General features: G+C 67.7%; 206 protein-coding genes, 1 tRNA gene, 1 pseudogene and 1 riboswitch (2 of these 209 cut by a window edge). Of the genes and pseudogenes, 131 read left to right on the top strand and 77 right to left on the bottom strand.

Annotated elements, in window-relative coordinates:
* From EGT29_RS23305 to EGT29_RS23290, 4 genes are all read left to right on the top strand, one after another.
* Positions 1–66, top strand: the 3' portion of a protein-coding gene (locus EGT29_RS23305; protein ID WP_124691224.1) for a hypothetical protein. Its footprint begins 816 nt before the window's first position; 66 of the gene's 882 nt are visible here — the last part of the coding sequence; its start codon lies beyond the left edge, outside the window; its stop codon occupies positions 64–66.
* A gap of 77 nt (positions 67–143) precedes the next feature.
* The gene (locus EGT29_RS23300; RefSeq protein WP_124691223.1) at positions 144–1,106 is read left to right on the top strand and encodes a tripartite tricarboxylate transporter substrate-binding protein; all 963 of its coding nucleotides are present in this window, start codon (positions 144–146) and stop codon (positions 1,104–1,106) included.
* Positions 1,107–1,304: 198 nt separating this feature from the next.
* Positions 1,305–4,049: a preprotein translocase subunit SecA gene (gene secA / locus EGT29_RS23295; RefSeq protein WP_124691222.1), complete on the top strand. Its 2,745-nt coding sequence runs from the start codon at positions 1,305–1,307 to the stop codon at positions 4,047–4,049.
* 116 nt (positions 4,050–4,165) lie between these two features.
* The gene (locus EGT29_RS23290) at positions 4,166–5,086 is read left to right on the top strand and encodes a LysR substrate-binding domain-containing protein (protein WP_124691221.1); all 921 of its coding nucleotides are present in this window, start codon (positions 4,166–4,168) and stop codon (positions 5,084–5,086) included.
* Here EGT29_RS23290 and EGT29_RS23285 read toward each other — a convergent pair whose 3' ends face one another.
* From EGT29_RS23285 to EGT29_RS23275, 3 genes are all read right to left on the bottom strand, one after another.
* Positions 5,087–6,055, bottom strand: coding sequence for a tripartite tricarboxylate transporter substrate binding protein (locus tag EGT29_RS23285; protein ID WP_161567930.1), 969 nt, complete (start codon positions 6,053–6,055; stop codon positions 5,087–5,089). It lies immediately after the preceding gene.
* Positions 6,056–6,084: 29 nt separating this feature from the next.
* Positions 6,085–7,584, bottom strand: coding sequence for an argininosuccinate lyase (gene argH, locus EGT29_RS23280; RefSeq protein ID WP_124691219.1), 1,500 nt, complete (start codon positions 7,582–7,584; stop codon positions 6,085–6,087).
* A 156-nt stretch (positions 7,585–7,740) separates the two neighbouring features.
* Entirely contained in the window at positions 7,741–8,211 is a 471-nt protein-coding gene (locus EGT29_RS23275) for a RidA family protein (protein ID WP_124691218.1), read from the bottom strand.
* Positions 8,212–8,380: 169 nt separating this feature from the next.
* On the opposite strand from EGT29_RS23275, the gene EGT29_RS23270 reads away from it, so the two are divergent.
* Positions 8,381–8,698 carry a YciI family protein gene (locus EGT29_RS23270; RefSeq protein WP_124691217.1) on the top strand — a complete coding sequence of 106 codons (318 nt, stop codon included), beginning with the start codon at positions 8,381–8,383 and terminating at the stop codon, positions 8,696–8,698.
* Positions 8,699–8,704: 6 nt separating this feature from the next.
* Here the strand turns inward: EGT29_RS23270 and EGT29_RS23265 are convergent, their stop codons facing one another.
* Entirely contained in the window at positions 8,705–9,667 is a 963-nt protein-coding gene (locus EGT29_RS23265) for a LysR substrate-binding domain-containing protein (RefSeq protein ID WP_161567929.1), read from the bottom strand.
* A 138-nt stretch (positions 9,668–9,805) separates the two neighbouring features.
* Between EGT29_RS23265 and EGT29_RS23260 the strand changes: the two genes are divergently transcribed.
* On the top strand, positions 9,806–10,876 hold the full coding sequence (locus tag EGT29_RS23260) for a mandelate racemase/muconate lactonizing enzyme family protein (RefSeq protein WP_161567928.1): 1,071 nt from the start codon (positions 9,806–9,808) through the stop codon (positions 10,874–10,876).
* Positions 10,877–10,925: 49 nt separating this feature from the next.
* Positions 10,926–11,900: a tripartite tricarboxylate transporter substrate binding protein gene (locus tag EGT29_RS23255; RefSeq protein WP_161567927.1), complete on the top strand. Its 975-nt coding sequence runs from the start codon at positions 10,926–10,928 to the stop codon at positions 11,898–11,900.
* Positions 11,901–11,938: 38 nt separating this feature from the next.
* On the opposite strand, the gene EGT29_RS23250 is transcribed toward EGT29_RS23255, so the two are convergent.
* Complete coding sequence (locus EGT29_RS23250; protein WP_161567926.1) at positions 11,939–12,691, bottom strand: FadR/GntR family transcriptional regulator; 753 nt, start codon at positions 12,689–12,691, stop codon at positions 11,939–11,941.
* 305 nt (positions 12,692–12,996) lie between these two features.
* On the opposite strand from EGT29_RS23250, the gene EGT29_RS23245 reads away from it, so the two are divergent.
* The 9 genes from EGT29_RS23245 to EGT29_RS23205 all read left to right on the top strand — a co-directional run bounded on the left by EGT29_RS23245 (position 12,997) and on the right by EGT29_RS23205 (position 23,178).
* A complete protein-coding gene (locus EGT29_RS23245) occupies positions 12,997–14,010 on the top strand; it encodes a protocatechuate 3,4-dioxygenase (RefSeq protein WP_124691212.1) in 1,014 nt (337 codons plus the stop codon).
* Positions 14,011–14,032: 22 nt separating this feature from the next.
* Complete coding sequence (locus EGT29_RS23240) at positions 14,033–15,313, top strand: Rieske 2Fe-2S domain-containing protein (RefSeq protein WP_124691211.1); 1,281 nt, start codon at positions 14,033–14,035, stop codon at positions 15,311–15,313.
* 24 nt (positions 15,314–15,337) lie between these two features.
* Positions 15,338–16,876 (top strand): ABC transporter substrate-binding protein, encoded by a 1,539-nt coding sequence (locus EGT29_RS23235; RefSeq protein ID WP_124691210.1) that lies wholly within the window; start codon positions 15,338–15,340, stop codon positions 16,874–16,876.
* A 7-nt stretch (positions 16,877–16,883) separates the two neighbouring features.
* Positions 16,884–17,798 carry an ABC transporter permease gene (locus EGT29_RS23230; protein ID WP_124691209.1) on the top strand — a complete coding sequence of 305 codons (915 nt, stop codon included), beginning with the start codon at positions 16,884–16,886 and terminating at the stop codon, positions 17,796–17,798.
* Positions 17,795–18,706: an ABC transporter permease gene (locus EGT29_RS23225; protein WP_124691208.1), complete on the top strand. Its 912-nt coding sequence runs from the start codon at positions 17,795–17,797 to the stop codon at positions 18,704–18,706. Before EGT29_RS23230 ends, EGT29_RS23225 begins: the two co-directional genes overlap by 4 nt.
* Positions 18,703–19,725 (top strand): ABC transporter ATP-binding protein, encoded by a 1,023-nt coding sequence (locus tag EGT29_RS23220; protein ID WP_124691207.1) that lies wholly within the window; start codon positions 18,703–18,705, stop codon positions 19,723–19,725. Before EGT29_RS23225 ends, EGT29_RS23220 begins: the two co-directional genes overlap by 4 nt.
* On the top strand, positions 19,722–20,759 hold the full coding sequence (locus EGT29_RS23215; RefSeq protein WP_124691206.1) for an ABC transporter ATP-binding protein: 1,038 nt from the start codon (positions 19,722–19,724) through the stop codon (positions 20,757–20,759). The genes EGT29_RS23220 and EGT29_RS23215 overlap by 4 nt, the downstream gene beginning before the upstream one ends.
* Before the next feature lie 44 nt (positions 20,760–20,803).
* The gene (locus tag EGT29_RS23210) at positions 20,804–22,264 is read left to right on the top strand and encodes an aldehyde dehydrogenase family protein (RefSeq protein WP_124691205.1); all 1,461 of its coding nucleotides are present in this window, start codon (positions 20,804–20,806) and stop codon (positions 22,262–22,264) included.
* Between the two features lie 83 nt (positions 22,265–22,347).
* Complete coding sequence (locus tag EGT29_RS23205; protein WP_161567925.1) at positions 22,348–23,178, top strand: FadR/GntR family transcriptional regulator; 831 nt, start codon at positions 22,348–22,350, stop codon at positions 23,176–23,178.
* Between the two features lie 9 nt (positions 23,179–23,187).
* On the opposite strand, the gene EGT29_RS23200 is transcribed toward EGT29_RS23205, so the two are convergent.
* Entirely contained in the window at positions 23,188–23,538 is a 351-nt protein-coding gene (locus tag EGT29_RS23200) for a non-heme iron oxygenase ferredoxin subunit (RefSeq protein WP_124691203.1), read from the bottom strand.
* A 113-nt stretch (positions 23,539–23,651) separates the two neighbouring features.
* On the opposite strand from EGT29_RS23200, the gene EGT29_RS23195 reads away from it, so the two are divergent.
* A complete protein-coding gene (locus EGT29_RS23195) occupies positions 23,652–25,091 on the top strand; it encodes an amidohydrolase family protein (RefSeq protein WP_161567924.1) in 1,440 nt (479 codons plus the stop codon).
* A gap of 39 nt (positions 25,092–25,130) precedes the next feature.
* Here EGT29_RS23195 and EGT29_RS23190 read toward each other — a convergent pair whose 3' ends face one another.
* Positions 25,131–26,141 carry a D-isomer specific 2-hydroxyacid dehydrogenase family protein gene (locus EGT29_RS23190; protein ID WP_124691201.1) on the bottom strand — a complete coding sequence of 337 codons (1,011 nt, stop codon included), beginning with the start codon at positions 26,139–26,141 and terminating at the stop codon, positions 25,131–25,133.
* 103 nt (positions 26,142–26,244) lie between these two features.
* Here EGT29_RS23190 and EGT29_RS23185 point away from each other — a divergent pair, with 103 nt between their 5' ends.
* Positions 26,245–27,672, top strand: a complete 1,428-nt coding sequence (locus EGT29_RS23185) for a Rieske 2Fe-2S domain-containing protein (RefSeq protein WP_124691200.1) — start codon at positions 26,245–26,247, stop codon at positions 27,670–27,672.
* Positions 27,669–28,169: an aromatic-ring-hydroxylating dioxygenase subunit beta gene (locus EGT29_RS23180; protein WP_124691199.1), complete on the top strand. Its 501-nt coding sequence runs from the start codon at positions 27,669–27,671 to the stop codon at positions 28,167–28,169. The genes EGT29_RS23185 and EGT29_RS23180 overlap by 4 nt, the downstream gene beginning before the upstream one ends.
* Before the next feature lie 69 nt (positions 28,170–28,238).
* Here EGT29_RS23180 and EGT29_RS23175 read toward each other — a convergent pair whose 3' ends face one another.
* Both EGT29_RS23175 and EGT29_RS23170 read right to left on the bottom strand, forming a co-directional pair.
* The gene (locus EGT29_RS23175) at positions 28,239–29,489 is read right to left on the bottom strand and encodes a porin (protein WP_124691198.1); all 1,251 of its coding nucleotides are present in this window, start codon (positions 29,487–29,489) and stop codon (positions 28,239–28,241) included.
* 131 nt (positions 29,490–29,620) lie between these two features.
* Complete coding sequence (locus EGT29_RS23170; RefSeq protein WP_124691197.1) at positions 29,621–30,898, bottom strand: aromatic ring-hydroxylating dioxygenase subunit alpha; 1,278 nt, start codon at positions 30,896–30,898, stop codon at positions 29,621–29,623.
* Between the two features lie 270 nt (positions 30,899–31,168).
* Between EGT29_RS23170 and EGT29_RS23165 the strand changes: the two genes are divergently transcribed.
* Complete coding sequence (locus EGT29_RS23165; protein WP_161567923.1) at positions 31,169–32,920, top strand: thiamine pyrophosphate-requiring protein; 1,752 nt, start codon at positions 31,169–31,171, stop codon at positions 32,918–32,920.
* 14 nt (positions 32,921–32,934) lie between these two features.
* Positions 32,935–33,909 carry a PDR/VanB family oxidoreductase gene (locus tag EGT29_RS23160; RefSeq protein ID WP_124692487.1) on the top strand — a complete coding sequence of 325 codons (975 nt, stop codon included), beginning with the start codon at positions 32,935–32,937 and terminating at the stop codon, positions 33,907–33,909.
* Positions 33,910–33,937: 28 nt separating this feature from the next.
* On the opposite strand, the gene EGT29_RS23155 is transcribed toward EGT29_RS23160, so the two are convergent.
* Complete coding sequence (locus EGT29_RS23155; protein WP_124691195.1) at positions 33,938–34,600, bottom strand: glutathione S-transferase family protein; 663 nt, start codon at positions 34,598–34,600, stop codon at positions 33,938–33,940.
* Positions 34,601–34,702: 102 nt separating this feature from the next.
* Here EGT29_RS23155 and EGT29_RS23150 point away from each other — a divergent pair, with 102 nt between their 5' ends.
* Complete coding sequence (locus EGT29_RS23150) at positions 34,703–35,881, top strand: alpha-hydroxy acid oxidase (protein WP_202865561.1); 1,179 nt, start codon at positions 34,703–34,705, stop codon at positions 35,879–35,881.
* 22 nt (positions 35,882–35,903) lie between these two features.
* Here the strand turns inward: EGT29_RS23150 and EGT29_RS23145 are convergent, their stop codons facing one another.
* On the bottom strand, positions 35,904–36,899 hold the full coding sequence (locus EGT29_RS23145) for a tripartite tricarboxylate transporter substrate-binding protein (protein WP_161567922.1): 996 nt from the start codon (positions 36,897–36,899) through the stop codon (positions 35,904–35,906).
* 163 nt (positions 36,900–37,062) lie between these two features.
* Complete coding sequence (locus EGT29_RS23140) at positions 37,063–37,809, bottom strand: FadR/GntR family transcriptional regulator (protein WP_124691193.1); 747 nt, start codon at positions 37,807–37,809, stop codon at positions 37,063–37,065.
* A gap of 143 nt (positions 37,810–37,952) precedes the next feature.
* Between EGT29_RS23140 and EGT29_RS23135 the strand changes: the two genes are divergently transcribed.
* From EGT29_RS23135 to EGT29_RS23105, 7 genes are all read left to right on the top strand, one after another.
* On the top strand, positions 37,953–39,221 hold the full coding sequence (locus EGT29_RS23135; protein ID WP_124691192.1) for an aromatic ring-hydroxylating dioxygenase subunit alpha: 1,269 nt from the start codon (positions 37,953–37,955) through the stop codon (positions 39,219–39,221).
* Positions 39,222–39,293: 72 nt separating this feature from the next.
* Positions 39,294–40,301, top strand: a complete 1,008-nt coding sequence (locus EGT29_RS23130) for an amidohydrolase family protein (protein ID WP_124691191.1) — start codon at positions 39,294–39,296, stop codon at positions 40,299–40,301.
* A 50-nt stretch (positions 40,302–40,351) separates the two neighbouring features.
* On the top strand, positions 40,352–41,410 hold the full coding sequence (locus EGT29_RS23125) for a GTP-binding protein (protein WP_124691190.1): 1,059 nt from the start codon (positions 40,352–40,354) through the stop codon (positions 41,408–41,410).
* A gap of 45 nt (positions 41,411–41,455) precedes the next feature.
* Positions 41,456–42,463: a protocatechuate 3,4-dioxygenase gene (locus EGT29_RS23120; protein WP_124691189.1), complete on the top strand. Its 1,008-nt coding sequence runs from the start codon at positions 41,456–41,458 to the stop codon at positions 42,461–42,463.
* A 30-nt stretch (positions 42,464–42,493) separates the two neighbouring features.
* Entirely contained in the window at positions 42,494–43,162 is a 669-nt protein-coding gene (locus EGT29_RS23115) for an RraA family protein (protein ID WP_124691188.1), read from the top strand.
* Between the two features lie 35 nt (positions 43,163–43,197).
* On the top strand, positions 43,198–43,848 hold the full coding sequence (locus tag EGT29_RS23110; protein WP_124691187.1) for an RraA family protein: 651 nt from the start codon (positions 43,198–43,200) through the stop codon (positions 43,846–43,848).
* Positions 43,845–44,522: a 4-carboxy-4-hydroxy-2-oxoadipate aldolase/oxaloacetate decarboxylase gene (locus tag EGT29_RS23105; protein ID WP_124691186.1), complete on the top strand. Its 678-nt coding sequence runs from the start codon at positions 43,845–43,847 to the stop codon at positions 44,520–44,522. The genes EGT29_RS23110 and EGT29_RS23105 overlap by 4 nt, the downstream gene beginning before the upstream one ends.
* Positions 44,523–44,526: 4 nt before the next feature.
* Here the strand turns inward: EGT29_RS23105 and mgtE are convergent, their stop codons facing one another.
* From mgtE to EGT29_RS23075, 6 genes are all read right to left on the bottom strand, one after another.
* Positions 44,527–45,996, bottom strand: a complete 1,470-nt coding sequence (gene mgtE, locus EGT29_RS23100) for a magnesium transporter (RefSeq protein WP_124691185.1) — start codon at positions 45,994–45,996, stop codon at positions 44,527–44,529.
* 254 nt (positions 45,997–46,250) lie between these two features.
* Positions 46,251–47,036, bottom strand: coding sequence for a monofunctional biosynthetic peptidoglycan transglycosylase (gene mtgA / locus EGT29_RS23095; RefSeq protein ID WP_124691184.1), 786 nt, complete (start codon positions 47,034–47,036; stop codon positions 46,251–46,253).
* 1 nt (position 47,037) lies between these two features.
* Complete coding sequence (aroE, locus tag EGT29_RS23090; protein ID WP_124691183.1) at positions 47,038–47,877, bottom strand: shikimate dehydrogenase; 840 nt, start codon at positions 47,875–47,877, stop codon at positions 47,038–47,040.
* Positions 47,877–48,860, bottom strand: a complete 984-nt coding sequence (locus EGT29_RS23085) for an energy transducer TonB (RefSeq protein ID WP_124691182.1) — start codon at positions 48,858–48,860, stop codon at positions 47,877–47,879. Before EGT29_RS23085 ends, aroE begins: the two co-directional genes overlap by 1 nt.
* A 17-nt stretch (positions 48,861–48,877) precedes the next feature.
* Complete coding sequence (locus tag EGT29_RS23080; RefSeq protein ID WP_124691181.1) at positions 48,878–49,828, bottom strand: NAD(P)-dependent oxidoreductase; 951 nt, start codon at positions 49,826–49,828, stop codon at positions 48,878–48,880.
* A 56-nt stretch (positions 49,829–49,884) separates the two neighbouring features.
* Positions 49,885–50,292: a VOC family protein gene (locus EGT29_RS23075; RefSeq protein WP_124691180.1), complete on the bottom strand. Its 408-nt coding sequence runs from the start codon at positions 50,290–50,292 to the stop codon at positions 49,885–49,887.
* Positions 50,293–50,508: 216 nt separating this feature from the next.
* Here EGT29_RS23075 and EGT29_RS23070 point away from each other — a divergent pair, with 216 nt between their 5' ends.
* Genes EGT29_RS23070 through EGT29_RS23050 form a run of 5 tightly spaced genes read left to right on the top strand, consistent with a single transcriptional unit; the run spans position 50,509 to position 54,787 of the window.
* Entirely contained in the window at positions 50,509–51,501 is a 993-nt protein-coding gene (locus tag EGT29_RS23070; protein ID WP_124691179.1) for a tripartite tricarboxylate transporter substrate binding protein, read from the top strand.
* Positions 51,502–51,519: 18 nt separating this feature from the next.
* A complete protein-coding gene (locus EGT29_RS23065) occupies positions 51,520–52,737 on the top strand; it encodes an NAD(P)/FAD-dependent oxidoreductase (protein WP_124691178.1) in 1,218 nt (405 codons plus the stop codon).
* Positions 52,724–53,662, top strand: a complete 939-nt coding sequence (locus tag EGT29_RS23060) for an alpha/beta hydrolase (protein ID WP_238160180.1) — start codon at positions 52,724–52,726, stop codon at positions 53,660–53,662. The genes EGT29_RS23065 and EGT29_RS23060 overlap by 14 nt, the downstream gene beginning before the upstream one ends.
* Positions 53,663–53,684: 22 nt before the next feature.
* Positions 53,685–54,101 (top strand): RidA family protein, encoded by a 417-nt coding sequence (locus EGT29_RS23055; protein ID WP_124691177.1) that lies wholly within the window; start codon positions 53,685–53,687, stop codon positions 54,099–54,101.
* 32 nt (positions 54,102–54,133) lie between these two features.
* Entirely contained in the window at positions 54,134–54,787 is a 654-nt protein-coding gene (locus EGT29_RS23050) for a GntR family transcriptional regulator (RefSeq protein ID WP_124691176.1), read from the top strand.
* A 37-nt stretch (positions 54,788–54,824) separates the two neighbouring features.
* Here EGT29_RS23050 and EGT29_RS23045 read toward each other — a convergent pair whose 3' ends face one another.
* The 3 genes from EGT29_RS23045 to mpl are packed head-to-tail and all read right to left on the bottom strand — an operon-like array spanning position 54,825 to position 58,892.
* Positions 54,825–56,873, bottom strand: a complete 2,049-nt coding sequence (locus tag EGT29_RS23045; protein WP_124691175.1) for a ribonuclease catalytic domain-containing protein — start codon at positions 56,871–56,873, stop codon at positions 54,825–54,827.
* Positions 56,874–56,880: 7 nt separating this feature from the next.
* Positions 56,881–57,495, bottom strand: a complete 615-nt coding sequence (locus EGT29_RS23040; RefSeq protein ID WP_124691174.1) for a YqiA/YcfP family alpha/beta fold hydrolase — start codon at positions 57,493–57,495, stop codon at positions 56,881–56,883.
* On the bottom strand, positions 57,492–58,892 hold the full coding sequence (gene mpl, locus EGT29_RS23035; protein WP_124691173.1) for a UDP-N-acetylmuramate:L-alanyl-gamma-D-glutamyl-meso-diaminopimelate ligase: 1,401 nt from the start codon (positions 58,890–58,892) through the stop codon (positions 57,492–57,494). The genes EGT29_RS23040 and mpl overlap by 4 nt, the downstream gene beginning before the upstream one ends.
* 112 nt (positions 58,893–59,004) lie before the next feature.
* Here mpl and EGT29_RS23030 point away from each other — a divergent pair, with 112 nt between their 5' ends.
* The 9 genes from EGT29_RS23030 (at position 59,005) to EGT29_RS22990 (ending at position 66,544) form a co-directional block, all read left to right on the top strand.
* Complete coding sequence (locus EGT29_RS23030; protein ID WP_124691172.1) at positions 59,005–59,622, top strand: hypothetical protein; 618 nt, start codon at positions 59,005–59,007, stop codon at positions 59,620–59,622.
* Positions 59,623–59,699: 77 nt separating this feature from the next.
* On the top strand, positions 59,700–60,230 hold the full coding sequence (locus EGT29_RS23025; RefSeq protein WP_238160178.1) for a TlpA disulfide reductase family protein: 531 nt from the start codon (positions 59,700–59,702) through the stop codon (positions 60,228–60,230).
* Between the two features lie 138 nt (positions 60,231–60,368).
* Positions 60,369–60,803, top strand: coding sequence for a type II 3-dehydroquinate dehydratase (gene aroQ / locus EGT29_RS23020; protein ID WP_124691170.1), 435 nt, complete (start codon positions 60,369–60,371; stop codon positions 60,801–60,803).
* Positions 60,804–60,825: 22 nt separating this feature from the next.
* A complete protein-coding gene (gene accB, locus EGT29_RS23015; RefSeq protein ID WP_124691169.1) occupies positions 60,826–61,287 on the top strand; it encodes an acetyl-CoA carboxylase biotin carboxyl carrier protein in 462 nt (153 codons plus the stop codon).
* 168 nt (positions 61,288–61,455) lie between these two features.
* Positions 61,456–62,805 carry an acetyl-CoA carboxylase biotin carboxylase subunit gene (gene accC, locus EGT29_RS23010; protein ID WP_124691168.1) on the top strand — a complete coding sequence of 450 codons (1,350 nt, stop codon included), beginning with the start codon at positions 61,456–61,458 and terminating at the stop codon, positions 62,803–62,805.
* Positions 62,806–62,820: 15 nt separating this feature from the next.
* Positions 62,821–63,714, top strand: a complete 894-nt coding sequence (gene prmA, locus EGT29_RS23005) for a 50S ribosomal protein L11 methyltransferase (protein ID WP_124691167.1) — start codon at positions 62,821–62,823, stop codon at positions 63,712–63,714.
* Positions 63,715–63,726: 12 nt separating this feature from the next.
* Positions 63,727–64,917: a zinc-ribbon and DUF3426 domain-containing protein gene (locus EGT29_RS23000; protein WP_124691166.1), complete on the top strand. Its 1,191-nt coding sequence runs from the start codon at positions 63,727–63,729 to the stop codon at positions 64,915–64,917.
* A 5-nt stretch (positions 64,918–64,922) separates the two neighbouring features.
* On the top strand, positions 64,923–65,879 hold the full coding sequence (locus EGT29_RS22995; protein WP_124691165.1) for a carbohydrate kinase family protein: 957 nt from the start codon (positions 64,923–64,925) through the stop codon (positions 65,877–65,879).
* A gap of 164 nt (positions 65,880–66,043) precedes the next feature.
* Positions 66,044–66,544: a glycine zipper 2TM domain-containing protein gene (locus EGT29_RS22990; protein ID WP_124691164.1), complete on the top strand. Its 501-nt coding sequence runs from the start codon at positions 66,044–66,046 to the stop codon at positions 66,542–66,544.
* Positions 66,545–66,586: 42 nt separating this feature from the next.
* Here the strand turns inward: EGT29_RS22990 and EGT29_RS22985 are convergent, their stop codons facing one another.
* The 7 genes from EGT29_RS22985 to EGT29_RS22955 form a co-directional block, all read right to left on the bottom strand.
* Positions 66,587–67,144 carry a YggT family protein gene (locus tag EGT29_RS22985; RefSeq protein ID WP_124691163.1) on the bottom strand — a complete coding sequence of 186 codons (558 nt, stop codon included), beginning with the start codon at positions 67,142–67,144 and terminating at the stop codon, positions 66,587–66,589.
* 370 nt (positions 67,145–67,514) lie between these two features.
* Positions 67,515–68,048: a histone H1-like DNA-binding protein gene (locus EGT29_RS22980; RefSeq protein WP_124691162.1), complete on the bottom strand. Its 534-nt coding sequence runs from the start codon at positions 68,046–68,048 to the stop codon at positions 67,515–67,517.
* A 379-nt stretch (positions 68,049–68,427) separates the two neighbouring features.
* Entirely contained in the window at positions 68,428–69,591 is a 1,164-nt protein-coding gene (locus EGT29_RS22975; protein ID WP_124691161.1) for a ribonucleotide-diphosphate reductase subunit beta, read from the bottom strand.
* Positions 69,592–69,617: 26 nt separating this feature from the next.
* A complete protein-coding gene (locus tag EGT29_RS22970; RefSeq protein ID WP_124691160.1) occupies positions 69,618–72,515 on the bottom strand; it encodes a ribonucleoside-diphosphate reductase subunit alpha in 2,898 nt (965 codons plus the stop codon).
* A 469-nt stretch (positions 72,516–72,984) separates the two neighbouring features.
* Positions 72,985–73,560, bottom strand: coding sequence for a 1,6-anhydro-N-acetylmuramyl-L-alanine amidase AmpD (gene ampD, locus EGT29_RS22965; RefSeq protein ID WP_124691159.1), 576 nt, complete (start codon positions 73,558–73,560; stop codon positions 72,985–72,987).
* Entirely contained in the window at positions 73,557–73,802 is a 246-nt protein-coding gene (locus EGT29_RS22960) for a PP0621 family protein (RefSeq protein ID WP_124691158.1), read from the bottom strand. Before EGT29_RS22960 ends, ampD begins: the two co-directional genes overlap by 4 nt.
* 32 nt (positions 73,803–73,834) lie before the next feature.
* On the bottom strand, positions 73,835–74,686 hold the full coding sequence (locus tag EGT29_RS22955; protein WP_124691157.1) for an inner membrane protein YpjD: 852 nt from the start codon (positions 74,684–74,686) through the stop codon (positions 73,835–73,837).
* 23 nt (positions 74,687–74,709) lie between these two features.
* On the opposite strand from EGT29_RS22955, the gene ffh reads away from it, so the two are divergent.
* The 6 genes from ffh (at position 74,710) to EGT29_RS22925 (ending at position 80,795) form a co-directional block, all read left to right on the top strand.
* On the top strand, positions 74,710–76,128 hold the full coding sequence (gene ffh / locus EGT29_RS22950; protein ID WP_124691156.1) for a signal recognition particle protein: 1,419 nt from the start codon (positions 74,710–74,712) through the stop codon (positions 76,126–76,128).
* A 42-nt stretch (positions 76,129–76,170) separates the two neighbouring features.
* On the top strand, positions 76,171–77,313 hold the full coding sequence (locus EGT29_RS22945) for an ABC transporter permease (RefSeq protein ID WP_124691155.1): 1,143 nt from the start codon (positions 76,171–76,173) through the stop codon (positions 77,311–77,313).
* Positions 77,307–78,101 carry an ABC transporter ATP-binding protein gene (locus tag EGT29_RS22940; RefSeq protein ID WP_202865560.1) on the top strand — a complete coding sequence of 265 codons (795 nt, stop codon included), beginning with the start codon at positions 77,307–77,309 and terminating at the stop codon, positions 78,099–78,101. The genes EGT29_RS22945 and EGT29_RS22940 overlap by 7 nt, the downstream gene beginning before the upstream one ends.
* Complete coding sequence (locus EGT29_RS22935) at positions 78,102–79,040, top strand: MlaD family protein (protein WP_124691154.1); 939 nt, start codon at positions 78,102–78,104, stop codon at positions 79,038–79,040. It abuts the gene before it with no gap.
* On the top strand, positions 79,037–79,672 hold the full coding sequence (locus EGT29_RS22930) for an ABC-type transport auxiliary lipoprotein family protein (protein ID WP_124691153.1): 636 nt from the start codon (positions 79,037–79,039) through the stop codon (positions 79,670–79,672). The genes EGT29_RS22935 and EGT29_RS22930 overlap by 4 nt, the downstream gene beginning before the upstream one ends.
* Positions 79,673–79,847: 175 nt before the next feature.
* On the top strand, positions 79,848–80,795 hold the full coding sequence (locus EGT29_RS22925; protein WP_161567921.1) for a tripartite tricarboxylate transporter substrate binding protein: 948 nt from the start codon (positions 79,848–79,850) through the stop codon (positions 80,793–80,795).
* A gap of 1 nt (position 80,796) precedes the next feature.
* On the opposite strand, the gene EGT29_RS22920 is transcribed toward EGT29_RS22925, so the two are convergent.
* Positions 80,797–82,530: a proline--tRNA ligase gene (locus EGT29_RS22920; protein ID WP_124691151.1), complete on the bottom strand. Its 1,734-nt coding sequence runs from the start codon at positions 82,528–82,530 to the stop codon at positions 80,797–80,799.
* Positions 82,531–82,614: 84 nt separating this feature from the next.
* Here EGT29_RS22920 and EGT29_RS22915 point away from each other — a divergent pair, with 84 nt between their 5' ends.
* Both EGT29_RS22915 and EGT29_RS22910 read left to right on the top strand, forming a co-directional pair.
* Positions 82,615–83,184 (top strand): RNA pyrophosphohydrolase, encoded by a 570-nt coding sequence (locus EGT29_RS22915; RefSeq protein WP_124691150.1) that lies wholly within the window; start codon positions 82,615–82,617, stop codon positions 83,182–83,184.
* Positions 83,185–83,251: 67 nt separating this feature from the next.
* Entirely contained in the window at positions 83,252–83,869 is a 618-nt protein-coding gene (locus EGT29_RS22910) for a CNP1-like family protein (RefSeq protein WP_124691149.1), read from the top strand.
* 90 nt (positions 83,870–83,959) lie between these two features.
* On the opposite strand, the gene EGT29_RS22905 is transcribed toward EGT29_RS22910, so the two are convergent.
* Both EGT29_RS22905 and ispB read right to left on the bottom strand, forming a co-directional pair.
* A tRNA-Pro gene (locus tag EGT29_RS22905) sits at positions 83,960–84,036 on the bottom strand.
* A 63-nt stretch (positions 84,037–84,099) separates the two neighbouring features.
* A complete protein-coding gene (gene ispB / locus EGT29_RS22900; RefSeq protein ID WP_124691148.1) occupies positions 84,100–85,065 on the bottom strand; it encodes an octaprenyl diphosphate synthase in 966 nt (321 codons plus the stop codon).
* Positions 85,066–85,317: 252 nt separating this feature from the next.
* Here ispB and rplU point away from each other — a divergent pair, with 252 nt between their 5' ends.
* The 7 genes from rplU (at position 85,318) to EGT29_RS22865 (ending at position 93,507) form a co-directional block, all read left to right on the top strand.
* Positions 85,318–85,629, top strand: a complete 312-nt coding sequence (gene rplU / locus EGT29_RS22895) for a 50S ribosomal protein L21 (protein ID WP_087841668.1) — start codon at positions 85,318–85,320, stop codon at positions 85,627–85,629.
* Between the two features lie 69 nt (positions 85,630–85,698).
* Positions 85,699–85,956 (top strand): 50S ribosomal protein L27, encoded by a 258-nt coding sequence (rpmA, locus tag EGT29_RS22890; protein ID WP_087841667.1) that lies wholly within the window; start codon positions 85,699–85,701, stop codon positions 85,954–85,956.
* Between the two features lie 349 nt (positions 85,957–86,305).
* Positions 86,306–87,514: a GTPase ObgE gene (gene obgE, locus EGT29_RS22885; RefSeq protein WP_124691147.1), complete on the top strand. Its 1,209-nt coding sequence runs from the start codon at positions 86,306–86,308 to the stop codon at positions 87,512–87,514.
* A gap of 8 nt (positions 87,515–87,522) precedes the next feature.
* A complete protein-coding gene (proB, locus tag EGT29_RS22880; protein ID WP_192901772.1) occupies positions 87,523–88,647 on the top strand; it encodes a glutamate 5-kinase in 1,125 nt (374 codons plus the stop codon).
* A 141-nt stretch (positions 88,648–88,788) separates the two neighbouring features.
* Positions 88,789–90,240 (top strand): MFS transporter, encoded by a 1,452-nt coding sequence (locus tag EGT29_RS22875; protein ID WP_370282573.1) that lies wholly within the window; start codon positions 88,789–88,791, stop codon positions 90,238–90,240.
* Positions 90,241–90,367: 127 nt separating this feature from the next.
* The gene (gene glpK / locus EGT29_RS22870; protein ID WP_124691144.1) at positions 90,368–91,897 is read left to right on the top strand and encodes a glycerol kinase GlpK; all 1,530 of its coding nucleotides are present in this window, start codon (positions 90,368–90,370) and stop codon (positions 91,895–91,897) included.
* On the top strand, positions 91,894–93,507 hold the full coding sequence (locus tag EGT29_RS22865; RefSeq protein WP_238160177.1) for a glycerol-3-phosphate dehydrogenase/oxidase: 1,614 nt from the start codon (positions 91,894–91,896) through the stop codon (positions 93,505–93,507). The genes glpK and EGT29_RS22865 overlap by 4 nt, the downstream gene beginning before the upstream one ends.
* A 34-nt stretch (positions 93,508–93,541) precedes the next feature.
* On the opposite strand, the gene EGT29_RS22860 is transcribed toward EGT29_RS22865, so the two are convergent.
* Positions 93,542–94,555, bottom strand: coding sequence for an asparaginase (locus EGT29_RS22860; protein WP_124691142.1), 1,014 nt, complete (start codon positions 94,553–94,555; stop codon positions 93,542–93,544).
* Positions 94,552–95,448, bottom strand: a complete 897-nt coding sequence (locus tag EGT29_RS22855) for a polysaccharide deacetylase family protein (RefSeq protein ID WP_124691141.1) — start codon at positions 95,446–95,448, stop codon at positions 94,552–94,554. The genes EGT29_RS22860 and EGT29_RS22855 overlap by 4 nt, the downstream gene beginning before the upstream one ends.
* A gap of 321 nt (positions 95,449–95,769) precedes the next feature.
* Here EGT29_RS22855 and EGT29_RS22850 point away from each other — a divergent pair, with 321 nt between their 5' ends.
* From EGT29_RS22850 to EGT29_RS22835, 4 genes are read left to right on the top strand one after another with little or no spacing between them, the layout of a single operon-like run.
* The gene (locus EGT29_RS22850) at positions 95,770–96,744 is read left to right on the top strand and encodes a tripartite tricarboxylate transporter substrate binding protein (RefSeq protein WP_124691140.1); all 975 of its coding nucleotides are present in this window, start codon (positions 95,770–95,772) and stop codon (positions 96,742–96,744) included.
* 14 nt (positions 96,745–96,758) lie between these two features.
* Positions 96,759–97,535 carry an IclR family transcriptional regulator gene (locus EGT29_RS22845; protein WP_124691139.1) on the top strand — a complete coding sequence of 259 codons (777 nt, stop codon included), beginning with the start codon at positions 96,759–96,761 and terminating at the stop codon, positions 97,533–97,535.
* A 7-nt stretch (positions 97,536–97,542) separates the two neighbouring features.
* Complete coding sequence (locus tag EGT29_RS22840; RefSeq protein WP_202865559.1) at positions 97,543–98,799, top strand: LVIVD repeat-containing protein; 1,257 nt, start codon at positions 97,543–97,545, stop codon at positions 98,797–98,799.
* Between the two features lie 8 nt (positions 98,800–98,807).
* A complete protein-coding gene (locus EGT29_RS22835; RefSeq protein ID WP_161567920.1) occupies positions 98,808–99,857 on the top strand; it encodes a GTP-binding protein in 1,050 nt (349 codons plus the stop codon).
* Between the two features lie 34 nt (positions 99,858–99,891).
* On the opposite strand, the gene EGT29_RS22830 is transcribed toward EGT29_RS22835, so the two are convergent.
* Entirely contained in the window at positions 99,892–100,617 is a 726-nt protein-coding gene (locus EGT29_RS22830) for a TetR/AcrR family transcriptional regulator (RefSeq protein WP_124691137.1), read from the bottom strand.
* A gap of 219 nt (positions 100,618–100,836) precedes the next feature.
* Here EGT29_RS22830 and EGT29_RS22825 point away from each other — a divergent pair, with 219 nt between their 5' ends.
* From EGT29_RS22825 to EGT29_RS22800, 6 genes are read left to right on the top strand one after another with little or no spacing between them, the layout of a single operon-like run.
* Positions 100,837–102,102, top strand: coding sequence for an alpha/beta hydrolase (locus tag EGT29_RS22825; RefSeq protein ID WP_124691136.1), 1,266 nt, complete (start codon positions 100,837–100,839; stop codon positions 102,100–102,102).
* Positions 102,103–102,130: 28 nt separating this feature from the next.
* A complete protein-coding gene (locus EGT29_RS22820) occupies positions 102,131–103,081 on the top strand; it encodes a VOC family protein (RefSeq protein ID WP_124691135.1) in 951 nt (316 codons plus the stop codon).
* 22 nt (positions 103,082–103,103) lie between these two features.
* Positions 103,104–104,804, top strand: a complete 1,701-nt coding sequence (locus EGT29_RS22815) for an AMP-binding protein (RefSeq protein WP_124691134.1) — start codon at positions 103,104–103,106, stop codon at positions 104,802–104,804.
* Positions 104,801–105,280: a thioesterase family protein gene (locus EGT29_RS22810; RefSeq protein ID WP_124691133.1), complete on the top strand. Its 480-nt coding sequence runs from the start codon at positions 104,801–104,803 to the stop codon at positions 105,278–105,280. Before EGT29_RS22815 ends, EGT29_RS22810 begins: the two co-directional genes overlap by 4 nt.
* The gene (locus tag EGT29_RS22805; RefSeq protein WP_124691132.1) at positions 105,277–106,431 is read left to right on the top strand and encodes an FAD-dependent monooxygenase; all 1,155 of its coding nucleotides are present in this window, start codon (positions 105,277–105,279) and stop codon (positions 106,429–106,431) included. The genes EGT29_RS22810 and EGT29_RS22805 overlap by 4 nt, the downstream gene beginning before the upstream one ends.
* 36 nt (positions 106,432–106,467) lie before the next feature.
* Entirely contained in the window at positions 106,468–107,451 is a 984-nt protein-coding gene (locus EGT29_RS22800; protein WP_124691131.1) for a tripartite tricarboxylate transporter substrate binding protein, read from the top strand.
* Positions 107,452–107,504: 53 nt separating this feature from the next.
* Here EGT29_RS22800 and galE read toward each other — a convergent pair whose 3' ends face one another.
* Complete coding sequence (galE, locus tag EGT29_RS22795; RefSeq protein WP_238160176.1) at positions 107,505–108,554, bottom strand: UDP-glucose 4-epimerase GalE; 1,050 nt, start codon at positions 108,552–108,554, stop codon at positions 107,505–107,507.
* A 178-nt stretch (positions 108,555–108,732) separates the two neighbouring features.
* Between galE and EGT29_RS22790 the strand changes: the two genes are divergently transcribed.
* From EGT29_RS22790 to EGT29_RS22780, 3 genes are read left to right on the top strand one after another with little or no spacing between them, the layout of a single operon-like run.
* A complete protein-coding gene (locus EGT29_RS22790; protein ID WP_124691129.1) occupies positions 108,733–110,148 on the top strand; it encodes a mannose-1-phosphate guanylyltransferase/mannose-6-phosphate isomerase in 1,416 nt (471 codons plus the stop codon).
* A gap of 51 nt (positions 110,149–110,199) precedes the next feature.
* A complete protein-coding gene (locus EGT29_RS22785) occupies positions 110,200–110,973 on the top strand; it encodes an ABC transporter permease (protein WP_238160175.1) in 774 nt (257 codons plus the stop codon).
* A gap of 1 nt (position 110,974) precedes the next feature.
* Positions 110,975–111,685: an ABC transporter ATP-binding protein gene (locus EGT29_RS22780; RefSeq protein WP_124691127.1), complete on the top strand. Its 711-nt coding sequence runs from the start codon at positions 110,975–110,977 to the stop codon at positions 111,683–111,685.
* A 22-nt stretch (positions 111,686–111,707) separates the two neighbouring features.
* Here EGT29_RS22780 and EGT29_RS22775 read toward each other — a convergent pair whose 3' ends face one another.
* The 4 genes from EGT29_RS22775 to EGT29_RS22760 form a co-directional block, all read right to left on the bottom strand.
* Positions 111,708–113,909 (bottom strand): glycosyltransferase, encoded by a 2,202-nt coding sequence (locus tag EGT29_RS22775; RefSeq protein ID WP_124691126.1) that lies wholly within the window; start codon positions 113,907–113,909, stop codon positions 111,708–111,710.
* Positions 113,906–114,193 carry a hypothetical protein gene (locus tag EGT29_RS22770; RefSeq protein ID WP_124691125.1) on the bottom strand — a complete coding sequence of 96 codons (288 nt, stop codon included), beginning with the start codon at positions 114,191–114,193 and terminating at the stop codon, positions 113,906–113,908. Before EGT29_RS22770 ends, EGT29_RS22775 begins: the two co-directional genes overlap by 4 nt.
* Before the next feature lie 347 nt (positions 114,194–114,540).
* Complete coding sequence (locus EGT29_RS22765; RefSeq protein WP_124691124.1) at positions 114,541–116,664, bottom strand: glycosyltransferase; 2,124 nt, start codon at positions 116,662–116,664, stop codon at positions 114,541–114,543.
* Between the two features lie 248 nt (positions 116,665–116,912).
* Positions 116,913–119,618: a glycosyltransferase gene (locus tag EGT29_RS22760; protein WP_124691123.1), complete on the bottom strand. Its 2,706-nt coding sequence runs from the start codon at positions 119,616–119,618 to the stop codon at positions 116,913–116,915.
* 1,293 nt (positions 119,619–120,911) lie between these two features.
* Between EGT29_RS22760 and EGT29_RS22755 the strand changes: the two genes are divergently transcribed.
* A complete protein-coding gene (locus EGT29_RS22755; protein WP_124691122.1) occupies positions 120,912–121,247 on the top strand; it encodes a hypothetical protein in 336 nt (111 codons plus the stop codon).
* Positions 121,248–122,529: 1,282 nt separating this feature from the next.
* Here EGT29_RS22755 and EGT29_RS22750 read toward each other — a convergent pair.
* From EGT29_RS22750 to EGT29_RS22730, 5 genes are all read right to left on the bottom strand, one after another.
* The gene (locus EGT29_RS22750; RefSeq protein ID WP_124691121.1) at positions 122,530–125,631 is read right to left on the bottom strand and encodes an efflux RND transporter permease subunit; all 3,102 of its coding nucleotides are present in this window, start codon (positions 125,629–125,631) and stop codon (positions 122,530–122,532) included.
* An 11-nt stretch (positions 125,632–125,642) separates the two neighbouring features.
* Entirely contained in the window at positions 125,643–126,782 is a 1,140-nt protein-coding gene (locus tag EGT29_RS22745; protein ID WP_238160174.1) for an efflux RND transporter periplasmic adaptor subunit, read from the bottom strand.
* A 73-nt stretch (positions 126,783–126,855) separates the two neighbouring features.
* Positions 126,856–128,361 (bottom strand): efflux transporter outer membrane subunit, encoded by a 1,506-nt coding sequence (locus tag EGT29_RS22740; RefSeq protein ID WP_124691120.1) that lies wholly within the window; start codon positions 128,359–128,361, stop codon positions 126,856–126,858.
* Between the two features lie 165 nt (positions 128,362–128,526).
* Positions 128,527–129,759, bottom strand: coding sequence for a flavin-dependent oxidoreductase (locus EGT29_RS22735; RefSeq protein ID WP_124691119.1), 1,233 nt, complete (start codon positions 129,757–129,759; stop codon positions 128,527–128,529).
* 32 nt (positions 129,760–129,791) lie between these two features.
* Positions 129,792–130,784, bottom strand: a complete 993-nt coding sequence (locus EGT29_RS22730) for a tripartite tricarboxylate transporter substrate binding protein (RefSeq protein ID WP_124691118.1) — start codon at positions 130,782–130,784, stop codon at positions 129,792–129,794.
* A gap of 110 nt (positions 130,785–130,894) precedes the next feature.
* Between EGT29_RS22730 and EGT29_RS22725 the strand changes: the two genes are divergently transcribed.
* The gene (locus EGT29_RS22725) at positions 130,895–131,800 is read left to right on the top strand and encodes a LysR family transcriptional regulator (protein WP_124691117.1); all 906 of its coding nucleotides are present in this window, start codon (positions 130,895–130,897) and stop codon (positions 131,798–131,800) included.
* Positions 131,801–131,911: 111 nt separating this feature from the next.
* On the opposite strand, the gene EGT29_RS22720 is transcribed toward EGT29_RS22725, so the two are convergent.
* Together EGT29_RS22720 and EGT29_RS22715 are read right to left on the bottom strand one after the other, a co-directional pair.
* Positions 131,912–132,937, bottom strand: a complete 1,026-nt coding sequence (locus EGT29_RS22720; RefSeq protein ID WP_124691116.1) for a porin — start codon at positions 132,935–132,937, stop codon at positions 131,912–131,914.
* 340 nt (positions 132,938–133,277) lie between these two features.
* Positions 133,278–134,321, bottom strand: a complete 1,044-nt coding sequence (locus tag EGT29_RS22715) for a porin (RefSeq protein ID WP_161567919.1) — start codon at positions 134,319–134,321, stop codon at positions 133,278–133,280.
* 202 nt (positions 134,322–134,523) lie between these two features.
* Here EGT29_RS22715 and coq7 point away from each other — a divergent pair, with 202 nt between their 5' ends.
* Entirely contained in the window at positions 134,524–135,207 is a 684-nt protein-coding gene (gene coq7 / locus EGT29_RS22710) for a 2-polyprenyl-3-methyl-6-methoxy-1,4-benzoquinone monooxygenase (protein ID WP_124691114.1), read from the top strand.
* Positions 135,208–135,213: 6 nt separating this feature from the next.
* On the opposite strand, the gene EGT29_RS22705 is transcribed toward coq7, so the two are convergent.
* Entirely contained in the window at positions 135,214–135,639 is a 426-nt protein-coding gene (locus EGT29_RS22705; protein ID WP_124691113.1) for an OsmC family protein, read from the bottom strand.
* 848 nt (positions 135,640–136,487) lie between these two features.
* The gene (locus tag EGT29_RS22700) at positions 136,488–136,922 is read right to left on the bottom strand and encodes a DUF4168 domain-containing protein (RefSeq protein ID WP_161567918.1); all 435 of its coding nucleotides are present in this window, start codon (positions 136,920–136,922) and stop codon (positions 136,488–136,490) included.
* A 346-nt stretch (positions 136,923–137,268) separates the two neighbouring features.
* Between EGT29_RS22700 and rplM the strand changes: the two genes are divergently transcribed.
* The 6 genes from rplM to EGT29_RS22670 all read left to right on the top strand — a co-directional run bounded on the left by rplM (position 137,269) and on the right by EGT29_RS22670 (position 142,807).
* A complete protein-coding gene (rplM, locus tag EGT29_RS22695; RefSeq protein WP_124691111.1) occupies positions 137,269–137,697 on the top strand; it encodes a 50S ribosomal protein L13 in 429 nt (142 codons plus the stop codon).
* Positions 137,698–137,707: 10 nt separating this feature from the next.
* Positions 137,708–138,100, top strand: a complete 393-nt coding sequence (rpsI, locus tag EGT29_RS22690; RefSeq protein WP_124691110.1) for a 30S ribosomal protein S9 — start codon at positions 137,708–137,710, stop codon at positions 138,098–138,100.
* 217 nt (positions 138,101–138,317) lie between these two features.
* The gene (argC, locus tag EGT29_RS22685; RefSeq protein WP_124691109.1) at positions 138,318–139,376 is read left to right on the top strand and encodes an N-acetyl-gamma-glutamyl-phosphate reductase; all 1,059 of its coding nucleotides are present in this window, start codon (positions 138,318–138,320) and stop codon (positions 139,374–139,376) included.
* Complete coding sequence (locus tag EGT29_RS22680) at positions 139,376–140,176, top strand: DUF6776 family protein (RefSeq protein WP_124691108.1); 801 nt, start codon at positions 139,376–139,378, stop codon at positions 140,174–140,176. Before argC ends, EGT29_RS22680 begins: the two co-directional genes overlap by 1 nt.
* A 201-nt stretch (positions 140,177–140,377) precedes the next feature.
* Positions 140,378–140,746, top strand: a complete 369-nt coding sequence (gene erpA, locus EGT29_RS22675; protein ID WP_124691107.1) for an iron-sulfur cluster insertion protein ErpA — start codon at positions 140,378–140,380, stop codon at positions 140,744–140,746.
* Between the two features lie 123 nt (positions 140,747–140,869).
* Entirely contained in the window at positions 140,870–142,807 is a 1,938-nt protein-coding gene (locus tag EGT29_RS22670) for an ATP-binding cassette domain-containing protein (RefSeq protein ID WP_124691106.1), read from the top strand.
* Between the two features lie 13 nt (positions 142,808–142,820).
* Here the strand turns inward: EGT29_RS22670 and EGT29_RS22665 are convergent, their stop codons facing one another.
* A complete protein-coding gene (locus tag EGT29_RS22665) occupies positions 142,821–143,618 on the bottom strand; it encodes a GntR family transcriptional regulator (protein WP_124691105.1) in 798 nt (265 codons plus the stop codon).
* A gap of 242 nt (positions 143,619–143,860) precedes the next feature.
* Between EGT29_RS22665 and EGT29_RS22660 the strand changes: the two genes are divergently transcribed.
* The 8 genes from EGT29_RS22660 (at position 143,861) to EGT29_RS22625 (ending at position 151,455) form a co-directional block, all read left to right on the top strand.
* The gene (locus EGT29_RS22660; protein ID WP_124691104.1) at positions 143,861–144,658 is read left to right on the top strand and encodes an HpcH/HpaI aldolase/citrate lyase family protein; all 798 of its coding nucleotides are present in this window, start codon (positions 143,861–143,863) and stop codon (positions 144,656–144,658) included.
* A 37-nt stretch (positions 144,659–144,695) separates the two neighbouring features.
* A complete protein-coding gene (locus EGT29_RS22655) occupies positions 144,696–146,126 on the top strand; it encodes an MmgE/PrpD family protein (RefSeq protein WP_124691103.1) in 1,431 nt (476 codons plus the stop codon).
* Positions 146,123–147,421: an NAD(P)/FAD-dependent oxidoreductase gene (locus tag EGT29_RS22650; RefSeq protein WP_124691102.1), complete on the top strand. Its 1,299-nt coding sequence runs from the start codon at positions 146,123–146,125 to the stop codon at positions 147,419–147,421. The genes EGT29_RS22655 and EGT29_RS22650 overlap by 4 nt, the downstream gene beginning before the upstream one ends.
* 11 nt (positions 147,422–147,432) lie before the next feature.
* Positions 147,433–147,750, top strand: a complete 318-nt coding sequence (locus EGT29_RS22645) for a non-heme iron oxygenase ferredoxin subunit (RefSeq protein ID WP_124691101.1) — start codon at positions 147,433–147,435, stop codon at positions 147,748–147,750.
* 70 nt (positions 147,751–147,820) lie between these two features.
* The gene (locus EGT29_RS22640; RefSeq protein WP_124691100.1) at positions 147,821–148,792 is read left to right on the top strand and encodes a tripartite tricarboxylate transporter substrate binding protein; all 972 of its coding nucleotides are present in this window, start codon (positions 147,821–147,823) and stop codon (positions 148,790–148,792) included.
* 24 nt (positions 148,793–148,816) lie between these two features.
* Positions 148,817–149,593, top strand: coding sequence for an SDR family NAD(P)-dependent oxidoreductase (locus tag EGT29_RS22635; RefSeq protein ID WP_124691099.1), 777 nt, complete (start codon positions 148,817–148,819; stop codon positions 149,591–149,593).
* A 22-nt stretch (positions 149,594–149,615) separates the two neighbouring features.
* The gene (locus EGT29_RS22630) at positions 149,616–150,938 is read left to right on the top strand and encodes an aromatic ring-hydroxylating dioxygenase subunit alpha (protein ID WP_124691098.1); all 1,323 of its coding nucleotides are present in this window, start codon (positions 149,616–149,618) and stop codon (positions 150,936–150,938) included.
* 13 nt (positions 150,939–150,951) lie between these two features.
* Complete coding sequence (locus tag EGT29_RS22625) at positions 150,952–151,455, top strand: aromatic-ring-hydroxylating dioxygenase subunit beta (protein ID WP_124691097.1); 504 nt, start codon at positions 150,952–150,954, stop codon at positions 151,453–151,455.
* Here EGT29_RS22625 and EGT29_RS22620 read toward each other — a convergent pair.
* The 4 genes from EGT29_RS22620 to EGT29_RS22605 all read right to left on the bottom strand — a co-directional run bounded on the left by EGT29_RS22620 (position 151,450) and on the right by EGT29_RS22605 (position 156,407).
* Positions 151,450–152,640, bottom strand: a complete 1,191-nt coding sequence (locus EGT29_RS22620; RefSeq protein ID WP_124691096.1) for a CaiB/BaiF CoA-transferase family protein — start codon at positions 152,638–152,640, stop codon at positions 151,450–151,452. The two genes, EGT29_RS22625 and EGT29_RS22620, sit on opposite strands and share 6 nt — an antisense overlap.
* A gap of 19 nt (positions 152,641–152,659) precedes the next feature.
* Positions 152,660–153,604: a nitronate monooxygenase family protein gene (locus EGT29_RS22615; protein WP_124691095.1), complete on the bottom strand. Its 945-nt coding sequence runs from the start codon at positions 153,602–153,604 to the stop codon at positions 152,660–152,662.
* A 236-nt stretch (positions 153,605–153,840) separates the two neighbouring features.
* Complete coding sequence (locus tag EGT29_RS22610; RefSeq protein ID WP_124691094.1) at positions 153,841–154,944, bottom strand: anhydro-N-acetylmuramic acid kinase; 1,104 nt, start codon at positions 154,942–154,944, stop codon at positions 153,841–153,843.
* A gap of 11 nt (positions 154,945–154,955) precedes the next feature.
* Positions 154,956–156,407, bottom strand: a complete 1,452-nt coding sequence (locus tag EGT29_RS22605) for a M23 family metallopeptidase (protein ID WP_238160173.1) — start codon at positions 156,405–156,407, stop codon at positions 154,956–154,958.
* A 263-nt stretch (positions 156,408–156,670) separates the two neighbouring features.
* Between EGT29_RS22605 and tyrS the strand changes: the two genes are divergently transcribed.
* From tyrS to EGT29_RS22585, 4 genes are read left to right on the top strand one after another with little or no spacing between them, the layout of a single operon-like run.
* Positions 156,671–157,948, top strand: a complete 1,278-nt coding sequence (gene tyrS, locus EGT29_RS22600) for a tyrosine--tRNA ligase (RefSeq protein ID WP_124691093.1) — start codon at positions 156,671–156,673, stop codon at positions 157,946–157,948.
* A 41-nt stretch (positions 157,949–157,989) separates the two neighbouring features.
* Positions 157,990–158,640: a YbhB/YbcL family Raf kinase inhibitor-like protein gene (locus EGT29_RS22595; protein ID WP_124691092.1), complete on the top strand. Its 651-nt coding sequence runs from the start codon at positions 157,990–157,992 to the stop codon at positions 158,638–158,640.
* The gene (locus EGT29_RS22590; RefSeq protein WP_124691091.1) at positions 158,633–159,286 is read left to right on the top strand and encodes a histidine phosphatase family protein; all 654 of its coding nucleotides are present in this window, start codon (positions 158,633–158,635) and stop codon (positions 159,284–159,286) included. Before EGT29_RS22595 ends, EGT29_RS22590 begins: the two co-directional genes overlap by 8 nt.
* 21 nt (positions 159,287–159,307) lie before the next feature.
* Positions 159,308–160,198, top strand: a complete 891-nt coding sequence (locus tag EGT29_RS22585; protein ID WP_124691090.1) for a LysR substrate-binding domain-containing protein — start codon at positions 159,308–159,310, stop codon at positions 160,196–160,198.
* Here EGT29_RS22585 and otnI read toward each other — a convergent pair.
* The 4 genes from otnI to EGT29_RS22565 are packed head-to-tail and all read right to left on the bottom strand — an operon-like array spanning position 160,164 to position 163,807.
* Positions 160,164–160,994 carry a 2-oxo-tetronate isomerase gene (gene otnI / locus EGT29_RS22580; protein WP_124691089.1) on the bottom strand — a complete coding sequence of 277 codons (831 nt, stop codon included), beginning with the start codon at positions 160,992–160,994 and terminating at the stop codon, positions 160,164–160,166. The genes EGT29_RS22585 and otnI overlap by 35 nt on opposite strands.
* A gap of 22 nt (positions 160,995–161,016) precedes the next feature.
* Positions 161,017–161,952 carry a 2-hydroxyacid dehydrogenase gene (locus EGT29_RS22575; RefSeq protein ID WP_124691088.1) on the bottom strand — a complete coding sequence of 312 codons (936 nt, stop codon included), beginning with the start codon at positions 161,950–161,952 and terminating at the stop codon, positions 161,017–161,019.
* A gap of 17 nt (positions 161,953–161,969) precedes the next feature.
* Positions 161,970–162,779, bottom strand: a complete 810-nt coding sequence (locus EGT29_RS22570; protein WP_124691087.1) for a class II aldolase/adducin family protein — start codon at positions 162,777–162,779, stop codon at positions 161,970–161,972.
* Positions 162,780–162,805: 26 nt separating this feature from the next.
* Entirely contained in the window at positions 162,806–163,807 is a 1,002-nt protein-coding gene (locus EGT29_RS22565) for a tripartite tricarboxylate transporter substrate binding protein (protein WP_124691086.1), read from the bottom strand.
* Between the two features lie 198 nt (positions 163,808–164,005).
* On the opposite strand from EGT29_RS22565, the gene EGT29_RS22560 reads away from it, so the two are divergent.
* Complete coding sequence (locus tag EGT29_RS22560; protein WP_124691085.1) at positions 164,006–165,019, top strand: tripartite tricarboxylate transporter substrate binding protein; 1,014 nt, start codon at positions 164,006–164,008, stop codon at positions 165,017–165,019.
* Here the strand turns inward: EGT29_RS22560 and EGT29_RS22555 are convergent.
* Genes EGT29_RS22555 through EGT29_RS22545 form a run of 3 tightly spaced genes read right to left on the bottom strand, consistent with a single transcriptional unit; the run spans position 165,016 to position 167,986 of the window.
* Positions 165,016–165,420, bottom strand: a complete 405-nt coding sequence (locus EGT29_RS22555; RefSeq protein WP_124691084.1) for a PaaI family thioesterase — start codon at positions 165,418–165,420, stop codon at positions 165,016–165,018. The two genes, EGT29_RS22560 and EGT29_RS22555, sit on opposite strands and share 4 nt — an antisense overlap.
* Before the next feature lie 47 nt (positions 165,421–165,467).
* Positions 165,468–166,994 (bottom strand): class I adenylate-forming enzyme family protein, encoded by a 1,527-nt coding sequence (locus tag EGT29_RS22550; protein ID WP_124691083.1) that lies wholly within the window; start codon positions 166,992–166,994, stop codon positions 165,468–165,470.
* Positions 166,991–167,986 (bottom strand): zinc-binding dehydrogenase, encoded by a 996-nt coding sequence (locus EGT29_RS22545; RefSeq protein WP_238160171.1) that lies wholly within the window; start codon positions 167,984–167,986, stop codon positions 166,991–166,993. Before EGT29_RS22545 ends, EGT29_RS22550 begins: the two co-directional genes overlap by 4 nt.
* A 336-nt stretch (positions 167,987–168,322) precedes the next feature.
* On the opposite strand from EGT29_RS22545, the gene EGT29_RS22540 reads away from it, so the two are divergent.
* The 12 genes from EGT29_RS22540 to EGT29_RS22485 all read left to right on the top strand — a co-directional run bounded on the left by EGT29_RS22540 (position 168,323) and on the right by EGT29_RS22485 (position 181,399).
* The gene (locus tag EGT29_RS22540) at positions 168,323–168,874 is read left to right on the top strand and encodes a decarboxylase (RefSeq protein ID WP_124691082.1); all 552 of its coding nucleotides are present in this window, start codon (positions 168,323–168,325) and stop codon (positions 168,872–168,874) included.
* An 11-nt stretch (positions 168,875–168,885) separates the two neighbouring features.
* Entirely contained in the window at positions 168,886–169,500 is a 615-nt protein-coding gene (locus EGT29_RS22535; protein ID WP_124691081.1) for a thiamine pyrophosphate-dependent enzyme, read from the top strand.
* A gap of 12 nt (positions 169,501–169,512) precedes the next feature.
* Positions 169,513–170,925 carry an aldehyde dehydrogenase family protein gene (locus EGT29_RS22530; protein WP_124691080.1) on the top strand — a complete coding sequence of 471 codons (1,413 nt, stop codon included), beginning with the start codon at positions 169,513–169,515 and terminating at the stop codon, positions 170,923–170,925.
* A gap of 49 nt (positions 170,926–170,974) precedes the next feature.
* Positions 170,975–173,086 carry a hydantoinase/oxoprolinase family protein gene (locus EGT29_RS22525; protein ID WP_238160170.1) on the top strand — a complete coding sequence of 704 codons (2,112 nt, stop codon included), beginning with the start codon at positions 170,975–170,977 and terminating at the stop codon, positions 173,084–173,086.
* A complete protein-coding gene (locus tag EGT29_RS22520) occupies positions 173,086–174,669 on the top strand; it encodes a hydantoinase B/oxoprolinase family protein (RefSeq protein WP_124691078.1) in 1,584 nt (527 codons plus the stop codon). Before EGT29_RS22525 ends, EGT29_RS22520 begins: the two co-directional genes overlap by 1 nt.
* Complete coding sequence (locus EGT29_RS22515) at positions 174,666–175,016, top strand: RidA family protein (RefSeq protein ID WP_124691077.1); 351 nt, start codon at positions 174,666–174,668, stop codon at positions 175,014–175,016. Before EGT29_RS22520 ends, EGT29_RS22515 begins: the two co-directional genes overlap by 4 nt.
* 92 nt (positions 175,017–175,108) lie before the next feature.
* Positions 175,109–176,104, top strand: coding sequence for a tripartite tricarboxylate transporter substrate binding protein (locus tag EGT29_RS22510; protein ID WP_161567917.1), 996 nt, complete (start codon positions 175,109–175,111; stop codon positions 176,102–176,104).
* Positions 176,101–178,515, top strand: a complete 2,415-nt coding sequence (locus EGT29_RS22505) for a xanthine dehydrogenase family protein molybdopterin-binding subunit (protein ID WP_370283065.1) — start codon at positions 176,101–176,103, stop codon at positions 178,513–178,515. Before EGT29_RS22510 ends, EGT29_RS22505 begins: the two co-directional genes overlap by 4 nt.
* Entirely contained in the window at positions 178,512–179,345 is an 834-nt protein-coding gene (locus tag EGT29_RS22500; protein WP_124691074.1) for a xanthine dehydrogenase family protein subunit M, read from the top strand. The genes EGT29_RS22505 and EGT29_RS22500 overlap by 4 nt, the downstream gene beginning before the upstream one ends.
* Entirely contained in the window at positions 179,342–179,812 is a 471-nt protein-coding gene (locus tag EGT29_RS22495; protein WP_124691073.1) for a (2Fe-2S)-binding protein, read from the top strand. The genes EGT29_RS22500 and EGT29_RS22495 overlap by 4 nt, the downstream gene beginning before the upstream one ends.
* Before the next feature lie 30 nt (positions 179,813–179,842).
* On the top strand, positions 179,843–180,292 hold the full coding sequence (locus tag EGT29_RS22490; protein ID WP_124691072.1) for a CoxG family protein: 450 nt from the start codon (positions 179,843–179,845) through the stop codon (positions 180,290–180,292).
* 93 nt (positions 180,293–180,385) lie between these two features.
* Positions 180,386–181,399, top strand: a complete 1,014-nt coding sequence (locus EGT29_RS22485; protein ID WP_238160169.1) for a LysR family transcriptional regulator — start codon at positions 180,386–180,388, stop codon at positions 181,397–181,399.
* On the opposite strand, the gene EGT29_RS22480 is transcribed toward EGT29_RS22485, so the two are convergent.
* Positions 181,396–182,334: a 2-hydroxyacid dehydrogenase gene (locus tag EGT29_RS22480; RefSeq protein ID WP_124691070.1), complete on the bottom strand. Its 939-nt coding sequence runs from the start codon at positions 182,332–182,334 to the stop codon at positions 181,396–181,398. The genes EGT29_RS22485 and EGT29_RS22480 overlap by 4 nt on opposite strands.
* 117 nt (positions 182,335–182,451) lie before the next feature.
* Positions 182,452–182,586, top strand: a riboswitch (ZMP/ZTP riboswitch).
* 154 nt (positions 182,587–182,740) lie between these two features.
* On the opposite strand from EGT29_RS22480, the gene glyA reads away from it, so the two are divergent.
* From glyA to ribD, 3 genes are all read left to right on the top strand, one after another.
* Positions 182,741–183,988, top strand: a complete 1,248-nt coding sequence (glyA, locus tag EGT29_RS22475; protein WP_124691069.1) for a serine hydroxymethyltransferase — start codon at positions 182,741–182,743, stop codon at positions 183,986–183,988.
* 123 nt (positions 183,989–184,111) lie between these two features.
* Positions 184,112–184,585, top strand: coding sequence for a transcriptional regulator NrdR (gene nrdR, locus EGT29_RS22470; protein ID WP_124691068.1), 474 nt, complete (start codon positions 184,112–184,114; stop codon positions 184,583–184,585).
* A gap of 48 nt (positions 184,586–184,633) precedes the next feature.
* Positions 184,634–185,746 (top strand): bifunctional diaminohydroxyphosphoribosylaminopyrimidine deaminase/5-amino-6-(5-phosphoribosylamino)uracil reductase RibD, encoded by a 1,113-nt coding sequence (gene ribD, locus EGT29_RS22465; RefSeq protein ID WP_124692479.1) that lies wholly within the window; start codon positions 184,634–184,636, stop codon positions 185,744–185,746.
* Positions 185,747–185,756: 10 nt separating this feature from the next.
* Here ribD and EGT29_RS22460 read toward each other — a convergent pair whose 3' ends face one another.
* Positions 185,757–186,533 carry an IclR family transcriptional regulator gene (locus EGT29_RS22460; protein ID WP_124691067.1) on the bottom strand — a complete coding sequence of 259 codons (777 nt, stop codon included), beginning with the start codon at positions 186,531–186,533 and terminating at the stop codon, positions 185,757–185,759.
* A gap of 143 nt (positions 186,534–186,676) precedes the next feature.
* On the opposite strand from EGT29_RS22460, the gene EGT29_RS22455 reads away from it, so the two are divergent.
* The 7 genes from EGT29_RS22455 (at position 186,677) to EGT29_RS22425 (ending at position 194,735) form a co-directional block, all read left to right on the top strand.
* Positions 186,677–187,948 carry a Rieske 2Fe-2S domain-containing protein gene (locus EGT29_RS22455; RefSeq protein ID WP_124691066.1) on the top strand — a complete coding sequence of 424 codons (1,272 nt, stop codon included), beginning with the start codon at positions 186,677–186,679 and terminating at the stop codon, positions 187,946–187,948.
* A 56-nt stretch (positions 187,949–188,004) separates the two neighbouring features.
* Entirely contained in the window at positions 188,005–188,979 is a 975-nt protein-coding gene (locus EGT29_RS22450) for a tripartite tricarboxylate transporter substrate binding protein (protein WP_124691065.1), read from the top strand.
* 3 nt (positions 188,980–188,982) lie between these two features.
* Positions 188,983–189,756: an SDR family NAD(P)-dependent oxidoreductase gene (locus EGT29_RS22445; RefSeq protein ID WP_124691064.1), complete on the top strand. Its 774-nt coding sequence runs from the start codon at positions 188,983–188,985 to the stop codon at positions 189,754–189,756.
* A 182-nt stretch (positions 189,757–189,938) separates the two neighbouring features.
* Positions 189,939–191,300 (top strand): TolC family protein, encoded by a 1,362-nt coding sequence (locus tag EGT29_RS22440; protein ID WP_124691063.1) that lies wholly within the window; start codon positions 189,939–189,941, stop codon positions 191,298–191,300.
* A gap of 21 nt (positions 191,301–191,321) precedes the next feature.
* Positions 191,322–192,299 (top strand): HlyD family secretion protein, encoded by a 978-nt coding sequence (locus EGT29_RS22435; RefSeq protein ID WP_124691062.1) that lies wholly within the window; start codon positions 191,322–191,324, stop codon positions 192,297–192,299.
* 4 nt (positions 192,300–192,303) lie between these two features.
* The gene (locus tag EGT29_RS22430) at positions 192,304–193,578 is read left to right on the top strand and encodes an ABC transporter permease (protein WP_192901770.1); all 1,275 of its coding nucleotides are present in this window, start codon (positions 192,304–192,306) and stop codon (positions 193,576–193,578) included.
* Positions 193,578–194,735, top strand: coding sequence for an ABC transporter permease (locus EGT29_RS22425; RefSeq protein ID WP_124691061.1), 1,158 nt, complete (start codon positions 193,578–193,580; stop codon positions 194,733–194,735). Before EGT29_RS22430 ends, EGT29_RS22425 begins: the two co-directional genes overlap by 1 nt.
* Here the strand turns inward: EGT29_RS22425 and EGT29_RS22420 are convergent.
* On the bottom strand, positions 194,722–196,149 hold the full coding sequence (locus EGT29_RS22420; protein ID WP_124691060.1) for an NAD-dependent succinate-semialdehyde dehydrogenase: 1,428 nt from the start codon (positions 196,147–196,149) through the stop codon (positions 194,722–194,724). The two genes, EGT29_RS22425 and EGT29_RS22420, sit on opposite strands and share 14 nt — an antisense overlap.
* Positions 196,150–196,313: 164 nt before the next feature.
* On the opposite strand from EGT29_RS22420, the gene EGT29_RS22415 reads away from it, so the two are divergent.
* Positions 196,314–197,066: a GntR family transcriptional regulator gene (locus EGT29_RS22415; RefSeq protein ID WP_124691059.1), complete on the top strand. Its 753-nt coding sequence runs from the start codon at positions 196,314–196,316 to the stop codon at positions 197,064–197,066.
* Positions 197,067–197,077: 11 nt separating this feature from the next.
* On the opposite strand, the gene EGT29_RS22410 is transcribed toward EGT29_RS22415, so the two are convergent.
* Entirely contained in the window at positions 197,078–197,920 is an 843-nt protein-coding gene (locus EGT29_RS22410) for an SDR family NAD(P)-dependent oxidoreductase (RefSeq protein ID WP_124691058.1), read from the bottom strand.
* 177 nt (positions 197,921–198,097) lie between these two features.
* Between EGT29_RS22410 and EGT29_RS22405 the strand changes: the two genes are divergently transcribed.
* The 9 genes from EGT29_RS22405 (at position 198,098) to EGT29_RS22365 (ending at position 205,468) form a co-directional block, all read left to right on the top strand.
* Positions 198,098–199,015: a hydroxymethylglutaryl-CoA lyase gene (locus tag EGT29_RS22405; RefSeq protein ID WP_124691057.1), complete on the top strand. Its 918-nt coding sequence runs from the start codon at positions 198,098–198,100 to the stop codon at positions 199,013–199,015.
* Positions 199,016–199,077: 62 nt separating this feature from the next.
* On the top strand, positions 199,078–200,058 hold the full coding sequence (locus EGT29_RS22400) for an XdhC family protein (protein WP_124691056.1): 981 nt from the start codon (positions 199,078–199,080) through the stop codon (positions 200,056–200,058).
* A 32-nt stretch (positions 200,059–200,090) separates the two neighbouring features.
* Complete coding sequence (locus EGT29_RS22395) at positions 200,091–200,867, top strand: sulfurtransferase (RefSeq protein WP_124691055.1); 777 nt, start codon at positions 200,091–200,093, stop codon at positions 200,865–200,867.
* Between the two features lie 123 nt (positions 200,868–200,990).
* Complete coding sequence (ribBA, locus tag EGT29_RS22390; protein WP_124691054.1) at positions 200,991–202,181, top strand: bifunctional 3,4-dihydroxy-2-butanone-4-phosphate synthase/GTP cyclohydrolase II; 1,191 nt, start codon at positions 200,991–200,993, stop codon at positions 202,179–202,181.
* Positions 202,178–202,699: a 6,7-dimethyl-8-ribityllumazine synthase gene (ribH, locus tag EGT29_RS22385; protein ID WP_124691053.1), complete on the top strand. Its 522-nt coding sequence runs from the start codon at positions 202,178–202,180 to the stop codon at positions 202,697–202,699. The genes ribBA and ribH overlap by 4 nt, the downstream gene beginning before the upstream one ends.
* Entirely contained in the window at positions 202,692–203,159 is a 468-nt protein-coding gene (gene nusB, locus EGT29_RS22380; protein ID WP_124691052.1) for a transcription antitermination factor NusB, read from the top strand. Before ribH ends, nusB begins: the two co-directional genes overlap by 8 nt.
* 110 nt (positions 203,160–203,269) lie before the next feature.
* Complete coding sequence (gene thiL / locus EGT29_RS22375; RefSeq protein WP_124691051.1) at positions 203,270–204,283, top strand: thiamine-phosphate kinase; 1,014 nt, start codon at positions 203,270–203,272, stop codon at positions 204,281–204,283.
* A complete protein-coding gene (locus EGT29_RS22370) occupies positions 204,280–204,795 on the top strand; it encodes a phosphatidylglycerophosphatase A (RefSeq protein WP_124691050.1) in 516 nt (171 codons plus the stop codon). The genes thiL and EGT29_RS22370 overlap by 4 nt, the downstream gene beginning before the upstream one ends.
* 148 nt (positions 204,796–204,943) lie before the next feature.
* Entirely contained in the window at positions 204,944–205,468 is a 525-nt protein-coding gene (locus EGT29_RS22365; RefSeq protein ID WP_124691049.1) for a CinA family protein, read from the top strand.
* On the opposite strand, the gene EGT29_RS22360 is transcribed toward EGT29_RS22365, so the two are convergent.
* Positions 205,456–206,208 (bottom strand): MipA/OmpV family protein, encoded by a 753-nt coding sequence (locus EGT29_RS22360; RefSeq protein ID WP_238160168.1) that lies wholly within the window; start codon positions 206,206–206,208, stop codon positions 205,456–205,458. The genes EGT29_RS22365 and EGT29_RS22360 overlap by 13 nt on opposite strands.
* 213 nt (positions 206,209–206,421) lie before the next feature.
* Here EGT29_RS22360 and EGT29_RS22355 point away from each other — a divergent pair, with 213 nt between their 5' ends.
* Together EGT29_RS22355 and EGT29_RS22350 are read left to right on the top strand one after the other, a co-directional pair.
* The gene (locus EGT29_RS22355; protein ID WP_124691048.1) at positions 206,422–207,084 is read left to right on the top strand and encodes a response regulator transcription factor; all 663 of its coding nucleotides are present in this window, start codon (positions 206,422–206,424) and stop codon (positions 207,082–207,084) included.
* Positions 207,081–208,433, top strand: a complete 1,353-nt coding sequence (locus tag EGT29_RS22350) for an ATP-binding protein (RefSeq protein WP_124691047.1) — start codon at positions 207,081–207,083, stop codon at positions 208,431–208,433. The genes EGT29_RS22355 and EGT29_RS22350 overlap by 4 nt, the downstream gene beginning before the upstream one ends.
* 13 nt (positions 208,434–208,446) lie before the next feature.
* Here EGT29_RS22350 and gcvA read toward each other — a convergent pair whose 3' ends face one another.
* Entirely contained in the window at positions 208,447–209,364 is a 918-nt protein-coding gene (gene gcvA / locus EGT29_RS22345) for a transcriptional regulator GcvA (protein WP_124691046.1), read from the bottom strand.
* Positions 209,365–209,507: 143 nt separating this feature from the next.
* On the opposite strand from gcvA, the gene EGT29_RS22340 reads away from it, so the two are divergent.
* Both EGT29_RS22340 and EGT29_RS22335 read left to right on the top strand, forming a co-directional pair.
* Positions 209,508–210,230, top strand: coding sequence for an RraA family protein (locus tag EGT29_RS22340; protein ID WP_124691045.1), 723 nt, complete (start codon positions 209,508–209,510; stop codon positions 210,228–210,230).
* A gap of 1 nt (position 210,231) precedes the next feature.
* Entirely contained in the window at positions 210,232–211,221 is a 990-nt protein-coding gene (locus EGT29_RS22335) for a tripartite tricarboxylate transporter substrate binding protein (RefSeq protein ID WP_124691044.1), read from the top strand.
* A 25-nt stretch (positions 211,222–211,246) separates the two neighbouring features.
* On the opposite strand, the gene pyrF is transcribed toward EGT29_RS22335, so the two are convergent.
* Together pyrF and EGT29_RS22325 are read right to left on the bottom strand one after the other, a co-directional pair.
* Entirely contained in the window at positions 211,247–212,074 is an 828-nt protein-coding gene (pyrF, locus tag EGT29_RS22330) for an orotidine-5'-phosphate decarboxylase (RefSeq protein WP_124691043.1), read from the bottom strand.
* A gap of 87 nt (positions 212,075–212,161) precedes the next feature.
* On the bottom strand, positions 212,162–212,554 hold the full coding sequence (locus tag EGT29_RS22325; RefSeq protein ID WP_087839813.1) for a diacylglycerol kinase: 393 nt from the start codon (positions 212,552–212,554) through the stop codon (positions 212,162–212,164).
* 152 nt (positions 212,555–212,706) lie between these two features.
* Between EGT29_RS22325 and EGT29_RS22320 the strand changes: the two genes are divergently transcribed.
* Positions 212,707–213,687 (top strand): tripartite tricarboxylate transporter substrate binding protein, encoded by a 981-nt coding sequence (locus EGT29_RS22320; RefSeq protein ID WP_124691042.1) that lies wholly within the window; start codon positions 212,707–212,709, stop codon positions 213,685–213,687.
* Here the strand turns inward: EGT29_RS22320 and EGT29_RS22315 are convergent.
* Genes EGT29_RS22315 through EGT29_RS22295 form a run of 5 tightly spaced genes read right to left on the bottom strand, consistent with a single transcriptional unit; the run spans position 213,659 to position 219,007 of the window.
* On the bottom strand, positions 213,659–214,819 hold the full coding sequence (locus EGT29_RS22315) for a cell division protein FtsQ (protein ID WP_124691041.1): 1,161 nt from the start codon (positions 214,817–214,819) through the stop codon (positions 213,659–213,661). The two genes, EGT29_RS22320 and EGT29_RS22315, sit on opposite strands and share 29 nt — an antisense overlap.
* Positions 214,819–216,228 carry an MBOAT family protein gene (locus EGT29_RS22310; protein WP_124691040.1) on the bottom strand — a complete coding sequence of 470 codons (1,410 nt, stop codon included), beginning with the start codon at positions 216,226–216,228 and terminating at the stop codon, positions 214,819–214,821. Before EGT29_RS22310 ends, EGT29_RS22315 begins: the two co-directional genes overlap by 1 nt.
* 34 nt (positions 216,229–216,262) lie before the next feature.
* Positions 216,263–216,916 (bottom strand): alginate O-acetyltransferase AlgF, encoded by a 654-nt coding sequence (locus EGT29_RS22305; RefSeq protein ID WP_124691039.1) that lies wholly within the window; start codon positions 216,914–216,916, stop codon positions 216,263–216,265.
* Positions 216,913–217,575, bottom strand: coding sequence for an SGNH/GDSL hydrolase family protein (locus EGT29_RS22300; RefSeq protein WP_124691038.1), 663 nt, complete (start codon positions 217,573–217,575; stop codon positions 216,913–216,915). Before EGT29_RS22300 ends, EGT29_RS22305 begins: the two co-directional genes overlap by 4 nt.
* A gap of 40 nt (positions 217,576–217,615) precedes the next feature.
* Positions 217,616–219,007, bottom strand: coding sequence for a cellulose synthase subunit BcsC-related outer membrane protein (locus EGT29_RS22295; RefSeq protein ID WP_161567916.1), 1,392 nt, complete (start codon positions 219,005–219,007; stop codon positions 217,616–217,618).
* A gap of 209 nt (positions 219,008–219,216) precedes the next feature.
* Between EGT29_RS22295 and EGT29_RS28530 the strand changes: the two genes are divergently transcribed.
* Positions 219,217–219,429 carry a hypothetical protein gene (locus tag EGT29_RS28530; protein ID WP_161567915.1) on the top strand — a complete coding sequence of 71 codons (213 nt, stop codon included), beginning with the start codon at positions 219,217–219,219 and terminating at the stop codon, positions 219,427–219,429.
* A 29-nt stretch (positions 219,430–219,458) separates the two neighbouring features.
* On the opposite strand, the pseudogene EGT29_RS28950 reads toward EGT29_RS28530, so the two are convergent.
* The 4 genes and pseudogenes from EGT29_RS28950 to bcsA form a co-directional block, all read right to left on the bottom strand.
* A pseudogene (locus EGT29_RS28950) lies at positions 219,459–221,921 on the bottom strand (tetratricopeptide repeat protein); the annotation flags it as partial.
* Positions 221,897–223,123, bottom strand: a complete 1,227-nt coding sequence (gene bcsZ, locus EGT29_RS22260) for a cellulose synthase complex periplasmic endoglucanase BcsZ (RefSeq protein WP_124691034.1) — start codon at positions 223,121–223,123, stop codon at positions 221,897–221,899. The gene bcsZ and the pseudogene EGT29_RS28950, both read right to left, overlap by 25 nt.
* Before the next feature lie 17 nt (positions 223,124–223,140).
* Positions 223,141–225,444, bottom strand: a complete 2,304-nt coding sequence (bcsB, locus tag EGT29_RS22255) for a cellulose biosynthesis cyclic di-GMP-binding regulatory protein BcsB (protein ID WP_124691033.1) — start codon at positions 225,442–225,444, stop codon at positions 223,141–223,143.
* Positions 225,441–225,618, bottom strand: partial view of a UDP-forming cellulose synthase catalytic subunit gene (gene bcsA, locus EGT29_RS22250; protein ID WP_124691032.1) — the 3' end only. Its footprint extends 2,033 nt past the window's final position; the window shows 178 of its 2,211 coding nt (coding positions 2,034–2,211); its start codon lies beyond the right edge, outside the window; it ends in the stop codon at positions 225,441–225,443. Before bcsA ends, bcsB begins: the two co-directional genes overlap by 4 nt.

The raw sequence follows: 225,618 nt of genomic DNA, 5'->3' as shown, positions 1-225,618 counted from the left end.
CAGAAACTGATTCCGCGCCGCTATGCCGTCGACGAGCTGTTCGACGACGTGACCCGCGTGCTGTGACCGGCGCCGGCCATGGGGCCGGTCCGTAAAGACTATCGCGGCGGCGGGGACCGCCGCCTTCATTCCCAGGAGACAACATGAAATGGTTCGCAATCCTGGCCGCCTGCGTGGCGGCCGCCGTTCCCACGCTTCCCGCGCAGGCCCAGGTGGGCGGCCAGGTCACCCGCATCGTCGTGCCGTTCGCGGCGGGCGGAGCCCGGGAACTGCTGGCGCGCACGTTCTACCAGGAACTGGGCCAGCAGCTGGGCCAGACCATCATCATCGAAAGCCGGCCTGGCGCGGGCGGCGCCATCGGGACGTCCAACGTCGGGCGGGCCGATCCGGACGGTCGCACGCTGCTCATGGCCGCGTCCAGCCACTTCGTCACGGCCGCGCTGGGCGCCAAGCCGCACTATGACCCGGTCAAGGATTTCACGCCGGTGGCCAATATCGGCACCCAGAGCTACGTGCTGATGATCAGCAGCGCGCTGCCGGCCAGGAACGTGGCCGAATTCATTGCCTATGCCAAGAAGCGCCCGGGCGAGCTGAACTACGGCTCGGCCGGCATCGGCAGCTCCACCCATCTGGCCATGGCCTATTTCCTGAGCACGGCCGGGCTGGACATGCTGCACATCCCCTACAAATCCACCCAGGAAGCGGCCAACGACGTGGCCGGCGGGCGGGCGCAGGCGGTGATCGTGCCCAATGCCGGCGTCGGCGCCTACCTGCAGGATGCCAGGCTGCGCATCATCGGCGTGACCTCGCGCCAGCCTTCGCCCCTGCTGCCCAGCGTGCCGCCCATCGCCCAGGCCGGCCTGCCTTCCTACGTGTTCGAGTCGTGGTTCGGCCTGCTGGCGCCCGCCGGCACGCCCGCGCCGGTGGTCCAGCGCATCAACGCCGCGGTGGCGAAGGTGCTGGAGATGCCGGTCATCAAGGAGCGCCTGGCCACCCAGGGCGTGGCGCCGGATGCCATGAACGTCGATGAGTTTGGCAAACTGTTCGTCCAGGACAGGCAACTGATGGCCCGCATCGTCAAGGAGGCCAGGCTCACCCGGGATTGACCCGGACCGGTCCCGGCCAGGGGCGGGCGCCGTCTCCGGGCCGGGCCAGCCTCCGGGGCGGCGGCCGGGCGGGGATGTCCATGCGGACGGCGCGCGCGATTCAACGTCCTCCCACGGTGCTAAACTGGCTGGCTTATCCCCTATCCCGGCTGGGATGCTAGGCCACGGCCCGGCCCCGGTTGCTTGCAAATATCGCGCATGGTTTCCTCTCTGCTCAAGAAAATTTTCGGCAGCCGCAATGACCGGCTGCTGAAGCAGTACGGCAAGTTGGTCGCTCGGATCAACACGCTGGAGTCCCAGACCGCCGCACTCAGCGACGAGCAACTCACGGCCCGCACGCAAGAGTTCAAGCAACGCTACCAGAACGGCGAGTCGCTGGACGACCTTCTGCCCGAGGCCTTCGCCGTCGTGCGCGAGGGCGGCAAGCGGGTGCTGGGCATGCGCCACTTCGACGTCCAGCTGCTGGGCGGGATCGTGCTGCACAGCGGCCGCATCGCCGAAATGCGCACGGGCGAGGGCAAGACCCTGGTGGCGACGCTGCCGACCTACCTGAACGCCATCGCCGGCAAGGGCGTGCACGTGGTGACGGTCAACGATTACCTGGCGCAGCGGGATGCGGCCTGGATGGGCCGCCTGTACAAGTTCCTGGGCCTGTCGGTGGGCGTGGTGGTCTCGCAGCAGCCCAACGAGGAAAAGATCGAGGCCTACCGGGCCGACATCACCTACGGCACCAACAACGAATTCGGCTTCGACTACCTGCGCGACAACATGGAATACCGCGTGGAGGACCGCCGCCAGCGCGCGCTGTTCTACGCGGTGGTCGACGAGGTCGACTCCATCCTGATCGACGAGGCGCGCACGCCGCTGATCATCTCGGGCCAGGCCGAAGACCATACCGAGATGTACATCCGGATGAACGCGGTGCCGCCGCTGCTGACCCGGATGGCGTCCGAGCCCAAGTCCAACGAGCCCGAGCCCGAGGGCGACTTCTGGGTGGACGAGAAAAGCCATCAGGTCTACCTGTCGGAAGCCGGCCACGAGAAGGCCGAGCAGATCCTGGAGCGCCAGGGCCTGCTGCCCGAGGGCGAGTCGCTGTACGAGCCGCGCCACATCAGCCTGATGCACCACCTGATGGCGGCGCTGCGGGCGCACAACCTGTTCTTCCGCGACCAGCACTACGTCGTGCAGAACAACGAAGTGGTCATCGTCGACGAATTCACCGGCCGCCTGATGGTGGGCCGCCGCTGGTCCGACGGCCTGCACCAGGCGGTCGAGGCCAAGGAAGGCGTGAAGATCCAGAACGAGAACCAGACCCTGGCCTCGATCACCTTCCAGAACTACTTCCGGATGTACGAGAAGCTGGCTGGCATGACCGGCACGGCCGATACCGAGGCCTACGAGTTCCAGGAAATCTACCGCCTCGAGACCGTGATCATGCCGACCAACCGGCCCATGATCCGCGCCGACCAGAACGACCAGGTCTTCAAGACCGACCAGGAAAAGTACAACGCCATCCTGGAAGACATCCGCGATTGCCAGAAGCGCGGCCAGCCGGTGCTGGTGGGTACCACCAGCATCGAGAATTCCGAGCTGCTGTCGGCCATGCTGGTGAAGGCCGGCCTGAAGCACGAGGTGCTCAACGCCAAGCAGCACGCGCGCGAAGCCGAGATCGTGGCCGAGGCCGGCAAGCCCGGCCACATCACCATCGCCACCAACATGGCGGGCCGCGGCACCGATATCGTGCTGGGCGGCAGCGTCGACAAGCAGGTGGACCTGATCCGCGCCGACGACGCGCTGTCCGAGACCGAGAAAGACATCCGCATCGCCCGCGTGCGCGACGAATGGAAGCCGCTGAACGAGCAGGTCAAGGCCGCCGGCGGCCTGCGCATCATCGGCACCGAGCGCCACGAATCGCGCCGCATCGACAACCAGCTGCGCGGCCGCGCCGGCCGCCAGGGCGATCCGGGTTCGTCGCGCTTCTACCTGTCGCTGGAAGATTCGCTGATGCGCATCTTCGCCGGCGACCGCGTGCGCGCCATCATGGAGCGCCTCAAGCTGCCCGAGGGCGAGCCCATCGAGGCCGGCATGGTCACCCGCTCCATCGAGTCGGCCCAGCGCAAGGTCGAGGCCCGCAACTTCGACATCCGCAAGCAATTGCTGGAGTACGACGACGTCGCCAACGACCAGCGCAAGGTCATCTACACCCAGCGCAACGAAGTCCTGGAAGCCCCCTCCATCGCCGACGTGGTCGCCAACCTGCGCGTGGCCACCTTCACCGAGACCTTCCGCGGCTACGTGCCCGAAGACTCGGTCGAGGAACAATGGGACGTGCCGGGCCTGCAGAAGGCGCTGGAGCTGGAATGGCAGGTCGAGCTGCCGCTGGCCGAGATGGTGGAAGCCGAACCCAACCTGACCGACGACGACCTGCTCGAGCGCGTGCTCAAGGCCTCGGCCGACGCCTACGATGCCAAGGTGACCCTGGTGGGCACCGAGATGTGGGGCCAGTTCGAACGCTCCATCCTGCTGCAGTCCATCGACACGCACTGGCGCGAGCACCTGGCCATGCTGGACCACCTGCGCCAGGGCATCCACCTGCGCGGCTACGCCCAGAAGAATCCCAAGCAGGAATACAAGCGCGAAGCCTTCGAGCTGTTCTCCAACATGCTGGACCGCATCCGCAACGACGTCGTCAAGGTGCTGATGACCGTGCGCGTGCAGTCGGCCGAGCAGGTGGAACAGGTCGAGCAGGACGCCGCCCTGCCGCACGTGCAGAACGTGCAGTACCACCACTCCGACTACGACGAGGCCCTGGCCGCCGCCAATGCGGCCGCGGGGTCCGGACAGGAACCGATGCGCAACGTGCTGCCCAAGGTCGGACGCAACGATCCCTGCCCCTGCGGCAGCGGCAAGAAGTACAAGCAGTGCCACGGCCGGCTCGCCTGACGCGGCGTCCCGCAACGTGACGAGAAAAGACCGGCGCTTGCCGGTCTTTTCATTGGTGGTGGGGTAGTATTCCGCCGGCATGCCTCCCGCGGGCCGATCATTCCGGAGCTTCGTCCATGTTCTCCGTGCGCCACATCGAAGCCTTCCAGGCCGTCATGGTCACTCGAAGCATGACGTCGGCCGCCGACGTGCTGTTCGTGACGCAGTCCGCCGTCAGCAAGCTGATCAAGGAGTTCGAGGAGCAGGTGGGATTCGAACTGTTCACCCGCAAGCGCGGTGGACTGGTGCCTTCCCCCGAAGCCCACTCGCTGCTGGCCGAGGTCGACCGGCTGTTCCTGGGGCTGGAAAAGATCGCCTTGGCCGCCGAACGCATCCGCTCCAAGCGCCACGGGCAGCTGCGCATCGTGGCCATGCCGTCGCTGACCACGGGCTTCCTGCAAGGCGTCGTCGCGGCATTCAGCCGCGAGCATCCCGACGTGAGCGTTTCCCTGCTGACCTACAACTCGCCCGAGGTGGTCGAGCTGGTCGCCTCCGGACAGTTCGACCTGGGTTACGCGATGACGCCGATTTCGCGGGATCGAGGGCTGGTGGCGCGCGTGTCGCTGGTCGACTGCGTGTGCATTCTTCCGCCCCGGCATCCGAAGCGGCGCAGGCGGGAGCTCGATCCGGGCGACCTGGCGGGCGAACCTTTCGTGTCCCTGGCGGCGGATAATCCCACGCGCATGAAGGTCGACGCGTTGTTCAAGAACGAGAACATCCACCGGCACCTGGCGTTCGAGGCGGGGTGGTCGGCGGCCGTGGTCGGCTTCGTCGCCCAGGGCATGGGGGCCTCCATCCTCGACCCCTTCTCGACCGACATGGCACTGGCTCTGGGTTGCTCGGTGCATCGCATGACCCAGCCGATTCCTTTCTCGTTCGCCGAGATCAAGGCCAGCTCGACGACCCGCAACGACCTGGCGGATCTTTTTTCCGCGCAGCTCGAAGAGCGGCTGCGCGGACTGCACGGCTACGCCCGCCCGCGGCGTGCCGCCAGCTAGCTACTCCAGCCGGGCGCCGGTACTTTTCACGAGCTTGCCCGTTTCCGCATAGTCGGCGGCCAGAAAGGCGGCGAACTCGTTCGGACCCATGAGTGCAGGCTCGATCCCGGCCTTCTGCAGCGCGTCCCGGACACTGTCCTGCCGCATGGCTTTCTCCGCGGCGGCATGCAGCTGTTCGATGCGGGCCCGGGGCGTGCCCGCCGGCGCAAGCAGGCCGTACCACGCGTCGTAGTTGAAACCCTGGACGCCCGCATCGGCCACCAGCGGAAAGTTCGCGAACATCCCCGTATGGCCGACCTTGGAGGTCATGCCCAGGATCCTGGCGCGCTTGTCCGACACGGCCAGTACGGCGCCTATGGTCGCGGGCATGATGAGGTGCGAGCGGCCCGCCAGCACGTCGGTCATGGCTTCGCCGGTGGACTTGAACGGGATGTGCTGCAACTGGATGCCGGCCATCTGCGCGAACAGAGCCATGCCGAGATGGCCGTTGCTGCCGTTGCCGGCGGACGCGTAGTTGAGCTGGTTGGGATGGCGCTTGGCGTAATCGACCAGTTCGGCAACCGTGTGGACGGGAAGGGCGCTGGACACCACCAGGGCGAAGCCCGTCTTGCCTATCATTGCCACCGGCGCGAAGCTCGCCAGCGCGTCGTACGGCATCTTGGGGTAGAGCCAGGGGTTGCTGGCGTGGTTCGAGGCCACCAGCGCCAGCGTCTTGCCGTTGGGCGCGCTGGCCGCAACCGTGGCCGTGCCCACGGTGCCGCCCGCCCCCGCGCGGTTCTCGACGATGATCGGCTCCCCCAGCGCCTGTCCCAGCGCGTTCTGGATGACTCTGGCCATCAGGTCCTGCGTGCCGCCCGCCGCAAAGGGTACGACCAGCCGGACGGGATCGGCGGCATGCGCCGCGAAGGCGCACAGGCCTGTCGCCAGTGCGAGGATGAAACGGGTGCTGCGCAAGAAGTTCGCCATCATTTTCTGTCTCCTCATTGTCGCCTGCACGGCTACAGCGCGGCCGTTTCCGCCTGTAGCTGCGTGTCGGCATTGCTCACCATTGCCTGGAACGTCTCCAATTCCCGCCGTGTGTCCGCCAGCTCGCGCAGCGCGCGGGCATGCAGCGCCGTGGCATCCTCGATCGCCGGGCCACCCGAGCCCCGGCGCCGCTGGAGGGATTGGCCGCTGTCGAAGGCCGCGCGGATTTCCTCGTTGCCCAGCCGCAGCTCGCGGCCCAGGATCTCCCGCGCCGCGCGCGCGACCAGCGGTGCCTTGATGTCCGTCGGGGAAATGCCATCGTCCAGCGCCAGGCGGACCACGCGCCCGGTGACGTGATGGGCCTCCTTGAAGGCCAGCCCGTGCCGCATGACCAGGTAGTCGGCGAAGTCGGTGGCCGTGGCGTAGTTCGCATCGGCCAGTTCCCGCATGCGTTGCCGCCGGGGGCGGACCCCGGCGACCACCGAGCCTGCCACCGGCAGCAGGCCGGCCACGCCGAGCAAGGCGTCCCACAGGAATTGCAGGCTGTCGGCGTTTCCGTCCAGCACGTGGCTGAAGGGCTTGGCATGGAAGGCGCTGAAGGCGGTCGTCATCGCGCCGATCAGATGGCTTTGCCGCCCCTTCAGGAATTCGAGCACGGCCTGATTCTTCTTCTGGGGCATGAGGCTCGACGTGATTGCCAGGTTGTCCGGCAGGTCCAGCATGCCGAATTCATAGGTCGTCATGAGGTAGAAGTCCTGCGCCAGCCGGCCGACCGTCGTCGTGGCGAACAGCGTGGCGGTCAGCAGTTCCATGATCGCGTCCTTGGAGGCCACCGCATCCAGCGCATGGGGCACCGGCGCGGCAAAGCCCAGCAGCGACGCGGTATGCGCCCGGTCGATCGGGTAGGGGGTGCCGGCCAGCGCGCCGGCGCCCAGCGGGCACTGGTTGATATGCTCCAGCGCCGCCAGCGTGCGACGAGTGTCCCGTTCCAGCGACCTTTCTATGCCCAGCAGGTAGAAGCCGAAGGTGATCGGCTGCGCATGCTGCATGTGGGTGTAGCCGGGCATCACGCAATCGAGGTTGCGCGCGGCCTGCTCGAGCAGCACTCCGCGCAGGTCCAGCAGCGCGGACGCGAGTTCCTGGCCCAGGGCACGGGCGCGCATCCGGTCCAGCGTGGATTGCAGGTCATTGCGGCTGCGGGCGACGTGCAGCCGCGATCCGGTGTCCTTTCCGGCGATCGCCAGCAACCGGGCTTCATAGTTGAAATAGACGTCTTCGAGCGAGCCGTCGATGACCAGCTTCGCCGGTCCTTCCGCCTCGATCTGGAGAATGGCGCGGTCCAGGGTGGCCGCCTCGGGCGCGCTTATCAGTCCCGCGCGGCGGATCGCGACCAGGTGCGCGCGGTTGAGCCGGGTCAGGAACGGAATGGACGCGGCCAGCGACGCCTGGATCCAGGGGATGAAGATGGCCTGTTGTGCCTGTTGGGAAAGCGGTTCGTGCAGAAAGCCGCTGACGGGGGATTGCGCTTCCATGAGGGGGCAGAGGGTGGAGTTGGGACGGCCCCACTTTGACTCAGCCCATTACATGAGATCAAGGCACTTTTTCTACTGTTCAGATTCCTAAAACTCATTCTAAGCACGAGCATGGAATCATGCCCCGATCGGTACGCGGCGCGCTGCGGAAGCCGCTCACACCACCTCGAACATGGCCTCGATCTCGACCACCACGCCGTGCGGCATGCTGTTCACGCCCACGGCCGTGCGTGTATGGGCGCCGGCTTCCCCGAACACCTCCACCATCAGGTCCGAGGCGCCGTTCACCACCTCGGCGATGCGCACGAAGTCCGGCGTGGCGGCGACGAAGCCGCGCAGGTTGACCACCGACACGATGTCGTCCAGGCCGTGGGGCAGGGCGGCGTGGGCCTGGGCCAGCACGTTCAGCGCGCTGGCGCGCGCGGCCTCCTGGGCCTGGGTCAGGTCCAGGGTGTCGCCCACGCGGCCGACGTGGCGCAGTTGCCCGTTCACGCTGGGCAACTGGCCCGAGACGAACAGCAGGTTGCCCAGCTTGCGCGCCATGCGGATGCGCGCGGCGCGCGCCGCGGGCGCGGGCGGCAGGATGATGCCCAGGGCCGACAGGCGGGCGTCGATGGGGCTTGGCATGGGTGGGACTCCCGATGATGACAAAGGAAGCCATTCTCTCGCCCGGGCTCATGGCGCGGGCTGATTTTTCGCGCCGGGGCCATAACCATCCGGTTGGAACCGCGGGCGAAACTGGAATGCGGCCGCTGCCGGGGGCTCCGTATCATGGCCGTTTCGACAAGGAGCACGCATGCTGTACATCATCTATCAGGAAGACCGGGACGACGGCGCGGCGGAGATCCGCAAGCAGGTCAAGCCCGCGCATCTGGACTATCTGGCCCGGTTCGAGTCCAGGCTGGTGCTGGGCGGGGCCATGCTGGCCGAGGACGGCGTCGGGCGCACGGGCAGCGTGCTGATCCTGAACGTGGGCAGCCTGGCCGAGGCCGAGGCGTTCTCGCGCGACGAGCCGTTCCGCAAGGCCGGCCTGTTCAAGAGCGTGAAGATCTCGCGCATGCGGCGCGGACAATGGAATCCGGCCGCCGCGCCCGCCACCGCCGAGGGCAACTGACCGGCATCAGGCTGCGGGCGGGCGGTGGTAGAGTTCGCCGGCGGCCTGCTCGAGGCTGTCCACCATGCGCAGCGCGGCGGCCGACAAGCTGTTGTGGGCGTGGGTGATGATGCCCACGGGCAGGGCGGGATAGCCGATGTCCACCGGCAGCTTGGCCAGGATGCCTTGCTCGATGTCGGCCTGGACGATCTGCCAGGGCAGCGCGGCCACGATGTCCCGTTGCAGCAGCAGCGCGCGTATCAGCGGGAACGACAGGGTCTCGACGATGCGGGCGGGCAGGTCCAGCCCCTCGCGCGCGAAGAACATATGGATGGGCGTGCGCGCGACGCTGCTCGCGTGCGGCATGACCCATTCCTGCGCGGCCAGGTCCGCGGGCGTGGGCGCGGCCTTGTCCGCCAGTGGATTCTGGCGTCCGGCCACCAGCACGATGGGTTCGAAGTACAAGGGGATCTGCCGGATCTGCCCGTGGCCGTCCTGCTCGGACATGCGTCCCACGACGATGTCGATTTCTCCCGATTGCAGCCCGCTCAGCAGCCTTTCCTTGCTGCCGTCCACCACCGACACGCGCGTGGCGTCGCCGCCGGCGAAGAACAGCGACAGCGCGCGCGGCAGCAGCGTGGGCAGCGCCACCATGTAGCTGCCTATCGCCAGCTTGCCGGCCGATCCCTGGCGCAGGGCGGTCAGTTCCTCGGCCGCGCGCTTGAGTTCCGCGTGCAGCGAATGGGCATAGCGCAGGACGTGGCTGCCGAACACGGTGGGCACGACGCCCTTGGCGGTGCGATCCAGCAGCCGCTCGCCCAGCAGCGTCTCGAGTTCGTGGATGGTCTTGGACACCGCGGGCTGCGACATGTGCAGCGTTTCCGCCGCGCGCGACAAGGCGCCGCATTCGGCCACGGTCTTGAACATCAGCAGATGGCGCAGCTTGACCTGGGTGGTCAGCACGCGCTCGATCGATCGCTCGGCTTCCATGTATGAACCCCGACGGCAGGAAGGAGAGGGTGGAGGCCGACCCATAACCATTTGGTTTGCCCGGCCGCCCGAATGCGAATGATCGCACGGCCGGGCCGCTGATAGAGTGGCCGCATCCCTGCCATGCCGGAGAGTGCCTTGAAGATCACCGCTTTTTCCCTTGACCACCTGAGCCTGCCCGACGAAGATCCCAACTGGAAATTCGCGGGCCAGGCCTATCCGACCAACGATGCCGTCGTGCTGACCCTGACGGCCGAGGACGGCACGCAAGGCTGGGGCTATGCCGCGGCCTTTCCCCATCTGGCCGCGACGGCGCTGGGGGTGGAAGGCGCCTTGCAGCGCATCTGCCCGGCGCTGGTCGGCCAGGACGCGATGGCGATCGAGGCGAACCTCGTGCGCGTTCAGGCCGCGCTGGTGGGCAACAATCCCGCCAAGGCGGCCATCGACTGCGCGCTGCACGACCTGAAGGCGAGGCTCCTGGGCGTGCCGCTGTACGAGCTGCTGGGCGGCAAGACCACCGACCGTATCGCCATCTGCCGCATGCTGGGCCTGAAGACGCCTCCCGAGATGGCCGAGCGCGCGCAGCGCCTGGTGGACCAGGGCTACCGCCACCTGAAGCTCAAGGTGGGCGGTTCCGTGCGCGAGGACATCGAGCGCCTGCGCGCGGTGCGGCGCCAGGTGGGCGACGCCGTGCGGCTGGTGGCCGACCCCAACCAGTCCTACCGCGCCAAGGACGCCATCGTGTTCGCCCAGCGGGCCGTCGAATTCGACGTGGACATCATCGAGCAGCCGGTGCGGGCCGACGACCTGGACGGGTTGCAGGAAGTCACGCGCGCCTCCAGCATCGCCATCGAGGCCGACGAAAGCGCCTACGACGCGTCGTCGACCTACCGCCTGGCGGCGAGCCGCTCGATCAACGCGGTCAGCCTGAAGGTGCCCAAGATGGGCGGCCTGCGCGCCGTGCAGACGGCCGCGCGCATCTGCGAAGTCGCGCACCTGGGATGCCGGATGGGCGCCAACGTCGGCAGCCAGTTGCTGGCCGCCCATGCCCTGCACCTGGCCGTGGCGCTGCCCAACATCACCTATGCCTGCGAGCTGGCCGAGTTCCAGAAGCTGCTGAACGATCCGTTCGAGGGCCTGAAGGTCGTGGACGGCCATCTCCACGTTCCGGAAGGCCCGGGCGTGGGCGTCGTCCGCCGCGCGTCCTGATCGCGTCCGTCCGTACATTTCTTTTCAAGGAACGTCCATGGAGTTGACCATGCTTCCCCGCCGCCCCCTCCTGCAATCCGCACTGTTCCTGCTGGCCGCGACGCTGGCCGGCAACGCCGCTGCCCAGCCGCTGCCGCGCCAGATCCGCATGGTCGTGCCGTTCTCGCCCGGCGGCCCGGCCGACCTGATCGCGCGCAAGCTGTCCGAGCGCCTGGGGCCGCAGCTGGAGGCGACCGTGATCATCGACAACCGCCCCGGCGCCAACGGCACGATAGGCGTGCAGGCGGTGGCCAAGGCCGCGCCCGACGGCGGGACCCTGTTGTTCGCGACCTCGGGCATGCTGACCATCAGCCCCGTCCTGTACAAGGACCTGAACTACGACCCGTTGAAGGACCTGAGTCCGATCGGCCGGGTGGTGGCCAACGGCACCGCCCTGCTCGTGGGCAAGCAACTGCCGGCCAAGGACATGAAGGAGTTCGTCGCCTACGCGCGCCAGTCCGCGAATCCCGTTCCGATCGGTTCGGCGGGGACGGGCAACATCACGCACCTGTACATGGAGCTGATGAAGGATGCCACGCGCGGCAACTTCGTCCACGTGCCCTACAAGGGGGTGGCGCCCGCGCTGACCGACGTCATGGGCGGCCAGATCGCCGGCGTGTTCGTCGACCTGCCGGCGGCGCTGCCGCTGCTCAAGGGGGGGAAGGTGAAGGCCCTGGGGCTGGTGGGCACCGAGCGCAGCCCGTCGGCGCCCGAGATTCCCACCATTGCCGAGCAGGGCTATCCGGGAGTGGATGGCGTGAGCTGGTTCGGCGTGCTGGCGCCCGCCGGCATGGCCGCCGACAAGGTGCAGGCCATTCACGCGGGCATCGCGCGGGTCCTGGCCGATCCGGCCATGATCGAGAACCTGAAGGAAATCGGTTCGGTTCCCGCCTTGAACCAGCCGGCGCAGATGACCACGCTTATGCGCGACGAGCAGGCGCGCTGGGCGCGGTTGATCAAGGCGCGCAACATCCAGGTCGACTAACCGCTTGGCGGGCGGCCCGCGGGGCCGCCCGGGCCGGTTCAGTTGCCGGCCGTATTCTTGTCCGCGGCGCCGTGCTTGGCGCGGACCTTGGCCACGTGGTCGGCCAGCAGCTGCCTGGCCAGTTCGCCGTCGCGCGCCACGATGGCCGCCAGCATCTTGCGGTGCCGCTGCACCAGCCGCTTGCCCACCGCCGGCGTCGTGTACGGATTGACCGAGCGGTACAGCACGTACGAGATCGCCTTCATGATCGACGACAGGAACTGGTTGTGCGAGGCGTCGACGATGGACTGGTGGAAGGCCAGCGAGGCGGTGGTCAGTTTCTCCGGCGTGAAGTCTTCCGGCGAGGACACCAGTTCCTCGACCCGTGCCAGGCACGCTTCCATCTTGGCGATGTCGTCGGCGTTCGCGAGCTTGGCGGCGATCTCGGCGGCGCTGGCCTCGATGATGAGCTGAGCGTCGAAGACCTCGTCCGAGCCGACGCCGATCAGCTTGAGCTGGATGGCCAGCGCCTCGACTACCGGCGCGTCGTTGCCATTGGCGATGCGCGTGCCGCCGCCCGCGCCCGTGCGCACGTCCACCACGCCCAGCGCCTGCAAGCGCCCCATGGCTTCGCGGATGGGCAGGCGGCTGACCTGGAACTGCTCGGCCAGATCGTTCTCGGAACCCAGAAAATCGCCGGGTTGCAGCTTGCCGTCGAGCACGGCTTCCTTGATCTGTTTTTCAACGCGCATGGCCGTGGATTCGGTGCGTCCGGCGCGCCACACAGGTAGATCGGCTCTCGTACGTGCCATTTTTTCTGTTCCACCGTTCATAAGTCGCAGACTGTATGAGCGATTATATCCGCTCTCATGACCTCGGGCCCCCTGCCGCGATACGGCGACCCGGGCTCAGTATAAACACTAAAAAATCCGCTCATCTCATCAAAAAACATTACGGAATCAATGCGTTAAGACGGCCTGCCCGGTCCGCGCGCGTGTCGGGCCGCGAGGGAGCGGCCTTGACACTCCTGGTGATCACTCATACAGTATGACTATTAAAATAACTTACCAGAAAACGGGCAAATGGAGACACATCGATACGGCTCGAGGGGCGCGGCATGGCGCAAATAGTCCTCGGGCTGGGAACCTCGCACGGGCCGCAGCTTTCCACGCCTCCCGACAAATGGCGCCTGCGGGTGGAAGCGGACCGGGCGGAGACGGCGCATCCCTATCGCGGCGCCACCTACGGCTTCGACGAACTGGCCGCGATGCGGGCGGCGGAAGGCCTGGACGAACGCGTCACGCCTGATGCCATGGCCGGCCATGCGCAGCGCTGCGCAGAGGCGGTCGACTCACTGGCCGCGCGCCTGCAGGAAGCCCGCGTGGACGTGGCCATCATCGTCGGCAACGACCAGCGCGAGGTGTTCGGCGCGCGCCTGACGCCCGCGCTGTGGATGTACGCGGGGGCCGAGGTCGCCGACGAGCCCGTGCATCCCGAACGCCTGGCGAAATTGTCGCCGGCCATTGCCATTTCGGCAACGGCCATCAAGCCCGCCGTGTCGTCGCGCTACCCCGGCCACCCGCAACTGGCGGCGCACCTGGGCGCCGCGCTGGCCGACGCCGGCTTCGACCTGGCGCAGTCCGACGAGATGCCGCAGCGCGGACCCGGTCCGGCCACGGGCATGCCGCATGCCTTCGGCTTCGTCTATCAACGGTTGATGAAGGGCAGCGTGCTGCCGCACGTGCCGTTCATGCTGAACACCTTCTATCCCCCCAATCAGCCCCGCGCCGCACGCTGCATGGACTTCGGCCGGGCCCTGGCCCAGGCGGTGGCCGCGTGGCCGCAGGCGCTGCGCGTGGCGCTGATCGCCTCCGGGGGGCTGAGCCACTTCGTCATCGACGAGACCTTCGACCGCGCCCTGCTGGATGCCATGCGGCGGCGCGACGAGGACTGGCTGCGCGGCATCGACGAGGCGACCCTGCAATCGGGCACGTCCGAGTGCAAGAACTGGCTGCCCGTGGCCGCGGCGTGCGCCGAGGCCGGGCTGGAGATGGAACTGGTGGACTACGTGCCGTGCTACCGCTCGCATGCGGGTACCGGCACGGCCATGGCATTCGCGGCCTGGCGATAAGGCCGCGGCAAAGGAGCAAGAAGTGCTGTCCAGGAAAGACAACGACATGCTGACACAGGTGGGGCCGGGAACGCCCATGGGCGAGCTGTTCCGCCGGTTCTGGCTGCCGGCCCTGCTGGAAGAGGAACTGCCCGAGCCCGACGGCGCGCCCGTCAGGCTGCGGCTGCTGGGCGAGGACCTGGTGGCGTTCCGCGACACCAGCGGCCGGGTCGGGCTGGTGGATGCCTATTGCGCGCACCGCCGCGCGGGGCTCTATTACGGCCGCAACGAAGAGAACGGCCTGCGCTGTGTCTACCATGGCTGGAAGTTCGATGTGGAGGGCCGCTGCGTGGACATGCCGTCCGAGCCGCACGAGACCAACTACAAGGACCGCGTGCGGATCACGTCCTATCCCACGGCCATACGCGGCGGTGTCGTCTGGGCCTACATGGGACCCGAAGGCACCCAGGGGCCGCTGCCGGAATTCGAGTGGTCGGAGCTGCCCGTCGCGCAGCGCACGGCCACCAAGCGGCTGCAACGCTGCAACTGGGCGCAGGCTGTGGAAGGCGGCATAGACTCGAGCCACATCTCCTTCCTGCACAGCCGCAAGGAGGGCACGGACTCCGGGCCGCGCAATCCCTATCACCAGAGCGACCGGCATCCGGTGTTCGAAGTGAGCGAGAGCGAGGCCGGGCTGGTGATCGCCGCCCGCCGCAACGCCGAGCCTGGCCATTACTACTGGCGCGTCACGCAGTTCCTGCTGCCGTTCTACACGATGATCCCGCCGGTGGGCGCGTTCAAGGAATCCAGCCGCGAGCCCTATGACGGCCATGCTTGGGTGCCGATCGACGACCACACGACCTGGACCTGGTCGTTCAGCGCCAGCCCGGCACGCCCGTACTCGGACGAGGAACGCGAGACGCGCGGCGGACGCAAGGGCTTCTGGGGGCCGGTGGACGAGGCCTACCTGCCCCTGCTGAGCGCCGACAACGACTACGGCATCGACCGCGAGAAGCAGCGCAACGACAACTTCACCGGCATCACCGGCATTCCCAACCAGGACGCCGCCGTGCAGGAAAGCATGGGCGCGGTGGTCGACCGTTCCAAGGAAAACCTCGGCCATTCGGACCGCGGCATCGTGAACTTCCGCCGGCTCATGCTGCGCCTGGCCAAGGCGCTGGCGGCCGGCGAGGTGCCCGAGGCCGCGCGGCGCGGCGACCTGTACCGCGTCCGCTCGGCCTCGGTGGTGCTGCCGGCCGACGTGCCGGTCGAGACCGGCGCCGCCGGATTGCTGAAAGCGGCGCCCGCCCCGGCGGACCGCTGACACGCCAAACAAGGAGGAGACACTATGCAAGGCAAGAGACTCGCCACGATGCTGGCCACCTGTATGCTGGCCTGCACGGCCGGCGCGGCCTACGCGCAGAAAGCCAAGAACACGCTGCGCATCGGACTGGTCGAACCCATCTCCAGCATGATCCTGTACGACGGGCCCAATCCCGAGGTGGGCATGTTCTCGCGCGGGCTGTTCGATCCGCTGCTGTGCTTCGACAATCGCACCGGCAAGTTCGCGCCCAATCTCGCCAGCTCCTGGAAGTGGCTGGACGACCAGACGCTGGAACTGAAGCTGCACACCGGCGTGAAGTTTCACGACGGGTCGGCCTTCGACGCCGACGACGTCATCTATACCTTCGGCTGGCTGACCGATCCCAACAACGGCCTGCGCTTCGCCGAGAACTACGCGCCGTTCAAGCGCGCCGAGAAAGTCGACCAGTACACGGTGCGCATCCACACCAACGGCCCGGCACCCACGGCGATGCTGCGGCTGGCCTACTCCACGCCCATCGTGCCGTCCGACCTGCACGGCAAGTACAAGAACAAGGGCGATTTCGGCCGCAAGACCCCGATCGGCACCGGACCGTTCAAGGTCGAGAGCTTCACGACCGACAGGATCGTGCTCGTGCCCAACCCCGACTACACGCACGGCACGCCGTGCAAGCCGGCGGCACGCGTGGCGCGGGTCGAGGCCGTGCCCATGCCGGACACGCAGACCCAGATCGCCAACCTGGCGACCGGCAACATCGATTTCATCAAGGTATCGGACAAGGCCCAGGCCGACATGCTGTCCAAGCAGCCGACCCTGAAGATGAGCGCCAACGAGGGCCTGACCTTCCAGTTCATGGCCATCGACTCGGCCGGCCGCTCGGGCAACGCCGCGCTGTCGAACCTGAAAGTCAGGCAGGCGATGGCGATGGCGGTCAATCGCACGCTGGTGGCGCGCAGCGTCACGCCGGGCGGCGATGCCGTGATGGCGCCGGATGCGCTGTGCCTGCCCATCCACCGCGCCTGCGCCTACTCGACCAAGCCCCCGGCCTATGATCCGGCGGGCGCCAAGAAGCTGCTGGCCGAGGCCGGCTACCCCAACGGCTTCGACGTCGAGCTGACCGCGACGCCGGGGTCCACCGGGCTGGCCGAGGCGGTCGCGGGAGAACTGCGCAAGGTCGGCATCCGGGCCAAGGTCGATCGCATCACCTTCGCCGGATATCGGGAGAAGCAGCGCCAGGGCAAGCAGCAGGTGCTGATCAGCCTGTGGACCTCGGGCGGCCTGCCGGATGCCTCGTCGCCGGTCCAGTTCCTGTTCGCCCCGGGCGCGCGCGACTACTGGCACGACAAGCAGATCCAGGCCTGGATGAAGGAGGGCATGGCCACCACCGACGAAGAGCGCCGCGAAGCCATCTACAAGAAGGCCTACGACCGGGTCAACGAACAGGCGTACGTGGTGCCGCTGTCGACCAAGCCGGACGTATTCATCCACAACCGCGACCTGGTGCTGGACAAGACCTCGGGCGGCGTCTACGGACTCGATTTCTACGAAGTCCACTGGAAGTGAGGACGGCATGCTCCAGTTTTTCATCCGCAGGCTGGGCGTCTCGCTGCTGGTGGCCGTCACCGTCTCGGTGATCGGCTTCGCCCTGCTGCGATTGTCCGGCGACCTGGCCTCGGCGCTGGCGGGCGAAACCGCCACGCCCGAGGAGATCGCCCGCGTGGCCGCCATGTACGGCCTCGACCGGCCGCTGTACGTCCAGTATTTCGACTGGGTGTGGAGCGCGCTGCATGGCGACCTGGGTACCTCGCTGTTCTCGCGCGTGCCCGTGCTGGAACTGATCGTCGATCACCTGGGCGTGACCATCGCGCTGGCGCTGTGCTCGCTGCTGCTGTCGCTGCTCGTCGCCATTCCGCTGGGCGTGGTGGCGGCCATGCGGCCCAACACCTGGATCGACCGGACGGCGCTCGCGCTGGCCGTGTTCGGCCAGGCCATTCCCAACTTCTGGTTCGCGCTGATCCTGATCTTCGTGTTCGCCGTGAAGCTGCAATGGGCGCCGGTCTCGGGATCGGACACCTGGGTGCACTTCATCCTGCCGACTGTCACGCTGGGGCTGGGGACCATGCCGGCCAAGATGCGGCTCACGCGCACCGGCATGATCGATGCGTTGTCCTCGGACTTCGTCCGCACGGCGCGCGCCAAGGGGTTGTCGGCCCGTGCGGTGCTGTTCAAGCACGCGCTGCGCACGGCCATCCTGCCGGTGGTCTCGGTGTCGGCGGTGTCGCTGGGTTTCCTGCTGGGCGGCTCGGTCATCGTCGAATCCGTGTTCGGCCTGAACGGTATCGGCCAACTGGCCTTCCAGTCCATCAGCCAGATCGACTTCCCCGTGGTGCAGTCCATCCTGGTCTTCCTGGCGTTCTGCTACATCTTCCTGACGATGCTGGCGGATCTGATCAACGCGCGCCTGGATCCGAGGATCAAGCTATGAGCACTGTCATGGACGCAAACCTGGCGGACCCAAGCGCTGCGCGCAGGGATCCGACTTCGCCGCGGGCGATCATGCGGCGGCGCGCCCGCTCGCACGTCGGCTTTCTGATCGGCGCGGGCATCGTGCTGGCGGCCGTGCTGGTCGCGGTGTGCGCGCCGTGGCTGGCGCCCTACGATCCCTATGCGCAGGATCTTTCCAAGACGCTCGTCGATCCGGTCTGGACCACGGGCTCCTGGGAGCACGTGCTGGGCACCGACTCGCTGGGCCGGGATTACCTGAGCCGACTGATCTACGGCGCCAGGGTGTCGCTGACGGTGGGCTTCGGCGCCGCCGCCATCGCCGGGGTGATCGGTTCGCTGCTGGGCCTGGTGGGCGGATACTTCGGCGGCCGGGTCGACACCTTCGTGGTGTACGTGCTGAACGTCAAGCTGGCGCTGCCCAGCGTGCTGATCGCCCTGTCGCTGGTTTCCATCGTGGGCGGGTCGATGACGGCCATGGTGGTCATCCTGGGCCTCCTGACCTGGGACCGCTACACCGTGGTCACGCGCAGCGTGGTGCAGCAGATGCGCAGCAGCGAGTTCATCCACGCGGCGCGGGCCATCGGCGCCTCGCACACGCGGGTGCTGTTTCGCGAGGTCCTGCCCAACGTCATGAACCAGATCATCGTCGTGGCCAGCCTGGAGATCGCCATCGTCATCCTGATCGAGGCGGCCCTGTCCTTCCTCGGCCTGGGGGTGCAGCCGCCCACGCCGTCCTGGGGCCTGATGGTCTCGGAAGGGCGCGCGATGATGTTCTTCAAACCTTATCTGATCGTGTTGCCCGGCATGGCGATCTTCCTGCTGGTCATGGCGATCAACCTGGCGGGCGACGGACTGCGCGACATCACGGCGCCGGAGGGCAGGGCATGAGCGCGAATTCCCAACCCCTGCTGCAGGTCGACGGCCTGTCGGTGGAAATGGACGTGCCGGCCGGCCTGCTGCACGCGGTCAGCGACGTCAGCTTCGAGGTCGGCGCGGGCCGCACTTTCTGCCTGGTGGGCGAGTCGGGCTGCGGCAAGACCATGACCTCGCTGGCGCTGATGCAGCTGCTGCCCCGCAAGGCCCGGCTGTCGGCGCGACGCATCCTGTTCGAGGGACGCGACCTGGCGCGGATGTCGCCGCGCGAGATCGCGCGGCTGCGCGGGGACCGGATGGGCATGATCTTCCAGGACCCCATGACCGCGCTCAATCCCGTCTACACCATCGGCGACCAGCTGGCCGAGGTCTACGTGCGCCACCGGCGCGCCAGCCGCGGGCAGGCGCGCGACCGGGCAGTCGAGCTGCTCGAGCGCGTCGGCATCATGTCGGCGGGGCAACGGCTGGCGCAGTATCCGCATCAGTTGTCCGGCGGGCTGCGGCAGCGGGTCATGATCGCCATGACGCTGATGTGCGAGCCCTCGCTGGTCATCGCCGACGAACCCACCACCGCGCTGGACGTGACCGTGCAGGTACAGATCCTGCAACTGCTCAAGAAGCTGCAGGCCGAGATGGGCATGGCCATCATCCTGATCACCCACAACCTGGGCGTGGTGGCGCGCATGGCCGACGACGTGGCCGTCATGTACGGCGGGCGCATCGTGGAGTCCGGCTCGCCGGCGCAGGTTTTCGGCCGCGCCAGCCATCCCTATACGCGCGGGCTCATGGCCTGCATGCCCACGCGGGGCGAGGCGGGTCCCGGCCAGCGCCTGGGCTCCATACCGGGCACCGTGCCCTCGCTGGTGGGCGCGCCCCAGGGCTGCGCGTTCCGCAATCGCTGCGCCCACGCGGGCGAGGCTTGCGGGCACGGCGTCATCGCGATGCGGGATGCCGGCGCGGGGCACCACTACCGCTGCGTCCTGGCCGCGGGGGCCGAAAGCGGACGCCATGCCGTCCAGGAGGCGCTGCAATGAACACGGTTTCCCTGGATACCGCGCGTCCCGCCGTGGCCGCGGACAAGGCCACGGTGCTGTCCGTGGAGCATCTGTGCAAGACCTATCCGGTGGGCGGCGGGCTGTTCAAGCCGCCCCGCCCGTTGCGCGCGGTGGACGACGTCTGCCTGACGGTGCAGCGCGGCGAGACGCTGGGCATCGTGGGCGAGTCGGGCAGCGGCAAGACCACGCTGAGCTGGATGATGCTGGGCCTGCTCCGGCCCAGCTCGGGCGAGATGACGGTGGAGGGCCGCCCGATCGCCTCGTTCGACCGGCTGGAGATCGCCCGCAAGATCCAGCCCATCTTCCAGGATCCGTATTCGTCGCTCAATCCCCGCCAGACCATAGGCGAGATCGTCGGCGCGCCGCTGGCCGTGCACCGGGTCGGCGACGCCGCCCAGCGCACGCGGCTGGTGCGCGAGATCATGGACAAGGTCGGCCTGCCCGCGCGCTTCGCCCATGCCTATCCCAGCCAGATGTCGGGCGGGCAGCGCCAGCGCGTGGCGATCGCCCGCGCCCTGGTGCTCAAGCCCGAGATCGTGGTGTGCGACGAACCGACGTCGGCGCTGGACGTCTCGGTGCAGGCGCAGATCCTGAACCTGCTGAAGGACCTGCGCCAGGAGCTGGGACTGACCTATGTCTTCGTGAGCCACGACCTGGGGGTGGTCGAATACATCTCGGACCGGGTCGCGGTCATGTACATGGGGCGGGTGGTGGAAACCGGCAAGGCCTCGCGCCTGATGTCCGCGCCGCGCCATCCGTACACCCAGGCGCTGATGGGGTCCATCCTGACGCCGGATCCGGCGCTGGGGCTGCCCGAGCTGCACCTGGGCCGGGGTTTTCCGGATCCGCTGAACGCGCCGCCGGGATGCCACTTCCACCCCCGCTGTCCGGAGGCCGCCGATATCTGCCGCACGACGGCGCCCCCCCAGCGGCACGACGAACAGGGCATGGTGGAGTGCCATCTGCGAGGCGGCGCGCCCGCGCAGGTCATCTCCTGGAAAACGGGCACCTAGGCCTTTTCACGGTATTTTCCCCATCATTCACGCGGAGTTACATCATGGGTCATTCTCAGGCAGCGGCGGCGGACGCCTCCAGGCTTTCCGCATTCGGCGAATTCTTCCATACCATCGACGGCAAGCCGGAAAGCAGCGGCGCGCACTTCGACGTCGTCAATCCTTCCACGGGCCAGCCCTTCGCCCGCTGTCCCGACGCCTCGCGCGCGCAGCTCGACAGCGCGGTCGCGGCGGCGCGACGGGCGTTCGTGCCCTGGCGCGAACTGTCGTTCGCCCAGCGCCGCGAATACCTGCTCAAGCTCGGACAGGCCCTGAAGGAGTCGATCGAGGAGCTGGCTCCTCTCCTGACCTCGGAACAAGGCAAGCCGCTCGCGCGCGCCCGGGAGGAACTGAACCGCGCGGTGGCGCAGTTCGATCTGCTGTCGCGCATCGAGATCAAGCCGGAAGTGTTCCGGGACGACGCGCAGGGGCGCACCGAACTGCACTACCGCCCGCTGGGCGTGGTCGGTGCGATCACGCCCTGGAACGTGCCCATCGTGCTGGCCGTGCCCAAGATCACGCAGGCCCTGTATGTGGGCGATACCGTGGTCGTCAAGCCTTCGCCGTATACGCCGCTGACGACGCTCAAGCTGGGCGAGCTGGCCCAGCGCGTGCTGCCTCCGGGCGTGCTGAACGTGGTGGCGGGCGGCAATGACCTCGGCCAGTGGATTACCGAGCACCCCGGCATCGACAAGATCTCGTTCACCGGATCGGTGGCCACCGGCAAGCGCGTGCTGGCCAGCGCCGCCGGCACGCTCAAGCGGGTGACGCTGGAGCTGGGCGGCAACGACGCGGCCATCGTGCTGGAGGACGTCAAGCCGGCCGAGATCGCGCCCCGCATCTTCCAGGCCGCCTTCGTCAACAGCGGCCAGGTCTGCATGGCCATCAAGCGCCTGTACGTGCATGACAGCATTTACGATGACATGTGCGCCGAACTGGCGGCCCTGGCCGGGAAGGTCCGCGTCGGCGACGGTTTCGATCCGGACGTGACGATGGGACCGGTGCAGAACAAGATGCAGTACGAGCGGGTGCTCGGCATCCTGGAAGACACCAAGGGAACCGGGGCGCGCATCCTGGCGGGCGGCAACGCGCGGCCGGGACCGGGCTACTTCATCGAGCCCACCATCGTCGCCGACATCGCCGAGGGCACCCGCCTGGTGGACGAGGAACCCTTCGGTCCGGTGCTGCCCGTGATCCGCTACACCGACGTCGACGACGCCATCCGGCGCGCCAACGATACGCGCTTCGGCCTGGGCGGTTCGATATGGACCAACGACCTGGTGCGCGGCGAAGCGCTGGCCTCGCGGCTGGAAGCCGGGACGACCTGGGTCAACCAGCACGTGGGCACCGAGCCCGGCGTGCCCTTCGGCGGCTGCAAGGAATCGGGCCTCGGGCGGGAATATTCGGAACTGGGCCTGAAGGGCTACATGGAGGCGCAGGTCGTCAAGGTGGCCCGCGCCGGCTGACGGGGAAACGCAAGCCGGGAGCGGGGCAGGGCCCCGCGGCCGGCGTGTACAATTTTGCATCCATTTTCCCCATGCTCCGCCTCATGACCGATTCCAAGCGCGCCAGGCAAGGCCGCGCAGGCGCCGAAACTGCATCGGCCACGCCCGCGTGGGAACCGGTCCACATCGAGACGCTGTCCAACCAGCTTATCCAGCAGATCCGCGATTCCTTCCTGGCCGGCCGGCTCAAGACGGGCGACTACCTGGGCAGCGAGCGTTCGCTGGCCGAGCAGTTCGGCGTTTCGCGGGTCGCCATCCGGGACACGCTGCGCTCGCTGGTGGCCATCGGCCTGATCGAGGTGCGCACCGGCAAGGCCGGTGGCGCCTGGATCGCCGCCGGCAATATCTCCCACTACGCCGATCTGCTGTCCATCCAGTTGCGGATGATGGGGGTGACGGAACTGGAGATGGTCGATGCCCAGGCGGCCATCGAGATCCAGGCCACCGGGCTTGCCGTGCTGCATGCCGGCCCTGACGACCTGGCGCGGCTCGAGGAATTCGTGGCGCGCCTGCACGCCTCGATGAACGAGCCGGAAGTGTTCACCGGCCTGGCGATGGATTTCCACGCCCTGGTGGTGCAGGCCTCCAAGAACCGCGCGCTGTCCGCGCAGTTCCTGGCCATCCGGCAGATCCTGCAATCGAACTACAGTCTGCACGCGCGCCAGGACCGGGCCGAGCGCACGGTGGCATTCGCCCAGAAGATGCTGGCGCATTTCCGTGCGCGAGACGCGGTGGCGGCGCGCAACGAGATGGCCGCGCGCCTGGCCCACATCCGCACGGCCACGCTGGACCTGACCGGCGCCTATTGGCTGGAACCCGAACCGCAGGCCGCCCCGGCGCCCGCACCGGCACCGCGCCGCGCGCGCCGGGCCTGATCCCTCCGCCTACATCCCCACCCAGACCCGGCCGCCGTCGACTTTCGTGGCGAAGGTCCGCACGCCTTTCTTGCAGGGAGCGGACAGCGCCTGCCCGGTCCGGATGTCGAACCTGCCGAAGTGCAGCGGGCACTGGACGGTGCCATCCTTGACGTAGCCGTCGGACAGGCGCGAACGCATGTGCGTACAGATGTCCGACGTGGCGTGATAGCCGTCGTCAAGACGAAAGAGCGCCAGTTCCAGCCCTCCCGTTTCCACGTGCAGCACTCCGCCGCTTTCCAGGTCGTCCGCGCCGCATACCGGATGCCAGGACAGCGCCTGGTCCGCGTCGGTCTCCACTGCCGCAATACGCGCTTGCATGTTCCACCTTCTCGTCGGTTATCGATGGGCTTTCTTTTTTGCATATGGTAGCATGGTAAAACAGTATGCGTGTTTGTAAGACGCAAGAGAACATCCGTGAAGAGGAGAGCATCGTGTCAGGATTCGCAGACTATCCGGGAGACCAGGTGCGGGCCAAGGTCCGCCATCCCATCATCGACAGCGACGCGCACATCATCGAGTGCGAGTTCGTGCTGAACGACTACGTCAAGGAGATCGGCGGCGCCGAGCTGATGGAGCGGTCGCGCCAGCGCGGCCGCAAGGGGCCGGCGTTTTCCGACAACGCCACCAAGGGGCTGTGGTGGGGCGCGCCGTCGGGCAGGAACACCAGCGACCGCGCCATGGCCATGCTGCCCAAGTACTTCCGCTCGCAGATGGACCGCGCGGGGCTGGACTTCGCCCACATGCTGACGACCAACGGCATAGGCGGCCTGTACATCCCCGACGACGAGCTGCGCCAGGTCCGCTGCCGCGCGCTCAACACCATGTACGCGGACATGTTCAGGGACGTGGGCGACCGCATCCGCCCGGTGGCCGTCATTCCCACCTACACGCCCGAGGAAGCCATACGCGAGCTGGATCACGCGGTGCTCGAGCTGGGACACAAGGCGGTGATGATAGGCACGGAGATCCGCACGCCGCATCCCGACGTTGCCGCGGCCGCGCCGGACCTGGCGGCGCACGCGCAGAAGGTGACGTCCATCGCCATGGACAGCCCGCACGACTACGACCCGTTCTGGCGCCGTTGCGTCGAGCTGGGCGTGGCGCCGCTGTGCCACACCTCGGCCCATGGCGCCCGTACGCGCAACTCGCCCACGAACTACGTTTTCAACCACCTGGGCAGCTTCGCGTCGGGATCCGAGTACTTCTGTCGCTCGCTGTTCCTGGGCGGCGTGACGAACCGCTTTCCGACCTTGAAGTTCGGTTTCCTGGAGTGCGGAGCGGGCTGGGCGCTGACCTTGCTGAACGACATCGTCGAGCATTGGGAGAAGCGCAACGTGCGCTATCTGCAAAGCAGCCTGGACCCGGACAAGCTGGACATCGCGCTGATGGCCGAGTTGTTCGAGAAGTTCGGCGACGCGCGCCACACGGCCGAACGCTTCCTGCAGAACCCGCACCACGGGCTGGCCCGGCCGGGGCGGCCGGCGCTGTTCGATGAATTCGGCGCGGCCGGCATGACCGAGGTGCGCGACCTGCGCCGGCTGTTCTGCGACAACTTCTATTTCGGCTGCGAGGCCGACGACCGGATGCTGTCGGTGGCGTTCAACCGGCGCCTGAATCCGGTGGGCGCCACGCTCAAGGCCATGTTCGGTTCCGACATCGGACACTGGGACGTGATGGACGCGCGCAGCATCCTGTCCGAAGCCTACAACCTGATCCAGGCCGAGCTGATCACGGAAGAGGACTTCAAGGCGCTGACCTTCGACAACTGCGCGGAAATGATGCTGTCGATGAACCCGGCCTATTTCGACGGAACGGTCATCGAGGATGCGGCGCACGCGTTCCTGCGGGACCGCACGCCGGCGGCGGCCTGATCCGCCGGCGCTCCGGACGGGGTCCGGAGCGCGCCGTGTTCAGGCCAGCGCCGCCAGGCGCTCGCGCCAGCGCGGCAGCGCCTCGGGGTTGCGCACGTGCAGCGGCGTTTCCCCCCGCAGCGCGCGCAGGGTGTTCTCCAGCGCGACCCCCGGCATGCGGGCATACAGCTCTTCCGAATGGCCGACGACGTGGCCGGTGCCTATCACCGCGGGATGCCGGCGCAGCGCGTCGTCCGCCGGCAGCGGCTCGGTCTCCCAGGTGTCGATGGCTGCGCCCGACAGCCGGCCCGATTCCAGCGCGGCCAGCAGCGCCGCTTCGTCCACGCAGCCGCCGCGGCCGACGTTGATCAGGCTCGCGCCGGCCTTCATCTTCGCGATCGCGGCCGCGTCGATCAGGTGATGGGTTTCCCGGGTCAGCGTGACCAGGACGACGGTGGTATCGGACTCCGCCAGCAAGGTGTCCAGCGATACCAGTTCGGCGCCGTGGTCCCGGACCACGTCGGCCTGCACGTAGGGGTCGGCGACGAGGATGCGGCAGCCCCAGGGGGCCAGCATCCGGGCAACGGTGCGGCCGATATTGCCGAAGCCCACCAGGCCAACCGTGGAGCCATGCACCATGCTGCCCAGGGGCGCGGGGCGCCAGACGCCGTCGGCCAGCGTGCGCATCTTCGCCAGCAGCCGCTTGCGCAGCGCCGCGATCAGCATGACCGACGCCTCGGCCATGCCGACGAAGTTCTCGGCCGCGGCACCGTGCGCTACCACGATGCCGAGTTCGGTGGCCCGGGCGACGTCTATGTGTTCGGTGCCGATGATGGGGGAGGTGACCACCTTCAGCCGGGGCGATGCCTCCAGCACTTCGGCCGGAATGCGGATGCCGTTGAACATGCCGACGTAGGCGTCGGCTTCGGGACAGAAACGGGCCATGAGTTCCGGGGTCCAGTGCTGCGCCTCCACCGGCAGCCGGCTGACCGCGCAGCCGGCCGATGCCAGCAGGTCGGCCAGGCTTTCGTAAGGCCCCAGGCGGGCCGAGATGACCACGTTGTATGCCATTGCTTTGCTCCTCTCTTCCGGTTGCCAATCGTTTTATACAGATATACCATTATACTAATTATTTGGTAATACCAAATAAGCAAACCCCCGGTAGGAGAGAGACATGAGCAAGAAAGACATTGCTTCGTTGGTGGACGACCGTCCCGAGGACGGCGTCTTCCGCCTGCACCGCAGCGTGTTCAGCGACCCCGAGATCTTCGAGATGGAAATGAAGTACATCTTCGAGCGGAACTGGGTTTTTCTGGGCCTGGACTCGCAAGTCCCCCATCCCCATGACTACATGACGACGACGGTGGGCCGCCATCCGGTCGTCGTCATGCGCGACGGGGAAGGAAACCTGAATGCCTTCATCAACAGCTGTCCGCACAAGGGGGCCAGGCTGTGCCACCTCGCGCAGGGCAATCGCAAGATCCACGTCTGCCAGTACCACAGCTGGTCGTTCGACAGCGCGGGCCGGATACGCGGGCTGAAGTTCAAGGACGACGGCCAGTACAGCCCCGCCTTCGACAACGACAGCCACGATCTGGCGGCGCTGCCGCGCTTCGAGGTCTACCGGGGCTTCATGTTCGGTGCCCTGTCCGCCGACGTCCTGCCGCTGTCCGAATACCTGGGCGAGGCCAGGACCTTCATCGACATCGCCGTCGATACCAGTCCGCAGGGTCTGGAGCTGGTGCCGGGGGTGGTCGGCTTCACCTTCGAAGGCAACTGGAAGCTGCAACTGGAGAACTGCTCGGACCAGTATCACTTCACCTCCACCCACCCGTCCTATCTCAAGGTGCTGGACCGGCGCGCCGAGAAAGGCTGGGAAGGCACCGTGCGCGCCAACGTGCGGGGGCGGGGCGGGCGCAAGGCCATGCAGTTTCCGGCCGACGGGCTCGAGCACATCGCCGGCGGCTCCACATCGTTCGAGCACGGCCACAACCTGAACTGGAACCGGCGCACCGTCAACGACAGCCATCCCCTGTTCGAGCGCGCGGAGGAACTCAAGGAACGGTTCGGCGAAGCCCGGCGGGACTGGATGTTCAACACCCGCAACCTGACGCTGTTTCCCAATGTGCAGGTAGCCGAGAACGCCTCCAGCCAACTGCGCATCATTCGCCCGATCTCGGTCGACAGGACCGAGATGCTGACCTATTGCATAGCGCCGGTCGGCGAAAGCGCCGCGGCGCGGGCCCAGCGCATCCGGCAATACGAGGACTTCTTCAATCCCAGCGGCCTGGCCACGCCCGACGACACCATCAACTATGAAGACTGCCAGGACGGCCACCTGAATCCGGTCTCCCCCTGGCTGCAAGGCCACGCGCGCGGCATGATGCTAGCCGGTCCCGACGGCGATCCGTTCATCGACCGGCTGGGCGTCAAGGCCTTGTCGTCGGTCATCGGCGGCGTGGAACTGGGCGACGAGACCATCTTCCACACCTATTACCGTTCCTGGCGGGCCTTGCTGCAGGCGGGCCAGCGCGCCGACGAGGCCGCCGCACGCAGCCAGCCCGCACCCGCATCCGCCCGCCTCGTGGAGACCGTACGATGAACCAAGCCCTGACGCCTGCCCACGCGGCGGAATACCTGTACCGCGAGGCCCACCTGCTGGACCGGCAGCGCTTCGACGAATGGGTCGACCTGTACACCAGCGACGCGGTCTACTGGATCCCGGCCTGGAAGAGCGAACATCAGCCCACGGAGAACCCCGAGACCGAACTGTCGCTGGTCTACTGCGCGTCGCGCAATGCGCTGGTGGACCGCGTCTGGCGCCTGAGCTCGAACCTTTCGGTCGCCTCGATGCCACTGGCCCGCACGGCCCATGCGGTGTCCAACGTCATCGTCGAGCAGGCCGGCGACGACACGATGGACCTGCGCTCGAGCTGGACCTCGCATGTCTACAATCCCAAGTACAAGTCGCAGCACGTCTACTTCGGATCGTACGAGCACCGGCTGCAGCGCGTGGACGAGGGCTGGAAGATCGCCCGCAAGAAGATCACGCTGATGAACGACTTCATCCCCACGGTCCTGGACCTGTACATGGTGTGAGCGGGAAACGAAGAAGGCCGCCGGGGCGCGAACCCCGGCGGCCTTTTTTCCATTGCGCCGCCGCCGGCCTCAGAACCGGTGCATGATGCCTATGCCCACGAGCTGCGGGTCGGCCCCCACCGGCAGTCCGGACGGCGCGGAACTCATGCTGTTGCCGTTCCAGTCCAGGTTGTAGTTCCTGTCGTTCAGGATCTTCTGGTAGTTGACGTACAGGTTGGTGCGTTTGGACAGGAGGTAGCGGAAGGCCAGCAGGTAGCCGTGGGCGCCCGTGTCGTCGCAGCGCGAGGCCACGTTGCAGCCGCTGATGTTGGCCAGGTGCATGTACTCGGCGATGAAGTGGTAGCGCTTGCCTTGGCCGAAATACTGCGACATGCCCAGGACCAGGCCGCGCTGTCGCAGCTTGTGGGCGCTGGGGTCGGCGGTGGCGCCGACATTGAGCGACGCGCCGCCGTTGGTGATCTGGCTTTGCAGCAGGATCAGGCTGACCTGGCCCGTATCCGAGTAGGAGTAGCGCAGCCTCAGCTTGTGACCTTCGCTCTGGCCCTGGGTGCCGGCAGGCAGCGCCCCGCTGGGCGTGGTCAGTTCGTTGCCGCGATTGCGCGCGTAGTCGTAGCCGTACCCGAAGGGGCCTTTCGTGCCTTGCAGGGTCAGGGCCCAGAGCGAACCGTTGTTCCTGGTGGTCGCGTTGATCGTCTCGCGGTGGGTGCTCGAGGCTCCCACGATGACCTCGAACAGGCCGAACAGGCGGGGAGATATGTATTTGACGGCATCGTTCACGCGGACCACGCCCACCGCCATGCCGCGTCCGATTCCCCCGCTCTGCACGCCGAAGCCGCTGGAAACCCAGTCCGAGCCGGTCTGGTTGATGTAGGGGCTGGTCCAGAACAGGTCTTGCCGGCCGAAGCGCAGCGTGCCCAGCGCGTCGCTCTTCAGGCCGACGTAGGTGGTGCGCGACCCCAGGGTGCCGGTGGACGTGTTCGGCTTGCCGTTGGGGCCGATGTTGCCGCCGTTGTCCATGTTGAAGCCGCCTTCGATGACGAAGTGCGCGCTTAATCCGTTGCCCAGCGATTCCGTGCCCCGGAAGCCCAGCCGCGAACCCGAGTCGTACAGGCGGCGCACGCGGGGAATGTCCGAGGCGGGGCCGGCGGTGGCGCCGGCCGCCTTGTACATGTCCAGGCCCACCGAGGCCTTGCCGTAGATCTGAACTCCGCTGCCACCTCCTGCCTGGGCGTGCGCCTGGCCGATGCATGCCGCGGCAAGGGCGGCCACGGTACAGGACAGATGCAGGCGATTGCCGTTACGGCGACGATCCAGTTTCATCGTTGTCTCCTCCTTTTTGATATTACTGTATGCGTGTTATTGTTTTGCGCATACTGTATGAGCAAAAGAAAGGAGTGTCAACGAAGAAAAACCCGGCATGCCGGGTTTTTGCTGGCGGGCGCGCGAGCAGGCTAGTGTGCCTGGACGTCCTCGTCGCGCAGGCCCATTGCCTGGCGGTACGCGGCCTTGACCTCGTCCGGCTGGCCGGCCTGGAACGGATAGTCGGCCAGGTGCTTGCCGAGTATCGGATGCGCCAGCAGTTGTTCGCGGGTCAGGCCTTCGGTGAACAGGTGGCGTCCGGCGATGGGCAGTTCGACGCATTCGTTGGCGGCCGGATCGCGGATCAGACCGCTGGGATCGCGTCCGTCGGCGACGGCGTCCATGTCCTCGCCGAAGCGCTTGCGCAGCATGGCGATGCCGCGGTCGCTGGAGGCCAGGTTTTCCTTGGTGCGGTCGGCCACGGTGCCTTGTCCGACCCAGGCCACGAAGTCCTGGTTCATGACGTGGCTGGAGATCCAGCGGCCGGTGTCGGGGTCCACCACGGGCCCGTGCCAGGCCGGGATGGGGCCTTGTTCATAGGGTTCCTGTTCCTTGGGCACGCGCGAGAACGCCCAGGCGATGCTGAGCGTGTTCTCGTCGTCGATGGGAATGCGCCACTCGATGTGGTCGCCCAGGCAGAAGGCCTGCGGCCACAGGCAGACACGGCCCACGGTCCACAGCGGATGGCGTTCGCTGGTGTCCTCGCGCAGGCGCTTGTAGATGATGCCGTAGTCGAATTCCTCGAAGTCCACCTTGACGTGCGTGGGGGCGTAGGGGCCGGTCTCGCCTTTCAGGCGGATGCTCCAGTTCGAGTGCATCCATTCGAAGTGCACGGGGTCGATCGAATTCTCCTGGCATTGCAGCCAGTTGCAGGGAATCTCGGAGATGACGATCTGGGCGAAGCCATTCTTCCAGGTGAAGGGTTCCCAGTTGGGAACCAGCGGCGCGGGCTGCGGGCCGAGATAGGCCCACAGCATGCCGGCCTTCTGCTCCACGGGATAGGCGGTGATGCGCAGGCGTTCCTTCATGCGCGCGTGCGGCGCAGCGATGTCCTCGTAGGGTTGCTCGGTACAGCGTCCGTCGCGGTCGAACAGCCAGCCGTGGTAGTTGCAGCGCAGGCCCGACTGTTCGACGAAGCCATAGGACAGGTCCGCGCGCCGATGGGCGCAGCGGCGGTCGATCAGGCCGAAGTTGCCGCCCAGGTCCTTGTACAGGACGAGGTCTTCCCCCAGCAGCCGGATGGGCTTGGTGTCCATCTTGTCGAATTCGCTGGCCGCCGCGATGGGGTGCCAGTAGCGCCTCAGCAATTCTCCCATGGGGGTGCCGGGCCCTACCTGGGTCAATTGGCGGTTCTTCGCTTCGCTAAGCATGTGTCGTCTCCCTCTGCATCCGGCGACCACCATGCGGGGCTGCCTGCAAGTCGTTCATTGTCGGTGAATCAAGTCTGCTATTTAACATACAGTATGCGTGTTAGGGCGTTCGTGTCAAGTTGGAACGGCACGGACAGTCGTGGCGCACGAGCATGTCTGGCGATGTTCCTCGGGAAATCCCTGGTCAGGATTATAGACTTAATCTATATAATGGTATTACAGTTAGTGCAAATGCAGATCACGACCATTCACTCGAAGCCAGGGATCAAGATGAGACAAGACCAAGCGAATGCCGCCCCCCAGGGCGGCGAAGTCATTCCGGCGCAATCGGTAGGCGAGTCCTACCTCGCGCTGCTCAAGCAACGCGGTATCGACTACTTCTACGTCGGCGCGGGCACCGATACGGTATCCATCGTCGAGGCCTACGCCCGCGCGGACCAGTCCGGCATCGCTTTCCCGACGCCCGTGCTGTGTACGCACGAGAACCTGGCCGTGGGCATGGCACACGGCTACTACATGATTTCGCAGAAGCCCCAGGTCGTGATGCTGCACGTCAGCGTGGGCGCGGCCAACGCGGTGTGCGGGATCATGAACGCCTCGCGCAGCCAGGTCCCGATGCTGTTCACGGCCGGGCGCACGCCGCTGTTCCAGGACGGCAAGCGCGGTTCGCGCAACGGCGAAATCCACTGGGCGCAGGAGATGCTCGACCAGGGCGGCATGGTGCGCGAGCTGGTGAAGTGGGACTATGAACTGCGGGACGGCTGCAACATGGAGCAGGTGGTCGACCGCGCCATCGGCATCAGCATGACCGAGCCGCGCGGACCCGTCTATCTGATGCTGCCGCGCGAGATCCTGGCCCAGGAAGTGGACGGCTTCCGGCCGTCCAAGCCCGTGGCCATTCCCGCGCCGCCCCATCCGGATGCCCAGGCCGTGCGCGAACTCGCCCGGCGGATCGCCGCGGCCAGCCATCCGGTCATCGTCACCACCGCCAGCGGCGCGGATCCGGAAACCGTGGGCCTGCTGGTCAAGCTGGCCGAACGATTCGGCGTGGGCGTGGCCGAGGCCAAGGCTCGCCACACCAATTTCCCGTCCAGCCACGCGCTGCACCTGGGACACGATGCGGACGCGGTCTTCGCCCAGGCTGACGCGCTGCTGTTCCTGGAGACCGACGTGCCCTGGATCCCGGGCAAGACGCGGCCGCGCGACGAGGCCTTCGTCGCCCATGCCGGCACCGATCCGCTGTTCAACCGCTATGCGGTGCGCAGCTTCCGCTCCGATCTGACGCTGACGACCAACGCCCGCGCATTGATCGAGGCGCTGCATGCCGCGCTGGAAGAACTGGGCGCGGCCGACGGCGCGGCCGCCCGCCGTGCCGCCCTGGAAGCGTCGGCCGCCGCCACGCGGCAGGCCGCGGCCGGCGTGATGCAGCGCGTGCTGGCCAAGGACGGCCCCATCACCAAGCTGTTCCTGACACACTGCCTGGACGAGGTGCGTCCGCAGGACGCGATCCTCGTCAACGAGTATTCGGCCATCCGGCCGCAGATGTGCTTCGACGAGCCCGGCACCTACTTCGGCAATCCGTCCGCCGCCGGCCTGGGCTGGGGCCTGCCCGCCGCGCTGGGCGCGCAGCAGGCGGCACCCGACAAGACCGTCATCTGCGTGGTGGGCGATGGCGCGTACATCTTCGCCAATCCCGCCGCCTGCCACCACGCGGCGGCGGCGCACAAGCTGCCGGTGTTGACCGTGGTATTCAACAATGCCCGCTGGGAAGCCGTGTATCGATCGACGCTCACGGTCTATCCGGGCACGCATGCCGCCCGCTATGCGGAAGAGCACGAGACCAAGACCGGTCCGCTGTCGTCGCTGGACCCGGTGCCGGACTTCGAGAAGTACGCCGAGGCCTCCGGCGGCTGGTCCGAGCGCGTGACGCGCCGCGAAGACCTGGTCCCCGCGCTCAAGCGCGCGCTGGAGGTGGTCAGGAAGGAAAAGCGCCATGCGCTGCTGAACGTGATCGGCGCCTGACCCCGGGGGCCGGTATCGTGAGCGCCAGCCTCCACGTGCACATCCGCGCCATCCGCTACGAGGCGCGGGGCATTCTTTCGTACGAGCTGCGGCCGCTGCCGCACGAGGGCGGCGCGGAACTGCCGCCCTTCACCGCGGGCGCCCATGTCGACGTCCACCTGCGGGACGGCATGGTGCGCAGCTATTCCCTGCTCAACGACGATGCCGAGCGCGGGCGCTACGTCATCGCCGTGAACAAGGATCCCGCTGGCCGGGGCGGATCGCGCTACATGCACGAAGCCTTGAAGGTCGGCGACAGCCTGGCGATCAGCGCGCCGCGCAACCACTTCGCGCTGGACGAAGGCGCCAGGCATTCGGTCATGATCGCCGGAGGCATAGGCATCACGCCGCTGTGGTCCATGGTCCAGAAGCTCGAACGCCTGGGCCGCTCGTGGGAACTCCACTACAGCGCTCGGACCCGGCAGCACGCGGCGCTGCTGGACCGGTTGGAGCAATTGCCGCCGCAGGCCCGGCGGCGCGTGCACGTCAACTTCGACCAGGAGCCGGGCGCGCGGATGCTGGATCTTGCCGCCATCGTATCCGCGGCGGCGCCGGATGCGCATTTCTATTGCTGCGGTCCCGCCGGCATGCTGCGCGCCTTCGAAGCGGCCACCGCGTGCCGCGATGCGGGCTGCGTCCATCTGGAGCACTTCGGCGCCGACGCCGCGCCGGCACCGGCGCGGGGGGGATTCACGGTCCATCTGGCGAAGGCCGGCCGCGACGTGGCGGTGCCGGCGGGTTCCTCCATCCTCGACGCCTTGCTTGGCGCGGGCGTGGACGTGGGCCATTCGTGCCTGGAAGGCGTGTGCGGCAGTTGCGAGGTGGCGGTGCTGGAGGGCGTGCCGGAGCATCGCGACCTGGTCCTGACCCGGGCGGAGAAGGCCAGCAACCGGAGCATCATGGTCTGCTGCTCCGGCTGCAAGGGCGAGCGCCTGGTCCTGGATCTTTGAACGGGGCGGGAACGCCGCCCCGCCGGCTTCAGGCGCCCGCCAGCCGCTTCTCCACCAGGCCCTGCACCGCCTTGTCGTAGCTGGCCGCGAACTCCGCGAACACCGGGTCCGATTCCATGGTTTTCCACCAGCGCGCGATCCGGCCCGTGCCCGCGGTCGGATCCGCGAGTCCGAACATGGGCGCGGCCACGCGGCGGATCTGGACCATGGGCGGCAGCAGCGCGCAGTCGGCCAGGGACGGCTGGCTGCCGGCGGCATAGGGCGCATCGGCCATGTGGCGTTCGACGTGGGCCAGCCCCGCCGCCAGGCCTTCGAGCGCCGCCGCACGGGCCTTCAGGTCGGCGTCGGCCACGCCCACCTGTCGCATCAGCGTGGTGCTGTGCGCCGCGGCATACAGGTCGTAGACGCGGGCGATGAGACGGGCCCGCGCCTTGTCCCGCGGCGTGCCCGGCAGCCCCGGGCGCTCCGGATGCAGGTCTTCCAGGTAGTCGCAGATGACGCTCGATTCGGGCAGCGACTGGCCGTCGTCCGTTTGCAGCACCGGTATCTTGCCGATCGGGTTGATGGCCTTGAACTCCGGCGAATGCAGGCCGCCGGGGGGCGATTCGCGGGTCAGGTCCAGGCCCTTGAGCCGCGCGAACAGCATGACGCGGGCGGTATAGGGCGAGGGGGGAAAGCCGATGAGTTTCATGAGGGTCTCCTTGGGTGGACGAGTGGCGCAAGGCTTGCACCATTATGTATATAGTAATACAGTATGCGTAATTAAGAATCCAAGTCAAGGCAGGGGACAGCCATGCATATCGAGTCGGTGTCGTGCATCGACGACCTGCGGCGTGCCGCGCTGGCGCGGATCCCGCGATTCGCCTACACCTTTCTGGCCGGCGGCGCCGGCAACGACGCCGGGGTGCGCCGCAACGAGGAAGCGCTGGCGCGCCTGCTGTTCGCCCCGCGCGGCATGGCGACGGGGCGCGTGGACACGAGCGTGCGGCTGTTCGGCCGCGCCTATGCGCAGCCCTTCGGCTTCGCGCCGGTCGGCATGGCCAACCTGGCCTGGGCCGGCTGCGATCTCATGCTGGCCGAGACGGCCCAGCGCGAATCGCTGCCCTATGTGATCAGCACGGCCGCGTCGACCGAATTGGAGGAACTGGCCGGGCGCGCGCCCGACAGTTGCTGGTTCCAGCTCTATATGCTGCGCGACGATGAACTGAACTTCGCGCTGCTGGACCGGGTTGCGGCGGCGGGCATCGAGGTCCTGGTCGTGACCGTGGACACGCCGGTGCGCTCGCGGCGCAACGGTTCCATCCGCGAGCGCTTCGAGCAGCCGTTCCAGCCGCATCCGCGCTTCGTGCTGGACGTGGCGCGGCATCCGCGCTGGGCCTTGCGCACGGCGCGCGCCGGCATGCCCAATCTGATGAATTATTCGCGCTACGTGGAAGGCGGCGACATCCACCGGGTGGCCGCCTTCATGAAGGCGCAGTCGCGCGGCGGCGTGAGTTGGGGCGACATCGCCATGCTGCGCCGGAAGTGGAAGGGCCCGCTGGTGGTCAAGGGCATCCTGGATGCCGGCGATGCTTCGCGCGCGGCCCGGGAGGGCGCCGATGCCGTCTGGGTGTCCAACCACGGCGGCCGGCAGCTCGAATCCGCGCCGGCCACCATCGCGGTGCTGCCGGCGGTGCGGGAGGCGGTGGGGACGCTGCCGGTGCTGTTCGACAGCGGCGTGCGCGGCGGCGAGGACATCGTCAAGGCCGGCGCACTGGGGGCCACGATGGCCTTCTGCGGGCGCGCGCCCATCTTCGGCGCGGCGGCATTCGGCGCCGCCGGCGTGGCCAAGGCGCATGCGGTACTGGCCGACGAGGTACGGACGACGCTGGCGCAGATCGGCTGCCGCCGCTTCGGGGATTTGTCGCCGGCCTTCATCCACCGCGGCGAGCCCGGGCAGGGCGAGCCTGCCGAGGCGGCCCGCGCGGCCTGACGAGCCTCCCACGAGACGTGGATTATTCCGGGCTGATGCCTTCGGCCTTGATGACCTGCTTCCAGCGATCGAATTCGGAACGGGTAAGGCGGCCCAGGTCCTCGGGCGAGCCCAGGGCCACGTTGAAGCCCGTATCGGCCAGCGCGGTGCGCATGGCCGGTGCATCGAAGATGGCCTTCAATTCGCGGTTGAGCCGCGCCACGACAGGCGCCGGCGTGCCCGCCGGCGCGTACAGCCCGACCCAGACCGCCAGCCGGTAGCCGGGATAGCCCAGTTCCTCCAGCGTGGGCACGTCGGCCATCAGCGGCGAGCGCGCGCCGCCCGTCTGCGCGATGGCCTTGAGCTTGCCCGAGGCAACCAGCGGCCGCGCCGCCTCGATGGGCGCGATCATCATGGTCACGCTGCCCTGGACCACGTCCATGAGCGCGGTGTTCAGGCCGCTGGCGGGGATGTGGCGCATCTTCACCCCCACCATGTTCTGCAGCACGGTCGTATACAGGTGGGCGGTGGACGCGATGCCCGGCGAGGCATAGGACGCATCGTCGGGACGGGCCTTGAGCAGGGCCACCAGTTCCTTGAAGTTGCCGGCGGGCGTGTTCGCGCCGGTAACGACGACCTGGGCGCTTTCGGCGATCTGGCCCACGGGTACGAAGCTCTTGACCGGATCGTAGGGGGTGGGGCGGAAAGCGGGCGTGATGACCAGCGTGGTGGGGCCGACCATCAGCGTGTGGCCGTCCGGCGCGGCGCCGGCGGCATAGGCCGTGCCGATGATGCCGCTGGCGCCCGAGCGGTTCTCGACGTAGGTGTTCTGCCCCAGCCGCTGCGACAGTTGTTCGGCCGCGCGGCGGGCAATGGCGTCGGCGCTCGTGCCCGGGCTGTAGGGCACGACGATCTTGATCGCGCGGCGGGGGTAGGGCGACGGGGCGGCCGGGTCGGGCTGCGCCTGGACGCCGGTGCAACAGACGAGCAGCCCGACCGCGAGCGGCAGTCCGGCTGAGAACGGGAACGCGTGAACCATGGCTGTCTCCATATTGGGGTGGGACCGGCTTTCTGTGCGCCGGGCTCTATCTATAATATATAATATATATAAATCTTGAAAAGAGAAAGCATGCTTCGCACGTGACGGCGCCCGCCGCCTTTGATCAAAGGCGGCGGGCCGGGTCCTAAAAAAAGTGGGGGCGTCAGTCCCCGCGCGAGGCGGGATCCGCTTCCTGGGACAGCGTCCTGGCGCGCTGGTAGGCCAGCCGTTCTTGCATGAGCCGGGCCGCCTCCAGGCCGTCGCCGGACTCGATGGCCTCGAGCAGCAGCTTGTGGTGGCGCACGATGCGGACCGCCGAGGCCGAGGTGAGGTTGGGGCGCAGCACCGGTTCGAGCACGAAGCTCAAGGCATGGAACTGGGCCAGCAGGATGCGGCTGTGGGAGGCGCGCACGATGGCTTCGTGAAAACGCATGGCCGCATCGGCGAAGCGGTCGAGTTCATTTTTCAGCGCAGACAGCTCGGCCAGGACGGCGCGCAGATGTTCCAGGTCGGCCTCGTCGCGCCGTTCGGCGGCCAGCCTGGCGGCCATTTCCTCGATCGCCATCTGGGCGTCGAACACTTCGCCCGAGGTGATGCCGATGAGCTTCAGATGGATGGCCAGCGCGTCGGCCAGCCGGTCCGGGTTGCCCTGGGCGACCCAGACGCCGCCGCGTGCGCCCATGCGGATCTCGACGATGCCGAGGCCTTCCAGGGTGCGCAGGGCATCGCGCGCCGCCATGCGGCTGACGCCGAACTGCTCGGACAGCGCGGCTTCGCTGCCCAGGAACTGCCCGGCGACGATTTCCCGGCTCAGGACCGCCGCCCGTATCTGCGCCACGATGCCGCCCGACAGCGTGGCGTTGGGGACGGCTGCCCACGACGGGGGCGAAGAAAGGGACTTGCTGGCCAATCCGGTTCCTTTGAGCGCAAAGCGTGATGGCGGTGGACCGCATTATAGGGTGCCATGCCTTGTCGGATTTAAGTATGATATATAATATAGATAGGCCAAGGAGCCTCGCGCTCTTCCTTTCGATCCTTAGACACTGGCTGATCATGCTGAACCAAGAGAAGAACGAGTTGCTGACCCGCGTGGGACGGGGCACGCCCATGGGGGACCTGCTGCGGCGCTACTGGATGCCGGTCGCGGGCGTCACGGAGTTCGAGCGCCGCGCCACCAAGCCGATGCGTCTGTTCGGCGAAGACCTGGTGCTTTATCGCGACCTGGAGGGCAAGTGGGGGCTGGTCGATCGCCACTGTCCCCACCGCCGGGCGGACCTCGTCTACGGCTTTGTGGAGTCCGAGGGGCTGCGCTGCAACTACCACGGCTGGCGTTTCGGCGCGGACGGCGCCTGCCTGGAGCAGCCCTACGAGGACGTCGCCCATCCCGAGGCCCGGATGAAGGACCGCATCCGGATCACGGCCTATCCCGTACATGAAAAGGCGGGTCTCCTGTGGGCCTACATGGGGCCGGCGCCCGCGCCGCTCCTGCCGGACTGGGAAGCCTTTTCCTGGCCCAACGGCTTTCGCCAGATCGTCATCTCGGAAATCCCCTGCAACTGGTTCCAGTGCCAGGAGAACTCCATCGACCCGGTGCACTTCGAATGGATGCACAACAACTGGAGCCTGCGCCAGCGGGGCGTGCTGCAACCCTATTCGCCCGCGCACAAGGAAGTCGGCTTCGAGGAATTCGAGCACGGTTTCCTGTACCGGCGCGTCCGGGGCAATGGCAGGAAGGAGGATCCGATGTGGGCGGTGGGGCGCGTGTGCCTGTGGCCCAACGCCGTCTTCCTGGGCGACCACTTCGAATGGCGCGTACCCATCGACGACGAGAATACGCTTAGCGTGTGCTGGTCCTACACCCGCGTTCCCCGTGAAAGCGAACCCTACGTGCAGGCGTCCATTCCCACCTGGCACGGTCCCATCCGCGACGAAAACGGCGACTGGATCTCGTCGCACGTGATGAACCAGGACTTCGTGGCATGGGTGGGGCAGGGGCGGATCGCCGACCGCAGCCTGGAGAACCTCAGCGCCAGCGACCGGGGCATCACCATGATCCGCAAGAAATTCTTCGAGGAACTGGACGCCGTGGCGGCGGGCGCCGACCCCAAGGGGGTGCTGCGCGATCCGGAGCGGAACCACAAGGTGGAACTGCCGCTGGCCTTTCGCGAGATCCTGACCGGCGGCATGCCGCTGGCGGAACTGAAGGCCCATCCGATATTCGGCCGGCACCTGCACGACTACGTCTTTCAGGCCGGCCAGCCCGAGCCGGTGGCGCGCGCCTATCGCGAAGCCATGGGTCTGGACGAGGGCGGCGGGCACTGAGCTCTGGTCCAAACGCGGTGGATATGTATAATACTGTATGAGTGTTATAGCGAGGATGGAGGAGACCCACCCATGATCATCGATTGCCATGCCCACGTAAGCGCGCCCACGGAACTGTGGGCCTACAAGGCGAGCCTGCTCGCCAGCCGCGGCAGCCACGGCCGCGGCAAGGTGAAAGTCACGGACGACGAGATCCGGGCCGCCGCCAACAAGGCCGAGACCTGGCCGATGGGGCACCTGGACTACCTGAAGAAACACGGCACCGACCTGCAACTGGTGTCGCCCCGGCCTTTCCAGTTGATGCAGTCCGAGCGCCCGGCGCGGATCATCGACTGGTTCACCGAAGAGTGCAACAACATCATCTACCGGCAGACCCAGCTCTTCCCGGAGACCTTCGCCGGCGTGGCCGGCCTGCCCCAGGTGGCGGGCGAACCGGTCGAACGGGTGCTGCCCGAGCTAGAGCGCTGCATCCGCGAACTGGGCTTCGGCGGCTGCCTGCTGAACCCCGATCCGTTCGAGAACGGTTCGGAAGAAGCGCCGCCGCTGGGCGACCGCTACTGGTATCCGCTGTACGAGAAGCTGTGCGAGCTGGACGTGCCGGCGCACATCCACGGCACGGGCTCGCGCTCCGAGCGGGTGCCGTACTCGCTGCACTTCATCAATGAAGAGACGGTGGCGGTGTTCGGCCTGCTGAACTCCAACGTCTACAAGGACTTCCCCGACCTGAAGGTGGTGGTGAGCCACGGCGGCGGCGCCATCCCCTATCAGCTGGGCCGCTTCCAGGCGCCCTCGCTGCGGCGGCCGGAAGGTGACCGCTTCACGGATCGCATGGAAAAGCTCTACTTCGACACGGTGCTGTATACCGAAGAGGCGCTGCGCCTGCTGATCAAGACGGTGGGCGTGGACCGCTGCCTGTTCGGCACGGAGTGCCCGGGGGTGGGGTCGTCGGTGAATCCGGCCACCGGCCGGTCGATGGACGACGTCAAGCCCATGATCGAGGGCTTCGACTGGCTGAGCGCGTCCGACAAGAAGAAGATCTTCGAGGACAACGCCCGCAAGGTCTTCAAGCTGCGGCAGTAGGAACCAGGACGGGGCCGCTGCCGGCGCGCCCCGCGCCCGAAGGGACGGACATGAGCACGACCGCCATCGCGCCCGCGCTGCGCACCCCCGTATCGCTGCTGACGGGTTTCCTGGGCAGCGGCAAGACCACGCTGCTGGGCCGCCTGATCCGCCATCCGGGCATGGCCGACACCGCGGTCATCATCAACGAGTTCGGCGAAATAGGCCTGGACCATCACCTGGTCGAGGCCGTCAGCGGCGAGGCCGTGCTGCTGGCCAGCGGCTGCGTCTGCTGCACGATACGCGACGACCTGGCCGCCACGCTGCGCGAGCTGCACGACAAGCGCGAACGGGGCGAGATTCCGGCCTTTCGCCGGGTCGTGATCGAAACCACGGGGCTGGCCGATCCCGCGCCCATCATCCATTCGCTGCTCAAGCATGCCGACGTCCGCCAGCTGTACGCGCTGGACAGCGTGATCTCGACCGTCGACGCCGTCAACGGGGAAGCCCAGCTCGATCGCCAGCCCGAATCCGTGAAGCAGGCGGCGGTGGCCGACCGGCTGGTGCTGACCAAGACCGATCTGGCGGACGAGGCCCGGACCGAGGCGCTGCTGCGGCGGCTGGCGCGGCTGAACCCCGAGGCCGACGTGGTACGCGCCGACCGGGGCGAGGTGGATCCGGCGCGCCTGTTCGAGGTGGACGCGCTGCCGCGGCATCGCGCCTCCGAATCCGGCGATGAACCGGAATCGGACGGCTACCTGGCCGACGTCATGCGCCACGTCTGCAGCCCGGACTGCGACCATGCGGGCAGGCCGGGCCGGCACGACGCCGGCATACGCACGCATGCCTTCCGCTTCGCGCAGCCCCTGGACTGGGAGCGCGTCAGCGCCTGGCTGGGCGGGCTGGCCTATTTCCATGGCGATGCGCTGCTGCGGATGAAGGGCCTGCTGAATCTGCGCAACGAAAGCGCGCCGGTCGCGGTGCACGCGGTGCAGCATCTGTTCCACGATCCCGTCACGCTGGCGCGCTGGCCCGACCAGGACCGCGATTCCCGCCTGGTGTTCATCACGCAGGGCCTGGACCGGGAGGTGATCGCCGATGCGCTCGCCCTGGCCATGGCCGAGGACTGACCATGACAATGTATCGAACGCACGCCGTGATCCAAGGAGAAGGAAATGGCTGAGGTAGTGTGCGCGCTGGCGTGCTCGCACGGCCCCCTGCTGGCGACGCCGCCGGATATGTGGGACCTGCGCGCGGGCGCCGACCGCGAGAACAAGCGGCACTGGTTCCGGGGCCGGCAAATGGACTACGCCGCGCTGCTGGCCGAACGGCAGCCGGGCTTTCACGACGAGGCCGGCCTGCCGCAGCGGCAGGTGCGCTACGACGCCTGCCAGCGAGCGCTGGACGAGATGGCGCGGCGCTTCCGCGCGGCGCGGGCGGACGTGGCCATCATCCTGGGCAACGACCAGCGCGAGGTCTTTCGCGAGGACCTGACCGCCGGTTTTACCATTTACGCCGGCGACGAGATTCCCAACACCCCCTTGTCCGAAGAGCAGGTCCGGCGCCTGCCGCCTGGCGTCGCGGTGGCCGAGGAAGGCCACTGCCCGCAGGGGGGCGCGGTCTACCCGGGCGACAAGCGGATCGCCGAGAGCCTGGTGCAGACGCTGGTGGCCGAGTCCTTCGACGTGGCGGTGTCGTACCGGCTGCCCGGCGGCATGGACCGCCAGCACGGCATCCCCCATGCCTTTGGCTTCATCTATCGCCGCATCATGGAGGATGCGCCGCCGCCGTCGGTGCCGGTCTTCACCAATGTGGGCGTGCCGCCTAACCGGCCGCTCACGCAACGCTGCCTGCAGATGGGGCACGCGCTGGCCAAGGGCATCGCGGCGTTGCCGTCCGACCTGCGGGTGGCGATCGTGGCCTCGGGCGGGTTCACCCATTTCGTCGTGGACGAGGAACTGGACCGCCGGATCCTGGACGCCATGCGCCGGGGCGACGAGGCGGCGCTGGCCGCGGTGCCCGAGTCGCATTTCGAGGGCAATACCTGCGAGATCAAGAGCTGGTATCCGCTGGTGGCGGCCATGAACGACCTGGGCCGCAAGATGGAAGTGATCGACTACGTGCCGTGCTACCGGACCGAGGCCGGGACGGGCAGCGGCATGGCCTTCGCGTCGTGGCAGTGACGCGGCGCAAGAACCAAGGGAACGCAAGACATGGATAGCAAGGACATCGTGCGGCGCATGCAGCGCATCGACAGCTGCGCCTTTTCGGATGCGCTGGACAAGCTGGGATTGAAAGGGACGGTGACGGGCCTGCCCAGGCGCGCCGCCAGCCGCCGCATCGCCGGGCGGGTGGTGACGCTCAAGCTGGTCGAGGCCTCGCAGGCGCCCCGGCACGACGGACCGCCCCGGCACCTGGGCACGACCGCGATCGAGTCGGCCGAGCCGGGCGACATCGTCGTCGTCGAGCAGCGCACGGGCGTGGACGCGGGATCGTGGGGCGGCATCCTGTCGCTGGGCGCGAAGCTGCGAGGCCTGGCGGGCGTGATCGCCGACGGCCCGGTGCGCGACGCCGATGAGGCGCACGAGTACGACTTTCCCATCTATGCGCGCGCCACCACCGCGTTCACCGCGCGCGGCCGCGTGGCCGAGGCGGGCACCAACGTGCCGGTGCGGATCGGCGACGTGACCGTCGAGGCCGGCGACTACGCGGTCGCCGACAGCAGCGGCGCGGTGTTCATTCCCGCCGCCCAGGCCGAGGCCGTGCTGCGCGTGGCCGAGGAGATCGCCGCGCGCGAGGCCGCCATGGCCCGGGCGCTGATGGCCGGCCGCCGCATCACCGACGTGATGGGCGCCAACTACGAGAACATGCTGGCCCGCTGAGCGCGGACCGGCAACCAGGAACAACCGGAGACGACATGGACAAGAACGTAGAACGCATCGCCAGGCTGGATACCGCCACGCTGAGCGACGCGCTGGACAGGCTGGGCATCCAGGGCCAGTGCCACGGCATCAAGCCGCGCACCGCCGGCTTCCGCCTGGCGGGGCGCGCCTTCACCATCCTGTACGGCCCCGCTTCCACGCCGCCGGGCACGGTGGGCGATTTCATCGACGACGTGCCCGACGGCCACGTGGTCGTGCTGGACAACGGCGGACGGGTGGACTGCACGGTGTGGGGCGACATCATGACCGAGATCGCCCATCGCCGGAAGCTGGGCGGTACCGTGATCGACGGCATCTGCCGTGACGTGTCGCTGTGCATGGACCTGGGCTACCCGGTGTTCAGTCGCGACCACTGGATGCGCACCGGCAAGGACCGCGTGCAGGTCGAGGCCACCAACGTGCCGGTCAACATCGGCAATGCCCGCGTCGCGCCGGGCGACCTGTTGCGCGGCGACGCCGACGGGCTGATCGTGGTGCCGCAGGTGCACGAGGAAACCGTGCTGGCGGCGGCCGAGGAAATCGCGATGGTGGAGGACCGCATCCGCGAGGCGGTGCGAGGCGGCATGCGCCTGGACGAGGCGCGGCGCGAATTCGGCTACCACACCCTGCAGACGAGGAAGAAATGAGCCAGAGCCGCTTCCCGTTCATGTCGCTGCCCACCGTCACGGTGGACATCGAGCGGCCCAGTCCGGCCCAGCTGGAGCAGGCTTCGGCGCTGCCCAGTTCGACCCTGCACGAAGCGGCCGGCAAGATCGGCGCGCTGCCGTCGGCGATCAAGCCGGTGCATCCCTCGTTCCGCATCTGCGGCGCCGCCGTCACGGTGCAGTCGCCGCCGGCCGACAACCTGTGGCTGCATCGCGCCATCGTCGCCGCCCGGCCGGGCGACGTGCTGGTGGTGCATGTCGGCGGCCACTACGAGGCGGGCTATTGGGGTGAGGTCATGTCGCAGGCGGCCCGCGCCCGGGGGCTGGCGGGGCTGGTCATCGACGGCTGCGTGCGCGACGGCGCCATCCTGGAGCGCTTCGGCTTTCCCGTCTTCGCGCGCGGCCTGTGCATACGGGGCACGGGCAAGGACTTCGATGCGCGCGGCTGGATCAACGCGCCGACGCTGTTCGGCGACGTCACCGTGCAGCCGGGCGACCTGATCGTCGGCGACACCGACGGCGTCGTCGCCATCCCCCGGGCCCGCGTCGACGAGGTCCTGGCCAAGGCCCGCCAGCGCGAGGAGGATGAAGCCAGGATCATCGAACGCCTGGCGGCCGGCGAAAACTCCCTGGACATCTATAACTGGAACCGGTGACCGGCTATAGGAGGAACAGCGTCGCCAGGCCCAGGAAGATGAAGAACCCCATGGTGTCGGTCGCGAAGGTCAGCAGCACCGAGGAGCCGATGGCCGGGTCCTTGCCGAAGCGGCTGCGGGTCAGGGGGACCAGCATGCCTATGCAGGCGCCGACCAGCAGGTTCAGGGCCATGGCGGCCATCATGACGAGGCCGAGCGAGTAGCGGCCCGAGATCGCCCAGGCGAACAAGGCGGCCACCGCGCCGCCGCCCAGTCCCACCACCAATGCGATCTCCAGCTCGCGCCGCACCAGCTTGCCGACGTTGGCCGAGTTGATGCGGCCCACCGCCAGCGCCCGGATGATCAGGGTCATGGTCTGGTTGCCGGAGTTGCCGCCTATGCCCGCGACGATGGACATCAGGAAGGCCAGGATGACGATGTGGCCCACGGTGTCCTCGAAGCGCGAGGCGACGAAGGCGGCGGTCGAGGCGGTGCACAGGTTGACCAGCAGCCAGGGCGCGCGGTTGCGGATGGCCTGCGGAATGGGCGCGAAGATGTCTTCCTCCTGCAGACCGGCCTTGGACAGCGCCTGCTCGTCCGAGGCCTCGCGGATCACGTCCACCACCTCGTTCACGGTCACGCGCCCGATCAGGCGGCCCACGGCGTCCACCACCGGCGCCGACACCAGGTCGTAGCGCTCGAACGCGGCGGCGGCCTCGTCGGCTTCGTCCAGCGGCGCCAGGGTCAGGATCTCGGTTTCCATCACGTCGGCCACCTGCGTCTCGGGGTCGCTGACGATGAGGCGGTTGATGGCCAGGCTGCCCATCAGCTTGTCGTGCCGGTCGACCACGAAGATCTGGTCGGTGTGGTCGGGCAGTTCCTGCAGGCGCCGCAGGTAGCGCAGCACCACTTCCAGCGTGACGTCGTTGCGCACGCGGACCATCTCGAAGTCCATGATGGCCCCGACCGAATCCTCGGGGTAGCTCATGACTTCGGTCAGGCGGGCGCGTTCCTCGTCGGTCAGGCCCTTCTGGACCTCGGCCACCACCTCGGGCGGCAGGTCGGGTGCCAGGTCGGCCAGCTCGTCGGCTTCGAGGTTCTCGGTCGCGGCGACCAGTTCCTCCTGGTCCATGGTCGAGATGAGCGACTCGCGGACCCAGTCGGCCACTTCGAGCAGGATCTCGCCGGCCCGTTCGGGGCGGACCAGTTGCCAGACCGCCTGCCGGTCTTCCTTGGGCAGCGATTCGAGGATGAAGGCGATGTCGGCCGGATGCAGGTCCTCGAGCAGCGCGCCGAGTTCGGCGTCATGCTGGCGATGGACCAGGGCCTCGACCAGCGGGGCGCGGGTATCGCCGGCTTCCTGCCGGTGCACCAGTTCTTCGACCAGGTGCTGGCGTCGCAGCAGTTCCTGGACATGCTCCAGGGCTTCCTGGGCATCTTCGGGCTCGAGCCGGTTGCGCTCGAGCGATTTGAGTTGGGTTGCTTGTTCGACCATCGCGCGGGAAAACACAAGACGGCCCCGCACGGGCCTTGGGTCTGGCGCCTGACGCGGGCGGACTCAGATGGGGCTCGAACGCGGGCCGGGGAACAAAAGGCCGGCTGGTAGTAAGGGTCTAGGTCGTGGCTGTGAGGCCATACCGGGAAAGCAGCACGCACGCACTGCGAAGTTGACGACGCGGCAATTGTACGCGCGCCACATGACATTCGTCTGCGTGGCTCCGCCAGTTGGCGCGCTTGGTTGCAATTGCGTCACGGAATGGCCGCGCCCGGCATCCAGCGCAGCAGGCGGTCGGTGCGCGAGGCAAGGTAGGCCGAGCCCCGGTTCTTGTCGTAGAAGCGGGGCCGGGGCAGCATGGAAGCCAGCCGCGCGGCCTGGTAGGACGACAGGTTGGCGGCCGAGGTCTTGAAATAGTGGCGGGCCGCCGCCTCGGCGCCGAAGACGCCCTCGCCCCATTCGGCGATGTTCAGGTACAGCTCCAGGATGCGCTGCTTGGTCATGACCAGTTCGATCATGTAGGTGATGACCACTTCCTGGCCCTTGCGCAGGTAGTTGCGGGAGTTGGACAGGAACAGGTTCTTGGCGACCTGCTGGGTGATGGTGGAGCCGCCGCGCATGGGCCGCGAGGGCGGCTTGCGGCCGCGGGCCATCGCGCGTTCGGTCGCTTCGGCCAACTGGCGGTTGTGGTCGTAGGCCTTTTCGACCGCGTTCCAGTCTATGCCGCCATGTTCCAGGAAATTGGCGTCCTCGGCGGCGACGGCGGCGCGCTTGAGGTTGTTGCTGATGCGGCCGTAGTCCACCCACTGGTAGTTCAGGCGCCGGTGGGGATCGCGCTCCTGCAGGCGCGCAAGCTCGCTGCGCATGACCGAGGTCGAGCCCGGCGGCATGTAGGCATACCAGAGCACCCAGCCGAACAGCCAGACCTGGTACAGCAGCAACAGCGCCACCGCGGCCAGCACCAGGCGCATGGCCATGCCCGCGACGCGGCCGGCCAGCGGACGGCGGCGGGTGGCGCGTGGGGGGCGGCGGGGAGGCATGTCAGGCGGAGAGCAGCTTGCGCAGCGCGGCCAGCACCGGTGCCGGATCGGGCCGCACGCCGCGCCAGATGTGGAAGCTCTCGGCCGCCTGGCCGACCAGCATGCCCAGGCCGTCGGCGGTGGCCGAGGCGCCGTCGGCCACCGCCTGGCGCAGGAAGGCGGTGGGCCGGGTGGCGTACATCAGGTCGTAGGCCATCGCGCCGGGGGCGTAGGCGCCGGCGGGCAGGGGCGGGGCCTGGTCGTCCAGGCTGCTGGCGGTGGCATTGATTACGAGGTCCCAGCCGCCGCCGGCCTGCAGGTCGGCATAGCCGCTGCCCCGCAGCGCGGCCTGCCCGGCCGGGAACGCAGCCGCCAGTTCCTCGGCGCGGGCCGCCGTGCGGTTGGCGATGTCGATGCGGGCGCAGCCGGCCTCGATCAACGGCAGCAGGATGCCGCGCGCGGCGCCGCCGGCCCCGGCCAGCAGCACGCGCGCGCCGGCCAGGCGCGCGCCCAGCCGCCGCAGGTCGGCGATCAGGCCGACGCCGTCGGTATTGCAGCCGTGCAGCCGTCCGTCCGCCATCCACAGGGTGTTGACCGCCCCGGCCGCCATGGCGCGGGGGCTCAGGTGGGCGCGGGCCAGTTCGAAGGCCTGCAGCTTGAAGGGAACGGTCACGTTCAGTCCGCCGCCGCCCGCCGCGAAAAATCCGGCCACCTGGGCGGCGAAACCGTCGACGGGCGCGCAGATGGCCTCGTAGGTGAGGGCCTGGCCGGTCTGCTCGGCGAACCGCGCGTGTATCCAGGGCGATTTGCTGTGGGCGACGGGGTTGCCGATGACGGCGTAGCGGGCGGGAGCGGAGGACATCAGCCGGGTTTCGCGAGTAGCTTGTCGTTGGTGAAGTACCAGGTGCGCGTGATGGCCAGCACGTCGGTGTCGCGCGCGATCTGGGGCGGGAACGGGGCGAACGGCGTGGCCAGCGCGACGATCCGCCTGGCCGCGTCGTTCAGTATTTTATGTTCTGAAGGCTTGTCGATGTCCATGCGTTCGACGGTGCCGTCGCTGCGTATATATACCGTCATGCGCAGGGAGCCGTACACCTTGCCGCGGGCGGCGGCCGGATAGTTCCGGTTGCCCAGCGTCTCGACCCGCTGCCGCCATTGCTCGACGTACACCGCGAAGCGGTATTCCGAGGTGGATGGGGCGAAGAAGTGCCGGCGCGGACGCTTGTTGTAGTCGTCGACGCGCTGGGAGATCTCGGCGAACTGGCGGGCGAGCTGTTCCGCCCGGACCTGGGTGGGGTTGCGTTCGGGGGCGGGCGCACCCAGCGGGCCGGGAGGCGTGGGCGCCTGGCCGTGGTCGCGCGACAGCGAAGCCGTCAGGCGGCGCTGTTCGGCCTCCAGCGCCGCCTGGCGCTGCTGCAGTTCGGCCAGCAGCTTGCCGTCGCGGCTGGCGGCCGAGTGCGGCACCGGCGCCTTGGCATGGCCGGACGCGGCATCGCCGCCGCCGTCGCTGGCGACCTGCGCCCGCAACTGGGCCTGGGCCGGGGCGTGGCCGGTGCCGGCGTTGAGCAGCACCACTTCCAGCCCGTCGTCGCGCTCGGGGCGTGTGGGCCGGGGCGCGGTGAAATGCAGCGCGAACAGGATGAGGTGGGCGAACAGCGAGATCGCCAGGGCACTCATCAGATAGCGCCGGTCGGGGCGGGTGGTCCAGTCCTCGGCCAGTTGGTCGAGGACGCGCGCGCCGGCGCGCCGAAGCCGGCGCGGCAGCGGATCCTGCGTGGAAGAAGGCCGGGGGCCGGAGGCCGCGGGCTTGCCGTCAGGGGGGAGGGGAGCGGGGGAATGCGACACCCCGCGATTGTAAAGCGTCAGGCGGAAGCGGATGGCCGTACGGCGTAGCGCGGCGGGCGGCCGGCCAGGCCGTCTTCCAGGCTCTCCAGCATCATGTCGAGCTGCACCAGGATGGCCGCGGGCGAGCGGCCCGAGATGTGGGGCGTCAGCACGACGTTGTCCATGCCCGCCAGCTCAGCCAGCAGCGCGGCGGGCGGCTCGGGTTCTTCCTCGAGCACGTCCAGCCCGGCGCCGGCCAGTTGACCGGCGCGCAGCGCCTCCAGCAGGTCGTCGGTCTTGAGCACCGATCCGCGCGAGACGTTGATGACGACGCCACCGGGCCCCAGGGCCTGGAACATCTCGCGGTTCAACAGGTGGCGCGTGCGCGGGCCGCCGGGGCAGCAGGCGAACAGGAAATCGCTGTTGCGGGCGAGCTCCAGCGGATCGGCGTAGTAGGTGCCGGGCGCGCCGGGCTTGGGGGAAGGGTTGTGATAGCCGATGTCGGCGCCGCAGGCGGCGGCGCGGTCGGCCACCATCCGGCCGATCTGGCCCAGGCCGATGACGCCCACGCGGGACTTGTTCAGGCTGGGGCGGGGCGCGCGCAGGGAGGTCCAGGCTTCGCCGCGGGCCAGCCGGTTGCCCAGGGTCCGCAGGCCCCGCGCGACCGCGAGGGCCAGGCCGATCGCATGGTCGGCCACCGTGGCGGCATTGGCGCCGGGGGCGTTCGTGACCACGATGCCTCGGGCATGGGCACCGGCGATGTCGATGTTCTCGGTGCCGGCGCCCATGGAGCAGACCACCCGCAGGCGGGGCAGCCTGTCCATCTGGGCGGCGGTCAGGCCGATCGACCCGTTGGTGACCACCGCTTCGACGTCGGCGGTGGCGCCGTCGCCGAAGTCCGATGCGCTCTCGTGCAGGTGATAGTGGCGCGCGATACCGTCGCGCAGCGCCGGCGGCAGGGGAATGGTGGTCAGGACGTGTCGGGTCATCGGGGGCTTCCAGGAATGGGGCGGTGCGTCGCGCGCGGCGCAGGGGCTCGGACGTTTCAGCCGGCCGGCTTGACTTCCTTCACGGCGCCCTTCCAGCCATTTTCCGTGATGTCGAAGACCGTGCCGTCCGGCATCCGGTATTTGACCTCATAAAACACGTTGGGGTCGGTTTCCTTGCGGCCGGTCAGGTAGGTGCCGCCGGCTTCGGTGATGCGCTTCTCGGCGGCTTCCAGGTCGTCGACCCACATGCCGAAGTGGATCACGCCGCGCACGTCCTTCAGGCCCGCGTAGCCGGGCACGGTCTCGTTGGCGAAGTTCAGCAGCGCCACGTTCATGACGCCGTCGGTCATGTAGACGCCCCGCATGGCCTTGCCGGCCCGCGTCATGCCGAAGGCTTTTTCGAAGAATTGGGCGGCGGCTTCGGGATCTTCCACCGAGAGGGCGATGTGCCTGAGTTTTTCCATGAATGCTCCTGGTCGTTCGAGGGATGAATGGGGGCTTCCCATTTTTTGGTGTTCCATTCTATATTACAGGTATACCAAAATTAGAAAAGGATTTTTGTTGTTGGTTTAGTGAATACCTAAAAGTGATTTGGCATGTAAGTTGCATCGGATGTCTCCGTGTGGCCCGGCGCCTCGGGCGAGTGCGTCATGGGTCACCCCACCAAACTGGAGCTCGGAATGAAAAAGCAACGCAGGTCTTGCATGAAGGCGGGGGCCGTGGTCCTGGCCATGGCGGCATCGGGGGCGGCCTTCACGGCCGGCGCGGCCGCACCCTCCTGGCCGGTGCGGCCGATCACCATCGTGGTGCCCTATGCACCCGGCGGCAACACCGACCTGATGGCGCGCCTGATCGGCGAGCAGCTCGGCAAGGCGCTGCACGTGCCGGTCGTGGTCGATAACAAGGCCGGTGCGGCGGGCCTGATCGCGGCGGAATACGTGGCGCGTTCGCCGGCCGACGGCTACACCTTGTTCATGGGCACGCTCACGCAGATATCCACGGCGCCGTTCACCAACAAGATCCGCTACGACCCGGTGAAGCACTTCGTGCCCATCGCCAACGTGGGCGGCAATCCGTTCGTGATCACGGTCAACGCCCGGGTTCCGGCGCGGAACGTGCAGGAGCTGATCGCCTATGCCAAGAAGAATCCCGGCAAACTCAACATGGGGAACGCCGGCGTGGGCGGGTTGACGCACCTGTCGGCGCTGGTCTTCGCCAAGTACACGGGCATCGATGTGGTGGAAGTGCCGTACAAGGGGGCGTCGCTGGCGCTGGGCGACGTGGTGGCCGGCCAGATCGACATGTATTCCGGCAACCTGTCCGAGGTCGTGCCTTATGCCCGCGACGCGCGCGTGCGGCTGCTGGGCGTATCCAGCAAGAATCGGGTCAAGCAGCTGCCGGACGTGCCGGCGCTGGCCGAATCGGTACCCGGCATTCCCGAGGTCGAGACCTGGAACGGGCTGCTGGGGCCGGCGGGCATGCCGGCCGAAGCCGTGGACCGGATCTCCGGTGCGGTGCTGGCGGCTCTGGCCGACCCCGCCTTCCGCAAGAAGCTGGAGGATGCCGGCATCACCCCGCTGCCCGAGGTCAAGGAGCAGTTCGCCCAGCGCATTCGCCGCGACATCGAAGTGTGGAAGCCGATGATCGAAATGGCCGGCATCAAGCCCCAATAACCCAGGAGAAGGATCATCATGCAAGCAGACAAGCAGCGCGTTCTCATCGTCGGGGCCGGCCCCGTGGGCATGGTGTGCGCGCTGGCGCTGAACCGGCAGGGCATACCGGTGACCGTGTTCGAGCAGGAGCCCGGACCGGTCAAGGACCAGCGCGCCGCGTCCATCCACCCGACCACGCTGGAAATGCTGGACGAACTGGACGTGACCCGGACCATCGTGCCGCGCGGCCTGGTGTCCGAGACCTACCAGTACCGCGACCGGGTCAGCGGCAAGCTGATCGCGGAGTTCGACCTGCGCGCGATGGCGGACGTCTTCCGCTTTCCCTTCGTGCTGCAGTACGAGCAGTACAAGCTGACGGGCGATATCGCGCAGCAGTATGCCGACGAGTCGGATTTCGACGTACGCTACGGGCATGCGGTCGAGCAGGTCGAGGAGCATGCCGACCACGTCGAGATCACGGCCCGGGGGCCCGACGGCATACGGCGCTATCGCGGCGCCTACCTGATCGGCGCCGACGGCGGGCGCAGCACGGTGCGCAAGGCCGCCGGCATCCCGTTCGAAGGCTTCACCTACCAGGAACGTTTCATCAAGATCGCCACCAGTTTCGATTTCCAGGGGGCCCATCCCGACTACGCCTATCGCAACTATTTCTCCGACCCGGACGAATGGTGCAACCTGTTCAAGGTCCGTGGCGAGGCCGGGGAAGGGCTATGGCGCGCCATCTTCCCGACCCGCGTGGACGAGTCCGAGGAAGAGGCGCTGAGCGAACGGGGCGTCGAGGCCCGGCTGCAGAAGTTCTTCCCCAAGGCCGGGCGCTATGAGGTGGCCTATTGCAACGTGTACGGCGTGAACCAGCGCGTGGCGCAGGTTTTCCGGCGCGGCCGGCTGCTGCTGGCCGGCGACGCCGCGCACGTCAACAATCCCATCGGCGGCATGGGCATGAACGGCGGCATCCACGACGCCATCAACCTGGCCGGCAAGCTGGGCGCGGTGCTGCGGGGCGCGGACGAGGCGCTGCTGGACCAGTACAGCCGCCAGCGGCGCCATGCCGCGGTGGCCTTCGTGCAGGCGCAGACCATCGCCAACAAGAAAATGCTGGAAGAAAAAGACGAGCCCAGCCGCCAGAAGAAATTCGAAGAGCTGGCTCGCATCGCGGACGATCCGGCCGGCGCGCGGCAATACATGCGCCGTGCCTCGCTGCTGGAGAGCCTGGAAACCGCCAATGCCATCACCTGAGGACACCATGATCGACCCCACCCGCACGCTGGGCAGCCTGCCGCCCGAGCAGGCCGCCGAACTCGAGCGCGCCGGCCCCGTCTGGGGCACCGACATCAACCGCTTCCGCGACCTGGTCGTCAAGCTGTATTCGCCGCTGGTCGCGGCGGCGCCCAAGGACGGGATCGCCGTCGCGCGCGACCTGCCGTACGGGGACAGCGCGCGCCAGGTACTGGACGTCTTCACGCCCGACGGCGCGCGCGATGCCGATGTCGTGGTCTTCGTGCATGGCGGCGCCTTCATCCGTGGGTCCAAGAGCTCCAACGGCCATATCTACGACAACGTGTCGTACTGGTTCGCGCGCCAGGGCATGGTGGCGGTCAACATGGAATACCGCCTGGCGGGCGAGGCGCCGTTCCCGGGCGGCGCCGACGACGTGGCCGCCGCCGTGAGCTGGCTGGCCGGACACGTGTCCGCCTACGGCGGCAACCCCCGCCGCATGTTCCTGATCGGGCATTCGGCGGGCGGCACGCACGTGGCTACCTATTGCTTCGATCCGCGCCGGGGCTACCGGCCCGACCCCGGCGTGCTGGGGGCGGTGCTGGTCAGCGCCCGGCTGCAGGCCGACACGCTGCCGGGCAATCCCAACGCCAGGGCGGTCGAGGCCTACTTCGGCACGGATCCGGCCCGCCACGAGACCGATTCGCCCATGGCCTACGCCGCCGAGTCGGACCTGCCGGTGATGATCGCCATCGCGCAGTACGAGAATCCCTACCTGGACCTCTACGGGCTGGAGTTCTGCCAGCGCGTGGCCCGCGCGCGCGGCTATGTTCCCCGCTTCGTGCAGATGATGCGGCACAACCACACGTCCATCGTGGCCCACTTCGACAGCGGCGAGGAAACGCTGGGCCGCGAGATCCTGGATTTCTTCCGCAGCATCGCCTGATCTTCCTTCTTCGAGGTTCCCCATGAGTGATTCCGCCACGCTTGCCACCCGCGCCCAGCCGCTGGGCAAGTATCCCCACTACAAGACGATGGGCGACAGCATCTACCTGTCGGGCATCAGCGCCCGGCTGCCCGACGGCTCCATCGCCGGCGCCACCCGCCATGCCGACGGCAGCGTGACCCGCGACATCGAGGTCCAGACCCGCGTGGTGATCGAGAACGTGCGGGCCACGCTGGCCGAGGCCGGCGCGACCCTGGCCGATTGCATCGACATCCTGGTATTCCTGACCGATATGAAGGACTTCCCGAAATACAATGCGGTCTACGGCGAGTATTTCGATGCAGGCGGCCCCACCCGCACCACGGTGGCGGTCAGCGAGCTTCCGCGTCCCGACATGATCGTCGAGATGAAAGTGGTGGCATGCCGGCCCCGGCCGTGACCGCATGCGGCCTACTGACCAATCGGGTAGTCATGTCCACGATTTCCTCCAAGATATCCAAGCAGCTGGCTGAACAAATCATCGACGGCACCTATCCGCCGGGCACCAAGCTCGAGGAACGGTCGCTGGCCGAGAAGTTCAACGTGTCCCGCACGCCCATCCGCGAGGCCCTGCGCGAACTGGGCAGCCGGGGGCTGGTGGAGGTGATGCCGCGCCGGGGCGTGGTGGTCGCCTCCATCGGCGTCAAGGAGCTGGCCAAGCTGCTGGAGGCCGACTGCGAGCTGGAGGCGCTGTGCGCGCGCCGCGCCGCCGAATGCATGACGGCCATGGAGAAGAAAGAGCTCGAGTTCATCTACGAACAGAGCGCCGAGTTCGCCCGGAACGAGGACGTCGCCGGGTATCTGAACAACAACCGCCAGTTCCACGCCCAGATCCTGGCCGGCGCCCACAACGAGGTGCTGGCCTCGATGGTGGCCGACCTGCGCGAGCGGCTGGCGCCGTTCCGCCAGGCCCAGGCCCACGTGCACGACCGGCTGTCGGTGTCGCAGGACGAGCACGGGCCCATCGTCCATGCCATCCTGGGCGGCGACTGCGAGGCGGCGTACAACGCCATGCGCAGCCACCATGCCCGCCTCAGCAATCACGTGCTGCGGCTGATCCGCTCGCGCCAGGACGAGGACGCCTGAGCCCGGACCGGCCGGCGACCGCTGAGGCCAGGGTGCCTCAGGCCCCTTCTTCCGGCTTCGGCCCGTCGTCAGGGGCGGGCGCGCCCGCGCCGTCCAGGCGCTGGTCCGTGGCGTCGGGGCCGTCCGCCGCGTCGGTCTCGGCGATTTCCGCCGCGGCTTCGGCCGTCGGCTCGTCCTCGATGTCCTCGGCGTCCCCCTGCGCATCCACCACGTCCAGGAAGCGGCAGTCCAGGCTCAGGTCGAGTTCGTCGTCGCCCATCACTTCCAGCAGGACGTGGCGGCCGCGCTCCAGGTCGGGCAGGGTGCCCACGCGGGTATAGAAGGGCGCGTCCTTCAACCTGACCAGGTCTTCGCGCAGGACCACGGCTTCGATCCGGCGCAGGCCTTGCTGCTTGATCCAGCGCAGGCACCAGAAGCGTTCCATGGCCTGCTGGAAATCGGCATAGGCACCGTACTTGGCCTCGAAGGCGCTGATGACGGCGTACAGGTCGGCCTCGCGCGGCTTGAAGGGGGCGACCAGGCGTGCCGATACGCCGTGCTCGATGGCGGCGATCAACTGGCCCTGGTTGACCAGGTCCACATAGCGGCGCAGCGGCGAAGTGCACCAGGCGTACTGCGGCACGCCTATCGAATCATGGGGCGCCGCGGCGGTCCCCATCCGCACCCGGCCCATCTGCTGCGAGCGGTAGATGCCCGGCACCCCGCAGGACGACAGCAGCCCGCCCCAGAGGTTGTTGGCCAGGATCATGTATTCGGCCACCAGCCGGTCCAGCGGCGCGTTGCGCTTGCGCTGCTCGATGCGCACATGCGCCGACTCGGGGTGATCGGGGTCGCCGTCCACGTAGAAGCTGAAGTCGACCCGGTTGTTCGACTCGGGCTTGCCGCGGACTTCGTCGCGGCGGCGGGACAGGGCCTTGGCCAGCCGCCACAGCGGGCGGAAGACGTGGCCGTAGGGCAGTTCGGCGGCGGGGTCGTCCAGCTGTTCTTCGCCGACCAGATCGTCCAGCGTGTTGTGGCGCAGATTCTCGCGCACGACGATGCGCTCGATGCGCGATTCGTGCGACAGGACCTCGCCGGTGTCGGGATGGGCGACGACGTACAGCGACAGCGCGGGCACGGGCCGGCCGGCATCCAGCGAGAAGGCGGCGATCACCTCGTCGGGCTGCATCGGGATCTTGGCGCCCGGCATGTAGACGGTGGACATGCGCGCGCGGGCCAGCGCGTCCAGGTCGCTGTCGCGCGTGACGGCCAGGGCCGGGGCGGCGATGTGGATGCCGACCCGCAGCGTCCCGTCCTCCAGCGCCTGCACCGACAGCGCATCGTCGATCTCGGTGGTCGTGATGTCGTCCACCGAATAGGCTTCGACCTCGGCCAGCGGCAGTTCACGCGTGATGGCGGGCACCTCGGCCGGGGCGAAGCCCGTGCCACGCGGGAACTGCTGGGTATAGAAGCGGCGCTTGTGGATGGCGATCGCGCTGGGGAAGGCGCCCAGGTCCATCAGCAGCCGCTCGGGGCGCTTCTGCAACTGGGTGCAGGCGGCGTCCAGCGCCTTCCACTCCAGGGTGTTCTTGTCGGGCTTGAACAGCAGGGTCTCGGCCTGCCGGGCCAGCGGCTCGGGCAGGGTGCCGGCCTTGATCTCGTCCACCCAGGCCTGCTGCTGTTCGGCCTGGCGTTTCTTCTTTTCCAGCGCGGCCAGCGCGGCCGCCAGGATGTCGGGCGGGGCGGGGCGGTACTTGCCCTTGCCGCGGCGGTGGAAATAGACCGGCGCGCCGTGCACGCGCAGCAGCATGGCGGCCTGTTCCACCGGGGTGGGCGGGTGGCCGTAGTATTCCTCGGCCAGCACGGGGATGTCGAAGTCGTCCTTGGGCGCGCATTCCCACAGGAATTCCAGGTCCAGGTCCTGCGAGGCCGCGTCGGCCTCCTTCAGCAGGGCCTCGGGCGACGGCTGCTCGAAACGCACGATGACCGCGGATTTCTTGATCTTGCTGCGCTTGCCGCTGGCCGCCTCGACCTGCAGGCTGGTGTCGGTTTCGCTCAGGACAGTGGCGGCCTTGAATCCGCCGTCATCCTCGTAGAGGACATGCATCGTGTGTTTACCCAGGGAGTGATTCGTCGTCTGCCGCGGCGTCGGCGAAAGCCAGGACGCCGGGCAGGTAAGGCTCGAAGTCGGTGATGCCGTGGTCGCCGCCTTCGATGATGTGCTGCCGCGCGCCCGCGTAGTGGTCGCGCATTTCGCGCCAATCCAGCACTTCGTCGCCGGTGGCCGCCAATAGATAGTAGCGGGAGGGACGGGTGATGCGCGCGACGGCGTAGGCGCGCAGCTCGTCCACGTGGCCGGCGGTGAAGCTGAAAGGCTGGCCGTCGTGGTAGGACAGGTGTTCGCCCACCTGCGTGGCGAGGTCGCGCGCCCCGTGCACGACGGGGTTGAGCAGCGCGGCGCGGCAGCCCAGCCGTTCGGCCAGCCAGGTGGCGTAGTAGCCGCCCAGCGAGGAGCCCACCAGGGTCAGTTCGCCGCCGTTCGCGCGCGCATGCTGCTGCATGTCGCGCGCCAGCGGCTCGACCAGTTCCATGGCCGCGCGCGGGCTGGCCGGCAACTGCGGGCAGGCCCATTCGCGCCGGCGGCCGCGTTCGGCCATGGCCTGCGCCAGCTGCCGCGACTTGGCCGAGGCGGGCGAGGACCGGAACCCGTGCAGGTAGAGCAGCATCATGCGCCCCCGGCGCCGGGAGCGCGCTCGCGCAGCGCCCGCAGCAGCTTGTCGTGCACGCCGCCGAAGCCGCCGTTGCTCATCACCACGACGTGGTCGCCGGGGCGCGCGGCGGCGGCGATGGCCGCGACCATGGCGGACAGGTCCGACCAGCCGCTGGCCCGGTCGCCCAGCGGCGCCAGCGCCTCGGCCGGGTCCCAGCCCAGCGCGTGCTTGCCGTCCTGGGCGCCGAAGCAGAACACCAGGTCGGCGTCTTGCAGCGAGCCGGGAAGCTGGGCCTTCATGGCGCCCAGCTTCATGGTGTTCGAGCGCGGTTCCAGCACGGCCAGGATGCGCTGGCCCGGCACCCGGGCACGCAGGCCGGCCAGGGTGGTGGCGATGGCGGTGGGATGGTGGGCGAAGTCGTCGTAGACCCGCACGCCGTCCACGGTGCCGCGCAGCTCCATGCGGCGCTTGACCCCCGCGAAGCGGCTCAGGGCCGCCACGGCGTCCGCCGGGGCGACCCCCGCGTGCTCGGCCGCCGCGATGGCCGCCAGGGCGTTCATCCGGTTGTGTTCGCCGCTCAGCGTCCAGGCCACATGGCCAGCGGACCTGCCCCGGTGGACGACCTCGAAGGTGCCCGAGGCGTCCTCCGGCCCCGCCTGCCAGTCGCCTTCGGCGCCGAATGTGACCGTTTCCGACCAGCATCCGCGCGCCAGCACCCGATCGATGGCGGGCGTGCGGGTGGGCGCCACGACCCGCCCCTGGCCGGGGATGGTCCGCACCAGGTGGTGGAATTGGGTTTCGATCGCGGCCAGATCCGGGAAGATGTCGGCGTGATCGTATTCCAGGTTGTTCAGGATGGCGGTGCGGGGCCGGTAGTGGACGAACTTCGAGCGCTTGTCGAAGAAGGCCGTGTCGTACTCGTCGGCTTCGATCGCGAATACCGGCCGCGCGGCGCCCCGGCCGGGCAGGAGGCGCGCCGATACGCCGAAGTCCTGCGGCACGCCGCCCACCAGGAAGGACGGCTGCAGTCCGGCCGATTCCAGGATCCAGGCCAGCATCGAGGTCGTCGTCGTCTTGCCGTGCGTGCCGGCCACGGCCAGCACGTGGTGGCCGGGCAGCACGTGCTCGCCTAGCCATTGCGGACCGGAGGTGTAGGGCAGCCCCTCGTTCAGGATGGCTTCCATCAGCGGATTGCCGCGGCTTACCACGTTGCCGACCACGAACAGGTCCGGCTTCAGCGCCGTCTGGCTCGCGTCGAAGCCTTCGATGAGTTCGATGCCCTGTTCCATGAGCTGGGTGCTCATGGGCGGGTAGACGCCGGCGTCGCAGCCGGTGACGCGGTGCCCGGCCGCCCGCGCGATCAGCGCCAGGCCGCCCATGAAGGTGCCGCAGATGCCGAGTATGTGTAGATGCATGGTTGCCTGCTTCCGGTCGGGGTATGGATTGTAGACGCCCGGGCCGGACCGGGCCGCCGCGGGTCGGACCGGGGACGAAGTATGATGTCGGGGTCACCTCCTCGGAGCAATCATGTCGTTTTCTTCTTTGCGCCAGGAAATCGCCGCCGCCGCGGCCCGGATGATCGCCGAGGACGGCCTGGACTACAGCACGGCCAAGCGCAAGGCGGTCAAGCAGCTGGTCGGGGCGGGCAGCCTGCCCCGCGGCGACGTGCTGCCGGACAATGACGAAATAGAGAGCGAGGTCCGCGAATATCAGGCCTTGTTCATGGGGGATACCCAGCCCGCGCGCCTCGCCAGGCTGCGGCGGGTGGCGCTGTCGGTCATGGACCTGCTGGAACGATTCCAGCCCTACCTGGTCGGTCCTGTCTGGAACGGCACCGCCGGCGAGCATTCCGACATCGCCCTGCAGTGCTTCGCCGATTCGTCCAAGGAAGTCGAGATATTCCTCCTGAACCATGGCATCAAATACGAAGTGGGCGAGCGCCCGGATTTCCGCGGCCGCGGCAAGGTCGAGGCCCTGTACTTCCTCTGGCAGGAGGAAGGCGTCATGTTGAGCATCTATGATGGCCTGGCGCTGCGCGGGGCCTTGAAGCCCGGCCCGGACGGCCGCCCCGAGCGCGGCGACGCGCGGGCCGTCGCCCGGCTGCTGGACGACGTGGAGGGGCGGATGCAGGGGGAAACGGCATGAGCGCGCCCGCCCGGCCGCCCGAAGGGCGCGCGACCTCCCGCGGGGAGGATGTCGCGCAGCGACAGGAGGGTAGTCCAGTGAACTCGTCTTCCCGCCGCCGGCTGCTGGTGTACGGCGGCACGGGCGTCGCGGCGGCCCTGGTGGGCGGCGGCGTGGCCTGGTGGCGCCTGGCGCCCGATGCCGCGTCCGACCGGGCGGTGAATATCCTGTACGCGCAGACGCTGGAGGGGCTGGACGGCCGTGCCTATCCGTTCCAGCAATGGCGGGGACAGCGCCTGGTGGTGAATTTCTGGGCCACCTGGTGCCCGCCCTGCGTGGACGAGATGCCGGAACTGGACATGTTGCACAAGGAGTTCGCCAATACGGCGCAGTTTGTCGGGATCGGCATCGATTCGGCCGCCAACATGCGGAAATTCGTCGAAAAGGTGCCCGTGGGTTATCCTTTGCTGATCGCCGGCAATGTCGGTACGGAACTGGCGCGCGAGCTGGGCAACGCCAGCGGCGGCCTGCCGTATACGGTAGTGATCGACGAAAAAGGGGGAGTAATCCATCAGTATTCCGGCCGGATCAAGCCCGACACCCTGCGGGGCGTGCTCAAGACTGCCTGAATGCGGTGCGGATCCCCGGGGCATCCCCGGCGCGGGATGTTCCCGACATAGGCAGAATCGTCGAATTCGTTACAATTGATAGACAATATGGCGTGTTTTGCGTAAAAATCGCGCCCTTCCGTATCGCATCGCAGGCATATGGCCCATCGCATCCTGGTTTTGCACGGCCCGAATCTGAATCTGCTCGGCACGCGCGAGCCCGGTATCTATGGTGCGACGACGCTGGCCGACATCGATGCACGGCTGCTGGCCCTGGCACAGCAGCACGGCGCATCGCTCGCCTCGTTCCAGAGCAACCACGAAGGTGCGCTGGTCGACCGCATCCAGGCGGCCGCGGGCGAAGGTGTCGATTTCATCGTGATCAATCCGGCGGCCTACACGCATACCAGCGTGGCGGTCAGGGACGCGCTTGCGGCGGTGGCGGTGCCGTTCATCGAAGTTCATTTGTCGAACGTGCACAAGCGGGAAGCCTTCAGGCACCGTTCTTATTTTTCCGACCTGGCCGTGGGCGTGATCGCCGGGCTGGGCGCCGATGGCTATGAAGCGGCCGTGCGCTACGCGCTGTCGCATTGAAGAAAATTACTGGGGAAGCCCCATGGATCTTAGAAAACTGAAAACCTTGATCGACCTGGTTGCCGAGTCCGGCATCGCCGAGCTGGAGATCACCGAAGGCGAAGGCAAGGTACGCATCGTCAAGTTCGCGCAAGGTGGCCAGTTCACCGCCGCGCCGGCGGTCCAGGCCTATCAGGTCATGCCGCAGGCCGCCGCCGCGCCGGCTCCGGCCCCGGAAGCCGCGCCCGCCCCGGCGCCCGTCGTGGCCCAGGGCCACGTCGTCAAGTCGCCCATGGTCGGCACCTTCTACCGCGCGCCCAACCCCGGCGCCGCGGCGTTCGTGGACGTGGGCCAGGCCGTCAAGGAAGGCGATCCCCTGTGCATCATCGAGGCCATGAAGCTGCTCAACGAGATCGAGGCGGACAAGGCCGGCACCATCAAGGAAATCCTGGTCGAGAACGGCCAGCCGGTCGAATTCGGCCAACCCCTGTTCGTGATCGGCTGACCGGTCCACACCATGCGCATCGACACCTTGCCCGTTGATGCGCTCCACACCGTGTTATCAGTCGGGCGCCGGGACCGGCGCGCCAGTCCCGGCAAGGCATCGTCCGCCGCGACGCCGCCGGAGGAAGGCGCCCCGACCAGCCGTCCGACTTTTTCAGGACATTCGTTCATGTTTGAAAAGATCCTGATCGCGAATCGCGGGGAAATCGCCCTGCGCATCCAGCGCGCCTGCCGCGAGCTGGGGATCAAGAGCGTGGTCGTGCACTCCGAGGCCGACCGCGAGGCGAAGTACGTCAAGCTGGCCGACGAGTCGGTCTGCATCGGGCCCGCGCCTTCGCGCGAGAGCTATCTGAACATGCCGGCCATCATCTCGGCGGCCGAGGTTACCGACGCCGAGGCCATCCACCCGGGCTACGGCTTCCTGTCCGAGAATGCCGATTTCGCCGAGCGGGTCGAGAAGAGCGGCTTCGTGTTCATCGGCCCCAAGCCTGAATCCATCCGCATGATGGGCGACAAGGTCAGCGCCAAGCAGGCCATGATCGCGGCCGGCGTTCCCGTCGTGCCCGGTTCCGACGGCGCGCTGCCCGAGGACCCGAAGGAAATCATCCAGATCGCCCGCAAGGTCGGCTATCCGGTCATCATCAAGGCCGCCGGCGGCGGTGGCGGCCGGGGCATGCGCGTGGTCCACACCGAGGCCGCGCTGCTCAACGCCGTGACCATGACGCGGTCCGAGGCCGCGGCCGCGTTCAACAATCCCGACGTGTACATGGAGAAGTTCCTCGAGAACCCCCGCCACGTCGAGATCCAGATCCTGGCCGACGGCCAGCGCGGCGCGATCTGGCTGGGCGAGCGCGACTGCTCGATGCAGCGCCGCCACCAGAAGATCATCGAGGAAGCGCCGGCGCCGCACATCCCGCGCCGGCTGATCGACCGCATCGGCGACCGCTGCGCCGACGCCTGCCGCAAGATCGGCTATCGCGGCGCGGGCACGTTCGAGTTCCTGTACGAGAACGGCGAGTTCTATTTCATCGAAATGAACACCCGCATCCAGGTCGAGCACCCGGTCACCGAGGCGATCACCGGCGTGGACCTGGTGCAGGAGCAGATCCGCATCGCCGCCGGCGAGAAGCTGCGGCTGCGCCAGCGCGACGTCGTGTTCCGCGGGCATGCCATCGAATGCCGGATCAACGCCGAGGATCCGTTCCGCTTCACCCCCAGCCCGGGCCGCATCACCAACTGGCACGTTCCCGGGGGCCCCGGCATCCGCGTCGATTCGCACGTCTACAACGGCTATTTCGTGCCGCCGAACTACGATTCCATGATCGCCAAGGTCATCGCCTATGGCGATACGCGCGACCAGGCGCTGGCGCGTATGCGCATCGCCCTGTCGGAAATGGCGGTCGACGGCATTTCGACCAACATCGCGCTGCATCGCGAACTGCTCCAGGATGCCCGCTTCATCGAAGGCGGAACCAACATCCATTATCTGGAGCATCGCCTGTCCCAGCGTCCGGACTGAAGGCAGCGAGTCCGTATGCGCGAACTGGTGTTCGACTGCCCCGAGCAATTGGCCGAGCCGCTGTCCGACGCGCTGCTGGAAGCGGGCGTGTTGTCGGTGTCGGTCGAGGATGCCGATTTCGGCACCGAGGCCGAGCGGCCTTTGTTCGGTGAACCCGGCCTCGAGCCGGAAACCCAGGCCTGGTCGCGCAATCGCGTCGTGGCGCTGCTGCCCGACGGCGAGGACCCGGCCCAGTTGCTGGCGGTTGCCTGCGCGGCCTGCGGTATCGACGAGCTCCCCGCCTGGCAATTGCGCGACGTGCCGGATGCCGACTGGGTCCGCCTGACCCAGTCGCAGTTCGAGCCCATCGAGGTCGATGCCCGGATCTGGATCGTGCCGACCTGGCACGAGGTGCCGGACCGCCCGGGCACCATCTCCATCCGCCTGGACCCGGGCCTGGCCTTCGGTACCGGCAGCCATCCCACCACCCATCTGTGCCTGGCCTGGCTGGCCGCCAACCTGCAGGCCGGCCGCAGCGTGCTGGACTACGGCTGCGGATCGGGCATCCTGGCGATCGCCGCGCGCAAGCTCGGTGCCGGCGAAACCGTGGGCATCGACATCGACCCGCAGGCGGTCCAGTCCGCCCAGGCCAACGCCCAGGCCAACGAAGTCGAGGTCCTGACCGGACTGCCCGACGTGCGCCAGGGCTGGCGCGCCGACGTGGTGGTCGCCAACATCCTGTCCAATCCGCTCAAGGTGCTCGCGCCCATGCTGTGCGACCGCGTGCTGCCGGGCGGCGACCTGATTCTGTCGGGCGTGCTCGAGCGGCAGGCCGACGAAGTCGCGCAGGCGTACGCCCCGTGGATCGAGATGAAGGTCTGGCGCGCGCTGGACGGCTGGGTCTGCCTGCACGGGCAGCGTCCCGCCTGACGGACGCCAGGCATGACGCTCGCCACTCGCTGCCCCCAGTGCGCCACGGCGTTCCGGGTGGCTCCCGACCAGATCAAGCTGCGCGGCGGCTGGGTGCGCTGCGGGGTCTGCAACGAAGTCTTCGATAGCAGCCAGAGCCTGATCGAGCTGGACCCGGCCGGGGGCGCGCCGCGCCCGGTGGCCGCCGGGCCGGTCTCCCCGCCCGAGGTGCCGGCCGAGCCGCACGTGCTGCGCCGGCGCGGGGAAGGGCTGGTCGCTCCCGCGCCGGACGACGACGAGCCGTCTTTCGCGCCGGAACCCGTGCCGCCGTTCTCCGCGTTGCCGGCCGGTGCTGGCAACGAGCCCGTCGATCCGCCCATCCGCGAGGCCTCGCCGTCCGGGGCCGAGCCCGCTTCGATCGCGGTCGATGCTGTGCCGCAAGCGTCGGACGAAACGGCCGACGGCACCCTGCCTTCGGTATTGCGGTCTCGTCGCGCTGCGCCGGTCGGCATGCCGGATGAAGTCCCGGCCGAGCCGGGCGTGGAGCCCGGGCAGGAACCCGCCGCCGATGACGCCCACGCCCCCATCGTGGGCGACTCCCGTCCACGCGCGCAGGAGCCGCGCGGCGCAGATGCGCCCGATTTCCTAGACGAAGAGATCCGGCAGCGCCGTCGGCGTGCCCAGTGGCTGTGGGGCCTGGCCGCGCTGATCGCGCTGCTGGTCCTGCTGGCGCAGGCGGCCTGGATCTTCCGCGCCGAGATCGCGACCCGTGTGCCCATGCTCCGCCCCGGCATGGAGCGGCTGTGCCAGCATTGGCAGTGCACCGTGGGCTATCCCCGCGCCCCGGAACTGCTGGTCATCGAATCGTCGTCCGTCGAGCCCTGGTCGCCCGAGTCGCCCGGGTTCGCGCCGCCCATCGCCGACGTGGCCGAGTCGGCTCCGGGCGAATCCTCGGAAGTCGTCCTGCCCACGCGCCAACTGGCGCTGCGGATGGTGCTGCGCAACCGCGCCACGTTCCCGCAGTCGTGGCCCGCCATCGAACTGTCGCTGATGGACCTGTCCGACGCGGTAGCCGCACGCCGGGTCCTGCTGCCGTCGGTCTACCTGTCGCCCCGCGACTTCGCCCAGCCCCTGGGGCCGCTCCAGGAGCGGGTCCTGCGGATTCCCATCGAAACCCTCGACGCCCACGCCACCGGCTATCGCGTCGCCATCTTCTATCCGTGACCGCCATGGCCCATCCCGAAACCGCTCCCGTCATCATCTGCGGCTCCGTTGCGTTCGATACGATCATGGTGTTCGAAGGCAAATTCCAGGAACACATCCTGCCGGAGCAGGTCCACGCACTCAGCGTCTCCTTCCTGGTGCCGTCCATGCGCAAGGAGTATGGCGGTTGCGCGGGCAACATCGCCTACAACATGCGGCTGCTGGGCGGCACGCCCGTGCCGGTGGCCACCGTGGGCGAGGACGCGGGCGACTACCTGCACCGCATGCGCGAGCAAGGCACCAACGTCGACTGGGTCAAGGTCGTTCCCGACACCTTCACCGCGCAGTGTTTCATCACGACCGACCTGGCGGACAACCAGATCACCGCTTTCCACCCCGGCGCCATGTCGGCGGCGGCCACCAACGACCTGACCGGGGCGCCCGGCGTCTGGGGCATCGTCGCGCCCGACGCCAAGGACGGCATGTTCGCGCATGCCCGGCGGTTGCACGCGCAAGGCATTCCCTTCATCTTCGACCTGGGCCAGGCCATGCCGCTGTTCAGCGGCGAGGACCTGGAGGAAATGCTGGCGCTCGCGCAGGTGCTGACGGTCAACGACTACGAGGCCCATGTGGTCGAGCAGCGCACGGGCCGCAGCATGGCCGACATTGCCGCCGGCCTGCAGGCGGCCATCGTGACCCGGGGCGAGAAGGGCTCGACGCTGCTGACCGGCGGCCACGAGATCCAGATCGACCCCGTCAAGGCCGAGGCCGTGGTGGATCCCACCGGCTGCGGCGACGCCTACCGCGCCGGCCTGCTGTACGGGCTGACGGTGGGCTGGCGCTGGGAAGATTGCTGCAAGCTGGCCAGTCTGATGGGCGCGATCAAGATCGCCTGCCGCGGCCCGCAGAACCATCAGATCAGCCGCGAAGAGATTTCGTCGCGCCTGGAACGCAGCTACGGACTTTCGTTGCCCCAGGGCTGACGCGGCCCATCGCGGTCATGGTTTGAAACAACCTGGCCGGTCCGGGGCGGGCGCCCACGGGCCGGGGGGCGAACCGACAGGGTATAAATCCAGTCCAAGACCTTTGTTTCATACCAAAAAGAGGGCGCTGCGGCGTTTCTCCGCTTTTCCATCAGGATGGCTCTATGAATCCAAACAATTCGTCTCTTTCCCTGGCTGCCGGACGCGGGCGCGTTCTGGCCGTGGCCGCCGCGTTGTCCGCGCTGGCGCTTCTGGCCGGATGCGCGACGGGCAGCAACTCGGCGTCGGTCTATGACCGCAACCAGGCGCAGCGCGAGCAGGTAGTGCGCATGGGGACGGTGGAGTCGGTGCGGCGCGTCACGATCGACCGCGGCCAGACCGGCGTGGGCACGGCCGGCGGCGCCATCGTCGGCGGCGTGGCCGGCAGCAGCATAGGCGGGGGCCGTGGCCAGATCATCACGTCGGTACTGGGCGCGATCGCCGGCGGCATCGCCGGGCAGGCCGTGGAAGGCGGCATGTCCAAGCGCGAGGGGCTGGAGATTACCGTCCGCTTCCAGAATGGAGAAATGCGCTCCATCGTGCAGGAAGCCGACGAGATGTTCTATGTCGGGGATCGCGTGCGTGTGCTGAGCGGCACCGGCGCCACCCGCGTCACGCACCTGTAAGGCGGGCAGGGCGGGCGCTGCCTGCCCTGCGTCCGCCGGGCGTCACAACCCGAAGATGGGCAGGCCGATGCGCGACAGCACCATCAGCGCGATCTGCGTCAGCAAGAACAGGACCAGCGGCGACAAGTCCAGGCTTCCCAACGAAGGCAGCACGCGCCGGATCGGATCGAGCAGCGGCGCCGTCAGCGCCTGAAGGACCGGCATCGCCGGCGCGCCGGGATTGACCCACGACAGGATCACCATCAGCAGCGTGACCCACATCACCAGGTTGATGGACCACTTCAGCATCAGCATCAACGCGATCCACAGCCCCTCGGGCAGCATGGAAAGCGGATTGCCGCCCGCCACCAGCATGATGGCCGTGAGATAGACCAGTGCCGTCAACCAGGCCGCCACCAGGCTGGCCCAATCCACGCCACCCCGCCCCCCCAGCACCCGCCGCAGCGGAATCACCACCCAGTCGGTAACCTGGAACACGGTGCGCGAAACCGGGTTGTACGGCGGCATCCGCACGAACTGCAGCCACAGCCGCAGCAGCAGCACGGCCCCGTAAAGGGTGAAAACGACGTTGAGCAGAAAACGGGCGATATCGCCAACCATGAGGACTCCGGGTACCGTACTGCTATTCAGCAGGCTGTAAGCAAAAGATTATAGCTCCCCCCTACGCCCTTCGGGCGCCCCCCAGGGGGCGAAACCGGCGGACTGGCAAAGCCAGATCCGCGGTTTCCTGGGTCTAGGGAAACTATCTTGGATAGAAGCACGGTTGCTACCGCTGGCAGCCAGCGAAGCACCGGCGCCACAACTCAAGACAGCGGTACTAGACCCAGGATGCGGTGGATCCGGCTCCGCCGGTCCACCCGCATCGCCCCCTGGGGGGCGCCCGAAGGGCGTAGGGGGGCCACAAAAAACCCCGCCAAAGCTTGCACCTTGGCGGGGTTTGAACCAGAGCGCAAGGCGCTCCGATTAGGGCTTACGGGCGGCTGCCCGTAGGGAAGGGCCAAGCAGCGGCAGGGTTGAGCGCCGTTTTCGCGCCCGGCGCAGCCGCGGTCGAGGGCGCAGGGGCAGGCTTTTTGGCAGCAGGCTTCTTGGGAGCCGCCTTCTTGGCCGCAGGCTTCTTCGCCGCAGGCTTCTTGGCAGCGGCAGCCTTCTTGGCCGGGGCCTTCTTCGCAGCAGGCTTCTTGGCGGCAGCTTTCTTGGCCGGGGCCTTCTTGGCTGCAACCTTCTTCACTGCGGCTTTCTTGGCCGGGGCCTTCTTGGCCGCAACCTTCTTCACTGCGGCTTTCTTGGCCGGAGCCTTTTTGGCCGGAGCCTTCTTGGCTGCAACCTTCTTCACTGCGGCTTTCTTGGCCGGGGCCTTCTTGGCCGCAACCTTCTTCACCGCGGCTTTCTTGGCCGGAGCCTTCTTCGCCGCAACCTTCTTCACTGCCGCCTTCTTGGCCGGGGCTTTCTTAGCCGGGGCTTTCTTGGCTACCGCTTTCTTCGCGGCCTTTTTGGCTGTCGCCATGGTCTGCTCCTTTACGAGACGTTCAGGGACCCAGAACACGAACCCGCTCGGACCATCCTCACGGGCTATTCATCGGCGCAAGCCCTGCTGGTGAACGAAACCTCAACAGCGGAATCAGTTTGCGCTAATGAATGCTTTACACAGCCATTCGACATACCCCGCACCCGGTGCGACCCATGTCGAATGACTTGGCAGACGGTTTCCCGCCTGCCGGATGACACCCCCGTTTGCCCGGCCGCCTATGCTTTGTCTTCGACAAAGCAACATGCGCAGGGGCCGGATGGTGCGCTGGGCGAGGGGGCCTGCCCCAACCGCCGCGTCTGAACTCATCCGGGCCCTGCCGGGCGCCCGAGGGCGCCTGATCCTGTCTACGTGCGGTCTAGTCCCAGCTCAGCGCCCCGCCGGTCTGATACTCGATCACACGCGTTTCAAAGAAATTGCGTTCTTTCTTCAAGTCGATCATTTCCGCCATCCACGGGAAGGGGTTCTCTTCCTGCGGGAACAGCGGCTCGATGCCGATCTGCTGGCAGCGGCGGTTGGCGATGAAGCGCAGATACGACTTGAACATCGGCGCATTCAGGCCCAGCACGCCACGCGGCATGGTGTCTTCGGCGTAAGCGTATTCGAGTTCGACCGCCTTGCGGAAGAGGCCGCGGATTTCCTCGCGGAATTCCGGCGTCCACAGATGCGGGTTCTCGAGCTTGATCGTGTTGATGAGGTCGATGCCGAAATTGCAGTGCATGGACTCGTCCCGCAGGATGTACATGTACTGCTCGGCCGCGCCGGTCATCTTGTTCTGCCGGCCCAGTGCCAGGATCTGGGTGAAGCCGACGTAGAAGAACAGGCCTTCCATCAGGCATGCGAAGACGATCAGCGACTTCAGCAGGGTCTGGTCGGCCTCCGGCGTGCCCGTCTTGAAGTTCGGGTCGGCGATGGCGTCGATGAAGGGGATCAGGAACTCGTCCTTGGCGCGGATGGACGGAACTTCATTGTAGGCATTGAAGATTTCCGACTCGTCCAGATCCAGGCTTTCGACGATGTACTGGTAGGCATGGGTGTGGATCGCTTCCTCGAAGGCCTGGCGCAGCAGGAACTGCCGGCACTCCGGGGCGGTGATGTGGCGATACGTGCCCAGCACGATGTTGTTCGCGGCGAGCGAGTCGGCCGTGACGAAGAACCCCAGGTTGCGCTTGATGATGCGGCGCTCGTCCTCGGTCAGGCCTTCGGGGTTCTTCCACAGCGCGATGTCGCGCGACATGTTGATTTCCTGCGGCATCCAGTGGTTGGCGCAGGTGGCCAGGTATTTTTCCCAAGCCCACTTGTACTTGAACGGGACCAGCTGGTTGACGTCCGTCTGGCCGTTGATGATGCGCTTGTCCGCGATGTTGACGCGGCTCGTGGAGGCGCCGCCGGACGCGGCAGCGTCCGAGGCCAGCGCGACCTCGTCGAACGCGCCGGCGCGTTCGCGCGGCGCGGCGGTGCCCGCCGGCTGCATGGCCGGCGTGGCGGAGGGGGTGGATACTTCTTCGTCCCAAGACAACATAGATCGACTCCGGTGTTCAGCGGGGGTTATTGGCAGGCTTCGCATTCTTCGAAGCCAGGGTCACCCGGCTTCATGGTGCATACCGCCCCGACGATTTCCGGTTCCGGAAGGTTGGTGCCCGACGCGGACATTCCCGCATTGGACGATGCCGTGGGCACGGCGTTCAATTCGCCGCCGCGTCCGGTCGATTTTTCAGCGCTGGTCGCACCCAGGGTGCGCAGGTAGTAGGTGGTCTTCAGGCCGCGCTGCCAGGCCAGCTTGTAGGTCTCGTCCAGCTTCTTGCCCGACGCGCCCGCCATATAGATATTGAGCGATTGCGACTGGTCGATCCACTTCTGGCGACGCGCCGCGCATTCCACGAGCCAGCGGGGCTCTACCTCGAAGGCCGTCGCATACAGCTTGCGCAGCTCGGGAGGCACCCGGTCGATCTTGGCGAGACTGCCATCGAAGTACTTCAGATCCGCGATCATCACCTCGTCCCACAGCCCGAGCTTCTTGAGATCACGCACCAAGTAATCGTTGACGATCGTGAATTCGCCGGAGAGATTCGATTTGACGTACAAGTTCTGATAAGTCGGTTCAATGCACGCAGATACGCCAATGATATTGGAAATCGTCGCCGTCGGGGCAATAGCGATGCAGTTGGAATTGCGCATGCCGTGCAGTTTGATGCGCTCGCGCAACGCATTCCAGTCCATCGACGCGCTTTCATCGATGTCGACGTAGCCGCCGCGCTCTTCGCGCAGCAGCTTGATGGAGTCCTGCGGAAGAATGCCGCGGTCCCACAGCGAGCCTTCGAACGACGAGTAGCGGCCGCGTTCTTCGGCCAGTTCGGTCGACGCGAGGTAGGCGTAGTAGCACACCGCTTCCATCGAGCGGTCGGCGAATTCGATGGCGGCATCCGAGGCGTAGGGCACGCGCATGATGTGCAGCGCGTCCTGGAAGCCCATGATGCCCATGCCGACCGGGCGATGGCGCAGATTGGAGTTGCGGGCCTTGTCGACGGCGTAATAGTTGATGTCGATCACGTTGTCGAGCATGCGCATGGCGACGTGGACCGTGCTGCGCAGCTTGTCGTGGTCGAGCTCGACCGTGCCGTCGGCGTTGGTCTTCAGGTGCGCGACGAGGTTGACCGAGCCCAGATTGCAGACCGCGATCTCGGACTCGTTGGTGTTCAGCGTGATCTCGGTGCAAAGGTTGGAGCTGTGGACGACGCCGACGTGCTGCTGGGGCGAGCGGATGTTGCAAGGATCCTTGAACGTGATCCACGGATGGCCGGTCTCGAACAGCATCGACAGCATCTTGCGCCACAGCGACATGGCGGGGATCTTCTTGAACAGCTTCAGTTCGCCGCTGGCGACCTTGGCTTCATAGCCCAGGTAGGCCTGCTCGAATTCCTTGCCGACCTTGTCGTGCAGGTCGGGGCAGTCGGACGGCGAGAACAGCGTCCATTCGGCGTTGTCCATGACGCGCTTCATGAACAGGTCGGGGATCCAGTTGGCCGTGTTCATGTCGTGGGTGCGGCGGCGCTCGTCGCCGGTGTTCTTGCGCAGTTCGAGGAACTCCTCGATGTCCAGGTGCCACGTTTCGAGGTACGTGCACACGGCGCCCTTGCGCTTGCCGCCCTGGTTGACCGCCACGGCGGTGTCGTTGACCACTTTCAGGAAGGGGACGACGCCCTGGCTTTCACCGTTGGTGCCCTTGATGTGGCTGCGCAGCGCGCGCACGGGCGTCCAGTCGTTGCCCAGGCCGCCGGCGTACTTGGCCAGCAGCGCGTTTTCCTTGATGGCGTCGTAGATGCTTTCCAGGCTGTCGGCCACCGTGGTCAGGTAGCACGACGACAGCTGCGAGTGCAGCGTGCCGGCGTTGAACAGGGTCGGCGTCGAGCTCATGAAGTCGAACGACGACAGGATGTTGTAGAACTCGATGGCGCGGGCTTCGCGGTCGGTTTCTTCCAGGGCCAGGCCCATCGCGACGCGCATGAAGAAGGCCTGCGGCAGTTCGATGCGGGTGCCCTTGATGTGCAGGAAGTAGCGGTCGTACAGGGTCTGCAGGCCCAGGTAGGTGAACTGCAGGTCGCGCGTATCCTTCAGCGCCGCGCCCAGGCGCGCGAGGTCGAAGGTGGCCAGCTTGGCGTCAAGCAGGCCGCCCTCGATGCCGCGAGCGATGAACTGCGGGAAATATTCGGCGTAACGCGTGGCCATGGCAGCCTGTTCGACCTCCTCGCCCAGCACTTCCTTGCGGATGGTGTGCAGCAAGAGACGTGCCGTGACGGTGCTGTAGGCCGGATCCTTTTCCAGCTGCGAGCGCGCGGCCAGGATGGCGGACTTGAAGATCTCGTCGGTGGAGACGCCGTCGTACAGGTTCTTGACGGTTTCCTTGAAGATGCCCTCGGCCGAGGCGAATTCTTCCAGGCCCGAGCACGCGGCCTGGATGATGGCCTGCAGGTGCTGGGGGTCGAGGGGGATGCGCAGGCCGTTCTCGGTGACGTGCACGACGGCCTGGTCGGACGAGGTGTGCATCAGCGCGCGCTGCTGGGCGCGCTTTTCACGGTACAGCACGTAGGCGCGCGCGACGTCATGCTCGCCGGAGCGCATCAGCGCCAGTTCGACCTGGTCCTGGATGTCTTCGATATGGACGGTGCCGCCGCTGGGCTGGCGGCGGATCAGCGCGTGGACGACCTGTTTGGTCAGGCCTTCGACGAGCTCGCGCACACGCGCGGAAGCAGCGCCCTGGCCGCCGTTGACGGCCAGGAAGGCCTTGGTCAGCGCGATGGAAATCTTGCCGGGTTCGAATCCGACCACGGCGCCGTTGCGCCGGATGACCTTATGGTCGGAATACGCGGTCTGGTCGGCTTCGGTCTGTGCGGGCTTGGAAGCTAGCGGCGCAGCGGTCGATTGGGCCGAGGGAGTCGAGAGTTGCATAAGGCCTCCTGGATGCATGAAGGCGCGGGGGGCCGCGCCGGTACTCGGTGTTCTGGGATTTGCAGCGAAATATTCTGGATTACAAGGGCGTCAGGCCGCGCCGGAGCGCGGCTTGGGGCCTAACGACGAAACGCGGAGCGGCATGCGCCGCCGCACGTCCGGGCTGGTATGGATAAGCCATGTTTTCCCCCTCCCTTGCAGCGCGGGCACTACATCTAGTGGTGTGTGACCGGCAAGGCACTAATTCTAGGGGGGTGCTGATTGTACGGCAAGTGTCAAAATGTTGCTGACGGAGAGAATCCGGCGCTCGCATAGGCAATTCGGGCTCTATTTATTAGACAGCTAGCAACCATGCGTGTTTCACGCGGAAAGGTGCACAAAGCAGGCGTGAAATGCGGCATTTGCAGCGCGTGAAACAGAGCGGGCGTGGCCTGAGCCTGAACGGGCCGGGGTTGGCGAGGGCGAGATTCTACAGGAGGGGGAGGGCGGTCCAGCCGGTTTCGCGGCCGTAGCGGGCCCAGTCGAAGGCGGGGCCGGGGTCGGTCTTGCGGCCGGGCGCGATGTGTTCGTGGCCGCGGACGGCTTGCAGGGGGTGGCGGGCGCGCAGGGCGGGGGTCAGCCAGGCCAGGGCGCGGTACTGGGCGTCGGTGAAGGGCAGGGTGTCGCAGCCTTCGAGTTCGATGCCGATGGAGAAGTCGTTGCAGCGCTCGCGGCCGGCGTAGCACGAGACGCCGGCGTGCCAGGCCCGCCGGTCGGTGCTGGCGAACTGGACGATGGCGCCGCCGCGGTCGATCAGGAAGTGGGCCGAGACCTTCAGGCCGCGCAGGCAGTCGAACCAGGGATGGGCGTCGCAGTCGAGGGTATTGGTGAACAGGGCCTCGACGTAGGGGCCGCCGAATTCGCCCGGCGGCAGGCTGATGTTGTGCAGGACCAGCAGCGAGACGTCCGTGCCGGCCGGCCGTTCGTCGGTGTTGGGGGAGGGGACGCGGCGCACGGCGGGGTGGTCGATCCAGCCCCGGTCGTCCAGCCGGGCGGCGGTGTTCATTTGCCGGGGCCCTTCAGCGAATGGGCCAGGCTGCAATAGTTATAGCCCTTGCGCCGCACGGCTTCGGACGGCGGCAGGTGGATGCCGCAGTGGGCGCAGCGCACCATGCCGTCGGCCGGGAAGCGGCTGGCATCGGCGCGGCGCGATTCGCGGCGGTGGCCCTTGACGGCGCTGCGGGCGGCGATGCGGGCCACGAGCAGCGCGGCCACGATGACGAACACCCAGAAAAGTAGCTTGCCCATGGTGGTTGGGGGTCCTGGTTTCGGTTGCGCGGCTAGCGGTGCAGGATGAATTCGAGCACGAACCGGGTGCCGGTGTAGGCCAGCAGCAGGAAGGCGAAGCCGACCAGCGTCCAGCGCAGCGCGATGCGGCCGCGCCAGCCCCAGACCTGGCGGCCCAGCAGCAGCAGGCCGAAGGTCAGCCACGAGAGCAGCGTGAAGACGGTCTTGTGGTCCAGCGGCAGGGCGGTGCCGGACAGCGACTCGGAAATGACGATGCCGCTGATGACGGCCAGGGTCAGCAGCACGAAGCCGATCCAGATCAGCCGGAACAGCAGGCGCTCGAGCACCAGCAGGGGCGGCACGGCGTCGAACAGGCGGGCGTAGACCCGGGCCGAATGCCGGGGCTGGGGCGGATTGCTGGCCGAGATATCGTGCAGGCGCCGGTCGGCCGAGGCCATCAGCAGCGCGTGCAGGGCGGCGATGGTGATCATGCTGTAGGCGGCCAGCGCGATGGCCAGGTGCACGCGCAGCCAGCCGCTGTCGGCGTGGGCGATGACGCGGCCCTCGGGAAAGATCACGGGCAGCACGGTGCCGATCACGCTCAGCGGCATCAGCCAGAGCCGCAGGCCGCCGATCGCGACCCACAGGCTTTCGGCCCAGAAGACGACCAGGCCCAGCCACAGCGCGGCCGAGATGCCCAGGGCGAAGCCCAGTTTCAGGTTGCCGTCCCCCAGCATGGCCTGCTGGACCGCGAGGCCGTGCACGATCAGCACCAGCGCCAGCCCCAGGCGCTCGGCGGAGCCGGTCCGGGGTTCAGGGTGCGACGAGACGGCTCGCCACGCGAGTACCGTCAACAAGGCGTAACCGGCCGCGGCCAGTGCGTGCAATACAATTCCCATATCCATGGAAGTGTAAGCGAATCCCATTCATGCTCGATAACCTTACCGCTCGCCTGTCGCGCGTCGTCAAGACCCTGAAAGGGGAAGCGCGCCTGACCGAGGCGAATACGCAGGAAATGCTGCGCGAAGTCCGTCTGGCGCTGCTGGAAGCCGACGTGTCCCTGCCGGTCGTGCGCGAGTTCGTCGCGCGGGTCAAGGAAAAGGCGCTGGGCGAGGACGTCACGGGCAGCCTGACGCCGGGCCAGGCCCTGGTCGGGGTGGTCCACAAGGAGTTGACCGCCCTCATGGGCGGCGACCTCGGGCCCCACGCCAGCGAGCTGTCGCTGGCCCAGCAGCCGCCGGCCGTGATCCTGATGGCGGGCCTGCAAGGGTCGGGCAAGACCACCACCACGGGCAAGCTGGCCCGCTGGCTGGCCGAGGGCGGCCATGTCCAGGCCGGCCGCAAGACGGGCAAGAAGAAGGTGCTGGTGGTCAGCGCCGACGTCTACCGTCCCGCCGCCATCGAGCAGTTGAAGACCGTGGCGGCGCAGGCCGGCGTCGATTTCCTGCCCTCGTCCACCGACCAGGCGCCCGAGGCCATCGCCCGCAACGCGCTCGACCATGCCCGCAAGCACCACTACGACGTGCTGATCGTCGATACGGCCGGCCGCCTGGGCATCGACGAGGCGCTGATGAACGAGATCCGCGCGCTGCACGCCCTGCTCGACCCGATCGAGACCCTGTTCGTGGTCGACGCGATGCTGGGCCAGGACGCGGTCAACGTCGCCAAGGCCTTCAACGACGCCCTGCCGCTGACCGGCGTGGTCCTGACCAAGCTGGACGGCGATGCGCGCGGCGGCGCGGCGCTGTCGGTGCGCCACGTGACCGGCAAGCCGCTCAAGTTCGTCGGCGTGTCCGAGAAGCTGTCCGGCCTCGAGCCCTTCCATCCCGAGCGCATGGCGCAGCGGGTGCTGGGCATGGGCGACATCCTGTCGCTGGTGGAAGAAGCCCAGCGCGCGATCGACGTCGACGAGGCGCAGAAGCTCGCCGCCAAGCTCAAGTCGGGCGACAAGTTCGACCTGAACGATTTCCGCGCCCAGATCGCGCAGATGAAGAACCTGGGCGACATGGGCTCGCTGCTGGAGAAGCTGCCGGCGCAGTTCTCGCAGGCAGCCTCGCAAATCGACAGCAAGCAGGCCGGCAAGCAGATCCGCCGCATGGAGGGCATCCTGAACTCCATGACCGAGCTCGAGCGTGCCAAGCCCGAACTGATCAAGGCCTCGCGCAAGCGCCGCATCGCCACCGGCGCCGGCGTGCAGGTGCAGGAGGTCAACCGCATGCTGTCGCAGTTCGAGCAGATGCAGTCCATGATGAAGCAGATGAAGAAGGGCGGCATGGCCAAGATGATGCGCGCCATGGGCGGCATGAAGGCGCTGCGCGGCATGAAGGGCTTGCCTGGACTCAAGTAAAGCCCCGACAATCGCGGTTCCGTGGCCCCGTCTCCAGGAACGATGAGCGTAGCACCGCAGCCAGGCCGTCTAGTGTGGGATGCCGCAACCGGGGCCGGGCGCCTGTCGGTCGAAGGCGACTGGACGCTGGCGGGCTTCGAGGCCCTGCGCCGCGAGGTGGCCCGGTTCGATGCGGGCGCCCAGGTGCGCGCGCTGGACCTCGGCCGGCTGGGCGCCCTGGACACCGCGGGGGCCTCGCTGCTGGTCGACCTGCTGGGCGCCGAGCGCCTGCCCGGGCTCCTGGCCACCGGGCCCCAGGTGGACGCCTCGCGCCGCGCGCTGCTCGACACCATCATCCGCGCCCAGGGCGCGGTCCAGCAATGCAAGCCGCCCGAGCCGCCTTCTCCGGTGGCCGAACTGCTGTGCCATGTGGGCGAGGCCGCCGAGCAGTTCTGGAAGCACGCCGTGGGCCTGTGCGGGTTCATCGGCCTGACACTCGAAGGCCTGGGCCGTTCGCTGTTGCGTCCGCGCTCGTGGCGGATCACGGCCACCGTCGCCCAGATCGAGCAGATCGGGCTGAACGCGGTCCCCATCGTCGCCCTGCTGACCTTCCTGGTCGGCGCCGTCGTGGCCTTCCTGGGCGCCACGGTGCTGCGCGACTTCGGCGCCACGCTCTACACCATCAACCTGGTCGGCTTCGCCTTCCTGCGCGAATTCGCCGTGCTGCTGACCGCCATCCTGATGGCGGGCCGGACCGCCAGCGCCTTCACCGCGCAGATCGGCTCGATGAAGGCCAACGAGGAAATCGACGCCATCCGCGCGCTGGGCCTGGACCCCATCAACATGCTGGTGTTGCCGCGCGTGCTGGCCATGCTGGTGTCGCTGCCGCTCCTGACCTTCATGTCCATGCTGACCGGCATCGCGGGCGGCATGGTGGTGTGCGCCTGGAGCCTGGACATCCCGCCGTCGCTATTCCTGTCCACCCTGCGCGAGAGCCTGGATGTGCGGCATTTCTACGTGGGCATCGTCAAGGCGCCCATCCTGGCCTTCATCATCGCCGTGATCGGCTGCCTGGAAGGCTTCAAGGTCAGCGGCAGCGCCCAGTCCGTGGGCGAGCACACCACCTCCAGCGTCGTGCAGGCGATCTTCATGGTGATCCTGATCGACGCGCTGGCGGCGTTGTTCTTCATGGAGATGGGATGGTGACGGCCGACGAACCCATCGTGCGCGTGCGCGGGCTGGTCAACCGCTTCGGATCCCAGACCGTGCACGAGGGGCTGGACCTGGACATCCGCCGGGGCGAGATCCTGGGCGTGGTGGGCGGGTCGGGCTCGGGCAAGTCGGTGCTGCTGCGTTCCATCGTGGGGCTGCGGCGGCCGACCGCCGGCCGCGTGCAGGTGTTCGGCCAGGTGCTGGACGAGCTGTCCCCCGAGATGCGCTCGCGCCAGGAGCGCCGGATGGGCGTGCTGTTCCAGCGCGGCGCGCTGTTCTCCTCGCTGTCGGTGACCGAGAACGCCGCGCTGCCGCTGATCGAGCACGCGGGCCTGGCCCGGCCCGAGGCCGAGCGGCTGGCGCGGCTCAAGCTGGCGCTGGCGGGGCTGCCGGTCGAGGCTGGCGCCAAGTCCCCGGCCTCGCTGTCGGGCGGCATGGTCAAGCGGGCGGCGCTGGCGCGCGCCCTGGCCCTGGATCCCGACCTGCTGTTCCTGGACGAACCCACGGCGGGACTGGATCCGATCGGCGCGGCCGCCTTCGACGACCTGATCCGCACCTTGCGCGATGCGCTGGGGCTGACCGTGTTCCTGGTCACGCACGATCTGGACACGCTCTACGCCATCTGCGACCGGGTGGCGGTGCTGTCGCAGCGCAAGGTGCTGGTGGTGGACCGGCTGGAGGTGGTGGAGCGGGTCGACGATCCGTGGATACAGGAGTATTTCCAGGGGCCGCGCGGACGCGCGGCCTCGCGGGCGGCCGAACGGTCGCGCAAGGAGGAGTAGATGGAAACCCGGGCGCATCATGTCGTGATCGGCCTGTTCCTCGTCATCGCGGTGACGGGGGCGCTGCTGTTCGCGCTGTGGCTGGCCAAGAGCCATTCGGACGCCAGCGTGGCGCAGTTCGACATCGTGTTCAATGAAGCGGTCAACGGGCTGTCCGAGGGCAGCGCCGTCATGTACAGCGGCATCAAGGTGGGCGACGTGGCGCGGCTGCGGCTCGATCCCGTGGATCCGCGCAAGGTGGTGGCGCGGATCCGGATTGCCAGCGACGTGCCGGTCAAGGAGGACACGGTGGCGCGCCTGCGCCTGACCGGCGTGACGGGCACCTCGGTGATCCAGCTCGGCAGCGGCACGCCGGAAAGCCCGCGCCTCCTGCCCAAGGGCGACGAGGTGCCGGTCATCGTGGCCCTGCCGTCGCCGATCACCCAGCTGCTGGCGGGCGGCGAGGACCTGATGCTGAACATCAACGAAATGGTCGCCAGCGCGCGCCAGATCATGTCGCCCCAGAATGCCCGGCAGATCAGCCGCATCCTGGAGCACCTGGAGGAAAGCACGGCCGAGCTGGCCGCGCAGCGGGAAGGGTTCGCGAAGCTGAGCGGGCAACTGGGCGAGATCGGCCGGCAGACGTCCGAGGCGCTGGCCAAGGCCAATTCGCTGATGACGCACACCGACGAACTGGTGGGCTCGCACGGCAAGGAGACCATGCAAAGCGCCCAGCAGGCCATGACCTCGCTGGCGCGCGCCAGCGACAGCATCGACCGGCTGGTGCAGGAAAATCGCGGCGCGCTGGGCAGCGGCGCGCAAAGCCTGAGCGAACTGGGCGGCGCGCTGCGCGAGATGCAGGCGACGATGGCATCGCTGCGGGCCATCACCCGCCGCCTCGAGGACAATCCGGCCGATTACCTGCTGGGCCGCGAACAACCCAAGGAGTTCACCCCATGAGACGCGCGGGCGCAATCATCCGTTGGGCGGGCATGTCGCTGGCGGTGCTGGCTTCGGCGTGCACGCTGCTGCCGGAACAGAAGACGGTCGACATCTACCGGCTGCCGGCCGCGCAGGCGGCGGCTTCCCCGGGGGGGCAGGCCCAGGCCTGGTCGCTGCGCCTACGCAGCCCCCATGCCAACGCCATTCTGGACAGCGCGCGCATCGCCGTCATCGTCCAGGGCGACCAGATCAGCACCTATGGCGGGGCGCGCTGGACCGACGCGCCGCCGACATTGGTGCGCACCCGCCTGGCCCAGGCCTTCCGGCTGGACGGCCGCGTCGCCTCGATCTCGACCACGGACAGCAACGTGCGCGCGGACCTGGAACTGGACAGCGACCTGCGGGCCTTCCAGAGCGAATACCGCGGCACGGTGCCCCATGCGGTCGTCGGCCTGGATGCGCGCCTGATCTCGACCTCGACGCGGCGCGTGGTGGCCTCGCGTAGCTTCGAGGTCGCGCAGCCGGCCGGCGGCACCGAGGTGCCCGCCGTCGTGGCGGCCTTCGGCCTGGCCACCGACGCGCTGGCCGCGCAGGTGGTCCAGTGGGCGGTGGAGCAGGGCGCTGCCGCTCACCCCAGCAGGCCGGAGTAGTCGCCGCCCGTACCGGGATTGTGGATGTCCTCCTTTGTGGATACTATCAACTATATGGTTGATTTCATCAATCATATACAGGCGCCCGCCAGCGGCGCCGATGACCACATGGCCAAGGAGACGTTCGATGATCGTTCTGGAAAGGGTGAGGCGCAGGGTCGGAGGTGTGTTCTGCATGGCGGCGGCCGCTTGGGCGGGAGGAAGCGCCTGGGCCGCCGAGCCATCCGCGGCGGAGTTTCCATCGCGCACGGTGCAGGTAATCGTGCCCTATCCGCCGGGCGGCCTGACCGACGGACTGGTCAGGCAGTTGGCGGCTGAGCTGGGCCAGGCCTGGAAGCAGAGCGTGGTCGTCGAAAACCGGGGCGGCGGGGGCACGACCATAGGCACCGCGCAGGTGGCGCGCGCCCAGCCCGATGGCCACACCCTGCTGTTCACCAGCACGGGCCTGGTCACCAACCAGATCCTGATGAAATCGCTGCCCTACGAGGCGGACGCGCTGTCCGCCGTGGCGATGGGCGGTACCGCGCCCAACGTGCTGTACGTGCGGCCAGGGCTGCCGGTCCAGTCGGTAGCCGAGTTGGTCGCCTACGCGAAGGCGCGGCCCGGCGAAGTGAAGTTCGCCTCGACCGGGAACGGCTCGAGCCCGCACCTGACCGCCGAACTGCTCGCCTCCCGCGCGGGCATCTCCATCCTGCACGTACCCTACAAGGGCGCGGGGCCGGCCCTGACCGACCTGCTGGCGGGCCACGTCGACGCCATGTTCCATTTCCCCGCCTCGCTTGCCCTGGCGAAGCAGGGCAAGCTGCGCGCGCTGGCCGTGGCCGCCGACGAGCGCCTGGCCGATGCGCCGGACCTGCCCACCGTGGTGCAGGCGGGCGTGCCGGGCGTGGTGTCCGGCAGCTGGTTCGGGTTCTTCGTGCCGTCCGCGACGCCGGCGGCGATCCAGGACAGGATCCATCGCGACGTGGCACAGGCTCTGCGAGCGCCGACAGTGCGGCGCTACATGCAGGAATCGGGGCTGGTGTCCCCGCCCATGTCGCGCGCCCAGTTCTCGGCCTTCATCACGCACGAGCGCGACAAATGGGCCGAGCTCATCCGGACGCGCAACATCCGGCTGGAGTAGCCTAGGCCAGCCGGGCCAGGGTGGCGGCCAGCGCTTCGCCCACGGGGATCTTGGCGGCTGCTTCGTCGCCGCGTCCCTGCAGTTCGACCTGCCCGTCCTTCAGGCCGCGGTCGCCGATGGTGACGCGGACCGGCACGCCGATCAGTTCCCAGTCGGCGAACATCACGCCCGGGCGCTCGTCGCGGTCGTCCAGGATCGCGTCGACGCCTGCTTCCTTCAGGCCTTCGTAGAGCTTGGTCGCGGCCTCGCGCACCGCTTCGCTCTTGCCCCAGCCCACCGGGCAGACGACCACTTCGAACGGCGCCAGCGCGCGCGGCCAGATGATGCCGCGCCCGTCGTGGTGCTGTTCGATCGCGGCGCCCAGCAGGCGCGTGACGCCGATGCCGTAGCAGCCCATCTGCAGCAGCGCGGGCTTGCCGGTCTCGTCCAGGTAGGTGGCCTTGAGCGCCTCGGAATACTTGGTGCCCAGGAAGAACACGTGGCCGACCTCGATCCCGCGCTGGATCGCCAGCGGGCCGCTGCCGTCGGCCGACGGGTCGCCGTCGACGACGTTGCGCAGGTCGGCCACCAGGTCGGGCTCGGGCAGGTCGCGTCCCCAGTTCACGCCCACGTAGTGGTGGTCGGCCTGGTTGGCGCCCGTGACGAAGTCGTGCAGGTTGGCCACGGTGCGGTCGGCCACCACCTTGACCGGCTTGGCGGTGCCCACGGGCCCGATGAAGCCGGGCACGCAGCCGAAGTGCTCGACGATCTCGGCATCGGTGGCGAACCGGTAGCCGTGGTCCAGGCCGGGAATCTTGCCGGCCTTGATCTCGTTCAATTCGTGGTCGGCACGCAGCAGCAGCAGCCAGATCTGGGCCGGCTTGCCGGCTTCTTCCGGCTCGACCGCCAGGGCGAGGGACTTCACGTGGCTGGCCAGCGGCAGGCCCAGCAGTTCGGCCACGGCCTCGCACTTGGTGGCACCGGGGGTGGGCATCTTCTCCAGTGCCCGGCCGGGCGCCGCGCGCTGGGCAACCAGGCAGGGCGCCTCGGCCAGCTCGATGTTGGCGGCGTACTGGGTGGCCGGGTTGTAGACGATGAGGTCTTCGCCGGTGTCGGCGATGACCTGGAATTCATGGCTGCGCGTCCCGCCGATGGAGCCGGTGTCGGCCGCCACGGCGCGGAAGGTCAGGCCCATGCGGGCGAAGATGCGCATGTACGCGTCGTACATGGCGTCGTAGCTCTTCTGGGCGGCGGCCTCGTCGCGATCGAAGGAATAGGCGTCCTTCATCGTGAACTCGCGGCCCCGCATGACGCCGAAGCGCGGCCGGCGCTCGTCGCGGAACTTGGTCTGGATGTGGTAGAAGTTCTTGGGTAGCTGGCGCCAGCTGTGGATCTCGTTGCGGGCGATGTCGGTGATGACTTCCTCCGAGGTCGGCTGCAGCACGAAATCGCGGTTGTGGCGGTCCTTCATGCGCAGCAGCTCGGGGCCGTACTGCTCCCAGCGGCCCGATTCCATCCACAGCTCGGCCGGCTGCACGACCGGCATCAGCAGCTCGAGCGCGCCGGCGCGGTTCATTTCCTCGCGGATGATGGCCTCGATCTTGCGAATGACCCGCAGGCCGATGGGCATGTAGGTGTAGATGCCGCCGGCCAGCTTGCGGATCATGCCCGCGCGGGTCATGAGCTGGTGGCTGACGATCTCGGCGTCGGACGGTGCTTCCTTGAGGGTGCCGATATGGAACTGCGATGCGCGCATTGCGGTGCTCACGTGGATGGATACGAGTTTGGCCCCCCTGGGCCTATAATTGACTCAATTGTATGAGAATCGCTGGGGTGGCTCATGCTGGATCGTGAAGGTTACCGTCCCAACGTCGGCATCATCCTCGTCAACCAGAAGAACGAGGTCTTCTGGGGCAAGCGCGTCAACGAACATTCCTGGCAGTTTCCGCAGGGCGGCATCAAGCACGGTGAGAGCCCTGTCCAGGCGATGTTCCGCGAGCTCCATGAAGAAGTGGGCCTGCGGCCCGAGCATGTCCGCATATTGGGTAGAACACGCGACTGGTTGCGCTATAACGTGCCCGACCACTTCGTCAGACGCGAATGGCGCGGGCACTACAAAGGTCAGAAGCAGATCTGGTTCCTGCTTCGCATGCAGGGGCGCGATTGCGACGTCTGCCTGCGGGCCTCGTCGCATCCTGAATTCGACGCGTGGCGCTGGAGTTCCTACTGGGTCCCGCTGGAGTCGGTCATCGAATTCAAGCGCGACGTGTATACGCTGGCCCTGAACGAGCTTGCGGTCGTGCTTTTCCGCCGGAACCACGAGACCCGGTACCTGCGCCAGCACATCGGTTCGCACCGACGCGGCCAGGGTGAACCGGCACCGCTGTCCAAGGAAGCGCCCGAGGTCTGAACCCCCGCGACCCCCTGCGCGGGGTTCGGGTATCGTGTCGGGTGCAACCTGTATATGGAAAACACTTATGCCTAGTCAGTTCGCCGGGGCGCGCCCGATGCGTCCCGCCCGCCGGGCCCTGCGCGCCGCCGCCTGGGCCGGCGCCGGATGCCTGGCCTTGTTACTCGCCGCCTGCGGCAGCCAGCCGCGCGGCGATGGCAACTACCTGCTGGACGATATCGATGCCCAGCGCACCCTGCCCGATGCCGGATGGGAAGCCCTGAAGTCGGAGTTGCCGCCGGTGCCCACCGAGGCCGACGTGCTGCCGGTGGAAAACCTGTCGCGCAACGAGCGTTTCCGTTTCGGCGTGGATCCGCGCTCCATCCAGATCGCCCCGGGCCTGATCGTGCGCTATACGCTGCGCGCGGTCAGCGACCTGGGAGCCGAGAACATTTCGTACGAATCGGTCCGCTGCGGCACGCGCGAATGGCGCACCGTGGCCCTGTACCGGCCCGGCGCCGGCTGGCAGCGCCCGGTCCACGACGAATGGCGTCCCTTGCTGCCCAATACGATCCAGCACGTGCTGCGCAACGGCGTACTGTGCTCGGGCGGCGGCCCGGCCGGCGCCAAGGCGTCGGACCTGGCCTATCGCGTGCGCCACTGGGAGCGCTATGCCGACGCCATGGCGGGCCGCAGCATGCAGTAGCAGCGGATTCGCGGCACGGGCAAAAACAAAAACGCACAGCCTCGGCTGTGCGTTTTGCGTGCCTGGCTACAGGCTTGTCGACCAGATCAATGGTCGGGGCGAGAGGATTCGAACCTCCGACTCCTGCGTCCCGAACGCAGTACTCTACCAGGCTGAGCTACGCCCCGACTTGTCGGTCCGGCCTGCCGGATACGGGCTTGTACAACTTGCCCGGCAGGCCGTCTTTCTTTTCAGCGATCTCGGTTGATCGCGAAAGCGCAGAATTCTAGCAGAGAATCTCGGAAAGCGGAAACGGGGTAGGTGGATATCGCCGCGACCGCCGCATCCGCCTCGATCCGGGCCCGGGCGCGGGTGTAGTCCAGGGCGTCCGATTCCCGGATGGCGGTGGCGACCGCGACGAAATCGCCTTCGCCGTTCTCGATGGCGGTGCGCACCAGCATCTGCTGCGCCGGCGTGCCCACGTCCAGCAGGCGGATCAGCGGCAGTGTGGGTTTGCCTTCGCGCAGGTCGTCGCCCAGGTTCTTGCCCAGTGCCTCGGCCTCGCCGCTATAGTCGAGCACGTCGTCGATCAGCTGGAACGCCGTGCCGGCGCGGCGGCCGTATTCCGCCGCCGCGGCTTCCTGTTCGGGCGTGGCGCCCGCCAGGACCGCGGCCAACTGGGCCGAGGCCTCGAACAGGCGGGCGGTCTTGTAGCGCACCACCTGCAGGTAGCGTTCCTCGGTCACCAGCGGATCGTGCACGTTCAGCAGTTGCAGGACCTCGCCCTCGGCGATGACGTTGGTGGCGTCGGCCAGGATCTGCATGACGCGCACCGAGCCGGTCTCGACCATCATCTGGAACGAGCGGGAATGCAGGAAGTCGCCCACCAGCACGCTGGCGGCGTTGCCGAATACCGCGTTGGCCGTGGCCCTGCCCCGCCGCAGCGCCGATTCGTCGACCACGTCGTCGTGCAGCAGCGTGGCCGTATGGATGAATTCCACCACCGCGGCCAGCAAATGATGCTGTTGCCCCTCGTATCCCAGCGCCCGGGCGACCATCAGCAGCAGGGCGGGACGCATCCTCTTGCCGCCCGCGCCGATGATGTAGTCGGCAATGGTGCGGATGAGCGGGACGTCGGAGTCGAGTCGTGCCCGGATAACGGCGTCGACGCGCTGCATGTCGTCGGCGATGGGGGCGAACAGGGTCGGCAGGCTCAAGGGGAATCCGTGGGTAGACTGGCCGTTGCCGGCCAGGTGTGCAACAAAAGCCGAGATGCAACAACCGGCGGCATGGCGTGACTGGGAGGCCCGCGAGCGGGCGGCGGCGCCCGAAAGCGCCGTGGCAACGAAATTATACCGGGGCTGTGCGCGGGACGAGGCCGGGATTGACGCTCCGGCACAACTCCGGTTATAGTCTATGGTTCGACCCCTATTGGGGCTCGAGCTTTGAACAACCCAAGAGGTCATCCCATGTACGCGGTCATAAAAACCGGCGGAAAGCAGTATCGCGTTGCCGCTGGCGAAAAGCTGAAAATAGAACAGATACCGGCAGACATTGGGCAAGAGATCACGCTGGACCAGGTCCTGGCAGTGGGCGAAGGCGATCAACTCAAGATCGGCGCGCCTCTTCTGTCCGGTGCCGTGGTCACGGCCAAGGTTCTTGCACACGGTCGCCATGACAAGGTCCGCATCTTCAAGATGCGTCGGCGCAAGCATTACCAGAAGCGCCAAGGCCACCGTCAAAACTACACCGAAATCCAGATCGGCACCATTTCCGCCTGATGGGGGCCCGGCGCGGCCGGGCACCGGAATGTAGGCAAGAATCGGTAACGAACAAGCAGGAGTGCAAACATGGCACAGAAAAAGGGCGGCGGTTCCACACGGAACGGCCGCGACTCAGAAGCGAAACGCCTGGGCGTCAAGGCCTACGGCGGTGAATTGATCCCGGCTGGCTCGATCATCGTGCGCCAGCGCGGCACCCGTTTCCACCCCGGCGTCAACGTCGGCGTGGGCAAGGACCACACCCTGTTCGCGCTGGTCGACGGCCGCGTGCAATTCGCGGTCAAGGGCGCCCTGCGCAAGCATACCGTCTCGATCGACCCTGTGTAATAGACCCCCCCCTACGCGCTGACGCGCGCCCCCCAGGGGGCGGCACTGGCGGACTGGCGGAGCCAGATCCGCTGTGCCCTGGATCTGGGGGGCGGCTGCGTGGGGGAGTTCGAATAGGCAGTGGCGAGGGCTTTCGCGCTTCGCCAAAATAGCGCCGCCGCGCGATGTTACGCGTGGAGGCGTTTTTTATTATCATCGCAAGTTCTGCTTGCAAGGACTCTCAAGTCCCGCCCGAACGTGCCGGCGTCCCATTTCCTGGGTGCCGTGGATCCGGTCCCGCCGGTTCGCCAGCGCTACCCTCTTTTGACGGGGGAACAGCCGTAGGCCGCAAGGGGGTGGGCTTCCCTTTATGAAATTCGTTGACGAAGCCACCATCGAAGTGATTGCCGGCAAGGGCGGCAATGGCGTGGCGAGCTTTCGCCGCGAGAAATTCATTCCCTTCGGCGGACCCGATGGCGGGGATGGCGGGCGGGGCGGCAGTGTGTATGCCGTGGCCGACCGCAACATCAATACGCTGATCGACTACCGCTACGCCCGCCTGCATCGCGCCCAGAACGGCGAGCAGGGTAGCGGTTCCGACCGCTACGGCGCCGGCGGCAGCGACATCACGCTGCGCATGCCGGTAGGCACCATGGTGTACGACGCCGAGACCAACGAGCTGCTGTTCGACCTGGCCACCCATGGCCAGAAGGTCGTGCTGGCCGCCGGCGGCAATGGCGGGCTGGGTAACCTGCATTTCAAGTCCAGCACCAACCGCGCGCCGCGGCAGTTCACCCACGGGCGTCCGGGCGAACAGCGCAAGCTGCGGCTGGAGCTGAAGGTGCTGGCCGACGTCGGCCTGCTGGGCATGCCCAACGCCGGCAAGTCCACGCTGATTCGCAAGCTGTCGAATGCCCGGCCCAAGGTGGCCGACTACCCGTTCACCACCCTGCATCCGAACCTGGGCGTGGTGCGCACCGACGCCGAGCGCAGCTTCGTGATCGCCGACATTCCCGGGCTGATCGAGGGCGCGTCCGAGGGCGCCGGGCTGGGGCACCAGTTCCTGCGCCACCTGTCGCGCACGCGCCTGCTGCTGCATCTGGTGGACGTGGCGCCCATGGATCCCACGGTGGACCCCGTGCACGAGGCGCGCGCCATCGTCGAGGAGTTGCGCCGCTATGACCCCGCCCTGTACGAGAAACCGCGCTGGCTGGTGCTCAACAAGGTCGACATGGTGGACGACCCGCAGGGACTGAAAGAGGCGTTCTGCCTGGAGTTCGACTGGGACGGCCCGGTGTTCTGCATTTCCGCGCTGGCCGGCGATGGCACCCAGGAACTGGCCTGGGCCGTCCAGAACTGGCTGGACGAGCAGCGCGAGGCCGAGCAGGCCTTCGACGAGGACCTGCGCTTCGTCGAGGCCCAGGCACCGGCGCCCAAGCCGGCGCCGGTCCGGCGCCGTCCGCGCCGCGTGCCGGCCGATGGCGGTGACGCGGGCGCCCAGACCCCCGAGGATGCCCCTGATACCGATGGTGGCGATGCCGGCGGCGAGGGCGGCGATGGTGGTGGCGACGGCGATTGAGTTCCACGATGAATAGCACTTCCGTGATCGCCGCCGCCCGGCGGCTCGTGATCAAAGTAGGCTCCTCGCTGGTCACCGACGAGGGACGGGGCCTGGACCGGAGCGCGCTGCTGCGCTGGGCCGGGCAGATCGCGCACCTGCGCGCGCTGGGCAAGGAGGTCGTCCTCGTGTCCAGCGGCGCCATCGCGGAAGGCATGCTGCGCCTGGGCTGGGACAAGCGGCCCACGCTGGTGCCCGAATTGCAGGCGGCCGCCGCGGTCGGCCAGATGGGCCTGGCGCAGGCCTACGAAAGCGTGTTCGCCGAACATGCGCTGCATACCGCGCAGATCCTGCTTACCCATGAAGACCTGTCGGACCGCACGCGCTACCTGAACGCGCGGTCGACGCTGTTCACGCTGCTGCGACTGGGTGTCGTGCCCATCATCAACGAAAACGACACGGTGGTCACCGACGAGATCAAGTTCGGCGACAACGATACCCTGGGCGCGCTGGTGACCAACCTCATCGAGGCCGATGCGCTGGTCATCCTGACCGACCAGGCCGGCCTGTATTCGGCCGATCCGCGCCGGAATCCCGACGCGAAGTTCGTGTCGCACGCGCGCGCGGGCGAATCGGAGCTGGAGTCCATGGCCGGCGGCGCGGGCAGCAGCCTGGGCAAGGGCGGGATGCTGACCAAGATCCTGGCCGCCAAGCGGGCGGCGGGCAGCGGCGCGCATACCGTGATCGCGTCGGGCCGTGAGCCCGACGTGCTGGTGCGGCTGGCCGGGGGAACCTGCATAGGGACCGAGCTGCGCGCCTCGCTGCCGCTGTTGTCGGCGCGCAAGCAGTGGATCGCCGATCATCTGCAACTGCGCGGCCGCGTCACCGTCGACGAGGGCGCCGCCCTGGCGCTGACACGCGACCACAAGAGCCTGCTGTCCATAGGCGTGACGGCGGTCGAGGGCGAGTTCGAGCGCGGCGACGTCGTGGCCTGCGTGGACGCTTCCGGCAGGGAGCTGGCGCGTGGTCTGATCAATTATTCCTCCAGCGCCACCCGCCGCATCATGCGCCAGCCCTCGAGCCGGATCGAGGCGCTGCTGGGCAGCATGGAAGAGCCCGAGCTCATGCATCGGGACAACATGGTCATCCGCTAAGCGCGATGCCGGCGGTTCGACAATAAGAAACAGGTCGGGAGGATGCGGCGATGGACGCCGGGCCTGTCTTCCTGTTATTTTGTGTACGCTGTACACATTTACTGTTTCCGTTCCTTCCATCCTGCCATGCCGCGCGCCGGCATGAGGAGCTCATCCGTGAATGCCGACCTCGACCGCCGCAAACGCTGGCTGGCCTTGATGGTGCTGTGCCTGGGCGTGCTGATGATCGTGCTCGACACGACCATCGTCAACGTGGCGCTGCCCTCGATCCGCGACGACCTGAAATTTTCCGAGACCGCGCTGGTCTGGGTGGTCAACGCCTACATGCTGACCTTCGGCGGCTTCCTGCTGCTGGGCGGGCGGCTGGGCGATCTGTACGGGCACCGGCGGCTGTTCGTGGCCGGCATCGCGCTGTTCACCGTGGCCTCGCTGGCCTGCGGGCTGGCCCAGTCCCAGGCCATGCTGGTGGCGGCGCGCGCGGTGCAGGGCCTGGGCGGCGCGGTGGTTTCGGCGGTGTCGCTGTCGCTGATCATGATGCTGTTTCCCGAGCAGGAAGATCGCGCCAAGGCCATGGGCGTCTACGGCTTCGTGTGCGCGGGAGGCGGCAGCATAGGCGTGCTGCTGGGCGGCTTCCTGGCCAGCGTGCTCAGCTGGCATTGGATCTTCCTGGTCAACCTGCCCATAGGCGCGGCCGTCTATGGATTGTGCATGGCGCTGCTGCCGGCCAAGGGTGGGCAGCCGGGCGAGCGGCTGGATATGGCCGGCGCGGCGGCGATCACCGCCTCGCTGATGCTGGCCGTGTATGCCGTGGTCAACGGCAACGAACGCGGCTGGACCTCGTTCCATACGCTGGGCCTGCTGGGCGCCGCCGCCGTGCTGCTGGCGGCCTTCCTGGCCATCGAGTCGCGGGTGCGCGCGCCGCTGATGCCCCTGGGGCTGTTCCGGCTGCGCAACGTGGCCACGGCCAACGCGGCGGGCGTGCTGTGGGCCGCCGCCATGTTCGCCGCCTTCTTCATTTCCGCGCTGTACCTGCAGGTGGTGCTGGGCTACAGCCCCATGCAGGTGGGGCTGGCCTTCCTGCCGGCCAACGTCATCATGGCGGTGTTCTCGCTCGGCCTGTCGGCCCGGCTGGTGATGCGCTTCGGCATCCGCGCGCCGCTGGCCTGCGGGCTGGCGGTGGCGTCGGTCGGACTGGCGCTGTTCGCGCGGGCACCGATCCAGGGCGACTTCCTGATCGACGTGCTGCCGGCCATGTCGCTGCTCGGCCTGGGCGCGGGCGTCGCATTCAACCCCATGCTGCTGGCGGCCATGAACGACGTGGATCCCCGCGATGCCGGCCTGGCCTCGGGCGTGGTGAATACCTCGTTCATGATGGGAGGCGCGCTGGGCCTGGCCGTGCTGGCCAGCCTGGCGGCGGCGCGGACGAACTTCCTGCTGGAGCGGGGCGCCGCCCAGGTTGCCGCGCTGAACGGCGGCTACCAGATGGCCTTCGCCCTGGGCGCCGCGTGCGGCGCGGTGGCCGCGGTCCTGTGCGCGATGCTGCTGCGCCCGCCCGCGGCCGCGCGGGCGGGCGATTCCGCGTCGACGGCGTAGCTACGCCTGGATAGCTGGTGCGTGGCCCGGTCGGGGTCAGGTGCGTGCGGGCGGCGCTCGCGCTACCATCTGCCTGCGTCTTGACCGACGCGTCCACGCAACGCAGGTTTCACCAGGTCTCCTCCGTATGCGCTACATCCTTTCGCTGGACCAGGGCACGACCAGCTCGCGCGCCCTGCTGATCGACCATGCCGGGCAGATCGTCGCCGTCGCCCAGAAGGAATTCCCCCAGTTGTTTCCCCGCCCGGGTTGGGTCGAACACGATCCCGAAGACATCTGGGAGTCGCAATTGGCCGTGGCGCGGGCCTGCCTGGCACGGGCGCCCACCTCGCTGGTGGGCAACGGCTATTCGCGCGCGCCCGCCATCGCGATCGGCATCACCAACCAGCGCGAGACCACGGTGCTGTGGGACCGTGTCACCGGCAAGCCCGTGGCCCGCGCCATCGTCTGGCAGGACCGCCGCACGGCCGAGCGCTGTGACCAGCTGCGCCGGGAGGGGCAGGAGGCGCTGATCCAGCGCAAGACCGGGCTGGTGCTGGACGCCTATTTTTCCGCCACCAAGCTGCAATGGCTGCTGGACCATGTGCCCGGGGCGCGGCAGCGCGCGCGCAACGGCGAACTGGCGTTCGGCACCGTCGATGCCTGGCTGATCTGGAAGCTGACCAATGGCCGCGTGCACGCGACCGATGCCAGCAATGCCTCGCGCACGCTGCTGTTCGACATCCATCGCATGGCCTGGGACGAGGAACTGCTGGACCTGTTCGATATCCCCGCCAGCGTGCTGCCCGCCGTGGTGCCGTCGTGCGCGGTGCTGGGCGAGACCGACCCCGACCTGTTCGGCGCGGCCGTGCCGATCGCCGGCGTGGCGGGCGACCAGCAGGCGGCCACGTTCGGGCAGGCCTGCTTCGAGCCCGGCATGGTCAAGAACACCTATGGCACCGGCTGCTTCATGCTGATGAACACGGGCACCCAGCCCATGCCCAGCCAGAACAAGCTGGTGGCCACGGTCGGCTGGCAGGGGCCGGCCGCGGCCGAGCCGACGACGCGCACCGCCTACTGCCTGGAAGCGTCGGTCTTCATGGCGGGCGCCACCATCCAGTGGCTGCGCGACGGCCTGAAGATGATCGCCAGCGCACCCGAGGTCGAGCCGCTGGCCGCCAGCGTGGCCGATTCGGGCGACGTCTATCTGGTGCCGGCCTTTACCGGGCTGGGGGCGCCAGACTGGGACGCCTACGCGCGCGGCACGCTGATCGGCCTGACGCGTGGCACGACCCGCGGCCACATCGCCCGCGCGGCGCTGGAGTCGATCGCATTGCAGGCCACCGACGCGCTGACCGCGATGATGGGAGATTCCAGCCTGGCCATCCGGGAACTGAGAGTGGACGGCGGCGCCTGCGGCAACGACTTGCTGATGCAGATGCAGGCCGATTTCCTGGGCGTGCCGGTGGTGCGGCCCCAGGTTACCGAGACCACGGCGCTGGGCGCGGCCTACCTCGCGGGCCTGGCTACGGGGTTCTGGGCCGACGGGGCCGAGATCGCCGCGCAATGGGCGCTGGACCGGCGCTTCGAGCCCTCGATGTCCGAGACCGCCCGCCGCGCCAAGGTCGAACGCTGGCGCGAGGCCGTCGCGCGTTCGCGCGCCTGGGCCCGGACTTGACCGCGTCCACGCAGGCGCCGCTGCGCACCGACCGGGCCGGATTGCTGGCCCGGCTGGCCGAACCCGGGGGTTACGACGTGGCGGTGATCGGCGGCGGCGCCACCGGCCTGGGCGTGGCGCTGGATGCGGCCACGCGGGGCCTGCGCGTGGTGCTGGTCGAGGCCCACGACTTCGCCAAGGGAACGTCCTCCCGCGCCACCAAACTCATCCACGGCGGCGTGCGCTATCTCGCCCAGGGCAACCTCCCGCTGGTGCGGGAGGCCCTGCGGGAGAGACAAATCCTTCTGCGCAACGCCCCGCACCTGGCCCAGCCGTTACCTTTTGTCGTGCCCGCCTATCGCCTGGGTGAGAGGCCGTTCTACGGGACAGGACTGGTCCTGTACGATGCCCTGGCCGGCAAGGCCGGGCTCGGCCGTACCCGATGGCTCGACGCGCGCGCAACCTTGGCGCGACAGCCGGCGCTGCGGGCGCAAGGGCTGCGCGGCGGGATCGAATATTGGGACGGGCAGTTCGACGATGCGCGGATGGCGATCGCATTGGCGCGCACGGCCGCGCAGGCGGGCGCGCTGCTGCTCAATTATTGCGCCGCCGTGGACTTCATCCGGGAAGGCGGCAAGGTGGCCGGGCTGCGCTGCGAGGATGCCGAAACCGGGCGGTCATACGGGATACGCGCGAAATGCGTGGTGAACGCGGCGGGCATCTGGGTGGACGCGGTGCGCGGCCTCGGGCGCGAGACGCCGCAGGCCGAGCCGACCGTCACCTTCAGCCAGGGCGCGCACATCGTCGTGCCCCGCACGTTCCTGCCAGGTGATCGCGCCGTGCTGATTCCACGCACGCGCGACGGACGTGTGCTGTTCGCGCTGCCATGGATGGGCAGGACCGTCATCGGCACCACCGACACGCCGCGTCCCCGCGTCGTGCTTGAACCGCGACCGCTGTCGACCGAAGTGGCCTTCCTGCTCGGCGAGGCGGGACGCTACCTGGCCCGCGCGCCGGGCATCGACGACATCTCTAGTGCCTGGGCGGGATTGCGCCCGCTCGTGCGTCCGGGCGGCTTCGTCAGCACTAAGAACATCAGCCGCGAGCACCAGGTGCGGATCGACGGCGACGGGCTGGTCACGGTGGCGGGCGGCAAATGGACGACGTACCGCGCCATGGCCGAGGATACGCTCGACGCATGCATCGCGGCGGGGCTGCTGAAGACCGCGAAATCGAGCGCGACCGCCGACTGGCCGCTGGTGGGTGCCGCGCCGGGGCGGCACCGTGTTGCCGACATGCCCGACATCCGGGGATATGGCAGCGAGCAGGAGGCGGTGCTGGCGTTGCACGGCGCCCAACGAGACCTGGGCGGCGGGCTGACCGAAGCCATGGTGCGGTTCGCCGCGCGCCACGAATACGCCCGCACCGTGGAGGACGTGCTGGCGCGCCGCTCGCGCCTGCTGTTCCTCGATGCCCGGCTGGCGCGCGCGGTGGCGGCCGAGGTCGGGCGCCTGCTGAGGGAGGAAACCGGCGCGGATCCGTGCGTCGAGGTCTTTTGCGGGCTGGCCGAGGCCTACTTGCGCTGGCCCGAGGAGGTGTCATCCTCGGGTAGCACCAGTTTCTCCAGGTAGGCCAGATCCCAAGCGCTTAAGCGAGTCAAGCACGCTACGGGAAGAACCGCGCCCCGAACACGGCCTGGATGTCGTCGGCTATGGCGCCTGTAGCCAGCAACAGCGACAACAGCAGGCGGGCCTTGCTTGCAGACAAGCTTCCTGCTGGCAACAACCCGCGGGCGAGCAGATCGGTTTCTGATCCGGCGAACCCATAGGTCCGCGTGAATCCTCTTCCCGCCGGCACTCTGGTTGCCAGCACGACCGGCATCTGGCCGGCAAGCGAGGCCAACGCCTCGACAGCCTTTGCCGGCACGTGTCCGGCGCCCATGGCTTCGACAACCGCTCCGCCATAACCCAGGTCTTCCAAGGTCGCGGCAATACGCGCGTCTTCATCCAGCCCTACGGATAGCTGCGCCACGGGCACCCATTCGGGCTCGGCCGGATCCGCCATCCGGGCCAGAACCGACTCGACACGATTGCGGACCGGCCGGCACCCTATCCGCGCCTGCCCTTCGGCCACGAGTCCCAAGGCGCCAGCGCCGGGCGACGTGAAGGCGCTGGGCAGCGCAGTGTGCGATTTCCGGGCCAGGCGGGCGGCATGAATTTCGTCGTTCAAAACCACCAGTACGCCACAACGTGCGGCATCCGCGCTTGCCGCGACGGTAACGGCTGCGAGCAGATTGGCGGGGCCATCCGCGCCGGGCGCCTGCGCGCCGCGCATGGCGCCGGTTACGACGACGGGCCGTTCCAAGTCGAGCAGGACGTCCATGACAAAGGCCGTATCTTCGATTGTGTCCGTGCCCTGCACCAGTACGGCGCCAGCGAACTCGCCGGAGCGCAGTCTCTGCCGCAACAACTGGGCGACCTGCCACAAATGCCCCAGGGTCAGCGACGCACCCGGCAACATGAAAGGCGTCGCCACCTCGATCCGGGCCACTTGCTCCAACTGCGGCACGGCCTTCACCAACTGCGTTCCATCGAGCGTCGGACGAATGCCGCCGCCATCGTCCGCAGTCATGGTAATGGTGCCGCCCAGGGTCACCACCAGCACACGCGGCAAGGTCATTTTCTCTCCGGCTGCTGCGCATTGAACCAATCCAGGATCTGCTCACCGGTCCATACCAGGACTCCTTCGTGGGACAGCACGTGGTCGTAGAGCTGTTCCAGATACCCAATGCGATGCGGTACGCCGCTCAGATAGGGATGAACAGAGATCGCCATGATTCGCGGCGTATCTGCGCTGTCCTGGTACAAACGATCGAAGTGTGCCTTGCCCCGGCGCAGCATTTCGTCGGACGGATGCTGCTGCACAGCTGAAATCACCACATCGTTGAGTTCCACGGTATAAGGAATCGACGTCATCGACCCCTTGGAGGAGCGCAAGCGGACGGGCTGGTCGTCCAGGACCCAGTCCGCGACGTACTCGATGCCGCACTCGGCCAGATAGTCGACAGTGTCGTCGGTTTCAGTCAGGCCCGGGCTCTCCCAGCCGCGTGGCGCCTTGCCGGTAAAGCGCTGGATCTCATCGATGGTTTCCCGTATGGCGGCACGCTGGTCCTCGACCTTATGCATCGGGCGCTGCACGAGGCCGTGGCCCATGAATTCCCAGCCTGCGTCCCGCGCCGCGGTGCAGACTTCCTCGTAACGGGGGATTGCCGCGCCGTTGAGCGCAAAGCTGGCCGGCATCGAACGCGCGCGCAAAGCATCGAGGATCCTCCAGAAGCCCACCCGCATGCCGTATTCATGCCAGGCCCAATTGGGAACATCCGGCAGCATGGGCGCGCCCATGGGGGGAGAGAGCACCGCCCGCGGCATGGCTGCTGTCGGCTCCCAGACTTCGACGTTGACAATGTTCCACAGGACGACCCGCGCGTCGCCCGGCAAGGTCAGGCGGGGACGACGCACGATGGACTGATAGGGTGCGCGAGCCAGGACGCTCGAGCCGATGGGTTGGGTCATGATGCGCTTTGGTAGGGGAAGTCACTGAGACCCTGCATGATCTTCAGCCCGTCCGCCAAGGTCAACGCCGGCCGCCTGGAGTTCCATATATTGGACACATCTGGACGACTGGGTCGGGCGCGCCGCCGAGCCGCACCAACAGTGATCTGGAACCCGCATGCCATGGCCGGCGTTGGTGCGCGGCGCACCGTCATGCATGTCTTAAGTTCCAAATAGAGAAACATTAGACGAATGTGTTGACGGTGAAAATTGCCGACTTATAGAGTGGTCTGGACTATTCCGCCCTGACGGGCGACCCATCCACCGCCCTGGTTCATAACCATGAAAATAGCCACTATTTCGCTTGCCTGCTCGCTGCTCTGCGCGATCCCCCTCGCTCCTGCTTCCGCGGAAACCCAACCGTACCCGGTTAGGCCCGTCACCATCGTCACCGGCTTTCCGCCCGGCGGCATTTCCGACGTGCTGGCCCGGGCGCTTGCGGCGCGGCTGTCGGTTCAGATGGGCCAGAGCGTCATCGTGGAAAACCGGCCCGGCGCCGGCACCACCATCGCCTCGGCCTACGTCGCCAAGGCCGCGCCGGACGGCTACACCCTGTTGTTCCAGGATATGACGACGCATGCGATCAATGCCGAGGCCTATAAGCGTTTGCCGTTCGATGCGCTGAACGACTTCAGCCTGATCAGCCTCGTCGCGTCGACGCCGCTGATGATGGTTTCCAGCCTTGGCTCCAGGGCCGGCGACGTCAAGTCGCTCGTCGAACTAGCCAAGAAAAAACAAAGCCAAGTAAGCTACGCCTCCTCGGGCAATGGCACCATCATGCATCTCGCTGGCGAGTCCTTCAAACAAGCCATGGGCATCGATTCTCTGCACGTGCCATACAAGGGAGGCGCGCCTTCGGTGCAAGCCGTGGTAGCCGGAGAAGTGACCTATAGCTTCTTGAGCATGCCGCCCGCCGTCGCCCAGGCGAAAGCAGGAAAAATCCATGCGCTGGCGGTAACAACGGCCAAGCGGGTGGCCGCGATGCCCGATGTACCTACCTTCAAGGAACAGGGCATACCCTTGGAAATCGTCTTATATAGCGGCCTGATCGGTCCCAAGGGCATGCCGCTCGCCGTCGTTTCCCGCTTGAACGAGGAAGTCAGAAAAGCGCTCGAATCGCCGGAGATGAAGCAGACCCTGGTCAATGCCGGCGCCGACGCCTTGGCCAGCACGCCCGCGGAGTTCGACAGGCTGTTGAAATCGCAGGCCGCAGCCATGGCGCAGGCAGTCAAGCTCGCCAGCGTCACGTTGGATTGAAGAAAGCCAGACCCATGGCCACGACGACCATCGATGTGCATGGCGCCCAGACCGTCAGCCGCGCGGTCCGGGCTTTGCAGATCGTGGCGGCTCAAGCGCCAGAAGGCGTACGCCTGGTGGACGTCGCTCGAGAACTGGCCCTGCAGCGGCCGACCGCGCACCGGCTGCTCAAAGCGCTGACGATCGAAGGACTGTTGCAACAGGACGACCGGTCGCGCCGCTATACCCTCGGGCCGCTACTGTTCGAACTGGGTATTTCTGCAACGCACCAGTTCAATCTGAAGGAAGTGTGCCAGCCAGTGTGCGACTGGCTGGCGGAGCAGACAGGCGACACGACCTTCCTGTTCCTGCGCAGCGGCTATGACGCCGTCTGCATATCCCGCACCCAGGGCCCCTACCCGATTCAGACGCCGTCGGTGCCGCTGGGCAGCCGCCAGCCGCTCGGCGTGAGCGCCGGAGGACTGGCGCTGCTCGCAGCGCTGCCGGAAGACGAGATCGAAACGGTCATCCAGGCCGTCGCCCCGCGACTGGGCGCCTATGGCGATCTCGACGCGGACGAACTGCTGGAACTGGTCGGCCAGGCCCGTCTTTCCGGATACGCTGTCACGGGCAATCACGCGGCGCCTGGCGTGCGCGCCATCGGCCTGCCTATCTACAACGCCGCGGGCAGCCCTATAGCGGCCCTTGCCGTCGCTACCACGCAAGCGCGCATGACCGATGAACGCATCCGCGGCATTCTTCCAAAACTGAAAACCGCAGCCCGAGAAGTCACGCGCCTGTTGCGCCAATGATCGACACATGAACCGCTACCCTACACCCAACCTCGCCGCGCGCGCCGACAAGTCCATGGCCCGCAACATGACGTTACTTGCCCATCATGAGCTGCAAGGCTATGGCGGCCTGGGCGAAGGCATCGCCATGCAACAATGCGCCGACGGCCGACGCATCCTATGGCTGGCGCACGAGGCCGCGCCGAAGAACTTCACCGGCGTCGACGTGACCGACCCGCGCGCACCGTACGTGATCGTCCAGACCGAACTTCCGCACATGAAGGTACGTTCGAACTCGCTGGAAATCAGCGGCGACCTCATGGCCGTGGCCTACCAGACACAGTCACCGGGCATGAAACCCGCCGGCTTCGATCTGTTCGACATTAGCAAGCCGGAGTCGCCCCGCCTGGTCTCGCATTTCGACTGCTCGGGGCCGCATTCGCGCGGCGTGCATGCGTTGTGGTTCGTCGACGGGCAGTTCGTCCACCTGGCCTCCGGCGCGCCCGACTTCGAGCCGCGCAATCCGCTGGACGATCAGTTCTACCGCATCATCGACGTGCGCGAGCCTTCGCGCCCGGTGGAAGCCGGCCGCTGGTGGCTGCCGGGCACCCGTGCCGGCGACGCCGCCGAGCCCCCGGCCCGCCTGCCAAAGCAGTTCGACACAGGCTTTCGCGTGCACAACACCAACGTCTTTCCCGAACGCCCCGACCGCGCCTACATCGGCTATATCGACGGCGGCTCTATCGTGCTCGACATCTCCGACATGAGCGCCCCCCGTGCCGTTTCGAGCTGGAACCACTCGCCGCCTTTCAACGGCTTCACCCATACGGTGCTGCCGCTTTTCAGCCGCGATCTGTGGATCGTGAGCGACGAATGCGTCCAGGACAATGGCGCGGACTGGCCCAAGCTCGTCTGGGTCGTGGATGCCCGCAACGAAGGCAACCCGGTCCCGATCGGCACCTTCCCAGCGCCTCCGGTCGAGGCCTTCGCGCGACGGGGCGGCCGCTTCGGCGCCCACAATCTGCACGAGAACCTGCCGGCGCCCTGCTCGTTCCGCTCGGACCACATCATCATCGGCACCTTCTTCAACGCCGGCGTACGCGTCTACGACACCAGCAACCCCTGGCAAGTTCAGGAGCTGGCCTACTACGTCCCGGCTGCGCCGGCGCTGTCGCCCGTCGGCGCGATTCAGCTCAACGACGTCTACGTCGACGACCGCCGCATCGTCTATACCGTCGATCGATTCTGCGGCGGTCTTTATATTCTTGAAATGAACATCGGATGAGCTCTCCCATGAATCCAGGCTCGTCCGATCCGATGGCGGGCCGCTTTCCCCTGACCCTGGTAACGGGTTTCCTTGGCAGCGGCAAGACCACGATGCTCGCGCGGATGCTCACGCATCCGTCAATGAGGAACGCGGCGGTCGTCATCAACGAAATCGGCGAAATCGGCATCGACCACGATCTCGTCTCGTTCTCGTCCGAGAACGTATCCGTGCTCGCCAACGGCTGCATTTGCTGCACCGTCCGGACCGACCTGCAGGAAACCCTGCGCGAACTTTTCGGACAACGCCGGGCCGGCGCCATTCCAGACTTTGACCGCGTCATGGTCGAAACCACCGGCCTGGCCGACCCCGCGCCCGTCGTGCAGACGCTGCTTAGCGATACGATGCTGGCCGCCCACTTCCGGCTGGACGGCATCATCACATTGGTCGACGCGGTCAATGGCGGGCAGCAACTGGAGGAGTTCCCCCAGGCGGTCAAGCAAGTCGCACTGGCCGACCGCATCTTGCTTACCAAGACCGATCTCGCGGCGCCGGACGACACCGCCTCGCTGGAACGGGCGCTGCAAGCCGTCAATGCCAGCGCCGCCGTGCTGCGCGTCCAGCATGGGCAAGTGGAGCCTGCGCAGCTTACGGGACTGGGACTGGCCAGCACCCGCCTGTCCGCCCAGGCATTGAGTTTCCTGGGCGCGGCGCTTGATGCGCCCGACGACCAGGACGACGCCGAAGACAAGCCGCTGCGCCCCCACCTGCAGGACATCCGCACGATGTCGCTGCGGTTCGACGAGCCCTTCACATGGCCTGCCATCACAGGCGCCATGGAAATGCTCACCGCGCTACGCGGCCCGGACATGCTGCGCATGAAAGGAATCCTCAATGTCGAGGGGGATCCCGTTGTCGTCCAATGTGTCCAGCACATATTCCATCCCGCCGTACCGCTGGATCGGTGGCCCGACGAAAACCGGCAGTCGCGCCTCGTCTTTATCATGCGGGCAGTCGAACCGACAGTGGTGGAGGCGGTGTTCAACGCGGCTCAGGCGCTGGTGCGTAATGTGCGGTGAACGAGTGGGGCTCTGAGGGCTTCATGGCGCAGGCCTACTTGCGCTGGCCCGAGGAGGCGTCATCCTCGGGCACCACCAGCTTCTCCAGGTAAGCCAGGTCCTCGCGCAGCAGCCGCAGGGACTCCTTGACGTCGGGCACCCGCGCCCGGCGCGATTCGTCGCGGCGCAGGGCATGGATGGCCATGTCGGCGATGGCCTCGGCCACTTCCTGCTGGCCCAGGCGCCCGCTGGGCTTGAACCACCACGCGGTCCAGTTGCACATGCCGATCAGCCCGAAGGCCGCGACATGCGGGTCGGCCATGCGGAAATGGCCGAGCTGGATGCCGCGCTCGATGATGCCGCTGAAGTCCGCCAGCACGCTGCGGCGCGCCGTATGCATCGAGGCGCGCTGGCGCTGCGTGAGGTCCGACTCGTTGCGGTCGGCCACGCGGAACTCGGCCGGGCGCGACAGGATGAGATTGGCGTAGTCGGTGACCAGCTCCCGCAGCGCCTCGGCTGGATCGCGGTCCTGGCGGGAGACGGCGGCGTTGGCCAGTTCCCGGGCCGAGGTCAGGATTTCCTCGGTCAGCGCCCGCAGGATCGCGTCCTTGTTCTTGAAATAGTAGTAGACGGCGGTACGGCTCAGGCCCAGCGATTCGGCGATGTCCTGCATGCTGGTGCCGCCCGTGCCGCGTTCGATGAAGAGCTTGGCCGCGGCGTCCAGGATGGCGCCGCGCAGGACTTCCCCTTTCATCGTTGCCTTGGTGGGAAGCTCGTTCACGGATAGGGACTTTCCAGGATATGGGGCAGGAACGGGTGCCGGCCCAGGAGCCGATTATGGCATGTCGAAACCCCGTCTTCCCAGGGAAAAGGGGCGCGTCGGCGAGTTTTTTTGACACTTCTGTCGGAATTTCTACGTATATTGACAGTTAAGTCAAAAAGTAGTCGAATGTGACAAAAGACGGTTGCATCAGCCGTCCGCGTCATCAGGAGACCCATCGTGAGCACCGGCGCCAACGCCCCCCAGCACGTCACCGCAGGCTTCTTGAACACCGACTGGAACCCCCGCGATCTTCCGGCCGGCGCCTCCACCCGCAACGTCGTCCTGCGCACCGATGACGACGCCGCCACCACGGGCTCGCTCTACCTGCCGGCGGGCCCCCGGCCCCGGACCGTCGTGTGCGTGATGCACCCGCGCGAATTCATGGCCTGCCACTACCTCATTCCCGACATCGTCGGCGCCGGCTATGCGGCCTGGTCGCAAGGCGCGCGTTCGGTCGGCAACGACCTGCGCCTGGAGCACGAGACCGCGCTGCACGACGTGGCGGCCGGCCTGGCCTTCCTGCGCGGGCAGGGGTTCGAGCACATCGTGCTGCTGGGCAATTCGGGCGGCGCGGGCCTGTATTCCTTCTACGCCCAGCAGTCGTCGCTGCCGGCCGCCGAGCGCATCGCCCGCACGCCGGGCGGCAAGCCTTCCGGCCTGGCCGGGCTCGACATGCCCCAGGTCCAGGGCCTGGTGCTGGTGGGACCGCATCCGGGGCAGGGCGCGCTGCTGATGAATTGCATCGATCCCTCGGTACTGGACGAAGGGGACGCGCTGTCGGTCGACCCGACCCTGGATCCGCTGAATCCCGACAACGGCTACCGCCCCGGCGGCCAGGCGCGCTATGTGCCCGGGTTCGTCGCGCGCTACCGGCAGGCGCAGCGCGACCGGGTCGAGCGGCTGGACGCGCTGGCGCGGCAGTCGATCGCGCAGCGGCTGGGCGCGCGCAAGGCGCTCAAGGGCCGCGAGGACGCTTCCCAGGCCGAGCGCCGCGTGGCCGCCCATACACCCGTGATGACGGTCTGGCGCACGGATGCCGACCTGCGCTGCCTGGACCTCAGCCTGGATCCGTCGGACCGGCATTCCGGTTCGCTGTGGGGCCGCGATCCCTATGCCTCGAACTACGGCGCCGTCGGTTTCGCGCGCTTCTGCACGCCCGAGAGCTGGCTGTCGACCTGGTCCGGCCTGTCGTCCAACGCCAGCCTGGCGGCCGCCGCGGACGCCATCGTCCAGCCCACCCTGATCATCGAATACACGGGCGACCAGGCCTGCTTCCCGGGCGACGTGCGCGCCATCCACGATGCCCTGGCCACGGCCGACAAGCGCCACCTGCGGGTGCGCGGCGACCACCATGGCCGCGCGCTGGCCGAGGGCGAGGAGCCGGGCCGCTACGAGGCCGGCCGCCAACTGGCCGCCTGGCTGCGCGAGCGCTTCGCGCGCTGACCACCATCCATATGCAAGGGGAAACGACATGAGCACCAGCCTGAACGCCAGCGCCACGCCGGCAGGCAAGACGACCGAAGCCGCGCCCGGGGCGCCGTCCGCCCACGGGCTCGCGTTGCGGGGCGTCGATCACACGGCGCGGCCCACCTGGAAGCTGCGCGAGACCGTGGCGTTCTACCGGGACATTCTGGGCCTGCCCCTGATCCATGTGATCTCGGCGCGCGGCTGGGGGCCGGCCACGCATCCGGACTTCCTGCATTTCTTCTTCGACAGTGGAAACGGCAGCACCATCGCCTTCTTCTATTACCTGGGCTCGGAGCCGCCCGTGGCCATGCGCGATCGGCCGCCCATGGCGCCCGTGCCCGACGACCACGTGTTCGACGCCACCCACACCGCATGGCTGGTCGAAGGGCAGGACGAACTGCGGGCCTGGAAGAAGAAGCTGGAGGACGCCGGCCTGCAGGTGTCGGTCGAAACCACGCACGAAGTGATCGAGTCGATCTACGTGCGCGATCCGAATGGCTACTTCATCGAGTTCACCCGCAAGCTTCGCCCGTTGACCCAGGTGGATGCCCTGGACGGACAACTGACGCTGCAGGCCGCGCTCGAAGCCGAGGACGAGGCCCGGGCCGGACAGCGGCGCGTGTCGGACATCGCCGAGATCTGGTCGCGCAAGGCCCGGCTGGTCGCAGAACACGTGCGGCCCGGCCAGGCGCAGGTATCTCCGGCGGTGCGCATCTTCGTGCCCCGCGTGCGCGAGTTCGCCGCCCTCGTAGACGATGCGCGCGGCCGCGGCGACTGCCGCGTCGACACCCTGGGCGACTACGACCGCATCGAAAGCGACGGCCCCATCGAGTTCCGCCGCAAGGCGCTGGGGCTCAAGCCCGCCATCTGGTATGGCCTGTTCACCGGCGGCGTGCAGGGCCGCATCGAAACGCTGGACCGGGATTGCGCTCGCATCGTTCCAGAGGCCGCCTGAAGTCCAGGCGGAGGAGACCATCATGCAAGACATACGGCACCCGATAGAAGGGGTCATCTACCATCCGGCCGAGCGCGCCGCATCCTACCTGGACAGTGGCGCGTGGATGCGGTCATCGGTGGGCGATGCCTTGCGCGCTACCGCGCGGCGCTTGCCCGGCAAGGCGGCGTTCATCACCGACGAAGGCAGCCTGAGCTTCCAGGAGCTGGACGAACAATCGGAACGGCTGGGGGCGGCGCTGCTGGAGACGGGCCTTGCGCCCGGCGACCGCGCCATCTTCCAGATGGGGACCACGCTGGAAACCGTGCTGGCGCTGGCGGCCTGCTACAAGGCCGGCATCGTGCCCGTCTGCTCGCTGCCCCAGCATCGCGAGCTGGAGATCGGCCAACTGATCCGGCAGTCGGCGGCGCGGGCCTATTTCGTGCAGGCCGATTTCCATCCCAGCTTCGACCTGACCGCCTTCGCCCGCAAGATGGCCGAGGGCAGCGACACGCTGCGCCATCTGATCGTCGCCCGCGGGCCGGCGGGCGAGGGCGGCCTGGCCCTGAGCGACCTGATCGCCGGCATGCCGCTCGAGGCCGCGCGCCAGCGCCTGGCCGAGGCGCCGCCGGGGCTGGGCGACGTGCTGAGCTTTCAGCTCTCGGGCGGTACGACGGGAATGCCCAAGATCATCCCGCGCTTCCACGCCGAATACCTCGGCCATGCGCTGGCCTGCGCGGGCATGTACAAGCTGCGCGAGGACGACCGCTTCATGTGGGCGCTGCCGCTGCTGCACAACGCGGCCCAGGTATACGTGCTGATCCCCGTGTTCGCCATGGGCGTGTCCGCCGTGCTGATGCCCAAGCTGGACCTCGTCCGCATGCTGGAACTGATCGAGGAACACCGGGTCACCCGCGCCGTCTCCATCGGCCCCATCGCCCCGCAGCTCATGACCTATCCTGACCTGGCCCGGCACGACCTGTCGGCCCTGCGTCTGTTCATCACCATGAGCCGCGCCGACCGCCTGGAGGCGCACCTGGGCGTGCCGTGCTCCAACCTGTTCGGCATCACCGAGGGACTGCTGCTGGGATCCCCGCCCGACGCGCCGCAGGCCCGGCGCTTCCAGACCCAGGGCTGCTCCGGCTGCCCGCAGGACGAACTGCGCCTGTTGGAGCCCGACTCGGAAAAACCGGTGGCGCCCGGCCAGATGGGCGAACTGTGCTTTCGCGGCCCCGCCACGCTGCCGGGCTTCTTCAACGCGCCCGAGGCGAACGCCCAGGCCTACACCTCGGACGGCTTCTATCGCACCGGCGACATGATGAGCGCCCATGTGGTGGATGGTGTCACCTGCTACGCCTTCGAAGGCCGCCTGCGCGACAACATCAACCGCGGCGGCGAGAAAATCGGCTGCGAGGAAGTCGAGGGCCTGGTGGGCGCGCACCCGGCCGTGGCCGAGGCGCGGCTGGTGGCCATGCCCGATCCCGTCTATGGCGAGAAAGGCTGCATCTACATCGTGCCGCGCCCCGGACAGGCCGCGCCGCAGGTCAAGGAACTGGCGGACTTTCTGGTCGCCCAGGGCCTGGCCAAGTACAAGTGCCCGGAGCGCGTCGAAGTGATCGAGGTCTTCCCGGTGACCAAGGTGGGCAAGCTGGACAAGCCCGCGCTCAAGCGCATGATCGCCGAGAAGCTGGCGGGCGAGGCCGGTGCCGGCGGCCAGGACCCCAAGCAGGAGAGGCCGGCATGACCAGCACCGAACACGTGATCTCGACCACGCCCTTCGTCGTGCGCCGCCGCGTCAAATGGGGCGACTGCGACCCCGCCGGCGTGGTCTACACCGTGACCTTCGGCGAATACGTCATCTCCGCCGCCGAACTGTTCTACGGCATGCTGTTCGATTCCACGCCCCAGCGCGTCAAGGACGAACTCGGTTTCGGCACGCCCAGCCGCGCGCTGTCCTTCGACTTCCGCGCTTCGCTGTGGCCGGACGACGAATTCGACATGCGCGTCACCGTGGAAGCCATCCGCCAGCACACCTACGCGCTCGACATCACCGCCACCACGGCCGCCGGGCAGACCGCCTTCATCGCCAAGCTGACCCCCATCTGCGTCGCCCGCGGCGAGCGCCGGGCCATTCCCGTGCCCGGCGTGCTGCGCGACGCCTTGTCCTCGTACCAGACCGCCTGCGGCGCCGCCGCGGCGGCAGGGAGCCTCGCATCATGAAAATCGCCGTCATCGGAGCCGGCCCCGCCGGCCTGTACTTCTCGCTGCTGGCCAAGAAGCACGACCCGTCCCACCAGATCCAGGTCTACGAACAGAATCCCGCCGGCGCCACCTACGGCTGGGGCGTCGTGTTCTCGGACGTCGGCCTGTCCTTCCTGCAGGAAGCCGATCCCGAGTTCTTCAAGGCGTTCGTGGCCCACCACGAACGCTGCGACTACATGGAAATCGTCCATCGCGGCACCCACGTCCAGGTCCATGGCAACCACTTCTCGCGCACCGCTCGCATCGACATGCTTCGCGTGCTGGAAGACGCCTGCCGGCGCGAAGGCGTGAAGATCGAATACAACCGCCGGATCGACGACGTATCCGCGCTGGCGCGCGAGGTCGACCTGGTGGTGGCGGCCGACGGCGGCAACAGCGCCGTGCGCAAGCAATTCGCCGACCACTTCCAGCCCAGCTTCGAGAAGCGTCGCAACAAATTCGCCTGGTACGGCACCCGCCAGCGCTTCCACCCGGTCTCGCTCATCTTCCGCGAGACCCCGCACGGCGTGTTCATCGCCCACAGCTACCAGTACAGCCCCGAACTGAGCACCTTCCTGGTCGAGGTCGACCCCGACACCTGGCAGCGCGCCGGCCTGCATGAAGCCAGCGAGGACGAAAGCCGCCGCTATTGCGCCGACGTCTTCCGCCCCGAACTGGGCGGCAACGAACTCCTGACCAACCGCTCGCTCTGGTTCGAGGCCAACATCGTCCGCAACGAACGCTGGACCTGCGGCAACATCGTCCTGCTGGGCGATGCGCTGCGCACCGTGCACTTCTCGCTGGGCTCCGGCACGCGCATGGCCATGCAGGACGCCATCGCCCTGCACCAGGGGCTGGTGCGCCACCCCGGCGACCTCCAGGCCGCCTTCGCCGCTTTCGAGACGCAGCGCCGACCCGCCTCGTCCAGCTTCCAGAACGCCGCCGCGCGCAGCCTGGACTGGTACGAGAACGTTGCCGACAAGATGCACCTCGACCCCGTCTCGTTCGCCTACGACTACATGCGACGCACCGGCCAGGTCAGCCACGAGGACCTGAAACAGCGCGACCCCCATTTCGCCGCCGCGTGCGAGGCCCTGTCCTGCCACCAGCCGGCGCCCGCCACCGCCTGATCCCCACACCAACGAAGCACAACACGAGGAGACACCATGAAAACCATCCTGCGCGGCGCCGCCGCCCTAGCCCTGGCCCTGGCCCTGAGCGCCGGCCATGCCGGTGCCCAGGCACCCGCCTATCCCTCCAAGCCCGTGCGGGTCGTCCTGCCCTACTCGGTCGGCAGCGGCCCCGACGCCGTCACCCGCCTGGTCGGCGAAAAACTGTCCAAGGCCTGGGGCCAGCCCCTCATCGTCGAGAACAAGCCGGGCGCCAACGGCTGGCTCGCCATCGGCGACGTCAAGCGCGCCGCGCCCGACGGCCTGTCCCTGGTCGTGGTCGACAACACCCACATGACCCTGCACCCGCACCTGTACAAGAAACTGCCCTTCGACCCGGTCGCCGACTTCGAGCCCGCCTCGCCCGTCTACACCACCAACTTCTTCATCGTCGTCTCGGCCAAGTCGCCCTGGAACAACGTCGCCGACCTCATCGCCGACGCCAAGGCCAAGGGCGGCAACCAGACCTACGGCACCTGGGGCCTGGGCAGCGTCGCCCACATCGGCGCCTCCATGTTCCAGACCCAGACCGGCACCCGCATGACCCACGTGCCCTTCAAGGAACTGCCCCAGCTCTACACCGCCGTCGCCACCGGCGAAGTCGACTGGGCCTTCGGCACCGCCGCCACCGTGGCCCAGCTCTACCAGGCCAAGAAGGTCAAACTGCTGGCCCTGGCCGCGCCCAAGCGCCTGGCCCTGTATTCCGGCGTGCCCACCGTCTCGGAGGCCGGCGGCCCGGCCAACTTCGAACTCAAGACCTGGGTCGCCCTGTTCGCGCCCAAGGGCACTCCCAAGGCCGCCATCGACGCCATCAACAGCGGCGTCGCCAAGGCCGTGGCCGAGCCCGACGTGCGCAAACAGTTCGATACCTTCGGCTTCGAAGCCTGGCCCGCCTCGGCCGCCGACCTCGCCCAGGCCGTCAAGGCGGACACCCAGCGCTTCGAGTCGGTCGTCAAGATGGCTAATATCACGCTGGACTGACCGTGAATTGGCCGAGGTCGCGCGCCAACCGCAGCGGCGCGCTTCCATCCATCTCAGGGCTCGTAGCCGTTCGGATTCCGGGATTGCCAGCGCCAGCCGTCGGCGCACATGTCTTCGAGGGTGCGGGTGGCCTTCCAGCCGAGCAGGGCTTCGGCGGTGGAGGGGTCGGCCCAGCACTCGGCGATGTCGCCGGGGCGGCGGGGCTGGAACTCGTAGGGGATGTTTCGACCGCTGACCGCACTGAACGTGTTCAGCAGCTCCAGCACGCTGGTGCCGCGGCCGGTACCGAGGTTGACCGCAGCAAAGCCTCCGGTCGTTCCCCATGCGTGCTCCAGGGCTTTGACGTGGCCGATGGCCAGATCCACGACATGGATGTAGTCGCGCACTCCGGTGCCATCGACCGTGGGGTAGTCCTTGCCGAAAATATTCAGGTGCGAGCGCCTGCCAACGGCCACCTGGGTGATGAACGGAAAGAGATTGTTGGGTATGCCCTGGGGCGCTTCCCCCAGCATCCCGCTGGGATGGGCTCCGATGGGGTTGAAATACCGCAGACAAATGGCCCGTCGTTCGGGAAACGCGGCGCACCAGTCACGCAGGACTTGCTCCACCATGGCTTTCGTCTGGCCATACGGATTCACCGGCGCGATCGGATGCATTTCGGTGTACGGCTGTTCGCGTGGAATACCGTAAACGGTTGCGGATGAACTGAAGACGATGGTGCGGACCTGTGCCCGGTCCATCGCCTGCAGCAGGGTCAGCGTCCCGGCGACGTTGGTCTGGTAGTAGTCCAGAGGCGCGGCGACGGATTCGCCCACCGCTTTCAGGCCGGCGAAGTGCACCACCCCCTGGACGGAGGCTCCGCGTGCCGCGGCCTGGTGGAATACTGCATCCAGCGTGGCCGCATTCCTGATGTCTCCTTCGATGACGTCGAGAGCATGGCCGGTCAATGCTTCGACACGCTTGAGCGCATGTACCGAACCGTTCGAAAAATCATCGAGGACGATCGGGCGATAGCCGGCCTGGATGAGCTCGATCAGGGTATGGGGCCCGATGTAGCCGGCGCCGCCGGTGACGAGCAGGGTCGGGCTGGAAGCTCGCTGCAAGGAGTGACCTCGAAGGCTGGATGACATGGCGCCAACCATACCGGACCGGCGCGTGGGTATTGTAACGAAAAGCGCGGGTATTCCCGTGGATGAGCGAGGTGGTCGGGTTAAACTGCGGCTTCGCCGTCGGCCGACTGCGTGTCGGGCTTTTTTCTTCGTCTTCTAGGACTACTGCCAGATGGGACTTGTTCCAATCATCCTCTCCGGAGGCAAGGGTACGCGCCTGTGGCCGGTATCTCGGGAACTGCATCCCAAGCCTTTCATTCGTTTGGCGGATGGCGAAAGTTTTCTCCAGAAGGCGTATCGGCGGGCCATCGGGCTCGATGGCGTCTCCCGGGTCATTACGGTCACGAACCGGATGCTGTCGTTCAAGACGATGGACGAATATCGGGCCTTGGGTCAGTCCCAGATCGAATGCGGGATGCTTCTCGAGCCCGAGGGACGTAATACCGCGCCCGCCTTTGCCGCTGCGGCCGCTGCCGTCTCCCGGCGTTTCGGGCCACAGGAAGTGTTGCTGTTTCTTACCGCTGATCACCTGATCCAGGATTTTCCCGCGTTCAGGCAAGCCGTGGAGCAAGCGGTGCAATTGGCGCAAGCCGGCAGGATCGTGACCTTCGGGATTCGCCCCGAGTCCCCGGAGACCGGGTACGGCTACATCGAGGCTTCAGGAACGGATGTGCTGCGATTCGTGGAGAAACCATCGCTTGACCGTGCGCAGGAATTCCTCGCCAGCGGCCGTTATCTATGGAACTCCGGCATGTTCTGTGTGCGCGCGGACGTGGCAGAAGAGGAGCTGAAGCAGCATGCTCCCGAAGCGTGGCAGGCCGCCGAGCAGAGCCTGGCGGCAGGGCGCACACTGGAAGGCCAGCACGAATGGCAAATCATGCTGGACGAGAAGGCTTTTGCCTTGGCTCCCGACATTTCCGTTGACCATGCGCTCATGGAAAAAACGGGACGGGCCTCGGTCGTGCCCTGCGACATCGGTTGGAGCGACATCGGGTCCTGGGCCGCGTTCGGCAATCTGTTCCCGAGCGATGGCAAGGGAAATCAGATCGACGGCGACGTCATCGCGGTCGACACCGAGAACTGCTATGTGCATAGCGATGCCCGGGTGGTCGGGGCGATAGGCCTGAAGGATCTTGTCATCGTCGATACACCGGATGCCCTGCTGGTCGCACGCAAGGACAAATTGCAGGACATCAAGAGCGTCGTGGCCCATCTCAAGGAGCGAGGCGACGATGCCTATCAGATCCATCGCACGGTTCATCGGCCCTGGGGGACCTATACGGTCCTCGAAGAAGCCGAGCGCTTCAAGATCAAGCGCATCGTCGTGCATGCGGGGCAATCGCTCTCGCTGCAGATGCACCATCACCGAAGCGAACACTGGATCGTCGTGAGCGGCGTTGCGCGCGTCACCAACGGCGAAGACACGTTTCTGGTGAACAGCAACGAATCCACTTATATTCCCGCAGGCCACAAGCATCGGCTGGAAAACCCGGGCATCATCGATCTCGTGATGATAGAGGTCCAGAGCGGTGAATACCTGGGAGAGGACGATATCGTCCGGTTTGCCGACATCTACGGCCGCAATTGACTACTCGTTTATCTCGAATACTCGTCAAGGTTCCAAATGTTTTTTCATAGCATGCGGCATGAGCTCGTCGAGACAGTCCGCAAGCCCCACCTATGGGCGCTGCTCGCCTGGTACGACATCAAGCAGCGCTATCGGCGCTCGGTGCTTGGCCCGTTCTGGTTCACGATCAGCACCGCGATCCTGATCGGCACACTGGGCCTCTTGTGGGCCACGCTTTTCAAGATGAACCTGCACGAATACCTGCCGTATTTCGCGGCAGGCAACGTGATTTGGACTTTCATCGCCATGCAGTTGAACGAGGCGACGACAGGCTTCACCCAGTTCGAAAGCCTCATCAAACAGACGCGGCTGCCGTATCCGTCCTATGTGCTGCGGCTACTTTGTCGCAACTTCATCATCTTCCTCCACAACTTCATCATCGTTATCGTGGTGGTGACTTTCGTGGGCAATGGCTGGGGGTGGGTATCTCTGCTTGCCATACCCGGTTTCCTCTGCCTGGCTGCCATCACGCTGAACGTGTCGTTCGCCTTCGCCATCATCTGCACCCGGTATCGCGACATGATTCCCGTCGTGCAGAACCTGGTCACGGTCGCCTACTTCCTGACGCCCATCATGTGGCAGTCCAGCACGCTTCCGCCCCAGCATCAATGGGTCGCCCAGCTCAATCCAATCAGCCATCTGCTAGATGTGGCCCGCATGCCGTTGCTGGGGGAGGTCCCCTCCATGGTGAGTTGGATGACGGCCCTGGGACTTTGGTTGGTGTCCGCGGGATGCGCATGCTGGCTGTTTGCGCGTACGCGGCATCGTGTCGCTTATTGGATCTAGCATGTCAGCACACATTCGCGCCGAAAACCTGTCGGTCGAATTTCCGATCTACAACGCCTCGCACCGCTCGCTGAAGAAGGCGATCATCAGTGCAAGCACCGGCGGCAGGATCGCATCCGATGCCGGCCATCGAGTCTCCGTTCGCGCTATCGATGGCCTGAACCTCGATATTCGTCCTGGCGACCGGGTTGGACTGCTCGGGCACAACGGAGCCGGCAAGACCACGCTGCTGCGTGTACTTTCTGGGGTCTATCCGCCATCGTCCGGCTCGCTTTCCGTTCAGGGAAGAGTGGTGGCGCTTACCGATATCGCCCTGGGCATCGACGGCGAATCGACCGGGTTCGAGAATATCGTGCTCCGTGGCGTGATCATGGGATTGTCTCCCAAGGAGATCGCCGACAAGATGGATGAGATAGCCGAGTTCAGCGAGCTTGGCGAGTATCTCAACATGCCCGTCCGGACGTATTCCAGCGGCATGCAACTGCGGTTGGCTTTCTCGGTGTCGACCTGCATGACGGCCGACATCGTGCTAATGGACGAATGGTTGTCCGTGGGCGATGCGCAATTCAATGCCAAAGCTTCGCAGCGGCTGGAGTCGATCGTGGCGAAATCGTCCATCCTGGTGATTGCGTCGCACGACCGTGGCACGATCGAGCGGCTGTGCAACCGGACGATCATGCTGGAGCACGGCAAAGTCGTGGAGCAGACCTGAGCGGGCGGGTTGCCCGCCGGTCTCAGGTGGCCGCCCGCATGCGTTCGCGGTAGTAGGCCTCCAGCCGCTCCACCATCAGGTCGGCCGTGTAGTCTGTCTCGTATCTTCGCCGCGCGGCCCGTGACAGACTCGCACGTAAAGGCGCATCTTCGATGGCCCGTTTCAGGACCGCCCCCAGCGCCTGCGCATCGCCGGGTGTGAAAAGCAGCCCATTCTGGCCGTCTGTGATGATTTCCTTGACCCCGCCCACGTCCGGCCCGATTACCGTCTTCGCGAAGACGGAAGCTTCCACGAAGATCAAGCCGAAAGATTCATACCGGCTCGGTGCCACGAAAATATCGCAGGCCTGGTAGGCTTGCTGAAGAGCCTCGGCCGACATCGGACCTGTGAAGCGGACTCTGTCCAGCCAAGGGGCGTCCGCATGCCGGGATTCGAATTCGCCCTTGTAGTCTTTTTCTCCGGCAACGGGTCGGTTCTCGCCCACCAGAGTGAAGGTCAGCTCGGGACGGGCAGCGGCCAGACCGGGAATCGCCTCCAGCAGCAGGTCGATGCCTTTGCGGTATTCGAAGCGGCCGACGTACAGCACGTTGAGTTGGCCGGGGGCTATGGCAGGGGCTGAGCCCGGGCCGGCATCGCCCAGGCCGTGCGGCACGACCGTCGCTCCTGCTGTCGCCAGACCGTAGCAACTCCGAATATCCGCCAGCACGGAATGGCTGTTGGCCAACAAGGGAACCCCGCTTCGAAGAACCAGGCGTTCGGCGGCAATCATCTTGTCGACCAGCGTCGATCGTATGGTCGCGTTGCGTTGCCATTCAGGTTTGTGCGGCAGGGCCAGCCCATAAGTGGTGTGCAGGCTCATCACGGTCTTGAACTGGCCGCTGGTTGCGCACGCCAGACCTTCCAGGTCCCAGATGGGAAACGAGATCAAGTCGAGGCCGCGGTGTGCGGCAATGCGCAACGCTTCGTTGTAGACCGCATAGCAGCCTGCCCGGATGTCGTCGGGCAGGTCGGGCAGGGGCGGGTTCGCCTGCGTCGTGAACGTCGGGGCCGATATCCGGTGCACCCACACGTTGTTCACCACGTCCACCGTAGGATCCTGTCCCTCCGCCACGCGGGTGATGACGCTGACCTCGTGGCCGCGCCGGGCCAGGCCTTCCGCAACCAGTCTTGTCCAGACCGCGATTCCACCTACGGCTCCGTCTAGATACTCGCGTGAGATCAATGCCAACCGGAGCCGTTCTCCCGGTTGCAGGATGGCTGGAAAGGGCTTGAACGGGAGAGAAGTGGAAGGACGGTATCGGGCGAGCGTGTGCTGACCTTCCGGATGCTGCCCGGCGTCTTCCATGCCATCCACCACCCCTTTCTCCAGTTCCTGGATCAGGCGGTCGCGCGTGGCCGCATCGATCTTGCCGGCCAGATGCAGCGTGCGCATGTCCCCGCTCGTTTCAGCCTGGTACGAGGCCACGCGTTGCCTGGCAGCCGCCTCGTCGCCGGGCAGCGCGAACTTCATGCAGAAATAGGCCTTGCTCCGCGCAGGATAGTACAGACTGGTCGGCAGCCGCTCGGCGTTGCGCAAGTGACTGGCCGCATACTTGTGCAGGACCTGGGCGGCTCCCGCCATTTCGAGGTCGTAGCCTGCTTCGACCACCCGCAGGCAGACGTCGGTCTCGTCCAGGAAATAGGCGTACTCTTCATCGAAGCCGCCTATTTCCTCCAGCACCGATCGCCGGAAACTGGAGTTGCAGCCGGTCAGGCTGAAATATCGCCGCGTACCAGGCCGATGGATGGCCTGCGCGGTTTCGGGGCTGGGGAAGCCTTGGTTGTCGCCGTAGCGGTCGCAGACCACGACCTGGGCCTGGAACAGAAGGCCGGTGTGGTTGCGGATGAAGCCGCCAACTCCTCCTACGTCGGGCCTGCGGTATCCGCGTACCAGCTTGTCCAGCCAATCGGGTTCCGGGATGCCGTCGTCATCCAGGAACGCCACGATGTCGCCAGAAGCCTGGGCAATACCGATATTTCTGGCCTTGGAAAGATTGGTAATGTCGCAATGCGCCAGCTTGATGTCCGGCAGGTACGTGGCAAGCATCTCTTCCGAACCGTCGGTGCAGGGACCCAGCACCACCACGACCTCGAATTCGGGGTATCGCAGATACTTGAGCGCCTGGAGCGTGACGCGCAGTGCTTCCTTCCGATTGTAGGTACAGATGACAACCGATGCTTTCACCGAGGATGCTCCGCGCCTTGCTGCCCGGCCCCCGCGGCCGGCGCGCCGTCGCTTTTCGAGGCCAACTGCGTCTTCAGCATTGCAATCTGTGCCCGCAGGTCGTCCTGTTCGCGTTTCAGATCGACGATGCAGGCCCGCAGGGAATTGATGTCTTCCAGCAGGTACATCTGGCTGCGACTGTAGCGCAACCACGAATGCATCCGCTTTGCCGTACGGTGGATGCCGGGCGTGACCAGGCCCGAGCGCAAGCAGGCCCGATAGGTTTTTTCGAGAATTTGGATCATTTCGACGTTTTATCTAAGGCGCCTGAGCAGGCGAACGGCTTTTCCGACGATAGTGCGTGTAGCCGCAAGAACGGGGCCGACGAGGGGCAGATCATACAGGCCCAGGTACATTTTCCAAATGCGATAGCCCTTGGACAGCTGGAAGTCCAACGGCTCGAAAGGAGAGGTACGCAGAGTGTCCAGGCCGGCGCGCTGGTCGGCCTCTTCGGCGTATTTGAGCAGGCGTTTCCGGAGATGCTGGACTTCCTCCTGCAAGGCCTGTATTTCTTCATCACGAGGCACAGGACTTGCGGACGGGGAATGAGAGATGGGATTGAGAGTCATCGTTGCGATAGCGGTAAGCCTGTTCAATTGCCCGTTGGTCCGAAAATCGAAGCGACGCGTTGGCGATGCGCTTCCTCCGAATGTCGTTCTTCTATCAGACGTTGGGCATTGCGAATAAGAGGCAGCGGCTGGATGCTGCCATTGGCAATAGCGGCCAGAGCATCAGCATAGTGTTCGATCAACACTTCATCGTCCGCCTCATGTGCAATGAGTACGCCGGTCTGAGGTGTGATGACTTCCCGCAGGCCGCCTACGTCGGGCGCGACAACAAGCATGCTACAGGAAAGGGCCTCCAGCACCACGTTAGGGAGCCCATCATAGGACGATGTGTACAGAAACAGGTCATACTGGTCATGGGGAAGGCTGCTGAATCCACGGAATGCTCCTCGGTGACGGACAGGCCCGTCACGACTTACGCCCGCGGGCATGGAGTAGCCGAACACCGAGCTACCGTACATATCTATGGATGCCTTCACTCCACGCTCTTCCAGCTTTCGTGCGATCCTGGGGACCAGGTCGGGCCTTTTCTGGGTATCGATACGGGAAGCCCACAAGATGCGCAAAGGCCTGGAGCCAGGCGAGTACGGTAGCCGTGTGACCGATTCCGCCGAGGGAGGTACCGGGGCATACAGCGTCTCGGCCTTCGCCGGCGCCAGATGCACCGTTTTTTCAAGGTCCCCAAGGATTCGACCATGATCCGAGATGACCCAGCCTATCCCATTCAACGCTTCTGAAAGAAAATTTAGCGAACTGCCGTAGGTGAAGTGTAATTGTTGGTGAGGCAGCGTTTCCGCACAAAAATAATAGTAAGCAATTCGATTTTCCGGAAGGGCTCGGTAATAGCGAAGCAGGAAATCAATCGCGAAGCCAGGCCCGTTGGTATGGAGCCTTGCACGAGGGGCGGAGGATTGAATGAGGCGGAGCAGGAGTGGACCCAGGTCTTCGACGCCATGCCTGTTCGCTAATGCTCGCAGGTCCAGGAAATCGACATTGGCGGGTAGTTGATCCACGCCCTCGTGTTGCTCGAATTCTTGTCCCGTCATGATCAGGACGCGTTGCGCCACATTCGTCGCAAGCAGGGATTTCGAGACTTCGAGGAGAAATTTCTCGGCTCCGCCATTCGACAGGAAAGGCAGAAGAACGACATCGTCGTAGATGCCGCCGTTCAGTTTTTCGAGCGCCTCGAAATAGGCGGACGCGAGACCAAGTGCCTGCTGGTACGGCCAACCGACGTTGGACCCCATGGGCATGTATTTCAGGTGTTCGAAATCGATACCGGGTTCGATCTGATTCGCCGCATAAACCAGTTCAAGAAAAACCTGGGAATTCATGCAGTACAGGCGAGTACCTTCGGGTGCATATTTCGGCACCTTGGGCGATTTGCGGGCGGCATCATGGGAGACTCGCAATCCCTTCAGGAAATGGTCGGCTGAAAAATACTTGGAGTAAGGACAAAGTTTGTCATGTCCTTCCTGAGCCATAATGCTGGTCGAGCGTTGGCGGTAGAAAAGAATGGTATTGGCCGCCGTTCGGAATTCATACCCTGCGGCAACGGCCTCGCAGTTGAATTGCCAATCTTCGTAGGCAAAAAAGCGAGTTGCCTTCGTATCCACGTACCGGATGTCCTGAGCAAGCTCCCGAGGAAAAAAAACCCTGGAGCAAAACGGGTGGTATCCGAAAAATGCAAGCTTGGAAACGCGGTCCGTACCGAAGTACTGCCAGAGATGATAGCGAGTGCCAAAAGCGTAAAGAAATTCGGGGACAATGATGGCACGGGGATTCCGTTCGGCTTCCTCCATCATCGCCGAAAAAAAATTGAATGAAACGAGGTCGTCGCCATCTGCAGTGGCAATATATCTGCCGCGTGAAGCCGCGATTCCCGAATTCCGAGCGGGACCCAGCGAGCCGTGCGATACCTCGAGAATGCGAATTTCGCCCATCCCGCTGAAGTCCATGGCTGCGACCTTGGTTGCAGTTTCCGGGGTGGCGTTGTCGAGCACGATGACGAGTTCAGCGCTCACCCCGTCGGCGCGTGCATAGGCCATGGCTTCGCGCAAGGAAGCGACTGTCCGGTCAAGGAAACGTGCCTCGTCATGAAGATTGAGTACGATCGAAATGTCGATGCTGGGCAGGGCAGGGGAAGACAATGGGGATTCCCGCGATTAGACCTTGGCAAGCCGGTGAATATATCACTCGGTATCGCCGGGATAGTGGGACATTGTCGGGCGATTGGAGAACGGAGTCGATGCAGATTGCGACAAAAGGTGAGCATCGTTCCGGTGGATACCGATAGCATCTGGGGGAACACGATTGGCGCTTTCCATTGCAAGATGTGAGTGCTTACAAGATTCCGCGGGCTTGCCTCCATACGCGAATGGCAGGACCTGCGGCATAGTCATCGCAGACGGCGCCTCATAGCTCCGATGAACCGTTTGGATCTTGTCCTGGCCTGGCGAAGCAGCAGGTATACGAAATGTTCGGTCTGTCGAGGCTCGCTGATGGCTTCAGGTGCTTCCGGTGGTGAAACGGCAACGGGTGCCTCGACGGGAGGCAGCGGGCTGCTTTCGATGTGTGTGGCCAAGCTCAACAATATGTTCGCATCGAGCGGTGATAAGCCATCCAGACTGTGTACGAGGCGCCGGCGTTTCAGGAAGGAGGCAGTTTCTTCTCCGTCGCCGCGCGGCGTCGGCACCAGATGCCCCGGTTGGGGAACCAGCGAAAAGCGCTGCTTCCTCCACGCCAGCCGGGTGTAGGTGGCCGTTCCATCCCAGGTGTTCGCGTCCAGATCATCCCAGCCGCCCGAGTCTTTCCACGCCGCCGTGCGAACCATAGCGCTGGCTGCCATGTACTGATCTTCCCTGAGTGCCAGCGCGCGCGCTTCCGGAATGCCCAAAGGTTTTCGTGTCTTGCTTTCCGTCGGCACGCCGCCAGACCGGGGAAAGCACGCGGATTCGACCGCGTTCAAGGCGAAGCCGGTTGCAGCGAGCAATTTCGGGTCGGTGGCCAGCGCGTTCCAGCCGTCCTCGAGCGTGCGAGGCAAGAGTATGGCGCCATCATCCAGAAAGAACGCGAATTCGGTCTGGATCTGCTGCAGGCAGATATCCCGCGGCCCGGTACTATCGGTGGTATGCAGATGCAGCTTGATCTCTAGATCCGAATTCTTTTCATCCAATGCCCATGCCTCCAGTGCTGCGGCGGCCAGTTCATCCGATCGTCTTCCGACCAGAATCACTCGGGTAGGCTTCAGTCGCGAGCGGCGAACGGACAGCACGAAGTCGTCCAGTTGATCGAGCGTCCGATTGTCGGCAAAGGCGACGACGGTGACTGCCGGCGATGGCAGTTCTACAAAGCGAGGCCATTCGGGACTGGGCGGCGAAGCACCATTACGTCCCCACCACTCATTGACTTCCCGCTGACGTTGTCGGAGACGGCCGCGCGCCTGGCTGGCCTGGACCTGGTGCTCCTTGGGCGATAGCCGGAGGACATCTTCGATCCTGCGGGCCAGCGCCTGGGGGGTAGGATCGCAGAAAAAGCGCGAGACATAGTCCGGATCGTCCACGACCTCTATCACCCCGCCGGTGTTGTAAGCGACCAGCCGTGCACCGAGCAGCAACTGCTCCAGCACTACGTAGGAGAAGCTCTCCCCTCGCGACGGGACGATGAATAGCGTGTCCTCGAGATGTTGGCTGATGTACTCCAACAATTGCTGATGCGAGAGATGAGTCCAGCTGTAGTTGGCGACGCCGCTCAAAGTCGCCACGTCTTCACCGGAAGGAACGCCGGGAGCCAGCGAGATAACCTCTTGTACTTGCCCGGTCGAGAGGAGTCCCATCGCCTGGACGAAATCCGCCCATCCCTTCAACTGCAGGTATTTCCCTACGAAAGCGATGCGTCTGATGGCCCCGTAGTCAACCGGTCTATCGTCCGGCAGCAATGAGAGGTCGAAGGGGAGGCGAACAATGGTCTGGTTCGCGACCTCATAGCCGTATTCCTCCTGCATGAGATGCTGGCCCAGGTATCTGGAGGGGGCGTAGCAACTGTCCGCATGTTTGAAGACGTAGCTGTCCCTGATTGCCAGCGACGCTTCGAAGGGGGAATAATTTATCGCCCCTTCATCGCGGAAACCGTACTTCAGATAATCAATGGCCCCATGCATGAAAATACGCAAGTGCAGCCAGGACGGGAGCATGCCCGTACGCTTGGCCTGTACGATCCGGAACAAGATGGATTGGTAGTCCTGCGCCTCGACAAGCGATACGTTGGGCAGCAGGTACAGCGCATTGCGCAACACTTCCAGCGAGTCGTGGCCAAGGTGGAAGTCCTCAAAACTGACATCCGCGAGCGACCGAGGGGCTAATGTCCTTCGGTCCAGGTCGATGGGTTCGGCCCGGGCATCACACATCAAGACGGCGGCTCGCGGGTCGAGGAGCTTGATGTTCCGGACGTAAGTGCCTATCCCGCCGGCAGGCCCCAGTCCTGCATCCTCCGTCGTCAAGAGCAGCCAATCCGCCGTGGCCAGTCGCCTGTCCCATCCACCGTCCTCGAGATAGGCGGCGTAATCGTGAAGCGTCAGAGTGGCAGTCATCCAGCCGTCGTCCCCGGCCTGTAGGGGAAAGCCGCCGGCCGCCAGAAAGTTGGAGAACGCTTCCCGGGACCAATGCCTGAATCGTCCCGGCACGTTTTCATGCACGAACATGACCGTACCGCTACGTGCAAGGCAGACGCGCTTGAGCGCGGCGAGCAGCGGGCGTGGGTCGGCGAGATCTGACAGGAATTGCGATCCGAGGACCCAGAGCGTGTCGTGTTGATCGTATGCCCGAACGAACGCGTCTACCTGGCCTCTCCAGTTGTCCACGAGCCAGTCGGCAGGCAGGGTCCCTGCCGCGAAGGCTTCCAGGGGACGGTGAATGTCTGCCTGATCGGAGCAGGGTTTGGACAAATGGCCCAAGACGACGGCGGAGCGATAGGGCGAACCCCGGAGCGTCTCTTTCAGTCGGTTCGCATCGATAGGACTGAGTTGGCCCGTGGAGACGTCCCGCGCCGATAGCGGAACGGGTTGTGCGCCAAACTCGGAAAACGCACTGGTTAGATGTAGATTCATCTTTCTTCCGCAGATCGGTTCGATTCTTTGGCGGGCCGGCCATACCTTCGAAGTATTCGAGGGGCTGCTCGCGATCCGGGAATTGTAGGGGGAGTTCGGGACGAAACGATGTCGCTGATGATCGGGGCGGAGCTATCGGTTTCCGTGCTCAGGGACCAAGCGTCCCTCCCTTGCTGACCCTGTGCTGGATATGCCTTTCCTGTCTGATGAGAATTTCTTAGGGTGTGCCATGTCGCGTTTCCGCTTCAAGGATGATCTTTCTGGTGCAGAAAGACTCCTGTACCAAAAAATCCGCTTGATTAGCGCAGCGTTGGGCTTGGGAGCGCTCGCCTTGATATTCGTTGATTTGGGTCTGGTTTCGCAGGGTTGGGGTCGCTGGCGGAATTTTCTTTTTTCTTGTCTCCGCCGTCTTCAACAACGCTCGGCATTTCAGCGTTCGGGTCATTTGGTCGAGATGGGCTCGATGTGACAACGGTTAAATGGAAGCTAGGCTGAGCACGATTCGCTACGCTCCGTACGCTTAGGGAACGATTGATAAACAGAGCTATACATATCGAATCGATTCAAATGTTCTAGGATATGGAGGAAGCTCAGCCGGGCAGAGTCAAATCTTGTCTCTCGGCTATGGCGGGGGAGGACGCTGCGCCCGGCGAGGTTGTCGCGGAGCTGCTAGCACGCAATAGTGGCTATGGATATTGCTTGAGGCTATGCCGGCCGGATCAAGTTGCTGTCGAGCGGCAAGGTCATGAGGCTTCTGTATTCGTGGGCGACGCTGTCGACCATGATCACGTTATGGTGCAGACTGTCCTGATTGACGAGGTGGATTTCTATCCACTAGAACTGAAAGTTTTTCGCCTAGACGGAAAATCTCTATGCACTCCTTTGGAGGTGTTGGAGTTTAACTTGGTAAGGGAAGATTGATTGATGGTGATGCCTTTTCTCGTCAATATAGGGCTCGGCCAAGGCTGATTGAAAATACGTAAGTTTTCCACCATGGCAGTTGTTAGCCTTTAGACGTATTGGCTGCTTCGTCCCCGCTGACCGCGCGTATCGGCTTGCCCCCCGCCTGAACAACCGTACCCCCACTGCCCTGAGTCATCCACAAACAAGAACACCACCGGTGTCATTAGTGAACTCGAGAGCGTCGATGTGATTGATCCGCCCAGTACCGTAAACGCCATCGCGCCCGGAAGCTCGGGTCCCGGCCCGGGCTGACTGTGATCGGCACAGACCGGCAACAGCACGCATCGTAGCTCTGTCTATGACATCCTGGGCCAGCCGACGAGTTCGACTATGACCCTGGCGGGAGGCCTCCAGGGGAACCTGATCTATGCGGGCCATGCGGCCGTGGGATGTGCTAGTGGCGAATTGCAGGGAGGTGGTTGCCTGCGCGGTGCCGCCTCTGCCGTGGCCGGCAAGCTGATGACGGTCAATGCAAAGGGCTGGGAGGACTATGAGCGATTCGCCATGACCGTGGCAGTTGGCGGAACGGTCTCTGTTATCGGTGGCGGACAATTCGCCAATGGTGCTATGTCTGCGGTTATGGGTTATCTATACAACAAATGCAGCCATGAGGGGTGTTGGACTACGTCTAAAGAAAAGGGATTTCTTAACAAGGTGATTATTTAAGCTACTACGGCGAGGCGTATGGTCAGGGGGATTCTTACGCATGTAAAGCATATTCTGTGGCGGCAGAAGAGGGAGCGTGGGGTAAGGTAGCGCAGGGAAACCTTCATTTCAGGGCAGCCCTTTCAGGCGTGGAGTTGACATCTGGTGTTAAAGATGGGATTAGATTGGATCTTGCAAGGTCCTATGCGGCGTTGCTGCCGAATAATGCCAGTCATGCTGTTTTTCCCACTGCGGAATGTATTACTAAATTTCATTGGGAAGTTTTCGATAAGTACGGTCTCCCCTCCTCTGCTTTCACCGCAACTCCGGCTGGCAATACTAGTTATTTCGGCAAGGCAGTGAATCGTATCATTGGCCCCATTGGTCAAACGTGGGGACCTGCTTGGTGCACAGGTACATGCAAATAAATTGAGAGTAATAGGTGTAGTGTGAAAGTAAATCGAGATTTTCTGTTCGGCTCGTTGTCGATACTTGCGCTCGTGCCCGCTACGGTTTTTCTCGGAGGAGTTTTAGTTGTTTTTGTTTTGACCGTATGGGCTTTGATAGAGGGCTGGAGGGAGGGGGCGAGAGTAGATGGCCAGTTGCTCTACGTGATCGTTTGTTATGGAGCCGGTGTAGTGGCTATAGGCGAACTCTGGAAGGGAGTCATTAAAAAAATAAAATTTTCGGATAGAGTTTCCGCAAGAAAAATGTGGGTAGTGATCGCTTTTGGGGGGGTGGCTGGGAGTGGAGCGCTCTTAATTGGCGGGCCCCCTCTTTTCCTGAGTGTGGTTCTACCCCTTGTCGTTCCTGTCGCATGGCTTTGGAACGTGATGTCTCGCGGGTTGTAGAGGAAAAAGAGAAATTATATGCAGAGGGAATTGCCGCCTATCATATTGATTTCACCATCTGGAGTCTGTGCGAATTCGTGCAGGTTTCTGATTGGCTTGAATAATACAGTCCAATTGCCAGTGAAAATGTGATTTTTTGGTCTGCATCTCCCTGTTCCCGTTAGTATTGGGCGAAGAATAAAAATATCGAGTTTCTTGTCGTTTAGCAGGGCGTCGTGTGTGCTGTTCTTGGTCGCGTGGCTATCATTGAGGGTAGGGGTTTTTACTGGCGAGGACAAAATTTCATAACGAGATCTAGTTGGTCCTAATGTTTTCCGCATGGTTGGTTTCACCATGAGGGCAGGTCATAAGTGAGGCTCTCGTGGGTTGCCCAGAGCTGCTGGCGGATTGCTTCCGACACACTGAGTGCGACTATGGATCAGAAACATCCCAGGCACGCCCTGTTGCGCTTCTCACCGCGCAGCATCGGTCTGCCCCCGCCTGAACAACCGCATCACCCACTGCCCAAAATCATCCACAAACAAGAACACCACCGGTATCACCAGCAAACTCAGAAACGTCGACGTGATCAGCCCTCCCAGCACCGCGATCGCCATCGGCGACCGGAAGCTCGGGTCGGCGGCTCCGTAGCCGATCGCGATCGGCAGCATCCCGGCGCCCATCGCCATGGTGGTCATGATGATGGGCCGGGCCCGCTTGTGGCAGGCATCGACCAGCGCATCCCAGCGGCTCATGCCCGGCACCGCCGGCCGCACGTCGGTGGCGGGGTGTCCCCGCCGCGCCAGGATGGCGTATTCGACGAGCAGGATGGAGTTCTTGGTGGCGATGCCCATCAGCATGACCAGGCCGATCAGCGAGGGCATGGAGAAGCTCTTGTGCGCGATGAGCAGGCCGACGAAGGCGCCTCCCAATGACAGGGGCAGGGCGGCCAGGATGGTGACGGGGTGCAGGAAGTGTTTGAACAGCAGCACCAGCACGACGTAGATGCACAGTACGCCGGTCAGCATGGCCAGGCCGAAGCTCTGGAACAGTTCGCCCATGACTTCGGCGTCGCCCACGGTGGCCTGGCGCACGCCGGGCGGCAGGTTCTTGATGGTGGGCAGGTCGGCCACGCGCTGGGCGACTTCGCCCAGGTCCATGCCGGCCAGTTCGATCTCGAAGTTGATGTTGCGCGAGCGGTCGTAACGGTCGATGACGGATGGTCCGGCCGAGAAGTCCAGGGTGGCGACCTGTTCGAGCAGGACGGGGCCGCGGGTGCCGGGCACGGACAGGCGGCCGAGCAGAGAGAGGTTTTCGCGCGCGGCTTCGTCCAGGCGTACGACGATGGGGACCTGGCGCTGTGACAGGTTGAGCTTGGGCAGCGAGATGTCGTAGTCGCCGACGGTGGCGATGCGCAGGGTGTCGGCGATGGCGCTGCTGGTGACGCCCAGGTCGGCGGCGCGGGCGAAGTCGGGGCGCACGGCGATCTCGGGGCGGATAAGGCTGGCGGTGGACGAGATGTTGCCCAGGCCCGGGATGGTGCGCAGTTCCTTGGAGACGGCCAGGGCAACCTGGTTCAGCGCGTCGGGGTCGTCGCCGGTCAGCACGAGCACGTATTTGTTGTTGGACCCGCCCAGGCCGACGCGGCTGCGCATGCCGGGGATCTCGTCCAGGGCGGCGCGCATGTCTTCTTCGATGCCTTGTTTCTTGGGCCGGTCGTCGCGCGGGTCGAGCTGGATGGTCAGGGTGGCCTTGCGGACCTCGGCCGCGCCGGCCATGGCGAAGGGGTCGCCGCCGGCGGTGCCGCCGCCGATGGTGGTGTAGACGCTGCGCACGTGCGGCACCTTGGCCAGCCGCAGGCGCACGAGTTCGGCGGTGTCCAGGGTCTGGGCCAGGGTGGAGCCGGGTGGCAGTTCGACCACGACCTGGGTCTGGGAGTTGTCGTCGGCGGGCATGAAGCCGGCGGGCAGCAGGGGGATCATGCCGATCGACAGGATGAAGAACACGGCGGCGCCGAGCACGGTCAGCCAGCGGTGGCGCAGGCAGGCGGCGACCCAGCGCATGTAGGTTTGCAGCCAGCGCGGTTCCTTGCCCGCGTGCACGATGGGCTTGAGCAGGTAGGCGGCCATCATGGGCGTAAGCACGCGCGCGACGATGAGCGAGGCGAACACGGCCAGCGAGGCGGTCCAGCCGAACTGCTTGAAAAAGCGTCCGGCGACGCCGCTCATGAAGGCGGTGGGCAGGAAGACGGCGATCAGGGTGAAGGTGGTGGCGACGACGGCCAGTCCGATTTCGTCGGCGGCTTCCATGGCGGCCTGGTAGGGGCTCTTGCCCATGCGCAGGTGGCGCACGATGTTCTCGACCTCGACGATGGCGTCGTCGACCAGGATGCCGATGACCAGCGACAGGGCCAGCAGGGTGATGACGTTGATCGAGAATCCCAGGAAGTACATGCCGGCGAAGGCGGGGATGACCGACAGCGGCAGCGCGACGGCGGAGATCAGCGTGGCGCGCCAGTCGCGCAGGAACAGCCACACCACCAGCACCGCCAGTAGCGCGCCTTCGTAGAGCAGGCGCATGGAGCCGTCGTACTCTTCCTGGACCGGGGTGACGAAGTTGAAGGATTCGGTGATCTGCAGGTCGGCGTGCTGGGCCTTGAGTTCGTCCAGCGCGCGCTGGACGCCCGCGGCCACGTCGAGTTCGCTGGCGCCGCGGCTGCGGGCCACCTCGAAGCCGACGACGGGCTGGCCGTCGAGCAGGGCGGCGGAGCGGCGTTCGGCGATGGTGTCGGTCACGGTGGCGACGTCGGACAGCCGGATGGGCCGGCCGTCGCTCAGGACCAGCCGCAGGTTGGCGAGTTCTTCGGCGGTGCCCACGGTGGCCAGGGTGCGCACGGGCTGTTCGGAGTCGCCGATGTCGGTGCGGCCGCCGGAGCTTTCGCGCTGCACCTGGCGCAGCTGGCGCGAGATGTCGGCGGCGGAAGCGCCCAGGGCCTGCAGGCGCTGGGGGTCGAGCGCGATGCGTATCTCGCGGGTCACGCCGCCCACGCGGTTGACCGCGCCCACGCCGGGCACGTTCAGCAGCTTGCGGGCGACGTCGTTGTCGACCAGCCAGGACAGGGCCTCGTCGTCCATGCTGCTGGCGCGTACGGTGAAGGCCAGCACGGGTTGGCCGGCCAGGTCGACCTTGTTGATGATGGGGTCGCGCAGGTCGGCGGGCATGTCGGCGCGCACGCGGGACACGGCAGAGCGGACGTCGTCCACCGCTTCCTGTAGGGGCTTCTCGAGTTCGAATTCGGCGGTCAGGCTGACGCTGCCGTCCTGGATCTTGGTGTAGACGTGCTTGAGGCCCTGCAAGGTGGCGATGGAGTTCTCCAGCTTGCGCGCGACGTCGTTCTCCAGCTGGCCGGGCGAGGCCCCGGGCAGCGCGGCCGTGACCTGCACCATGGGCAGGTCGATGTCGGGGAAGTTCTGCACCTTCATGGCGCTGAACGACAGCAGGCCGGCGAAGGTCAGCAGCACGAACAGCATGACCGACGGAATGGGGTTGCGTATGGACCAGGTCGAGACGTTCATCGCGTGGGCTCTCAGCGCGTCACGGCGGTGGCGGGGGTGGCCGCGGGAGCGGGCGTGTCGACCACGCGTACCAGGTCGCCGTCGGTCAGGAAGCCGGCGCCGCGCACGGCAACGCGGTCGGTGGGCGCGAGGCCGTCCAGGACCTCGACGCGGTCGCCGTCGCGCCGGCCGGCCTGGATCTTGCGCTGGGCCACCCGGTTGTCCGCCCCCACGACGAAAACGTAATTGAAGGCTTCGCGCATGACGACGGCCTGCTGTGGCACGGTCAGGCCCTGCGCCGCGCCCAGTTCGAACTCCCCGCGTGCGAACATGCCGGCCTTGGCCGAGGAGTCCGGCGCGTCGGCCCCGGGCAGGTCGACGTAGACCAGGGTGTTGCGCGTCTGCGGATCGACGGTGGGGCCGACGGTGCGGACCTTGCCCCGCAGGCGCTCGCCGCTGGCCGCGACGACGGTGACGGGATCGCCCACGCGCACGCGGCCGACCTCGGCGGAGGTGACTTCGCCGCGCCATTCCAGGCGGCCCTTGCGGATCATGCGGAAGAGTTCGGTGCCGGCGCTCACGACCGCGCCCACCGTGGCGGTGCGCGACGAGATGACGCCGCTGTCGGGGGCGCGGACCTGGGTGAATTTCAGGCGCAGTTCCTGCGCGGCCAGGCTGGCGCGGGCGGACTCCACGCGCGCCTGGGCGGTCTGGCCGCCGGTCACGTACTGGTTGATTTGCGATTCGCTCAGCGCGCCGGAGGCCTTCAGGGACTGGGCGCGCTCGGCATTGGCGCGTGCCTCGGCGGCGCTGGCTTCGGCCTCGGCCAGCGCGGCACGGGCCTGGGCGATGTCCGCGCGCACGGTTTCCTGGGCGAAGGTGGCCAGTACCTGGCCGGCCTTGACGGTATCGCCTACGTTGACCAGGACGTCCTGCAGGCGCAGGCCGCCGATCTCGGCGCCCAGGCTGGCTTCCTGCCAGGCCATGATGTTGCCGTTGGCCTGGAGCGCGACGCGCAGGGATTGCATCCGCGGTTGGGCGACGGTGACGGTCAGGGCCGGCCGGACGGCCGCAGGGGCGTCGGTATCGGCGGCGCGCAGGGCGGGGGCGAGGACGGCACCGGCCAGGATGGCGCCGAGCACGGCGGCGGCGATGAGAGGGCGTAGCGGCATGGACGGGATCATGGTTGGGATGGGGCCGGGGCCTGGGGAGACCCCGCGGCGACGCGTTTCGTGAGAGGTTCCGTCAGGAGGGATGGGTGGCCGGCGCGGTGGATGCCGCGGGCGGCGTGTCCGGCGGCAAGGGCGCATCCTGGCGCCAGCCGCCGCCCGCCGCGCGGTACAGCGCGATCCAGGCCGCCATGCGTTCGCGCTCCAGGGCGGACTGGGTGGTGCGGGCCGTCAGCAGCATGCGCCGCGACTCCTCCAGCTCCAGCAGGCTGGCCAGACCGCCGCGATAGCGCTGCTCGGTGGCTTCGAACGAAGCCTGGTATCCCTCGACCGCGGCGCGCGCGTCGGTGGTGCGCGCGGCCGTGCTTTCCAGGTTGACCAGGGCTTCCTCCACTTCGCGCACGGCTTGCCGGGCCGTGGCCCGGTACTGGGTGACGGCTTCGTCGTAGCGGGCCTGGGCGGCATTGATGTCGGCGCGGCGCCGGCCGCCGTCGAACAGCGGGAGCGTGACCGACAGCGGGCCGATGGACCAGGTCGAGACGTCGACGTTCGTGCCGCGTGCCCTGAACGAGGCCGCGCCCACGCTGCCGGCCAGGGTCAGGCGTGGGTAGCGTTTGGCTTGGGCGCTGCCGACCTCGGCGCTGGCCGCCGCCACGTTGCGGTCGGCGTTGAACAGGTCGGGGCGCTGCGATAGCACGGCGGCGGGCAGGTGGTCGATGGCGAACAGGGCGTCGGACGCAGGCTGCGCCGGCGTGGCCAACCGGGCTCGCAGCGCGGGTTCGTCCAGCGCGGTTAGGGCCACCAGTGCCTTGACGCTGATGTCGCACAAGGCGCGCTGCTGGCGGGCGCGGGCGGCGGCTTCGGCGCTGCTGGCGCGCGCCAGCGCGGCGTTGGCGGTGGACTGGAAGCCCGCGCGCATGGCGAGATCGGTCAGGCGCGAGCTTTCCGCGCGCGAGGCCGCGTCCGATTCCTGGATGGCGAGTTCGCGGCGGCAGCTGCGAAAGTTGTTCAACTCGTTGGCCACTTCGGCGGCGACCGAGATGCGCGCGTCGTGCCACTGGGCCTGCGCGCCCTCCAGGCGAGCCTGCGCGGCGTCGCGCGTGGCGGCGTTGGCGCCGAACAGGTCGATTTCCCACGAGGCCTGCAGGCCGGCCTGGTTCTGCGTGGCGACGCCGCCCGCGATCTGGGAGAACCCGCGGCTGGTCTGGGCGGTGGCGTCGAGCGTGGGCCCCAGGGCGGCGCCGGACGAGACGCGGGTGGCGCGGGCCTGGAGAAAGCGCGAGCGCGCGGTGCCCACGGTCGGGCTGGCCGCCTGTGCGGCTTCGATCAGCCCGGGAAGTGCCGGATCGCCGGCTTGTTGCCACCATTCCAGCAGACGCTGTTGGCTGGAGTGGTGCGGCAGGGAGGGGCCGGCGGCGAGGGGCAGCGGGGCTTGCCAGCCGGTCGGCGTGGCCAGCGGCACGGACGGCGCGGGCGGCTGCAGGCTGCAGCCGGCAATCAGCAGCAGTGGGGCCAGGCCCAGGCCGAGCAGGCCGGGGCGGGGGAACGAGGAAGCAAAGGACTTGGCGCGAGCGAGAGACATGCTGGAGGGCGGATGCCGGCGGGATCACCGTCGGTCCGCACAGTTAAGATGCATGGACGACTCGATAGCGTAATCGAAAAGATATTAGGAAGTCGTGAATATCGAGAATATTTCTCGATACGGAAGGGACGCGGGGCAAGCCACGGTGCCCGCCCCGCGTGCTGCCTACCGGGACAGCGAGGCCAGGTCGTAGCCCGCCACGCGCTTGTAGCCGTTGGAAATGGCGGCCAGCTCCTCCTGGCTGATGACGTCGTCGATATGCCGGAACGGACGGTCGCCCGTGCGTTCGTAGACCTCCTTCAGGATGGCGTCGGGAGGCGTCTTGCGGTTGGTCAGCACGATGTCCGTCGTGGCCGGCCGGCGCTGCGCTTCATACCGGCCCAGCGCGGCCGGCACGTCCGGTTCCGCGGCCAGCGCGGCGGCCAGGGCGCGCGCGTCCAGGATGGCCTGGCCCGCGCCGTTCGAGCCGCGCGGGATCATGGGGTGCGCCGCGTCGCCCAGCAGGGTGACCCGGCCCTGCGTCCACCACGGCAGCGGATCCTGGTCCACCATGGGGAATTCGAGCAGGACGTCCGCGGCCCGGATCATGGCGGGTACGTCCAGCCAGTCGAAGCGCCAGTCCTCGAAGACGCCGATGAAGTCCTCCAGCCTTCCGCGCCGATTCCAGTCGCGGCGTTCGTAGCGGGGCGTCGTCACCTCGGCCACCCAGTTGATCAGTTGCAGTCCGTCGGCGTCGAGCGCGTTGCGGATCGGGTAGATGACCATCTTGCCCGGCGTCAGCCAGCCGCCGCGGACATACGTGGCGCCGTCGAAATAGGGCTTCCAGCGGGTGACGCCGCGCCACATGTTGACCCCGGAGTAGACCGGTTCGCCTTCGCCGGGATGCAACTGCTTGCGGATCACCGAGTGCAGGCCGTCGCAGGCGATCAGCGCATCGGCCGTGCGGGGCGCGAGAGGGTTGCCCGCGGGATCGACGAACGAGGCGGTGACGCCGCCGGGCGTCTGCGTGAACCCGGTGCAGCGATGGCCCGCGACGATGCGGTCCGCGCCCAGGCGCTCGCGGCAGGCTTCGAGCAGGATCCTCTGCAGGTCGCCGCGATGGACCTGGAACTGCGGCCACTCGTAGCCCGCCTGCCGGCCGGTCGGCTCGGAATAGACGTGTTGCCCGAAGCGGTTGAAGAAGGTGGTGGTCGTGGTGGTGACGGCCACCCGCGCCAGCGCCTCGTTCAGGCCCAGTTCGCCCAGAACGCGGGTCGAGTGCGGCAGCAGGCTCACGCCCACGCCCAGCGCCTGGATTTCCGGCGCCGCTTCGAACACCCGGGCGGCGATGCCCACCTTGTGCAGCGACAGCGCCAGGGTCAGGCCGCCTATGCCGCCGCCCACGATCATGACTTCCATGAAGACTCCTCTTGGTATTGGGATATTGGTTTCTATTGGGATGAAAGGCCGGCCTGCCGGATGACGCCGGCCCAGCGCTGGAAGTCGTCGCGGGTCAGCCGCGCGAGGTCGTCCGGGGTGCCGCCGCTGGGCTGCAGGCCCTGCATGGACAGGCTCTTGACCACGTCCGGCATCTTCAGGATCCGAGCGACTTCGGCGTTCACCTTGGCGACGATGGCCGGCGGCGTGCCGGCGGGCAGGTAGAGGCCGTACCACATGTCGACATCGACGTCGGCGATGCCGGAGGCCTCCGCCAGCGAGGGGATGTCGGGCGTCACGGCGGTGCGCCGCGTGCCGCCGGCGGCCAGCATCTGCATCTTGCCGGCGCGGGCGAATTGCAGCGCCTGGTGGACGGGCACGAAGGCCAGGTCCACCTGGCCCGACAGCACGTCGTTGACCAGCCCGCCCGAGCCTTTGTAGGGCACGTGGACCACGTCGATGCCGGCGCGCTGCTTGACCAGTTCCATGGCCAGGTGATGCGGCGTGCCGGTACCGGGCGAGCCGTAGTTGAGCTTGTGCGGCTGCTTCCTGGCCAGCTCGATCAACTGGGGCACCGACCTGGCGGGGAAGTCCGGACGGGTCACCAGCGCGAGGCTGCCGATGGCGATGGGCATCACCGGCGCGAAGTCCTTGACCGGATCGAAGGTGACGCCCTGCATGAAGCTCGGCGTCATGATGATGGTGTTGGCCGTCATCAGGTAGGTGTAGCCGTCGGGAGCGGCCCGCGCGGCCAGGTCGGTGCCGATGTTGCCGCTGGCGCCGGGGCGGTTTTCCACCACCGCGGCGTACTGCCAGGTCTCGGACAGTTTCTGGCCGATGGTCCGGCCCAGCACGTCGATGCCGCCGCCGGCGGAGAAGGGCACGATGATGCGGATGGGACGCGTGGGATAGGGCTCGTCCGCGTGGGCCGCGCAGGCGGCCAGCGCCAGCAGCCCGGCACAGGCACTACGGAACGAGCGACGGGAGATGCAGCGACGGGTGGGCATATCGACCTCTCTGGTGGGACAGGAACGATCGCCATTCAATACGAGCTTTATACGTGAGTGAAATATGAATAAAGTATGAATTGATCAGATATCTGCATCAATGCACCGACATGAACATTTCCCACCGCCAGCTCAAGGCCTTCCTGTTGCTGGCCCAGCAGCGGAATTTCTCCCGCGCGGCCGAACAACTGCACATCGCCCAATCTGGCCTGAGCCTGATGATCCGGGAGCTGGAAGGGCAGCTGGGCTTTCGCCTGTTCGACCGCACCACGCGGCAGGTCACGCTGACGCAGTTCGGCGCCGAGTTCCGCGCCGTGGCCGAGCAGAACGTCAAGCGGATCGAGGAGATCGTGGAGCAGGTGGGGCGGTCGGCGCAGCGCGCCAATACCACGCTGTCGGTCGGCGCGCCGCCGCTGACCTGCTCCTACCTGTTGCCCCCGGTCGTGGCGGCCTTCGAGCAGCGTCATCCGGGCGTGCGGCTGACCATCGTGGATACCGACCTGCCTTCGGTGTCCAGCATGGTGCGCGCGGGGCACCTGGACGTCGGGCTGGGCATGTTCATCAAGGCGGCGCCGGGCCTGCTGCGCCAGCCGCTGTTTCATTTTTCGCTGGTGGCGGCCAGCGCCGCGCCACGGTTCCAGCTGGCGCGGTCACCCCGTTCGTGGAGCGCGCTGGCGGGAGAATCCTTCATCAACCTGCCTTTCGACAATCCCTTGCAGCAGTTGATCGACAAGAACCTGGCCCTGGTCGGCCATGAGGCGCCGCCCCGCTTCGTGGTCAATTTCATCGAAACCCAGATCGGCCTGGCCGAGGCCGGGCGCGGCATCGCCATCCTGCCGTCGACCGCCGTCCCCGCCTGCCGGGGGCGCGGCATCCGGCTCGAGCCGCTGGGCTCGCCCTTGGTCGAACTGGAGTTCTACGAATTGCGCGACCGGGGCCGCAAGCTGCCGCCGTGCGCCGACGATTTCTGCGATCTCCTGAAGCGGTCCATCCCCCGCGCGGTGCGGGGCGGATAGGGCGCGCCCAAAAAGAAAAACCCGGGCCGTTTCCGGTCCGGGTTTTTTCCAGCGTACGCCCAGGGGGTTCTGGGCGCGTGCGGGAGCGCGCCAGGCGCTCCCACCGCCGACTTAGAACATGTGACGCAGGCCGACGCCGAATTGGCGGGTGGTCTTGTCGCCGGTCGTGACGGCGCTGCCGTAGTGACCAACGTTGTCCATGTTGCTGAAGAAGGCGTAGGCGTTGGTACGACGCGACAGCGGGTAGGTGTAGCCGACGCTGAAGCCTTCGATGTCCCAGTCCTTGGCCTTCTGGTACGAACCGAACAGCGAGCCGGTGCCGACCGGAGCCGACGCGCCGACCATGTACGACAGGGTCTTCTTGGCGAAGCGGCCATTCCAGCCCGGGATGTCGCCAACGTTGACCGCGACGTTGCGCTGGTCGGCGATGGCGGCGTGCAGCTTGACCACGCCGAAGTCATACGTACCGCCCAACTGGGTCGAACGGCCGACGTTGCCGCCGGTCGAGGGCTCGACCTGGTCGTAGGTCAGGGCGACTTCGATGGGGCCGTTGGCGTAGCGCAGGCCCGAGGTGATGGCGCGGTTGTTGGTGCCGGCGACCGGGCTTTCGTTGGTCGAACGGTTGAAGCTGTAGCCGATGGCGCCTTGGAAGCCGTTCCAGGTCGGCGAGAAGTACATCACGCTGTTGCTGTTACGGACCTGGTTGGCGGCGATGAAGGTCGAGCCCATGCCGGCCTGGCGGAAGGTCGTGCCGAACGGATCGATGTTGGTGAAGAATTGCGAGCCCAGGATGAACTGGCGGCCCAGACGGATCTCACCCAGCGTGTTGGACGACAGGCCCACCCACGACTGGCGGTTGAACAGGCCCGACTGCGACGAGGTGCCGTCGTCGGCGTTGATGCCGGCTTCCAGCAGGAAGTTGGCCTTCAGGCCGTTGCCCAGGTCTTCCGAGCCACGCAGGCCGAAGCGCGATTCGCTTTGCAGGCCGCTGTCCAGCGCGTTGCGGGCCTTCATGCCTTCGGTCTTGGAATACAGGTAGCCCATATCCATGATGCCGTACAGGGTGACCGAGCTTTGCGCGTGCGCGGTACCAGCCATGCCAGCCAGGACGGCGGCAGCGATCAGGGTCTTTTTCATTCGTACATCTCCATGATTGATCTGGCTGTCGCGGCAGACGGGGGGTGCGAGGCGCCGGATGGAATGCGCGGATCCATCGTCGGGTATCCGTTTGCTGCGGGAAAACCAGAGCTTCCTGGTAGGAAGTTGGTCATATTGCAGCAAAGAATGCGGGTTACTACCAAGTGCGGAGGCGGGTGAGGGCCGGGTTTTTACTTATTCTTACGGCTTTCGTTGTTTTTCCGCAAAAAACTGACGAAAAAGCCCGTCTTCAGCCGAACCGAAGACGGGAAAACACTCACTGCTGAAGTAAGCACTTCGAAACATGGGCCGGGGCGACCCGGCCCATGGGGAGCAGGGCTTAGAACTTGTGCTGCAGGCCGATGGCGATTTCGCGCTTGTCGCCCAGGGCCTTGTTGTCCGTGCGGACGATCACGTCGGTGTACTGGTTGAGCAGGGCGTAGATCATGGTGCGCTTGGACAGCTTGTAGTTGTAGCCGATGGCGTAGCCGTTGATGGACTTGTCGGCGCGGCCGGCGTTGATATTGGCGTTGTCGTTGCGCTGGTAGCTGGCGAACACGGAGTGGGCGCCGAACGGCACGGTCACGCCCAGCAAGTACGAGTTTTCCTTCTCGGAGCTCGACTTGTAGCCCGAGTTCTGCAGGCGGCCGTAGCCGGCGTGCAGCTTGGCCACGCCGAAGTCGTAGGTGGCGCCCAGCTGGATGTTCTTCAGGTCGGAACCGCCCACGCCCGCACCGGGAGCCAGGTCGGCGGCATTTTTCTGTTCATAGGTCAGGACGGCCAGCAGCGGGCCGTTCTGATAGCGCAGACCCAGCGAGTACACCGAGTTGTCGGCGTCGTTGCCGGCGGTTTCGCTGCTGTTGGCGTTGAAGCTGTAGCCGGCGCCGACCTGGAAGCCGCTGAACTTGGGCGACAGATAGAACGCGCTGTTGCTGACGCGGTCATCCACGCCGCTCACGTTGAAGACGGTCTTGCTCTGGGCTTGCGAGTAGGCGTTGCCGAAGGGGTTGATGGCGCCGCGGAACCAGTTGAAGCCCAGGGTGTCCTGGCGGCCCAGGCGGACTTCACCGAAGTTGCCCGACACGCCCACCCAAGCGGCGCGGTCGAACAGCTGGCCGCTGGCGCTCTGGATGCCGGTGTCGGCCTTGAAGCCGCTTTCCAGCTGGAAGTTGGCCTTCAGGCCGTTGCCCAGGTCTTCCACACCGCGCAGGCCGAAGCGCGAGCTGCCGGCGATGCCGCTATCCAGCCCGTTGACGGCGGATTGGCCGTCCTGCTTGCTGTTCATGAATCCCATGTCGACGATACCGTACAGCGTCACGCTCTGGGCTTGCGCGGTGCCGGCGAAACCGGCCAGCAGCGCGGCGGCGATGAGGGTCTTTTTCAATTGAGAACTCCAGATGGATTTGTGATGGGGCACGAGGAAATTGCTCAGGTGCTCGGACGAGAGGATGACGATCCAACATGAGGCGAAAATGACAGCGGGGTTGCGTCGCGCCGGACGTTGTTCAAGAACAACGAATCGGGGATTGCCTATACTGGAATCTGTTCGTGTCGCTGTCCGGCCGTGTCCGGACCGGAGGTCGCAAATGTCGGGAACCGCATCCTTTCGCCGTATTTCCCTGCTGGATCGGGTGCTATCCGAGGCGGACCGCGCCGTGTGGGTGTTGACGGGCTCGGTGTCCGCGCAGCGTCCGAATCCGGCGGGGCGCCTGTCCGCCGTCGACGACTCGTCCGACGAGGCGGGCGGGCCGGCATTGACGGAGTCCGAGCGCAAGCACGCGGCCGGCCTGATGCGCGTCAATCACGTAGGGGAAGTGTGCGCCCAGGCCCTGTACCGGGGGCAGGCGCTGGTTTGCGACAAGCCGGATACGCGCCAGGTGTTCCTGGACGCGGCGGCCGAGGAGACCGATCACCTGGCCTGGCTGGACGACCGCCTGCGCGAACTGCGTTCGCACTCCAGCCTGTTGAATCCGTTCTGGTACGCCGGGGCCTTCGGGCTGGGCATGCTGGCGGGCAGGGCGGGTGATGCCTGGAACCTGGGTTTCATGGCGGAAACCGAGCGGCAGGTGGAGCGCCACCTGGACGGACACCTGGGTACGCTACCGGCCAACGATGCGCGCTCGCGCGCCATCGTCGAGCGCATGGCCGCCGACGAGCGCCAGCACAGGGTGACGGCGGAGCAGCGCGGCGGCGCCGAGCTGCCCGCGCCGGTGCGGGCAGCGATGCGGTGCGGGTCCAAGGTCATGACCTCCACCGCCTATTACCTCTGAGCTGCGTCAGTCGGCTTCGACGATTTCCACCGACCAGGTCAGTTCGGCGGTTTTTTCCAGCATGGCCGAGGCCGAGCAATACTTTTCGTGGGAAAGCTGCACCGCGCGTTCCACCGCTGCGGCCGGAAGGTTCTTGCCCGTGACCGTGAAGGCGAAATGGATCTTGGTGAAGACCTTGGGATCCGTATCGGCCCGCTCGGCCTTGAGCGCCACCGTGCAGCCGCGCACGGCGTGGCGGCCGCGCTTCAGGATCAGGACGACGTCATAAGCCGTGCAGCCGCCAGTGCCGGCCAGCACCAGTTCCATCGGCCGGGGGGCGAGGTTGTTGCCCCCGCCGTCCGGCGCGCCGTCCATGACGGCGACGTGGCCGCTGCCCGTCTGGGCGGTGAACAGCATGCCCTGCGGGCCGCCCCAGCTTACGATGCATTCCATGATATTCCTCGTGCTGCGATAGAAGTTGGCTAATCAGCACGATGATAGCGGGTGGGAAGCGGGTTTCGCGGCTGTTGGGGAGCCAGGCTATGCTGCGATGCAGCGAAAACTGCGACAAATGGTCGCGCCCCCCGGCCAAGCTGTTCCCGCCCTTGATTTTTGGTTGATAGTGTTGCGGAGTGGGTGGGTGGTTTGTATTTAAGTGATTGATTTGATGTGGTTTTTTTTGTCCGCATCCACATTGGTTTTTGTACGTAGGCAACAACCCTAGGAGGTTCTTGCATCGCACAAAACATCTCTCTATAATTGATCTAACGGATGACGCTTTGTATGTCGACACGGCCCCAGGCCCCTCGGCATCGTCGGATAGCCCCGCAAAGCTCATCTACCGGTGTCTCCTCCACCCTCCTCCTTTGGTGGATTAGCCCGAAGCCGCAAGGCTTCGGGCTTTTTTTTTTGCCCGATTCTTGCTGCTTTGCATCAAAATAAGCGAGGAGATGGAGCGCTGCATGGCAGAGCATGCCGCGACTCGACAGGAAAGAGCCGGGGAAGGAAGCTCCGTGATGGGGCTAAATGAATAATTAACCTATTGATATAAAAAGAATTTTTGCCTGTTGAAATTTGAAACCGTATTGTGGTGAACAGGCCAAAAAACTTCTTGCAACGCACAAACTGCTTCCCTATAATGGGTTCAACGGATGTCGCTTTGTATGCCGACACGGCCTCGGGCCCCTCGGCATCGTCGGATAGCCCCGCAAAGCCCATCTACCGGTGTCTCCTCCACCCTCCTCCTTTGGTGGATTAGCCCGAAGCCGCAAGGCTTCGGGCTTTTTTTTGCCTTGGCGGGGTTAGCGCATCATCGTGCCGCCGCCCGTGGAACCGCCATAGCCACCGCCGGTGGAGCCGGTGCTGCCGCCTTGCATCAGCGCGCCATAGCGCTGCATCAGGGCGGGATCCTGCTGGACGGCCGCGTTGATGGCGTTGAATTCCCGTACGGTCAGCCCTTCGCTCCAGACCGCCTCGGCCTTGCGGCCGTTGGCTTCGTCGAAGGTGGCGTTGGTGGGCTCGCCGGTCGGCGTGCTGGAGGCGGCGGCTCCGGTCCCCGGCGAGACGGCATTCACCTTCCTGGCCGCGTTGGCGAAGCGCTGCAACTGGTCGTCGGTGACCGATTGCGGCGACATCGTCGAGGCCTGCTGGGTGGGCATGTCGCGCTGGGGAGCCGCGCAGGCGGCCAATCCCGCGGCCACGGCACCGGCGGCCAGCATCGTCTTGATCGTTTTCATCGGACGGATCTCCATAGGGCTCTGTGAACGGACTAGTGTCTGCCCTTACGCCGCGCCGGAATCTTTTCTTATGTGTGGATGTTTATCAAAGCATGAAGCGCGGCCTGGGCGTCACGGGGGAAGCGGGGGGCTGCGTCGGATATCGTTACAGCTGCGCCGGGCGCGGCGCGGGCCGTGCGGCGAGCTGGCGCGCGGCCTTTGACTTCGCCGGTCTATCCGGGTTATCATCATCCTCTTGCCCTTTTTCCGTACCTGCAGTTCACAATGCCGAGGCGGGATCGGGGTGATACGCCGTCAGCAAGCCCGTAGGGGGCTTACGGGCACCAGATATGTCACAGAGATCATCATGAAAACCTTCGTTGCGAAACCGCATGAAGTGACGCGTGACTGGTACGTGATTGACGCCAAGGACAAAGTCCTAGGTCGTGTGGCCAGCGAAGTCGCACGCCGTTTGCGCGGTAAACACAAGCCTGAATTCACGCCTCACGTCGATACCGGCGACTACATCGTCATCATCAACGCCGCCGATATCGTCGTTACCGGCAACAAGGCGCAGGACAAGCGCTACTACCGCCACTCGGGCTATCCCGGCGGTATCACCGAAACCACGTTCCTGAAGATGCAGCAGCGTTTTCCTGGTCGTGCGATCCAGAAGGCCGTCAAGGGCATGCTGCCCAAGGGTCCCCTGGGCTACGCCATGATCAAGAAGCTGAAGGTGTACGCAGGATCCGAACATCCGCACACCGCCCAGCAGCCCAAGCTGCTGGACATCTGAGGAGCCGCGCATGATCGGTAACTGGAATTATGGAACCGGCCGCCGCAAGACCTCGGTGGCGCGCGTGTTCCTGAAGAAAGGCTCGGGCAAGATCACCGTCAACGGCAAGCCCGTCGACGAGTACTTCGCTCGCGAGACCGGCCGCATGATCGTTCGCCAGCCGCTGGAACTGACGGGCCACCTGGAAAGCTTCGACTTCCACGTCAACGTCAACGGTGGTGGCGTGACCGGGCAGGCCGGCGCGGTGCGCCACGGCATCACCCGCGCGCTGATCGACTACGACGCGACGCTCAAGCCCGCGCTGTCGCAAGCCGGCTTCGTCACCCGCGATGCCCGCGAGGTCGAGCGCAAGAAGGTCGGTCTGCACAAGGCGCGACGTCGCAAGCAGTTCAGCAAGCGCTGATCGGCTTCGATCTCCCTCGTCCCGTTCCGGCTCCGGCCGGCGGACGAGACAAGAAAGGCCGCAGCGATGCGGCCTTTTTTTCGCCTCGAGCGGCGTGCCGGCCCGCGGGTCGTCACATCGATGCTGCCGAGCGTGGGGTATTCTTACTCATCATCTGTCGCAGGGCACCGTCCCGCTTTCCCGGGCCGGGAAGCGCAAGGGACTCCAGGAGATTGCAATGGCCAAGATCAAGGTAGGTATCGTCGGCGGCACGGGCTACACCGGCGTGGAGTTGCTGCGCCTGTTGTCGCAGCATCCGAACGCGGAGCTGACGGCGATCACGTCGCGCAAGGAAGACGGCATGCCGGTGGCCGACATGTATTCCAACCTGCGCGGCAAGGTGGACCTGGCGTTCTCGTCGCCCGACAAGGCGCGGCTGACCGAGTGCGACGTGGTGTTCTTCGCGACGCCCCATGGCGTGGCCATGGCGCAGGCGCAGGAACTGCTGGCCGCCGGCGTCAAGATCATCGACCTGGCCGCCGATTTCCGCCTGCAGGACCAGGCCTCGTTCGAGAAGTGGTACAAAATGCCGCACGCCTGCCCCGACGTGCTGCGCGAATCGGTCTACGGCCTGGTCGAATTGAACCGCGAGCAGATCCGCGGCGCGCGGGTCGTGGGCAACCCCGGCTGCTATCCGACCACCGTGCTGCTGGGCCTGGCGCCGCTGCTGGAAGGCCGGGCCGGGACCTCGCCGCTGGTGGATGCGTCCACGCTCATCGCCGACTGCAAGTCGGGCGTGACCGGCGCCGGACGCAAGGCCGAGCTGCACATCCTGTTCTCGGAAGCCAGCGACAACTTCAAGGCCTATGGCGTGTCGGGCCATCGCCATCATCCCGAGATCGTCGAACACTTGCAGACGCTGCACGGCGGACCGGTGGGGCTGACTTTCGTGCCTCACCTGACCCCCATGGTGCGTGGCATGCACTCGACCATCTACGCCCGCATCGATCCGAAGGCGCGCGACGTCGATTTCCAGAAGCTGTTCGAACAGCGTTATGTCGGTGAGCCCTTCGTCGACGTGATGCCCGCGGGCAGCACGCCCGAGACCCGCTCGGTGCGGGCCTCCAACATGATTCGGATCGCCGTCCACCGTCCCGGCAACGGCGACCAACTGGTCGTGCTGGTGGTGCAGGACAACCTGGTGAAGGGCGCATCCGGCCAGGCCGTGCAGAACATGAACCTGATGTTCGGGCTGCCCGAGGACGCCGGGCTCGGCCAGGTGGCGGTGCTGCCCTGATGAAGCGCCGGCCGCTGTTTCCGGCGCTGGTGCCGCGCAGGCTGCGGCGCGGCGCGGCGGCGGGCGCGCGGGCCGACGGGACGGGGCTGCCAGCGGCCTCGCCATGGCGGATCGTGGTCCTGGTTCTGTTGCTGGCGCTGGGCGCGGCCCTGGGAACGGGGTTGTACGAGTCGGCGCGGCGGATGCTCGGCGGGCCCCAGATCTCGGCGTCCGAGCTGGCGCAATTGCGCGCCGAGCATCAGCGCCTGATCGCCGACAACGAGCGCTTGCAGGGCAGTCTCGCGGCCGCGGAAAGCCGCCTCGAGATCGAACGCGCGGCCAAGGACCAGTTCGCGGCCGATCTGCGTGCCGCGCAGAAGGAAATGGGCGACATGCGCAATGACCTGGCTTTTTTCGACCAGCTCATTCCCATGGATCCGCGCCAGGCCCAGGTCAACATCCGTTCCGCGGAACTGGAGCGGCAGGGCGAGCTGCTGCGCTACCGGGTACTGCTGATGCGCGGCGGCCGGCCTTCGGGCGAATTCAGCGGGCGCCTGCAGTTCTCGGCCTCCGGCGTGCGCGCGGGCACCTCCACCACGATAGACTTGCATCCGTTCTCGGTGCCGACCGAGGCGCTCGCGGGGGAGGTCGCTCCCGTGGTCCCGCCAGCCACCGACCCGCTGGCGGTGCGGTTCCGGCAGTATCAGCGCGCCGAGGGATCGCTGGCGGTTCCGGCCGGTTTCGTGGTGCGCAGCGTGACGGTGCGCGTGGTCGAGGGGGGCGTGGTGCGCTCGCAAAGCACCGTCAACCTGCCGGCCTGAGGCCGTGGGCTTGAACCTTGGCGGCGTGCCCGCATCTAAGCGGTATGGCCGCCCACGGGGCGGGCAGGCGCCGCTTTATAGTGTCCCTGGCGGCGCCGGGGTTGAAATCAGGCGCCAATAGCGGTTGAATTACCCATTAACCAGACGATTTACAGCGCATGCGCGGCACGGGCCGCGCGTACGCGTAGGCAAGGAGCAGTCATGAACGCAGCAGTTGAACAAGCCAGCCTCGAAGCCCCGCCGATGGGCCTCGTCTTCACCGATGCGGCGGCCGCCAAGGTCAAGGAGCTGATCGACGAAGAAGGCAATTCGGCGCTCAAGCTGCGCGTGTTCGTGCAGGGCGGCGGCTGTTCCGGCTTCCAGTACGGCTTCACCTTCGATGAAGACGTCAACGACGACGATACGCAACTGGACAAGAACGGCGTGCAACTGCTGATCGACTCCATGAGCTTCCAATACCTGGTCGGTGCCGAGATCGACTACAAGGAAGGCCTGGAAGGCGCGCAATTCGTGATCAAGAACCCGAACGCCACGTCCACCTGCGGCTGCGGGTCGTCGTTCTCGGTCTAGCCCAGGCGCCGGGCGGGGGCCTCTGGGGCCGCGCCCGCTCCGTCCTTTCCTCCAGGGCGCCCTCGCGCAAGCCAGGGCGCTTTTTTCGTTTTCGTCTCCTGACCGGTCCTCCCGGCGCGCTTCATGGCTCTTATTGCTCTGACCGACATCGAACTGGCCTACGGCCACGTCCCCCTCCTGCACCGCGCCGGCTTGTCGGTGGAAGCCGGCGAGCGGGTGGGGCTGATCGGCCGCAACGGCACCGGCAAGTCGTCGCTGCTCAAGCTGCTCGATGGCCGCTCGCTGCCCGATGACGGCCTCATCTCGCGCCAGGACGGGCTGAAGGTCGCCACGGTGGAGCAGGAGCCGGTGTTCGACGAGTCGGGCACGGTATTCGATGCCGTCAGCGAGGGCCTGGCCAAGGGGCGCGACCTGCTGCGCGCCTACCAGCGGCTGACCCACGATCTGGCGGAAACGGCCGGCGGGACGGACCACGACGCGCTGCTGGCCCGGCTGCAATCCTTGCAGGCGGAGCTGGAGGCGCACGACGGCTGGACGGTGCAGGCGCGGGTCGAGGCCACGCTGGCCCGGCTGAACCTGCCCGCCGATGCGCCGGTGGCGGGGCTGTCGGGCGGCACGCGCAAGCGGGTGGCGCTGGCCCGGGCGCTGCTGGGCGACCCTGACCTGCTGTTGCTGGACGAGCCGACCAACCACCTGGATTTCCAGGCCATCGCGTGGCTCGAGGAATTGCTGAAGACCTTCCCCGGCAGCATCGTTTTCATTACCCACGACCGCCGCTTCCTGGATGCGGTGGCGACCCGCATTGTCGAACTCGATCGGGGCGAGCTCGCCAGTTTCCCAGGATCCTTCTCCACCTATCAGGCGCGCAAGGCCGAGATGCTGGAGGCCGAGCGGCTGGAGCAGGCGCGTTTCGACAAGCTCCTGGCCCAGGAGGAAGTCTGGATACGCAAGGGCGTCGAGGCGCGCCGCACGCGCAGCGTCGGCCGGGTCAAGCGGCTGGAGCAGCTGCGCGTGCAGCGGGCCGAGCGGCGCGAGCGCATGGGCAAGGTCACCATCGACGTGGCCGAGGGGCAGCGGTCGGGCAAGCTGGTGGCCGAACTGACCGGGGTGTCCAAATCGTTCGGCGACAAGGCCGTCATCCGGTCGTTCTCGACCACGGTCATGCGCGGCGACCGCATCGGTTTGATCGGACCCAATGGCGCGGGCAAGACCACGCTGCTCAAGCTCATCCTGGGCGAACTCGCCCCGGACGCGGGCTCGGTCAGGCAGGGCACCAACCTGTCGGTGGCCTATTTCGACCAGATGCGCAGCCAGCTGGACGAGGACATGGCCCTGGCCGACGTCATCAGCCCGGGCAGCGAATGGATAGAGATCAACGGCCAGCGCAAGCACGTGATGAGCTACCTGGGGGATTTCCTGTTCGCGCCCGAGCGGGCGCGTTCGCCGGTCAAGAGCCTGTCGGGCGGCGAACGTGCCCGGCTGCTGCTGGCGCGGCTGTTCGCGCGGCCGGCCAACGTGCTGGTGCTGGACGAGCCCACCAACGACCTCGACATCGAGACGCTGGAACTGCTGGAGGAGTTGCTGCAGGACTATTCGGGCACGGTCTTCCTGGTCAGCCACGACCGCATGTTCCTGGATAACGTCGTGACGCAGACCATCGCCTACGAGGGCGACGCGCACTGGCGCGACTATGTGGGCGGCTACGACGATTGGGCGACGCAGCGCGCCAGGGTGGAAGAAGCCAGGTCGGCCGCGGCCAAGCCGGTGCGCGAGGCCGTTCGCGAGGAACCCGCCGCCCCCGCGCCGGAGAAGGCCGCGCCGGCCAAGCCCGGCCGGTCGCGCCTGAGTTCCTGGGAAGCCAGGGAACTGGAAGGCCTGCCCGCTGCCATCGCCGGGCTGGAGGCCGAGCAGCAGGAACTGAACGGGAAGCTGGCCGACGGATCGATCTACCGGGACGATCCCGCCGGCGCGACCGCCATCCAGCAGCGCCTGGCGGCGATCGAGGACGAGCTCATGGCCCGGCTCGAACGCTGGGAACTGCTGGAAAGCAAACGGGGCTGATCCCGCCGGCCCGTCAGCGGCCCGCGCCCGCGGGCCGCGTGACCAGCTTCATGGCCTGCCGGATCGCCGTGGGTTCGTAGGTGGGGTCGATGTTGCCCATGACCGTCAGCGCGATGCGGGACAGCTGCCGGCTCATGATCTGGATCGCCCGGTCCTGGTCCCGCGCCGCATAGGCGTCGACCAATGCGCTGTGTTCCTCTTCCGACGCCAGCCAGGAATACGGCTGCTGCTGCCCCATGAACGACTTGCGGGCGCGTTCGGAGTTGGTGCGGCAATTCTCGTAGGCGTTCACGATGTGGTCGCCCGCGTGCATGATCAGCAGCTTGTGGAACTCGATGTGGCGGTGCGCCCAGTCGCCCGCCGGCTGGCTGCCGTTCATGGCCTCGAGCGCGGCGCGGATACGCGCGATGTCGCCTGCATCCAGGCGAGGCACCGTCAGCGAGATGCCCAGGCAGGCCATCAGCAGCCACATGGCGTAGACCGAATCGATTTCCTCGGGCGTGATGGGAACGACCCGGATCCGATGCTGGAAATTGACCTCGACCAGGCCTTCCGCCTGGAGCATGCGCAGCGCTTCCCGCACGGGGGTGCGGCTGACGTTCAGCCGCTTGGCGATATGCACCTGGTTCAGCATGGAGCCGGCCGGGATGCTGCCATCCAGGATGTCGTGGCGCAAACGTTCGTAGACGTCGTGCAGGTCCCCGCGCGAGGCGCGGGGCGGGGCGGGCGGCGGCACGGGAGGGCCGGCAAGGGGGCCGTCCTGGCCGTTCTGATGCAACGCCGCGTCGCTGCCGGTCGAGTCGTGGGTCACTGAGTCACCCTGTGATTCCGATGGTGCCTGAAGAGAGTCTTGATCTGGGCTTGTGCTTCAGACAGTATCACATCTGCAAAAAGCCAAAAATGTATTCATTTTTAATATCTCAAGATGATGTGCTTGGGTGATATCGGCTGATTTATAGGGAATTTTTGGTGTTTACCCTAGGAATTAGACAAAAATGTATCCTTTTTTGGAGATTGATGTAATCCTAGTGCATCCATTTTCAGGAGGCGGCGATGAGCACAGCGGGGGTGTTGCGCGAGGCATGGCGGGCCGGGAAGCCGGTGTTCGGCGGCTGGGCGGTGCTGCCCACGCCGTTTTCCGTGGAGCTGATCGCGCAGCAGGGCGTGGGCTACGTCTGCGTCGATCAGCAGCATGGGCTGATCGACTATGCGCAGACCCTGGACATGTATCGCGCCGCCGAGGGCCGGGGCGCGGTGCCGTTCACGCGCGTGCCGGCCAACGAGGGATGGATGATAGGCAAGGCGCTGGACGCGGGCGCCCAGGGCGTCATCGTGCCGCTGGTCAACAGCCGCGAGGAAGCCGCCGCGGCGGTGCGGGCGTGCCGCTATCCGCCTTCGGGAATACGGTCCTACGGCCCCATCCGCGCCGCGCTGGTCAGCGCCACGCGCGACACCCAGGCCCTGGGCGACGCCGTGCTGTGCTTCGTCATGGTCGAGACCCGCGAGGCACTGGACAACATCGACGCGATCGCGTCCACGCCGGGCCTGGACGGCATCTATATCGGCCCCGCCGACCTGGCCCTGGGGCTGGGCCTGCCGCCTGACCTGGACAAGACCGAGGCCGAGCACGTCGCCGCGGTCGAGCGGATCTTCCAGGCCTGCCGCCGGCACGGCATCGTCGCCGGGATCCAGTGCGCCACCGGGACATCCGGCCGCGCCTACGCCGAACGCGGGTTCGGCCTGATCACCGTCATCAAGGACTCCGCCCTGCTGCAGGCCGGCGCGCGCCAGGAAATCCGCGCGGCGCTGGGCGAGACGCAGGGGGCCGCCAAGGCCCAGGGCTATACCTGACCCCGGGCGTTCGTCCGGACTCTTGGAGAAAGGCAAAGTGACAACGACTTCCGATCGCATGCTGCGGGCCCTGGCTGCGTTCTCCCGGCATGCGGCGCTGGAATGCGGCGCGTCGGTGGACCGCGCGGTGAAAGCCGCATTGCTGGATACGCTGGCCGTGGCGCTGGGCGCTCTGACGCACCCCGCCGCCGTGGCGGCCCGGCGCTACGCGCGCCATGCCATCGTGGCCCAGGGGGCGACGATATGGGGCACGGGCGAATGCGTTACCGCCGAAGCCGCGGCCTTGGTGAACGGCGTGCCGCTGCGCGCCTATGACTACAACGACCTGTACATCGGCAAGTCGGGGGGCCATCCCAGCGACATGATTCCGGGCCTGATGGCCCTGGCGCAGTGGCGCGGCATCGACGGCCAGGGGCTGATCGGTGCCATCGCGCTGGGCTACGAGGTCGCGGTGGCGCTGTTCGACGGCCTGCGCCTGCGCAACGGCGGCCTGGACTATCCCAACATCGTGGCCATTGCCTGCACCTGCGCGGCGGCCCGCATGCTGGACCTGTCGGAAGAGCAGGCTGCCGACGCCCTGGCGATCACCGTGATTCCCCATTCCGCCAGCCTGGAGGTCGAGTCCAACGACCTGAACCGGCGCGGCGACCTGACCATGTGGAAGCGCTTCAACGGCAGCGACGCCGTCCGGCAGTCGGTGTATGCCTGCCTGCTCGCGGAAGCGGGGGCCGAAGGGGCGGTCCGGCCGTTCGAGGGCAAGTACGGTTTCCTGGCCCGTCTGGAACTGGCCGAGGAAGACCGCGAGGCGCTGCTGCGCCGCCTGGACCCCGCGCAGCCCCTGTCGGCCGTCGAACGGGTGACCTACAAACTGTGGCCGGTCGGGTCGCGCGGGCAAAGCGCAATCCAGGCCGCGCTGGAAGCGCGGCGCCGGATTCCCGATCCCGCCCGGATCGCCGGCATCCGCGTGCGTGCCGACGAGGGCGTGTACGACCATCTGGTCAGCCAGCGGGCGGACCCGTGGCATCCGGTGTCGCGCGAGACGGCCGATCATTCGCTGCCCTGCATCGTTGCGATGGCGCTGCTCGACGGCCGGGTGGACACGGGCACCTTCGACAAGGAGCGGGTCATGCGTCCCGACGTGCGGACACTGCTGAACGACCGGCTCGTGGTCGAACCGGCCGCCGAACTGGGCGGCGGCGCGGCCGCGGGATTCCTGGCGCGAGTGGAGGTCACGCTGGACACCGGCGAGGTGATCGTGGGCGAAGCGGGCCCGCCGCCCGGGCACAGGCTCAAGCCTTTCTCCGATGCCGACTTCGAGGAAAAGCTGCGCGTCAACGTCGAACCGGTCATGGGCGCCCAGCGTACCCGGGACATCCTGGAAGCGGTTCGCGCGCTGGACGCGGCGGCCAGCATCCAGCCGCTGTGCGCCCTGTTGGGAGCCGGCGCGAAGGGCGTGGAGGCGCCATGACGCCAGGCGTGGTCATCGTCGGTGCCGGCCATGCGGGGGCGCGCTGCGCTCATGCCCTGCGCCAGGCGGGCTATGCCGGATCGGTCACGCTGCTGGGCGACGAGGGTGCCGAGCCCTACGAGCGGCCGCCGCTGTCCAAATCGTTCCTGCTGGAGGACGGCCGCCTGGCGCCGATCGCGCCGGCGGCCAGCTATGAGGCCGCCGGTATCGTCCTGCGGCCTGCGGTCCGGGCCATGGCCATCGATCCGGCCGCGCGCCGCGTGGATCTTGCCGATGGCGCATCCCTCGCCTATCGCCACCTGGTGCTGGCGACCGGCTCCGTGGCGCGGATGCCGGCCTTCGCCGGCCTTGCGCCGGGCGACGTGCTGGCGCTGCGCAACGCGGCCGACGCCGCGCGCCTCAGGGAAGCATTGCGCCCCGGGCAGCGCGTGCTGCTGATCGGCGGCGGCTTCGTGGGACTGGAGGTGGCCGCGTCCGCCACCCGCCTGGGGTGCCGCGTGACGGTGGTGGAGAAACAGCCGAGGCTGTTGCCGCGCGCCGTCAGCGCGTGGGCGGCCGAACGCGTGCTCGCGCTGCATGCAGGGCAGGGCGTGGAGGTGAAGCTGAGCCGCGCGCCCGTCGACATCGCGCGCGCGGGGCCGGCCTTCCGGTACGTGCTGGACGATGGCGCGCAGGGCGAGGCGGACGTGGTGCTGGCCGGCATGGGCGCGCTGCCCGACGTCGCGCTGGCCGAGCGCGCGGGCCTGGCCCTGAATCCGCCGCCCGTGCACGGCGTCCTGGTGGACGCGGCGTGCCGGACGTCGGCGCAAGGCATCTATGCGATCGGCGACATCGCCGCGCCGCGCGAGGCCGGTGGCGGCTGCCGCATCCGCCTGGAGTCCTGGGAGAACGCCGAGCGCCAGGCCGTACGGGCCGCTGCCGCCATCGCGCGCATCGAACAGGGCGGCGGGCCGCTGCCGGCGGAGCCCGCCGCCGACGAGGCGCCGTGGTTCTGGACGGACCAGTTCGACATGAATCTGCAGATCGTGGGCCGGCCGGCAGGCGCCACCCGGTACGTCGCGCGCGAGGCCGGCGCGGGCAAGGCGGCGGGTTTCCACTTCGACGCGGCCGGCGTGCTGGTCGGGGCGGAGTTGTTCAACAGTGGCCGGGACCGCCGTATCGTGCGCCAGCTCGTGGCCGCGGGCCGGGGCGTGGATGCCACGGAACTGGCCGACCCGGCGGTGCCGCTGGCAACGGCGCTGCGCAATGCCCAGCAGCGCGGCCCGGCCGCGGCGCCGGACGATTCCCGGTCATAGACGGAGCTTTCATGGTCTGGTGCCAGACGATCAAGTTCGACGACGTACCCGAGGGCGATGCCGTCTCGGTGTGCGTGGAGGGCGAGCCCCTCGCGCTGTACAAGCTGGACGGCCGCGTCCATGCCACGCACGACATCTGCACGCACGCGAAGGCGCACCTGGCGGAAGGCTTCGTCAGCGGCGACTGCGTGGAGTGCCCCTTGCACGAAGGCGTGTTCCACATTCCCACCGGCCGTCCGGTTTCGGGCCCGGTCAGCATTCCGATCCAGGTGTATCCGGTACGTATCGAGGAAGGCATGGTGCTGGTCGACGTGCCTCCCTCGGGCTGACGCCGCTGGCGTCCTGCAGCAAGGCGCGGAGGAGGGTCCTCCGTGTCCGTCCATATCTTGGGAGAGTCAAATGCGTATCACGTCGTGTGCTGTGCTCCTGGCCTTTGGCTGCGTATCGACCGCCGTGGCAGCGGCCGACGCGGCGGTCGATTTCCCGTCCAAGCCCTTGCGCTTCATCGTTCCCTTCACCCCGGGAACCGGCATGGACAACATCGCCAGGCTGGTCGGCGAAAAACTGTTCGAAAGCTGGAAGCAGCCCGTCATCGTCGAGAACAAGACCGGCCTGGCCGGCCACCTGGGGGCCGAGCAGGTGGCGCGCGCGGCGCCCGACGGCTACACGCTGGTGGTGACCGCGAGCAATCTCGTCATCACGTCCATCCTCTATCCCTCGCCGTCCTTCAATCCCATGAAGGACCTGACGCCGGTGATGATCGCGGCGCGCGGCACCAATTCGCTGGCGGTGAATCCCGGCAAAGGCTACCGGACGATGGCCGACCTGGTGGCCGCGGCCAAGGCCAACCCCGGCAAGATCAATTTCGCGTCCGCGGGCGTGGGCTCGCCGTCGCACATCCTGCTGGCCGAGTTCGAGGACGCCACGCACACCTCGTTCCTGCACGTGCCCTACAAAGGCACGGCGCCCGGCGTCAATGACGTGATCGCGGGGCACGTGGACGCCATGTTCGTCGCCACCCATACGCTGCGCCCCTTCATCGAGTCCGGCCAGTTGCGCAACCTGGGCGTGTCGAGTTCCGAGCGCCAGCGCAGCGCGCCGGGCGTGCCGTCGTTCGCGGAACTGGGGATCACGCCGGGCATGCCCGCCTGGTACGGCTTCCTGGCGCCCAAGGGAACGCCGGCCGCCATCATCGACAAGCTCAACAAGGAGATGACGCGCATCCTGGAGCTGCCCGACGTCAAGTCGGCCCTGGAGAAGACCGGGCTGGACGTGAAGCCGTCTTCGCCGCAGGCGCTGCAGGAACTGATGGACATGCAGCTGGCCCGCTTCAGCGCCATCATCCGCAAGAACAACATCACGGCCAACTAGGCCCCAAGCCGGGAGGAAGCCGTCATGGATGACACGCTCAAGTGGGATGCGCCCGGTGATCCGGCGGAGTTCGCCGGTTCCGCCGTCGTCCTGGTGGGCGGCGCGCTGGGGTCGGGCCCGGAACTGCTGCGGGCCTTCGCGGCGCGCGGCGCCAAGGTCGTGGTCGGCGTGACATCGGCGGAGGACGCGGCGCATGCGGCGTCGGTGGCGGGTGCCTGCGGCGCCGCCTGTCTGCCGGTGGAGACGGACGACGAAGCCGAGGTCGAGCGTTTCTTCGATGCCTGCGTGTCTCGGCTCGGCGGGCTGGACATCCTCGTGAACGTGGCCGCGCCGGTCAGCACCGCGGACGCGCTGGATACGCACGCGGCGCGCTACCGGGACGTGATCGAGCGGGAACTGGTGGGGCCCATCCTGTGCATCCAGTCGGCGGCGCGCCGGATGAAGGAGCGCGGCGGCGGACGCATCGTGTCGTTCTCCTCGATGTCCGGCAAGACCGGCGTCCATCGGCACGTGGCGCCCTATGCGGCGGCCAAGGGCGGGCTGATCGCGTATTCGCGCGTGATGGCGGCGGAGCTGGCGCCCCACGGCGTGACGGTCAACGTGATCGCCACGTCCCTGTTCGACGTGCAGGTGGCGGGCGCCAGCGAGGCCCGCATGGAGGAAGTGGTCAAAGGCATTCCCGTCGGCCGCGTGGGCCGGTCCATCGAGGCGGCGCACGCGGTGTTCTACCTGGCCTCGCGCCACGGCGCGTACGTGACGGGCGAAACGCTGAACCTGTCGGGCGGCAGGTTCATGGATTAGTGGTTGGAGGATAGGAATCGATATGTCTGCGATGTTTGCAAGAGAGCATGGAGGCGGGGAGGCCGGCCTGGATCCGTCGTCGCTGATCTGGCAGGACGAACGCCATTTCCGCGTGCACACGCGCGCCTATACCGATCAGGCGGTGTTCGACGCCGAGATGGCGCGCGTCTTCTCGAAGGTCTGGGTCTATGTCGGCCATGAAAGCGAGATCCCCAACCCGGGCGATTTCAAGACGGCCTACATCGGGACGCAGCCCGTCATCGTCTCGCGGGCGGCCGACGGCACGGTGCACGTGCTGGTCAATCGCTGCGTGCACCGCGGCGCGGTGATCGCGCGCGAGACCCGCGGCACGGTGCGCGACTTCACCTGCCCGTACCACGGCTGGGTGTTCGGCCTGGACGGCAAGCTGCTGGCGGTGTCCGAACGCAACGACTCGGGCGGCTATGCCCCCGACTTCGACGCGCCCGAAGGCTTGCACCGGGTGCCGAAGGTCGATGCCTACCGGGGGCTGATCTTCGCCAACCTGGACCCGGACGCCGTCGACCTGGACACCTACCTGGGACGCGCCAAGAAGACCATAGACCGCAAGTTCGGGCGTTCGCCGGCGGGGCGCATCGCGCTGCGCGGCAAGCCATTCGTCATGCGCTACCAGGGCAACTGGAAATTCCAGATCGAGAACATCGTCGATGCCTACCACTTCCTGCATACGCACAAGGGCTTCGTCGCGCTGCAGTCCAAGTACGGCGAAACCACCGGCGACTATGGCGCGCACAAGGGCGGGTCGGCCAAGGCCATGCGCCAGATCCGCTTCAAGGGATCGAGCTGGGCGCTGCGCCACGGCCACGCCCAGCTGGAGAATTCCGGCACGGCCGATCCCGAGGCCTTGCTGAACGGCCCGCACCGCGCCTACTACGAGGCCTTGCGCGACATCCACGGCGAAGAGGAATTCGCGTTCGTGGTCGGGCGCATGTCGGGCACGATCTTTCCCAACCTGGGCCTGATCCACCAGCAGATCCGCACCTGGCGCCCGATCGCGCCGGACCTGACCGAGGTCACCATCTACCTGTACGACCTGGTCGACGCGCCGCGCGAATTCAACGAGGGCTGGATGCGCAGCCAGGAGCGCTTCTATGGGCCGGCCGGCCACGGCATGGCCGACGACGTGGACATCTTCGCGCGCAACCAGCAGGGGCTGGCGGGCAGCGCGGTGGACTGGCTGGTGCTGGAGCGCGGGCTGCAAACGGACGAGAGGCTGGCCAACGGCGACATCAAGGGTCTGCCGGCCAGCGAGGCCCCCCAGCGCGCGCTGTGGCTGGCGTGGAAGCAACTGATGGCGCGACGCTGAGGAGACCGGGCGCATGCATTTCCCCACTACATGGACTCGCGCGGACGCGGAAACCCTGCTGATACACGAAGCGGACCTGCTCGACACCCGGCAGCTGGACGACTGGCTCAAGCTCTTCACCGAGGACGGGCTGTACTGGATACCGCTGGATCCGGCCGAGGAGCCGGGCCAGAACGCCGCCATCGTCCACGACGACACGCTGCGCCGGGAAGAGCGGGTCTATCACCTGCTGCACGTGGAATTTCCCGCGCAGTCGCCGCCATCGCGCACCCTGCACCTGATCGGCAACGTGCGCGTGCAGGAACATGCCGAAGGCTTCCTGGTGAAGTCCAACCAGGTGATCTACGAGATGCGCACCGGCGACAGCGCGCAGGTCGGCATCGGCGAGATCCAGCCGCTGGTGACGACGATGGAGCACATCTGCCGCCCAACGGCCCAGGGCGTGCGGATCGTCCGCAAGACCATCACGCTGATGAACCACGATGCGTGGCTGGGCAACCTGACCTTCCTGCTATGACGCGGGCCGCGGGCCGTCGTCCAGGCCCAGTTCCCTGAGTATCTCTTCCGTGTGCTGCCCGAGTCCCGGCGCGCCCCGCCGGTACGAGGGCGGCGTGGCGCTCCAGCGCGCGGGAAAGCCCGGCATGCGCAGATCGCCTTGCGTGGGGTGCGGCGCATGGATGAAGAAATCCACCGCCGCCAGGTGCGGATCGTTCACCAGGTCGGCGATGCCGCGCACCGGGGCCGCCGGTACCTCGGCCTTCTCCAGCAGCGCCAGCCAGTGCGCGGTGGTGCCGCCGGCGAACAGTTCCCGCAACTGGCGATCCACGGCTGGCGCTTCGCGGGCGCGCGCGGCGCGGGTGGCGAACGAGGGATGCCCCAGCAGGTCGGTCCGGCCTGCCGCCTCGAGGAACTTGCGCCACTGGCGGTCGGTGTTGATGGCGGCGCACAGGTGGCCGTCCGCCGTGCGGAAGTAGGTGCGCTGGCCGTTCAGGTAGCGGTCGTATCCGGGTGCCGACTCGGGCGGATCGAAGACGCTGCCTATCATGTGGTCGGCCAGCACCAGCTGCGCGATCACTTCGAACATCGGGATTTCCAGCTTCTGCCCCGCGCCGTCGCGGGCGACGGCGGCCAGGGCGGCGCTGATGCAGAACGCGGCATAAAGGCCGGCGTAGCGGTCGGCCAATGGAAAGGGGCACGACTGCGGCATGCCGTCGCCGTCGCGTGCCCGGGCCGCCGCCAGCCCGGTCATCGCCTGGATCACTTCGTCGAACGCCGGCCGGCCGGCATAGGGGCCATCCTCGCCGAAGCCGGTGCAGCTCACGTAGACCACCTTGGGATTCACGCGCCTGACGCGATCGTAGTCCAGGCCCAGGCGCTCCAGCGCCTGCGGACGCATATTGCTGACGAACACGTCGCACCAGGCGATCAGCCGCTCCAGCACTCGCCGCGATGCTTCCTGCTTCAGGTCCAGTGCCATGCTGCGCTTGTTGCGGTTCAACTGCAGGAAGGACGGGCCCATGTCGTTCGTGCGGCGCGGTCCCACGGCCCGCATCGGGTCGCCCTCCGGGGCTTCGAGCTTGATGACGTCGGCGCCGTGGTCGGCCAGCATCTGGGTGCAGAAGGGGCCCAGGATGACCCAGGTCAGGTCCAGGACCTTGACGCCGGCCAGCGGGCCGCTGCGCGGCGTGTCTGCGAGTGTCACGTATGTCTCCTGCGCGGGATCAGGGTTGGCCCAGGGCGAGAAAGCGCGTGCGCGCCGCCTGGAACTCGTCTTCCAGCCAGTCCACGACCTGCGCCACCGGCGCGATGTCCCGCACGGCGCCCAGCCCCTGGCCCGCCGACCAGACGTCTTTCCACCGCCGGGTCTCCTTGCTGCGGCCGCTGTCGTAGACGCGTTCCCCGGGCGAGGGCAGGTTGGCCGGGTCCAGGCCGCACTGCACCAGCGAGGGCACCAGCCAGGAGGCCGGCGTGCCGGTGACGGCGTCGCTGACCAGCAGGTCGCCGATGCCGCAGGCGGCGACCATGCGCTTGTGCGCCTCGGCGGCGATGCTTTCCCGGGTCGCCAGGAAGCGCGTGCCCATGTAGACGAAGTCCGCGCCGGCCGCCAGCGCGCCGGCGATGCCCCAGCCGTCGGCGATGCCGCCGCCCGCGACGATGTAGCCGTCGAAGCACGCGCGGACCGCGGAGACGAAGGCGAACGGCGACAAGTGGCCGGTGTGTCCGCCCGCGCCCGCGCACACGCAGACCAGGCCGTCCACCCCGGCCTCGGCGGCCTTGCGTGCCAGCCGCAGGTCGATGACATCGGCGAACACCAGGCCGCCGTAGCCGTGCACGGTTTCCATGACCGGGCGGGGGCTGCCCAGCGAGGTGATGACGATGGGGGGGCGAAAGCGCCGGACCTGTTCCAGGTCGCCGGCCAGACGGGTATTGGTCGAGTGCGTGATCAGGTTCGCCGCCCAGGGCAGCGCCCCGGACGCCCCGTGCGAACCCAGGGCGTCGCTGATTCGCCGCAGCCAGTCGCCATAGTCCTCGCTGGTGCGGACGTTGTTGTTGGGAAAGGCGCCGATGATGCCGGCCCGGGCGGCGGCGATGACCAGTTCCGGTCCGGACACCAGGAACATGGGGGCGGCGAAGACCGGAAGACGTAGACCTGCAAGGAAGCTCATGGTGCTCCTGGAGGCCGGGATCACCCCGGTCTGGTCGCTAGAAAAGATCTGAGGAAATGTATGTATTTTTATGTTCGCGGTCAATATTTTCCGGTGGATTCTAGGTGTTTAACCTAAATGGTTGCTCTGTTAATTGATAAAAATGTATTCATTTTAGAGATTGGGCGAATGCAACCCAGGCGTGGCATGGAAAGAAAGCGGGGGAGGGAAAGCCGCCGGAAGCGGTGCGGCGCGGCCTACGCGGGGTAGTAGGCGCCCAGCACGCGGGGTCCGGCCGCGCCGGTCACGGCGGGCAGGTTGCCGGGCAGGCCGGCAACGTGGCGATGGGCCAGCCAGGCGAAGGCCAGCGCCTCCATCTGCTGGGCCGGTACGCCCGCGTCGTCGGAGGGCGCCACGGGGCAGGGCAATGCTCCGGCCAGGGCCCGCATCAGGCCACCGTTGCGCGCGCCGCCGCCGCAGACCCAGACCTGTTCGCAGGCGGGCTGCTGGCGGCGTATCTCGCGCGCCACCGTCTCGACCGTCAAGGCTTGCAACGTGGCCTGCACGTCGGCCGCCGCCAGCGTGCCGTGGCGGGCCTGCCAGGCCTGCAGGCGCTGGTCCAGCCACGCGGTGTTGAACAGGTCGCGCCCCGTGGACTTGGGCGGCGGAACCGCCAGCCACGGTTCGGAGGCAATGAGTTCCGCCAGCAGGTCCGGCCGCAGCGTGCCGGAGGCGGCGTAGCGGCCGTCTTCATCGTAGTCCCGGCCGGTGTGCCGCGCGCACCAGGCGTCCAGCAGCAGGTTGGCGGGGCCGGTGTCGTAGCCCACGACCCCGGCGGGCGACAGCAGCGTGACGTTGGCGATGCCGCCCAGGTTGACCACGGCCCGCGGCCGCCCGGTGCCGAACACCGCCGCGTGGAAGGCCGGCGCCAGCGGGGCGCCATGGCCGCCCGCGGCCACGTCGCGGCTGCGCAGGTCGGCCACGACCGCGATGCCCGTTCGTTCGGCCAGGCGGGCAGGGGCGTTCAATTGCACGGTGTAGCCGGCATCGGGACGGTGGCGGATGGTCTGTCCGTGGGCACCGATCGCTCGGACCCCGGAGGCGTCCAGGCCGGTCCGCGCCAGCAGTTCGGCGACGACGCGGGCATACAGGTCCGCCAGGGCCAGGCCGGCTTGCGACATCCTGTGGATTTCGTCCGGGCCCGGCGTGTTCAGGGCCAGCAGCTCGGCCCGCAGGGCCTGCGGCATGGCAAGGTCGGTGTGCGCGAGGATGCGGGGGCGGCCGCCGTCGAACACGGCGGCCACGCCATCCACGCCGTCCAGGCTGGTCCCCGACATCAGGCCGATGTACGGTTCGGCCATGAAGGACCGCCTTACTGGGCGGCCAGCGACATGTCGCCCGCCGGCATGCTGTAGTCCTTCAGCTGGGCCAGCAGCGACATCTGGTGCCGCAGGGGATCGGTCTGCTGCTTGAACAGGGCGAGGCCGCGGGCATTGAGCTCGGGGGCCTGCGGCAGCGCGACGGTGAGCGGATCGACCGGCTTGCCGGCGATGCGGAACTCATAGTGCAGGTGCGGGCCGGTGGCCCAGCCGGTCGAACCGACGCGGCCGATGAACTGGCCCTGGCTGACGCGGGCGCCCTTGGACAGGCCCGGCGCGAACGCGCTCATGTGGGCGTACAGCGTGGAGTACTGGCCATGGTGACGGACCACGACCACGTTGCCGTAGCCGTTCTGCTTGCCGATGAAGTCGATGGTGCCGTCGGCGGTGCTGCGGATGGGCGTGCCGGTAGGCGCGCCGTAGTCCACGCCCTTGTGTTCGCGCCAGGTCTTCAGGATGGGGTGGAAGCGGCGCGAGAAGCCGGAGGTGACGCGGGTGAATTCCATGGGCGTGCGCAGGAAGGCCTTGCGCAGGCTCTTGCCGTCGAACGTGTAGTAGCCGCCGCTGACGCCCGACTGCTGGTCGAACCAGATGGCCTGGTAGGGCGTGCCCTTGTTGACGAACTCGAGCGCGATGACCTTGCCGGCCCGCACGTAGTTGCCCTGGTGCGTATAGGTTTCGTAGACCACGTTGAAGTGGTCGCCGCGGCGCAGGTCGCGGTGGAAGTCGATGTCGCCCGACAGGATCTCGGCGATCTGGGTGGCGACGCTGTCGGGGATGTTGGCGGCGTCGGTGGCGCCGAACAGCGAGCTGTAGATCTCGCCGTGGGCGATGCGGGTCTCGCGTTCGGTGTCGAGTTGCACGTCGCGGGCGGACAGGCCCTGCGCCGAGCGCTCGATCTGCAGCATGCGCGAGACGACCTTGTCGCCGGACTCGGCGCCCGGGGTGTGGATGTAGCGCAGCCAGCGGACCTCGCCCAGCGCGTCGGTGGACGCCTGGACCACGCGGCCGGGGTAGAGCTGGTAGAAGCTGCGGGCGTCGGGCGAGGTGCGGATGAAGCGTTCGAGCTCGGGGTCGTCCACGCCCAGCCGGTTCAGCAGCGTGGCGACCGAGTCGCCACGCTGGACGCGTTCCTCGCGGATGAAGTCCGGCGCCTTGGCTTCCTGCTCGGCGACCTGTTCGGACAGGTCCGGCAGGGTCAGCGACTCGACGATGCGGGTCGTGGGCAGCATGGAGGCGTCCGGCGCCAGGGGCGCGACGCCGATGGCGGCGGCGGTGACGAACAGCCCGGCGGCGCCGGTGCCGATGACGATGCGGCGTTTCAGCGGCGACGACGTGATGGTAAGGGTGGCGGGATGGGAGGTGATGCGGGAGAAGGTTTGTTGCACCGCTGCGGCGATGCGCTTGAGCATCGCGCCGGCGATGCCGGAAAACTTACGGTTCATGCGGCCTGGCCCCTGGGGTCGGTTGGGCTAGAATTGCTTCGGAGTGCGGGTCCGGAGCGCGGCGTGTCTCGGGTCCTGTTGTATTGTCGCAACATTGTTGCGGAGCACAAATAGCGTCGCTGGGCTCGATTCATGAACCGAACCCGCGCCTTCATATTTGTAACAACGGGATGTCGCCGAAACGGGCCGAGTATATAGAAACTCCCCCGGGCCTGCCAATACGATTGTTTACACTTGACACACTTTCCAGAGCAGTTCGCGCCATGACCGAAACGAAACCCGACTCGTCCGTATCCCTCCCCTCTGGCACGTCCGGGGCGGCGGCGACATATCCGGTTACACCCGAGGTCGAGCGGGACCTGGCCATTGTGCGCCGCGGCTGCGACGAACTGCTGGTCGAGGCCGAATTCGCGCGCAAGCTCGCCCGCAGTCGGGCCACCGGCGTGCCGCTGCGCATCAAGCTCGGCCTGGACCCCACGGCGCCCGACATCCACCTGGGTCACACGGTGGTCCTGAACAAGATGCGCCAGCTGCAGGAGCTGGGCCACACGGTCATCTTCCTGATCGGCGACTTCACCTCGATGATCGGCGACCCCAGCGGCCGCAACGCCACCCGCCCGCCGCTGACGCGTGAGCAGATCGAGGCCAACGCCAAGACCTATTACGCCCAGGCGAGCCTGGTGCTGGACCCGGCCCGCACCGAAGTCCGCTACAACTCGGAATGGTGCGACCCGCTGGGCGCGCGCGGCATGATCCAGCTGGCCTCGCGCTACACCGTGGCCCGCATGCTGGAACGCGAGGATTTCACCAAGCGCTTCAAGGGCGGCGTGCCGATCTCGGTCCACGAGTTCCTGTACCCCCTGATGCAGGGCTACGACTCGGTGGCGCTGAAGGCGGACCTGGAACTGGGCGGCACCGACCAGAAATTCAACCTGCTGGTGGGGCGCGAGCTGCAGAAGGAATACGGCCAGGAGCCCCAGTGCATCCTGACCATGCCGCTCCTGGAAGGGACGGACGGCGTCGACAAGATGTCCAAGTCCAAGAACAACTACATCGGCATTTCCGAGACGCCTGAATCGATGTTCGGCAAGCTCATGTCGATTTCCGACACGCTGATGTGGCGCTACTACGAGTTGCTGTCGTTCCGTTCGCTGGAGGACATCGCCGGTCTCAGGCGCGAGGCGGAGGGCGGCCGCAATCCGCGCGACATCAAGGTGATGCTGGCGCAGGAAATCGTTACACGTTTTCACTCGGCGGCTGCCGCCGAACAGGCCCTGGCGGACTTCGAGGCCCGTTTCAAGCAGAAGGCCATTCCCGACCAGATGCCCGAGGTCTCGCTCGCGGGCGCACCCCTGGGCATCCTGCAGTTGCTGCGCGAGGCGGGGCTGTGCGCCTCGGCGTCCGAAGCCCAGCGCAATATCGAACAGGGGGGCGTGCGCGTCGATGCGGCCAGGGTCGAGGACAAGGGCCTGAAGCTGGATGCCGGCACCTACGTCGTACAAGTTGGTAAACGAAAGTTCGCCCGCGTCACGGTACGATGAGGGGACCGGAGTCCAGGTAGACGATTTTTAGGAGTATCGCGATGAAGCTCTGGAGCAATTCCTTCATGGATGGCGAACCCATCCCCGCGCGTTATGCCTTCGGCAAGATCGACCCCAAGACCCAGGTGACGCTGTCCGACAACGTCAATCCCCACCTGGCCTGGAGCGACGTGCCCGCCGGCACGCAATCGTTCGCGATCATTTGCCATGACTACGACGTGCCCAGCAAGGGCGACGACGTCAACCAGGCCGGCAAGCAGGTGCCGGCCGACCTGCCGCGCGTGGACTTCTTCCACTGGGTGCTGGTGGACGTGCCTGCAGGCAAGACCGAGATCGAGGAAGGCGAGTTCTGCAACGGCGTGACGCCCCGCGGCAAGGCCGGCCCCATGGCCCCCGGCGATACCCGCCAGGGCGTCAACGACTACACCGGGTGGTTCGCGGCCGACCACGACATGAGCGGCGACTACTACGGCTACGACGGCCCCTGCCCGCCGTGGAACGACTCCATCATCCACCATTACGTGTTCACCGTGTATGCGCTGGACGTGCCCAGGGTGGACGTCGACGGCAAGTTCGGCGGGACCGACGTGCGTCGCGCGATCGACAAGCACGTGCTGGGGCAGGCGGCCATCACCGGCACCTACACGCTGAATCCGGCCCTGGCGCCGCGCCGGATCGCGCCCAATGACTGAGCTCTGGCTGATCCGGCACGGCGAGACCGAATGGAACCGGCTGCGCCGGGTGCAGGGCACGCTCGACATCGCCCTGAACGCGCTCGGCCGCGCCCAGGCCGAACAGGTCGCCGCTCGGTTCCGGCCCGGGCGCGACCACGTGCATGCCATCTATAGCAGCGATCTCGCGCGGGCCCACGACACCGCGCGCCCCACTGCCGCCCGGCTGGGGCTGGACGTGCGGCTCGATGCCGGCCTGCGCGAACGCAAGTACGGTGTCTTCGAGGGGCTCAGCTTCGACGAGCTGGCCGAGCGCCATCCCCAGGCCGCGGTGGCCGTGCGCGAACGGCATCCGGACTACGAACTGGACGGCGGCGAGTCGCTGCGCCAGTTCCACCAGCGCGTGGTGGCCGCGCTGGGCCGCATCGCCGCTGCCCATGCCGGCGAACGCGTGCTGGTGTTCACCCACAGCGGCGTGCTGGATACCGCCTATCGCCACGCCGAAGGGCTGTCGCTGCGGGCCGAGCGCCGGCACACGCTGCACAACGTCAGCATCAACCGCCTGCTGGTCGACGACGCGCGCTGGCGGGTGGACGGCTGGGGCGACGTGGCCCATCTGGAAGGCGCCGGGCAGGACGCCTGGGAAGAACCGGCCGACGCGGCCTAGCGGCCGGCGCCCGCTACCGCCGTGGACCTCAAGCAGCTCGAATACTTCGTGAGCGTGGCGGAACTGGGCGGTTTCACGCGGGCCTCCATCGCGCTCGACATCGCCCAGCCCGCGCTTAGCCGGCAGGTACGCCAGCTCGAAGTCGAACTGGGGCAGAGCCTGCTCAGGCGCACCGGGCGCGGGGTGGTGCCCACCGAGGCTGGCAAGATGCTGCTCGAACACGGACGGGGCATCCTGCACCAGGTCGCGCGCACCCGCGAGGAACTGGGGCGGCTGCGCGGTGCGCTGGCCGGCCGGGTGGCGATCGGCCTGCCGCCCCGCTTCGCCAAGATGCTGACCGTGCCGTTGACCCGCGCGGTGCGGGCGCAACTGCCGGAAGCGGCGCTGTCCATTTCCGAGAGCCTTTCCACAGGCTTGCAGGAGTCGCTGCAAAGCGGCCGGCTGGACATCGCGCTGTTGTACAACCCCGCGCCGTCGCCCGACATCGACAGCGTCGTGCTGCTGGAAGAAGACTTCTACCTCGTCACCCGGCGCGAGGACCGGGCGCGCAAGTCGATCAGCGTGCGCGAACTGGCCGACCAGCCCCTGGTGATTCCGACCCGGCCCAACACCATACGCATGCTGGTCGAGGCCGAACTGGCCAACATCGGGCTGCATCCGCGCATCGCCATGGAGATAGACGGGGTGGCGGCCATGCTCGACCTGGTGGCCGAGGGCGTGGGGGCCGCGGTGCTGTCGGTCAACGCCGTGCGTACGTCCGGCCGAGAGGAAGTGTTCCGCGCGGTGCCCATCGTCAAGCCGCGCCTGCGCAGCAAGCTGGCGCTGGCGGTCAGCGCGCAGCGGCCCGCCACGCGCACGCAGCAGGCCATGCAGGACATCATCCGCGAACTGGTGCTGGACCTGCGCATGTAGCGGCGCGCGCCTGGCGCAGCCATGCCAGTCCGGCCGAGGTGCCGCCCGGCCGATCGCCCAGCCGGGGGTGGTATTCGCAGCCGACCCAGCCGTCATAGCCCAGTTCGTCCATCAGGCCGAACAGATAGGGATAGTTGATCTCGCCGGTATCGGGCTCGTGGCGGTCCGGCACGCCCGCGATCTGCACGTGGCCGACGCGCCCGGTGGGCAGGTAGCGGCGCAGCCGGGCGGCCAGGTCGCCTTCCACGATCTGGCAGTGATAGAGATCCATCTGGATCTTCAGGTGGGGCGAGCCCACTTCACGGACGATCTCGTGGGCCTGCTCCTGGCGGGTCAGGAAGAAGCCGGGCACGTCGCGGGGATTGATCGGTTCGATCAGCACCGTGCGCCCGTCGCGTGCGGCCCGGTCCGCGGCCCAGGCAAGGTTCTCGACGTAGGTCGCGTGCAGGGCCGCGGGATCCGCCTGCGCGGGCATCCGGCCGGGCATGACGTGCAGGCTGCCGCAATCGAGCGCCGCGGCATGGTCGAGCGCGCGCACGAAGCTGTCGCGGAATTCCCGCTGCCGGCCCGGCAGGCAGGCGATTCCGCGTTCCTCCGGATGCGACCTGGGCGTGGCGTTGAAGAACACCAGGCGCAGGCCGTGATCGCGCAGGCGGGCCGCCAGGTCCGCTTGGGGGTGGTCGTAGGGAAAGAAGAACTCGACCGCCGTGAAGCCGTCCCGCATCGCGCAGCCGAACCGCTCCAGGAAGGGGCGGTCGGGATAGAGCATGGAGAGATTGGCGGCGAAGCGCGGCATGGTCGATTGCTCCGTGGGGTGTTCAGACCGGGGTCAGGACCTGTCCGCCACGGAAGTAGGCGTCCAGGTTGTCGCACACCAGCCGTTCCATGTCGGCGCGCGATTCGCGCGTGAAGCCGGCGATGTGCGACAGCGCCACGACCTGGTCCATCTCCAGCAGGGCCGGCGGCACGTCGGGCTCGTGTTCGAACACGTCCAGCCCCGCGCCGCCCAGGCTGCCAGCCTGCAGCGCCTGCACCAGCGCGCCTTCGTCCACCACGCTTCCGCGCGCGATGTTGACCAGGATACCGCGCGGACCCAGCGTCTCCATGACCTCGGCGTTCACCAGATGGCGGGTGGCGGGGCCGCCCGGGCAGGCCACGACCAGGAAGTCGGCCCAGCGGGCCAGTTCCACCAGCGAGGGTTCGTGTTCGTGCGGGGCACCCGCGACCGGCCGGCGCGTGTGATAGCGCACCGCCATGTCGAAGCCGGCGGCGCGGCGCGCGACGGCCTGGCCGATGCCGCCGAAGCCCAGCAGGCCCATGTTCTTGCCGTGGACGCGCGTCATCAGCGGACGCTGGCCGGTCTTCCAGCCGCCGGCCCGCACGAAGCGGTCGGTCGTGGAAATGCCGCGTGCCACGTCTATCGCCAGGCCCATGGCCAGGTCGGCGACGCAGCCGTCCAGGACGCGCGGCGTGTTGCTGATCTGCATGCCGAGGCGCTTGGCGGTCTCGACGTCGATCTTGTCGTAGCCCACGCCGAAGTTGGCGATGACGCGGGCATGGGGCACGGCGTCCAGGATGTCGGCGCCGCAGGCATCGCGCACGTGCACGGCGATGCCCTCGAAGGCAGACCCGTGTTCGGCCAGGAACGCGGCGCGATCGGGCTGCTTCCACAGCGGGGCGATGTCGTAATCGCGCGCCAGCCGCTCATCGGCGGGGGCGGTGATGGGGCCTATCTGCAGGATGCGGTGTTTCATCGTGGTGGCTCCCGGCGTCAATCGCGATAGCTCGTGTCGCGGCGGTCCAGCATCCGCAGCAGCGCCGGCCACTCGCGTTCGCCGTGGGGGGGATGGGTGCCGTCAGGATTGGGCGTGGGCGCGTGGCGCAACTGCTGGTAGGCGCGCTCGGCCACGGCCGGCGCCGGCATGTGCAGGGGGCTGCCGGCCGACAGCGTCAGCAACTGCGTCTGGCACGCCCGTTCGAGCCGCTGCATGTTGACGAAGGCCTCGGCCACGGTCCGGCCCACGGCCAGCAGCCCGTGATTGCGCAGGATCATGACATCGCGGTCGGCCAGGTTGGCGGCCAGCCGCTGGCGCTCGTCCACGTCCACCGCCACGCCTTCGAAGTCGTGGTAGCCCACGCCGCCGGCGAAGCGCATCGCGGTCTGGTTCAGCGGCAACAGGCCGCATTGCAGGGCCGATACCGCCATGCCCGCGGGCGTGTGGGTATGCAGGACGCAGGCGACGTCCGGCCGCGCGCCGTGGATCGCGCTGTGGATCACGTAGCCGGGCAGGTTGATCGTGTACTGCGCGTTGGGGTTGTGGATCACCTTGCCCGCCAGGTCGACCTTGATCAGGCACGACGCCGTGATTTCCTCGTACATCATGCCGAAGGGGTTGATCAGGAAATGCTCGTCGTCGCCCGGGACCCGCGCCGAGATGTGGTTCAGGATCATGTCGCTCATGCCGAACAGGTCTATCAGCCGGTAGCAGGCGGCCAGGTCTATCCTGGTTTGCCTTTCCTCCTCGGTAATGGCGGCGGTCGTTTCTTGCGGCGCCGAAGGCGCCGTGCTGCGGTGGGTCATGACGGTTCCGTTTGCCTGGTCGGGTTTCATTGTTTCTCGATGCCGGCTTCCTCGATGACGACCCGCCACTTGGCGGCGTCCTTCTGGAAGACCTCCTTGAGCGCCTCCGGCGTGCTGCCGCGCGGTTCTATGCCCAGCGCGATGAAGCGCTGGCGCACGTCCGGCGATTGCAGGGCCTTGCCGATTTCCTGGTTGAGCTTGCGCACCACCGCCGGCGGCGTGCCGGCGGGGGCGACGATGCCGTTCCAGGAGTCCGATTCGTACCTGGCCAGGGCCGGGTTGCCGCTTTCCGCGATGGTGGGCACGTCGGGCAGGAACCCTATCCGCGTGGAGCCCGTGGTCGCGATGGCCCGCAGCGAGCCCCCGCGGATCTGGCCCAGCGCGCCGGTGACGGTTTCCATGCCCACCTGGACATTGCGTCCACGCAGGGCGGCGATGACGTCGCCGGTGGACTTGAACGGGACGATGGGGACGTCCAGTCCCGCCATGGTCGCGAACAGGCGCGCCGACAGATGCTGGGCGCTGCCGACGCTGATCGTGCCGATGTTGAAGTGCGCCGGATCCCGGCGGGCGGCGGCGACGACGTCGTCAACCGTCTTGAGCGGACTGTCCTTGTCGGCCACCAGCAGGAAATGGAAGGTGCCGATGGTGGAGATCATCGAGAAGCTGTCCACCGGATCGTAGGGCAGCGACTTGAACAGATAGGGGCTGAACGCGTTCTGGCCGCTGACCAGCAGCAGCGTGTACCCGTCCGGCGCGGCACGGGCGACCATCGAAGCCGCCGTGATGCCGCCGGCGCCGGGCGCGTTCTCGACCACGACGCTCTGGCCCAGCGACTCGGCCATCTTCTGCGCCAGGGTGCGGACCACGGTGTCGCCCAGTCCGCCCGGGCCGAAGCCGACGACGATCTTGACCGGCTTCTGCGGGAAGGCCTGCGGCCACGCGGCCGGCGAGGCCAGGAGGGTGGCGAGCGTGAGCAGCAATGGGGAAAGGAACCCGCGCCGGGGCGGAAGGTGGTGGCGGTCCATGATGTCTCCTGGTGGTCCGGCAGTGTCGTCCTGCCTGGAAGAGCATTGTGGACAGGCGCGGCACCGGCCGATACCGTTTTCGATGGACAGCTGTTATGCCGTTTTGATATGGCTGGGGGCGGCCTAAGGGTTTCCGCCGTCGGGCGGCCCAGGGCGATCGGCTATGCTTGAACCCCGCTTTCCACCCACTTTCCAGACATGGCGATCTCCACTTCCCGCACCGTTTCCCGCTCCATCCGCCGCCGCCTGCTGGCCGCCGCGCCAGCGCTTGGCCTGGCCGTCGCCGCCGCTCCCAATGCCTGGGCCCAGGGCCGCAAGCGGGTGACCCGCATCATCGTGCCGTTCGCGCCGGGCGGCGGGAACGACGTGTTCGCGCGCCAGCTCGCGTTCAGCTTGAACGCGATGACCCAGAAGGACGTCATCGTCGAGAACAAGCCGGGCGCCGGCGGCAATCTCGGCACGGAACTGGTGGTGCGCGCCGCGGCCGACAGCAACACCTTCCTGCTCGGCCATACGGGCACGATCGCCATCAATCCGGCGCTCTACAAGAACCTGGCGTTCAACGCCGCCACCGACCTGCAGCCGGTCGCGATGTTCGCGTCGTCGGCACTGCTGCTGGTCGTGCCGGCCGCCTCGCCCGTCAAGAGCGTCGCGCAACTGGTCGACGCGCTCAAGGCCAAGAATGCCGACCTGACCTATGCGTCCAGCGGCGCCGGCACGGGCGGCCACCTGACGGCGGAAATGTTCCTGCACGCGCTGGGGGCGCGCGCCGTCCATGCGCCGTACAAGGGCACGGCGCCGGCGCTGGCCGACGTGGCCGGCGGCCAGGTGGATTTCAGCTTCAGCGTGATCCCGGCCGCCATGGCGCTCGTCAAGGCGGGCAAGCTGCGGGCCCTGGCGGTCACGAACGCGAAGCGGCTGGCGCTGCTGCCAGACGTGCCGACCGTTGCCGAGTCCGGTGTCCCGGCGCTGGCCGGCTTCGAGAGCACGCTGACCTACGGCATCCTGGCCCCCAAGGGCGTGCCGCAGGCGGACGTGGCGCAACTGGGCGGCGAGATCCTGAAGGCGGCGTCCACGCCCGAATTCCAGTCCAAGCTCGGCATCGAAGGCGCCGAGCCGATGCTGGGCGGCGCGGCCGAATACGCCCGCAAGGTCCAGGAAGAAAGCCGCAAGTGGTCCGAGGTGGTGAAGTTCTCGGGGGCGTCGGTCTAGGGCTGCGGGGGCGCGGTGATGTAGGTCCCGCGCCCGCTCGCGATCAGCTTGCCGTCCTGGAGCACCTGCGCCTCGCAAACCGAGAACTGGCGTCCGTGCTTGATGACCCGGCCCCTTGCGATCAGGTCGCCGGGCTTGGCCAGGCGGTGGTAGTCGACGCGCAGGTCGATGGTGGGCACGCCGTGGCCGATGCGGCGGACCAGGGCGAAGTCGGCGGCGAAATCGATCAGCGAGGCCAGGATTCCGCCGTGCGTCTGCATCAGCCGGGTGCTGGCCACCCATTCCTCGCGCCAGGTGGCGCTTACCTCGATGCTGTCTTCTTCCAGCGCCAGCACCTTCAGGCCCAGCCACTGCAGGTAGGGGCCGCGCGACACCAGCGCCTGCAATTCTTCCAGCGTCATAGGATTCTCCATGCCAGATGGCCCGGCGGCCGAGCCGCCGTGCGGGGTCAGGCGCCGACCGCGCGGGCCTGTTCGCTCAGTTCGCGCGCCTGCGCCTCGAGCGCCTTGCGGTCGATCTTGCCGACGCCGTTCAGCGGCAGCGCATCGACGAAGATCACCCGGCGCGGATACTGGTAGGGCGGCGCATTCTCCAGCGAGTGCGCCTTGACCGCCTCGGCGGTGAGCGGCGAGCCGGCACGCTTGACGATGAAGGCATAGGGAATGCGATGCTTGATCTCGTCGGGCACCGGCACCACGATGGCCTGGTCGATGTCGGGATGGCGCTCGAGCATCAGCTCGACGTCGCCCGGATAGATGTTGTGCCCGCTGGAAACGAACATGTCGTCGGCCCGCCCGACGAAGTAGTACCAGCCGTCCGCGTCGCGCCGCAGCACGTCGCCCGTGTCGAACCAGCCGTCTTTCATGCGGCGGGCCATTTCCTCGGGGTTGTTGTAGTAGCCGTTCATCATGCCCGGCCCCTGCACGTACAGCGTGCCGAAGTCGCCGTCGCCGGCGTCGCCGACCAGACGGAAGCGGTTGCCGGCCACCGGCCAGCCCACCGAATGGCGGGGGCGCGGCTTGCCCTGCGGGTGCGGGCCGAACAGCGCGGCGCTGGTCTCGGTGGTGCCGAAGATGGTAACGATCTCGGCGCGCGGGAACATGCGCGCGACCTCGTCGATCAGCACGTCCGAGGCCGGCGCGCCGCCCATGGTGGCGAGCCGCACGAAGGAATAGTCCTGGCCTTCGATCAGGTCGCGCTGCTGCAGGATCATCGCGAAGATGGTCGGCACGCCCGACAGCACGGTCACGCGGTGGCGGGTGATGGCTTCGATGTAGCGCCGGGGTTCGAACTTGCGCATCAGGACCACGGCCGAGCCGCCCACCAGCACGCACTTGATCGAGTTCATCGCGTGCTTGTGGTAGAGGGGCGCCGCGACGATCATGCGGTCGGTGGCGCAGAAGCCGCGGTCATGCGAAATGGTCTCGGCCACCCAGGTATGGGCGCGGTGGGACAGCAGCGCGCCCTTGGGGCGGCCGGTCGAGCCGGAGGTATAGGGCTGGAACGCCACGTCGTCGTAGGCGGGCGCGTAGGGTTCGAACGGTCCGGGATCCTTGAAGGCTTCGTAGGGCCGCTGTCCGTCCGCGTCGACGTCGACACAGGGTACGTCGCCCGGCAGGTTGGCCCGCAGCGCGCCATCGCAGAACACCAGGCGTACCTGGGCATCGTGCACCACCCATTCGACGGTGGCCTTGGGTTGCAGGATGCCGATGGGAACCGGGATGATGCCCGCCCGCATGGCGCCGAAGAAGATCTCCAGGAATTCGAGGCGGTTCGAGCACAGGATGCCGATCCGTTCGCCGGGCGCCAGGCCGTGGCGGCGCAGTCCGCGCGCCATGGCGTCGCACGACGCGTGGAAGGTCGGGTAGTCCACCTCGCGCGGATGGTCCGGGTCCGACAGGTCGATGACGGCGGGACGTGCGTCGTTGCGGAATTCGCTGCCGATGCAGCCGAGGTTCTTGATGGATGGGCTCATGGGTTCACGATCACCTTTCCGAAGATGCGGCGGTTCTCGAGCAGGCCGACGCCTTCGGCGGCGCGTTCGAGCGGGAGGATGGTCTCGATGACGGGGGCGAGCCGGCCCTCGGCGACATAGGCCAGGCAGGCCTCGATGTCGCTGGGCAGGTAGGCGCGCGAGCCGATGATGTCGATCTCGCGGTGCCACACGTAGCGAATGTCGATGGGACAAAGATGGCCAGCGGTCGAGCCGCAGGTCAGGATGCGGCCGTTGACCGCCATGCAGCGCTGGGTCGGGATCCAGGTGTCGCCGCCGGTGAAATTGATGGCGACGTCGACTCCCTTCTTGCCGGAAGCGGCCCAGACCGGTTTGGAAAAATCGGGATGCTCAGCGTAGTTGACGATGTGGTCGGCGCCCAGTTCGCGCAGCTTGCGGCCTTTCTCCTCGCTGCTGGTGCAGGCGATGACTTCGGCGCCGGCCATCTTGGCGAACTGCACGCAGGAAACGCCCACGCCGCCGCTGGCGCCCAGCACCAGCACTTTTTCGCCGGCCTGGATCCTGCCGCGGGTGAACAGCATGCGGTGCGAGGTGCCGTAGGCGATGGGCAGGGCGGCCGCTTCATTGAAACCCACTCCCTCGGGGATCTCGATCAACTGGCGCTGGTCTACCGCGATGTATTCGCATAGTCCGCCATTGCCGTGCTCGCCCAGCACGCCGCCTTCGGGAAAGCGCGGGAACAGCGCCACGCGTTTGCCTACCCAGTCTCGCGGCACGCCTTCGCCCACGTCGGCCACGACGCCGGCGACGTCGCCGCCAGGAATGCGCGGCATGGTCGTGTGCAGGTCGGGCATGCCGTGCAGCACGAACACGTCCATGTAGTTCAGTCCGCAGGCCTTGATCTGCACCAGCGCCTGGCCCGTCGCGGGGCGCGGCACCGACCATCGCTCCAGCTTCAACTGCTCCAGGCCGCCGTGCTCGTTGAGCGCGATCACTCTCATCGTCGTAGTCATGGATCCCTTGCGTGGTAAGTGGCGCACCGGCTCTGTGCCCGATGCGCGGATGGCGAAGGAATCGTAAGAGTGGGCTTTGATCAGTACAAATTACTAGTTTTGGTGGATTGATCGTCGCCGTCGATAGATGCGTCGTGGCGGCGGTGGAAAGCGGCCGTCGGCGATCTATCGGCAAAAGTGAAGAATGGACAAAAACGAATTGTTTGTGCTGATGAAAGCGTCGAACTTAGGATGCCCTTGCCTGTCCGGCGTGCCGCCCCGATGCGGAGCCGGCGGGCCATGCCGGTGCCTCGTTGCACACGGTCCCTTGTTCATTCAATCAGACAGGGAGCATCCATGTCGGCCGATTCCTCCGCCGAAAACTGGCCCGAGATCGTCGTACGCGCGCTCAAGGCCAACGACGTCAGGCTCGTGGCCTATGTGCCGGATAACGTCCTGGCACCTTTGATCCGGCTGGTCCACGACGATCCGTATTTCACCGTGGTCTGTCCCGCCCGCGAAGAAGAGGCCGTGGGCATCGTGGCCGGCGCCTACATGGCGGGCACGCGCGGCATCGTCCTGATGCAGACCAGCGGTTTCGCCACCCTGCCCAATGTGCTGGCCTCGCTTCTGAGCCCCTATCGCATACCGGTGCCGATGATGATTTCCGAGCGCGGCGCGGTCGGCGATTTCCAGCTCGGCCAAGCCATGGTGTGCCGCACGATGCGGCCGGTGTTGACGGCGTTGGGCATTCCGCACTTCGCCATCGAGCGGCGCGACGACGTCGAATTCGTCGTGGGCAGCATGATCGGCCAGGCCTTTGCCACGCATGAACCGGCCGCGATGATCCTGTCGCCGCTGCTGACCAAGAAACCGGTCCCGACTGCCGCTCATGCGGCGGCGCGCTGAAGGAGACCCCCATGCCGGACAGCGAACTGAGATCGATCTCCCGCGCCAGCGCCAAGGTCATGAATCGCGCCGACCTGACACGCAGGCTGGTGGCCCGGCTCGAGCGGGAAGAGGCCGTCATCGGCGGTATAGGCAACAGCAACTTCGATCTGTGGGCCAGCGGCCAGCGGCCACAGAACTTCTACATGCTGGGCAGCATGGGGCTGGCCATTCCCATCGCGCTCGGCGTGGCCATGGCCCAGCCGGCGCGCCGCGTATTCGCGCTGGAGGGCGACGGTTCGCTGCTGATGGAGCTGGGCGCGCTGGGAACGGTCGCGGCGCAGGCGCCGCGCAACCTGGCCATCGTCGTCTGGGACAACGGTATGTACCAGATCACCGGATCGCAGAAGACGCTGACGTCATCGACGGTGGACCTGATCGGGGTGGCGCGCGCGGCCGGCCTGGCGCGCAGTTCGTGGGCGCTGGACGAAGCGCACTTCGAGTCCCTGGTGGAGCAGGCGTTGGACGGCGACGGACCGTGGGTCATCGGCGCGCGCATCGATGGCGAAAAACCGGCCGGTACGACCGAGCGCGATCCCGCCAAGATCCGCCTGCGTTTCATGCAAGGCCTGGGCGTGGCGGCCTGAAGGAGCGAGACGATGTCCAGACTGCTGATCAATGGCCGTTGGGTGGATGGCGCATCCTCCCAGCCGCTCACAGACAAATACGCGGGCCGCGTCTACGGCGAGATGGCCGTGGCGTCGAGCGCCCAGATCGACGAGGCGATCGGCGCCGCCCGGCGCGCCGCCGATACCGTGCGCATGGAACCGTATGCGCGCTATCAGGCCCTGACCGGCGCGGCCCGCATCATCGAGAGCCGCATGCGGCAGTTCGTCGACCTGCTGCGCGACGAGGCCGGCTTCACCCGCGCCGATAGCGAGAACGAGGTGCGGCGCTGTGCCCAGACCCTGGAGCTGTCGGGTGAAGAAGCCAAGCGGCTGGTGGGCGACCTGATTCCCATGGCGGCCGGCCGCGGGGTCAAGGACCGCCTGGGGTTCACCGTGCGGGCCCCGCTCGGGGTGATCTGCGCCATCACGCCGTTCAATTCGCCGCTCAATACGCTGGCCCACAAAGTGGGGCCGGCGCTGGCCGGCGGCAATTCGGTGATCATCAAGCCTTCGACCTTCACGCCGCTGGCGGCGGTCGAACTGTGCAAGGCGCTGATCGACGCCGGCGTGCCGGGCGAACTGCTGACCCTGCTGCACGGGCCGGGGGGCTCGCTCGGCCGGCAACTGCTGGCCGATCCGCGTATCGCGTACTACGCCTTCACCGGTAGCACGCAGGTGGGGCGCGAGATCCAGCAGGCCGCCGGCCTGCGCGGCACGCAGCTCGAGCTAGGCAGTATCGCCAGCACGATCGTGTGCCACGACGCCGATATCGAAATGGCGATCCCCAAGATCATCAATGCGGGCTTCCGCAAGGCGGGCCAGGTCTGCACCTCGGTGCAGCGGCTGTTCGTCGACCGGCGCATCGCGCCGGCCTTCGTGCCGCGCCTGGTGGAGGCCGTGCGGGCAACGCCGGTCGGCGATCCGGCCGATCCGCGCACCGTCATCGGTCCGATGATCAGCGAGCATCACGCCCGGCGCGCGGCGTCGTGGGTGGACGAGGCCGTGAGCCAGGGCGCGCGCCTGCTGACCGGCGGCACGCTGCGCGGCCGGGTGTTCGAGCCGACGGTCCTGCAGGACGTGCGCAGCGACATGCGGGTGGTGTGCGAGGAAATCTTTGCGCCGGTGCTGTCCATCATCGAGTTCGACGACATCGCCGAGGCGGTGGCCGGCGCCAACGCCAGCGACTTCGGCCTGGCGGCAGGCCTGTTCACGGCCGATCTGCATACGGCGCTGCGCACCGCGCTGGCTTTGCGCTTCGGCGGCGTGCACATCAACGAAGCCTCCAGCGCGCGGGTCGACGCCATGCCCTTCGGCGGCGTCAAGGACAGCGGCCACGGCCGCGAAGGGCCGGGCTACGCCATCAGGGAAATGACCGAGGAGCGGTTGATCACCATCGCCTACTAGCCGCGTGCGTGGGACGGCTTCGATTCAAACTGAATGGGATAGAGAGAGCGTGAACACATCTGCTGCAGGCTCCAGTACCTTGCGCGTCGCCGTGGATATCGGCGGAACCTTCACGGACGGCGTGGCAACCTTGCATCCGCAGGGCCGGATCTGGGTCGGCAAGACGCCGACCACACCGTCGGACCCCGGCGAAGCGGTCTCCACCGTCATCGGCGACCTGTTGCGGCAGATCGCGGTCTCGATGGGCGGGGCGGCGCCGTCGCTGGGCGAGGTGCTGCACGGCACGACGCTGGTCACCAATACGCTGATCGAACGCAAGGGCGCCGCTACCGGCCTGATCACCACCGCCGGCATGCGCGATGCGCTCGACATCGGGCGCGAGTGGCGCTATGACCCTTATGACCTGGACATCGTGCTGCCCCGGCCGCTGGTGCCGCCCGAGTGCCGGGCCGAAGTGGCCGAGCGGCTGGGCGCGCATGGCGACGTGCTCGAAGCGCTGGACGACGCGGATGTCGCGGCGGCGATCCAGGCGCTGGCGGACGCGGGCGTGACCTCGGTCGCGGTGTCGCTGTTGCACGCCTACATGGACGACAGCCATGAACGCCGCATCGAGGCGGCCATCAAGGCGCGTCTGCCCGACATGGCGGTGTCGACCTCGTCGTCGCTGGCGCGCGAGATCGGCGAGTTCGAACGGACCTCCACCACCACGGCCAATGCCTACGTCAAGCCGGTGGTGGCCGATTACCTGCGCCAGCTCGAGGCGCGCATCGGCGACATCCGCCGCGGCATTCCTCTGCGCGTGATGGTGTCCAGCGGGGGGTTCACCTCCGCCCGCGCGGGCGCCGAGTCACCCATCATGCTGCTGGAGTCCGGGCCGGCCGCGGGGGTGCTGTCGGCGCTGAACACCGCGCGGCAGAACGGCGTGGACCAGGTGCTGGCGTTCGACATGGGCGGCACCACGGCCAAGGCCTGCGTCGCCATCGACGGCGAGGCGCCGGTCGCGCACAGCTTCGAATGCGCGCGCGTGGAGCGTTTCAAGCGCGGGTCGGGGCTGCCCATCCTCATTCCCAGTATCGAGTTGATCGAGATCGGCGCCGGCGGCGGTTCGATCGCCTATTGCAACCGGCTGGGCCTGCTCAACGTCGGTCCGGAATCGTCGGGATCGGTGCCTGGACCGGTTTGCTACGGCCGTGGCGGCACGCAGCCGACGGTGACCGACGCCGACCTGCTGCTGGGCTATCTGAACCCGGCCAATTTCCTGGGCGGCGAGATGGCGCTGGACCTGGAGGCTACCCGCGCGGCCATGGCCCGGCTCGGCCAGCAACTGGAGATGCCGGCCGAGGGCGTGGCCTGGGGCATCTGCAACATGGTCAACGAGAACATGGCGAGCGCGGCCCGCATCCACATCGCCGAGACCGGCCACGATCCGCGCGAACTGTCCATGGTGGCGACGGGCGGCGCGGGCCCGGTGCACGCGGTGGACGTGGCGCGCAAGCTGCGCATCCCGCGCGTGCTGGTGCCCATCGCCGCGGGCGCCGGGTCGTGCCTGGGCATGCTGGCCGCGCCGGCGCGCGTGGACCGTGCCTGGTCCAGTCCGCAGCTACTGGCCGACGCCGACTGGGGCCAGGTCGCGCGCGTGCTGAGCGCACTCAAGCAAGAGGGCGAGGCCGAGCTGGCTTCGGTGGGGGCCCGCGATGTCGAGTGGCGCATCGGTGCCGACATGCGCTACCACGGCCAGGGGGCCGAGGTGCCTGTTTCGATTCCCTATGCAGAGGCCGACGCCGGCACTGGCGCGCGCGTGCTCGCCGCGTTCGAAGAGCAATACCGGCGCCTGTACGGCCGCCTGGTACCGAATGCCCGGCCGCAGGTCACGACCTGGCGCCTGGTCGGCAAGGCGCGCACCGAAGGCAGCCATTTCGAATGGGGCGACACGCGCACCAGCGGCGGCGCGCCGGCGGGCTCGCGGCCCGTCTACCTGCCGCTGCGGCGGGCGTACGGCGAGGTGCCGGTGCACGACCGCTATTCGCTGCCGGCGGGAACCACTCTGCCGGGGCCGCTGATCCTGGAAGAACGCGAATCCACCCTGGTCGTCGCGGTGGGGGCCGACGTGACGATTCTTCCGGACCTGACCGTATCCGTGACCATCAAGGAATTCGAATAATGGACAAGACTTCCTCGCGGCGGCGTCCGGCCGCCCGGCAGACGAGTTTCGACGCGGTCGAACTGGAGATCCTGTGGAAGCGGCTCATCAGCGTCGTCGACGAAGCCGCCGCCGCGTTCGTGCGTACCTGCTTTTCCACGCTGGTCAGGGACGGCAACGATTTCGCCATCGTGCTGACCGATGCCCAGGGGCGTTCGCTGGCGCAATCGGCCATGAGCCTGCCCGGTTTCATCGGCTGCCTGCCGGCGACGGTGCGCCATTTCCTGGACAAGTACCCGGCCGACACCATCAAGCCGGGCGACGTCTTCATCACCAATGATCCGTGGAAAGGTTCGGGCCACGTGCACGACGTCACCACCGTCACGCCCATCTTCTTCGAGGGCCGGCTGGTGGCTTTCGGTGCGGTGGTCTCGCACCTGCCCGACATCGGCGGCAAGCTGCGCAGCAACAGCAGCCGCGAGATCTACGAAGAAGGCCTGCAGATTCCGCTGATGAAGCTGCTCGACGACGGCAAGCCCAACGAGGTGCTGATCGAGATGATCACCCAGAACATCCGCGTGCCGGAGCAGGGCATGGGCGATATCTGGGCGCAGGTGGCGGCGTGCCGGATGATGGCCGATCGCCTGAAGGGGCCGCTGGAAACGGTGGACCTCGAGGCGCTGGGCGCGGAAGTGCGCAGGCGTTCGGAAGAGGCCATGCGCGAGGCCATCCGTGCCTTGCCCGACGGCGTCTACCGCTCGACCGTGCAGCACGACGGTTTCGAGGAGCCCATCGTCATCCGTTGCCAGCTGACCGTGGCCGGCGACCGCATCGACATCGACTACGCGGGAACGTCCGCGCAGTTGCCGCGCGCCCTGAACGTGGTGCCGATCTACGTGTTCGCCTACACCGTGTACGGCCTGAAGGCCTTGCTGTGCGCGGACATTCCGAACAACGAAGGCAGCTTCCTGCCCATCACGACCCAGGCGCCGCTCGGTTCGCTGCTGAATCCGACCTATCCCGCGGCGTCGGGCGGCCGCAGCGCCATCGGCCATCTGTTGCCGGGCGCCGTCTTCAAGGCGCTGGCCGAGGTGCTGCCCGAAAAGGTCTGGGCCTCGGGGTCGCCGAATTCGTCGATGACCATGTCGGGCGAGTACCGGGGCAAGCGCTACGCCGTTGTCAACTTCCTGAACGCGGGGCAGGGGGCCAACGCGCGCCGGCCTGGGTTCTCGGCGCTGAGCTTTCCGGCCAACCTGGGCAATACCCCGGTCGAGATGATGGAGTTCCTGGCGCCCATCCGTGTCCTGCGGCGCGAGATCCGCCGCGGCAGCGGCGGCGAGGGGCGCCAGCCGGGCGGCTGCGGCATCCGCTTCGAGTACGAGTTGTTGCCCGATGCACCGGATGCGGCAGCCTCGTTCCTGATGACCCAGCTCAAGTCCGCGCCGTCCGGGCTGGCGGGCGGCGGCGCCGGCCAGCCCGGACGCCTGGCCATCAACGGCCAGGCCGTCGATCCCACCGAGCCGCGCGTGCTGCGCGCCGGCGACCGCGTATTGATGGAGACCGCCGGCGGCGGCGCCTATGGATCACTGGAGAAGAAAGCATGAGTGACATGACACGCATCGACCAGAGCGCGCGGCGCAGCCGGGCGCTGGTTCACCACGGCATTGCCTACCTGTCGGGCCAGGTGCCCGACGACCGCTCGCAAGACATCGCCGGCCAGACCCGCCAGGTATTGGCCAAGGTGGACGAATTGCTCGGGCAGGCGGGGACCGACAAGAGCCGGATGCTGAGCGCGCAGATCTGGTTGAAGACGATGGACGATTTTGCGGCGATGAACGCGGTGTGGGATGCCTGGGTCGTGCCCGGGCAGACCCCCACTCGTTGTTGCGGCAAGGTCGAACTGAATGACCCGGCATGCCGAGTCGAGATCGTGGTGGTGGCCGCCGTCTGAGGCAGGTTGCAGGACGGAGGAGGCGACATCCCGTAGTTCCCTAAACACGTGAGGCTGAGATGATCGAGAGAAGCTCTGGCAGGTGTTGTAAGGTGAAGTCGCCATCCACGCGGGCCGGGTGGGCCGTGGCCGGGATGGCCATGGTGTGCGCGGCCTGGGTGACGCCCTCCGCAGCGGTGGCCGACGAGTTCCCCAGCAAGCCGATCCGGCTGGTGATTCCGTATGCGACCGGTGGCGTATCCGATTCGATCGGACGGGTGCTGGCCAAGTCCATGAGCGACGCGCTGGGGCAGTCGGTGGTCGCGGAAAACCGCGGTGGCGGGGGCGGCACCATAGGCGCCGCGGTCGTGGCCGCCGCCCCGCCCGACGGCTACACGATCCTGTTGACCAGTCCGCCCATGGTCGTGGTGGCGCCCGTGCTGCTCAAGAACCTTTCCTACCATGCGATCGACGATTTCACCGCGATCGGCACGCTGGTGACCACGCCCAACATCCTGGCGGTCAACAACGACCTGCCGGTGAAGTCCCTGGCCGACATGGCCAGCTATGCCAAGGGCGAAGGCCGGAACAAGCTGAGCTTCGCCTCGGCCGGGCCGGGCAGCACCGGCCACCTGTCGGGCCAGATCCTGCAGAACGCGATGAACATCACCATGACCCACGTGCCGTACAAGTCGTCGGGGCTGGCCTTTCCCGACGTGATCTCGGGACGGGTGTCGATGGTGTTCGATTCGCTGCCCTCCACCATAGGCTACGTGCGCGCCGGGCAAGTGCGTCCGCTGGTGGTGATGTCCAAGGAGCGCTCCTCGATATTGCCCGACGTGCCCACCGCGATCGAAGCGGGATACCCCTCGGCCACCATGAATTTCTGGATGGGCATAGAAGGGCCGGCCCACATGCCGCCAGCCGTCGTGGAGAAGCTCAATGCCGCCATCCACAAGGCGGTGCAGTCGCCGGAGATGCGCAAGCAGCTCGCCACGCTGGGCGCGGAACCCTATCTGATCAGTTCGACGGAGTTTGCCCAGTTGCGCCGCCACGACGCCACGACTTACCGTAAGCTCGTCAAGGACATGGGACTGGAGCGCGACTGATGACCGACAAGGATGCGAGCGGCTCGTCCACGGCGACGGCAAAGGGGATCGGGGCGCGCCTGCGCCGCCGGGAGGACTGGCGCCATCTGCGGGGGCGTGGGCAGTTCGTCGGCGACATCCGCGTGCCGGGCATGCTGGAGGTCGCGTTCGTGCGCAGTTCCAGCGCCCACGGCATCGTGCGCGGCATCGTCATTCCCGACGAGTACCGCGACCAGGTGTTCACCGCCAGGGATTTTCCCGCCGTCAAGCCCATCGTGGCGGTCCCCAAGATCGACGGCTTCAAGTATTCCGAGCATCCGGCCCTGGCCACCGATCGCGTCCGCTTCGCCGGCGAGCCGGTGGCGATGGCGATCGCGCCCACACGGGCGATGGCCGAGGACATCGCCGACTCGGTGCTGGTCGACATCGAGGAACTGCCGGCCGTGGTCGATACCGTCGCGGCCACGCTGCCCGGCGCGCCCCTGATCCGCGAGGAATGGGGCGACAACGTGTACGTGGCGCGCGACGCCGAGTTCGGCGACCTGGCGGCCGCGCGGCGCGAGGCCGCGGTGGTGATCGAGCGCGAATACCGGATGAACCGCCAGTCCGCCGTGCCGCTGGAAGGACGCGCCATCCTGGCGGTGTGGGACGACCGGCTGGACGAACTGTGCGTCTACACGGGCAGCCAGTCGCCGCACCAGACGCGGGTCGGTATGGCGCAGGTGCTGGGTATCGAGGAGCGGCGGTTGCGTCTGATCTCGCCCGACATGGGCGGCGGCTTTGGCGCCAAGCGCGTGCTGTATCCGGAAGAGCTGATGGTGGCGGCGCTGGCGCTCAAGCTCAAGCGGCCGGTCCGCTGGCTGGACGACAAGCGGGAGCACCTGCTGAGCGCCATCCATTGCCGCGAGCATCATCACAAGGTGAAGGCCTACGCCGACGCACGCGGCCGCATCCTGGGCCTGGACGTGGAGGTCTATGTGGATGCCGGGGCTTATTCGCACTGGCCCAACAGCCCTTTCATGGAGACGGGCATGGTTGCCAAGAACATCCCCGGCCCCTATGACGTGCCCAGCTATCGTTGCCGCAGCTATACCGTGGCCACAAACAAGTCGCCCATAGGCGCATATCGAGGCGTGGCGCGCCCGGCCGCCTGTTTCACCATCGAGCGCACCATCGACGAAATCGCCCACGCCGTGGGCCGCGAGCCCTGGGAGGTGCGTGTGGAAAACATGGTGCCCGAGCACGCCATGCCGTACCGGTCCATCACCAATCTGCTCTTCGACACCGGCAACTACGGCGAGTCGGTGCGGCGTGCCGCCGGGTTGATCGAGCTGGCCGGGGTGCGGGCGCGCCAGAAGCAGGGCGAAGCCGACGGCCGCCTGATTGGCGTGGGCTTTGCGGCGTTCACCGAGCAGACCGCGCACGGCTGCGGCGAATGGGTCTCGCGCGGCACGCCGGTGATCCCGGGCTACGAGTCGGCCACGGCGCGGATGATGCCCGACGGATCGCTGATGCTGATGGTGGGCATCGTGTCGCATGGACAGGGCCTGGAGACGGCCTTGTCGCAGATCGCCCATCACGAATTGAGCATCGATCCGGCCCGCGTGTCGGTCCGGCATGGCGACACCCAGGTCTCGCCGTTCGGCATGGGGACCTTCGCTTCGCGCAGCATGGTCATGTCTGGGGGCGCGGTGGCCCGGGCGTGCCGGCTGCTGCGCGCCAAGATGGCGGCTATCGCCGCGTACGCCATGAAGTGCGAAGCCGAGGCGCTGCGCTTCGAGGACGAACGCGTGCACGGGCCCGAAGGGTCGATGGGCTTCGACGAGATCGGCCGCATCGCGCATCTGCGGCAGGAGGCGCTGCCGCCGGGCATGGAGCCCCTGCTCGACGTGACGACGACCTACGAGCCGCAGGTCGACACCGGTGTGTTCACCTATGCGACGCATGCGGCCGTGGTGGCCGTGGACCCGGATACGGGCAAGATCGATCTGTTGGACTACGCCTGCGTCGAGGACTGCGGCACCGTGGTCAATCCCATGATCGTCGACGGCCAGATCATCGGCGGCATCGTGCAGGGCATAGGCACGGCGCTGTACGAAGAGATCCCTTATGACGAGAATGGACAGCCGCTGGCGACGACGCTGGGCGATTACCTGATGCCGGGCGCGCCCGAGGCGCCGCCCATCAAGATCGGCCACATGGTGACGCCCACGCCGCACACCGAGTACGGCATGAAAGGCATGGGCGAGGGCGGCGCCATCCCGCCGCCGGCCGCGATCGCCAACGCGGTGCGCGACGCGCTGCGCGGCCTGGGCGCCGAGCTGAACGAAACGCCCATGACGCCGCAGCGCGTGCGGGCCGCCATCGTCGCGGCAGCCGAAGGCACGCCGAGCGCAACCCGCGCGCATCGGGAAGGCGAGGTGGTGCAATGAAGGCCGCGCCGTTTTCCTATCGCCGCGCCGCGACCCTGGACGAGGCGCTGGCGGCCGGCGGCGAGACCTCCCGCTTCCTGGCCGGCGGCCAGTCGCTGGTGCCCATGATGAACCTGCGCCTGACGCTGGCGGACACCATGATCGACATCTCCGGACTGGCCGAACTGCGGCGCAGCGCGGCCGAGGACGATCGCGTGTTCATCGGTGCGGGCGTCACGCACGCCATGATCGAGGACGGCAGGATCGAGGATCCGTCGCGCGGCTACCTGCGGCACGTGGCCGGCGGCATTGCCTTTCGTTCGGTGCGCAACCGCGGCACGCTGGGCGGCAGTCTGGCCCACGCCGATCCCGCGGCGGACTGGCCCACGGCGCTGCTGGCGCTGGGGGCCGAAACCGTCATCCGCGGCACCGGCGGCGAGCGCCGGCTGCCGTTGGCGCGATTCCAGCTCGGATTGATGGAGACCGCGCTGCGGCCGGACGAGATCCTCGTCGGCGTGACCGTGCCCGTCCTGTCCGATCTGGCTCGGTGGAGCTATCAGAAGTTCTGCCGGAAGTCGGGCGAGTTCGCCCATTCCATCGCGGCCGTCGTACGCGATCCGGCTCGGGAACTGGCCGAGGTGGCGCTGGGTGCGGCGGGAGACAAGCCGTGCCGGCTGGGGCGCGTATCGGCGTTGCTGGCCGAAGGGGATCGGGTCGATCCGCGGCAGCTCGGGCAGGTGGTGGACGCGGACGTGCGGGACGCTACGGGGTTGGCCGCGTCGTCCTACGAGTTCCATCTGCATCGGACCATGGTCGTACGCGCGTGCGCGCGCTTGCAGGAGCAGACATGAAGCTTGCATTGACAGTGAACGGTGCGCCGGTGGCGGGCGAGGTCGAGGACCGCATGACGCTGGCCGATTTCGTCCGCGACCACTGCGGCCTGACCGGCACCCATCTGGGCTGTGAGCACGGCGTGTGCGGCGCCTGTTCGGTGCTGGTGGACGGCGAGCCCGTGCGGGCCTGCATCACGCTGGCGGCCGCGGTCGACGGCCGGTCGGTGAGGACCATCGAAGGCTTCGAGGACGATGCCGCGATGGCGGTCATCCGCGAATGCTTTTCCGAGGCGCATGGACTGCAATGCGGCTTCTGCACGCCCGGCATGGTCATCATGGTGCGCGATGCGCTGGCGCGCGGCTGCTGCGCATCGGAACACCAGATCCGCGACCAACTGGCCGGGAACCTGTGCCGCTGCACCGGTTATGCCGGCATCGTCAAGGCCACCGAAATGGCGCGCGACCGGCTGGCCAAGGCCGGCTGAATCCGAAACCCCCTCAAGGACATTCCATTCATGAACATCACCGGAGAACGGCAACTGGCCGTCGATCGGCAGACCGCCTGGGAAAGCCTGTTCGACCCGGCCATCCTGCAGCAGTGCATACCCGGCTGCGTATCGGTCGAGCGCGAGGACGACACCCGCTACCGGGCCGTGGTCGTGATGGCCATCGGCCCCGTCAAGGCGCGGTTCTCGGGAACCTTCACCATCGCCGACGCGCAGGCGCCGGCGCGTTGCCGGCTGGTGTTCGAAGGCAGCGGCGGGGCGGCGGGCCTGGCAAAAGGCGGCGCCGATGTGGTGCTGGACCCCGCTGACGGCGGTACGCGCCTGGCCTATGATGCCCAGGCTCAGGTCGCAGGAAAGTTGGCCCAGGTGGGAGCAAGATTGATCGAAGGAGTCGCCAGGAAGCTCGCAGGAGAATTCTTCGATCGCTTCGAGACGGCGGTCACGGCGGGCCAGACCTGATCCGCCCACGCCGCACGGCGGGAGCCCGGCGCGAATACCGCGCTGCAACACGTCCAGGGTTGTTCGAGCGGTGTCTTTCGAAGGCTCGCCATCATGAGAAAGATTTCCCTGCGTCACCTGCGGTGTTTCGTCGCCATTGCCGAAACCGGTTCGTTCACCCTGGCCGCCGCGCGGCTGTTCCATACGCAATCGTCCCTGACCGCCACCATCCAGCAGTTCGAGGAAGCGGTCGGGCTGAAGCTGTTCGACCGCACGACGCGGCGCGTGGTCCTGACTGACGATGCCGTCCGCTTCAAGGCCGTGGCCGAGCGCATCCTGCGGGACTTCGACAGCGCCATCGGGGATCTCCAGGCCATCGCCAAGAGCCAGCGGGGGCACGTGCGCATCGCCGCCGCGCCGTCGATGATCATGCACATCCTGACCCCGGCGCTGGCGGCGTTTCGGCGGGCCTATCCCGCCATCACCGTTTCGGTGCGCGACGGCGGGTCGGACAAGATCGAGCGGGCCGTGCTCGACGGCGACGTCGATTTCGGCCTGTGCAGCCGCCTCAACAACTATCCCGAGCTCAATTACGTGCCCATGCTGGCCGACCCGTTCGGCGTGATCTTTCCCAACGACCACCCCTTGGCCTGTACCAATGGTCCGATCAAGTGGTCGGACCTGGCGCAGTACGACTACATCGGGCTGACGGGAGACACCGGCATCGGCGCCTTCCTGGAGAACTACCCGGAACTGGGCCTGCACGACAGGGCCCAGCTGCACGACAACGTGTCCAGTACCCATTCCCTTTACGCCATGCTGGGCTTGGGCGGGAAAATCTCGGTGGTGCCGGCGCTGGCCGCCCAGGCGGGACCACTCAATGAACTGAAGTTCCGGGAGTTATGCGAACCCCGCATTTCGCGGGAAATATGCCTGACCACCCGGCACCTTCGTTCTTTTTCGGTCAATACCCGCCGCATTCTCGAAGTGCTGATGACCACCATCCAGGATGCCGGCAACCTGAGCGGTGTCGAAGTCATCCTGGACCAGCGCTGGTCCGCGTCCGAGACCTGGGAGGGTGAATCCGCGCGTGGGCAGGCCGACGCGCGGCAGTTGATGGAGCTTTAGGGAACCGGGTTCAACACCTGCCCGGTGCGGAAATACGCATCCAGGTTGTCGCACACGCGGGCTTCCATGTCCGCCCGCGATTCGCGGGTGAAGCCGGCGATGTGCGAGACCGCCACCACGTTGTCCATCTCCAGCAAGGCCTGGGGGACGTCGGGCTCGTGCTCGAACACGTCCAGCCCCGCGCCGCCCAGGCGGCCGGCCTGCAGCGCCTGCACCAGCGCGGCCTCGTCCACCACGCTGCCGCGCGCGATGTTGACCAGAATGCCGGACGGGCCCAGGGCCTCCATGACTTCGGCGTTCACCAGGTGGCGGGTGGCCGCGCCGCCGGGGCAGGCCACCACCAGGAAATCAGCCCACCGGGCCAGTTCCACCAGCGAGGGCTCGTGCCGGTAGGGGGACCCGGCGACCGGGCGGCGCGTGTGGTAGCGCACGTCCATGTCGAAGCCGGCGGCGCGCCGGCCGATGGCCTGGCCGATGCCGCCGAAGCCCAGCAGGCCCATGTTCTTGCCGTGGACGCGCGTCATCAGCGGACGCTGGCCGGTTTTCCAGCCGCCGGCCCGCACGAAGCGGGTGGTGACGGAAATGCCGCGCGCCGCGTCGATCGCCAGCCCCATGGCCAGGTCGGCGACGCAGCCGTCCAGCACTTCCGGGGTGTTGCTGATCTGCATGCCCTGGCGCCTGGCGGTGTCGATGTCTATCCGGTCGTAGCCCACGCCGAAGTTGGCGATGACGCGGGCGTTGGGCAGGGCGGTCAGGATGTCGGCGCCGCAGGCGTCCCGCACGTGGATCGCGATGCCTTCGAACCCGGCGCCGTGCTCGGCCAGGAAGGCGGCGGGATCGGCCTGTTTCCACAGGGGCGCCACGTCGTAGTCGCGCGCCAGGCGGGCGTCGACGGCGGGCGTGATGGAGGCGATCTGCAGGATGCGGTGCTTCATCGGGAGAGTCCTGGAAGTCGGTTGTCGGTCGCGGTCAGGCTGCCACGATAGCCCATGTTGCGCCGCCGCGCAGACCGGTGCCGGGGCGCGCCAGTCTGGGGTAAACTACTCCTTGCCTTCACCCTGCGTGACTGGCGACTCTAGGCCTGGGGCCTAGGTGGGTTTACCACAAGGAAGCGCAGGGTTCCGGCGGTTCGGTTCGTCCCATCCGGGGCGCGGCCGCGCCGCCCGCCGTTCGCCTGGGCAGCCGTTAGGCAGATTCGTAGATCGCGTCACGCCGTCTTTCGTTTCGGCTGCCCTGCCGCGCAGGCGCAGCAGGACGATGTGGCGCGGTTTCCGTCATATCGGCTGGCCGTCGCTTTGAACCCGTCGGTTGGCCCCCGTTCTGCACAGGAAGGAAACCGTCATGTTCGACCGCAACCGCACCATCGCCCAGGCCGATCCCGAACTCTGGTCCGCCATCGAGCTGGAAAACCAGCGCCAGGAACAGCACATCGAGCTGATCGCCTCGGAAAACTACGCCAGCCCCGCCGTCATGCAGGCCCAGGGCACGCAGCTCACCAACAAGTACGCCGAAGGCTATCCCGGCAAGCGCTATTACGGCGGCTGCGAGTTCGTGGACATCGTCGAGCAGTTGGCCATCGACCGCGCCAAGCAGATCTTCGGCGCCGATGCCGTGAACGTGCAGCCCAATTCGGGCTCGCAGGCCAACCAGGGCGTGTACATGGCCGTGCTCAAGCCCGGCGATACGGTGCTGGGCATGAGCCTGGCCGAGGGCGGCCACCTGACGCACGGCTCGCCGGTCAATGCCTCGGGCAAGCTGTACAACTTCCTGTCCTACGGCCTGAACGCCCAGGAGGAAATCGATTACGACCAGGTCGCGCGCCTGGCCGCCGAGCACAAGCCCAAGCTGATCGTGGCCGGCGCCTCGGCCTATGCGCTGCGCATCGACTTCGCCCGTTTCGCCCAGATCGCCAAGGCCAACGGCGCGCTGTTCATGGTGGACATCGCCCACTACGCCGGCCTGGTCGCCGGTGGCGCCTACCCCAACCCGGTCCCGCACGCCGATTTCGTCACCTCGACCACGCACAAGTCGCTGCGCGGCCCGCGCGGCGGCCTGATCATGTGCAAGGCCGAGTTCGAGAAGGCCGTCAATTCCGCCATCTTCCCGGGCATCCAGGGCGGCCCGCTCGAGCACGTCATCGCCGCCAAGGCCGTAGCCTTCAAGGAAGCGCTGGATCCCTCGTTCAAGCAGTACGCCGCCCAGGTCGTGGCCAACGCCAAGGTGATGGCCGAGACGCTGGTCGAGCGCGGCCTGCGCATCGTGTCGGGACGCACCGAAAGCCACGTCATGCTGGTGGACCTGCGCGCCAAGGGCATCACGGGCAAGGACGCCGAACTGGCGCTGGGCCAGGCCCACATCACGGTCAACAAGAACGCCATTCCGAACGATCCGGAAAAGCCCTTCGTCACCAGCGGCGTGCGTGTCGGCTCGCCGGCCATGACCACGCGCGGCTTCAAGGAAGACGAGGCCCGCCTGACCGCCAACCTCATCGCCGACGTGCTGGACAACCCGCGCGACGAGGCCAACATCGCGGCCGTGCGCGAGCGCGTCAACGCCCTGACCGCGAAGTTCCCGGTCTACGGTGGGTAGGAGGGCCCACCCCCTACGCCCTTCGGGCGCCCCCTCAAGGGGGCGGCGCTGGCGGACCGGCAAAGCCGGATCCGCGGCGCCCTGGAGGGGGTGTTCTAGGTTGCAGAGGATCGAGGACCATACATGAAGTGTCCTTTCTGTCGCCATGAGGACACCCAGGTGATGGACACCCGGGTGTTGGAAGAAGGCAGCGCCATTCGCCGGCGCCGCCGCTGCACGCATTGCGATCGACGCTTCACGACCTACGAGCGGGTGGAGCTGTCGCTGCCGGCGGTGGTCAAGCGCAATGGCAGCCGGTCGGAGTACGACCAGGGCAAGCTGCGCGGCAGCCTGATGCTGGCGCTGCGCAAGCGGGCCGTCAGCGCCGACGCGGTGGAAGCCGCCGTTACCCGCATCGAGGAAGCCCTGATGACCAGCGGCCTGCGCGAGGTACCGTCCGAGCGCGTGGGCGAACTGGTCATGCAGGAACTCAAGAAGCTCGACAAGATCGCCTACATCCGTTTTGCCTCGGTCTACAAAAGCTTCGAGGACGTGGACGAATTCACCGACGTCGTGCGAGAGATCCAGGGGCCCCGGCCTCCCGCCACGAAATCCTGATCGCCGATGAGCGCCAAGATCGCCGAACGTCCCGAGGATGCCGCCTGGATGCGGCGCGCGCTGTCGCTGGCCGACGGCGTTCTGTACACGACTTCACCGAACCCACGCGTGGGCTGCGTCATCGTGCGCGACGGCCAGATCCTGGGCGAGGGCGCGACCCAGCCCGTGGGCGGGCCGCATGCCGAGGTCCGGGCGCTGCGCGACGCGCAGGCGCGCGGCCTTTCCGTGGAAGGCGCCACCGTCTACGTCACGCTGGAGCCGTGCAGCCACCATGGCCGTACGCCGCCTTGCGTCGACGCGCTCGTCGCCGCCGCGCCGGCGCGGGTCGTCGTGGCGATGGGCGATCCCAATCCGCGCGTCAACGGCGAAGGCCTGGCGCGGCTGCGCGCCGCGGGCATCGCCGTCACCGCAGGCGTGTGCCTGGACGAGGCGCTGGCGCTGAACGTCGGCTTCGTCTCCCGCATGAGCCGCGGCACGCCCTGGCTCTGGGCCAAGATGGCGGCGTCGCTGGATGGGCGCAGCGCGCTGCCCAACGGCCGGTCGCAATGGATTACCGGCCAGGCCGCCAGGGCCGACGGCCACCATTGGCGCGCGCGCAGCTGCGCCGTGCTGACCGGCATCGGCACCGTGCTGGCCGACGATCCCCGCCTGGACGTGCGCCATGTGGCGACCACGCGCCCGCCGCGCAAGATCGTGCTGGATACGCATCTGCGCATGCCGGCCGGCGCGCGCCTGCTCGATGGCGCGGAAACCTGGATCTTCACGGCGCGCGAGGATGCCGGCCGCGCCGCCGACCTGGCGGCGCGCAACGCGCGCGTCATCTGCCTGCCGGGCGCGGATGGCCGGGTCGACCTGCCCGGCGTCATGCGCTGGCTGGGGCAGCACGACATCAACGAAGTCCATGCCGAGGCCGGCGCGGTGCTGACCGGCGCCTTGCTGCAGGCCGGCTGCGTGGATGAACTGCTGGTCTACATGGCGCCCGTGCTGTTGGGCGAGGGCGCGGGCATGGCGCGCCTGCCGTTGATCGAGGACCTGGACCAGGCGCGCCGTTTCCAGTTCGTGGACGTGAGCGGGCTGGGCCCGGACGTCCGGCTGCGGGCGCAGGACCCGCAGCGGCTGGCGGCCGCGCGCGCGGCCGCCACGCCCGCGCGGCGGGCCTGATCCGCCACGCTCAGGGCGCCGTCCGGCTGCCCAGCGTGCGCGACAGTTCGGCGGCTTCCCGCATCACGCGTTCTCCGAATTCTTTGATGCGCTCGGCGGGCAGCCGGGCGCCGGGGCCGAACACGCCCAGCGAGCCCGCCACCTGGCCGCTGCGGTCGAAGAACGGCGCGGCGATCGCCACCGCGCCCTGTATCAGTTCGTCCCTGCTGACGGCATAGCCCCGCTGCTTCACCATGTCCAGGTCCTCGGCCGGCTGCGCGATGTCCAGGCCACGCTCGGCCGCGTAGCGGCGCCGGTCCTCGTCGCCCTGTCCGATGTTGGCCAGGATGGCCCGGCCGCTGGCGCCCACCGAGATCCGTTCCCGATAGCCGATGCCGCGCTTGAAACTCAGGGGCTGGGGGCTGGGCAGTTCGGCGATGCAGAGCCGGTCGCCGCCTTGCAGCAGGAACAGGGCGACGGTCTCGCCGGTCTGCTCGCGCAGCCGCTGCATCGGCGGCGCCGCCAGTGCGCTCAGGTCCAGGCTGGAGGTCCAGACGTGGGCGAGCTGGCCCACGGCGGGTCCCAGGCGGAATTTCTGCGGATCGCCCTCCGACACCACGAAGCCGCATTGTTCCAGCGTGTACAGCAGGCGGTACAGCGTGGGCCGGCTCAGGTCCACGCGCTTGAGCAACTGCCCCACCGTCAGCTCGTAGTCCGTGGCCGTGAAGGCCAGCAGGATCTCCAGGGCCCGGTCCACGGCCCGCACGCTTTCGCCCGGTTTCTCGGTTTCCGCCACGCCTTTCCTCATTCGTCTCTGTCCATCGAGCCCGACATCGTAGCCGAGCCGCCGCCGGGTTCTGCTGCCGCGTACCCGTTGACAATCCGTTTTATGTCCGTAGAATGGACTCAATTATCATAGAACGGACATTCCCGGCAGGAGAAAGTGGAGTTATGAACAAGGAAACCTCGGAAATCCTGGTGCGCACCGGCCCGGGCACGCCCATGGGCAATCTGCTGCGGCGCTACTGGGTCCCCATCCTGAAATCGAACGAGATCGCCGAGCCCGACTGCCCGCCGGTGCGGGTCCAGATCATGGGCGAGAAGCTGCTGGCGTTCCGCGACAGCAGCGGGCAGGTGGGGCTGATCGACGAGTTCTGTTCGCACCGCGGCGTGTCGCTGTACTTTGGCCGCAACGAAGAGGACGGCATCCGCTGCGCTTATCACGGCCTGAAGTTCAACCGCCTGGGCGAATGCGTGGACGTGCCGTCGGCGCCGCAAAGCTGCAGCCGCATGGGTATCAAGGCCTATCCGTGCATCGAGCGCGGCTCCGTCGTCTGGGCCTACATGGGTCCGCCCGAAACCCAGCCCAGCCTGCCCGAGGTCGAATGGTGCGGCCTGCCGGAAAGCCACATCTACGTGTCCAAGCGGCTGCAGGAATCCAATTACCTGCAGGCCATGGAAGGCGGCATCGACACCAGCCACGTGTCGTACGTGCACCGCTACGAGGTCGACGTGGATCCGCTGCACCAGGGCACCAAGGCCAACGACTACATCAAGGCCGACGGCAACGTCGTGTTCGACATCGAGAAGAACGATTTCGGCCTGTCGCTGTACGGCCGCCGCAACGGCGAACCGGATTCGTACTACTGGCGCATCACCCAGTGGCTGTTCCCGTGGTTCACGCTGATTCCGCCATTCGGCGACCATGCCCTGGGCGGCCACGTCTGGGTACCCATCGATGACCACAACTGCTGGGCCTGGAGCATCAATTTCCATCCCGACAAGCCGCTGTCCGAGCAGGAGCGCGCGGACCTGGACGCGGGCCGGGGCATCCACGCGCCCTGCGATCCCGTCACCTTCCGCCCGCTCGCCAACAAGGACAACGACTACTTGATCGATCGCGTGGCGCAGAAAGAGAAGCGCGCGTACAGCGGCGTGTTCGGCTTCGCCATGCAGGACGCGTCGCTGCAGGAAAGCATGGGACCCATCCAGGACCACGAGGCCGAACGGCTGCTGCCCACGGATCGCGCCATCGTCATGGCGCGCCGCATGCTGCACGAAGCCGCGGTGGGCCTGGCCAACGGTTCGGAACCGCCGGCGCTGGACGGCGCGGCGCAGCGCGTGCGCGCCGCCGGCGTCCTGCTGGACCGTGCCGCCGATCCGATGGAGTGGGCCAAGAGACACCTGGCGGACGGCCTGAACGAGCCGGTCTACAGCGTGTAGCCATGCGGTCAAGGCCAAGCCGGCCGCTTCAAGAACGAGAGGGTAAGGAGACTTTCATGCAAGCATTGCTACGCAACGCGGCCTGTGCGCTGGCCGTCTGTTCCGTCGTCCCGGCGGCCGTGGCCGCCGAGGAATGGGCGCCCACCAAGCCGGTGCGCATCATCGTGCCCATCGTGGGCAGCACCAACGACGTGCTGGGACGGCTGGTCGCGTCCAAGCTCGAGGGCATACTCGGGCAGCCCGTCATCGTCGAGAACAAGCCGGGCGCCGGCGGCAACATCGGCGCCGACCTGGTGGCCAAGTCGCCGCCGGACGGCTACACGCTGCTGGTGGGCTACAACGGGCCCATCGCCATCAACAAGACGCTGTTCGACAACATGCCTTACGACCCCGTGACCGACCTGGCGCCGATCACGCTCGCGGTCAGCTCGCCGCAGTACCTGGTGGTCAACCCGGGACTGCCGGTCAAGAGCGTGGCCGATCTGGTGGCCTGGTCCAAGGCCCATCCGGGCAAGCTGTCGTACGGATCGGTGGCCACGGGCAGCGCCTCGCACCTGACCATGGAAATGCTGAACGAGGCCTCGGGGCTGGGCGCCACGCACGTGCCCTATCGCGGCGCCTCGCCGGCGCTGGTCGACCTGGTGGCGGGCAACGTGCAGGCGGCTTTCATGGTGCCCGGCAACGTCCAGCAGTACGTGAAGGAAGGGCGGCTCAAGCTGCTGGCCTCGACGGGCGAGAAGCGCTTCGCCAGCACGCCAGGCATCCCGACCATGATCGAGTCGGGCTATCCCCATTTCGTCGCCACGTCGTGGATAGGCTTCCTGGCGCCGGCAGGCACGCCGCGCCCCATCATCGACCGCTACAACAAGGAGATCGTGAAGGTCCTGCACATGCCCGACGTGCAGCAGAAGCTGCGCGACATGGAGTTCGAGGTCGTGGCCAACACGCCGGAACAGTTCGGCGCCTGGATACGGACCGAAGTGGAACGCTGGGGCAAGGTCATCAAGGCCACCGGCGCCAAGGCGGGTTGAGCCATGGCCAGACTTGCCGAACGCAGGGCCCTGATCACCGGCGGCGGCGCGGGCATAGGCGCCGCCATCGCTCGGGTCTTCTGCCAGGAAGGCGCGGCGGTGCTGCTGGTGGACCGCGATGCCGACGCGCTGGCGCGCACCGCCGCCGCGCTGCGCGAGCAGTACCCGCGGGCCCGGGTCGAATACCTGGCCGCCGACGTGGCCGACGAGGACGCGGCGCCAGGCGCGGCCGAGCTGGCCGGGCGGACCTGGGGCGGGCTGGACGTCCTGGTCTGCAACGCGGCCATGCGCAACTACTCGCCCTTGTCCACGGCCCGGCCCGAGGAGTGGCGCGCCATGGTGGATGTCAACCTGATCGGCACGGCCAACTACTGCCGTGCCGCGCTGCCCGCGCTGCGCGAGTCGGGCAAGGGGAGCGTGGTGATCGTCTCGTCGTGCTATGCGGTGACGGGCAGGGCGGGCATGGGCATCTACGACGCGACCAAGGCCGGCCTGCTGGCGATGACCCGCACGCTGGCGTTCGAGGAAGCGCCATACGGCGTGCGCGTCAACGCCGTGTGCCCGGGATCGACGCTGACCGAGTTCCACGTGGGCCGGGCCCAGGCGCGCGGCAAGGCGGTCGAGCAATTGAAGGGCGAGCGCAGCGACACGTCCCTGCTGCGGCGCTGGGCGGCACCCGAGGAGATCGCCTGGCCGGTGCTGTGGCTGGCCTCGGACGAGGCCTCGTTCATGACCGGGACCCACGTGCTGGTCGATGGAGGACTGTCGGCGATGTGATGCGCAAGATGCGCACTATTGGCCTGTTTTCTTTATCATGTCCCCAACAGGCGCGGCTGGCGGGGGATGTCCGGCCCCGCCGTTCTTTTCGGGGGACGGGATCCGTGCATGCGTCGACGTCCAGGGGTTGGCAGTTCCGTTCGGGCACGGGTGAGCCGCGGCGGTGGGCAGTGCGCGGGGCCATGGCCGGGGTGGCCGTCGTCCTGCACGCGGGCGCGGCGGCCCAGGCGCTGCCCGCCTTGAGTTTCCAGGCGGCGCAGCAGCAGGTGCTGGCGCGGTCCGACAAGCTGGGCGCGGCGCGGGCGGCGGTCCAAAGCAAGGAACTCCAGCTCGAAGGCGTGCGCAACCTGGGCGGGCCTTCGCTTAGCGTGTCCGCCTCGCACATCCGCTACGAGGCCAACGCCAATCTCAGCCTGTCCGGGCTGAACAACCTCGGCATTCCGCTGCCCCTGCCTTCCAACGTGGAGCTGGAACGGCACGGGTCCCTGACCAACAAATCCCTGATCGGCATCTGGCCGCTCTATCTGGGCGGGGCCACCGACGCGGCGCGCGGCCTGGTCCATGCCCAGGCCGACGAGGCGCGCGCGGACGCGACCCAGGCCGGCTACGAGGTACAGACCACGCTGGCCAAGCGCTATTTCGCCGCGCAACTCGCCGCCCGCGCATGGGACCTCCGCCGCGAGGCCCTGCGGGCCATCGGCGAACACGACCGCGCCGCCGAGCGCATGATGGCCGAAGGCACCATCGCCCGCGTCGATCGGTTGCAGGCGCGCGTCGCGCTGGAGGATGCGCGGCGCGAGGAGCGCAAAGCGCAGGACACGCTGGAACTGGCGCAGGTCGCGCTGGGCCGCACGCTGCGCATGGACGAGGCCGTGCGGCCGTCGACGCCGCTGTTCATCCTGACCCAGGCCATCGAGCCGCTGCCGTACTTCCTGGATGCCGCGATGCACGGCCACCCCGCGCTGGGCAAGGTCGCGGCCAAGGAAGAGCAGGCACGCCAGCTGCATGCGGTGGAGACCGCCACCCGGCGGCCGCAGGTGTTCGCCTTCGGCGGGCACCAGATCCGCAGCGAGAACGGTAGCTGGCTGGTGGGCCTGGGCGTGCGCTGGACGCTGTGGGATTCGCTCGACCGGCCGTCGCTGGACGCCGCCAGCGACAAGACCGTCCTCCAGGCCCAATTGACCGAGGCCCAGGCGCGGCAGGACATCAGCCTGCTGGTGGAAAGCAAGTGGCGTGCGGTGGACCAGGCGCGCCGCCAGTTCCTGGCGACCGGCGCCAGCGTGGAATTGGCCGACGAGGTGGTGCGCCTGCGCACCAGCGGGTTGCGCGAAGGCGTCAGCACCGCCACCGACCTGATCGATGCCGAGACCAACCGCGCCAAGGTGCAGACCGAAAGAGCGCAGGCCGCCTACGACTACATCCAGTCCCTGGCCGAGCTGCTGGAGGCGAGCGGACTGAGCGGCGAGCTGCCGCGCTACATCGAACGGGCGGACGTGCGCCTGCCGCTGGCGGCCGTGGTCGCCGATCCCGCCCGCGGCCCCTGACGACAACGAGACCGAGCTGCCATGAGCGCAAGAAAATCCACTCTCGCCATCGCCGTTGCCGGCGTGCTGGCGCTGGCCGTCGTCGCCTATGGGTTCTGGCGCGCGTCGCGGCCCGCGCCCGAGCAGTTCCAGGGCTACATGGAGGCCCAGGAAACCGACGTCGCCGCCAAGATTTCGGCGCGCGTGGCCGAGGTGGCGGTCAGGGAAGGCGACCGGGTGGAGCGCGGTTCGCTGCTGGTGCGGCTGGACAGCCCCGAGGTCGCCGCCAAGATGGCCCAGGCCCAGGGGGCGCTGGCGGCGGCGCGGGCGGTGCAGGCCAAGGCCGATCGCGGCGCGCGCCCGCAGGAGATCACGATGGCGCAACTGAACTGGCAGCGCGCGCAGGCGGCGGCCGACCTGGCCGAGGTCTCGTTCCGCCGCGTGGACAACCTGGCGCGCGAGGGGCTGGTGGCCGAGCAGAAGCGCGACGAGGCGCGCGCCAACTACCATGCCTCGCGCGATGCGGCGCTGGCGGCGCGGGCGCAGTACCAGCTTGCGCTGGATGGCGCGCGGCCCGAGGACAAGGAGGCCGCGGCGGGCCAGGCCCGGCAGGTGGCCGGCGCGCTGGCCGAGGCCGAGGCGGCCGAAGCCGAGGTCAACCTGAAAAGCCCCGTAGCTGGCGAGATCACCAAGGTCTATGCCAAGGTCGGCGAGCTGTCGCCGCAGGGTGTGGCGGTGGCCACCGTGGTCGATCTGGCCGACCAGTGGGTGGCCATCAATGTGCGCGAGGACCGGCTTTCGCGCTTCGCCGCCGGGACGAGCTTCGAGGCCGAACTGCCGGCGCTGGACCGGCGCCGCGCGCGTTTCAAGGTCTATTACGTGGCCGTGCTGCCCGACTTCGCCACCTGGCGCACCACCCGCGCCAGCCAGGGATTCGACGTCCGCACCTTCGAGGTCCGGGCCCGTCCGGAGGCGCCGATAGACGGGGCGCGGCCGGGCATGAGCGTGCTGGTGCGGTGACGGCATGAGCGCGGCCGCCGGGCCTTCTTCGCATACGGCCGGCAAGTCCGCGAAGCGGCAGGCGCGGTCCGGCGTCTTCCTGCGCGCGGCGGGCCGGGAGGCCGCCTGGCTGCGCCGGCATCCGCGCGAACTGGCCATGATCAGCTGGGTGCCGCTGCTGGCCGTGCTGCTGCTGTGGTGGATGTTCTCGGCAGGCATCCCCACGCGCCTGCCCATCGCCATCGTGGACGACGATCATTCGGCCCTGTCGCGCCAGCTCGCGCGCATGCTGGAGGCGGCGCCGGGCCTGCGCATCGCGCGGCGCGACGCCAGCCTGGCCGAGGCGCGGGCCGGCATGGAGCGGGGCGACACGTACGCGGTGGTGGCGATCGAGCGCGACTTCTCGCGCGACATCAAGCGCGGGGCCAGCGGCCACGTCACGCTGTATCACAACGCCCAGTTCTACACGGTGTCGGGTCTGGTCCTGCGCGACGTGCAGACCGTGGCCATGACGCTGTCGGCCGGCGTCGAGATGGCGGCGCGCAATCGCCGGGGCGAGCCGGCGCGGGCGGTGGCGGTCAACGCCGAGCCGATCCGGCCCGGTTCGCTGGCCTTGTTCAACCCCAGCCTGAACTACGAACAGTTCCTGGCGGCCGCGCTGATTCCGGCGCTGCTGCATATCCTGGGCATGACGGCGGGCGCCTGGGCCGTGGGCCGGGAGATCCGCGACCGAACGGTGGGCGCCTGGCTCGCGGCCGCCACGGGGGCGGGGACGGCTCCGGACGGCGGCGTGCGCATCGCGGCGGGGCCGGCCCTGGCCGCGCTGGCCGGCAAACTCGCGTGGCCGTGGACCGGGCTGTCCGGCGTGGGCCTGGCGGCACTGTTGTGGCTGACCTGGGGCCGGGGCTGGCATCCGCCCGGCAGCCTGCCGTGGGTGGCCCTGGCCCTGGTGGCCTTCATGGCCTTGTCGATCGCGATGGGCGCGGCCGCGGCGCTGGCGACGCGGTCCCTGCGCACGGCGCTGTCGCTGGCCGGCGTCGTGACGGCGCCGGCCTTCGCCTTCAGCGGCATGGGCTTTCCGCTGGCCGCGATGCCGGTCGGCGCGCGCGCCTGGGCGCTGGCGCTGCCCTATACGCATTACATACGGCTGCAGGTGGAGCAGTTGCAGATGGCGGCGCCCCTGCGCCAGTCGCTGCCGGCTTTCGTGTCGATGCCGGTGGGCACGGCGCTGCTTGCGCTGGCGGGCGCGTGGCTGTTGTGCCGCGTGGCGGCCGAGCCCGCGCGCTGGGGAGGCCGCTGATGGCCGCGCGCGGCTGGGCCGCCGCCTGGCGGGACACGCTGGCGGAACTGCTGCGCGACAAGGGCGCGCTGCTGCTGATCGTGCTGGCGCCGGTCTTCTACGGCTTCTTCTATCCCTGGCCCTATGCCACCGAGGTCCTGCAACGCGTGCCGGTGGCCATCGTGGACCTGGACCACTCCAGCCTGTCGCGCCAGATCGTGCGCTACGCCGATGCCAGCCCCGACCTGCGTGTGGCGATGGTGACCGGGGATGAGGAAACCGCCAGGCAGGCGATGTGGCGCGGCGAGATCGAAGGCTACGCGCTGCTGACCCGGGACCTTAGGCGCAACGTGCTGCGCGGCCGGCCGGCGCCGGTCGTGGTCAGCACCAACGGCAGCTACGCGCTCTACAACAAGGCGGTGATGACCGGGTTCACCGCCGTGATCGGCACGGTGTCGGCCGGCATCGAAATCGCGCAGCGCAGCGCGCGCGGCCAGGGGCGGGCCCAGGCCATGGCCGGCCGCAGTCCGGTCGGCGTCAGTGCCGTCGCTCTCTACAATCCCACCGGCGGCTATGGCAGCTACGTCGTGCCGGCGGTGGCGCTGATCATCATGCAGCAGACGCTGCTGATGGGCGTCGCGATGCTGGCCGGCACCTGGGCCGAGGCCGGGCGCCTGCGGGCGCCGGCCGCGGTCTGGCTGGGGCGCGTGCTGGCCTTCTCCACCGCCGGCCTGTTCGCCGGGCTGGTCTACTTCGGCTGGATATTCTGGCTGCAGGACTACCCGCGCGGGGGCAATCCGCTGGGGGCGCTGGTGCTGCTGCTGTGCTATGCCCCGGCGGTCAGCGTGGCGGGGGCGCTGCTGGGCGCCTGGCTCAAGGACCGCGAGCAGGCCTTGCAGGCATGGCTGTTCACGTCGCTGCCCATCGCTTTCCTGTCCGGCTTCGCGTGGCCGGTGGAAAGCCTGCCGCCCGTGCTGCAGGCGGTGCGCTGGATCTTTCCCAGCACCGCCGGGATCGATGCCTCGCTCAGGCTGAACCAGATGGGGGCGCCGCTGGCCGACGTGGCGGGATCGCTGTCGTGGCTGGCGGCCTGGGCGCTGGCGGGCTTCGCCGCGCTGGCCTGGTGGATGCGTCCCCGGGAGCCGGGGACGCTCCGTGGCAACGTCAGATCTGCGTGATGAACTTGGTCACGAGATAGCCGTCGAAGGTCTCGACGCCGCCTTCGCTGCCTATGCCCGAGTCCTTCACGCCGCCGAAGGGCGTTTCGGCCAGGGCGACGCCGAAGTGGTTGATGTTGACCATCCCGGCTTCCAGGCCGTTGGACACGGCGGTCGCGGTCTTCAGCGAGTTCGTGAACACGTAGGAAGCCAGGCCGAACGGCAGGCTATTGGCGCGCTTGAGCACTTCCTCGGTGGTCTTGAAGCGCGTGACCGGGGCGATGGGGCCGAAGGGTTCCTCGGTCATCAGCTTGGAATCGTCGGGGATGTCGGTCACGACCGCGGGCGAGAAGAAATTGCCTTTTTCGCCCATGCGCGAGCCGCCTGTCACGATGCGGCCGCCGCGCTGGCTGGCGTCGTCCAGGAAGGTTTCCATGGCCATCAGCCGGCGCTCGTGGGCCAGCGGACCCATTTCCACGCCCTTGCCCAGGCCGTCGCCGACCTTGATGGAGGCGATGGTATCGGTGAAGCGCGCCACGAACTTGTCGTAGGCTTTTTCCTGGACGTAGAAGCGGGTGGGCGAGATGCACACCTGGCCGGCGTTGCGGATCTTCATGCGCGCCAGCATCTCGGCCGCCGGCTCGACGTCGGCGTCGTCGAACACCAATACCGGCGAGTGGCCGCCCAACTCCATGGTGGTGCGCTTCATGTGGGCACCGGCCAGCGCCGACAGCTGCTTGCCCACCGGCACCGAGCCGGTGAACGAGATCTTGCGCACGATGGGCGATTCGATCAGGTAGGAAGATATCTCGCTGGGTACACCCCAGACGATGTTCAGCACGCCCGGGGGCAGTCCGGCGTCGTGGAACAGCTGGGCCATGGCCACCACCGCACTGGGCGTGTCTTCCGGGCCTTTCAGGATGATGGTGCAGCCGGCGGCGACGGCCGCCGAGACCTTGCGGATGGCCTGGTTGAACGGGAAATTCCAGGGCGTGAACGCGGCGCACACGCCCACCGGCTCGCGCACGACGAACTGGCGCACGGCGGGGTTGCGCGGCGGGATCACGCGGCCATAGATGCGGCGGCATTCCTCGGCGTGCCATTCGGCGTGCTCGGAGCAGGTCATGATCTCGGCCACGGCCTCGGCCAGCGGCTTGCCCTGGTCCAGCGTCAGGTTGTGTCCGATCTGCTGGGCACGCTCGCGCGCCAGTTCGGCCACCTTGCGCAGGATGCGCGAACGCTCCAGGGGCGAGGTTTTCTTCCAGCTTTCGAAGGCCCGCTGGGCCGCCGCGAGGGCGCGGTCGAGATCCGCGCGCGAGGCGTGGGGCAGCTTGCCGAGCACTTCCCCGGTGGCGGGGTTGACGACGTCCTGCTCGCGCCGGTCGCCGCCTTGGATGAATTCGCCGTCGATGTAAAGGGCGAGGTCCTGATACATGCCAGTCTCCTGAGGTCGGAGTCCGGAACGTTCCGGACTCCGGAAGCGAAAAGCAACCCCATAGACTAGCATGGCCGGGCGCTTTTCCGCATGCGCCGCCCGCCCTGCGTGCTATCTTCCCGGGTACTTTTCCCCTACACCGAAACTTGCGTATCCCCCGCGGCATGCCGGCAGCACGAGACCCGAAAACACCGCCCGGCGACAGCCCCCGCTACCGCCAGATCCTGGATGCGCTGCTGGCTCGCATCGAGCACGGCATCTACCCGGTGGGCGGCCACGTCCCCACCGAAGGCCAGCTGTGCCGCGAGTTCGAGGCCAGCCGCTACACGATACGCGCCGCGCTGGCCCACCTGGTCGAACACGGCATGGTCGAACGCCGCGCGGGCATCGGGACGGTGGTGTTGGCGTCGCGGTCGCGGCGCGCCTACCAGCAGTCGATCGCCTCGCTGTCCGACCTGTTCCAGTACGCGCTGGACACCCATGTGGAGATCCGCGCCTCGACCCTGGTGGCGCTGGACGCGGCCACGGCGGCCATGCTGGGCGCGCGCGAGGGCGACCGCTGGCTGCAGGTGGACAGCGTGCGCTGGACCGAGCGGGGCGGCGCGCCCATCTGCTGCACCAGCTCCTTCCTGCCCGAGCGGCTGGCGTGGATAGGCCCCGAGCTGCCCGGCTGCGTGGGGCCCTTCTATGCCCATATCGAGGCCCGCGCGGGCGAATCCATCGTGCGGGCCACGCAGGAGATCCGCGCCGAACCCATGCCGGCCCATCTGCGGCCGCTGCTGGGCGACCAGCGCGAGGCGATCGCGCTGTGCCTGATCCGCCACTATTTCTCGGCGGCGGGCAGCGTCATCTGTTCGTTCAACTGGCACCCGGCGGCCAGCTTCAGCTACCGGATGGAGATCGAGCGCCGGCGTTAGCGCGCCTGCCTCTACATGATGGCCGGCTTGTCCGTGTGCGGCGCGCGGGCGCCTTCGGCGGCCAGTTCGGCCGGCAGCGATTCGTTCCATAGCCGCGCGATGTAGCGTTCACCGGTGCGGCCGTTGGAGGCATCCGAGCACAGCCACAGGATGCCGCGCCGCATGATGGAGGCGGGCAGCAGGCTGCCATCGGCGCCCTTCCTGTTTGGGCCGCTGGGCAGGAAGTCGGTGTCGGCGGCCCCGCCGGGCAGGTAGACGTTCACGTCCACGCCGGTGCCTTCCAGGTCCTGGGCCCAGATGCGTGAGGCGGCCTCCAGCGCGGCCTTGCTCGGGCCGTAGGGCGAATAGCCCCGGCGCACCATGGTCTGGTCGCTGGTCGAGATGTTGACGATCTTGCCAAAGCCCTGGGCCACCATCAGGGGCGCGGCGGCGCGCGCCATGTTGAAGGCGCCGTTGATGTTGGTGTCGATGATGGCACGCCAGGCCTGCGGGTCGGTCTGCCAGAAGCGCGCGGGCTCGGTGGTGAAGGTGTCGCTGATGACGCCCATGCCTATGCCCGCATTGTTCACCAGCACGTGCAGCGCACCGAAATGGTCTCGGATCTCGGCCACGGCGCGCGCGCAGTGCTCGAAGCGCGTGACGTCGGCGACGATGGCGAACATGCGCCCGATGCCGGCCGTGGCCTGGGCCTGCGCCATGGTCTCGTGCATGGCGTCCGAGGCGTGGGCGCCGGTGATCGCGACCCGCGCGCCCGCCGCCACCAGCGCCAGCGCCATTTCGCGTCCCAGTCCGCGCGTGCCGCCGGTGACCAGCACGACGCGGTCGCGCAGGGATGCCGTGTAATCTGCCGTCATGACGTTCGCTCCTGGAAGAGGCGCCCATCCGGCCGCACCGTCCGGTGCCCGTCTCGCGCCGCGCATGTCCCAGTGTAGCGGCTTGGTGGGCGGACCGGGGCTGTTGGCGGCAGCGGGATGCCAGTTTGTCCGGACAAAGCTATACTTTTCCCGACCACAGACACCAGGAGACCCGGCATGGACGGCCACGTGGAGATCATCGACGTCGCGCCGCGCGACGGCATCCAGAACGAGCGCGTGCTGCTGCCGGCGGCGGACAAGATCGAACTGATCCGGCGCATCGCCGATGCCGGCGGCAGGCGGATCGAGGCGGCCAGCTTCGTCAATCCGAAGCGGGTGCCGCAGATGGCCGATGCCGAGGCCGTCATGGCGGGCATCGAGCGCCGCCCCGGCCTGTCGCTGATCGGCCTGGTGCTGAACGAACCCGGCCTGGCGCGCGCGCGGGCGGCCGGCTGCGACGAAGCCAACGTGGTGGTGGTGGCCAGCGAGACCTTCTCGCGCAAGAACCAGGGCGCGGGCGTGGCCGACGTGGTCGCGGCCGCCTCGGCCATCCTGGAAGGCGCGCGGGCCGCCGGCATGCGCACGTCCGTCACGGTCGGGGCCGCCTTCGGCTGCCCCTTCGAGGGCGAGGTGCCCGCGCAGCGCGTGCTGGCCCTGGTGGAGTCGCTGCTGCCGGCCCGGCCGGACGAGATCGCGCTGGCCGACACCATAGGCTGCGGCGTGCCGACCCAGGTGCGCGAGCTGCTGGCGGGCACGCGCGCGCTGGCGCCGCGGGCGCGCCTGCGCTGCCATTTTCACAATACGCGCAATACCGGCATCGCCAACGTGCTGGCGGCGCTGGAGGCGGGCGTGGATGCCCTGGACGCCAGCACGGGCGGTTTCGGCGGCTGCCCGTTCGCCCCGGCGGCCACCGGCAACATCGCCACCGAGGACGTCGTCTACATGCTCGAGCGCATGGGCGTGGCCACCGGCATCGACCTGGATGCCGTGCTGCGGACGGCGCAGTGGCTGGGCGAGCGGCTGCAGCGGCCCGCCATCGGCGGCGTCAGCCGCGCCGGCCGCTTTCCGTCCGCGGCGGTACAGGCCTGCGCGTAGCGGTCGCGGCGCGGGCCTGGACTATCATGACGTCCTGAGAATGACGTGGAGTGGCAACGACGATGGACAACGTCGATCTGGACGTCCTGCGGCGCCTGGCCCAGTGGCGGCGGGAAGGGCACAAGGTCGTGCTGGGCACGGTGACACGCACCTGGGGCTCGGCGCCCCGGCCCATCGGCGCGATGGTGGCCGTGCGCGGCGACGGCTCGATCGCCGGCTCGGTATCGGGCGGCTGTATCGAGGACGATCTGTCGGACAAGGCGCGCGCCGGTGCATGGCCCACGGACGTGCCCAGCGTGGTGCGCTACGGCGTTTCGGCCGACGAGGCCACGCGCTTCGGCCTGCCCTGTGGCGGCACGCTGGAACTGGTCCTGGAGCCCGTGGCCGACCACAGCGGGGTGGAAGACCTGCTGGCCGAGCTGACCCAGGGCCATCGGGTGCTGCGCCGGCTGGACCTGGCCACCGGCCGTGCCGCGTTGGAAACCGCCAGCGACCGCGCCGACACGCTGTCGCTGACCGCCTCGGAGCTGGCCGCCACCCACGGGCCGAGCTGGCGCCTGCTGATCATCGGCGCGGGGCAGATGTCGCAGTACCTGGCGCAGATGGCGCTGGCGCTGGACTACGAGGTCATCGTCTGCGATCCGCGCGAGGAATACGCGCAGGGCTGGGAGGTGCCGGGCGCGAAGCTGGTGACCACCATGCCCGACGACACCGTGACCGAGATGCGTCCCGACCGCCATACGGCCATCGTCGCGCTGACCCACGATCCCAAGCTGGACGATCTGGCATTGCTGGAGGCGCTCAAGTCCGAGGCGTTCTACGTCGGCGCCATTGGTTCGCGGGCCAACCAGGCCAAGCGCCGCGAGCGGCTGGTGGAGTTCGACCTGACGCGGGACGACGTGGCCCGGCTGCACGGACCGGTGGGCCTGCGCATCGGCGCGCGCACGCCGCCCGAGATCGCCGTGGCCATCCTGGCCCACATGACGGCCGAGCGCTACGGATTCCACAAGCTCGAATTCGAGGCCCCGGACGACGGCGCGTAAACTATCGCGCCTTGTCGTTTCCTGGATTCGCCGTGCCCGCCGTCGTCAACATCGCCGCCTACCGTTTCCTGACCCTGGACGACCTGCCCGCGCTGCAGGCCGCGGCGCGGGACCAGGCGCTGGCGTGCGGGCTGAAGGGCACGGTGCTGTTGGCGCGGGAGGGCATCAACCTGTTCCTGGCCGGCACGCGCCAGGGCATCGATGCCTGGCTGGACTGGCTGCGCCACGGCCCGGCCTTCGGCGGGCGGCTGGCCGGCATCGAGGTCAAGGAAAGCCTGTCGGCACAGGTGCCGTTCCGCAAGCTGCTGGTGAAGGTCAAGCGCGAGATCATCCGCATGGACCACCCGGCCATCCGGCCCGAGGCGGGGCGGGCGCCAGCGGTCGAGGCCCGTACCCTGGCCCGCTGGCTGCGGCAGGGCCATGACGACGAGGGGCGGGAAGTCGTCATGCTGGACACCCGCAATGCCTTCGAGGTGGACCACGGCACGTTCCGGGGCGCGCTCGACTGGCGGATCTCCCGTTTCACGCAGTTCCCGGCGGCGGTGCAGGCGAACCGGGACCAGTTGGCCGGCAAGACCGTGGTGAGCTTTTGCACCGGCGGCATCCGCTGCGAAAAAGCGGCCATCTACATGGAACAGGCCGGCATCGAGCACATCTACCAGCTCGAGGGCGGCATCCTGAAATATTTCGAGGAAACCGGCGGGGAAGGCTACGACGGCGCGTGCTTCGTGTTCGACGGGCGCGAGGCGCTGGATCCGGGCTTGCGGCCTCGGCTGGACGGGCAGGACAACCCGCCCCCCGCGTCGTAGGCCGGGGACGGCGCCGGCCCCCTTACTGTCCCGGCATCCGGGTAAAATACCGGGTTTCCCGTACCGGCCCGACCGCCCGCGCCGCCTCCGGTACAGCCATGCAACCCGCGCCGGACGATCCTCATGTCTGCATTCATTTCTCCCGTTCCCGCCCCCAGCGGTTCCTCGGCCATCTCGTCGGTGCCGGAAATCGTGGCCGAGCTGCGTGCCGGCCGCATGGTCATCCTGGTCGACGAAGAGGACCGCGAGAACGAAGGCGACCTCGTCATGGCGGCCGAATTCGTCACGCCCGAGGCCATCAATTTCATGGCTCGCTACGGACGCGGCCTGATCTGCCTGACGCTGACGGAAGACCGCTGCCGCCAGCTGAACCTGCCGCTCATGGTGTCCGCCAACGGCACCAAGCACGGCACCAATTTCACCGTTTCCATCGAGGCCGCCCAGGGCGTGACCACCGGCATCTCGGCGGCCGACCGGGCGCGCACCGTGCAGGCCGCCGTGGCCCGCGAGGCCAAGCCGTCCGACCTGGTGCAGCCCGGCCACATCTTCCCGCTGAAGGCCGCGCGCGGCGGTGTGCTGGCGCGCGCCGGCCACACCGAGGCCGGCTGCGACCTGACCGCCATGGCCGGGCTTACGCCCGCCTCGGTCATCTGCGAAGTGCTCAAGGACGACGGGTCCATGGCGCGGCTGCCCGACCTGATCGAGTTCTCGCGCCAGCACGACGTCAAGATCGGCACCATCGCCGACCTGATCCAGTACCGCAGCGAGCACGAGTCGCTGGTGCAGCGCGTGGCCGAGCGGCCGATCCGCACGGCGCACGGCGTCTTCCGCGCCGTGATGTACCGCGACACGCCCAGCGGCGCGCCCCATCTCGCGCTGGTCCACGGCGACATCCATCCCGAGCGCGAGACCCTGGTGCGCGTGCACGAGCCCACCTCGCTGCTGGACGTGCTGGAAGTCGCCCGCAGCACGCACAGCTGGAGCGTGCCCAGCGCCCTGGAAGCCATTTCCCAGGCCGAGTCCGGCGTGGTCATCCTGCTCAACTGCGACGGCACGGCCAGCGACCTGGCGGTCGAGTTCCAGCAATTGATCGACCAGGACCGCACCGGCGCGGCCTGCGGCGACGCGCCGCCCCGCATGGATCTTCGCACCTACGGCGTGGGCGCGCAGATCCTGAAGGACCTGAACGTCGGCAGCATGAAGCTGCTGGCACGGCCGGTCCGCATGCCCAGCATGACCGGCTTCTCCCTTACCGTGACCGGCTACGAGGCCGGCCATGACCAACCCCCCACCAAGGACGGCGCCCCAACATGAACCCCTATACCATGACTCCCGATCTGAATGGCGAAGGGCTGCATATCTGCATCGTGCGCTCCCGCTTCAACGAGAACATCGGCGAACAACAGCTGCAGGCCTGCCTGGAAGAACTCGGCAAGCTGGGCGTCGATGAACGCGACATCATGGTCATCTCGGTGCCCGGCGCGCTGGAACTGGGCGTGACCCTGGCCCAGCTCGCCCATACCGGCGAGTTCGACGGACTGATCGCGCTGGGCGCGGTGGTCCGCGGCGAGACCTATCACTTCGAAGTGGTCAGCAATGAAAGCGCTGCGGCCATCAGCCGCGTCGCGCTCGAGACCGGCATCCCCGTCGCCAACGGCGTACTCACCACGGAAACCGAAGAGCAGGCCCTGGAGCGCGCCGCGACCAAGGGCCGCGACTGCGCCCAGGCCGCCGTCGAGATGGCCAACCTGCTGGCCACCCTCGAGCCCGAGGAAGACGACGAGGACGAAGACGACGAAGAGTTCGACGACGAGGAAGAACAGGATGACTGAGGCCAGCCGCCAGAACGCGCGCAGCGCGCGCCGCCGCGCGCGCGAGTTCGCCCTGCAAGGGGTGTACGAGTGGCTGCTCAAGGGTGGCGATGCCGGCGAGATGGGCGAGATCGATGCCCACATGCAGGACGGCGAAGGTTTCGCCGAAGCCGACCTGGGCCACTACAAGGCGCTGCTCTACGGCGCGGCCCGCGATGCGGCCGCGCTGCGCGAACGTTTCGCGCCCTTCCTCGACCGCCAGGTCGAGGAACTGTCGCCGGTCGAGCACGGCATCCTGCTGATCGGCACCTACGAGCTGCAGAACCACGTCGAGATCCCGTACAAGGTCGTCATCAACGAGGCCGTCGAACTCGCCAAGTCCTTCGGCGGCACCGACGGTTTCAAGTTCGTCAACGGCGTGCTGGACAAGCTCGCGGCCGAAGTCCGCGCCGCCGAGGTCCAGGCCGGCCGCCGGGCCTGAAATGGATGCGCTGACGCGCATCCTCCAGGGCGCCGCGGATCCGGCTTTGCCGGTCCGCCAGCGCCGCCCCCTTGAGGGGGCGCCCGAAGGGCGTAGGGGTGGGTCTGACCATGGGCGGTGAGTTCGAACTCATTCGCCGCCATTTCACCCGGACGGCGCCGGCGGACATGATGGGGGTGGGCGACGACTGCGCGCTGCTCGCGCCCTCGGCCGAGGCCACAGCGGTCAGTACCGATCTGCTGGTGGAGGGACGCCACTTCTTTCCCGACGTCGACCCGCGTGCGCTGGGCCACAAGTCGCTGGCCGTGAACCTGTCCGATCTTGCCGCCATGGGGGCGAAGCCGACGGCCTTCGTGCTGGGGCTGGCGCTGCCGCGCGTGGACGACGCCTGGCTGTCGGCCTATGCCGGCGGCCTGTTCGCGCTGGCCGACGCCCATGGCTGTTTCCTGGTCGGGGGCGACACCACCCGCAGCGACGCGGGCACGACGCTGTCCATCACCATTTTCGGCAGCGTGCCCGCCCAGGCGGCGCTGCGCCGCTCGGGCGCCCGGCACGGCGACGACATCTGGGTGTCGGGCATGCTGGGCGACGCCGACCTCGCGCTGCGCCTGCTGCTGGGCGAGCCGGAAGTGCCGGTGGCGGACCGGGCGGCGGTGCTGGCGGCAACCCGCCGCGCGCTCGAGTGGCCCGAGCCGCGCGTGGCGCTGGGGCTGGCGCTGCGCGGCCTGGCCAGCGCGGCGATCGACATCTCGGACGGCCTGCTGCAGGACCTCGGCCATATCCTGGCCGCCAGCGGATGCGGTGGCCGGCTGTGCGCCGACGACGTGCCGGTGTCGCCCGCCGTGGCGGCGCTGCCGCCCTTGTGGCGGCGGCGCTGCGCGCTGGGCGGTGGCGATGCCTACGAGTTGTGTTTCACCGCGCCGGCCGACGCCCGCTCGCGGGTGGCCGACGCCGCCGCGCGCGCGGGCGTGGCGGTCACGCGCATCGGCGCGGTGGAAGCGGGCGCCGGCTTGCGCGTGATGGATGCCGGCGGCAACCCGGTGCCGGATCTGCCCCGCGCGGGCTTCGATCATTTTCCGTCCACGGCCGGTCTGGCGGTGGACTCCTTGCCTGAGGCATCATGACCGACACTTCCTCCGCCGGCACGGTGCCGGCGAGCCCCAGCTTCGCCTGGATGCGCGCGCGCCTGTCGCGCACCATCGCCTTCGGCCTGGGCAGTGGCCTGATCCGCCCCGCGCCGGGGACCTGGGGAACGCTGCTGGCCTGGGCGCTGTGGCAGCCTTTGACGATGGTGCTGGGCGCGCCGTTGCACCAGGTCATCTTCCTGGCGGTGGCCTTCGCCGTGGGCATCTGGGCCTGCGACCGCACCGGGCGCGACCTGGGCGTGCCCGACCATGGCGGAATGGTGTGGGACGAGATGGTCGCCTTCTGGACCGTGCTGTGGCTGATCCCGGATTCCGCGGTGTCGCAGGCTTTCGGCTTCCTGCTGTTCCGCCTGTTCGACATCCTCAAGCCGCCCCCCATCGGCCATTTCGACCGCCGGCTCAAGAACGGCCTGGGCGTGATGTGGGACGACATGATCGCCGCGTTCTACGCGCTCTTGGTCTGCGCGCTGTACTGGCGTATCGTCAACTAAATCAATCCAGGGGGCGGTTTTCAACCAGGCTGACGATCGCCATTCTCGGCCGGCCTGGTCGTGCCCCAGGATGCGGTGGATCCGGCTTTGCCGGTCCACCCGCATCGCCCCCTGGGGGGCGCGCGTCAGCGCGTAGGGGGGAGCATATATGTTCGACCAGGAATCGCTGGATCTGTCCGCCGCCTTGGGGGACGCCCTGCAGCCGGCCGGCTGGATGCTGGCCGCCGCCGAGTCCTGCACCGGCGGGCTGGTGGCGGGGTTGGTCACCGCCGTGGCCGGTTCCAGCGCCTGGTTCGACCGGGGGTTCGTCACCTACACCAACGCGGCCAAGGTGGCCGAGCTGGGCGTGCGGGAAGATACGCTGGCGGCGCACGGCGCGGTCAGCGAACAGACCGCGGGCGAAATGGCGGCCGGCGCGTTGAAGGCGGCGCGGGCGCAGATGGCGGTATCGACGACCGGCATCGCCGGACCGGGCGGCGCGACGCCGGGCAAGCCGGTGGGCATGGTGTGTTTCGGCTGGGCGTGGACGACGCCCGAAGGCCCGCGGGTGCGCACGGCCACGCATCTGCTGGCCGGAGACCGCGCCGCCGTGCGCATGCAGGCGGTCAGGATCGCGCTGCGCGGCGTGCTGGAAGCGCGGGCGCTCGCGGCCGACCCGCTTCAGAACGAGTAGGCCAGGCCCACGCTGCCGAAGGCGGCGGTCTTGCGTTCGACGATGGGGCTGTCGGCCGCGTCGCCCATCAGGCTCTGGACGCCCAGCAGCGTGACGACGCGCCAGCGCTGGTCGAGCCGGTAAGTCCAGAGCGCGAAGGCCGAGCCCGAGCGCAGGCCCGACGACGGCCGGTAGGACGCAAGGCCCGCGCCGCTGTGCGCGGCCTGCTCGGGCGTCACGCCGAACCAGGTCTGCATGTGATCGCGGTTGCCCCATTCCAGGCCGGCGCCGACCTGCACGTCGTGCTTGCCGCCCTGCCAGATGGCGTACGAGCCGCGCACGGCCAGGGTGCCGCCATAGCCGCTCTTGGCCGCCTGGGTGTACGACACCGACGCGCGCCACCGGCCGGGCGCCCAGTCGGCGAACACGCCATACTGGGCATGGGCATCGATGTCGCCCAGGCCCGACAGCCGGTCGGACCGGCTTTCCTTGCGGCCCAGGCCGAAGCCGGCGCGCACGCCCACGTTCAGGCCGGGGGCGATTTCCGTCTTCAGCCCCAGCCCGGGCAGGCCCTGGCTGTTCGAGATGAAGAAGGGGCCGCGCTGGAAGTTGACGATGGGGGCGGGCAGCATGCGATAGCTGTCGGCGCCGGGATAGGCCGGGATGACGGCGAGGCCGCCGCCCACGAGGTCCTGCCCGACGGCGGGCTGCATGGCGCCCAGCAGGAAGCAGAGGCAGAGGCTGCGCGGATCCTGGATCATGTGGCTGGCTCCTGGAACCTGCCGCCGCGGGCGGTTCCGAATGGGGATGTGAAGGCGGCGGCCAGCCCGGCCCGGGCATGAGCGCGAGCCAGCCGCCACCGTGAATTCTGGGCGGAGCGGTTTAAGAACTTTTTAAAATCGGGCGACGATACTGGCCTTTGCCAGCCAATGCGGCCACGCGCGCCGCTCAGCCGAACCACCGGGACACCGATCTTGCGCCTCCTGCTCGTAGAAGACGACGTCATGCTTGCCGACGCGCTCGTCACCGCGCTGCGCCAGCACGACACCGTGGTCGAATGGGCCCGTGACGCCGCGGCGGCGCGGCTGACGCTGATCGACCACGATTATGCGGCGGTCCTGCTCGACCTTGGACTGCCCGGCGGCTCCGGGCTGGGCGTGCTGGCCGCGATGCGCGCCCGCTACGACACGACGCCGGTCATCATCATGACCGCGCGCGACCGCCTGAGCGACCGCATAGGCGGCCTGGACGCGGGCGCCGACGATTACCTGGTCAAGCCGTTCCAGGTCGACGAGCTGCGGGCCCGGCTGCGCGCGGTGCTGCGCCGCAGCCTGGGGCGCGTGGCCCCGGTGCTGCGCAGTGGTGACGTGGAGCTCGATCCGGCCTCGCGCGCGGTCGCCTGCCGCGGTCACCCGGTCGCGCTCAGCGCGCACGAATACCGGACCCTGCTGGCGCTGATGGAAAGGGCGGGCAAGGCCTTGTCTCGCACGGCGCTGGAGGAGGCGGTCTACGGCAGCGACGGCGTGATCGAAAGCAACACCGTGGCGGTCTACGTCCATCAGTTGCGCCGCAAGCTGGGCGAGGACCTGATCGAGACCGTGCACGGCTACGGCTACCGGCTGCGGGAGACTCGATGAGATCGCTGCGCACGCGCCTGCTGACGGGCATCGTCGCGACCATGCTGCTGACCTGGGCGGGAACGTTCCTGTGGTATCGGGCCGAGGTCACGCGCGAGTGGAGCGGGGAATGGGACGCCGCGCTGCGCGAGGTGGCGAACCTGACCTTGCTGTCCCTGCCCGTCGGACTCGAGAACAACGTCGCCGAACGCGGCTTTTCGCTGCCGGGCGAGCAGCGGCTGGACACTTCCCAGCTCCAGATGACCTTCCAGGTCTGGAACCTGGCGACGGGCCGCAGCGTGCTGCATTCCCCGACCGCGCCCGGCCGCCCCATCGTGCCGGACATGCACGAAGGCTACGGCACCATCATGGTGGGAGGCGAACCCTGGCGCGTCTATGCGGTCTCGGATGCCAGCGGGCGGATACAGGTGCAGGTGGGCAAGCCGCAATCGCTGCTGCGCAAGGAACTGCACGACCGCCTGACCCGCGGGTTGATGTTCGTAGGCATACTGGCCTGCATGCTGGCTTGCGTCGTCGGCTGCCTGGTCCAGTGGTCGGTCTTGCCCGTCACGCGGCTGTCGCGCCGCATCCTGCAGCGGCGTCCCACCGATCTGCAGCCGTTGCCGGCGAAGGAACTGCCGGTGGAACTGCGTCCGCTGGTCGAGTCGTTCAACGGCCTGCTAGGACGGCTGGACGAGACCATGCAGAACGAGCGGCGCTTCCTGGTCGATGCCGCGCACGAGCTGCGCACGCCGCTCGCGGTCCTGACGGTGCAGACCGAGAACGCCCTGGGGTGCCAGGACCCCGTGCAACTGCGCGCGGAACTGGGCAAGCTGCTGGCGACTACCCAGCGCAGCGCGCGGCTTTCCGAGCAGTTGCTGGACATGGCCCGGCTGGACGCCAACGGTTTCGGCGAGGACGACGTGGAGCTGCATACCGTGGTGTCGGTGATCGCGCGGGATTTCGAGAACGGCGCCGCCGAGCGCGGCCAGCGCATCAGCCTGGACACCGAGGACTGCCTGGTGCGCGGCCGGGTCGATCCTTTGGGCATCCTGGTGCGCAACCTGATCGACAACGCGGTGCGCTACGGCGGCCGCGACGCGCACATCGCCGTGGCCTGCCGGCGCGAGGCCGACGGCGTGCTGCTGACGGTGGCCGACGATGGCCCCGGCGTGCCCGAATCCGAATACCGGCGCATCTTCGACCGCTTCTACCGCGTGATGGGCACCACCGAACGCGGCAGCGGCATCGGCCTGTCGCTGGTCGCGCAGATTGCCGAATCGCACGCGGCCTCCATCCACGTGGGCACCGGCCTGCGCGGGCGCGGCCTGGGCGTGCGGATACGCTTCCCGTCGCCGCAGCCGGCCTGAGCCGGTGTGTCCCTCAGGCGCGGGGCGAGGCGCGCCGGGCTTCGTCCGCGCGGGCCTCGGCCAGGATCCAGTCGCGGAACGTGCACAGATGCGCGTCGTATTGCAGCCGCTCCGGATAGATCAGGTAGAAGGCGTTGTCGATGGGAACGCGCAGGCCGAAGGGCGCGACCAGCCTGCCTGACGCCAGATCGTCGGCCACCAGCGCATGCTGGCCCATGGCCACCCCCAGGCCCTCCAGCGCCGCCTGGTAGGCCAGGCTGACGCTTTCGAAGGTCAACCCGCGGTCCGGGTCGATGTCATCCGCGCCCGCGGCCTGCAGCCAGGTCGGCCAGTAGTCCGGCCGCGCCACCGATTGCAGCAGCGTGTACTGGCCCAGGTCGCCCGGATGGACGAGCGGGGCGCGGCCCTCCAGCAGGCGCGGGCTGCACACCGGCAACAGTTCGATGCCGACCAGGAAGCGGGAGATCACCCCCGGCCAGTCGCCGCGGCCCATGCGGATGGCGACGTCGGCATCGTGCTCGGTGAAGTCCACCGGCTTGAGCGAGGTGGTGAAGATGGCGTCGCGGCCGGGATGGGCGGCGTGGAACGCGGGCAGGCGCGGCACCAGCCAACGCATCGCGAAGGTCATCGGACACCAGATGTGCAACGGCTTGTCGCGTACCCCCTGCATGGCGCGCTGGGTGGCCTCGCCTATGCTGTCGAACACGTCGTTCAGGTCGTCCAGGTAGCGCCGGCCAACGGCGGTCAGCCGCACTTCGCGGTTCACCCGCTCGAACAGCCGGGCCCCCAGGAATTCCTCCAGGACCATGACCTGCCGGCTGACGGCGCCGGGCGTGACGTGCAGTTCGCGCGCGGCGCGCGTGAAGCTCAGGTGGCGCGCCGCGACCTCGAAGGTGCGCAGCGGGTTCAGCGGGGGCAGGCGAGTGGCCATTTTCTATGAGTAAAAGTCAATCATATTGACTATAAATCGATTGATGTACATTGGGAAAGCGATGAGAATTTTTCACATATGAAGACCGCCGCCGCGGATGGGCCGCAGGGGGCGGCGCGCCTCATTCCTCACGGAGACCACGCATGACCAAGACGCTGCTGGGCAAGATCGCCCCCGAACGGGTAAAGAGCCTCGACATCGAGCGCCCGCCCCAGGACCTGATCGACGGCTTCAAGGCGCTGGGAGACGCCACCGGCATCGTGTCCGACGTCATGGACCACCTGGGCATCGCCGGGACGCTGCCCGGCTCGCTGCTTCGGCCCACCATTCCCGGCGCCACCATCGTCGGCCCGGCCATGACCCTGCGCAACACGGTCCTGACCGGCCATCCCATCGACAACGCGCGCGCCCACCGCAACGGCATGGCCGAGATCGAGGCCCACAACATCGCGGAACAAGGCGATGTGCTGGTGATCGAGGGCGTGCCGGGGCTGTCGAACATGGGCGGCATCTCGGCCCAGGTGGCCAAGCGCCAGGGCGAGATCGGCGCCATCGTGTCGGGCGGGGTGCGCGACGTGGCGCATTCGCGCCGCGTCGGCTTCCCGGTCTGGGCCACCGAGGTCTCGCCCATCACCGGCAAGTGGCGCATCGAGACGATCGAGATCAACGGCCCGGTCCAGATCGAGGGCATACGCGTCAATCCCGGCGACCTCGTGGTGGCCGACGACACCGGTGTTTGCTTCATTCCGCGCGACCGCGCCCGCGAAGTGCTGGAGTTGTCGCGCAAGCGCGCCGCCGCCGAGGACGCGCGCTGCGACGCCATCGACCGCGGCATTGCCATCCGCGACCTGCCGTCGGCCAGCTGAGATGCAAACACCTGCTTCCCCGCGCGGGCGGCTGGCGCTCGCCTGCGCCGTCGCCGCCACCCTGTCCAGCGCCGGCGCCTGGGCGGCCCAGGACTATCCCAATCAGCCCATCCGCCTGATCGTGCCCTTCGCGCCCGGCGGCGGCACCGACATGATCGCGCGCGTCGTGGGCAAGAAGCTGGGCGAGCGGCTGGGCCAGCCCGTCATCGTGGACAACCGCCCCGGCGCCAGCGGCATCATCGGCGCCGAGGCCGTGGCCCGCTCCGCCCCGGACGGCTATACGCTGCTGATGGCCACGACCGCCATCAGCTCGAACGGCAGCCTGTACAACACGATTTCGTACGACCTGAAGAAGGACTTCGCCCCCGTCTCGCAGCTGGCCAACGCGCCCGCGGTGCTGGTGGTGAATCCCGGCCTGCCGGTATCGTCGCTGCAGGAACTGATCCGCTATGCCCGCGAGCGGCCGGGCCAGGTCAACTACGCGTCCTACGGCGTGGGCACGGCGCCCCACCTGGTGGCCGAACTGTTCCAGCAGAGCAGCGGCACGAAGCTCTACCACGTGCCCTACAAGGGCGGCGGCCCCGCCGTGCTGGCGACCCTGTCGGGCGAGACCCGGCTGCTGTTTCCCAGCCTGGTGCCGGTGATGAACCACATCCGCAACGGCAAGCTGCGGGCGCTGGCCGTGGCCTCGGACAAGCGTTCCCCCAGCCTGCCCGAGGTGCCTACCTTCCGCGAGGCGGGCATGGAGTTCGAGACCGGCACCTGGTTCGGCATCGTGGCGCGCGGCGGCACGCCGGCACCCATCGTGGCCCGGCTGCACCAGGAAATCGTCGCGCTGCTGAATGATGCGGACGTGCGCAAGTCGATCTCGGACGAAGGGGCCGAGGTCGTGCCCAGCCCCACGCCGGAGGCTTTCGGCAAGTTGATCCAGGCCGAGGTGGAGCGCTGGGCCAAGGTGGTCCGCACGGCCGGCATCAAGATCGAGAAGTGACCAGGGGGCCGCCCGGGACCGGGGGCTAGCCCCGGCCGGGGCGGAAGCCGTTGATGGCGTCGCGGGTCTCGCGCGCCACGCACGCCGCGGCCTCGCGCCAGTCGTCGCCGCCGCTGGCGTACAGGATGGCGCGCGACGAGTTGATCATCATGCCGGTGCCCGCGGCATTGCATCCCGCTTCCACGGTGGCCTGCACGTCGCCGCCCTGGGCGCCCACGCCGGGCACCAGCAGCGGCATGTCGGCGCCGACGCGGGCGCGCACCGCCGCCAGCTCGGCGGGGAAGGTGGCGCCCACCACCAGGCCGAGCTGGCCGTGGCGATTCCACTTCTTCGCCACCAGGTCGGCCACGCGCAGGTAGAGCGGTTCGCCGCCGGTTTCCAGGAATTGCAGGTCCGAGCCGCCGGGGTTGGACGTGCGGCACAACACGATCACGCCGCGATCCGGCCAGGCGAAATAGGGTTCGATCGAGTCCGAACCCATGTAGGGGCTGACCGTGACGGCATCGGCGCCGTAGCGCTCGAAGGCCTCGGCGGCGTACTGTTCGGCCGTCGAGCCGATGTCGCCGCGCTTGGCGTCCAGCACCAGCGGGATGTCGGGATGGTGTTCCTTGATGTGCCGGCACAGCGCCTCGAGCTGGTCCTCGGCGCGGCGGGCGGCGAAATAGGCGATCTGGGGCTTGAACGCGCACGCGTAGGGCGCGGTGATGTCGGCGATGGCCCGGCAGAAATCGAAGATGCGGTCGGTCCGTCCGCGCAGTTCGGCGGGAAAGCGGGCGGGATCCGGGTCCAGGCCGACGGTCAGCAGGGAGTCGGACGCGGCCCAGGCCTGCGTCAGTTTGCGGGTGAAAGACATGGTGCAAGGGGAACGGAGTCGATCCGCCATTGTAGGATCATCCGGCATTCGGCGCGAAACGGCCCGCAATTCCCCATGGAAGCGGGATCAGGCCAGCAGCCGGCCCGCCAGCACGTGTATCCAGAGCCCGGCCGAGAACAGCAGGGACAGCATCACGGCCGCGCTGCCCAGGTCCTTGGCGCGCCCCAGCAGCGGGTGGGTTTCCACCGACAGGGCGTCGGCCAGCGCCTCCACCGCGGAATTGAGCAATTCCACCACCAGCACCAGCAGCATGCTGAACAGCAACAGCAGGACTTCGGTGGTGTCGCGGCCCAGCCAGACCGCCGCCGGCACCAGGATGACGACCAGCGCGACCTCCTGGCGGAACGCGGCCTCGTATTTGAGCGCGGCGCCCAGGCCCTGCAGCGAATAGCGCCAGGCGCGGAAGACCCGCTGGAGGCCGCCGGTGCTCTTGTAGGGAGAATGCTGTTGATCGGTCATCGGAGCGGGGTAGGGATGGGTCGGCCGCAGGATACAGCGAAACGCGCCCGCGGCGCATGCTTGGGGTTTGCAACAATGGTCGGAGCCCGACGCCGATGTTGACATAGGCATCGCTGGAAAATTCCCCACCGATACAAGAAGGAGACGCACCCATGAGGCATTTCCCGTCATCGGCCCGGGCGGCCTGCCTGGCCGCCCTGGTTTCCCTGATATCCGCCGGCCCCGCCGTCGCGGCCTCGTATCCGGACAAGCCGGTACGCGTGGTGGTCGGTTTCTCGGCCGGCGGCACCACCGACGTCGCCGCCCGCATCATCGCCAAGGAACTGGGCGACGACCTGGGCCAGAGCTTCGTGGTCGAGAACAAGCCCGGGGCCGGCAGCAACATCGGCGCCGAACTGGTCGCCCGCGCCAAGCCCGACGGCTACACGCTGTACATGGTGGCCGTCACCAGCACCATCAACCAGACCCTGTACAAGAACCTGAGTTTCGACATCGTCAAGGATTTCGCGCCCATCGCGCTGGTCATCAAGGTGCCCAACATCCTGGTCGTCAATCCGTCGCTGCCGGTCAAGAACGTCAAGGAACTGGTGGCCTACGTCAAGGCGCATCCGGACAAGCTCTCGTACGCATCGTCGGGCAGCGGCACGTCCATCCACATGGCGGGCGAGCTGTTCAAGCTGCGGGCCGGCGTGGACATTCCCCACATCCCCTACAAGGGCAGCGCTCCCGCCCTGACCGACCTGATCGGCAACCAGGTGCAACTGATGTTCGACAACATGCCCTCGGCCTGGCCCCACGTGCAGGCCGGCAAGCTGCGCGCGCTGGCGGTCACCACCGCCGAACGCTCGGCCACCGCGCCCGATCTGCCCACCATGATGGAGTCGGGCTATGACAAGTTCGACGTGTCGTCGTGGTTCGGGCTGATCGCGCCCAAGGGCACGCCGCCCGACGTCATCGCCAAGGTCAACGCATCCGTGCAGAAGGCGCTGGCCAAGCCGGACGTGCAGCAGCGTTTCAAGGACCTGGGCGCCGTCACGGCCAAGACCACGCCGGAGCAGTTCGGTGCGTTCATCAAGGACGAAGTCGACACCTGGGCAACGGTGGTCAAGGCCTCGGGCGCGAAGGTGGAGTAGCCGCGCTGGCTTCCCAGAGCGTGGTCTCGCCGCCCAGGGGGCGTTGCAGCGAACGCTCCGGGATCTCCCAGACGATCAGGCGGGGAGGCGTGTCGCGGAATTCCTCGCTCTTGAAATAGGCCTGCGCGGCGCCGGCGAATTCGCCGCCGTCGCGGGCGAAGTTGACCACGCGGGTCTGCATCGCGGCCTCCAGGAACGGGACGAAGTTCGAGTTGCGCGAGTAGGATGTGCCGATCAGGGCCACCCTAGGCAGGTCCGCGTCGCCGAACAGGTCGTTCTCGCTGGCGGGGGCGGCGGTGTCCGCCACCGGCGCGAAGGCCGTGCGCGGCTCCAGGTCCAGGGCCGGCTGCAGCGAGACCGGCAGCCATTCTATGCCGGCCAGCCGGATCAGGTCTCCCTCCAGCGGTCGAGGCTGGCCCCGCGTCACGGCATAGGCCTGGTGCGGTTTCAGCGCCTGGTCGGCCGAGGGCAGCACGCGCGCCGCGGCGGCGATGGCGCCGGCCGCCGCTTCCGCGCCGGCTTCGTTCCAATGGGTGTCGGTGCGCAGGAAACCCGGCACGGGCAGCTTGCGCAGCGCGGACTCCAGGTCCACGGTCCGTACGCCGCTGGCTCGCAGCAGGCCGTTCCACGCGCGCAGGCGCTCGTCCAGCGCGGCCGGACGATAGACGCCGCAGCGTTCGGCGGCAGCGATGCGGCTCTTGTCGGGTACCGTGGCCACGAGCAGCTCGATGCCGCGCGCGGCCAGCCGCGTCCGCAGGTCGGCGACTTCCCGCGCCCGCGCCCGCAGGGCATCGTCGCCGCCGGCATGCGGCTCCAGTTCGTCGGCCAGGAACAGCCAGTCCGGGCAGCCCTGGCGCACGCGCGGGCCCAGGTCGCCCACGGCCAGCCAGCTCGCGCCGCGTTCCAGGCTGGCCGAGCCGGAGGGCAGCGGCGTCTTGGCCAGGGTGTCGGCGATCTCGGCGGTGACCCGTCCGTCCAGGAAGCCGGACCAATCGGGCGCGGTGCGGGTCAGGGGCAGTTGCTCGACCAGCAGTCCGTAGCCGTTGGACAGCAGCCCCGCCGCCAGGACGGCGGCCATGACGCAGCCCGCGAGCGCGTAGCGGGGGCCGGAGCGGGAACAGGTCTTGTCCATCAGAACTGGAAGTACAGGAAGGGGACCGCGCCGCGGCTGGCGATGAGCGAGAAGCCCAGCAGGAAGCCGGCCACCGGCCAGGCGCCGTCCCAGGCGCGCAGCAGCGCCGGCCGGCCGCCGCGCGCCAGCCAGGCGTCCATCGCCGGATACACGATGCACAGCACGCCCAGGACCATGGCCATCACGTGGGCGGGCCGAAGCTGGACGCGCAGGGCATCGCCCAGCGCGTAGCCGTTCAGGCCGAACTGGCCGGCATACATGTCCAGGGCCGAGCCGAAGGAGTGCGCCCGGAACAGCGTCCAGGCCAGCATGACGAACAGCAGGGTCAGCACCCGCGACAGCACGGCGGGCGGCTCGGGCAGCGACGCATGGCCCCACAGCCGGGTGCCGGCCAGGGCCAGGCCGTGGGCGATGCCCCACAGCAGGTAGTTCCAGTTGTCGCCGCCGTGCCAGAGGCCGGCGATGGCCATGGTCAGCAGCAGGTTGACGTAGGTGCGCGCCTCGCCCTTGCGGTTGCCGCCCAGCGGGATGTAGAGGTAGTCACGCAGCCAGCTCGACAGCGACAGGTGCCAGCGGCGCCAGAAGTCCTGGATGCTGGTGGCCAGGTAGGGATGGTTGAAGTTCTCGGGAAAATGGAAGCCCAGCATCAGGCCCAGGCCGATGGCCATGGCGCTGTAGCCGGCGAAGTCGAAGAACAGCTGCAGGCTGTACGCGAAGCAGCCCAGCCACGCGTCCAGGAAGGTGGGGGCGGACAGCGAGAAGGCGGTCTGCACCAGGGGCGACAGCGTGTCGGCGATCAGTACCTTCATGCCGAAGCCGATCATGAACCGGCGCGCGCCCTGCGTGAACTGGGGCCAGTCGACGGTGCGCTCGCGCAGTTCGCGGGCCACCCAGTCGTAGCGGATGATGGGACCGGCGATCAGGTGCACGAACATGGCCTGGTAGGCGCCGAAGTTCACCAGGCTGCGGTCGGCCGGCACGACGCGGCGCTGCACGTCGATCAGGTAGGAAATCGACTGCAGCACGATGAAGGACAGGCCGATGGGCAGCGCGATCTTCTGCCAGGGCACGGGCATCGCGCCGCTCCACGACAGCACCTGGTTGAAGGTTTCGACCAGGATGTTGGCGTACTTGTACCAGCACAGCACGGACAGGTTGATCGTGATGAACGCCACCAGCATCAGCATGCGCTGGCGTTCGGTGCGGGTGCTGTCGATGGCCATGCCGCCTATCCAGCCAACCAGGATGAGCGCGATGAACAGCAACAGCAGCAGCGGGCTCCACCAGCCGTAGAAGATCCAGCTGGAGAACATCAGCACGGCATTGCGCCAGGACGCCGGCACGGCCGCGTAGACGAGCAGGAACAGCGGCAGGAACAGCGTGAGGAATTCCAGCGACGCAAAGACCATGGAGACGACCTGTGGGGGAACTCGGGAAGCGGGGTCAGCGGGTCAGTGCGTCGTTGGCGAACAGCGTGCGGGGGCCCTGGGGACCGGGAACGACCAGGACCGTATAGCGCTGGCCTGCCTCGAGCGCGCCCAGGTCGCGGGCCGCGCCTTGCGGCTTGCCGTCGCAGGTCAGCTCCACCGACACGGCCACGGGGTTGATCAGGCGGCGTTTGACCTGGCCCTGGCCGACATTCTCGAAGATGCCGACGTTGCGGCCGGCCGTGCGCAGCCCGGCCTGGCGGCAGGCGGGATCGGCGTTGTAGAGCGCCAGCGAGGCGCGCATGGCGTTGAAGTCGTCGGGCGATTCCTTGATGACCACGGTCGCTTTCTTGTCCAGCGCGACGACGGTGGCGAACTCGCCGGGCTTGACCGTGACCGACACCGGCAGGTTCTGGCCGCCTCCGACCAGCGTGCCCTTGACCGGCTTGCTCGCGGCCACCGGCATGAAGCCGGAGGCGGGCCTGTCCGCCGGCAGCGCCAGCGTCGCGCTGGTGCCGGCGGCCTGGACTTCCAGCGGCGCGGCGGTGGCGTTGACGAAGCGCACGAAGGCCGAGTCCTCGGCGGGGCCCGTCGGATAGAGCGGGATGCCGGCCGCGTGCGCGGTCAGCGCGGGCAGGCAGGCCAGTGCTGCGGTCAGGGTGGGTTTCATTTGCCGTTGGCTCCCTTGGTTGCCGGCGCGCTGGCCAGCGCCTGCGTGATGGCCGAGCCCCACGCGTTGTAGCCGGCCTGCGTGAAGTGCTGGCCGTCCACCGTGGCCCATTGTCCGGGCTTGGCGAACTTCAGCGAGTCGATGTACTGGCAGGGCGGAACATTGGCCTCGAGGAACTTCGACATCAGCTGGACGCGGGGATAGGTCTTGCCATACTTGCCGCCTTCGCTGCCCCAGGCCGGCCCCACCCATGCGCACTTGGTGTTGGTGGAGGAAATGGCCTTGACCAGCGAGGTCGTCTGTTGCCAGGCCCAGGTCTTGGGGAAGTCCGGCTTGGTATAGGCGGCCATCGTGTCGCCGAAGACCAGGACGACGAGGTCGGGCTTTTCCTTGGCGATCAACTGAGAAATGGGTTCGGTCGCGGCGGCCTTGCCCTTGACGACGGCCTTGGCGTTGCCGATGCGCTCGGCGCCGCCGCAGGAGCCGGGCGTGGCGGTCAGCCACTCGGCGGGCGTCGTGCCGCACACGCCTATGGTGTGCACGCTCTTTGCCCCCTGCCGGAGCAGGCCGTCGTGCAGCGACCCGATCAGGTAGGACGGGGTGGCCAGGTGGCTGTCGCCGATGATGAGGATCGTCAGGCCAGCGATCAATGAAACCATTTCGTACTCCGGTGATACCTACAGCAGTAAGGTGATGCGTTTATTCACTCGCGTAGGGCGAGGCGAAGGGAGGTACCGGCATGGGGACCGGACCCGTTTGCGGCTCGAGAGCATAGCGTACGTAGACGCCCCCCTTGTATTGCCGATAGTCGCGCGCATTGTCGATACTGAAATTGCCGCCCAGGAACCACTTGGGCGCGAGCTGGTATTCGGCGGCCAGCGCGAGGCCGTAGCCGATGCCGGTCTTGCTCTGGCCGGCGTAGCTGGCCTGGGTGCCATAGGCCGCGGCGACGGCTTCGGCCTGGGCCTGGCGGGCCGGATCCGAGAAGTAGTTCGCGGCGTCCTGCTTGATGTGCTGCACGCCGATCGCGCCCTTGATCTGGTAGCTGAAGCGGCCCTGGCGCTCCGCCCACGCCAGCGGCACGCTGAGCGCGACGAAGCGCTGCGGGCTGAAATAGCCGCCATTGCCCACCGTGTAGTAGCCCTGGTTCTTGTCGTAGCCGAAGACGGTCAGGTCCAGGCCCGAGGTCAGGGTGCGGTTGGGTTCGCGGATGAGCTGCGTGTAGAAACCCGCGCCGCCCGAGAGCCGGCTGTTCGACTGCACGTTGTGGCCGTTCAGGCTGTGCCAGCCCAGGCTGCCGTAGAAGCCGTAGCCATCGTAGTTCAGGCCGCCGCGCAGGCGTCCGCCCGTGGCCGTCACGCCGCCCCAGCTTTCGCCGGTCCGGCTGTCGCGCGTGCCCGCGTAGGAGAGCACCGTGTCCGTAACCGCGCGGCGCGAGGCTTCCACGCCATAGGACAGGCGCGGGCCGTCCTCGTTGGCGACTTCGCCGTCGAAGCGGGCGCCGCCCACGATGTTCTGGTAGCGGAAACCGAAAGGCGTGACACCCAGGTCCAGCTTCAGGCCCGACAATTGGTAGCCCCCCGCGACGCCCACGCCGCTGGCGTTCTGCGAGCCGGGTGCGCCGACGGCACCCTGTTGCTGGGCATTCGCGGCGGCGGGGCCACCGCCGAACTGGCTGCTGGACGCGAAATCGCCGCCGACCGAGCCGGCGCGCAGGGTGACCGGGGTGGCCTGGACATAGGCGCGGCCGTCGCCGACGGGGAAGTCCACCGTGACCGGCGTTTCCACGTCCAGCATGCGGCCCATGCCGCCGGCGCCATTGTGCTGGCGGATGGTCGTGCCGACGGTGATGGTCGCGCTGCGGGCCTGCTGGATCGCATCCAGTTCTTCTTCCAGCGTCTTGGGCGCAGCAGGCGCGGCCGAGGCCCTGGCCAGGTTGGCCTGCGAGCCGCCGGGCCGGCGGAAGGGGGACGGCGGCAGGGTGGGGGCGGGTTCGAGGCCGATCACCGGGTCGGGAATGGCGCCGGGGGAGGGCGGCGGGACGGTACCCGGAGGCGGCGCCGATACCGTGGCGACGAACGGTGCCTGCACGGTCGCGATTCCAGGTCCGCGCGGACCGAGGAGCGACCGGCGCGGGCTCCGCGCTGGACGAGGCGCGCGCTGCCGGGACGGGCGCGGCCAGCGCCGCGGGCGCCGGCGCGGCAGCGGCGCGTCCGCCGTCTCCGCGTGCCGCCGCGGCGTAGGCGGCGGGCGCGGTGACCTGGGTACCGAAGACGGGGCCGCCGTAGGAGACGGTCGTCGTGTCCGCCGGTGCCGCGCCCGCCACCCGCTGGGCCGGCGGATTGCTGCGGACCTGGCCGGGGAGGCTGGCGAAAGGATTGTCGTCGTTGACCCGGGGAGCCGGCGCCGCTGCCACCGTCTGCTGGGCCGCCGGAACCTTGGCCGCGGCTTGCGCGGCCAGGGCCGCCTTCAGGTATTCCGCCGCCTTGCCGCTCTTGCCCATGCTGTTGTAGACCCGGCCCACCGAGGCCAGCACGGTCGGGTTCCTGGGTTGCAGGCTGACGGCCTTGGCCAGCGCTGCCTCGGCGTAGTCGGTATTCCTGGCCTGCACCGCGGCCTGGGCGGCGGCGGTCAGCAGTTCGGCATTGTCGGGATCCTTCTCCAGCAATTGCCGGTGCAGGGCCAGCGCCTTGGCGCCGTCGCCGGCCGCCGAGTACATGCGCGCCAGCGCCCCCACGACCAGCGGGTCGTTGGGATACTTCGCCAGCATCGGGGCCAGCACGTCGTAGGCGTCGGCGATGCGGCCGCGCTGGCGTAGCGCGTCGGCCTGGCGCACGGTGTAGAGCTTGCGAAGATCGTCGAAGCTGCGGGTCTGCCGATCGTTCAACGCCTGCGTCTGCAATTGCCGCAGGATGCCCGCGGCTTCCGCGTCCTGGTCGGTCTTGAGCAGCACGACCGTGTATTGCAGCAGCAGGTCGTTGTCGGGGGTGGACGTGCGGGCCACTGCCTGGCGCAACATGCTCAAGGCATGCATGTTGTCGCCGGCGTCGATGTAGGCCGACGCGAGCGAGCCGATCAGTCCCGGGCTTTGCGCCACCTCGGGTTCGAGCTGCGCGAGGATGGCCTTGGCCTGCTCCGGCTTGCCGGCCCGGGCGAGCGTGACCGCCTGCGACACCTGGTACTGGGTCCAGGCGAGTTTCTGCAGGTCGATGACTTCCTTGGTCCGGTTGCGGGCCGGGATCCTGTCCAGCGTCTTGAGCGCCGCGTCCCAGTCCTGGACTTCGGCGGACAGCAGGGCGCTGGCCTGTAATGCGCCGGGGTCGTCGGGGTTGGTCAGCAGCAGGCCGTCGACCACGCCGCGCGCTTCGGCGATGCTGCCGGTCTTCAGGTACAGGCGTGCCAGGTCCAGGCGCAGCCAGGCATCGTCGGGATTGGCGCGCAGGCCGTCTTCCAGCAGCCGTCGCGCGGCCGGGTAGTCGCCCCGTTCGCTGGCCTTGCGGGCATCGTTGCGTGCCTGGGTGGCGCGCAACTGGCCGACGCTGCCTATCTTCTGCTGGTCGGCCGGGCTCAGTTGCGAGACCAGCCGCAGCGCTTCCTCCATGCGGTCGGTCTGCGCCAGCACGTTCACCAGGCCTTGCAGGGCGGAAAGGTTGTCCTTGTCGCGCGCCAGCACGCCGCGGAAGATTTTCTCCGCCTGGGAGTATTGGCCGCGCTCGGCCAGCACGCCGCCCAGCGCGACTTCGGCCGTCCGATCGTTCTGCGACAGTTTGACGGCCTGTTCCAGTTGCTGCTGTGCCTTTTCCAGTTCGCCGGCTTCGCGGGCGCGTTCGGCGCTGGCGTTGAGCGACCAGTACCGGGCGACGCCCAGCACCTGTTGCCAGCCGCCGCGCGAGCGCGGCTGCCGCGTGGCGCGCGTGAGGAATTCCACGGCTTCGTCGGGACGCTCCTGCTTGAGGCGCAGGACGCCCATGCCACCCAGCGCGTCGGCGTGGTTGGGATTGGCCTGGAGCAGGGCGGTGAGGTCCGCTTCGGCGCTGTCGAGGTTGCCGCCTTCCAGTTCCTTGAATGCGCGGCTCAGCTGCGCGTCTTGCGGCGAGGGCGTGGCGGCGCGGGCCGCGGTGCCTCCTCCGGCCCTGCGTGTGCGGCTGTATTGCTGGCGGATCTCGGTGTCGTCCGGATGGGTCTTCAAGTAGGCTTCGAACAGGGGAGCGTCGGCGGGGCGGGGATCACCGTACCAGGTCAACGCCGCCCGCCAGCTTTCGTCGGCGTCGCCGCCGACGTCCTGGCGCGACGACAGCCTGGCCAGGCGGCGGATGCCTTCGGCCCGGGTGCTTTCCTTGCGGGTCAGCAGTTTGGCCAGCGCGAGCGAGACCTGGACGTTGTCGGGGCTTTCGCGTTGTAGCCGTTCCAGGCCCTGGCGCGCCTCGTCCCAGCCGTCGTTGGTGTAGCCGAGGTAGCTGTAGTATTCCAGCGCGATGCGGCCTTGCGGGGCCTTGCCGCCGAACACGGACCGGTACTGCACCACGGCCTTGTCGATCTCCCCCGAGCTGGCCAGCAGCCGGGCCTGTTCGAGCGTTTTCGGATTGTCGCCGGCGCGCAGGGTGATCTCCTGCTCCAGCCGCACCGCATCGACTTCAGCCGTCCCCAGCGCGCGCAGCTGCGCCAGGTACTCCCGTGCGCGCGCGGGCCGGTTGGCCTTCAGTTCGAGCAGGCCCAGGTTGTACAGCGCCTCGGTGTTCTTGGGATCCGCCTGCAGCAGGCGCCCCCAGGCTTCGGCGGCGCGCGCGTCGTTGTTGCGGGCCTGCCAGTAGCGGCCCTGTTCGAGCAGCGACGTGGTCGTGGCCGAAGGCGTCTGCGCGGGGGCTGCCGGCGGGGTCTGCGCGTTCAGGCTGGGGGAAATGGCCAGGGCGGCCAGCAGGCCGGCCGTCAGAAAACCACCTCCAGCGCGGCCCGGGCTTGGGGCGGCCCGGCGCCGGGGCGCTAGCGAGCGACGGTGGGCGGACATGTTTTCTCCCAGGATAGTTGCACTTGTCCAGTGCTTAGGAATCGATAGCGTTCTTCGGCCCAGCCCAATCCAAACAGGCTGAGCACGACGTCGTAGTAGGGGGGCTGGCGGTCGGGACCTGCCGTGCGCAGGCTTTCGTCCAGCAGGGCCTGGGCGCGGCGCTGCTGCAGGTCGGCCAGCCAGGGCTGTTTCTTGGCCGTGAAGTAGGGCACCAGCGCCGACGAAAAGCCGAACGGTCCGGTGCCTTCGGTCTGGCCCGTCATGGCGCGTACGCGTTCGGGGGGCGTGCCGGCGCTCGCGGTCGAGGCGGCCATGCCGCGCAGGGCTTGCAGCATGGGGGCGGCCAGCGGATCGCTGGTGGGGGCCATGCCGGCCCACAGGTAGGTACGGATGGCGTCGTAGCTGCCCAGGTCGCCCTTGATGGGGTCGACCACGAACAGGCCGCTGGCGGGCGAGGCGCCGCGATAGGCGACCCAGTCGGCCACGTAGCCCTTGGGGCTGACGGCGGCCAGCAAGGCCGCGGTGTTGTCGGCGATCCGGGCCCAGGGACCCGACGGCGAAACCGTGGCCAGCCGGCGCAGCAGCGGCAGCGGCAGGTAGCTGGGGTTGATCTGCCAGAGCGAGTCCGGCCGCGCGAAGCTGCGGCGGCCGGGAAGCAGCATGGGCCCGAGGCCTGGCAGTTCGACGGTCTCCTCGGCCTCGATGCGGGCCACGAGGGCCCGCGCGTCGCGCAGGTAGTCGTCGCGGCGCCATCTCTCGCCGGCCTCGAACAGCGCATACGCGAACCACAGGTCGGCGTCCGAGGCGGAGTTGTCGTCCAGCACGCCCCAGGTGCCGTCTTCGCGCTTGCCCCAGTACCACGCGGGCAGCCGGGCGCCGATGTCGCCGCCGGCCAGGTTGTCGACGGCCCAGCGCCACATCCTGTCGAAGGCGGCCGCATCGTTGGCGACCAGGGCGAAGAACATGCCGTAGGATTGCCCTTCGGACGAGGAGTGCAGGCGCGGTGTGCTGGCGTCCAGCACCCGGCCGTCGGGCTGGATGAAGTGCGTCCCGAATGCCTGCCACAGCGGCCACGCGGGCTTGCACGCGTCCGGGCCGGCGGCCGCGCGGACGGCCGCCGGCCCGGCCAGCGCGAACGACAGCGCCGACGCCATGGCGGCCAGGCGCCATGTCAGCCGCCCGATGGCTGGGTACGTCTTCATCTGGCCACCGGCGTCGCTCAGGCGTTCAGGCGGCGGGCCGCCCGGGCGCGAAGCGCGATGTAGACCAGGAGGCCCAGCAGCGCGATGCCGAACACGGCAAGCAGCAGCAGGATCCAGGGCTGGCGGGCGGCGTACCACTGGATGGTCTTGAAGAAGCCCAGCGATCCCACGTAGTAGGTCGGGCCCGAGACCAGCGAGTCGACCTGCTTGCCGCGCACGACGGACACGCTGCCCTGGATGAACTCGGTCCGGTCTTCGCCGATCAGCGCATCCACGGCTTCGGCCAGGCCTTCGGGGCGGGTGGCCGAGATCGCGACCACGCTGCGGCCGCTGCGCAGCGGCGATTCGAAGCCCGCGAATACCACGCTGGCGCCGTCGGTCGTGAAGGACAGCGAATTGCGGGCCTTGCCCGTGTCCTCGCGCGGATTGGGAACGACCCAGTTCCAGGCCTGGTAGACCCAGTCCGACAGGCTGAAGCGGCGGCCGCCCTCGGCCAGCGAGACGGGCAGCTGGCTGCTCCATTGCTTGAGCAGGGGCTGGTTGTCGCCCGATGCGATCACCAGCAGGTCCTTGTCGGCCAGGCCGGAAACCTGCTCGGCGCGCGCGACCGTGACGTTCAGTGCGGGATAGCCGGTCGATTCCGACAGGCGGCCCAGCACGCCCAGGTAGGCGCTGTACTCGGCGGTGCCGGCGCTGTCCGGAAGAATGATCGCGGTCTGCGACAGGTCCGCCATCCGGGTGAACGGGAAGCCGCTGTTGTGGAACACGGCCAGGTCGGGCAGGGCGATGTAGTGCTTGAAGCCGGAGATGTCGATGGTCGAATCCGGTTCGATCGCGCCGCGGACGTTGTCGATGATCACGTCACGGCACTGGCCTTCCTTGATGTAGTCGTACTGGTAGCGGAACTGCAGCCGCGAGCGCGGTGGCATCAGCTGCAGCGGCAGCTCCATCTGCGCCCGCACGGGAATGCTGCTGTCCGTCTGGAGCTTGGCCAGCAGGCCTTCGCCGCCGTTCAGGCGTTCGATCGACGGCAGCGGGAACGACTTCACCAGTTGGTCGTTCACGCCCAGGGTCATGGTCGAGCTGGTCGACAGTTGCTGGGGCGTGTAGCGATACCGCAGGTCCAGGGGAATGCCGCTCTCGCGCCAGCCGAACAGGTCGGGCGGCAGGCGCAGGTCGACCGGAATGGTGGGAGGCGCGAAGCCCGAGACGTTCAGGCTGGTGGGCGGCACCAGTTCGCCAAACTTGACCGGACGATCGCTGCGCAGCCAGTTGGGCGCGTCATAGGGCTTGCGCGGTTCGAGTTCTGCCAGTTGCGTGATGACCGCGCGCTGGCCGGTCAGCGCCTTGCTGCCCGTGACCACGGCCTGGGCGGCCCGCTTGAGTTCCTTGGCATCGCGGCCGCCCAGCACCAGCAGCTTGCCGTACATGTCGTTGGGATTGGGGACCAGGGTGACACTCGGCCCGCTGGGGGCGGGCAGGTCGAGCCCGCCCGAGCGCAGCTCGCCCGTGGTCAGCAGGATGGCGTTGCCCTTGGTGGGCAGCTGGTTGACGGCGGTCGGGAAGCGCGCGCCGCGGTAGCTCGCCAGTGCTCCGAACCACGACGACAGGATGCCGGCCGCCTCCAGGGTGGTGTTGTCCGGCGCGGCGGCGAACACGAAGGGCAGCGTCAGCGGCCGGCTGTCGCGCCGATCGAAGAAGGGCAGGGGCAGGATGGACAGGTCGTTGGCCAGCACCAGCGGCGTGACCGTGAGCTCCAGCGTGCTGCGGTTGCTGACGTTGGCCCACAGGCTGGAGTGCAGGGGATCCTCGCACTCCATCGTGTAGTGGCCAATGAGCTGCACGTTCAGGTTGTTGAATTGCGTGATGAGCTGCGAAGGCAGGTCGACCACGGTTTCCTTGGGCTCGCCCGCGCTTTCCTTGGGCACCGGCACCGAGGCCGCGACTTCGCCATTGACCAGCACGTTGATGTGCGACAGGTCGGCCAGCAGCGCGGGCGAATAGGTGTAGCGCAGGCGCAGCCGCGCCGAGGACACGACCTCGTCGGCGCGGATGTCGAAGGGCAGGCTGAAGCTGCCTTCCACGCCGCGGATCACCATGGGCGTGCCCGCGCCGAGCTGCTTGAGCGTGACGCCATAGGTACGGCCGCCCGACACCAGTTGCTCGGGCTTGGCGGGGGCCTCGCCGCCGGCCGGAGCCGGCTGGGTGGCGGCCTGCAGCGGCAGCGAGTTCAGCAGCAGCGCGGCGGCCAGCATCGCCGAGAGCGGCCTGGCGGACAATGCGTAGGCGCGCTTGCGGGGAAGATTTCTGGTTGTTGTCATCGATTCTTCATCCTGGTTTGGATAGGACGGGCTTGCAGCCGGGCGCGCACGGCCTGGCCTCCGTGTAGGGCGAGTTGCTTCATGCCGAGCACACCGATGCGCACGACCTCGCGCAGGCCGACCAGCGGCGCGTCGGGCGTGTTCTGGCCCCAGTTCTCGGCCCAGGTGTCGGCG

The sequence above is a fragment of the Pigmentiphaga sp. H8 genome (assembly GCF_003854895.1).
GTDB lineage: Bacteria > Pseudomonadota > Gammaproteobacteria > Burkholderiales > Burkholderiaceae_B > Pigmentiphaga.
This window is presented reverse-complemented; position numbering and strand designations above follow the sequence as displayed.

What these genes read in the sequence shown, in the direction of transcription:
- EGT29_RS23300 (WP_124691223.1), top strand. Translation starts at nt 144, where the DNA reads ATGAAATGGTTCGCAATCCTGGCCGCCTGCGTGGCGGCCGCCGTTCCC.
- secA (WP_124691222.1), top strand. Translation starts at nt 1,305, where the DNA reads ATGGTTTCCTCTCTGCTCAAGAAAATTTTCGGCAGCCGCAATGACCGG.
- EGT29_RS23290 (WP_124691221.1), top strand. Translation starts at nt 4,166, where the DNA reads ATGTTCTCCGTGCGCCACATCGAAGCCTTCCAGGCCGTCATGGTCACT.
- EGT29_RS23285 (WP_161567930.1), bottom strand. Translation starts at nt 6,055, where the DNA reads ATGATGGCGAACTTCTTGCGCAGCACCCGTTTCATCCTCGCACTGGCG.
- argH (WP_124691219.1), bottom strand. Translation starts at nt 7,584, where the DNA reads ATGGAAGCGCAATCCCCCGTCAGCGGCTTTCTGCACGAACCGCTTTCC.
- EGT29_RS23275 (WP_124691218.1), bottom strand. Translation starts at nt 8,211, where the DNA reads ATGCCAAGCCCCATCGACGCCCGCCTGTCGGCCCTGGGCATCATCCTG.
- EGT29_RS23270 (WP_124691217.1), top strand. Translation starts at nt 8,381, where the DNA reads ATGCTGTACATCATCTATCAGGAAGACCGGGACGACGGCGCGGCGGAG.
- EGT29_RS23265 (WP_161567929.1), bottom strand. Translation starts at nt 9,667, where the DNA reads ATGGAAGCCGAGCGATCGATCGAGCGCGTGCTGACCACCCAGGTCAAG.
- EGT29_RS23255 (WP_161567927.1), top strand. Translation starts at nt 10,926, where the DNA reads ATGCTTCCCCGCCGCCCCCTCCTGCAATCCGCACTGTTCCTGCTGGCC.
- EGT29_RS23250 (WP_161567926.1), bottom strand. Translation starts at nt 12,691, where the DNA reads ATGGCACGTACGAGAGCCGATCTACCTGTGTGGCGCGCCGGACGCACC.
- EGT29_RS23245 (WP_124691212.1), top strand. Translation starts at nt 12,997, where the DNA reads ATGGCGCAAATAGTCCTCGGGCTGGGAACCTCGCACGGGCCGCAGCTT.
- EGT29_RS23235 (WP_124691210.1), top strand. Translation starts at nt 15,338, where the DNA reads ATGCAAGGCAAGAGACTCGCCACGATGCTGGCCACCTGTATGCTGGCC.
- EGT29_RS23230 (WP_124691209.1), top strand. Translation starts at nt 16,884, where the DNA reads ATGCTCCAGTTTTTCATCCGCAGGCTGGGCGTCTCGCTGCTGGTGGCC.
- EGT29_RS23225 (WP_124691208.1), top strand. Translation starts at nt 17,795, where the DNA reads ATGAGCACTGTCATGGACGCAAACCTGGCGGACCCAAGCGCTGCGCGC.
- EGT29_RS23220 (WP_124691207.1), top strand. Translation starts at nt 18,703, where the DNA reads ATGAGCGCGAATTCCCAACCCCTGCTGCAGGTCGACGGCCTGTCGGTG.
- EGT29_RS23215 (WP_124691206.1), top strand. Translation starts at nt 19,722, where the DNA reads ATGAACACGGTTTCCCTGGATACCGCGCGTCCCGCCGTGGCCGCGGAC.
- EGT29_RS23210 (WP_124691205.1), top strand. Translation starts at nt 20,804, where the DNA reads ATGGGTCATTCTCAGGCAGCGGCGGCGGACGCCTCCAGGCTTTCCGCA.
- EGT29_RS23205 (WP_161567925.1), top strand. Translation starts at nt 22,348, where the DNA reads ATGACCGATTCCAAGCGCGCCAGGCAAGGCCGCGCAGGCGCCGAAACT.
- EGT29_RS23200 (WP_124691203.1), bottom strand. Translation starts at nt 23,538, where the DNA reads ATGCAAGCGCGTATTGCGGCAGTGGAGACCGACGCGGACCAGGCGCTG.
- EGT29_RS23190 (WP_124691201.1), bottom strand. Translation starts at nt 26,141, where the DNA reads ATGGCATACAACGTGGTCATCTCGGCCCGCCTGGGGCCTTACGAAAGC.
- EGT29_RS23185 (WP_124691200.1), top strand. Translation starts at nt 26,245, where the DNA reads ATGAGCAAGAAAGACATTGCTTCGTTGGTGGACGACCGTCCCGAGGAC.
- EGT29_RS23180 (WP_124691199.1), top strand. Translation starts at nt 27,669, where the DNA reads ATGAACCAAGCCCTGACGCCTGCCCACGCGGCGGAATACCTGTACCGC.
- EGT29_RS23175 (WP_124691198.1), bottom strand. Translation starts at nt 29,489, where the DNA reads ATGAAACTGGATCGTCGCCGTAACGGCAATCGCCTGCATCTGTCCTGT.
- EGT29_RS23170 (WP_124691197.1), bottom strand. Translation starts at nt 30,898, where the DNA reads ATGCTTAGCGAAGCGAAGAACCGCCAATTGACCCAGGTAGGGCCCGGC.
- EGT29_RS23165 (WP_161567923.1), top strand. Translation starts at nt 31,169, where the DNA reads ATGAGACAAGACCAAGCGAATGCCGCCCCCCAGGGCGGCGAAGTCATT.
- EGT29_RS23155 (WP_124691195.1), bottom strand. Translation starts at nt 34,600, where the DNA reads ATGAAACTCATCGGCTTTCCCCCCTCGCCCTATACCGCCCGCGTCATG.
- EGT29_RS23150 (WP_202865561.1), top strand. Translation starts at nt 34,703, where the DNA reads ATGCATATCGAGTCGGTGTCGTGCATCGACGACCTGCGGCGTGCCGCG.
- EGT29_RS23145 (WP_161567922.1), bottom strand. Translation starts at nt 36,899, where the DNA reads ATGGTTCACGCGTTCCCGTTCTCAGCCGGACTGCCGCTCGCGGTCGGG.
- EGT29_RS23135 (WP_124691192.1), top strand. Translation starts at nt 37,953, where the DNA reads ATGCTGAACCAAGAGAAGAACGAGTTGCTGACCCGCGTGGGACGGGGC.
- EGT29_RS23130 (WP_124691191.1), top strand. Translation starts at nt 39,294, where the DNA reads ATGATCATCGATTGCCATGCCCACGTAAGCGCGCCCACGGAACTGTGG.
- EGT29_RS23125 (WP_124691190.1), top strand. Translation starts at nt 40,352, where the DNA reads ATGAGCACGACCGCCATCGCGCCCGCGCTGCGCACCCCCGTATCGCTG.
- EGT29_RS23120 (WP_124691189.1), top strand. Translation starts at nt 41,456, where the DNA reads ATGGCTGAGGTAGTGTGCGCGCTGGCGTGCTCGCACGGCCCCCTGCTG.
- EGT29_RS23115 (WP_124691188.1), top strand. Translation starts at nt 42,494, where the DNA reads ATGGATAGCAAGGACATCGTGCGGCGCATGCAGCGCATCGACAGCTGC.
- EGT29_RS23110 (WP_124691187.1), top strand. Translation starts at nt 43,198, where the DNA reads ATGGACAAGAACGTAGAACGCATCGCCAGGCTGGATACCGCCACGCTG.
- EGT29_RS23105 (WP_124691186.1), top strand. Translation starts at nt 43,845, where the DNA reads ATGAGCCAGAGCCGCTTCCCGTTCATGTCGCTGCCCACCGTCACGGTG.
- mgtE (WP_124691185.1), bottom strand. Translation starts at nt 45,996, where the DNA reads ATGGTCGAACAAGCAACCCAACTCAAATCGCTCGAGCGCAACCGGCTC.
- mtgA (WP_124691184.1), bottom strand. Translation starts at nt 47,036, where the DNA reads ATGCCTCCCCGCCGCCCCCCACGCGCCACCCGCCGCCGTCCGCTGGCC.
- aroE (WP_124691183.1), bottom strand. Translation starts at nt 47,877, where the DNA reads ATGTCCTCCGCTCCCGCCCGCTACGCCGTCATCGGCAACCCCGTCGCC.
- EGT29_RS23080 (WP_124691181.1), bottom strand. Translation starts at nt 49,828, where the DNA reads ATGACCCGACACGTCCTGACCACCATTCCCCTGCCGCCGGCGCTGCGC.
- EGT29_RS23075 (WP_124691180.1), bottom strand. Translation starts at nt 50,292, where the DNA reads ATGGAAAAACTCAGGCACATCGCCCTCTCGGTGGAAGATCCCGAAGCC.
- EGT29_RS23070 (WP_124691179.1), top strand. Translation starts at nt 50,509, where the DNA reads ATGAAAAAGCAACGCAGGTCTTGCATGAAGGCGGGGGCCGTGGTCCTG.
- EGT29_RS23065 (WP_124691178.1), top strand. Translation starts at nt 51,520, where the DNA reads ATGCAAGCAGACAAGCAGCGCGTTCTCATCGTCGGGGCCGGCCCCGTG.
- EGT29_RS23060 (WP_238160180.1), top strand. Translation starts at nt 52,724, where the DNA reads ATGCCATCACCTGAGGACACCATGATCGACCCCACCCGCACGCTGGGC.
- EGT29_RS23055 (WP_124691177.1), top strand. Translation starts at nt 53,685, where the DNA reads ATGAGTGATTCCGCCACGCTTGCCACCCGCGCCCAGCCGCTGGGCAAG.
- EGT29_RS23050 (WP_124691176.1), top strand. Translation starts at nt 54,134, where the DNA reads ATGTCCACGATTTCCTCCAAGATATCCAAGCAGCTGGCTGAACAAATC.
- EGT29_RS23045 (WP_124691175.1), bottom strand. Translation starts at nt 56,873, where the DNA reads ATGCATGTCCTCTACGAGGATGACGGCGGATTCAAGGCCGCCACTGTC.
- EGT29_RS23040 (WP_124691174.1), bottom strand. Translation starts at nt 57,495, where the DNA reads ATGATGCTGCTCTACCTGCACGGGTTCCGGTCCTCGCCCGCCTCGGCC.
- mpl (WP_124691173.1), bottom strand. Translation starts at nt 58,892, where the DNA reads ATGCATCTACACATACTCGGCATCTGCGGCACCTTCATGGGCGGCCTG.
- EGT29_RS23030 (WP_124691172.1), top strand. Translation starts at nt 59,005, where the DNA reads ATGTCGTTTTCTTCTTTGCGCCAGGAAATCGCCGCCGCCGCGGCCCGG.
- aroQ (WP_124691170.1), top strand. Translation starts at nt 60,369, where the DNA reads ATGGCCCATCGCATCCTGGTTTTGCACGGCCCGAATCTGAATCTGCTC.
- accB (WP_124691169.1), top strand. Translation starts at nt 60,826, where the DNA reads ATGGATCTTAGAAAACTGAAAACCTTGATCGACCTGGTTGCCGAGTCC.
- accC (WP_124691168.1), top strand. Translation starts at nt 61,456, where the DNA reads ATGTTTGAAAAGATCCTGATCGCGAATCGCGGGGAAATCGCCCTGCGC.
- prmA (WP_124691167.1), top strand. Translation starts at nt 62,821, where the DNA reads ATGCGCGAACTGGTGTTCGACTGCCCCGAGCAATTGGCCGAGCCGCTG.
- EGT29_RS23000 (WP_124691166.1), top strand. Translation starts at nt 63,727, where the DNA reads ATGACGCTCGCCACTCGCTGCCCCCAGTGCGCCACGGCGTTCCGGGTG.
- EGT29_RS22995 (WP_124691165.1), top strand. Translation starts at nt 64,923, where the DNA reads ATGGCCCATCCCGAAACCGCTCCCGTCATCATCTGCGGCTCCGTTGCG.
- EGT29_RS22990 (WP_124691164.1), top strand. Translation starts at nt 66,044, where the DNA reads ATGAATCCAAACAATTCGTCTCTTTCCCTGGCTGCCGGACGCGGGCGC.
- EGT29_RS22985 (WP_124691163.1), bottom strand. Translation starts at nt 67,144, where the DNA reads ATGGTTGGCGATATCGCCCGTTTTCTGCTCAACGTCGTTTTCACCCTT.
- EGT29_RS22980 (WP_124691162.1), bottom strand. Translation starts at nt 68,048, where the DNA reads ATGGCGACAGCCAAAAAGGCCGCGAAGAAAGCGGTAGCCAAGAAAGCC.
- EGT29_RS22975 (WP_124691161.1), bottom strand. Translation starts at nt 69,591, where the DNA reads ATGTTGTCTTGGGACGAAGAAGTATCCACCCCCTCCGCCACGCCGGCC.
- EGT29_RS22970 (WP_124691160.1), bottom strand. Translation starts at nt 72,515, where the DNA reads ATGCAACTCTCGACTCCCTCGGCCCAATCGACCGCTGCGCCGCTAGCT.
- ampD (WP_124691159.1), bottom strand. Translation starts at nt 73,560, where the DNA reads ATGAACACCGCCGCCCGGCTGGACGACCGGGGCTGGATCGACCACCCC.
- EGT29_RS22960 (WP_124691158.1), bottom strand. Translation starts at nt 73,802, where the DNA reads ATGGGCAAGCTACTTTTCTGGGTGTTCGTCATCGTGGCCGCGCTGCTC.
- EGT29_RS22955 (WP_124691157.1), bottom strand. Translation starts at nt 74,686, where the DNA reads ATGGATATGGGAATTGTATTGCACGCACTGGCCGCGGCCGGTTACGCC.
- ffh (WP_124691156.1), top strand. Translation starts at nt 74,710, where the DNA reads ATGCTCGATAACCTTACCGCTCGCCTGTCGCGCGTCGTCAAGACCCTG.
- EGT29_RS22945 (WP_124691155.1), top strand. Translation starts at nt 76,171, where the DNA reads ATGAGCGTAGCACCGCAGCCAGGCCGTCTAGTGTGGGATGCCGCAACC.
- EGT29_RS22940 (WP_202865560.1), top strand. Translation starts at nt 77,307, where the DNA reads ATGGTGACGGCCGACGAACCCATCGTGCGCGTGCGCGGGCTGGTCAAC.
- EGT29_RS22935 (WP_124691154.1), top strand. Translation starts at nt 78,102, where the DNA reads ATGGAAACCCGGGCGCATCATGTCGTGATCGGCCTGTTCCTCGTCATC.
- EGT29_RS22930 (WP_124691153.1), top strand. Translation starts at nt 79,037, where the DNA reads ATGAGACGCGCGGGCGCAATCATCCGTTGGGCGGGCATGTCGCTGGCG.
- EGT29_RS22925 (WP_161567921.1), top strand. Translation starts at nt 79,848, where the DNA reads ATGGCGGCGGCCGCTTGGGCGGGAGGAAGCGCCTGGGCCGCCGAGCCA.
- EGT29_RS22920 (WP_124691151.1), bottom strand. Translation starts at nt 82,530, where the DNA reads ATGCGCGCATCGCAGTTCCATATCGGCACCCTCAAGGAAGCACCGTCC.
- EGT29_RS22915 (WP_124691150.1), top strand. Translation starts at nt 82,615, where the DNA reads ATGCTGGATCGTGAAGGTTACCGTCCCAACGTCGGCATCATCCTCGTC.
- EGT29_RS22910 (WP_124691149.1), top strand. Translation starts at nt 83,252, where the DNA reads ATGCCTAGTCAGTTCGCCGGGGCGCGCCCGATGCGTCCCGCCCGCCGG.
- rplU (WP_087841668.1), top strand. Translation starts at nt 85,318, where the DNA reads ATGTACGCGGTCATAAAAACCGGCGGAAAGCAGTATCGCGTTGCCGCT.
- rpmA (WP_087841667.1), top strand. Translation starts at nt 85,699, where the DNA reads ATGGCACAGAAAAAGGGCGGCGGTTCCACACGGAACGGCCGCGACTCA.
- obgE (WP_124691147.1), top strand. Translation starts at nt 86,306, where the DNA reads ATGAAATTCGTTGACGAAGCCACCATCGAAGTGATTGCCGGCAAGGGC.
- proB (WP_192901772.1), top strand. Translation starts at nt 87,523, where the DNA reads ATGAATAGCACTTCCGTGATCGCCGCCGCCCGGCGGCTCGTGATCAAA.
- EGT29_RS22875 (WP_370282573.1), top strand. Translation starts at nt 88,789, where the DNA reads ATGAGGAGCTCATCCGTGAATGCCGACCTCGACCGCCGCAAACGCTGG.
- glpK (WP_124691144.1), top strand. Translation starts at nt 90,368, where the DNA reads ATGCGCTACATCCTTTCGCTGGACCAGGGCACGACCAGCTCGCGCGCC.
- EGT29_RS22860 (WP_124691142.1), bottom strand. Translation starts at nt 94,555, where the DNA reads ATGACCTTGCCGCGTGTGCTGGTGGTGACCCTGGGCGGCACCATTACC.
- EGT29_RS22855 (WP_124691141.1), bottom strand. Translation starts at nt 95,448, where the DNA reads ATGACCCAACCCATCGGCTCGAGCGTCCTGGCTCGCGCACCCTATCAG.
- EGT29_RS22850 (WP_124691140.1), top strand. Translation starts at nt 95,770, where the DNA reads ATGAAAATAGCCACTATTTCGCTTGCCTGCTCGCTGCTCTGCGCGATC.
- EGT29_RS22845 (WP_124691139.1), top strand. Translation starts at nt 96,759, where the DNA reads ATGGCCACGACGACCATCGATGTGCATGGCGCCCAGACCGTCAGCCGC.
- EGT29_RS22840 (WP_202865559.1), top strand. Translation starts at nt 97,543, where the DNA reads ATGAACCGCTACCCTACACCCAACCTCGCCGCGCGCGCCGACAAGTCC.
- EGT29_RS22835 (WP_161567920.1), top strand. Translation starts at nt 98,808, where the DNA reads ATGAATCCAGGCTCGTCCGATCCGATGGCGGGCCGCTTTCCCCTGACC.
- EGT29_RS22820 (WP_124691135.1), top strand. Translation starts at nt 102,131, where the DNA reads ATGAGCACCAGCCTGAACGCCAGCGCCACGCCGGCAGGCAAGACGACC.
- EGT29_RS22815 (WP_124691134.1), top strand. Translation starts at nt 103,104, where the DNA reads ATGCAAGACATACGGCACCCGATAGAAGGGGTCATCTACCATCCGGCC.
- EGT29_RS22810 (WP_124691133.1), top strand. Translation starts at nt 104,801, where the DNA reads ATGACCAGCACCGAACACGTGATCTCGACCACGCCCTTCGTCGTGCGC.
- EGT29_RS22805 (WP_124691132.1), top strand. Translation starts at nt 105,277, where the DNA reads ATGAAAATCGCCGTCATCGGAGCCGGCCCCGCCGGCCTGTACTTCTCG.
- EGT29_RS22800 (WP_124691131.1), top strand. Translation starts at nt 106,468, where the DNA reads ATGAAAACCATCCTGCGCGGCGCCGCCGCCCTAGCCCTGGCCCTGGCC.
- EGT29_RS22790 (WP_124691129.1), top strand. Translation starts at nt 108,733, where the DNA reads ATGGGACTTGTTCCAATCATCCTCTCCGGAGGCAAGGGTACGCGCCTG.
- EGT29_RS22785 (WP_238160175.1), top strand. Translation starts at nt 110,200, where the DNA reads ATGCGGCATGAGCTCGTCGAGACAGTCCGCAAGCCCCACCTATGGGCG.
- EGT29_RS22780 (WP_124691127.1), top strand. Translation starts at nt 110,975, where the DNA reads ATGTCAGCACACATTCGCGCCGAAAACCTGTCGGTCGAATTTCCGATC.
- EGT29_RS22770 (WP_124691125.1), bottom strand. Translation starts at nt 114,193, where the DNA reads ATGATCCAAATTCTCGAAAAAACCTATCGGGCCTGCTTGCGCTCGGGC.
- EGT29_RS22760 (WP_124691123.1), bottom strand. Translation starts at nt 119,618, where the DNA reads ATGAATCTACATCTAACCAGTGCGTTTTCCGAGTTTGGCGCACAACCC.
- EGT29_RS22755 (WP_124691122.1), top strand. Translation starts at nt 120,912, where the DNA reads ATGACCCTGGCGGGAGGCCTCCAGGGGAACCTGATCTATGCGGGCCAT.
- EGT29_RS22750 (WP_124691121.1), bottom strand. Translation starts at nt 125,631, where the DNA reads ATGAACGTCTCGACCTGGTCCATACGCAACCCCATTCCGTCGGTCATG.
- EGT29_RS22745 (WP_238160174.1), bottom strand. Translation starts at nt 126,782, where the DNA reads ATGCCGCTACGCCCTCTCATCGCCGCCGCCGTGCTCGGCGCCATCCTG.
- EGT29_RS22740 (WP_124691120.1), bottom strand. Translation starts at nt 128,361, where the DNA reads ATGTCTCTCGCTCGCGCCAAGTCCTTTGCTTCCTCGTTCCCCCGCCCC.
- EGT29_RS22735 (WP_124691119.1), bottom strand. Translation starts at nt 129,759, where the DNA reads ATGGAAGTCATGATCGTGGGCGGCGGCATAGGCGGCCTGACCCTGGCG.
- EGT29_RS22730 (WP_124691118.1), bottom strand. Translation starts at nt 130,784, where the DNA reads ATGCCCACCCGTCGCTGCATCTCCCGTCGCTCGTTCCGTAGTGCCTGT.
- EGT29_RS22725 (WP_124691117.1), top strand. Translation starts at nt 130,895, where the DNA reads ATGAACATTTCCCACCGCCAGCTCAAGGCCTTCCTGTTGCTGGCCCAG.
- EGT29_RS22720 (WP_124691116.1), bottom strand. Translation starts at nt 132,937, where the DNA reads ATGAAAAAGACCCTGATCGCTGCCGCCGTCCTGGCTGGCATGGCTGGT.
- coq7 (WP_124691114.1), top strand. Translation starts at nt 134,524, where the DNA reads ATGTCGGGAACCGCATCCTTTCGCCGTATTTCCCTGCTGGATCGGGTG.
- EGT29_RS22705 (WP_124691113.1), bottom strand. Translation starts at nt 135,639, where the DNA reads ATGGAATGCATCGTAAGCTGGGGCGGCCCGCAGGGCATGCTGTTCACC.
- EGT29_RS22700 (WP_161567918.1), bottom strand. Translation starts at nt 136,922, where the DNA reads ATGAAAACGATCAAGACGATGCTGGCCGCCGGTGCCGTGGCCGCGGGA.
- rplM (WP_124691111.1), top strand. Translation starts at nt 137,269, where the DNA reads ATGAAAACCTTCGTTGCGAAACCGCATGAAGTGACGCGTGACTGGTAC.
- rpsI (WP_124691110.1), top strand. Translation starts at nt 137,708, where the DNA reads ATGATCGGTAACTGGAATTATGGAACCGGCCGCCGCAAGACCTCGGTG.
- argC (WP_124691109.1), top strand. Translation starts at nt 138,318, where the DNA reads ATGGCCAAGATCAAGGTAGGTATCGTCGGCGGCACGGGCTACACCGGC.
- EGT29_RS22680 (WP_124691108.1), top strand. Translation starts at nt 139,376, where the DNA reads ATGAAGCGCCGGCCGCTGTTTCCGGCGCTGGTGCCGCGCAGGCTGCGG.
- erpA (WP_124691107.1), top strand. Translation starts at nt 140,378, where the DNA reads ATGAACGCAGCAGTTGAACAAGCCAGCCTCGAAGCCCCGCCGATGGGC.
- EGT29_RS22670 (WP_124691106.1), top strand. Translation starts at nt 140,870, where the DNA reads ATGGCTCTTATTGCTCTGACCGACATCGAACTGGCCTACGGCCACGTC.
- EGT29_RS22660 (WP_124691104.1), top strand. Translation starts at nt 143,861, where the DNA reads ATGAGCACAGCGGGGGTGTTGCGCGAGGCATGGCGGGCCGGGAAGCCG.
- EGT29_RS22650 (WP_124691102.1), top strand. Translation starts at nt 146,123, where the DNA reads ATGACGCCAGGCGTGGTCATCGTCGGTGCCGGCCATGCGGGGGCGCGC.
- EGT29_RS22645 (WP_124691101.1), top strand. Translation starts at nt 147,433, where the DNA reads ATGGTCTGGTGCCAGACGATCAAGTTCGACGACGTACCCGAGGGCGAT.
- EGT29_RS22640 (WP_124691100.1), top strand. Translation starts at nt 147,821, where the DNA reads ATGCGTATCACGTCGTGTGCTGTGCTCCTGGCCTTTGGCTGCGTATCG.
- EGT29_RS22635 (WP_124691099.1), top strand. Translation starts at nt 148,817, where the DNA reads ATGGATGACACGCTCAAGTGGGATGCGCCCGGTGATCCGGCGGAGTTC.
- EGT29_RS22630 (WP_124691098.1), top strand. Translation starts at nt 149,616, where the DNA reads ATGTCTGCGATGTTTGCAAGAGAGCATGGAGGCGGGGAGGCCGGCCTG.
- EGT29_RS22625 (WP_124691097.1), top strand. Translation starts at nt 150,952, where the DNA reads ATGCATTTCCCCACTACATGGACTCGCGCGGACGCGGAAACCCTGCTG.
- EGT29_RS22615 (WP_124691095.1), bottom strand. Translation starts at nt 153,604, where the DNA reads ATGAGCTTCCTTGCAGGTCTACGTCTTCCGGTCTTCGCCGCCCCCATG.
- EGT29_RS22610 (WP_124691094.1), bottom strand. Translation starts at nt 154,944, where the DNA reads ATGGCCGAACCGTACATCGGCCTGATGTCGGGGACCAGCCTGGACGGC.
- EGT29_RS22605 (WP_238160173.1), bottom strand. Translation starts at nt 156,407, where the DNA reads ATGAACCGTAAGTTTTCCGGCATCGCCGGCGCGATGCTCAAGCGCATC.
- tyrS (WP_124691093.1), top strand. Translation starts at nt 156,671, where the DNA reads ATGACCGAAACGAAACCCGACTCGTCCGTATCCCTCCCCTCTGGCACG.
- EGT29_RS22595 (WP_124691092.1), top strand. Translation starts at nt 157,990, where the DNA reads ATGAAGCTCTGGAGCAATTCCTTCATGGATGGCGAACCCATCCCCGCG.
- EGT29_RS22590 (WP_124691091.1), top strand. Translation starts at nt 158,633, where the DNA reads ATGACTGAGCTCTGGCTGATCCGGCACGGCGAGACCGAATGGAACCGG.
- otnI (WP_124691089.1), bottom strand. Translation starts at nt 160,994, where the DNA reads ATGCCGCGCTTCGCCGCCAATCTCTCCATGCTCTATCCCGACCGCCCC.
- EGT29_RS22575 (WP_124691088.1), bottom strand. Translation starts at nt 161,952, where the DNA reads ATGAAACACCGCATCCTGCAGATAGGCCCCATCACCGCCCCCGCCGAT.
- EGT29_RS22570 (WP_124691087.1), bottom strand. Translation starts at nt 162,779, where the DNA reads ATGACCCACCGCAGCACGGCGCCTTCGGCGCCGCAAGAAACGACCGCC.
- EGT29_RS22565 (WP_124691086.1), bottom strand. Translation starts at nt 163,807, where the DNA reads ATGGACCGCCACCACCTTCCGCCCCGGCGCGGGTTCCTTTCCCCATTG.
- EGT29_RS22560 (WP_124691085.1), top strand. Translation starts at nt 164,006, where the DNA reads ATGGCGATCTCCACTTCCCGCACCGTTTCCCGCTCCATCCGCCGCCGC.
- EGT29_RS22555 (WP_124691084.1), bottom strand. Translation starts at nt 165,420, where the DNA reads ATGACGCTGGAAGAATTGCAGGCGCTGGTGTCGCGCGGCCCCTACCTG.
- EGT29_RS22550 (WP_124691083.1), bottom strand. Translation starts at nt 166,994, where the DNA reads ATGAGCCCATCCATCAAGAACCTCGGCTGCATCGGCAGCGAATTCCGC.
- EGT29_RS22545 (WP_238160171.1), bottom strand. Translation starts at nt 167,986, where the DNA reads ATGACTACGACGATGAGAGTGATCGCGCTCAACGAGCACGGCGGCCTG.
- EGT29_RS22540 (WP_124691082.1), top strand. Translation starts at nt 168,323, where the DNA reads ATGTCGGCCGATTCCTCCGCCGAAAACTGGCCCGAGATCGTCGTACGC.
- EGT29_RS22535 (WP_124691081.1), top strand. Translation starts at nt 168,886, where the DNA reads ATGCCGGACAGCGAACTGAGATCGATCTCCCGCGCCAGCGCCAAGGTC.
- EGT29_RS22530 (WP_124691080.1), top strand. Translation starts at nt 169,513, where the DNA reads ATGTCCAGACTGCTGATCAATGGCCGTTGGGTGGATGGCGCATCCTCC.
- EGT29_RS22520 (WP_124691078.1), top strand. Translation starts at nt 173,086, where the DNA reads ATGGACAAGACTTCCTCGCGGCGGCGTCCGGCCGCCCGGCAGACGAGT.
- EGT29_RS22515 (WP_124691077.1), top strand. Translation starts at nt 174,666, where the DNA reads ATGAGTGACATGACACGCATCGACCAGAGCGCGCGGCGCAGCCGGGCG.
- EGT29_RS22500 (WP_124691074.1), top strand. Translation starts at nt 178,512, where the DNA reads ATGAAGGCCGCGCCGTTTTCCTATCGCCGCGCCGCGACCCTGGACGAG.
- EGT29_RS22495 (WP_124691073.1), top strand. Translation starts at nt 179,342, where the DNA reads ATGAAGCTTGCATTGACAGTGAACGGTGCGCCGGTGGCGGGCGAGGTC.
- EGT29_RS22490 (WP_124691072.1), top strand. Translation starts at nt 179,843, where the DNA reads ATGAACATCACCGGAGAACGGCAACTGGCCGTCGATCGGCAGACCGCC.
- EGT29_RS22485 (WP_238160169.1), top strand. Translation starts at nt 180,386, where the DNA reads ATGAGAAAGATTTCCCTGCGTCACCTGCGGTGTTTCGTCGCCATTGCC.
- EGT29_RS22480 (WP_124691070.1), bottom strand. Translation starts at nt 182,334, where the DNA reads ATGAAGCACCGCATCCTGCAGATCGCCTCCATCACGCCCGCCGTCGAC.
- glyA (WP_124691069.1), top strand. Translation starts at nt 182,741, where the DNA reads ATGTTCGACCGCAACCGCACCATCGCCCAGGCCGATCCCGAACTCTGG.
- nrdR (WP_124691068.1), top strand. Translation starts at nt 184,112, where the DNA reads ATGAAGTGTCCTTTCTGTCGCCATGAGGACACCCAGGTGATGGACACC.
- ribD (WP_124692479.1), top strand. Translation starts at nt 184,634, where the DNA reads ATGCGGCGCGCGCTGTCGCTGGCCGACGGCGTTCTGTACACGACTTCA.
- EGT29_RS22460 (WP_124691067.1), bottom strand. Translation starts at nt 186,533, where the DNA reads ATGAGGAAAGGCGTGGCGGAAACCGAGAAACCGGGCGAAAGCGTGCGG.
- EGT29_RS22455 (WP_124691066.1), top strand. Translation starts at nt 186,677, where the DNA reads ATGAACAAGGAAACCTCGGAAATCCTGGTGCGCACCGGCCCGGGCACG.
- EGT29_RS22450 (WP_124691065.1), top strand. Translation starts at nt 188,005, where the DNA reads ATGCAAGCATTGCTACGCAACGCGGCCTGTGCGCTGGCCGTCTGTTCC.
- EGT29_RS22445 (WP_124691064.1), top strand. Translation starts at nt 188,983, where the DNA reads ATGGCCAGACTTGCCGAACGCAGGGCCCTGATCACCGGCGGCGGCGCG.
- EGT29_RS22440 (WP_124691063.1), top strand. Translation starts at nt 189,939, where the DNA reads ATGGCCGGGGTGGCCGTCGTCCTGCACGCGGGCGCGGCGGCCCAGGCG.
- EGT29_RS22435 (WP_124691062.1), top strand. Translation starts at nt 191,322, where the DNA reads ATGAGCGCAAGAAAATCCACTCTCGCCATCGCCGTTGCCGGCGTGCTG.
- EGT29_RS22430 (WP_192901770.1), top strand. Translation starts at nt 192,304, where the DNA reads ATGAGCGCGGCCGCCGGGCCTTCTTCGCATACGGCCGGCAAGTCCGCG.
- EGT29_RS22425 (WP_124691061.1), top strand. Translation starts at nt 193,578, where the DNA reads ATGGCCGCGCGCGGCTGGGCCGCCGCCTGGCGGGACACGCTGGCGGAA.
- EGT29_RS22420 (WP_124691060.1), bottom strand. Translation starts at nt 196,149, where the DNA reads ATGTATCAGGACCTCGCCCTTTACATCGACGGCGAATTCATCCAAGGC.
- EGT29_RS22415 (WP_124691059.1), top strand. Translation starts at nt 196,314, where the DNA reads ATGCCGGCAGCACGAGACCCGAAAACACCGCCCGGCGACAGCCCCCGC.
- EGT29_RS22410 (WP_124691058.1), bottom strand. Translation starts at nt 197,920, where the DNA reads ATGACGGCAGATTACACGGCATCCCTGCGCGACCGCGTCGTGCTGGTC.
- EGT29_RS22405 (WP_124691057.1), top strand. Translation starts at nt 198,098, where the DNA reads ATGGACGGCCACGTGGAGATCATCGACGTCGCGCCGCGCGACGGCATC.
- EGT29_RS22400 (WP_124691056.1), top strand. Translation starts at nt 199,078, where the DNA reads ATGGACAACGTCGATCTGGACGTCCTGCGGCGCCTGGCCCAGTGGCGG.
- ribBA (WP_124691054.1), top strand. Translation starts at nt 200,991, where the DNA reads ATGTCTGCATTCATTTCTCCCGTTCCCGCCCCCAGCGGTTCCTCGGCC.
- ribH (WP_124691053.1), top strand. Translation starts at nt 202,178, where the DNA reads ATGAACCCCTATACCATGACTCCCGATCTGAATGGCGAAGGGCTGCAT.
- nusB (WP_124691052.1), top strand. Translation starts at nt 202,692, where the DNA reads ATGACTGAGGCCAGCCGCCAGAACGCGCGCAGCGCGCGCCGCCGCGCG.
- thiL (WP_124691051.1), top strand. Translation starts at nt 203,270, where the DNA reads ATGGGCGGTGAGTTCGAACTCATTCGCCGCCATTTCACCCGGACGGCG.
- EGT29_RS22370 (WP_124691050.1), top strand. Translation starts at nt 204,280, where the DNA reads ATGACCGACACTTCCTCCGCCGGCACGGTGCCGGCGAGCCCCAGCTTC.
- EGT29_RS22365 (WP_124691049.1), top strand. Translation starts at nt 204,944, where the DNA reads ATGTTCGACCAGGAATCGCTGGATCTGTCCGCCGCCTTGGGGGACGCC.
- EGT29_RS22360 (WP_238160168.1), bottom strand. Translation starts at nt 206,208, where the DNA reads ATGATCCAGGATCCGCGCAGCCTCTGCCTCTGCTTCCTGCTGGGCGCC.
- EGT29_RS22350 (WP_124691047.1), top strand. Translation starts at nt 207,081, where the DNA reads ATGAGATCGCTGCGCACGCGCCTGCTGACGGGCATCGTCGCGACCATG.
- gcvA (WP_124691046.1), bottom strand. Translation starts at nt 209,364, where the DNA reads ATGGCCACTCGCCTGCCCCCGCTGAACCCGCTGCGCACCTTCGAGGTC.
- EGT29_RS22340 (WP_124691045.1), top strand. Translation starts at nt 209,508, where the DNA reads ATGACCAAGACGCTGCTGGGCAAGATCGCCCCCGAACGGGTAAAGAGC.
- EGT29_RS22335 (WP_124691044.1), top strand. Translation starts at nt 210,232, where the DNA reads ATGCAAACACCTGCTTCCCCGCGCGGGCGGCTGGCGCTCGCCTGCGCC.
- pyrF (WP_124691043.1), bottom strand. Translation starts at nt 212,074, where the DNA reads ATGTCTTTCACCCGCAAACTGACGCAGGCCTGGGCCGCGTCCGACTCC.
- EGT29_RS22325 (WP_087839813.1), bottom strand. Translation starts at nt 212,554, where the DNA reads ATGACCGATCAACAGCATTCTCCCTACAAGAGCACCGGCGGCCTCCAG.
- EGT29_RS22320 (WP_124691042.1), top strand. Translation starts at nt 212,707, where the DNA reads ATGAGGCATTTCCCGTCATCGGCCCGGGCGGCCTGCCTGGCCGCCCTG.
- EGT29_RS22315 (WP_124691041.1), bottom strand. Translation starts at nt 214,819, where the DNA reads ATGGACAAGACCTGTTCCCGCTCCGGCCCCCGCTACGCGCTCGCGGGC.
- EGT29_RS22310 (WP_124691040.1), bottom strand. Translation starts at nt 216,228, where the DNA reads ATGGTCTTTGCGTCGCTGGAATTCCTCACGCTGTTCCTGCCGCTGTTC.
- EGT29_RS22305 (WP_124691039.1), bottom strand. Translation starts at nt 216,916, where the DNA reads ATGAAACCCACCCTGACCGCAGCACTGGCCTGCCTGCCCGCGCTGACC.
- EGT29_RS22300 (WP_124691038.1), bottom strand. Translation starts at nt 217,575, where the DNA reads ATGGTTTCATTGATCGCTGGCCTGACGATCCTCATCATCGGCGACAGC.
- bcsZ (WP_124691034.1), bottom strand. Translation starts at nt 223,123, where the DNA reads ATGAAGACGTACCCAGCCATCGGGCGGCTGACATGGCGCCTGGCCGCC.
- bcsB (WP_124691033.1), bottom strand. Translation starts at nt 225,444, where the DNA reads ATGACAACAACCAGAAATCTTCCCCGCAAGCGCGCCTACGCATTGTCC.